The sequence below is a fragment of the Streptomyces sp. TAA040 genome, assembly GCF_000424845.1.
On the sequence record NZ_AUKR01000012.1, the window covers coordinates 1 to 195568 of the forward strand.

The 195568-nt window shown below is 71.1% G+C and carries 192 protein-coding genes, 4 tRNA genes, 1 rRNA gene and 4 pseudogenes; 135 read left to right on the forward strand and 66 right to left on the reverse strand.

The features are described 5' to 3' along the window. Positions 1–133 precede the first annotated feature (133 nt). The 8 genes from rrf to H300_RS0112055 all read left to right on the forward strand — a co-directional run bounded on the left by rrf (position 134) and on the right by H300_RS0112055 (position 6115). Positions 134–250, forward strand: a 5S ribosomal RNA gene (gene rrf, locus H300_RS0112025). A 158-nt stretch (positions 251–408) separates the two neighbouring features. Continuing rightward, positions 409–1053, forward strand: coding sequence for an HAD family hydrolase (locus H300_RS0112030; protein ID WP_028427617.1), 645 nt, complete (start codon positions 409–411; stop codon positions 1051–1053). Between the two features lie 34 nt (positions 1054–1087). Next, on the forward strand, positions 1088–2260 hold the full coding sequence (locus tag H300_RS0112035) for an acetoin utilization protein AcuC (protein WP_028427618.1): 1173 nt from the start codon (positions 1088–1090) through the stop codon (positions 2258–2260). Positions 2261–2390: 130 nt separating this feature from the next. Beyond that, positions 2391–3212 carry a phosphatase gene (locus tag H300_RS0112040; protein ID WP_037980138.1) on the forward strand — a complete coding sequence of 274 codons (822 nt, stop codon included), beginning with the start codon at positions 2391–2393 and terminating at the stop codon, positions 3210–3212. A gap of 127 nt (positions 3213–3339) precedes the next feature. Next, the gene (locus tag H300_RS0112045; RefSeq protein ID WP_028427620.1) at positions 3340–3549 is read left to right on the forward strand and encodes a helix-turn-helix domain-containing protein; all 210 of its coding nucleotides are present in this window, start codon (positions 3340–3342) and stop codon (positions 3547–3549) included. Positions 3550–3669: 120 nt separating this feature from the next. Beyond that, positions 3670–3768, forward strand: a complete 99-nt coding sequence (locus tag H300_RS30130) for a 30S ribosomal protein bS22 (RefSeq protein ID WP_003948845.1) — start codon at positions 3670–3672, stop codon at positions 3766–3768. 219 nt (positions 3769–3987) lie between these two features. After that, a complete protein-coding gene (locus tag H300_RS0112050; protein ID WP_028427621.1) occupies positions 3988–5022 on the forward strand; it encodes an NAD-dependent epimerase/dehydratase family protein in 1035 nt (344 codons plus the stop codon). Beyond that, positions 5015–6115 carry a lysophospholipid acyltransferase family protein gene (locus H300_RS0112055; RefSeq protein ID WP_028427622.1) on the forward strand — a complete coding sequence of 367 codons (1101 nt, stop codon included), beginning with the start codon at positions 5015–5017 and terminating at the stop codon, positions 6113–6115. Before H300_RS0112050 ends, H300_RS0112055 begins: the two co-directional genes overlap by 8 nt. A 147-nt stretch (positions 6116–6262) precedes the next feature. Here the strand turns inward: H300_RS0112055 and H300_RS0112060 are convergent, their stop codons facing one another. The 3 genes from H300_RS0112060 to H300_RS0112070 all read right to left on the reverse strand — a co-directional run bounded on the left by H300_RS0112060 (position 6263) and on the right by H300_RS0112070 (position 10168). Beyond that, positions 6263–7525: a DUF5667 domain-containing protein gene (locus tag H300_RS0112060; RefSeq protein ID WP_028427623.1), complete on the reverse strand. Its 1263-nt coding sequence runs from the start codon at positions 7523–7525 to the stop codon at positions 6263–6265. A gap of 465 nt (positions 7526–7990) precedes the next feature. Continuing rightward, positions 7991–8791 (reverse strand): ECF subfamily RNA polymerase sigma factor, BldN family, encoded by an 801-nt coding sequence (locus tag H300_RS0112065; RefSeq protein ID WP_028427624.1) that lies wholly within the window; start codon positions 8789–8791, stop codon positions 7991–7993. A gap of 459 nt (positions 8792–9250) precedes the next feature. After that, a complete protein-coding gene (locus H300_RS0112070) occupies positions 9251–10168 on the reverse strand; it encodes an HAD-IB family hydrolase (protein ID WP_028427625.1) in 918 nt (305 codons plus the stop codon). Between the two features lie 112 nt (positions 10169–10280). On the opposite strand from H300_RS0112070, the gene H300_RS0112075 reads away from it, so the two are divergent. The 6 genes from H300_RS0112075 to hemB all read left to right on the forward strand — a co-directional run bounded on the left by H300_RS0112075 (position 10281) and on the right by hemB (position 16659). Then, entirely contained in the window at positions 10281–10517 is a 237-nt protein-coding gene (locus tag H300_RS0112075) for a glutaredoxin family protein (RefSeq protein ID WP_028427626.1), read from the forward strand. Between the two features lie 228 nt (positions 10518–10745). Next, positions 10746–11597 (forward strand): redox-sensing transcriptional repressor Rex, encoded by an 852-nt coding sequence (locus H300_RS0112080; RefSeq protein ID WP_028427627.1) that lies wholly within the window; start codon positions 10746–10748, stop codon positions 11595–11597. After that, the gene (locus H300_RS0112085) at positions 11594–12934 is read left to right on the forward strand and encodes a glutamyl-tRNA reductase (RefSeq protein ID WP_028427628.1); all 1341 of its coding nucleotides are present in this window, start codon (positions 11594–11596) and stop codon (positions 12932–12934) included. The genes H300_RS0112080 and H300_RS0112085 overlap by 4 nt, the downstream gene beginning before the upstream one ends. Further along, a complete protein-coding gene (locus H300_RS0112090; RefSeq protein ID WP_028427629.1) occupies positions 12921–13985 on the forward strand; it encodes a hydroxymethylbilane synthase in 1065 nt (354 codons plus the stop codon). The genes H300_RS0112085 and H300_RS0112090 overlap by 14 nt, the downstream gene beginning before the upstream one ends. Positions 13986–14032: 47 nt before the next feature. Next, on the forward strand, positions 14033–15667 hold the full coding sequence (locus H300_RS0112095; protein ID WP_028427630.1) for a bifunctional uroporphyrinogen-III C-methyltransferase/uroporphyrinogen-III synthase: 1635 nt from the start codon (positions 14033–14035) through the stop codon (positions 15665–15667). Next, positions 15664–16659 carry a porphobilinogen synthase gene (gene hemB / locus H300_RS0112100; RefSeq protein ID WP_028427631.1) on the forward strand — a complete coding sequence of 332 codons (996 nt, stop codon included), beginning with the start codon at positions 15664–15666 and terminating at the stop codon, positions 16657–16659. Before H300_RS0112095 ends, hemB begins: the two co-directional genes overlap by 4 nt. A gap of 93 nt (positions 16660–16752) precedes the next feature. On the opposite strand, the gene H300_RS0112105 is transcribed toward hemB, so the two are convergent. Continuing rightward, a complete protein-coding gene (locus tag H300_RS0112105) occupies positions 16753–18225 on the reverse strand; it encodes an FAD-binding protein (RefSeq protein WP_028427632.1) in 1473 nt (490 codons plus the stop codon). A gap of 147 nt (positions 18226–18372) precedes the next feature. Continuing rightward, on the reverse strand, positions 18373–20157 hold the full coding sequence (argS, locus tag H300_RS0112110; RefSeq protein ID WP_028427633.1) for an arginine--tRNA ligase: 1785 nt from the start codon (positions 20155–20157) through the stop codon (positions 18373–18375). A gap of 166 nt (positions 20158–20323) precedes the next feature. Between argS and lysS the strand changes: the two genes are divergently transcribed. Continuing rightward, positions 20324–22078, forward strand: a complete 1755-nt coding sequence (gene lysS, locus H300_RS0112115) for a lysine--tRNA ligase (RefSeq protein WP_028427634.1) — start codon at positions 20324–20326, stop codon at positions 22076–22078. Positions 22079–22157: 79 nt separating this feature from the next. On the opposite strand, the gene H300_RS0112120 is transcribed toward lysS, so the two are convergent. From H300_RS0112120 to H300_RS0112150, 7 genes are all read right to left on the reverse strand, one after another. Next, the gene (locus tag H300_RS0112120) at positions 22158–23567 is read right to left on the reverse strand and encodes a DUF2637 domain-containing protein (protein WP_486583729.1); all 1410 of its coding nucleotides are present in this window, start codon (positions 23565–23567) and stop codon (positions 22158–22160) included. Positions 23568–23652: 85 nt separating this feature from the next. After that, positions 23653–24387, reverse strand: coding sequence for a hypothetical protein (locus H300_RS0112125; RefSeq protein WP_037980140.1), 735 nt, complete (start codon positions 24385–24387; stop codon positions 23653–23655). A gap of 26 nt (positions 24388–24413) precedes the next feature. Next, entirely contained in the window at positions 24414–25313 is a 900-nt protein-coding gene (locus H300_RS0112130; protein WP_028427637.1) for a hypothetical protein, read from the reverse strand. A 373-nt stretch (positions 25314–25686) separates the two neighbouring features. Beyond that, positions 25687–26442, reverse strand: a complete 756-nt coding sequence (locus H300_RS0112135; protein ID WP_028427638.1) for an SDR family NAD(P)-dependent oxidoreductase — start codon at positions 26440–26442, stop codon at positions 25687–25689. 86 nt (positions 26443–26528) lie between these two features. Continuing rightward, positions 26529–26864: a YnfA family protein gene (locus H300_RS0112140; RefSeq protein WP_028427639.1), complete on the reverse strand. Its 336-nt coding sequence runs from the start codon at positions 26862–26864 to the stop codon at positions 26529–26531. A gap of 199 nt (positions 26865–27063) precedes the next feature. Beyond that, complete coding sequence (locus H300_RS0112145) at positions 27064–28086, reverse strand: hemolysin family protein (protein ID WP_028427640.1); 1023 nt, start codon at positions 28084–28086, stop codon at positions 27064–27066. Next, positions 28083–29438 carry a hemolysin family protein gene (locus tag H300_RS0112150; RefSeq protein WP_028427641.1) on the reverse strand — a complete coding sequence of 452 codons (1356 nt, stop codon included), beginning with the start codon at positions 29436–29438 and terminating at the stop codon, positions 28083–28085. The genes H300_RS0112145 and H300_RS0112150 overlap by 4 nt, the downstream gene beginning before the upstream one ends. Positions 29439–29841: 403 nt before the next feature. Here H300_RS0112150 and H300_RS0112155 point away from each other — a divergent pair, with 403 nt between their 5' ends. Both H300_RS0112155 and H300_RS0112160 read left to right on the forward strand, forming a co-directional pair. Then, on the forward strand, positions 29842–30858 hold the full coding sequence (locus H300_RS0112155) for a sporulation protein (protein WP_028427642.1): 1017 nt from the start codon (positions 29842–29844) through the stop codon (positions 30856–30858). Between the two features lie 208 nt (positions 30859–31066). Beyond that, the gene (locus tag H300_RS0112160; protein WP_028427643.1) at positions 31067–31522 is read left to right on the forward strand and encodes a tellurite resistance TerB family protein; all 456 of its coding nucleotides are present in this window, start codon (positions 31067–31069) and stop codon (positions 31520–31522) included. A 38-nt stretch (positions 31523–31560) separates the two neighbouring features. Here the strand turns inward: H300_RS0112160 and H300_RS0112165 are convergent, their stop codons facing one another. Continuing rightward, on the reverse strand, positions 31561–32166 hold the full coding sequence (locus tag H300_RS0112165; protein ID WP_158678359.1) for a hypothetical protein: 606 nt from the start codon (positions 32164–32166) through the stop codon (positions 31561–31563). 361 nt (positions 32167–32527) lie between these two features. Between H300_RS0112165 and H300_RS0112170 the strand changes: the two genes are divergently transcribed. From H300_RS0112170 to H300_RS26530, 4 genes and pseudogenes are all read left to right on the forward strand, one after another. Next, positions 32528–33025 (forward strand): GNAT family N-acetyltransferase, encoded by a 498-nt coding sequence (locus H300_RS0112170; RefSeq protein WP_051270000.1) that lies wholly within the window; start codon positions 32528–32530, stop codon positions 33023–33025. A 94-nt stretch (positions 33026–33119) separates the two neighbouring features. After that, positions 33120–34622, forward strand: coding sequence for an ABC transporter substrate-binding protein (locus tag H300_RS0112175; RefSeq protein WP_028427646.1), 1503 nt, complete (start codon positions 33120–33122; stop codon positions 34620–34622). A 35-nt stretch (positions 34623–34657) separates the two neighbouring features. Continuing rightward, positions 34658–36159, forward strand: a pseudogene (locus tag H300_RS29285) (ABC transporter permease subunit); the annotation flags it as partial. A 214-nt stretch (positions 36160–36373) separates the two neighbouring features. Beyond that, positions 36374–37502 (forward strand): annotated as a pseudogene (locus tag H300_RS26530) (MFS transporter). A gap of 33 nt (positions 37503–37535) precedes the next feature. On the opposite strand, the gene H300_RS0112190 reads toward H300_RS26530, so the two are convergent. Next, positions 37536–38450 carry a LysR family transcriptional regulator gene (locus tag H300_RS0112190; RefSeq protein ID WP_028427647.1) on the reverse strand — a complete coding sequence of 305 codons (915 nt, stop codon included), beginning with the start codon at positions 38448–38450 and terminating at the stop codon, positions 37536–37538. Between the two features lie 70 nt (positions 38451–38520). Here H300_RS0112190 and H300_RS0112195 point away from each other — a divergent pair, with 70 nt between their 5' ends. Continuing rightward, positions 38521–39759: a TDT family transporter gene (locus tag H300_RS0112195; protein WP_028427648.1), complete on the forward strand. Its 1239-nt coding sequence runs from the start codon at positions 38521–38523 to the stop codon at positions 39757–39759. Between the two features lie 35 nt (positions 39760–39794). On the opposite strand, the gene H300_RS31485 is transcribed toward H300_RS0112195, so the two are convergent. Next, positions 39795–40046 (reverse strand): hypothetical protein, encoded by a 252-nt coding sequence (locus tag H300_RS31485; RefSeq protein ID WP_028427649.1) that lies wholly within the window; start codon positions 40044–40046, stop codon positions 39795–39797. 180 nt (positions 40047–40226) lie between these two features. Here H300_RS31485 and H300_RS0112205 point away from each other — a divergent pair, with 180 nt between their 5' ends. Together H300_RS0112205 and H300_RS0112210 are read left to right on the forward strand one after the other, a co-directional pair. Next, positions 40227–40904 (forward strand): HEAT repeat domain-containing protein, encoded by a 678-nt coding sequence (locus H300_RS0112205; RefSeq protein ID WP_028427650.1) that lies wholly within the window; start codon positions 40227–40229, stop codon positions 40902–40904. Next, on the forward strand, positions 40898–41902 hold the full coding sequence (locus H300_RS0112210) for a MerR family transcriptional regulator (protein WP_028427651.1): 1005 nt from the start codon (positions 40898–40900) through the stop codon (positions 41900–41902). The genes H300_RS0112205 and H300_RS0112210 overlap by 7 nt, the downstream gene beginning before the upstream one ends. Positions 41903–41942: 40 nt before the next feature. Here the strand turns inward: H300_RS0112210 and H300_RS0112215 are convergent, their stop codons facing one another. Beyond that, positions 41943–42503 (reverse strand): hypothetical protein, encoded by a 561-nt coding sequence (locus tag H300_RS0112215; RefSeq protein ID WP_078515936.1) that lies wholly within the window; start codon positions 42501–42503, stop codon positions 41943–41945. Positions 42504–42619: 116 nt separating this feature from the next. Between H300_RS0112215 and hemL the strand changes: the two genes are divergently transcribed. The 6 genes from hemL to ccsB all read left to right on the forward strand — a co-directional run bounded on the left by hemL (position 42620) and on the right by ccsB (position 49256). After that, a complete protein-coding gene (hemL, locus tag H300_RS0112220) occupies positions 42620–43939 on the forward strand; it encodes a glutamate-1-semialdehyde 2,1-aminomutase (RefSeq protein WP_078515937.1) in 1320 nt (439 codons plus the stop codon). A 230-nt stretch (positions 43940–44169) separates the two neighbouring features. Further along, positions 44170–44814: a histidine phosphatase family protein gene (locus tag H300_RS0112225; RefSeq protein ID WP_051270001.1), complete on the forward strand. Its 645-nt coding sequence runs from the start codon at positions 44170–44172 to the stop codon at positions 44812–44814. A gap of 115 nt (positions 44815–44929) precedes the next feature. Beyond that, positions 44930–45559, forward strand: a complete 630-nt coding sequence (locus tag H300_RS0112230) for a TlpA disulfide reductase family protein (RefSeq protein ID WP_028427655.1) — start codon at positions 44930–44932, stop codon at positions 45557–45559. Positions 45560–45566: 7 nt separating this feature from the next. Beyond that, entirely contained in the window at positions 45567–46328 is a 762-nt protein-coding gene (locus H300_RS0112235; protein WP_028427656.1) for a cytochrome c biogenesis protein CcdA, read from the forward strand. 4 nt (positions 46329–46332) lie between these two features. Beyond that, positions 46333–48174 (forward strand): cytochrome c biogenesis protein ResB, encoded by a 1842-nt coding sequence (gene resB, locus H300_RS0112240; protein WP_028427657.1) that lies wholly within the window; start codon positions 46333–46335, stop codon positions 48172–48174. After that, on the forward strand, positions 48171–49256 hold the full coding sequence (gene ccsB / locus H300_RS0112245; RefSeq protein ID WP_028427658.1) for a c-type cytochrome biogenesis protein CcsB: 1086 nt from the start codon (positions 48171–48173) through the stop codon (positions 49254–49256). Before resB ends, ccsB begins: the two co-directional genes overlap by 4 nt. A 67-nt stretch (positions 49257–49323) precedes the next feature. Here the strand turns inward: ccsB and H300_RS26535 are convergent, their stop codons facing one another. Further along, positions 49324–50652: a hypothetical protein gene (locus tag H300_RS26535; protein ID WP_051269986.1), complete on the reverse strand. Its 1329-nt coding sequence runs from the start codon at positions 50650–50652 to the stop codon at positions 49324–49326. Positions 50653–50996: 344 nt separating this feature from the next. Further along, a complete protein-coding gene (locus tag H300_RS0112255; RefSeq protein ID WP_028427659.1) occupies positions 50997–51485 on the reverse strand; it encodes a PLD nuclease N-terminal domain-containing protein in 489 nt (162 codons plus the stop codon). A gap of 230 nt (positions 51486–51715) precedes the next feature. Here H300_RS0112255 and H300_RS0112260 point away from each other — a divergent pair, with 230 nt between their 5' ends. Continuing rightward, entirely contained in the window at positions 51716–53167 is a 1452-nt protein-coding gene (locus H300_RS0112260) for a menaquinone biosynthesis decarboxylase (RefSeq protein ID WP_028427660.1), read from the forward strand. Further along, a complete protein-coding gene (mqnP, locus tag H300_RS26540; protein ID WP_078515938.1) occupies positions 53164–54159 on the forward strand; it encodes a menaquinone biosynthesis prenyltransferase MqnP in 996 nt (331 codons plus the stop codon). Before H300_RS0112260 ends, mqnP begins: the two co-directional genes overlap by 4 nt. A gap of 44 nt (positions 54160–54203) precedes the next feature. On the opposite strand, the gene H300_RS26545 is transcribed toward mqnP, so the two are convergent. Next, positions 54204–54845: a rhomboid family protein gene (locus H300_RS26545; protein ID WP_051269987.1), complete on the reverse strand. Its 642-nt coding sequence runs from the start codon at positions 54843–54845 to the stop codon at positions 54204–54206. A gap of 64 nt (positions 54846–54909) precedes the next feature. Continuing rightward, on the reverse strand, positions 54910–56229 hold the full coding sequence (locus tag H300_RS0112275; RefSeq protein WP_028427661.1) for a hypothetical protein: 1320 nt from the start codon (positions 56227–56229) through the stop codon (positions 54910–54912). A gap of 56 nt (positions 56230–56285) precedes the next feature. On the opposite strand from H300_RS0112275, the gene H300_RS0112280 reads away from it, so the two are divergent. The 6 genes from H300_RS0112280 (at position 56286) to H300_RS26555 (ending at position 61750) form a co-directional block, all read left to right on the forward strand. Next, positions 56286–56975: a UbiX family flavin prenyltransferase gene (locus tag H300_RS0112280; protein ID WP_106966828.1), complete on the forward strand. Its 690-nt coding sequence runs from the start codon at positions 56286–56288 to the stop codon at positions 56973–56975. A gap of 52 nt (positions 56976–57027) precedes the next feature. Beyond that, entirely contained in the window at positions 57028–57480 is a 453-nt protein-coding gene (locus H300_RS0112285; protein WP_028427663.1) for an Lrp/AsnC family transcriptional regulator, read from the forward strand. Positions 57481–57612: 132 nt separating this feature from the next. Further along, complete coding sequence (mqnE, locus tag H300_RS0112290) at positions 57613–58779, forward strand: aminofutalosine synthase MqnE (protein WP_028427664.1); 1167 nt, start codon at positions 57613–57615, stop codon at positions 58777–58779. A 75-nt stretch (positions 58780–58854) separates the two neighbouring features. Beyond that, on the forward strand, positions 58855–59379 hold the full coding sequence (locus H300_RS0112295) for a GNAT family N-acetyltransferase (RefSeq protein ID WP_028427665.1): 525 nt from the start codon (positions 58855–58857) through the stop codon (positions 59377–59379). 62 nt (positions 59380–59441) lie between these two features. Beyond that, positions 59442–59843 (forward strand): DUF4229 domain-containing protein, encoded by a 402-nt coding sequence (locus tag H300_RS26550; protein ID WP_486583733.1) that lies wholly within the window; start codon positions 59442–59444, stop codon positions 59841–59843. Positions 59844–60343: 500 nt separating this feature from the next. Then, positions 60344–61750, forward strand: a complete 1407-nt coding sequence (locus H300_RS26555; protein WP_037980142.1) for a dicarboxylate/amino acid:cation symporter — start codon at positions 60344–60346, stop codon at positions 61748–61750. An 85-nt stretch (positions 61751–61835) separates the two neighbouring features. On the opposite strand, the gene H300_RS0112315 is transcribed toward H300_RS26555, so the two are convergent. Together H300_RS0112315 and H300_RS31490 are read right to left on the reverse strand one after the other, a co-directional pair. Continuing rightward, the gene (locus tag H300_RS0112315; protein ID WP_158678360.1) at positions 61836–62015 is read right to left on the reverse strand and encodes a hypothetical protein; all 180 of its coding nucleotides are present in this window, start codon (positions 62013–62015) and stop codon (positions 61836–61838) included. Between the two features lie 51 nt (positions 62016–62066). After that, the gene (locus H300_RS31490) at positions 62067–62864 is read right to left on the reverse strand and encodes a hypothetical protein (RefSeq protein WP_158678361.1); all 798 of its coding nucleotides are present in this window, start codon (positions 62862–62864) and stop codon (positions 62067–62069) included. Positions 62865–63156: 292 nt separating this feature from the next. Between H300_RS31490 and H300_RS0112325 the strand changes: the two genes are divergently transcribed. Then, positions 63157–65055 carry an AMP-dependent synthetase/ligase gene (locus H300_RS0112325; RefSeq protein WP_028427668.1) on the forward strand — a complete coding sequence of 633 codons (1899 nt, stop codon included), beginning with the start codon at positions 63157–63159 and terminating at the stop codon, positions 65053–65055. Positions 65056–65107: 52 nt separating this feature from the next. On the opposite strand, the gene H300_RS26560 is transcribed toward H300_RS0112325, so the two are convergent. From H300_RS26560 to H300_RS0112350, 5 genes are all read right to left on the reverse strand, one after another. Then, complete coding sequence (locus H300_RS26560) at positions 65108–65347, reverse strand: transcription initiation factor IIB family protein (RefSeq protein ID WP_037980144.1); 240 nt, start codon at positions 65345–65347, stop codon at positions 65108–65110. Positions 65348–65537: 190 nt separating this feature from the next. Continuing rightward, positions 65538–66890, reverse strand: coding sequence for a lipase family protein (locus H300_RS0112335; protein WP_078515941.1), 1353 nt, complete (start codon positions 66888–66890; stop codon positions 65538–65540). A 234-nt stretch (positions 66891–67124) separates the two neighbouring features. Then, positions 67125–68090, reverse strand: a complete 966-nt coding sequence (locus H300_RS0112340) for a TauD/TfdA family dioxygenase (RefSeq protein WP_051270004.1) — start codon at positions 68088–68090, stop codon at positions 67125–67127. Positions 68091–68491: 401 nt separating this feature from the next. Then, positions 68492–68677, reverse strand: coding sequence for a DUF397 domain-containing protein (locus tag H300_RS0112345; protein ID WP_051269988.1), 186 nt, complete (start codon positions 68675–68677; stop codon positions 68492–68494). A gap of 8 nt (positions 68678–68685) precedes the next feature. After that, positions 68686–69537 (reverse strand): Scr1 family TA system antitoxin-like transcriptional regulator, encoded by an 852-nt coding sequence (locus H300_RS0112350; protein ID WP_028427672.1) that lies wholly within the window; start codon positions 69535–69537, stop codon positions 68686–68688. Positions 69538–69769: 232 nt separating this feature from the next. Between H300_RS0112350 and H300_RS0112355 the strand changes: the two genes are divergently transcribed. Next, on the forward strand, positions 69770–70267 hold the full coding sequence (locus H300_RS0112355) for an ATP-binding protein (protein ID WP_028427673.1): 498 nt from the start codon (positions 69770–69772) through the stop codon (positions 70265–70267). 184 nt (positions 70268–70451) lie between these two features. Here H300_RS0112355 and H300_RS0112360 read toward each other — a convergent pair whose 3' ends face one another. Further along, entirely contained in the window at positions 70452–70655 is a 204-nt protein-coding gene (locus tag H300_RS0112360; protein WP_028427674.1) for a cold-shock protein, read from the reverse strand. Positions 70656–70948: 293 nt separating this feature from the next. Between H300_RS0112360 and H300_RS0112365 the strand changes: the two genes are divergently transcribed. From H300_RS0112365 to H300_RS0112390, 6 genes are all read left to right on the forward strand, one after another. Further along, positions 70949–71818 (forward strand): menaquinone biosynthesis protein, encoded by an 870-nt coding sequence (locus tag H300_RS0112365; protein WP_028427675.1) that lies wholly within the window; start codon positions 70949–70951, stop codon positions 71816–71818. 102 nt (positions 71819–71920) lie between these two features. Further along, positions 71921–73126, forward strand: coding sequence for a cyclic dehypoxanthinyl futalosine synthase (gene mqnC, locus H300_RS0112370; RefSeq protein ID WP_028427676.1), 1206 nt, complete (start codon positions 71921–71923; stop codon positions 73124–73126). A gap of 10 nt (positions 73127–73136) precedes the next feature. Further along, entirely contained in the window at positions 73137–73670 is a 534-nt protein-coding gene (locus tag H300_RS0112375; protein WP_028427677.1) for an imidazolonepropionase-like domain-containing protein, read from the forward strand. Positions 73671–73760: 90 nt separating this feature from the next. Next, complete coding sequence (locus H300_RS0112380) at positions 73761–74453, forward strand: demethylmenaquinone methyltransferase (RefSeq protein ID WP_028427678.1); 693 nt, start codon at positions 73761–73763, stop codon at positions 74451–74453. Between the two features lie 106 nt (positions 74454–74559). Further along, positions 74560–75945 carry a hypothetical protein gene (locus H300_RS0112385; RefSeq protein WP_158678362.1) on the forward strand — a complete coding sequence of 462 codons (1386 nt, stop codon included), beginning with the start codon at positions 74560–74562 and terminating at the stop codon, positions 75943–75945. A 93-nt stretch (positions 75946–76038) separates the two neighbouring features. Continuing rightward, positions 76039–77364 carry a geranylgeranyl reductase family protein gene (locus H300_RS0112390; protein WP_051269989.1) on the forward strand — a complete coding sequence of 442 codons (1326 nt, stop codon included), beginning with the start codon at positions 76039–76041 and terminating at the stop codon, positions 77362–77364. A 391-nt stretch (positions 77365–77755) separates the two neighbouring features. Here H300_RS0112390 and H300_RS0112395 read toward each other — a convergent pair whose 3' ends face one another. The 6 genes and pseudogenes from H300_RS0112395 to H300_RS26565 form a co-directional block, all read right to left on the reverse strand. Continuing rightward, entirely contained in the window at positions 77756–78613 is an 858-nt protein-coding gene (locus H300_RS0112395) for a C40 family peptidase (RefSeq protein WP_028427681.1), read from the reverse strand. Between the two features lie 706 nt (positions 78614–79319). Then, entirely contained in the window at positions 79320–80006 is a 687-nt protein-coding gene (locus H300_RS31495; protein ID WP_158678363.1) for a hypothetical protein, read from the reverse strand. Beyond that, positions 80003–82327 (reverse strand): hypothetical protein, encoded by a 2325-nt coding sequence (locus H300_RS0112405; RefSeq protein WP_051269990.1) that lies wholly within the window; start codon positions 82325–82327, stop codon positions 80003–80005. Before H300_RS0112405 ends, H300_RS31495 begins: the two co-directional genes overlap by 4 nt. Before the next feature lie 10 nt (positions 82328–82337). Then, positions 82338–82760 (reverse strand): hypothetical protein, encoded by a 423-nt coding sequence (locus tag H300_RS0112410; protein ID WP_028427683.1) that lies wholly within the window; start codon positions 82758–82760, stop codon positions 82338–82340. A gap of 90 nt (positions 82761–82850) precedes the next feature. Then, on the reverse strand, positions 82851–83081 hold the full coding sequence (locus tag H300_RS30140) for a DUF397 domain-containing protein (protein WP_486583737.1): 231 nt from the start codon (positions 83079–83081) through the stop codon (positions 82851–82853). Next, a pseudogene (locus H300_RS26565) lies at positions 83078–83569 on the reverse strand (DUF5753 domain-containing protein); the annotation flags it as partial. The pseudogene H300_RS26565 and the gene H300_RS30140, both read right to left, overlap by 4 nt. A 1472-nt stretch (positions 83570–85041) precedes the next feature. On the opposite strand from H300_RS26565, the gene H300_RS0112420 reads away from it, so the two are divergent. From H300_RS0112420 to nuoN, 14 genes are all read left to right on the forward strand, one after another. Next, positions 85042–85401: an NADH-quinone oxidoreductase subunit A gene (locus tag H300_RS0112420; protein ID WP_028427684.1), complete on the forward strand. Its 360-nt coding sequence runs from the start codon at positions 85042–85044 to the stop codon at positions 85399–85401. A gap of 100 nt (positions 85402–85501) precedes the next feature. Then, on the forward strand, positions 85502–86056 hold the full coding sequence (locus H300_RS0112430) for a NuoB/complex I 20 kDa subunit family protein (protein WP_028427685.1): 555 nt from the start codon (positions 85502–85504) through the stop codon (positions 86054–86056). 33 nt (positions 86057–86089) lie between these two features. Then, complete coding sequence (locus H300_RS0112435) at positions 86090–86812, forward strand: NADH-quinone oxidoreductase subunit C (protein WP_028427686.1); 723 nt, start codon at positions 86090–86092, stop codon at positions 86810–86812. Continuing rightward, the gene (locus H300_RS0112440) at positions 86812–88155 is read left to right on the forward strand and encodes an NADH-quinone oxidoreductase subunit D (protein WP_028427687.1); all 1344 of its coding nucleotides are present in this window, start codon (positions 86812–86814) and stop codon (positions 88153–88155) included. The genes H300_RS0112435 and H300_RS0112440 overlap by 1 nt, the downstream gene beginning before the upstream one ends. 17 nt (positions 88156–88172) lie before the next feature. Continuing rightward, positions 88173–89009, forward strand: coding sequence for an NADH-quinone oxidoreductase subunit NuoE (gene nuoE, locus H300_RS0112445; protein WP_051270005.1), 837 nt, complete (start codon positions 88173–88175; stop codon positions 89007–89009). After that, a complete protein-coding gene (nuoF, locus tag H300_RS0112450; RefSeq protein WP_028427689.1) occupies positions 89006–90361 on the forward strand; it encodes an NADH-quinone oxidoreductase subunit NuoF in 1356 nt (451 codons plus the stop codon). Before nuoE ends, nuoF begins: the two co-directional genes overlap by 4 nt. Next, positions 90358–92988 (forward strand): NADH-quinone oxidoreductase subunit G, encoded by a 2631-nt coding sequence (locus H300_RS26570; protein WP_078515943.1) that lies wholly within the window; start codon positions 90358–90360, stop codon positions 92986–92988. The genes nuoF and H300_RS26570 overlap by 4 nt, the downstream gene beginning before the upstream one ends. Further along, positions 92985–94430 (forward strand): NADH-quinone oxidoreductase subunit NuoH, encoded by a 1446-nt coding sequence (gene nuoH / locus H300_RS0112460; RefSeq protein ID WP_028427690.1) that lies wholly within the window; start codon positions 92985–92987, stop codon positions 94428–94430. The genes H300_RS26570 and nuoH overlap by 4 nt, the downstream gene beginning before the upstream one ends. Next, positions 94423–95037, forward strand: coding sequence for an NADH-quinone oxidoreductase subunit NuoI (gene nuoI / locus H300_RS0112465; protein ID WP_028427691.1), 615 nt, complete (start codon positions 94423–94425; stop codon positions 95035–95037). Before nuoH ends, nuoI begins: the two co-directional genes overlap by 8 nt. Continuing rightward, entirely contained in the window at positions 95034–95855 is an 822-nt protein-coding gene (locus tag H300_RS26575) for an NADH-quinone oxidoreductase subunit J (protein WP_051269992.1), read from the forward strand. The genes nuoI and H300_RS26575 overlap by 4 nt, the downstream gene beginning before the upstream one ends. Further along, a complete protein-coding gene (nuoK, locus tag H300_RS0112475; protein ID WP_028427692.1) occupies positions 95852–96151 on the forward strand; it encodes an NADH-quinone oxidoreductase subunit NuoK in 300 nt (99 codons plus the stop codon). The genes H300_RS26575 and nuoK (H300_RS0112475) overlap by 4 nt, the downstream gene beginning before the upstream one ends. A gap of 13 nt (positions 96152–96164) precedes the next feature. Further along, positions 96165–98060, forward strand: coding sequence for an NADH-quinone oxidoreductase subunit L (gene nuoL, locus H300_RS0112480; RefSeq protein ID WP_028427693.1), 1896 nt, complete (start codon positions 96165–96167; stop codon positions 98058–98060). Between the two features lie 3 nt (positions 98061–98063). Then, positions 98064–99671 carry an NADH-quinone oxidoreductase subunit M gene (locus H300_RS0112485; RefSeq protein WP_028427694.1) on the forward strand — a complete coding sequence of 536 codons (1608 nt, stop codon included), beginning with the start codon at positions 98064–98066 and terminating at the stop codon, positions 99669–99671. Positions 99672–99679: 8 nt separating this feature from the next. Then, positions 99680–101341: an NADH-quinone oxidoreductase subunit NuoN gene (gene nuoN, locus H300_RS0112490; RefSeq protein ID WP_028427695.1), complete on the forward strand. Its 1662-nt coding sequence runs from the start codon at positions 99680–99682 to the stop codon at positions 101339–101341. Positions 101342–101474: 133 nt separating this feature from the next. On the opposite strand, the gene H300_RS0112495 is transcribed toward nuoN, so the two are convergent. Then, a complete protein-coding gene (locus H300_RS0112495; RefSeq protein ID WP_028427696.1) occupies positions 101475–101966 on the reverse strand; it encodes a hypothetical protein in 492 nt (163 codons plus the stop codon). 46 nt (positions 101967–102012) lie between these two features. Next, positions 102013–103371: a fumarylacetoacetate hydrolase family protein gene (locus H300_RS0112500; RefSeq protein WP_028427697.1), complete on the reverse strand. Its 1359-nt coding sequence runs from the start codon at positions 103369–103371 to the stop codon at positions 102013–102015. A 161-nt stretch (positions 103372–103532) separates the two neighbouring features. On the opposite strand from H300_RS0112500, the gene H300_RS0112505 reads away from it, so the two are divergent. Beyond that, on the forward strand, positions 103533–104543 hold the full coding sequence (locus tag H300_RS0112505) for a polyprenyl synthetase family protein (RefSeq protein WP_028427698.1): 1011 nt from the start codon (positions 103533–103535) through the stop codon (positions 104541–104543). Between the two features lie 270 nt (positions 104544–104813). Next, entirely contained in the window at positions 104814–106070 is a 1257-nt protein-coding gene (locus H300_RS0112510) for a hypothetical protein (RefSeq protein WP_028427699.1), read from the forward strand. Positions 106071–106211: 141 nt separating this feature from the next. Here the strand turns inward: H300_RS0112510 and H300_RS0112515 are convergent, their stop codons facing one another. Beyond that, entirely contained in the window at positions 106212–106661 is a 450-nt protein-coding gene (locus H300_RS0112515; RefSeq protein ID WP_028427700.1) for a VOC family protein, read from the reverse strand. Positions 106662–106768: 107 nt separating this feature from the next. Between H300_RS0112515 and H300_RS0112520 the strand changes: the two genes are divergently transcribed. Then, positions 106769–107404 (forward strand): ABATE domain-containing protein, encoded by a 636-nt coding sequence (locus H300_RS0112520; RefSeq protein WP_028427701.1) that lies wholly within the window; start codon positions 106769–106771, stop codon positions 107402–107404. A gap of 159 nt (positions 107405–107563) precedes the next feature. Here the strand turns inward: H300_RS0112520 and H300_RS0112525 are convergent, their stop codons facing one another. From H300_RS0112525 to H300_RS30150, 5 genes and pseudogenes are all read right to left on the reverse strand, one after another. Next, positions 107564–108928, reverse strand: coding sequence for a M28 family metallopeptidase (locus H300_RS0112525; protein WP_078515944.1), 1365 nt, complete (start codon positions 108926–108928; stop codon positions 107564–107566). Between the two features lie 114 nt (positions 108929–109042). After that, on the reverse strand, positions 109043–110083 hold the full coding sequence (gene rarD / locus H300_RS0112530) for an EamA family transporter RarD (RefSeq protein WP_028427703.1): 1041 nt from the start codon (positions 110081–110083) through the stop codon (positions 109043–109045). Between the two features lie 252 nt (positions 110084–110335). Further along, positions 110336–111451 carry a 2-oxoacid:ferredoxin oxidoreductase subunit beta gene (locus H300_RS0112535; RefSeq protein ID WP_028427704.1) on the reverse strand — a complete coding sequence of 372 codons (1116 nt, stop codon included), beginning with the start codon at positions 111449–111451 and terminating at the stop codon, positions 110336–110338. After that, the gene (locus H300_RS26580; RefSeq protein ID WP_051269993.1) at positions 111444–113369 is read right to left on the reverse strand and encodes a 2-oxoacid:acceptor oxidoreductase subunit alpha; all 1926 of its coding nucleotides are present in this window, start codon (positions 113367–113369) and stop codon (positions 111444–111446) included. The genes H300_RS0112535 and H300_RS26580 overlap by 8 nt, the downstream gene beginning before the upstream one ends. A 256-nt stretch (positions 113370–113625) precedes the next feature. Continuing rightward, positions 113626–114216 (reverse strand): annotated as a pseudogene (locus H300_RS30150) (sensor domain-containing protein); the annotation flags it as partial. On the opposite strand from H300_RS30150, the gene H300_RS31850 reads away from it, so the two are divergent. The 13 genes from H300_RS31850 to H300_RS0112610 all read left to right on the forward strand — a co-directional run bounded on the left by H300_RS31850 (position 114157) and on the right by H300_RS0112610 (position 126165). Next, positions 114157–114330: a hypothetical protein gene (locus H300_RS31850; protein WP_199779180.1), complete on the forward strand. Its 174-nt coding sequence runs from the start codon at positions 114157–114159 to the stop codon at positions 114328–114330. The pseudogene H300_RS30150 and the gene H300_RS31850 overlap by 60 nt on opposite strands. A gap of 345 nt (positions 114331–114675) precedes the next feature. Next, positions 114676–115053 (forward strand): NADH-quinone oxidoreductase subunit A, encoded by a 378-nt coding sequence (locus H300_RS0112555; RefSeq protein WP_028427706.1) that lies wholly within the window; start codon positions 114676–114678, stop codon positions 115051–115053. Further along, a complete protein-coding gene (locus H300_RS0112560) occupies positions 115044–115673 on the forward strand; it encodes a NuoB/complex I 20 kDa subunit family protein (protein ID WP_028427707.1) in 630 nt (209 codons plus the stop codon). The genes H300_RS0112555 and H300_RS0112560 overlap by 10 nt, the downstream gene beginning before the upstream one ends. Then, a complete protein-coding gene (locus H300_RS26590) occupies positions 115670–116662 on the forward strand; it encodes an NADH-quinone oxidoreductase subunit C (protein ID WP_078515945.1) in 993 nt (330 codons plus the stop codon). The genes H300_RS0112560 and H300_RS26590 overlap by 4 nt, the downstream gene beginning before the upstream one ends. 1 nt (position 116663) lies before the next feature. Continuing rightward, complete coding sequence (locus H300_RS0112570) at positions 116664–117620, forward strand: complex I subunit 1 family protein (protein ID WP_028427708.1); 957 nt, start codon at positions 116664–116666, stop codon at positions 117618–117620. A gap of 4 nt (positions 117621–117624) precedes the next feature. Beyond that, entirely contained in the window at positions 117625–118161 is a 537-nt protein-coding gene (locus tag H300_RS0112575) for a NuoI/complex I 23 kDa subunit family protein (RefSeq protein WP_028427709.1), read from the forward strand. Beyond that, on the forward strand, positions 118158–118841 hold the full coding sequence (locus H300_RS26595) for an NADH-quinone oxidoreductase subunit J (protein WP_037980149.1): 684 nt from the start codon (positions 118158–118160) through the stop codon (positions 118839–118841). Before H300_RS0112575 ends, H300_RS26595 begins: the two co-directional genes overlap by 4 nt. Further along, positions 118841–119263, forward strand: coding sequence for an NADH-quinone oxidoreductase subunit NuoK (nuoK, locus tag H300_RS0112585; RefSeq protein WP_028427710.1), 423 nt, complete (start codon positions 118841–118843; stop codon positions 119261–119263). The genes H300_RS26595 and nuoK (H300_RS0112585) overlap by 1 nt, the downstream gene beginning before the upstream one ends. Beyond that, a complete protein-coding gene (locus H300_RS0112590; protein WP_028427711.1) occupies positions 119260–121314 on the forward strand; it encodes an NADH-quinone oxidoreductase subunit L in 2055 nt (684 codons plus the stop codon). The genes nuoK (H300_RS0112585) and H300_RS0112590 overlap by 4 nt, the downstream gene beginning before the upstream one ends. 27 nt (positions 121315–121341) lie before the next feature. Continuing rightward, positions 121342–122904 (forward strand): NADH-quinone oxidoreductase subunit M, encoded by a 1563-nt coding sequence (locus tag H300_RS0112595; RefSeq protein WP_078515954.1) that lies wholly within the window; start codon positions 121342–121344, stop codon positions 122902–122904. Beyond that, entirely contained in the window at positions 122901–124571 is a 1671-nt protein-coding gene (locus H300_RS0112600) for an NADH-quinone oxidoreductase subunit N (RefSeq protein WP_028427713.1), read from the forward strand. The genes H300_RS0112595 and H300_RS0112600 overlap by 4 nt, the downstream gene beginning before the upstream one ends. Positions 124572–124903: 332 nt before the next feature. Beyond that, entirely contained in the window at positions 124904–125767 is an 864-nt protein-coding gene (gene htpX / locus H300_RS0112605) for a zinc metalloprotease HtpX (RefSeq protein WP_028427714.1), read from the forward strand. Beyond that, positions 125764–126165 carry a YccF domain-containing protein gene (locus H300_RS0112610; RefSeq protein WP_028427715.1) on the forward strand — a complete coding sequence of 134 codons (402 nt, stop codon included), beginning with the start codon at positions 125764–125766 and terminating at the stop codon, positions 126163–126165. Before htpX ends, H300_RS0112610 begins: the two co-directional genes overlap by 4 nt. 72 nt (positions 126166–126237) lie before the next feature. Here the strand turns inward: H300_RS0112610 and H300_RS0112615 are convergent, their stop codons facing one another. After that, positions 126238–126870, reverse strand: a complete 633-nt coding sequence (locus tag H300_RS0112615; protein WP_028427716.1) for a pentapeptide repeat-containing protein — start codon at positions 126868–126870, stop codon at positions 126238–126240. Positions 126871–126965: 95 nt separating this feature from the next. Next, positions 126966–127454, reverse strand: coding sequence for a YajQ family cyclic di-GMP-binding protein (locus H300_RS0112620; RefSeq protein WP_028427717.1), 489 nt, complete (start codon positions 127452–127454; stop codon positions 126966–126968). A gap of 223 nt (positions 127455–127677) precedes the next feature. Here H300_RS0112620 and H300_RS0112625 point away from each other — a divergent pair. Continuing rightward, positions 127678–127759: transfer RNA gene (locus tag H300_RS0112625), tRNA-Tyr, on the forward strand. A 101-nt stretch (positions 127760–127860) separates the two neighbouring features. Here the strand turns inward: H300_RS0112625 and H300_RS0112630 are convergent. Together H300_RS0112630 and H300_RS0112635 are read right to left on the reverse strand one after the other, a co-directional pair. Further along, a complete protein-coding gene (locus tag H300_RS0112630; RefSeq protein ID WP_028427718.1) occupies positions 127861–128520 on the reverse strand; it encodes an NAD(P)H-binding protein in 660 nt (219 codons plus the stop codon). A 187-nt stretch (positions 128521–128707) separates the two neighbouring features. Next, a complete protein-coding gene (locus H300_RS0112635) occupies positions 128708–129985 on the reverse strand; it encodes an amidohydrolase family protein (RefSeq protein WP_028427719.1) in 1278 nt (425 codons plus the stop codon). A 400-nt stretch (positions 129986–130385) separates the two neighbouring features. On the opposite strand from H300_RS0112635, the gene H300_RS0112640 reads away from it, so the two are divergent. The 6 genes from H300_RS0112640 (at position 130386) to H300_RS0112665 (ending at position 133147) form a co-directional block, all read left to right on the forward strand. Beyond that, positions 130386–130458 (forward strand) — tRNA-Thr (locus H300_RS0112640). A gap of 46 nt (positions 130459–130504) precedes the next feature. Next, positions 130505–130577 (forward strand) — tRNA-Met (locus H300_RS0112645). A gap of 93 nt (positions 130578–130670) precedes the next feature. Next, the gene (gene rpmG / locus H300_RS0112650) at positions 130671–130835 is read left to right on the forward strand and encodes a 50S ribosomal protein L33 (protein ID WP_028427720.1); all 165 of its coding nucleotides are present in this window, start codon (positions 130671–130673) and stop codon (positions 130833–130835) included. 273 nt (positions 130836–131108) lie between these two features. Continuing rightward, positions 131109–131561: a MaoC family dehydratase N-terminal domain-containing protein gene (locus H300_RS0112655; RefSeq protein WP_028427721.1), complete on the forward strand. Its 453-nt coding sequence runs from the start codon at positions 131109–131111 to the stop codon at positions 131559–131561. A 3-nt stretch (positions 131562–131564) separates the two neighbouring features. Further along, positions 131565–131999: a MaoC family dehydratase gene (locus H300_RS0112660; RefSeq protein WP_028427722.1), complete on the forward strand. Its 435-nt coding sequence runs from the start codon at positions 131565–131567 to the stop codon at positions 131997–131999. A 92-nt stretch (positions 132000–132091) separates the two neighbouring features. Then, on the forward strand, positions 132092–133147 hold the full coding sequence (locus tag H300_RS0112665; protein ID WP_028427723.1) for a UDP-N-acetylmuramate dehydrogenase: 1056 nt from the start codon (positions 132092–132094) through the stop codon (positions 133145–133147). A 118-nt stretch (positions 133148–133265) separates the two neighbouring features. On the opposite strand, the gene H300_RS26600 is transcribed toward H300_RS0112665, so the two are convergent. Both H300_RS26600 and H300_RS0112675 read right to left on the reverse strand, forming a co-directional pair. Then, positions 133266–134285: an adenosine deaminase gene (locus tag H300_RS26600; RefSeq protein WP_486583764.1), complete on the reverse strand. Its 1020-nt coding sequence runs from the start codon at positions 134283–134285 to the stop codon at positions 133266–133268. 395 nt (positions 134286–134680) lie between these two features. Next, positions 134681–135940 carry a pyridoxal phosphate-dependent aminotransferase gene (locus H300_RS0112675; RefSeq protein ID WP_028427724.1) on the reverse strand — a complete coding sequence of 420 codons (1260 nt, stop codon included), beginning with the start codon at positions 135938–135940 and terminating at the stop codon, positions 134681–134683. Between the two features lie 239 nt (positions 135941–136179). Between H300_RS0112675 and H300_RS0112680 the strand changes: the two genes are divergently transcribed. The 3 genes from H300_RS0112680 (at position 136180) to nusG (ending at position 137628) form a co-directional block, all read left to right on the forward strand. Continuing rightward, positions 136180–136252: transfer RNA gene (locus tag H300_RS0112680), tRNA-Trp, on the forward strand. Positions 136253–136370: 118 nt separating this feature from the next. Continuing rightward, on the forward strand, positions 136371–136652 hold the full coding sequence (secE, locus tag H300_RS0112685) for a preprotein translocase subunit SecE (protein ID WP_028427725.1): 282 nt from the start codon (positions 136371–136373) through the stop codon (positions 136650–136652). A gap of 79 nt (positions 136653–136731) precedes the next feature. Further along, positions 136732–137628 (forward strand): transcription termination/antitermination protein NusG, encoded by an 897-nt coding sequence (gene nusG / locus H300_RS0112690; RefSeq protein WP_028427726.1) that lies wholly within the window; start codon positions 136732–136734, stop codon positions 137626–137628. Between the two features lie 86 nt (positions 137629–137714). On the opposite strand, the gene H300_RS0112695 is transcribed toward nusG, so the two are convergent. The 15 genes from H300_RS0112695 to H300_RS0112765 form a co-directional block, all read right to left on the reverse strand. Then, the gene (locus H300_RS0112695; RefSeq protein WP_028427727.1) at positions 137715–138953 is read right to left on the reverse strand and encodes a site-specific integrase; all 1239 of its coding nucleotides are present in this window, start codon (positions 138951–138953) and stop codon (positions 137715–137717) included. A 90-nt stretch (positions 138954–139043) separates the two neighbouring features. Then, entirely contained in the window at positions 139044–139262 is a 219-nt protein-coding gene (locus tag H300_RS0112700; RefSeq protein WP_028427728.1) for a helix-turn-helix domain-containing protein, read from the reverse strand. A gap of 457 nt (positions 139263–139719) precedes the next feature. Beyond that, positions 139720–141195: a hypothetical protein gene (locus H300_RS0112705; protein WP_037980151.1), complete on the reverse strand. Its 1476-nt coding sequence runs from the start codon at positions 141193–141195 to the stop codon at positions 139720–139722. A 2-nt stretch (positions 141196–141197) separates the two neighbouring features. Further along, entirely contained in the window at positions 141198–142073 is an 876-nt protein-coding gene (locus H300_RS0112710; protein ID WP_028427730.1) for a bifunctional DNA primase/polymerase, read from the reverse strand. Between the two features lie 91 nt (positions 142074–142164). Then, positions 142165–142476 (reverse strand): hypothetical protein, encoded by a 312-nt coding sequence (locus H300_RS26605; RefSeq protein WP_051269994.1) that lies wholly within the window; start codon positions 142474–142476, stop codon positions 142165–142167. A gap of 3 nt (positions 142477–142479) precedes the next feature. Next, positions 142480–142671, reverse strand: coding sequence for a hypothetical protein (locus H300_RS0112720; protein ID WP_028427731.1), 192 nt, complete (start codon positions 142669–142671; stop codon positions 142480–142482). An 11-nt stretch (positions 142672–142682) separates the two neighbouring features. After that, a complete protein-coding gene (locus H300_RS0112725; RefSeq protein WP_028427732.1) occupies positions 142683–142871 on the reverse strand; it encodes a hypothetical protein in 189 nt (62 codons plus the stop codon). After that, the gene (locus tag H300_RS26610) at positions 142862–143155 is read right to left on the reverse strand and encodes a hypothetical protein (protein ID WP_051269995.1); all 294 of its coding nucleotides are present in this window, start codon (positions 143153–143155) and stop codon (positions 142862–142864) included. Before H300_RS26610 ends, H300_RS0112725 begins: the two co-directional genes overlap by 10 nt. 140 nt (positions 143156–143295) lie before the next feature. Further along, positions 143296–145518: a cell division protein FtsK gene (locus H300_RS0112735; protein ID WP_028427733.1), complete on the reverse strand. Its 2223-nt coding sequence runs from the start codon at positions 145516–145518 to the stop codon at positions 143296–143298. Positions 145519–145683: 165 nt separating this feature from the next. Further along, positions 145684–146034: an RRQRL motif-containing zinc-binding protein gene (locus H300_RS0112740; protein ID WP_028427734.1), complete on the reverse strand. Its 351-nt coding sequence runs from the start codon at positions 146032–146034 to the stop codon at positions 145684–145686. Beyond that, a complete protein-coding gene (locus H300_RS0112745) occupies positions 146031–147032 on the reverse strand; it encodes a DUF2637 domain-containing protein (RefSeq protein ID WP_028427735.1) in 1002 nt (333 codons plus the stop codon). The genes H300_RS0112740 and H300_RS0112745 overlap by 4 nt, the downstream gene beginning before the upstream one ends. Further along, positions 147032–147682, reverse strand: coding sequence for a GGDEF domain-containing protein (locus tag H300_RS0112750; RefSeq protein ID WP_028427736.1), 651 nt, complete (start codon positions 147680–147682; stop codon positions 147032–147034). Before H300_RS0112750 ends, H300_RS0112745 begins: the two co-directional genes overlap by 1 nt. Further along, entirely contained in the window at positions 147679–147936 is a 258-nt protein-coding gene (locus H300_RS0112755; protein ID WP_028427737.1) for a DUF6284 family protein, read from the reverse strand. Before H300_RS0112755 ends, H300_RS0112750 begins: the two co-directional genes overlap by 4 nt. A gap of 195 nt (positions 147937–148131) precedes the next feature. Further along, on the reverse strand, positions 148132–148341 hold the full coding sequence (locus H300_RS0112760) for a hypothetical protein (RefSeq protein ID WP_028427738.1): 210 nt from the start codon (positions 148339–148341) through the stop codon (positions 148132–148134). 122 nt (positions 148342–148463) lie between these two features. After that, positions 148464–148934, reverse strand: coding sequence for a hypothetical protein (locus tag H300_RS0112765; protein WP_028427739.1), 471 nt, complete (start codon positions 148932–148934; stop codon positions 148464–148466). Between the two features lie 437 nt (positions 148935–149371). On the opposite strand from H300_RS0112765, the gene H300_RS0112770 reads away from it, so the two are divergent. The 14 genes from H300_RS0112770 to tuf all read left to right on the forward strand — a co-directional run bounded on the left by H300_RS0112770 (position 149372) and on the right by tuf (position 168581). Next, positions 149372–149755, forward strand: coding sequence for a GntR family transcriptional regulator (locus tag H300_RS0112770; protein ID WP_028427740.1), 384 nt, complete (start codon positions 149372–149374; stop codon positions 149753–149755). A 153-nt stretch (positions 149756–149908) separates the two neighbouring features. After that, a complete protein-coding gene (locus H300_RS0112775; protein ID WP_028427741.1) occupies positions 149909–150694 on the forward strand; it encodes an aminotransferase class IV family protein in 786 nt (261 codons plus the stop codon). 50 nt (positions 150695–150744) lie between these two features. Continuing rightward, on the forward strand, positions 150745–151683 hold the full coding sequence (locus tag H300_RS0112780) for an SUMF1/EgtB/PvdO family nonheme iron enzyme (protein ID WP_028427742.1): 939 nt from the start codon (positions 150745–150747) through the stop codon (positions 151681–151683). Positions 151684–152038: 355 nt separating this feature from the next. Next, positions 152039–152476, forward strand: coding sequence for a 50S ribosomal protein L11 (gene rplK / locus H300_RS0112785; protein WP_028427743.1), 438 nt, complete (start codon positions 152039–152041; stop codon positions 152474–152476). Positions 152477–152552: 76 nt separating this feature from the next. Beyond that, positions 152553–153272 carry a 50S ribosomal protein L1 gene (gene rplA, locus H300_RS0112790; RefSeq protein WP_028427744.1) on the forward strand — a complete coding sequence of 240 codons (720 nt, stop codon included), beginning with the start codon at positions 152553–152555 and terminating at the stop codon, positions 153270–153272. A 603-nt stretch (positions 153273–153875) separates the two neighbouring features. Beyond that, positions 153876–154430: a 50S ribosomal protein L10 gene (gene rplJ, locus H300_RS0112795; protein ID WP_028427745.1), complete on the forward strand. Its 555-nt coding sequence runs from the start codon at positions 153876–153878 to the stop codon at positions 154428–154430. A gap of 129 nt (positions 154431–154559) precedes the next feature. Further along, on the forward strand, positions 154560–154946 hold the full coding sequence (gene rplL, locus H300_RS0112800) for a 50S ribosomal protein L7/L12 (RefSeq protein WP_028427746.1): 387 nt from the start codon (positions 154560–154562) through the stop codon (positions 154944–154946). Between the two features lie 619 nt (positions 154947–155565). Next, positions 155566–159048: a DNA-directed RNA polymerase subunit beta gene (gene rpoB, locus H300_RS0112805; RefSeq protein ID WP_028427747.1), complete on the forward strand. Its 3483-nt coding sequence runs from the start codon at positions 155566–155568 to the stop codon at positions 159046–159048. 111 nt (positions 159049–159159) lie between these two features. Next, positions 159160–163059 carry a DNA-directed RNA polymerase subunit beta' gene (locus tag H300_RS0112810; protein WP_028427748.1) on the forward strand — a complete coding sequence of 1300 codons (3900 nt, stop codon included), beginning with the start codon at positions 159160–159162 and terminating at the stop codon, positions 163057–163059. Positions 163060–163230: 171 nt separating this feature from the next. Beyond that, positions 163231–163863 (forward strand): DUF1707 and DUF4190 domain-containing protein, encoded by a 633-nt coding sequence (locus H300_RS0112815; protein ID WP_486583751.1) that lies wholly within the window; start codon positions 163231–163233, stop codon positions 163861–163863. Positions 163864–164151: 288 nt separating this feature from the next. Beyond that, positions 164152–164523, forward strand: coding sequence for a 30S ribosomal protein S12 (gene rpsL, locus H300_RS0112820; protein WP_003948652.1), 372 nt, complete (start codon positions 164152–164154; stop codon positions 164521–164523). A 2-nt stretch (positions 164524–164525) separates the two neighbouring features. Then, positions 164526–164996 carry a 30S ribosomal protein S7 gene (gene rpsG / locus H300_RS0112825; RefSeq protein ID WP_028427750.1) on the forward strand — a complete coding sequence of 157 codons (471 nt, stop codon included), beginning with the start codon at positions 164526–164528 and terminating at the stop codon, positions 164994–164996. Between the two features lie 38 nt (positions 164997–165034). Continuing rightward, positions 165035–167158, forward strand: coding sequence for an elongation factor G (fusA, locus tag H300_RS0112830; RefSeq protein ID WP_028427751.1), 2124 nt, complete (start codon positions 165035–165037; stop codon positions 167156–167158). 229 nt (positions 167159–167387) lie between these two features. After that, entirely contained in the window at positions 167388–168581 is a 1194-nt protein-coding gene (gene tuf, locus H300_RS0112835; RefSeq protein WP_028427752.1) for an elongation factor Tu, read from the forward strand. A gap of 136 nt (positions 168582–168717) precedes the next feature. Here the strand turns inward: tuf and H300_RS26615 are convergent, their stop codons facing one another. The 3 genes from H300_RS26615 to H300_RS0112850 all read right to left on the reverse strand — a co-directional run bounded on the left by H300_RS26615 (position 168718) and on the right by H300_RS0112850 (position 172987). Then, positions 168718–170184 carry a hypothetical protein gene (locus tag H300_RS26615; RefSeq protein WP_028427753.1) on the reverse strand — a complete coding sequence of 489 codons (1467 nt, stop codon included), beginning with the start codon at positions 170182–170184 and terminating at the stop codon, positions 168718–168720. A 298-nt stretch (positions 170185–170482) separates the two neighbouring features. Beyond that, positions 170483–171730 carry a hypothetical protein gene (locus H300_RS26620; protein WP_158678364.1) on the reverse strand — a complete coding sequence of 416 codons (1248 nt, stop codon included), beginning with the start codon at positions 171728–171730 and terminating at the stop codon, positions 170483–170485. A 243-nt stretch (positions 171731–171973) separates the two neighbouring features. Further along, positions 171974–172987: a hypothetical protein gene (locus H300_RS0112850; protein WP_028427754.1), complete on the reverse strand. Its 1014-nt coding sequence runs from the start codon at positions 172985–172987 to the stop codon at positions 171974–171976. A gap of 369 nt (positions 172988–173356) precedes the next feature. Between H300_RS0112850 and H300_RS0112855 the strand changes: the two genes are divergently transcribed. The 35 genes from H300_RS0112855 (at position 173357) to truA (ending at position 195436) form a co-directional block, all read left to right on the forward strand. Continuing rightward, positions 173357–173809, forward strand: coding sequence for a hypothetical protein (locus tag H300_RS0112855; RefSeq protein ID WP_028427755.1), 453 nt, complete (start codon positions 173357–173359; stop codon positions 173807–173809). Between the two features lie 16 nt (positions 173810–173825). Beyond that, positions 173826–176021: a hypothetical protein gene (locus H300_RS26625; RefSeq protein WP_051269998.1), complete on the forward strand. Its 2196-nt coding sequence runs from the start codon at positions 173826–173828 to the stop codon at positions 176019–176021. Further along, the gene (locus H300_RS29295) at positions 176018–176554 is read left to right on the forward strand and encodes a hypothetical protein (protein ID WP_158678365.1); all 537 of its coding nucleotides are present in this window, start codon (positions 176018–176020) and stop codon (positions 176552–176554) included. Before H300_RS26625 ends, H300_RS29295 begins: the two co-directional genes overlap by 4 nt. A gap of 44 nt (positions 176555–176598) precedes the next feature. After that, positions 176599–177159 (forward strand): hypothetical protein, encoded by a 561-nt coding sequence (locus tag H300_RS0112870; RefSeq protein ID WP_028427757.1) that lies wholly within the window; start codon positions 176599–176601, stop codon positions 177157–177159. A gap of 584 nt (positions 177160–177743) precedes the next feature. Beyond that, positions 177744–178052, forward strand: a complete 309-nt coding sequence (gene rpsJ / locus H300_RS0112875) for a 30S ribosomal protein S10 (RefSeq protein WP_016909683.1) — start codon at positions 177744–177746, stop codon at positions 178050–178052. A 16-nt stretch (positions 178053–178068) separates the two neighbouring features. Further along, on the forward strand, positions 178069–178713 hold the full coding sequence (rplC, locus tag H300_RS0112880; RefSeq protein ID WP_028427758.1) for a 50S ribosomal protein L3: 645 nt from the start codon (positions 178069–178071) through the stop codon (positions 178711–178713). A gap of 7 nt (positions 178714–178720) precedes the next feature. After that, positions 178721–179404 (forward strand): 50S ribosomal protein L4, encoded by a 684-nt coding sequence (gene rplD / locus H300_RS0112885; protein WP_028427759.1) that lies wholly within the window; start codon positions 178721–178723, stop codon positions 179402–179404. Continuing rightward, entirely contained in the window at positions 179404–179781 is a 378-nt protein-coding gene (rplW, locus tag H300_RS26635) for a 50S ribosomal protein L23 (RefSeq protein WP_078515948.1), read from the forward strand. The genes rplD and rplW overlap by 1 nt, the downstream gene beginning before the upstream one ends. Before the next feature lie 40 nt (positions 179782–179821). Then, complete coding sequence (gene rplB / locus H300_RS0112895) at positions 179822–180658, forward strand: 50S ribosomal protein L2 (RefSeq protein ID WP_028427760.1); 837 nt, start codon at positions 179822–179824, stop codon at positions 180656–180658. A gap of 13 nt (positions 180659–180671) precedes the next feature. Then, positions 180672–180953 (forward strand): 30S ribosomal protein S19, encoded by a 282-nt coding sequence (rpsS, locus tag H300_RS0112900; RefSeq protein ID WP_028427761.1) that lies wholly within the window; start codon positions 180672–180674, stop codon positions 180951–180953. Positions 180954–180996: 43 nt separating this feature from the next. Further along, positions 180997–181344: a 50S ribosomal protein L22 gene (rplV, locus tag H300_RS0112905; RefSeq protein ID WP_028427762.1), complete on the forward strand. Its 348-nt coding sequence runs from the start codon at positions 180997–180999 to the stop codon at positions 181342–181344. Beyond that, positions 181344–182204, forward strand: coding sequence for a 30S ribosomal protein S3 (gene rpsC / locus H300_RS0112910; protein WP_028427763.1), 861 nt, complete (start codon positions 181344–181346; stop codon positions 182202–182204). Before rplV ends, rpsC begins: the two co-directional genes overlap by 1 nt. A gap of 5 nt (positions 182205–182209) precedes the next feature. Next, positions 182210–182629, forward strand: coding sequence for a 50S ribosomal protein L16 (gene rplP / locus H300_RS0112915; RefSeq protein WP_028427764.1), 420 nt, complete (start codon positions 182210–182212; stop codon positions 182627–182629). Next, positions 182629–182853, forward strand: a complete 225-nt coding sequence (gene rpmC / locus H300_RS0112920; protein ID WP_028427765.1) for a 50S ribosomal protein L29 — start codon at positions 182629–182631, stop codon at positions 182851–182853. Before rplP ends, rpmC begins: the two co-directional genes overlap by 1 nt. Then, positions 182853–183134, forward strand: coding sequence for a 30S ribosomal protein S17 (rpsQ, locus tag H300_RS0112925; protein WP_028427766.1), 282 nt, complete (start codon positions 182853–182855; stop codon positions 183132–183134). Before rpmC ends, rpsQ begins: the two co-directional genes overlap by 1 nt. A gap of 103 nt (positions 183135–183237) precedes the next feature. Continuing rightward, positions 183238–183606, forward strand: coding sequence for a 50S ribosomal protein L14 (gene rplN, locus H300_RS0112930; RefSeq protein WP_028427767.1), 369 nt, complete (start codon positions 183238–183240; stop codon positions 183604–183606). Between the two features lie 2 nt (positions 183607–183608). After that, entirely contained in the window at positions 183609–183932 is a 324-nt protein-coding gene (gene rplX, locus H300_RS0112935) for a 50S ribosomal protein L24 (protein WP_028427768.1), read from the forward strand. After that, positions 183932–184495 carry a 50S ribosomal protein L5 gene (gene rplE, locus H300_RS0112940; protein WP_028427769.1) on the forward strand — a complete coding sequence of 188 codons (564 nt, stop codon included), beginning with the start codon at positions 183932–183934 and terminating at the stop codon, positions 184493–184495. Before rplX ends, rplE begins: the two co-directional genes overlap by 1 nt. A 2-nt stretch (positions 184496–184497) precedes the next feature. Then, a complete protein-coding gene (locus tag H300_RS0112945) occupies positions 184498–184683 on the forward strand; it encodes a type Z 30S ribosomal protein S14 (RefSeq protein ID WP_028427770.1) in 186 nt (61 codons plus the stop codon). A 237-nt stretch (positions 184684–184920) separates the two neighbouring features. Continuing rightward, on the forward strand, positions 184921–185319 hold the full coding sequence (gene rpsH / locus H300_RS0112950) for a 30S ribosomal protein S8 (RefSeq protein WP_028427771.1): 399 nt from the start codon (positions 184921–184923) through the stop codon (positions 185317–185319). Positions 185320–185342: 23 nt separating this feature from the next. Continuing rightward, entirely contained in the window at positions 185343–185882 is a 540-nt protein-coding gene (gene rplF, locus H300_RS0112955) for a 50S ribosomal protein L6 (protein WP_028427772.1), read from the forward strand. A 3-nt stretch (positions 185883–185885) separates the two neighbouring features. Further along, positions 185886–186266 carry a 50S ribosomal protein L18 gene (rplR, locus tag H300_RS0112960; protein ID WP_028427773.1) on the forward strand — a complete coding sequence of 127 codons (381 nt, stop codon included), beginning with the start codon at positions 185886–185888 and terminating at the stop codon, positions 186264–186266. 43 nt (positions 186267–186309) lie between these two features. Then, complete coding sequence (gene rpsE, locus H300_RS0112965) at positions 186310–186915, forward strand: 30S ribosomal protein S5 (RefSeq protein WP_028427774.1); 606 nt, start codon at positions 186310–186312, stop codon at positions 186913–186915. Next, entirely contained in the window at positions 186915–187097 is a 183-nt protein-coding gene (rpmD, locus tag H300_RS0112970) for a 50S ribosomal protein L30 (protein ID WP_028427775.1), read from the forward strand. Before rpsE ends, rpmD begins: the two co-directional genes overlap by 1 nt. A gap of 1 nt (position 187098) precedes the next feature. Then, positions 187099–187554 carry a 50S ribosomal protein L15 gene (gene rplO, locus H300_RS0112975; protein ID WP_028427776.1) on the forward strand — a complete coding sequence of 152 codons (456 nt, stop codon included), beginning with the start codon at positions 187099–187101 and terminating at the stop codon, positions 187552–187554. 204 nt (positions 187555–187758) lie between these two features. Then, on the forward strand, positions 187759–189075 hold the full coding sequence (secY, locus tag H300_RS0112980) for a preprotein translocase subunit SecY (RefSeq protein ID WP_028427777.1): 1317 nt from the start codon (positions 187759–187761) through the stop codon (positions 189073–189075). Beyond that, positions 189075–189728 (forward strand): adenylate kinase, encoded by a 654-nt coding sequence (locus tag H300_RS0112985; protein ID WP_028427778.1) that lies wholly within the window; start codon positions 189075–189077, stop codon positions 189726–189728. The genes secY and H300_RS0112985 overlap by 1 nt, the downstream gene beginning before the upstream one ends. Before the next feature lie 182 nt (positions 189729–189910). Continuing rightward, positions 189911–190747 (forward strand): type I methionyl aminopeptidase, encoded by an 837-nt coding sequence (gene map / locus H300_RS0112990; protein WP_028427779.1) that lies wholly within the window; start codon positions 189911–189913, stop codon positions 190745–190747. A gap of 317 nt (positions 190748–191064) precedes the next feature. After that, positions 191065–191286, forward strand: a complete 222-nt coding sequence (gene infA, locus H300_RS0112995) for a translation initiation factor IF-1 (RefSeq protein WP_003948620.1) — start codon at positions 191065–191067, stop codon at positions 191284–191286. A gap of 59 nt (positions 191287–191345) precedes the next feature. Further along, the gene (rpmJ, locus tag H300_RS0113000; RefSeq protein WP_003956441.1) at positions 191346–191459 is read left to right on the forward strand and encodes a 50S ribosomal protein L36; all 114 of its coding nucleotides are present in this window, start codon (positions 191346–191348) and stop codon (positions 191457–191459) included. Positions 191460–191650: 191 nt separating this feature from the next. Continuing rightward, positions 191651–192031, forward strand: a complete 381-nt coding sequence (rpsM, locus tag H300_RS0113005) for a 30S ribosomal protein S13 (protein WP_028427780.1) — start codon at positions 191651–191653, stop codon at positions 192029–192031. A gap of 121 nt (positions 192032–192152) precedes the next feature. Next, positions 192153–192557, forward strand: a complete 405-nt coding sequence (gene rpsK, locus H300_RS0113010; RefSeq protein WP_028427781.1) for a 30S ribosomal protein S11 — start codon at positions 192153–192155, stop codon at positions 192555–192557. Positions 192558–192729: 172 nt separating this feature from the next. Then, positions 192730–193752, forward strand: coding sequence for a DNA-directed RNA polymerase subunit alpha (locus tag H300_RS0113015; RefSeq protein ID WP_028427782.1), 1023 nt, complete (start codon positions 192730–192732; stop codon positions 193750–193752). 161 nt (positions 193753–193913) lie between these two features. After that, positions 193914–194507 carry a 50S ribosomal protein L17 gene (gene rplQ, locus H300_RS0113020; RefSeq protein ID WP_028427783.1) on the forward strand — a complete coding sequence of 198 codons (594 nt, stop codon included), beginning with the start codon at positions 193914–193916 and terminating at the stop codon, positions 194505–194507. Between the two features lie 83 nt (positions 194508–194590). Then, positions 194591–195436, forward strand: a complete 846-nt coding sequence (gene truA, locus H300_RS0113025) for a tRNA pseudouridine(38-40) synthase TruA (RefSeq protein ID WP_037980161.1) — start codon at positions 194591–194593, stop codon at positions 195434–195436. The last annotated feature ends 132 nt before the right edge of the window (positions 195437–195568 follow it).

Here is a 195568-nt window from a genome sequence, read left to right on the forward strand (position 1 = left end):
GGCCGAGGGCTTGTCCGTAGGTGCTCGCGTCCACTGTGTTGGTTCTGAGACAGCAACCAGACCCCATACACATGTCATTCCCCGTTTTCGGGTGGGTGGGGTGTGTGTGCGGGTGGTGTGTGTTTCATTGTGTTTCGGTGGTTATAGCGTGAGGGAAACGCCCGGTCACATTCCGAACCCGGAAGCTAAGCCTTTCAGCGCCGATGGTACTGCATGCGGGAGTGTGTGGGAGAGTAGGACGCCGCCGAACAATTCTTGAGTGAAGAGCCCTGCCGGGTCATCCGGCAGGGCTCTTTCTCGTTTCCCCGGCCCCCCTTTTTTCCACTACCTCCGCCCGCACCCCCGTTCTCCGCACCCGACCCGCCACAACCTCGGGGCCGCCCCGAGGGGCGGCCGTAAGCTGGACCGATGCGCTACGACCTGGTGATATTCGACAACGACGGTGTCCTGGTGGACAGTGAGCCGATAGCGAACCGCGTTCTCGCGGCCTACCTCACCGAGCTGGGGCACCCCACGAGTTACCAGGACTCGCTGGACGACTACAAGGGCTCGGCCGTGCACCGGGTGCACGACCTCGTCCGGGAGCGGACGGGGAAGCTGCTGCCGGACGACTTCGACAGCACCCTGCACGCCCGCACCTTCGAGGCGTTCCGCCGCGAGTTGGAACCCGTCCCGGGCGTCGCCGAGGTACTCACGGTCTGTGCCGACGCGGGCGTGCCGTATTGCCTCGCCTCCTCGGGCACCCACGCACGCATCAGGGTCGCGCTGCGGAAGACCGGGCTGTACGACTTCTTCGGCGAGGCGCGGATCTTCTCGGCGGAGGACGTGGGCCGTGGCAAGCCGGCTCCGGACCTGTTCCAGCACGCGGCCCGGAGCATGGGGGTTGTTCCGGAGCGTTGCGCCGTGGTCGAGGACAGCCCGCTGGGGGTGCGGGCCGGGGTGGCCGCGGGCATGGACGTCCACGCCTTCGCCGCGATGACTCCGGCGGAGCAACTCACCGGAGCGAAAAGCGTCTTCACGCGTATGAGCGAGCTCATTGCGCTGCTGGCCTGACCGGTCGCGGTGACCGGCGGATACGGTGGCCGGTATGAGCTGCAGTGCGCAACTGATGTGGGACGAGGCCGTCCTCGGGTACGACTTCGGCGCGGAGCATCCGATGGATCCGGTGAGGCTGGACCTCACCATGAGGCTCGTCGAGTCCTTCGGCCTCGACCGGAAGCTGACCGTCGCGGGCGCGCGCGCGGCGGGCGAGGCGACACTGGGGCTGGTGCACCGCGCGGACTACATCGACGCCGTCAAGCGGGTCTCGGCGGACCCCTCGCTGGCGAACGGCTCGTACGGTCTGGGCACCGATGACGACCCGGCCTTCGCGGGGATGCACGAGGTGTCGTCCCTCATCGCCGGCCAGTCCGTGGGCGGCGCGGAGGCGTTGTGGCGGGGAGAGGCCCGGCACGCGGTGAACTTCGCGGGCGGTCTGCATCACGCGATGCCGGGCGCCGCGGCCGGCTTCTGCGTCTACAACGACGCCGCGCTCGCGATCGCGCGACTCCTGGAACTGGGCGCCGAGCGGGTGGCCTACGTGGACGTGGACGTCCACCACGGCGACGGGGTGCAGGCCGCCTTCTGGGACGATCCCCGGGTGCTGACCGTCTCGCTCCACGAGCACCCGCGGGTGCTGTTCCCGGGCACCGGGTGGCCCGAGGAATGCGGCGCCCGGGGGGCCGAGGGGTCCGCGGTGAACGTCGCGCTGCCGCCCGGCACGGCGGACGGCGGCTGGCTGCGCGCGCTGCACGCCGTGGTGCCCGAACTGCTGGCGGACTTCCGGCCGACCGTCCTCGTCACCCAGCACGGCGCGGACACCCACATCGAGGATCCGCTCGCCCACCTCGCCGTCACGGTCGACGCCCAGCGGGCCGCGGCGTCGGCGCTGCACGACTGGGCCCACGACTACGCCGACGGCCGATGGCTGGCGTTGGGCGGCGGCGGATACGCGGTGGTGGACGTGGTGCCGCGGAGCTGGACGCATCTGGTGGCGATCGCGGCGGGTGTGCCGATGCCGCCTGCCGAGGACACCCCGGCCGAGTGGCGGCAGCAGGTGTATGCGCGCACCGGCATTCAGGGGCCCCGCCGGATGACCGACGGCAGGGAGCCGGAGTGGCGGGCATGGCAGGACTCCGGCTACGACCCGGCGGACGCCCTGGACCAGGCGGTGCTGGCAACCCGCCGGGCCGTCTTCCCCTTCCACGGCCTGCTGCCCTGAGAGCGGGTGCGTCGCCCGGCGGGGATCCGGGGCCGGTGCGGGCACCGGGACGGCGCGGAACTCTGTGCGAGGGGTGGCCTCCGGGCGTTCGCCGTGCCGTTTTCGGGTGCGGCGGCCATCATGGCGGAGGATGCCGAAACCGTTGACCGCGCCGGAACTCCGCGCGCACCTGCTCTCCACCGGAGTGGCCGGCCGGGTGTCCGGGGACCGGGAGAAGGTGCTCCGCAGGTGCCGCCAGTTCGCCGCGGGGGACCCACGGGCGTTGCTGGGCCTGGAGCCCGCTCGGGACTGGTCGCCGGCCGCGCTGCTGGCGCTGCTGGCGGAGGCCTGCGGAGAGCCGGCCGCGACCGCGGTCAACGGTCCCGTCACCATCGACCCGGACCGGACGATCCGGGCCCTGGACCGGTTCGCCGCCCGGCTCGGACGGGCGGCGGCCGCGCGCGGCCCTGTGCTGCTGGGTACCGGTCACCCCGGTGGACTCCTGGAGTTCTACGCCGGGTTGGCCGCCGGGCTGAGGTCGGCCGGGTGCCCCGTCCTGACCCCTGGGGACGGGGAACGTGTCGACATGACGACGCGATTCGGCGTACGTGCGTACGGGCTCTCCTACGTACGGGGCGTCGCATTGGTCCACGAAGCAGGCGCACGGGAAGGTGCCGGTGCGCCGGGCGCACACACTCATTCCCCGCTCCCGGTGCGGGTCGCGCTCGGTGCCGCGGCCGCGTGCGGCGGACCGCTCCCCGCACTGGTGATCGGTGATCACGGCTGGCTCTGCGGCGCAGGTCAGCTCGGTTTCGAGGCGATGGGGCCGGCGGATGCCGACGACCCGGCGGTCTTCGTGGGAGAGGCGGAGGGGCAGGTCGTGGTCGCTGTTCCGCTCGATGACGCTGTGCGGTCCGAGTGCTACCGACCGCTCACGCGCTATGTACTCAATCAGGCATGTCTGTCACAGTAGGAGACCGATCGCTACTCCTCTTCCCCACTTGCATCACCCGCCCCTAATCTGGGGAGGAGCGCGCATGCGAGCTGGAGTCACCGGAGGGGAAGCCGGTGCCCGACATGTGCGGAAGGTCAGGTGTGACATGGCTGTTGGTGAGAAGCCTCTCAGCGAGGTCAACTTCTTGACCGTGGCGGAAGTCGCCGCGGTGATGCGTGTATCCAAGATGACCGTGTACCGGTTGGTGCACAGCGGTCATCTGCCGGCGATCCGGGTGGGCAGGTCCTTCCGGGTCCCCGAGAACGCCGTGCACGAGTACCTCGAACAGTCCTACGTGGGGGTGGAGAGCGCCTGACGGCGGTCCGAACCCCACCTTCGTAACGAGCAGCACTCGGTGCCGGGTAGGCTTGGCCGACGTAGGTAGTGTGGGCTCGGACGCCCCGCACCGAGTGAATCGAAGTGAGCGAGGGTAGTCGTGGGCTCTGTTATCAAGAAGCGGCGCAAGCGGATGGCGAAGAAGAAGCACCGCAAGCTGCTGAAGCGGACACGTGTGCAGCGTCGCAACAAGAAGTGAGCGAACGCGTGGCGCACCGGTCCTAGGACCTTTCTTCCTCGGCCCTCCCCCGGTTCTCCGGGGGAGGGCCGAGGTGTTTCTCCCGCCGCGTCCGCGCACCCGGCGTGGTGCGGCGCGGGGACCGCAGGACACCGGGGGACGACGACATCGGCATGGGCAGCCGATACGGTGGCCGTGAAACCGGCCCGCGGTCGCGGACGCAACGGTGAGGGAGGGGCCTTGAGCAGAGTCGTACTCGTCACCGGAGCCGCCCGGCAGCTCGGCGGACGCCTGGCCCGCCGGCTCCAGCGCGAGCCGGACGTGGAACGCGTGATCGCGGTGGACGCGGTCGCGCCCCAGCACGACCTCGGTGGCGCCTCGTTCCTCCGCGCCGACATCCGGGACCCGGCCATCGGCAGGGTGATCGCCGAGAACGGGGTCGACACCGTGCTGCACATGGACGTGAACGGCGCTCCGCTGGCGCCGCGGAGCGGCCGCACGCCGGTGAAGGAGACCAACGTCATCGGCACCATGCAGGTGCTCGGGGCCTGCCAGAAGGCGCCCTCGGTCCAGCGGCTGGTGGTCAAGTCCAGCACCAACGTCTACGGTTCGGCGCCGCGCGATCCGGCGGTCTTCGTCGAGTCGACCGTGCCGAAGGCGCTGCCCAGCGGCGGGTTCGCCAAGGATGCGGTCGAGGTCGAGGGCTACGTCCGCGGCTTCGCCCGGCGGCGCCCCGATGTCGCCGTCACCGTGCTGCGGTTCGCGAACATCCTCGGACCAGGGGCGGACTCGCCGCTCGCCGAGTACTTCCGGCTGCCGGTGCTGCCGACCGTGTTCGGCTACGACCCCCGGCTCCAGTTCGTGCACGAGGACGACGTTGTGGACGTCCTGACGCTCGCTGCGGGCGCGCCGCGCCGCGGCAGCCTGACCGCCGGCACGTTCAACATCGCGGGCACGGGAGTGCTGCTGCTCTCCCAGTGCGCACGACGGCTGGGGCGCCCCACGGTGCCGATGCTGCTGCCGGCGATCCGCTGGGCCGGCACCGCCCTGCGTACGGTGGGGGTGACCGACTTCTCGCCGGAACAGATCCGGTTGCTCACCCACGGACGGGTGGTGGAGACGTCCCGGATGCGCGAGGTGCTGGGCTTCACCCCGAAGCACAGCACCGTCGGCGCGTTCAGTGGTTTCGCCCGCTGCCAGGGTCCGGGGCTGTTGCCGCCGGAGAGCCTGGCCCGCGCCGTCGACCGGATTCAGGAGGCTGTCCGCCATGGCTGACGCCAAGGTCATCCCCTTCGACGACGACCGGTCCCGCGGGGCCAGCGGGGCGGGGCGCGCCGCCCGCCCGGACGCGTCCCGGGCGCGTACCGGCCGCCGTCGTACGGGCGCCGCGCCGCTGGCTCCGGTGCCCGAGCATACCGACGGCGGGTCGCGGGAGCCCGGTGGCGATGCGCGGGATGACGGGCCGCGGCAGGGGGCGGTGCCGCCGGGCACGGAGCGATCCGCGGGACTCCTGGAGCGGGTGCTGGGGAGCAGCTGGGACCGCAAGGCGGCCGAGGGCCTCTCCTTCGTCCGCCGCAGGCTCACCGGCGACTACGCGGTCGACGACTTCGGCTACGACGCCGAGCTCACCGACCAGGTCCTGATGTCGATGATCCGGCCGATGTACGAGAGGTACTTCCGGGTCGAGGTGCGGGGGATCGAGAACCTCCCGGCCGACGGCGGCGCCCTGGTGGTGGCCAACCACTCCGGCACGGTGCCCTGGGACGGGCTGATGCTCCAGGTCGCCGTGCACGACCGGCATCCGGCGGAGCGGCGCCTTCGTCTGCTCGCGGCCGACCTGGTCTTCATGCTGCCGGTCGTGAACGAACTCGCGCGGAAGGCCGGCCACACGCTCGCCTGTGCGGACGACGCGCAGCGGCTGCTGGAGCGCGGCGAGATCGTCGGGGTGATGCCGGAGGGCTTCAAGGGCATCGGGAAGCCGTTCTCCGAGCGGTACAAGCTCCAGCGCTTCGGCCGGGGCGGTTTCGTCTCCACCGCGCTGCGCGCCCGGGTGCCGATCGTGCCGTGCTCCATCGTCGGGGCGGAGGAGATCTACCCGATGGTGGGGAACGCCCGTACGCTCGCCCGGCTGTTCGGCTTCCCGTACTTCCCGCTGACGCCGACCTTCCCCTGGCTCGGGCCGCTCGGCGCGGTGCCGCTGCCGACGAAGTGGACGATCCAGTTCGGAGAGCCGATCCCGACCGACGGCTACGAGCCGGAGGCGGCGGACGACCCGATGCTGATGTTCAACCTGACCGACCAGGTGCGCGAGACGATCCAGCACACCCTGTACAAGTTGCTGGTACAGCGCCGCTCGGTCTTCTTCTGACGCCTGCGCCCCGCGCGCTCCGGCAGCGCCTCGCGCCCGCCGCCGGGCGGATCGCGCCGGGCGGGGGCGGAGCGGGCTGAGGGCCGGCCGGCAGTGGTTTGACGACCACTGCCGGCCGGCCCTCAGCGCGGGGCGGGGGACGGGCCGTCAGCCCTTGTCCTCCGTCTCCAGGCCGAGGCCCGGCAGCCCGCCGGGGAGCAGCGGCGGGATGGTGATGTCCGGGGAGGGGAGCCGCGGCTCCTTCTCCTCGGTGTCCCTGCTGCCGGAGCCGGGGCTCTCCTCACCTCCTGGCGGGTCCAGCAGGCCCCCGCCGCCGAGCAGGCCCTCCTCCTCCTCCTCCTCTTGCGAGCGGTCGGGGCCGGGGGAGGTCCCCGTCTCCTCGCCGGAGCCGGTGGTGCCGGACTCCGAGGGGTCGGTGCCGGTGGAGGGAGCGGCCGGTTCGCCGCCCTGCTCCGGTGTGCCGGGCGCGTCCCCCGAGGGGCTCCCGCCCGGCTGCCCTGCGGGCCTGCGGTCGTCAGGGAGCAGTGCGTCGAGGGGGACGACGTCCTGCTCCATGGCCTCGAAGACCGAGTTGACCTGCTCGCCGAGGTCGGCCAACTGCACCGGCAGTTGCTCGCGGAGCTGCCCCCAGCCCGTGCGGTGCGACTCGGTGAAGGCGGCCAGGGACTGGAGGGGACCCATGCTGCCGTCGCGTTCGTGGGCCCTGCTGAGCAGCCTGCGGCCCTCGGCGGCGTTGCTCCACATGGAGTCGAGGGACTTGCGCACCTCGGTCAGCGACTCGTGGTCCAGGGGTCCCGAGCGGCCGCGTTCCATCAGCCGGCGGGCCTCGTTCATCCGGTTCGAGGCGTGGTCGAGATGGACCACCCCCCGGTCGGAGTCCGTTCCCGCCAGATCGAGCTTGAGGTCCTCCATGCCCCGCTTGAGGCCGTAGAGGGTGTCCCCCGGGAGGGCTTCGGTGCTGGCTGCAGCGACGCCGCCGAAGGCCCCGGCCGCCACCCCCACCGTGAGTCCGCCCGCGGCCAGGCCCTTGCTCAGTCTGGACCGCGGCCGGAGTCTGCCCAGCGGTCCGAGCGGGGTCGCGCGGTGGGCGCCCCTGCCGGTGGAGCGCTGCTCGGGCACCTGGGCGGCACCCGACGCGAACTGCGTCTCCATCGCGGCCACGAGCTGCGCCCGCTGGACGGCCTTCACCTCCTCGGCCAGCTCCGGCTTGGGCAGTCCGCCCAGGCCGTCGGCGAGCGCGAGCATCAGTGCCTGCCCGTTCTCGTCCGCCGGCTCGTCCGATCCGACCGAACCACCGGAACCGCCGATGGCGGTGTCCTCGGTCCGGACAGCAGGGCCCTCGGTGTCGCGCTCTTCCAGGGCCTGGGCGAAGGCATTGGCTCGCCGGTTCGTCGACACGGATCCGATCACGGGCGGCACCTCCTCTCGTCAGCACGGGTGACCCCCGGCCTTCTTGGCAAGGTTGCGCGGAGCCGATCCGCCCACCCGGTCGAATGATCCGGTGAGCGAGCCGGCAGAGTCCGCTGGGAGTCTGCAAAGACCTCAACGATCGGCAGCGCACTCGGGTTACGGACTGGCGATGATGTGACTGCCGAACGGGTGCGCGGCGTGACCCCGGGTCCGCACCCGGGCACCGGGGGTGTTTTTCGATGGTCGGCCGGTCCGCCCGGTCGAGGGGTCCGGTGGTGGTGTCCGGTGTGCCCGGTTCCCTCGGGCGGGGTGCCGCGGTGTGTGCGGTGGTGCGTCCTGCGGGTCTCGGTCGGGGGCGCGTGCGCCCGTCGGGCTGGCGGGTGACGCGGGCGGCCCGGTGCCGTCCGCGGGACGGCTGCCGCACGGCGCCCTGGTCGGGACCCGTGGCCACGAGGGCGGCGGTCCCTACCGGGCGTCATCCGGCAGCAGCCTCGCCAGCGTACGCACGGCCCGGTACTGGAGGGTCTTGATGGCGCCTTCGTTCTTGCCCATGATGCGGGCGGTCTCGGCCACCGAGAGGCCGTGCAGGAACCGGAGGGTCACGCACTCCTGCTGCTGCGGGTTGAGCTTGCGCACCGCCTCCAGCAGTGCGGCGTTGGAGAGGTGTTCGAGCACCGAGTCCTCCGGGCTGCGCGCGACCTCGTTGGCGTCGAGCATCTCCCCGGTGGTGACTTCCAGCCGGAACCGGCTTGACTTGAAGTGGTCGGCGACCAGGTTCCGGGCGATGGTGACCAGCCAGGCGCCGAAGTCGCGGCCCTGCCAGGTGAAGGTGCCGATTCTGCGCAGGGCGCGCAGAAAGGTCTCGCTGGTCAGGTCCTCGGCGGTGGCCCGGCCGCCGACCCGGTAGTAGATGTAGCGGTAGACGGTGTCGGAGTACTGGTCGTAGAGCCGTGCGAACGCTTCGCTCTCGCCGTTCTGCGCGCGTTCGACGAGGTCCATCATTCTGCGGCTGTCGCTGTCGGCGGCCGGCCGACGGGCGGTTGAGGTGCCGGCCGAGCCGGCACGGGTTCGCCTGCCGACGGCCGGGGTGGTCGCGGCGCTGGTGGCTCCGTCGGCCAGGGCGTAGGCAGGGCCTACGGGTGTGGGCGCGGCGAAAGCCGGGATGGCGTTCACGGTGGGGACGTGGACGAGCGCGCACAGGTGGTCGACGACCGTCGTGCGCAGCGTAGCCAGGCCCGAGGCGTCAACCCCGACGTGTGGGTACACGGGACTCCCAGAGGCAGAGCTTTCATCACGTGCAGTCCGGGACCGACCGTCCGACCGTCCGGTGGTGGGACGTATGCGTGCCCGAATGCGTCTGAGGAGAATAACGCTTCGTATAGGCCGCGCTACGCCCAGTTGTCGAAATCGCCGTTTCGGTTTGTTCTCTTGCGATTTGCTGGTCGAAAGCAACTCGAACGCATGCCGCGAATTGATCGTTTCGACACGTCTTCCGGTCGGTTCCGATGCGAGTTGTGGTTGATCTGCTATGCGGGGACTGGCCGCCGCTCGGCCGGGGTAGGGAACGCCGATGCCCCGCCGCGTGGCGCGCCGGGGCATCGGGTGGCCGCGGTGGGCGCCGGGGGCTCCGGCGACGCCCCCGGGCTCAGGCGCGGCGCCGGTCGCGGTGCGCGTACGGCGGGGCTGCGTTGCAGGTGGGACGCGTGCGGGGGGAGCCGCAAGGGCTCAGCGCCGGCGGCGCTGGAGTGCCACGGCGGCCGCGGCGCCGCCGACCACGGCGCCGACTCCCGCCGCGGCCGGGATGCCGACCTTGGCCGCCTTGCGCCCGGTGCGGTAGTCGCGCAGCCGCCAGCCGTTCCGGCGGGCATGCGCGTGCAGCCGGCTGTCAGGATTGATCGCATACGGATATCCGACGAGCGAGAGCATCGGGATGTCGTTGGCGGAGTCGCTGTACGCCGCGCAGCGCTCCAGGTCGAGCTCCTCCGCTACGGCCAGTGCCCGCACCGCCTCGGCCTTGGCCGGTCCGTGCAGCGGTTCACCGACGAGCCGCCCGGTGTAGACGCCGTCCACCGACTCGGCGACGGTGCCCAGCGCGCCGGTCAGCCCGAGCCGGCGCGCGATGATCGTCGCGGTCTCGACCGGCGCCGCCGTCACCAGCCAGACCTTCTGCCCGGCCTCCAGATGGGCCTCCGCGAGGGCCCGGGTGCCGGGCCAGATCCGGTCGGCGAGGTACTCGTCGTAGATCTCCTCGCCGATCGCGGTCAGTTCGCAGACCCGGTGCCCCTCGACGATGGAGAGTGCGCTGGTGCGGACGTCCGCCATGTGCTCGGGATTCTCCGATCCGGCGATCCGGAAGTACAGCTGCTGCCAGGCGAACCGGGCGAGTTCGCGCTTGTGGAAGAAGTTCCGCTTGTACAGGCCGCGGCCGAAGTGGAACAGGGCCGCCCCCTGCATCACGGTGTTGTCCAGGTCGAAGAAGGCTGCGGCCCTGAGGTCCCCGCTGACGGGGAACTCCGGTGCCGCGACGTCCGCATCCCGGTGCTGCTCGCCCTTCCGCGCCGCCTCCGCGGCGGCCTCGCCGGCCAGCACGCTGCGGGCGGTGGTGGCGCGTCTACGCGGGGTGAGCCAAGCCAGTGAGCCCATGGTGCGAGCATAGTCACCCCGGTCGGATGCGCCGTTACCGGAGGATGGCCGGGCCCCAAAGCGCGGGACAATGGCTGTCCGAGGACGCGAGGACTGCGAGGGCTGTGAGGTCATGAGAACGGTGACGCTGATCGGCAAACCCGGCTGCCACCTGTGCGACGACGCCCGCGAGGTGATCGTCCGGGTCTGCGCGGAGACGGGTGCGGCCTGGGAGGAGAAGGACATCGAGCAGGACGCGGAGCTCCACCGCGCCTACTGGGAGCAGATTCCGGTGGTGCTGGTCGACGGTGCCCAGCACGACTTCTGGCGGGTGGACCCGGAGCGGCTGCGCGCAGCGCTGGGAGGTTGACCGGTACTCGACTACCATCGAGGTCGTTTTGCCAGTCGGGGGCATATTCGTGAGGAGTGTGGCCGCGTGTCCGCATCGCCGCCTGTGGCGCCGGTCACTTCCCCCGGACAAATCGGGCACCGTCTTTGTGCACGCGTTCACAAAGGCATAGCCTGGGACCGCTGGGGCGTTTCCGGTGTGCGGGGCACGCGCGGTAGCCCATCTTCTCGCGTAAACGGCAGGAGCACCGTGGCAACTGGCCGAACTCATCGACCGGCGACCCGTAGTCGGGGGATCCCCGATGCCACCGTCGCCCGGCTTCCGCTGTATCTGCGGGCCCTCACGGCGCTCTCCGAGCGCTCGGTGCCCACGGTCTCCTCGGAGGAGCTGGCCGCTGCGGCCGGGGTCAACTCGGCCAAGCTGCGCAAGGACTTCTCCTACCTGGGCTCCTACGGCACCCGCGGGGTCGGCTACGACGTGGAGTACCTCGTCTACCAGATCTCCCGTGAACTGGGCCTCACCCAGGACTGGCCGGTCGTCATCGTCGGTATCGGCAACCTCGGCGCCGCCCTCGCCAACTACGGCGGATTCGCCTCCCGGGGGTTCCGGGTCGCGGCGCTGATCGACGCGGACCCCGCGATGGCCGGGAAGCCGGTGGCCGGGATCGACGTGCAGCACAGCGACGAACTGGAGCAGATCATCAGCACCCACGGGGTGTCCATCGGGGTCATCGCGACCCCGGCCGGCTCCGCGCAGCAGGTGTGTGACCGGCTGGTGACCGCCGGGGTGACCTCGATCCTGAACTTCGCGCCGACCGTGCTCGCCGTCCCTGACGGGGTGGACGTGCGCAAGGTCGACCTGTCCATAGAACTCCAGATCCTGGCCTTCCACGAGCAGCGCAAGGCCGGGGAGGACGCGCCGGAGGAGGACACCGCGCCTCCCGCCGCGCCGCCCGCCGCCACGGTGACCAAGCGCCGCGCCCCGGACGCGGAGCCCGGCCCCGGCTCCGCCCCGTACGCGGACTCCGCGTCGGCCACGGGCGCTGACTCGGGCCGGGACTCCGGCCCTGACGGCGACATCCCCGCGGTGATGCCGGCATGAGTCTCCTCGTCGTCGGACTGAGCCACCGCAGCGCACCGGTCAGCGTGCTGGAGCGGGCGGCACTCGCCCCCGCGCTGCGCGGCAAGCTGCTCCAGGACGTGCTCGGGGCCGAGCCCGCCACCGAGGCGGCGGTGCTGTCCACCTGCAACCGGATCGAGCTGTACGCCGACGTGGACAAGTTCCACGCCGGGGTCGCCGAACTCTCCACCCTGCTGTCGCACCACAGCGGCGTCGGGCTGGAGGAGCTGACCGCGCACCTCTACGTGCACTACGAGGACCGCGCCGTCCACCACCTGTTCTCGGTGGCCTGCGGGCTGGACTCGATGGTGGTCGGCGAGGGCCAGATCCTCGGCCAGATCAAGGACGCGCTCGCCGTCGCGCAGGAGCAGCACACCGCCGGGCGGCTGCTGAACGACCTGTTCCAGCAGGCGCTCCGGGTCGGTAAGCGAGCGCACAGCGAGACCGGGATCGACAAGGCCGGCCAGTCCCTGGTCACCTTCGGACTCGAACAACTCGCGGAGGGCGCCGAGGTCGCCGCCTGGGCCGAGGGCAAGCGGGCGCTGGTGATCGGCGCCGGCTCGATGTCCTCGCTGGCGGCGGCGACACTGGCCCGTGCCGGTGTCACCGAACTGGTGATCGCCAACAGGACGTCGGAACGTGCCCGCCGCCTGGCCGAGTCGCTCACCGAGCAGACGGGCCCCGGCCTGTGCGCCCGGGTGGCGGCGATCACCGGCGTCGACGCGGAGCTCGTCGACGCGGACATCGTGGTCTCGTGCACCGGAGCGACCGGTCTGGTGCTGTCCGCGGCGGCGCTGGAGGCGGCGACGGACGGCCGGGAGCGGCCGCTGGCGCTGCTGGATCTGGCCATGCCGCGGGACGTGGACGCCACCGCGCACCGACTCGACCGCGCCCGGCTGGTAGACATCGAGTCCCTCGCCGACGTCGCCGCGGACGCCCCGATGGCCGCGGACGTCGACGCGGTGCGGGGCATCGTCGGCGACGAGGTCGCCGCCTTCGGTGCCGCCCAGCGCGCCGCCCGGATCACCCCGACGGTGGTCGCCCTGCGCACCATGGCCGCCGACGTGGTCGCCGGTGAGATGGCCCGGCTGGACGGCCGGCTGCCGGATCTCGGCGAGCGGGAGCGCGCCGAGATCACCCAGACCGTGCGGCGTGTCGTGGACAAGCTGCTGCACGCCCCCACCGTGCGGGTGAAGCAGCTCGCCGGGGAACCCGGAGGCGCCGGCTACGCCGACGCGCTGCGGGAACTCTTCGACCTCGATCCGTCGACGGTCGCCGCTGTCAGCAAGCCGAACAGGAGCGGCAATGAGCGCGATTGAAGGCCCACTCAGGCTGGGCACCCGCCGCAGTAAGCTCGCCATGGCGCAGTCCGGGCAGGTGGCCGAGCAGGTACGGCAGACGACCGGGCGGCCCGTCGAGCTGGTGGAGATCACCACGTACGGGGACGTCTCCAAGGAGCAACTCGCCCAGATCGGCGGCACCGGGGTCTTCGTCTCCGCGCTGCGCGAGGCGCTCCTGAACGGGGAAATCGACTTCGCGGTGCACTCGCTGAAGGATCTGCCCACCGCGCAGCCCGCCGAACTCGCGCTGGCCGCCGTGCCGCGCCGCGAGGACCCCCGGGACGCTCTCGTCGCCCGGGACGGGCTCGGCTTCGAGCAGCTGGTCGCGCAGGCTCCGGCCCTGCCGGACCGGCCCGCACCAGGTAACGAGCCGTCGGCCGCCGCGCCGCGGTCCGGTTCCGGGGGCGAGGGGCGGCCGATCCGCATCGGCACCGGTTCGCCGCGCCGGATGGCGCAGCTCAACGCCTGGGCGCGGGCGCTGGGCCGGCAGGTGGAGACGGTGCCGATCCGGGGGAATGTCGGCACCCGAATCGGGTACGTGCGCTCGGGAGAGCTTGACGCCGTGGTGCTCGCCGCCGCCGGACTCACCCGCATCGGACGGATCGGCGAGGCCACCGAGCTCATCGCCCCGGACGCAGTCCTGCCCGCCCCCGGCCAGGGGGCACTGGCTGTGGAGTGTGTCGGCACCGACACGCTGCTCGCCGCCCGGCTCGCGCAGCTCGACGACCCGTTCACCCGGGCCGCCGTGCATGCCGAGCGAACCCTGCTCGCCGCCTTGGAGGCCGGTTGCAGCGCACCCGTGGGTGCGCTGGCCGACATGCTCGTCGACGGGCAGGTTGTCACCGAGATGCGCCTGCGCGGAGTCGTCGGTACCACCGACGGTTCCACGCTGGTGCAACTGTCCGCCACCGGTCCCACGCCGGCCTCCGTCGACGAGGTGATGACGTATTCCGAGAGAATGGGTCGTGAACTCGCCGATGCGATGCTCGCCAAGGGAGCAGCCGGTCTGATGGGGGAGCGAGCACTTTGAGCCCCACCACCGCCCACAGCACGAGCGCCGTCGAAGCTTCGGCCGGCGTGCCGGCCGCGAAGCTTCACCTGTACGGCGCGCACGGTCACGTCACCTTCCTCGGCGCCGGGCCCGGTGATCCGGGACTGCTGACACTTCGCGCCGTCGAGGCGCTGACGCAGGCCGATGTACTGGTCGCTGATCCCCAGGTCCACGCCGTTGTGCGGGCCCACGCACGGGCAGGCGTGGACACACCCCTGCAGGCTGTGGACGAGGAGACTTCGGCCACAGTCGCCGGTGCAGCAGATCTTGTCATGGCGGCCGCGCGCAGCGGCAAGCGGGTGGTCCGTGCGGTCACCGGCGACCCGGGGCTCGACGCTGACGCCGCGAACGAGATGCTCGACTGCGCTGCGGCCGGCATCACCTTCGAGGTGGTGCCGGGCGTCGCGACCGCCGTCGGGGTTCCGGCATACGCCGGAGTGCCGCTGCGCGACGCGCACGGCACGGACGTCCGGTTCGTGGACGCGGCCACCGCGGACGAGCGCTGCTGGACGGAGATCGGCGCCAGCGACGCCACCGTCGTCATCTCCACCACGCTGGAGACGGTGACCGCCACTGTCTCCGAGCTGGTGGCGGCCGGCCGGAAGCCGGACACCCCGCTGACGGTCACCGTCGCGGGCACCACGACGCGGCAGCGGTCCTGGACGGCCACGCTGGGTACGCTGGCCCAGACGCTCAGGCAGGCCAAGGTGCTGCCCTCGGCCGACGGCAGCCAGCCGGTGATAGCCGTGGTCGGCGAGCGCAGCGCGCCCGCCCATCGCGAGCGGCTCGCCTGGTTCGAGTCCAAGCCGCTGTTCGGCTGGAACGTGCTGGTGCCCCGCACCCGGGAGCAGGCGGCCTCCCTCTCCGACCAGTTGCGCTCCTACGGCGCAGTGCCGGCCGAGGTGCCGACCATCGCGGTGGAGCCGCCGCGCACCCCGCAGCAGATGGAGCGGGCGGTCAAGGGTCTGGTCACCGGCCGCTACGAGTGGATCGCCTTCACCTCGGTGAACGCGGTCAAGGCGGTCCGGGAGAAGTTCGAGGAGTACGGGCTGGACGCCCGCGCGTTCGCCGGGATCAAGGTCGCGGCGGTCGGCGAGCAGACCGCGGGCGCGCTGGTCGAGTTCGGCGTGAAGCCCGACCTGGTGCCCAGCGGCGAGCAGTCGGCGGCCGGGCTGCTGGAGGACTGGCCGCCGTACGACCCGGTCTTCGACCCGATCGACCGGGTGTTCCTGCCGCGGGCCGACATCGCCACCGAGACCCTGGTGGCCGGGCTGATCGAGCTGGGCTGGGAGGTGGACGACGTCACGGCGTACCGTACGGTGCGGGCCTCGCCGCCGCCGGCCGCCACCCGGGATATGATCAAGGGCGGCGGCTTCGACGCGGTCCTCTTCACCTCCTCCAGCACGGTCCGCAACCTGGTCGGCATCGCGGGCAAGCCGCACAATGTCACCGTCATCGCCTGCATCGGTCCGGCCACCGCGAAGACCGCGGAGGAGCACGGCCTGCGGGTGGACGTCATGTCGCCGGAGCCTTCGGTGCACAAGCTCGCCGCCGCGCTGGCCGACTTCGGCGCCGAGCGCCGGGCGGCGGCCGTCGAGGCGGGCGAGACCGTGAAGCGGCCGAGCGAGAAGCGGCCGACCCGCAGGAGGGCGCGCTCGTGAGCACCTACGGCGGCTTCCCGGCGGCCCGGCCCCGGCGCCTGCGCGGCACGGCGGCCATGCGGCGCATGGTGGCCGAGCACCGTACGCGTCCGGCCGACCTCATCCTGCCCGCGTTCGTCCGGGAGGGCATCGACGCTCCGGTGCCGATCTCCTCGATGCCGGGCGTCGTCCAGCACACCCGGGACACCCTGCGCCGGGCGGCGGTGGAGGCCGCGGAGGCGGGGGTCGGCGGTCTGATGCTGTTCGGGGTGCCCGTCGAGAAGGACGCCTTCGGAAGCGGCGGCACCGACCCGGACGGCATCCTCCAGGTCGCGCTGCGGGACGTGCGCGCGGAGGTCGGGGACGCACTCGTCCTCATGTCCGACCTGTGCCTGGACGAGTACACCGACCACGGCCACTGCGGGGTGCTGGACGCTCTCGGCCGGGTGGACAACGACGCGACGCTGGAACGTTACGCCGAGATGGCGCGGGTGCAGGCGGAGGCCGGTGCGCACGTGCTCGGCCCGAGCGGCATGATGGACGGCCAGGTCGGGCACGTCCGCGCGGCGCTCGACGCGGCCGGGCACGAGGACGTCGCGCTGTTCGCCTACACCGCGAAGTACGCCTCGGCCTTCTACGGGCCGTTCCGCGAGGCGGTCGGCTCCTCGCTCAAGGGCGACCGCACCACCTACCAGCAGGACCCCGCCAACGCACGGGAGGCGCTGCGCGAGCTCTCCCTCGACCTCGCCGAGGGCGCCGACATGGTGATGGTCAAGCCGGGGCTGCCGTACCTGGACATCCTGCGCGCCTTCACCGAGCGGGTGGACGTGCCCGTCGGCGTCTACCAGATCTCCGGTGAGTACGCGATGGTCGAGGCCGCCGCGGAGAAGGGGTGGATCGAGCGGGAGCGGGCGATTCTGGAGACGCTCACGAGCTTCAGCCGGGCCGGCGCGAGCATGATCCTCACCTACTGGGCCACCGAGGCGGCGACGCTGCTCCGCGAGCGCCGCTGACCCCGGCCCCCGGCCGGTCCCGCCGCGGCGGCTCCCGTGTCCCGGCTCCGGCGGGGTGCCTGGGCCCCGCCGGAGCCGGGGACGACGGGTGCGTCAGAAGACGCGCTGGCCCGGTGTCAGCAGTCCGTCGGGGTCGAAGCGGCGTCGGGCGGCGCGCAGCCGCGGCCAGAGCCGCCCGAAGTGGTCCCGCCAGTCGGACCGGTCGAACGGGATCGAGCCCACCGGGTACTGCGTCCCGCCCCGGGCCCGCACCGTCTCGTACGCCGCCCGGTTCGCGGCGACCATCCGGTCCACCGTCCCGGTGTCCTCGGGCGGGCAGGTGCGCAGCACCGCCAGCAGGTACGGCACCGGGTCGTCCGGCATCCGCAGCAGCGGGGTGCGCAGCCGGCCGCCGCTCAGCGGGTACAGCAGCACCACCCCGGCCGGACCGACGCCCTCCGGGGCCAGCCGGGCCAGCAGGTCAGCGGCCAGCGGCTCCACCTCGTCACCCGGCAGCAGCAGGTTGAGCCACGGGTGCGCCCAGTCCCACAGCCCGGTCTCCTTCTGCAGTGCCACGACCGGGGCCAGCCGGTCGATGAAGGCGTAGTAGCCGAGGTCCTCGACGGTCGGGCCGGACGGCTCGAAGCGCAGCCCGGCGAGCAGTTCGGCGTCCTCCGGCGCCGGCCCCGCGGGCGGTCCGTAGGCGACGGCCTCGATCAGGTACGTCCGGTAGGCGCCGGAGTCGTCGGCGGCGACCTGGCCCTCCAGGTAGTCGAACCGGCGCTCGGCCGCCAGCCGCCGCTGGTCCTCCAGGAAGGTGCCGAGGTCGGTGTAGGGCAGCAGGTAGTGCCGTACCGTCTCCGGTGCCCTGACCAGCCGCAGCGTCGCGCCGACCACGAGGGCGCACTGGCCGAGCCCGGCCCGTACGGCGTCGAACAGGTCGCGGCACCGGGTGGCCGAGCAGCGCACCAGTTCGCCGGCGCCGGTGACGACCCGCAGTTCGGTGACGGTGTCCACCTGGGCACCGTGGCGGTGGGTCTGTCCGCCGATCCCGCCGACGGACAGGGTCCCGCCCACCGACAGCTCCAGGTAGTCGGTGAAGACCGGCGGTGTCAGCCCCGCTGCGAGCGTGGCCCGGGTGACGTCGCTCCATCTCGCGCCCGCGCCGACCTCGACCGTGCGGCCGCGCACCGGGCCGATGCCGTCCAGCGGCCCGGTCTCGACGACGAGGCCGCCGGACACCTGCCCCTGCCCGTAGGTGGCGTGCCCCTCGCCGCGCGGGGCGACCTCGATCCCGTGACGGCGGCAGAAGCGCACCATGGCCACGATGTCGGCGACCGAGCCGGGACGCAGCACCGCGGCGGGCCGGCGGTGCACGATGTGGCCGTAGTCGTCGGCGGCCGCGGTGCGGGAGGCGTCGTCGGTCAGCAGCGTGCCGTCCAGCGGGGGCGTCGCGGCGAACCCGGAACCGGCGGGCCGGCCCTCAGCGGTGGCCCAGGCACGGGCCGTCGGATCGAAGCCGATCACCACCGCCGCGGCGGCCAGCCCGTGCAGGGCCGTGCGGCGGGTCGGTACCGGAAAGCGCATGCGGGGCATCCTCTCGGCGTTCCTGCGACGAACGCTGAGACGGTACCCCCGGGCGGTCCCGCCGGTGCAGGCATATGCGAACACCCCGTCGCCTGCGGCGTGTTGATGCCGGTGGCGACGGGGTGCAGCCAGGGTCGGCGCCCGCCGTCAGAGGCGGTCGGGAGTGCGGATGCCGAGCAGGGACATGCCCTGCCGCAGCGTGCGGGCCGTCAGCTCGCACAGGAAGAGGCGGTTCTCGACCGTGGCCGGGTCGCCCGCCTTCAGCACCGGGCAGTGCTCGTAGAAGGCGGTGGTGTGCGAGGCCAGGCTGTAGAGGTAGGCGGCGAGCTTGTGCGGCTCGCAGGAGTCGGCGGCCTGTTCCAGCACCTCGGCGAACTCGTCCAGGTGCAAGCCGAGCGCGCGCTCGGCCGGCTCCAGCGGCAGCTCGGGATGCGGCGTGGGGACGGCGTCACCGGCCAGCCGCAGGATCGACCGGAGGCGGGCGTGCGCGTACTGGAGGTAAACGCTGGTGTCGCCGGCAAGCGAGACCATGCGGTCCAGGTCGAAGACGTAGTCGCGGGACATCGAGGTGGACAGGTCCGCGTACTTGACCGCGCCGATGCCGACCTGGGCGGCGCGCTCGTCGATCTCCGCCTCGCTGAGGTCCCTGGCCTTCTCGCTCACCACCGCGTGCGCCCGCTGAACGGCCTCGTCGAGCAGGTCGACCAGGCGCACCGAGGTGCCCTCGCGGGTCTTGAACGGCTTGCCGTCCTTGCCGAGCACGGTGCCGAAGGCCAACTGCCGGGCGGTGCCCTCGGGAAGCCAGCCGGCCCGCCGGGCGGTCTCGAACACCATCCGGAAGTGCAGCGCCTGGCGGGCGTCCACCACGTACAGCAGGCTGTCCGCGTGGAGTCCGGAGACCCGGTCGCGGATCGCCGCCAGGTCGGTGGCCGCGTAGCCGAAACCGCCGTTGGACTTCTGCACGATCAGCGGGACGGGGTTGCCGTCCGGGCCCTTGACGTCGTCGAAGAACACGCAGAGCGCGCCCTCCGAGCGGACCGCCACCCCGGCGGACTCCAGGTCCTTGACCACCTGCTGGAGCTCGTTGTTGTAGGCGCTCTCGCCGACGACGTCGACGTCCCTGATCTCCACGTCCAGCTTGTCGTAGACGGCGTGGAAGTAGGTCTTCGACTCCCGGACGATCTGCTGCCAGAGCCCGTAGGTCTCCTCGTCGCCGGACTGGAGCTGCACCACCCGGTCGCGGGCGCGGGTCTTGAACTCCTCGTCGGAGTCGAAGAGCGTCCGCGAGGCCTTGTAGAGCCGGTTGAGGCGGGCCATCGCGGCCTCTCCGGCGTCCTCGGTGCCGTCGTCCCCGGCGGAGCCGGTGCGGTCGGAGGCGTCGTCCAGCTTGTGCGGGTGCTCGATCAGGTACTGGATGAGCATGCCGAACTGGGTGCCCCAGTCGCCGATGTGGTGCCGGCGGACCACGGTGTCGCCGCGGTGCTCCAGCAGGTGGACGACCGCGTCCCCGATGACCGTCGAGCGCAGGTGGCCGACGTGCATCTCCTTCGCGACGTTCGGCTGCGAGTAGTCGATGACCACCGTGCGGGGCTGCTCGGTGAGCGGGACGCCGAGGCGCTCGTCCCCGGCCCGCGCCGCGAGGGTGCGGATGAGGGCGCCGTCCGCGACGGTGACGTTCAGGAAGCCGGGGCCGGAGACCTGGACGTCGCCCAGGAGCTCGTCGGCCGGCAGTCGCTCCGCCACCCGGGCGGCCAGCTCGCGCGGGTTGCCCTTGAGCTTCTTGGCCAGCGCCAGCATCCCGTTGGCCTGGAAGTCGGCCCGGTCGCTTCGCCGCAGCAGCGGATCGGTGCCCGCGGCCTCCGGGGAGGTGGCCGAGAGGGCGTCCGAGAGGCGCTGGTGGACGGTGGCGGCGAGGGAGGGGACCGAGGCCATGGGTGCTGAGCCGTTCCGTAGCAGTGGCATGGGATCGGCTCAGTATCCCACGGGCCGCACCCCGTTTTCCGAATGGGACAATGGGCGCGGACAGAGGCCGCAGACCGTCCGGGGCGGCCCGGACCGACGGCGGCCCCCGGACACCGACGCGAAGGAAGTACCGGAAGTGGCGCAGACCACCGAGGAGACCGACTGGGTCTCCCGTTTCGCTGATGACGTCATCGCCGAAGCGGAGCGGCGCGCGCCCGGGAAACCGATCGTCTGTGCGTCCGGACTCAGCCCGTCGGGGCCGATCCATCTGGGCAACCTGCGTGAGGTGATGACCCCGCACCTGGTCGCGGACGAGATCCGGCGGCGCGGTCTGGAGTGCGAGCACCTCATCTCCTGGGACGACTACGACCGGTTCCGCAAGGTGCCGGCGGACGTCGACCCGTCCTGGTCGGAGCACATCGGGAAGCCGCTGACCTCGGTGCCGGCCCCGCCGGGCAGCCCGCACCCGAACTGGGCCGAGCACTTCAAGGCCGCGATGACGCGGTCCCTGGCCGAGCTGGGCGTGGAGTTCCGCGGCGTCAGCCAGACGGCGATGTACACCTCCGGCGCCTACCGCGAACAGATTTTGCTGGCGATGCGGGAGCGGGCGTCCATCGACGCGGTGCTCGACCGCTACCGCACGAAGGCCAAGGACGGCGCGCAGGGGCAGGGCCCTGCCAAGGGCGCGGGCAAGGGCGGCAAGCAGGGGCAGCGGCCGGTGGACGAGGCCGAACTTGCCGCGGCGGAGGGCTCCGGCGCGGCGGCCGAGGACGACGGCGGAGACGGCGGCGCGGGCTACTTCCCGTACAAGCCGTACTGCGGTGCCTGCGGCCGGGACCTCACCACGGTCACCGCCTATGACGAGGACACCACCGAGTTGACCTACGTCTGCGAGTGCGGGCACCGGGAGACGGTGCGGCTCGGCGAGTTCGACCGCGGCAAGCTGGTGTGGAAGGTCGACTGGCCGATGCGCTGGGCGTACGAGGGCGTGGACTTCGAGCCGTCCGGCGTGGACCACTCCTCGCCCGGTTCCTCCTTCGTCGTCGGCGGCCGGATCGTCCGGGAGGTGTTCGGCGGCACCCAGCCGATCGGCCCGATGTACGCCTTCGTCGGCATCAGCGGGATGGCGAAGATGTCCAGCTCCAAGGGCGGGGTGCCGACCCCTGCCGACGCGCTGGAGATCATGGAGGCGCCGCTGCTGCGCTGGCTGTACGCCCGCCGCCGCCCGAACCAGTCGTTCAAGATCGCCTTCGACCAGGAGATCCAGCGCACCTACGACGAGTGGGACGCGCTGGAGCGCCGGATCGGTGAGAGCGCCGCGCAGCCGGCCGACCTGGCCGCGCACGCCCGCTCGGTGCGCACCGCGACCGCCGAACTGCCGCGCACCCCCCGCCCGCTGCCCTACCGCACACTGGCCTCGGTGGCCGACGTCGCCCAGGGCGCGGAGGACCAGGTCCTGCGCATCCTGAGCGAACTCGACCCGCAGCAGCCGCTCGCCTCCCTGGACGAGACCCGGCCGCGGCTGGACCGGGCGGAGCGCTGGATCAGCACCCAGGTGCCGCCGGAGCAGCGTACCCGGGTCCGGGAGGAGCCGGACGCGGAGCTGCTCGGTGCGCTGGACGACGCCCAGCGTGAGGGACTGCGGCTGCTGCTGGACGGTCTGGACGAGCACTGGTCGCTGGACGGCCTGACGGCACTCGTCTACGGCGTGCCCAAGGTGCAGTCCGGTCTCGCCCCTGACGCCAGGCCGACTCCCGAGCTGAAGACGGCCCAGCGCACCTTCTTCGCGCTGCTGTACCGCCTGCTCGTCGGCCGGGACACCGGGCCGCGCCTGCCCACCCTACTGCTCGCGGTGGGTGCGGACCGGGTCCGCAAGCTGCTCGCAGCCTGAGCAGCGACACACGTCCGCACGCCCCGGCCGGATTCGGCCGGGGCGTGCGGACGTGTGCGGGCGGTGTGTTCCGGCGGGTTCAGCCGGCGACGCCCATCTCGGAGTTGTAGCGCTCGCGGAACTCGCGCAGGTAGGTGCCGAGATAGCCCTCGCTGAGCTGCGATCCGTCGCTGTTGGTCACGCCGAAACTGCTGTGGAGGAGACGGGAGAGCTGGGCCGGGGAGGGGAACGTCCCCTGTGCGGCGACGAAATGGCGGTAGGCGCCGAAGTAGTAGTCCTCGCGCGGGATGCCGTCCGGGATGCCGACCGGGTCCACGACGGGTTCCGGTTCGGGTTCCGGCTCGGGCGCCTGGCCCAGCGTACGGAACCGGTTCGGGCCGACGGGGACGGTCAGCTGCGGTTCCGGCACAGGCTCCGGGGCGGGTTCCGGCGAGGGCTGCGCGGCCTGCCGCGGGGCCTGGGCGGCGGGCCGCGCAGCGGCCTGCGGATCGGGTCCGCCGGCGGGCTGCGGCCGCTGCTGGGGCACTCCGGCGGTGGTGGCCCGGGGGTCGTGCGTGGTGTTCGGGGTGTGCGGGGTGTGCGGGGTGTCGAGGGTGTCCGGGGCGGGAGCGGCGCCGGTGGTGTCGGTGCGGTGGACGGGTCCGGCCTCCTGGGAGGCACGGGAGTGCGGGGTCTGCTCGGGGGTGCCCGGCGCCGGAACGGGCTCGGCGCCGGGCCCGGGTATCGGCTCCGCGGCGCGGTGGGAAGTCTGGAGCGCTCCGGCGGTGCCGCGGGCTGCGGGGGAGGCGAGCGGGTCCGGCACCGTGATGCCGGCCGCGGCGAGGCCGGCGTCACCGGTCTCGCTCAGCGGTATCCCGTAGCGGGCCAGCTTCAGCGGCATCAGGGACTCCACAGGGGCCCGGCGCCGCCACGCGCGGCCGTACCGGGCCTGCAACCGCGTCTGGTAGACGAGACGTTCCTGCTCCAGCCGGATGACCTGCTCGTAGGACCGCAGCTCCCACAACTTCATCCGGCGCCACAGCCGAAAGGTCGAGGGGAAGGCCAGCAGCCAGCGCGAGATGCGCACGCCCTCCATGTGCTTGTCGACCGTGATGTCGGCGATCCGGCCGATGGCGTGCCGGGCGGCTTCCACCGAGACCACGAACAGTACCGGGATCACCGCGTGCATCCCGACCCCGAGCGGGTCGGGCCAGGCCGCCGCGCCGTTGAAGGCGATGGTGGCGGCAGTCAGCAGCCAGGCCGTCTGCCGCAGCAGCGGGAACCCGATCCGCAGCCAGGTCAGCAGCAGGTCCAGGGACAGCAGCACCACGATGCCGGCGTCGATGCCGATCGGGAAGAACGGGGAGAACGCCCCGAAGCCCTTGCTCTCGGCGAGGTCGCGCACCGCGGAGTAGCTCCCGGCGAAACCGATCGCCGCGATCACCAGCGCGCCCACCACGACCACGCCCACCAGGATGCGGTGCGTGCGGTTCAGTCTCATCGCGGCCACCCGCGACCCCTCCCACCGTCGGACACTGAGCGGCGCCAGCCTGACACACCCGTCGAGATGATGTTCGACCGGTGGCCCCCGGGCGTCACTTGATCGCGGCGACGACTCCTCCGGCGACCTTCTCGGACTCCTCGGCCAGCGCCTCGGCGCTCGGGGTCTTGGCGTCCTCCAGACCGGCGCCCGAGTAGTCCACGGTGATCACGACGTTGGCCGTCCGGGCCACCGTGCGCTGCTCGCGGTACTCCTCCTTGTCGTCGCCGTCCTTCTTGGTGGTGGTGTAGGTCACCGTGCGCGCGGAGTCGCCGACCCCTTCCAGGGAGCCGTCCTCGGCGTCCTTGTGCTCCTTGTCCTCCGCCGCGGCCGCCAGTTGCTCCTCGGCGTGCTCGGTGGCGCGCTCGTCGCCGCTGCCGAGGCCGTTCTCGGAGTCGAAGCGGCGCAGCGTGACGGAGAGCGCCCGGTAGTCGAAGTCGTCGAGGCCGCTCCACAGGCAGACGGCGGAGGAGTCCGCGTCCTGCGTGCCGAGGTTCTTCCCGGACTTCGTCTCCGCGTTCGGGACAGCCGACTCGACGGTCTCCTCCTTCACCGTCTTGCACGGGTCGGGCAGCTCGGTGAACTTCACCGCTTCCGGGCTGGGCGCCGAGGAGGCACTGCTCTCGGGGGCGTCGGAGGAGTCGGCTCCGCCGTCGTCGGAGTCCGAGGAGCAGCCGGCGACCAGCAGCACCGGCACCGCCGCGAGGACGAGGGCGCGGCGGGCGGTGCCGAAGCGGAGGGAGCCGCGGCCCGGGCAGTGGACGGTGGCGTGCGGGGCGATACGGAACATGTCTTGTCGCTTCCAGGGTGCGTGGGTCAGCTTGTCAGCCGGTCGGCGAGTTGCTCGGCGACCGTGCGTGCTTTCTGCTGCAGCTCCTCGCTGTCCGGGAGCCGCCGCTTGTCGGTGGACCACTGCTCGTACTCGACGGTGACGAGGACGTTGCCCGCCCGGAAGACGAGTGTGACGTCCCGGTGGACGCCGGAGTCCTCGGTGAGGAGTTCGTCGTCGAGATAGGCGGAGTCGCCGATGCCGTCCAGCGGGCGGGGTGCCAGCACGGACTCGTCCGGGCCGGGGGCGCCGGAGTCGTCCCCGGCGGAGGGGTCCGCGCTTCCCGACTGCTCGTCGGCGCCGTCGGTACCCTCCGTGCCCTCACCGTCGTCCGGGGAGTCGCCGTCGGGCCCGGTTCCGTCCGGGGTCTCGGGACCCTCGGTACCGGTGGTGCCCGACCCGGCGTCGGAGGAGGGCTGCTCGGTGCCCTCCGGTGTCGCGTCCGGGACCTCGTCCTCGGCGGCCCGGAGGTCGTAGATCTCGGCGGCGCGGTCGTTGTCGCTGACGGCGGTGTCGTAGGAGACGACCCGTTCGAAGTCGACGTTCAGGTGCCGGCTGCCGAGGCTGGTGGCGTTGTGCCAACCGCAGCCCACCCGGCGGTCGGTGTCGTAGGTGACGGCCGGCTCGCCCTCGAAGTCGGGTCCGCCCTCGCTGTCCGCGCCGTCCGGGAGGAGCAGCTCGACCAGGGTCTCCGGTGGGACGGCACCGCAGGGCTCGGGCAGGGTCCGGTAGGTGCCCGGCTCGGCGACGTCGTCCGCCGAGGACGTTCCGCCCGGCTTGGCGTCCCCGCCGGCTCCGGTGGTCTCCGGGCCGGTCGTGCAGGCGACGAGGCCGGCGGTGAGCGCGACAGCCGTCGCGACACCCCTCAGATACGCCTTCCGCTGCACATGGCCTCCTCTTGGTCCGGGCCGACCGCCGTCGGCGTGCGGGCCCCGTCGGTTGTTCCTGGGCTTGCCCTCGGTCCAACGTCCGGGCCCGCTCACAGGTTCTCGCCCGCCGCCGGGCGGTGGGTGCACGGCGGGGTGGGGCAGCGGTCCGGCCGGGGCCGGACCGCGCACCTCCGGCCGGGCCCCGCGGGCCGGTCGGCCGAGAACGTGTCGCCGGCACCAGGGGCCGGCAGCACACAATGTCTACCGCACCGGCGGCGCGGGCGTCCGTTCCGGGGCGCCCTTCGCGGTGCGGCACCCGCATTCTCCGCGATGCCGCGGGGTGCGAGCGTCACGGCGCCGCCTGCCCGGCCCCGGCCCCGGCAGGTCGGGGTCAACCCTCCCGGTGCACCTTGTGGTTGGCCGCCTGGGCGCGGGGACGCACCACCAGCAGGTCGATGTTGACGTGCGGCGGCCGCGTGACGGCCCACGACACGGTGTCGGCCACGTCCTCCGCGGTGAGCGGCTCCCGCACCCCGCGGTAGACGGCGGCGGCCTTGTCGGCGTCACCGCGGAACCGTGTCAGGGCGAACTCCTCGGTCTGCACCATGCCCGGTGCGATCTCGACGACCCGCACCGGGTCGCCGCACAGCTCCAGGCGCAGAGTGGCCGCCAGCGCGTGGGCGCCGTGCTTGGACGCCACGTACCCGCCGCCGCCCTCGTAGGCGCCGTGGCCCGCGGTGGAGGACACGACCACCACGGTCCCGTCACCGGACGCGGTCAGCGCCGGGAGCAGCGCCTGGGTCATGTGGAGCACGCCGAGGACGTTCACCTCGTACATGGCCCGCCAGTCCGCCGGATCGCCGGTCGCGACCGGGTCGGCGCCCAGGGCGCCGCCCGCGTTGTTGACGAGGACGTCCACCCGGTCGAGCTCCGCGGCCAGCGCGTCGACAGCCTCCCGGTCGGTGACGTCCACGGTGCGTGCCGCGGCCCGGTGGCCGGCCCGGTTCAGCTCCTCGGCCAGCGCCTCGATCCGGTCCGAGCGACGGGCGGTGAGCACCACCCGGTAGCCGGCCGACGCGAGACTGCGGGCGGTGGCCGCCCCGATGCCGCTGCTGGCGCCGGTGATCACTGCGGTACGGAGGGTCATCGATACTCCCGGAGGTGTCGTGGTTCTGCCGGCCGGCCGGGCCGGGGGCGGGTGCTCCCGCGGATCGCGGGACGGCCTCAGCGCGCTCAGCGCGCGCGGGGTGCGTACATGATCACGGCCACCCCCAGCAGGCAGACGAGCGCCCCCAGCACGTCCCAGCGGTCCGGCCGGAAGCCGTCCACCACCATGCCCCAGGTAAGGGAACCGGCGACGAAGACGCCGCCGTAGGCGGCCAGGATGCGGCCGAAGTCGGCGTCGGGCTGGAGCGTGGCGACGAAACCGTACGCGCCGAGGGCGAGGACGCCGGCCCCGGCCCACAGCCAGCCGCGGTGCTCGCGGACGCCCTGCCAGACGAGCCAGGCGCCGCCGATCTCGAAGAGCGCGGCGATCAGGAAGAGCAGTACGGAGCGTCCGACGGTCATGGACGCACTCTACGAGGGGCGCCGCGCCGGCCCGCGTACCGCCCGGCGCCGCCCCGGTCCGGCCACCGGGCGGGAGGGGCCGTCGGGTGGGGAAGGCCGTCGGGTGGGAGGGGGCCGGGGACGGTGGCGGGCGCCGCGGCGGTGTGCCGCGGCGCCCGCTTCCTCGGGGCCCTGCCTGGTCAACCGGCCTCGGGGGTCGTCAGGAGACCTTCTGCGGCGGCCCCACCAGTTCCGTCAGGACGTCGCCCATGGTCACGAATCCGAGCAGGGCGTCCTGCTCGCCGGTGACCGCGGCCAGATGCGTGCCGGTGGCCCGCATCGCGGTGAGCGCGTCGTCCAGCGGGGTGTCGATCCGCACCTCCGTCACCGCGCGCAGCGCGGTGCGCGGGAAGGGCTCGTCCCGGGCGGCCATGCCCAGGGCGTCCTTGATGTGCAGATAGCCGAGCACCTCGCCGGTCTGTCCGATCACCGGCAGCCGGGACAGACCCGCGGTGCTCGCGGTGCGCTCCAGCTGCCGGGGCGTGACGTCCGGGACGACGGTGACCATCCGGGGCATCGGCACCAGCACGGTGCCGACCGGACGGCTGCCCAGCTCCAGCGCGTCCCGCAGCCGCCGGCTGTCGCCGGGCCCGAGAAGGCCGGCGGCGCTGGTCTCCTCGGCCATCCGGACCAGCTCGGCGTTGGTGAAGACCGACTCGACCTCGTCCCGCGTCTCGACCTTCAGCAGCTTCAGCAGCCGGTTGGCGAGGGCGTTGATGCTGAACACGGCCGGGCGCAGCACCCGGGTCAGCGCCACCAGCGGTGGGCCGAGCAGCAGCGCGGTCCGCGCGGGCTCGGCCAGCGCGATGTTCTTCGGCACCATCTCGCCGATCAGCATGTGCAGATAGGTGGCGAGGGTCAGTGCGACGGCGAAGGCGATCGGGTGCACCAGCGGACCGGGCATCTGCACGGCCGCGAACGCCGGCTCCAGCAGATGGGCGATGGCCGGCTCGGCGACGGCACCCAGCACGAGGGAGGAGGCCGTGATGCCCAACTGGGCGGTCGCCATCGAGGTCGAGAGGTGCTCAAGACCCCACAGGACGGTTTTGGCGCGCTTGCTGCCGTCCCGCGCCTCGGGCTCGATCTGGCTGCGCCGCACGGAGATCAGCGCGAACTCGGCTCCGACGAAGAAGGCGTTGACCAGGATCATCACCAGGCCGATGAAGAGTTGCAGGGCAGTCATCGGGCGTCCTCCAGCCGGTGCTCGGCGTGCTCGCCGGGCTCTTCGGACCCGCCGGGACCGGTGATCCGGATTCGGTCGGCCCGGTGGTGCTCGGTCTCCAGGACGGTGAACTCCCAGCCCTCGACCTCGACGGTGTCCTCGGGCGCGGGGATGCGCTCCAACTCGGCTGCCACCAGGCCGGCGACGGTCTCGAAGGGGCCGTCCGGCACCTGCAGGCCGATGTCCACGAGCTGGTCCATCCGCACGCTGCCGTCGGCGTTCCAGGTCGGACGGCCGTCGGCGGTGTCCCCGGACGGTTGCAGGTCCGGTGGTTCCTCCGGGTCGTGCTCGTCGCGGACCTCGCCGACGACCTCCTCGACGATGTCCTCCAGGGTGGCCACCCCGGCCGTGCCGCCGTACTCGTCGACCACGACGGCCATCGCGCGGCCGTCCCGCAGCTGCTCCAGCAGGCGGTCGACCGGGAGGCTGTCCGGGACGAGCAGCGGGTCGGTGCTCAGCGAGGTGATGGTGGTGTCCCTCCGCTCCGTCTCGTCCAGGGCGAGGACGTTCCGGATGTGGACGGTGCCGATCACGTCGTCCAGGGTGTCGCGGTACACCGGGAAGAGCGAGAGTCCGGTGGCCAGGGTGAGGTTGGCGGCGTCGGCGGCTGTCGCGTGCATCTCCAGCGCCTTGACGTCGACCCGGGGGGTCATGACGTTCTCCGCGCTCAGCTCGTTGAGGTGCAGGGTCCGGACGAACAGTTCCGCCGAGTCCGGCTCGATGGCTCCCTCGGCCGCCGAGTGCCGGGCCAGCGCGACCAGTTCGGCCGGCGTCCGGGTGGACGCCAGCTCCTCGGTCGGCTCCAGCCCGAAGCGGCGCACCACGCGGTTGGCGGTGTTGTTCAGGTGGCGGATCAGCGGGCCGAACGCGGCGGTGAAGCCGCGCTGCGGTCCGGCCACGACCTTGGCGACGCCCAGCGGGTTGGAGATGGCCCAGTTCTTCGGCACCAGCTCGCCGATGACCATCAGCAGCACGGTGGAGATCGCCACGCCGAGAGTGATGGCCACCGAGGAGGCGGCACCGCCCGGCAGGCCGGCGGCCTCCAGCGGTCCGCGGAGCAGGGCGGCGAGCGAGGGTTCGGCGAGCATGCCGATGACGAGCGAGGTGACCGTGATGCCCAGCTGCGCGCCGGAGAGCTGTACGGTCAGTCCGCGGACGGCCTTCAGGGCGCTTCCCGCGCCCCGCTCACCGGCCTCGGCGGCACGTTCGAGGCTGCCGCGCTCGATCGTCGTCAGGGAGAACTCGGCCGCGACGAAGATCGCGCAGGCGAGGATGAGGAGCAGGGCCACCAGCAGAAGCAGCACTTCGATCACCGTGCCACCTCCGTCCCCGTGAGGGCATCCCGGCCGGTGGGGCCGGGAGGAGTCGTGGCACGGCTGATACTGGGAGGTTCGCCCATGGCTGGACTGCTGCTCCTTTCGAAGGGGACAGGTCGGATTCGGCCTGTCTTACGAGTCTCTCTCAGTAGAGGGTAAAGCCAGGGCAAACACTTTCGCAGAAGCCGAAGTCCGGTGCCTGCGGGGGAGTAGAGCGCGCGCGACCTGTGGTGACCGTCCTTGGCCCGAGCGTCACCGGGTGGCCGGAATCATTCCCTCGTCCTCGGGGTGGGGAACCACGGCGGCGGGCCGGTCAGTTCTGCGGGCACGCCGCCGGTCCTCCGGCGGCCGCCCTGCCCTGGCGCGGGGCCGGAGACGACAGTGGGGAGACGGCGCCGCGATGGTGTTCAAGAAGTTGCTCGGGGCCCTCGGTGTGGGCGGTCCGTCCGTGGACACCGTGCTGCACGACGGTCCGGTGGTGCCGGGCGGACCCTTCGCCGGGGAGGTCCGGTTGCGCGGCGGCGGTGCGGACGTCGAGGTGGAGCACCTCGCGCTGGAGCTGGTGGCCCGGGTCGAGGCGGAGCACGAGGACGGCGAGGCGGAGGGCTTCGTGGCCTTCGAGGGTTTCGTCGTCGGCGGGGCGTTCCGGCTCGCCGAGGAGGAGGAGCGCACGGTCTCGTTCAGTTGCACGCTGCCCTGGGAGACCCCCGTCAACGAGCTGCACGGCCAACCACTCGGGGTGGTGCTCGGGGTGCGCACCGAGCTGGCGGTGGACGGCGCCCGGGACAAGAACGATCTCGACGAGCTGCGGGTCGGGCCGCTGCCGGTGCAGGAGGCGGTGCTGGAGTCGCTGGGGCGGCTCGGTTTCGCCTTCGTCTCGGCGGACCTCGAACTCGGCCGCATCCACGGCACCGGTCAGCAGCTCCCCTTCTACCAGGAGATCGAGCTCACGCCCCCGGAACGCTGGGCGCACGCCTTCGGCGAGATCGAGGTGTCCTTCCTGGCCGACCCGGCGGGCATGGAGGTCGTCCTGGAGGGAGACCGGCGCGGTGGTCTCGGTTTCGGCGGCGACACCGTGCGTCGGTACACCGTCAGCCATTCCGACGTCGCCTCGCTGGACTGGGACGCCGAGGTCGAGGGCTGGATCGCCGCCCTGGCCGAGGGCCACGCCGCGGCCGGGTACGGCGGGCACGGCTACGGGGGCCACGGGAAGCAGGAGGCCTTCGCCGGGGAGCGGGACTCGGGTCCGGGCATGGGGGCGGTGGTCGCCGGAGCCGCGGCCGGGGTCGCGGTCGGCGCGGTCGGCGCCTACGCGGTGTCCGAGATGCTGGACGACGACTCCGACGGGGAAGCGGACGAGGAGTCCGACGAGGAGTCCGACGAGGCCGCGGACGAGGACGGTGGCGACGAGGAGTGACAGCTCGGCCCGCGGGTGGGGACAGGCCCGCGGGTGGCGAGGCCGGGGCCTGCCGGGAAGGGTCCGCGCCGCCCGGCCGGTTTGGGCCGGTGGCGGCGGCGCGGCCCGGAGGGCCGAACCGGCCGAAGTGCTGTGCGGTGACACCGCGTTGCCCCGAACTCGAGACATACCGAACGACCAGGCGCCGACGTGCGAAGAAGGAGAGATCATGGCTCTGTGGGACCGGTTCAAGGACTCCGCGGCTCTGATGCAGAAGCAGCTCAACGAGCGCAAGAAGGACCTCAAGAGCGGGGGCTTCCGGGACGCGAGCATGTCGATGTGCGCCCTGGTGGCCGCGGCCGACGGCTCGATCGACCCGGCCGAGCGCCAGCGGGTCGCCTCGCTGATCGCCACCAACGAGGTGCTGCAGAACTTTGCCGCGGAGGACCTCCAGCAGCGGTTCAACGACTACTGCCAGAAGCTCACCGCGGACTACGAGTTCGGCAAGGTGAGTCTCATGCAGACCGTCGGCAAGCTCCAGAAGAACCCCTCCGAGGCCCGTGCCGTGGTGCAGATCGGCATCGTGATCGGCGGTGCGGACGGCCACTTCGACCACAGTGAGCGCGCCGTGGTCAGGGAGGCCTGCTTCGCCCTCGGTATCCCGCCGCAGGAGTTCGACCTCTGACGCAGCGGCACCGGGCCCGAAGGGGGCCCGGTGCCGCGTCAGACATCGCGCACGCGCGGGGAGGGCCGTTCGGAACGGGGTGAGGCGTCCGGCGACGGCGTCCCCTCCGGTACGGGCCGGGCCCCCAGTGCCCGCCGGTACTCCTCCGAGGCCTCGGGGCCGAGGTGGCGGCTCAGCCGCAGCAGCACCCGGCCCGCGAGGTAGTCCCGCTCGGTGCGCGGGGCGGTCCGGGCGACCCCTTCCCGGAGCGTCTCCGCCCGCTCCCGGGCGGCCGTCGGGTCGGTGTAGACCTCGACCACGCCGCCCGGCAGGACGCTGCCGCGCTCTTCCTCCGCGACCAGCCGGCTGTCGATCCGGCCGTCGCGGAAGGCCGCCTTGCTCAGGCAGCCACCCGCCCGGCCGAGCAGCCGGTCGGGGTCCGTGTCCGGGGTCATCGCCGAGGGGTGCGTGATCGGCAGCCCCGCCCGCTTCAGCCGCCGCAGCGTGGCACCGGCCTCGGCGGTGGCCGGGTGTCCGGACTCCGTCGCCGCGGGCGGCCGCCAGATGCGGTCCCCGGCAATCTGGGTGCCCAGGACTGCGGAGCCCGCGGTGACGGCCAGCGCCACCGTGCTGGCCACGACCGCGACCCTGCGCTGGGTCCGCATCGTCCGCACCACCTCCACCCGGCCGACCGCGACCGGCCCTCGCCGCCGGCAGCGTATCCGGGGGCGGGTGGACGGCGGCGGAGGTGTCCCGCCGGGGCACGCCGCCGCGGTTGTCCGCGGGCCCGGCGACCGCACGCGCCCTCCCCCGAGACCCGTTCCCTCCCCTCTGCTGCCGGGATCTCGCACACCCGCCCCCGGGGTCCCGCGCCCATGCCCCCGCGGCTCGGCGGCCCGCACACCCTGCGGCCCCGGGACGGAACGGCTTGATGCATGTGATGTGCAGGTGCGTGAAGACGGCATCCCAGTGGAACACCTCATCAGGACCGCCCGCCCCGAGGACCTCGACGGTGCGCGCAGCGTGATGCTGGACACCGTCTACCGCGACTTCGGCGCGGGCTATCTGCCGCAGTGGCACGCCGATGTCATCGACCCCGGCGTGGCGTACCTGGCCCCGGCCCGGCACACCCTGCTGGTCGCGCGGGAGGCACCGGACGGCGAGGTGGTCGCCACCGCCGCGCTGGACGCACGCGGTCCCGCCCATCCGCCCAACCCGCGCTGGCTCGCAGAGCGCTACCCCTCCGGCGAGACCGCGCAACTGCGGCGGGTGTACGTCCGGCCCGCGCACCGGCGGCGCGGGCTGGCCCGGCGGCTGGTGCACGAGCTGCTCGACTTCGCCGCCGCCGACGGGGGCTACCGCTCGGTCTACCTGCACACCGATCCCGCCGTGCCCGGCGCCGAGGACTTCTGGCGCTCGATGGGCAAGGCCGTGTGGGACGGGCGGGAGGGGGCCGGACGGGACGGCGTCGCGGGAATGGGTGGGCAGGGCATCGTCCATTTCGAGATCCCGTTCATCTCATGACATTCATGTTCAAGTAGGCTGCCGCCGCCTCGCCCGCGCGAGGCAGCGGCCCGCCCTGCGCACCTTTCGCAGACACCCGTAGGGAACGAGAACCATGGCACCTGCCCGTCGCCGGCCGCTGCTCGCCGTGCTGCCCACGGCCCCGCTGCTCGCAGGCTGCTTCGCCGAAGGCTCCGACGGCGGCGACGGCGACGGCGACGGCGGCGACGGCGGCCGACTGCGCGTCGCCATGGCCTTCCCGCCCACGGAGGACTTCTCCCCGTACGGCGCCGACGCCACGCTGCTCAGCCGCCTCGGCGTCACCGAGGGCCTTTCCCGGCTGGACGGCAACGGCAACGCGGCCCCCGCCCTCGCCGAGTCCTGGACCCGCGAGGACGACCGCACCTGGCTGTTCACCCTGCGGGACGCCCGCTTCCAGAACGACTCCCCGGTGACCCCGAACGCCGTCGCCGAGGCGCTGCGGCAGGCCGGCGGGGCGAAACCGGAACCGGCCGCGCTCACCGGGGCCGAGCTCGGCGCCGAACCCGCCGGGGAGCGGCAGCTCCGCGTCACCACCGCGGACCCGGATCCGGTGCTGCCGCTGCGGCTCTCCAGCCCCAGCCTGCCCGTGCTGGCTCCGGACGCCTACGGCGAGGCCGGGAAGGCCGACCCGCGCGGCACCGCCACCGGCCCGTTCACCCTCACCGAAACCACCGGTGTCGCCCGCGCCACCCTCTCCCGCTTCGACGACTACGGGGACGGCCGGGCGCAGGCCACCGGGATCGACGTGCGCTTCACCGCTGACGGGACCGCTCGCACCAACGCCCTCCGTCCCGGCGAGGTCGACATCGCCGAGGCACTGCCGGTCTCGCAGGCCGCCTCCCTGGACGGGGACGCCGTCCGCGAACTGGACACCACCCGCACCACGAGCCTGCTCCTCAACACCGGCTCCGGTCCCTTCGCCGACCCCGGGCTGCGGGCGGCGGCCCGCGAGGCCGTCGACACCGGCGTCCTCGCCGAGGACGTGTACGAGGGCCGGGCCGAACCGGGCCGCGGCATCTTCGGCTCCGCGCTCGTCCGGGCCGAGGCAGACCGGGTCGAACCGTCCGGCCGGGCCCGTCCGGCGTCCCCCGACGGCACCGCGCTCGCCCTCGCCACCGACGACAACCGGCCGGAACTGCCCGAGGTCGCCCAGGTGCTCCAGCAGCAGCTCCAGGAGGCCGGTTTCGCGGTCGAACTGGAGGTCCGCGAGTACTCCCGGCTGGAGAGCGACGTGCTCGCCGGCGAGTTCGACGCCTTCGTCTCCGCCCGCAACACCATGCTCGACACCGGGGACCCCGTCTCCGTACTGGCCAGCGACTACACCTGCGACGGCGGCTACAACCTGGCACTGCTCTGCGACCGCGCGGTGGACGAGGCCGTCGCCGCGGCGGACGCCGAGGACGACGTGGACAAGCGCCGCGCGGCCGTGGTGGAGGCGGAGGCCGCGGCGCTCGGCACCGACGCCACCGTCCCGCTGGTCCACCAGCGCATCCTGCACGGTCTGGGTCCCGATGTGCAGGGAGTGCTGAGCGACCCGTACGAGCGGCTGCTGGTCGGGACCGGAACCCGGCGCTGACCGTGCCGCACCCGCCGTCCGGACGTGCCGCCGCTGTGCTGCGGACGGCGTGGCGCACAGTGCTCGCCGCCGGGCTGCTGTCTGCGATCGGGCTGCTGCCCTGGCACTCCCGCACCGATCCGGTGCTGACGGTCCTCAAGGCGCGCTCGGCCGAACGCGACCCCGACCCCGAGGTCCTGGCCGTGATCCGGGGAGAGCTGGGCCTCGACGCCGGGCCCGTACGGCTGCTCGGCCGCTGGTTCGGCGGTCTGCTGCACGGTGGTGCCGGTCGGTCGTGGATCTCCCGCGGCGAGGTGGCGCCCGCCGTCGGCCAGGCGCTCGGCGCCTCGCTGCTGCTGATGGCCGTCGCCCTGGCCGTCGCGCTCCTCACCGCCGCCGTCGTCTGCGGGCGCACCCTGCGACTCGGCGCCGCCCGGCGCCTCGTCCGCCGCCGGTCCGGCAGCGGAGCCGCGATGCTGGCCGCGCTGCCGGAGTTCCTCACCGCCTCCCTCCTGGCCACCGTCGTCGGGGTCCAGCTCGGCTGGTTGCCCGCGCTGGGCTGGTACGGCTTGCCCGCGCTGGGCTGGTACGGCCCGCAGTGGCTCGTGCTGCCCGCCCTGGCGCTCGGACTGCCCGCCGGAGCGCTGCTCGGCCGGATGCTCGACGACGCGCTGGTCGGCGCGTTCGCCGAGCCCTGGGCCACGGCCTCCGCCGCACGCGGCATCCCGGCCCGCCGTATCGTCCGGCACGCCCTGCACCAGCCGCCCGCCCCGCGGGCCTCCTGCGCCCACTGCTGTTCGCTGCGGTGCTGCTCGGTGCCGTCGCGCTGGGCCTCCTGCGCGATCCGCTGACGCTGGACACCGGCGCCCGGCTCCGTCCGCCGTCCTGGCAGCACCCTTTCGGCACCGACGCGCTCGGCCGCGACCTGCTGGCCAGGGTGGCGCACGGCGCACTGGCCACTCTGGCCCTTGCCGTGGCGGTGGGCGTTGCGGCACTGCTGATCGGAGTGCTGCTCGGGCTGCTGCCCCGCCTCTCCGGACCGCTCGTCGACACCGTCAACGCGGTGCCCCCGGTGGTGGCGGGCCTGCTGGTCGCCGGTGCCGTGGGCAGCGGCGCCCACACCGCCGCGCTGGCCGTCACGGTCGTCGCCTGGTCGCCGCTGGCGGCGCACACCTCGTCGCTGCTCCGCCAGGAGCAGGCCACCGTCCACCTCGCCGCCACCCTCGGGCTGGGTGCGGGCCACCGCCACCTCCTGCGCCGCCGCCTGCTCCCGGCTGTCCTGCCGCCCGTCGCCCGGCACGCGCTGCTGCGGGTGCCCGGGGTGGCGCTCGCCCTGGCTGCGCTCGGCTTCCTCGGCCTCGGGGCGCAACCGCCCTCCCCGGAGTGGGGCGTCCTGCTCGCCGAGAACCTCCCCTATGCCGAACGCGCCCCCTGGTCGGTGTTCGCCCCCGCCGCGGCCCTCGCTGTGCTGGGCGCGCTCGCCGTCACCGCCGGAGCCGCCGGACGCCCCGGGGCACGTGGCGGCGTGCGTGCCCCGGCCGGGGCACGCACGGCCCGCATCCCGTGGCCCGTACGCCGCCGGACGGAAACCGGGCCGGAGAAGTCCGTACGGCCGCCTCCCGGCGCCCGCACCGCCGCAGCCCGGCGCACCGCCGTCGGGTCCGCTCCGGCCGGGACGGGGCCCGCGGCCGGGACGGGGCCCGCGACGGCGGTCGCGAAGCGGCCGGAGGACGCCGGATGAGCGGCGACCGACCCGGGGACGGGTACCCCGCATGGCCGTCCCCTCCGACCGGCGGCCCGCCCGTACCCGGAGCCCCTCCTCGTCCGGCGGACGCCCGCCCGTCGGGCCGGCCCCGGCCGGCATCCGCTGTCCCCCGCTGCTGCGCCTGCTGATCCTCGCCCAGTTCGCCTTCAACCTGGGATTCTTCGCCGTACTGCCGTTCCTCGCGACGCACCTCGGCCAGTCCATCGGGATGGCGGGCTGGCTGGTCGGTCTGGTGCTCGGCGCCGTCCTGCTCATGGGCTTCGCAGCGGCGCTGTTCTCCCCGGCCGTCGAGTCCGAGGTGGCCCGGCAGGCGGTGCTGCGCGAGCGGACCGGGCACGGCCCGTGCACCGAGGTGCTCGCCCGGATCAGCGTGGCCGGGCAGGCCGGTGCGTTCCTCGGGCCCCTGCTGGGCGCGCTGCGGCTGGCGACCGACTTCGCCCTGGTCTGCCTGGCCGGTGCCGCGATCTTCGTCCTGGTGCGCCCCGGGCACCTGTGGCTGCTGCCGCAGCACATACCCGGCCGCCCACCGGTCCGCCGCCGCGACGCCCTCCGCATCCTGCTGCGCAACCGCCGCTTCCTGGCCCTGAACACCGCTTACGGCACCTATCCGCTGGCGTACAGCCCGCTCTACCTCGCGCTGCCGCGGGAGGTGGAGCGGGCAGCGGGTTTCGCAGGCCCCGCTGGCCTGGCTGTTCGCGCTCTCCTCGCTGCTGGTGGTCACTTGCCAGCTCCCGCTCACCCGCCGGGTCGCCGGTCCGCACCTGCGCGGGGCGATGAGGGCGGGGCTGTTGCTGCTCACCGCCGCCTTCCTGGTGGTGGCCGCGGCCCTCCCCGCGGGTTGGACCGGGGCGGCCGGACTGCTGCCCGCGGCGGGCTTCGTCGTCCTGCTCACTGCCGGCCGGATGCTCGTCGTCCCGGCCGCCCGCGCCTGGGTGCCGGACCTGGCCGAGGAGGGACGGCTCGGCCCGATGTCCTCCGTCTCCGGACTGCTGGTCCTGGCCGGCAGCGCGGTCGCCGGCGCACTCCTCGACGCTCCGCTGCCGGGCGCGGCACCCTGGCTGCTGCTCGCCGCCCTCCCGCTCCTCGCGGTCTTCCTGCTGCCGTCCTCCGCACCACGCGCCCCCGCCGCCCGCTGAGGGGGCGGCCGGGATGCAGCGGCGCCGGTCCTCTCAGCGTCGCGGACGCCGGGCGAGCGAGGCCAGGCGGAGCGCGTCGCCGGTCAGCGGCCGGTTCACCGGCCGGACGGCGCGCAGCCGGCGCGTGAGGTCCAGCCCCTCGACCGGCACCTCGACGATGGTGCCCCCTGCCAGCTCGCCGGTGAGAGCGAGCGAGCTCAGCACGGCGGGCGCCACCCCGGCCGCGACGGCGGTCTTGATCGCCGTGGTGGAGGACAGTTCCACCAGCGGCCCCGCGAGACGCACGCCGCCGGCTCCGAGCAGGGCCTGCTCCAGCGCCTGCCGGGTGCCGGAGCCGCGCTCCCGGCTCACCAGCGCCGTCGCCGCCAGTTCGGCGGGACCGATGCCCTCCGGCCGGTGGGTCCAGGGGTGGTCCGGGGGCACCACGACCACCAGCCGGTCGTGCGCCACGACGGTGGCCACCAGTCCGTCCGGCACGTCGGGGCCCTCCACGAAACCGAGCGGCGCGGCCCCGTGCAGCACCGCTTGCGCCACCTCCTCGGAGTTCCCGGTGGTCAGCGCCACCGCGGGCCCTCCGGGGCCGGTGTGCAGGGCGACCAGCCAGTGCGGCAGCAGATACTCGGCGACGGTGAGGCTGGCGGCGACCGGCAGTCGTCGCTCGGCCGCCTGCTTGAGGGAGGTCAGCCCCGCGTCGAGGGCGGTCGCCGCGTCCACGGCCGTCCGTGCCCAGTCGGCGACCAGCGAGCCGTGCTCGGTCAGCCGCGAACCGCGCGGCGAACGGTCCAGCAGGCGCACCCCCAGGCGGCGCTCCAGGTGGCGCACCCGGGAGCTGGCGGCCGGCTGGGTGATGCGGTGCGCCCGGGCGGCGGCGCCCAGACTGCCCAGCTCCGCCACCGACAGCAGCAGATCGAAGGGCCCGAGGTCGCTCACCCTGCTCGGTATTGGCATAAGGGCAGCTTATGGGTCCATCCCGAAACGGTGTCTACCGCCGCCGCGGCGTTCCCGTGAGGGTGGAGCCATGCCCACCGCACTCCCCTCCCGGCCCGCAGCGGCAGCCCGCGTCCCCGCCCCCGCGCCGGAGTCCTCTGCGGCCGCGGCGGCGGGTCGCCCCCGGGGGCGCTTCCTGGCCGAACTGGATCACCCGGGGCAGGTCTTCGGCCACTTCGGCCCGAACTGGTTCGCGGTGGTGATGGGCACCGGAATCGTCGGCCAGTCCGCCGCGGTGCTGCCGCTGGCGCTGCCCGGCCTGCGCGTGCTCGCCGTGGTGTTCTGGGCGCTCGCCGCGCTGCTGCTGGTGGCGGTCACCACCGGGTGGGCCGCGCACCGGATTCGCCACCGGGAGCGGGCCAGAGCGCACGCGGACCACCCGGTCTCCGGGCAGTTCTGGGGCGCGCCGCCGATGGCGCTGCTCACCGTCGGGGCGGGCACCCTCTCGCTGGGCCGCGACTGGCTGGGCGAACCGCTCGCCGTCACGGTGGCCGCCGTCCTCTGGACGCTGGGAACGCTACTCGGAGTGGCCGTCGGCGTCCGCATCCCCGCCCGGATGATGGCGCGCGGGGACGCCGCCCCCGACGCGGCGTTCGGGGGCTGGCTGATGCCCGTGGTGCCGCCGATGGTCTCGGCCGCGACCGGTGCCGCGCTCGTCCCGCACCTGCCGCAGGGACAGCCGCGGCTGACCCTGCTGATCTGCTGTGGCGCCCTCTTCGGCGCCGCGCTTCTGCCCAGTCTCTTCCTCATCGCCCGCATCTGGGACCGGCTGCTCCACCACTCGGCCGGACCGGCCGCCCTGGCACCGACGTTCTGGATCGTGCTGGGGCCGCTGGGGCAGTCCGTGACGGCGGCGAACCTGCTGGCCTCGGCGGCTCCCGACGCCCTGGGGGAGCAGCGCGCCGCCGGGCTCGGCACGGCAGCGGTGCTCTACTCCCTGCCGGTCTGGGGGTTCGCGATGCTGTGGCTCGCGCTGAGCTGTGCCCTCACTCTCCGGGCGTCCCGGGGGAGGCTGCCGTCCGGGCGGCGGGGGCTGCCGTTCTCGCTGACCTGGTGGGGCTTCACCTTCCCGCTGGGCACCTGCGTGACCGGCACGGCGGCCCTCGCCGCCCGGCTCGGCTCCCCGGTGCTCGCCGCCCTCGCGGTCGTCCTGTTCACCGGTCTGCTGACCGCCTGGGGCGTGGTCGCCGTACGAACCGCACGGGCCGCCGCCCGCGGCGGCATCTTCCTCCCGCCCGCGCAGCCCGCCCCGGCGGCGGCGCGGCGGTGAGGGCCGGCTTCGGCCCGTGTGCGGGGGCGGATCCGCTACGGGGCGGAGCCCGTCCCGCCGTCCTCGCCGGGTGCCGTGTCCCCGTCCGTGCTCCCGCCGGTGGCGGGGTCCGTCGTACGGGCATCCGTCGACGCATCCGGGGACGGCGGCCAGTCGTCCACGTCGGAGGAGGTCTCGTCCGTCGGCGTGGAATCCGTCGAGGGGAGCGGTTCGTTCACGCGCCGGTACGACGACCCGAGCACGAGAATCGTGGCGACCAGGATGGCGAGGAGCAGTACGAACCCCACGGGGTGGCTCGGATTGATCTTGTACTGGTTCGTGTCCCACGTGCCTTCTTGAAGACCGGCTCGTCGTCGTCGCTCACCGGCGGGACTCTACGTCCCCCCCCCCGGGTGCCGGGGGCGGGGGAGGCGGCTTGACCCTGACACGGTGACAAGGTCTTCACTGTGCCGAGGAGGTGGTGCCCGGTGACTGCGCCGACACAGGGATCTGACGCCCCCGGAGTACTCCGGGGGCTGGAGGACGACCGCTCGTCGGTGCGTCTGCGGGTGGCGATGGCGGTCGGTTCGGACCCCGACCCGCGCTTCGTCGGCACGCTCGTCGAGCGGTGCGCGAGCGAACCCGACTTCTACGTCCGCGAGATGCTGACGTGGGCCCTCACCCGGCACCCGGTGGCGGCGACGGTTCCGGCACTCCTTGAGGAGGTCCGCTCGGAGCGCGCCCAGGCGCGCAGCCAGGCACTGCACACGCTCTCCAAGATCGGGGACCGGCAGGCGTGGCCTGCCGTCACGGGGGAGCTGCTGTCCGACGCCGACGACGAGGTGGCACGGAGCGCCTGGCGTGCCGCGGTCGTGCTCGTGCCCGAAGGCGAGGAGGCCGGGCTGGCCGCGGTGCTGGCGAGGCAGCTCGGCCGCGGAGGGCTGGAGACGCAGCGGAGCCTCAGCAGGGCGCTGCTCGCGCTGGGCGAGCCGGTGGTGCCGGTGCTGCGCGCGGCGACGTCCGACCCCGACCCCCGGGTTCGGGCGCACGCATTCGCCACGGAGCGGCTGCTGGACGATCCGGAGGCCGGCTTCGGATATCTGCTGGAGGAGGCGAAGCGGCTCGTGGTCCTCGGCGGTACCGGCCAGGAGGAGCAGCCGTGCTGATCGGTGAGGTGGCACGGCGGTCCGGGGTCAGCGCCCGCATGCTCCGGCACTACGACGCGCTCGGCCTGCTGCGGCCGACGGGACGCACCGGTGCCGGCTACCGCGAGTACTCGGGCGAGGACGTCCGGCGGATCTTCCACATCGAGAGCCTGCGCACCTTGGGGCTGTCGCTGGGCGAAGTGGGACGCGCACTCGACGACCCGGACTTCTCGCCCTCCCGTCTCGTCGCGGACCTCATCACCGAGACGCGTGAACGCCTGGCACGGGAGGAGGGGGTGCTCACCCGGCTCTGTCGTATCGGTGCCGCGGAGCCCGCCGACTGGCAGGAGGTGCTCTCGACCGTCGCGCTCCTCCAGGCGTTGCAGTCGAAGAACTCGGGGAGGCGCCAGCAGGCGGCCCTGTCCTCGGTGGCGGCCGAGCCCGTACCGGTCGAGGCACTGGTCGAGGCGGTGCTGACCGAGTCGGACCCGCACGTGGCCGGGGCCCTGCGATGGGCCCTGACGCAGGCGGGGGACGACGGACGCGCCCTGCTGGCCGCGGGTCTCGACGCGCCCTTCGCCGAGGTGCGCAAACGCGCCGTCCAGGCCCTCGCGGAGCTTCCGGGTGCCGAGGCGACGGCATCGCTGCGGTACGCCCTCGCGAGCACCGACCCCGTGGTCCGCCGGCACGCGGCGCCGGCGCTCGGCGTGCGCGACGTGGCCGAAGCGGTCCCGACCCTCCTCGACATGGTCGTCGGGGAGGTGAACGACGTTGAAGCCGCCGACGCACTGGGCGCGCTGGCGAGCCGTCCCGCGCTGGCGGACGAGATCGCCGCCGGGGTCGTCGCCCGCCTCACCCACGGAACGGTGGAGCCGGCCGCGCGTCGCCGGCTGGCGCAGGCGCTCGCGGACATCCCGGGAGCCACGGCGTCACGTGCCCTGGAAGTGCTGTCCCGGGACGAGGACCGCGCCGTGGCAGGCATCGCGGCGTACGTACGGGAGCTGCGCACCGCGCGGTGAGCTCACCGCCGCCGGCGCCCGCCACCCGCGAGCCCCCGGCTCAGGGCCAGACGAGGCAGTAGGCCTGGTGCCCCGCGTCGTGCAGCCGGTGGGAGAAGTCCTGCCACTCGTGCAGCAGCCGGTAGACGTCGAAGGCGTCGCGGGGGCCGCCACGGTCGGGGACGGTGGACCAGATGAACGCGGCCGCGCCGACCGACTCCTCGCCGACGCCGCGCAGCGGGTCGACGACCGTCATCGGCAGCTTCACCACCGCGTAGTCCGGGTGGAGCACGACGAGTTCGAGCGGCGGCACGCGGTAGAGGGGAACACCCTCGATACCGGTGAGCACCATCGCGGCCATCGTCTCGGGCTTGATCTTGGTGAACATGCCGCCCTGGCCGAGCTCGTCACCGCCGAGCTCCTCCGGGCGCATCGAGATGGGAACCCGAGCCGCCGTGGCTCCGTCCGGGGCCCCGAAGTACTTGTAGGTCACCCCCACGCGGCTGCCACCCTTGCTGTTCTCCGTCCCCGCTGCCTCCGCTGCGTCACGCCGGTGCCGGCCGCGCGGGACGCGCTCCGGCTCGAGGTTCCCGGCCCCCTCGCCCAATCCGCCTCCGCGCATGTCACCACCTGACTACTCGCGGCGCACGCCGCCCAACCCGATCATCGTGTCAGAGACCTCCCCCTTGTGCGGCCGGCGAAACGCCGGACCGTACAAGCGCGCGAAGCTCTGACACCATGGTGTGCGTGAGCTATCCGTACGAAGCACCAGTATCGCAGTCACTCTTCGACCGTGCCGCCGTCGTGACACCCGGAGGCGTGAACTCTCCTGTCCGGGCCTTCCGGGCCGTGGGCGGAACGCCCCGGTTCATGGTGTCCGGTGCCGGTCCGTACCTCACCGACGCCGACGGCCGCGAGTACGTGGACCTCGTCTGCTCCTGGGGACCGATGATCCTCGGCCACGCCCACCCGGCGGTCACCGAGGCCACCGCCGCGGCCGTCGCCCGGGGCACGTCCTTCGGCACGCCGAGCGAGGGCGAGGTCGCACTCGCCGAGGAGATCGTCGCCCGGGTCGCCCCGGTCGAGCAGGTGCGCCTGGTCTCCTCCGGCACCGAGGCCACCATGTCGGCGATCCGCCTCGCCCGCGGCTTCACCGGGCGGGCCAAGGTGATCAAGTTCGCGGGCTGCTACCACGGGCATGTGGACGCCCTGCTCGCGGCCGCCGGTTCCGGACTCGCCACCTTCGCCCTCCCCGACACCCCCGGGGTCACCGGGGCGCAGGCGGGGGAGACGCTGGTGCTGCCGTACAACGACCTCGAAGCGGTCAGCGCCGCGTTCGCCGCCCACCCCGGTGAGATCGCCTGCGTCATCACCGAGGCCTCCCCGGGCAATATGGGTGTGGTGCCGCCGTCCGCGGGGTTCAACGCCGGGCTCAAGGAGGTCTGCCGGGAGAACGGCGCCCTCTTCCTCTCCGACGAGGTGATGACCGGCTTCCGTGTCTCGGCGGCCGGCTGGTACGGCATCGACGGGGTGGTCCCCGACCTGATGACCTTCGGCAAGGTGATGGGCGGCGGGTTCCCTGCGGCTGCCTTCGGTGGCCGGGCCGACGTGATGGGCCGGCTCGCGCCGACCGGCCCGGTCTACCAGGCCGGCACCCTCTCCGGTAACCCGGTCGCCACCGCCGCCGGCGTCGCCCAGCTCCGGCAGTTGGACGCGGACGCGTACGCGCGGGTCGACGCCGCCTCCCTCGCGGTGCGCGGCGCGGTGGGCGAGGCGCTCACCAAGGAGGGCGTGGCGCACCGGGTGCAGTCCGCAGGCAGCATGTTCTCCGTCTTCTTCACCGACGCCCCGGTCACCGACTACGAGGGCGCCAGGGCGCAGGAGTCCTTCCGCTACACCGCGTTCTTCCACTCCATGCTCGCCGCCGGGGTGTACCTGCCGCCGTCCGCGTTCGAGTCCTGGTTCGTCTCCGCCGCGCACGACGAGGCGGCGGTCCAGCGGATCGTGGACGCGCTGCCGGCCGCGGCCCGTGCGGCGGCCGAGGCGGTGAGCGCGTGAGCCCCCTGGAGCCCGGCAGGTTCGAGGAACCGGCGGAACCGGAGGGTCCGGCCGCCCCCGATGGGCCCGCGAGATCCGGGGGTTCCGTCGATCCCCGGACGTTGGTGGGGCCGGGGGAGGCCGCGAGCCCCGTGAACCCCGGGGGGCCGGTGGACCCGGCGGGTCACGCCCGCCCCGCCGACACCGACCCGGGCGGGCTCGGCGACACCACGGTCACCGTGGTGCACGTGATGCGGCACGGCGAGGTGGAGAACCCCGAGGGGGTGCTGTACGGGCGGCTCTCCGGGTACCACCTCTCCGACCTGGGCCGCCGGATGGCCGACCGGGTCGCTGAGCGGCTGGCGTCCCGCGACGTCACGGCCGTCGTCGCCTCGCCGCTGGAGCGCGCACAGGAGACGGCGGAGCCGATCGCGAAGGCGCACGGTCTCGACGTGGGGACCGACGAGCGGCTGATCGAGGCCGCCAACGTGTTCCAGGGCAAGACCTTCGGCGTCGGAGACGGTGCCCTGCGCCGACCGGGCAACTGGCGGCACCTGCGCAACCCGTTCCGGCCCTCCTGGGGCGAGCCCTACGCGGCCCAGGTGCTCCGGATGCGCGAGGCGCTGGACGCCGCCCGGGACGCCGCCCGCGGGCACGAGGCGGTCTGTGTCAGCCACCAGCTGCCGATCTGGATACTGCGCAGCTTCGTCGAGCGCCGACGGCTGTGGCACGACCCGCGCAACCGGCAGTGCACCCTGGCCTCGCTGACCAGCTTCACCTATCTCGGCGACCGGATCGTCTCGGTCGGCTACACCGAGCCGGCCCGCGACCTGGTGCCCGCCCACCTGCTCGCCGGCGCCCGGCCGGTGAAGGGCGCCAAGGGCTTCGGCGCCTGAGCCCCGCCCGTCGCCGCTCCCGCCCGTGGGGGCCGGACTTGTCCGGATCGGGTCGGGAGTGGGCGACCAAGGGGGGCGCGGAAGATCCTTCCGGGGGGCATGCGAAACTTTTCACATGAGTCAGCCCCGCGCCCCCCGAACCGCTGCCGTGTGCCGTGCTGCCGGGGCCGCGGCCGTGACGACCGCGCTCGCACTCGCGCTGTCCGCCTGCGGAAGCGAGGACGACGCCTCGTCCTCCGGGGCGGAGACCCAGTTCGTCCCCGGCACGGGTGAGATCACGCAGGTCGACAAGGAGAAGCGGACGGCCGCCCCGGACATCGAGGGAGAGACGGTGGACGGTGGCAGGCTCGCGCTCTCGGACTACCGGGGCAAGATCGTGGTGCTCAACGTCTGGGGCTCCTGGTGCGCGCCCTGCCGCGCGGAGGCGCCCAACCTGGTGAAGGTCGCCGAGGACACCGAGGACGAGGGGGTCCGGTTCGTCGGCATCAACACCCGCGACCTGGACGTGGCCAACGCCAAGGCGTTCGACCGCACGTACGGGGTCGAGTACCCCAGCCTGTACGACCCCAGCGGCAAGCTGATCCTCAAGTTCCCGGAGGGCAGCCTGAACCCGAAGTCGATCCCCTCCACGCTGATCCTCGACACCGAGGGACGGATCGCCGCCCGCGCGCTGAAGCCGCTCGGCGAGCAGGAACTGCGTGACGCGCTCGACCCGGTGCTCGCGGAGCAGCGGGCGGAGAAGTGACCTGACGATGCACGTCCTCGCTGTCGCGGGCCCCGAGAGCACCGTCCTCGCCGGGGCGCTGCTCCTCGCGCTGCCGCTGGCCGCACTCGCCGGACTCGTGTCGTTCTTCTCCCCCTGCGTGCTGCCGCTGGTTCCCGGCTACCTCTCCTACGTGACCGGGATCGGTGGCACCGACCTGGCCGACGCCCGGCGCGGACGGATGCTCGCCGGGGCCTTCCTCTTCATCCTCGGCTTCAGCGCGGTCTTCGTCTCCACCGGCGCGCTCTTCGGCTACTTCGGCAACACCCTGGAGGAGCACAAGACCCTCATCTCGCGCGTGCTCGGCGGGCTGACGATCCTCCTCGGGCTGAGCTTCATGGGTGTGCTGCCCGGCTTCACCCAGCGTGAGTTCCGCTTCCATCGCAGGCCCGGCGTGGGGCTGGCAGGGGCGCCGATGCTCGGCGTGCTGTTCGGCGTCGGGTGGACACCCTGTGTCGGCCCGACGCTGGGCGCGGTGCAGTCCCTGGCGATCAACGAGGCGAGCGCCGGGCGCGGGGCGCTGCTGATGGTGGCGTACTGCCTGGGGCTCGGGGTGCCGTTCGTGGTGGCCGCGCTCGCCTTCCGGCGGGCGCTCGGCGCGTTCGGCTGGGTCAAGCAGCACTACGCCTGGGTGATGCGGATCGGTGGCGGCCTGCTGGTCGCGATCGGTGTGCTGCTGGTCACCGGGGTGTGGGACCGGATCGTGTACGACCTGACCGTCTGGTCCAGCCAGTACACCGTAGGGATCTGAGGCGATGAGCGAGACGGACACCGGCGCCGGAGCCGGTCGAGGGACCGGTGCCGAGTCGCCGCCGGAAGCGGACGGCGCCTGCCGGGGCACCGCGGACGCCGAGGCGAGCGCGGCACGGGCGCAGCTCTCCACGGCGCCCGAGCAGGAGGCGACGGACGGTGCGGCGCTGAACGTCCCCGCCCTGGGGGTGCTCGGCTGGACCCGGTGGTTCTGGCGCCAGCTCACCTCGATGCGGATCGCGCTGCTTCTGCTTCTGCTGCTGTCGCTGGGCACGGTCCCCGGCTCGCTGATCCCGCAGAACAGCGTGGACACCGCCAAAGTCGCCGATTTCCGGGCGAACAACCCGGGCCCGTCCGGCTTCTACGACAAGCTCCAGTTGTTCGACGTCTACAGCTCGGTGTGGTTCTCGGCGATCTACCTGCTGCTGTTCGTCTCGCTGATCGGCTGCATCATTCCGCGCAGCTGGCAGTTCGTCGGCCAGTTGCGCTCCCGCCCACCGCGGGCCCCGCGGCTGCTGAACCGGATGCCTGCGTACACCACCTGGCACACCGCGACCGGGGCCGAGGAGGTACTGGGCGCGGCGCGCACCGTGCTGGGCCGCCGCCGCTTCCGGGTCACGGTGACACCGGCGGGTGGCGGCTCGGCGGGGGGCGGCGCGCGGGCCGGCGGTTCGGTCGCCGCGGAGAAGGGCTACCTGCGGGAGACCGGGAACCTGATCTTCCACATCGCGCTGATCGTGATGCTGCTGGCCTTCGCCGCCGGCCAGCTGTGGAAGTCCGAGGGCGGCAAGCTGATCGTCCAGGGCGACGGGTTCTCCAACACCCTGACCCAGTACGACGACTTCCGTTCCGGCTCGCTGTACGACGCGGACTCGCTGGACTCCTTCGGCTTCACGCTGGACGACTTCCACTCGACCTTCGAACCCAGCGGACCGCAGAAGGGCACGCCGCGGGAGTTCCGGGCGGACGTCACCTACTGGGAGGGCGCGGACGGGGCCGAGAAGAAGGCGGCGATCGAGGTCAACAAGCCGCTGACGGTCGCCGACTCCAAAGTGCACCTGCTCGCGCACGGCTACGCCCCCGTGGTCAGCGTCACCGACGGCCAGGGGGACCTCGCGTACCGCGGGCCGGTGCCGTTCCTGCCGCTGGACGCCAACGTCACCTCGCAGGGGGTGGTCAAGGTCACCGACTACCGGGGCAAGGACGGCGAGAGCGACCAGTTGGGCTTCCAGGGCTTCTTCGTACCGACCTACGCCCCGGGCTCCGGTCAGATGACCTCGCAGTTCCCCGCGCTCACCAACCCGGCGCTGTTCCTCACCGCCTACCGGGGCGATCTCGGGGTGGACGGCGGCCAGCCGCGCAGCGTGTACCAACTGGACACCGAGCGGATGGAGCAGTTCAGCAAGGAGAACGGCGATCCGCTGGCCGAAGTGCTGGAGCCCGGTGACACGCTGGAGCTGCCGGACGGCGCCGGCGAGCTGACGTTCGAGCGCATCGACCGCTGGGCGAGCTTCCAGATCTCCCAGGAACCCGGCAAGGGCTGGGCGCTGGGCGGCGCGATCGCCGCCGTGCTGGGGCTGGCGGGGTCGCTGTTCATCTCCCGCCGCCGGGTCTGGGTGCGAGCCACCGAGGGTCCGGCCGGACGGACGGTGGTGGAGATGGCCGCGCTGGGCCGCAGCGAGTCGGCGCGGGTCCCCGAGGAACTCGGCGAGCTGGCGGACCGCCTGCTGGCCACCGCACCCCCTGCCGTCGCCCCGGACGCCGCGGCCCCGGACACCGACGGCCCGAACGCCGATCCCACGCGTTCCGCCGATCCCGAAGACCTCGCCGAAGGAGCTGACAGATGAATCTCGCCGCGGCGAACAACCAGTCGCTGGCCGACATCAGCAATGTGCTGGTGTACTCGGCCATGGCGATCTACGTCCTGGCCTTTGTCGCGCACATCGCAGAGTGGGTCTTCGGCAGTCGCAGCAGGGTCGCCCGCACCGCCTCCGCGCTGGGCGAGGGCAGGGCGGCCGGGTCCTCCGCGGTGGGCGCCGCGGTGACGTCCGCCCGTGGCACCGCAGTGGTGGACCGGCCGAAGGTGATCACCCGTTCCGCCGCCGGCGCGCGTGCCGAGGTGCCGGACGGGCCCGGCGCGGCGGGGGAGGACGTCCAGGGCGACACCTACGGACGGATCGCCGTCGCACTCACCGCGCTCGCCTTCGCGATCCACACGGGCGCGGTCGTCACCCGCGGTCTGTCGGTGCAGCGGGTGCCGTGGTCCAACATGTACGAGTTCTCCCTCACCTTCTCGATGGCGGTGGTCGGCGCGTACCTGGTGCTGCTGGCCACCGGCCGCAACGTCCGCTGGATCGGTCTGCCGCTGGTCACGACGGTGCTGCTCGACCTCGGTCTGGCCACCACGGTGCTCTACACCGAGAGCGACCAGTTGCCGCCGGCCCTGGACTCCTACTGGTTGTGGATCCACGTCTCGCTCGCGATCACCTGCGGCGCGCTGTTCTACCTCGGTGCGGTCGGTACCGTGCTCTACCTGTTCCGCGACCGCTACGAGGCCAAGCTCGACCGCGGCGCGGAGCCCGGTCGGTTCGCCACCTCGGTCCTGGAGCGGCTGCCGTCCTCGGCGTCGCTGGACCGGTTCGCCTACCGGATCAACGCGGCGGTCTTCCCGTTCTGGACCTTCACGATCATCGCCGGGGCGATCTGGGCGGAGAGCGCCTGGGGCCGCTACTGGGGCTGGGACCCCAAGGAGGTCTGGTCGTTCATCACCTGGGCCGCCTACGCCTGCTACCTGCACGCGCGCGCCACCGCGGGCTGGAAGGGACGCAGGGCCGCCTACCTGGCGCTGGTCGCCTTCGCGTGCTGGCTGTTCAACTACTACGGCGTCAACATGTTCGTCGACGGCCTGCACTCCTACTCGGGGCTCTGAGACCCGGCACTCTGACGACCCACCCGGTCGGGGCCCCGAGCACGTCGTCGTCCCGCGTGACTCCGGGTCAGACCGGCGGCGGCGTGCTCGGAGCCCCGCCGATCCCCGGGTCGGTGCTGCCGGTCTCACCGGTGCTGCCGTTGCCCGGGGGCGCGGCGGGTTCGCCCAGGTAGGCCTGCCAGCCACCGGTCGGCTGCTGCCCGACGCCCAGGGCGCGCAGCTTCTCCAGCACCTCGGGCTCCTGCACGTCCAGCCAGTCCACGAACTGGCGGAAGGAGACCATCCGGACGTCGTCGGCTCCGGTCCCGGCGATGTGCTCGACGGTCGCCTCCACGGCGTCCATGTAGATACCGCCGTTCCACGTCTCGAAGTGGTTGCCGATGAACAGCGGTGCCCGGTTGGAGTCGTAGGCCCGCTCGAAGGCCGACACGTACGCCTCGGTGGCCTGCTCGCGCCAGGCGGGGTGCTGGGCCGGGTCGGCGTCGGTGTCGGCGCCCTCGGACTGGTTGGCGAGGATGTTGTAGTCCATCGAGAGCACCTCGAAGGAGTGGCCGGGGAACGGGATGGACTGGAGCGGCAGGTCCCAGACCCCCTCCTTCTTGCTCGGCCACACCTGGAGTCCCCCGGAGGAGCTGGAGTCGTAGCGCCAGCCCAGCTCGGCCGCGGCGGGCAGCAGGTTCGCCTGCCCGAGCAGGCAGGGCGTACGGGCGCCGACCAGCTCCTTGCGGTAGTCGAAGGGCAGCGACTCCAGGTCGTCGAACCCGGTGTTCGTCCGCCACTTCATGACGAACTCCCTCGCCTGGTCGATCTCCGAGCGCCAGTCCTCCGGCGTCCACTTCCCGACCGATCCGCTGCCGCCGCAGAAGTGGCCGTTGAAATGGGTGCCGATCTCGTGCCCGTCCAGCCACGCCTGCCGCACGTGGGTGAGCGTGCGGCGGATGTTCTCGTCCTTGAGGTAGCCGATGGCGGAGGCGCCGACGGGGTTCTTCGGCGGCCGGTAGAGGTCCCTCCTGGACTCGGGGAGCAGGTAGAGCCCGGAGAGGAAGAAGGTCATGGCCGCGCCGTTGTCCTTGGCGACCTTGAGGAAGCGCGGGAAGAGGCCGTTGCCGACCTCGCCTGCGCCGTCCCAGGAGAAAATGACGAACTGCGGCGGTTTCTCACCCGGCTTCAGGGGGCGCGGCTTCTCCGGCTGGTTCGGCTGCGGGCCGGTGTCCGAGGTGGATCCGTCGCCGATCTTCTTCGGCTTCTGCTTCTCGTCACCCGACCCGCCCGGGGACTCGGTGCTCCCCGGCATCTTCTCCTCGTCGCCCCCGGAGCAGCCCGCCACTCCGATGGCCGCAACCCCGGCGCCCAGACCCAGTAGTCCGCGCCGGCTTATGCCGCCGTCCTCCGCCATTCTCGTGTGTCCCCTCAACATCCTCGTGCGTGAGCCCGTGCGGTCTGCGGCTCCCGGTGGCCGACCTGGGCGGGGCGGCCGCGGATCGGGGCCGCGCAGGCCGGAGGGGCACGTTAATCACAGGAAAAACGGACGTGTCCAGGCCTTGTGCCAGGGTTTTGTCCGATGGGAACTGTGCGTGTGCGGACGTGTCCGGAGTGTGACGGGGGGTGGGTGGAGCGCGTCACACACCTCACGCCCGGGGTCGTCACGCGTGCGTCGACTGCCGGGGCGTCAGTTCGAGGAGGCGGCCTCGCGCGGCGGGGCCGACACGGGATCAACCCGTGGGAGCGACCGACGCGGGGTCAGCTCTTGGGCGGGGCGTCGTCCGGGCCGTCCTTGCGGCGGAACTCCTCCTCCCACTCCTCCAGGGGGTCGCCCGGGGCATCCGAGGAGGCGGAGGAGGACGAGGGCTTCGCGGGAGGCTCCGACGGGGAGGCGGGCGTGCCGTCGGACGCGGGGCCCGCCGGGTCGTCCGACCCGTCCTTCGGAGTGTCGCGCTCCGAGCGGGCGGCGCTGTCGTCGCCGAGCGACTTCAGGAAGTCCGGGTTGTCGTCCGGGGCGACCCAGCGCCGTTCCTCGACGCGGGTGGCGCCGTACGGCGTGTTGCGCCGCGGGCGTCCGACCGCGAACCACGCGATCGGCCCCACGAGGACCTGGCCGAACAGCAGCACGATGAACACCCATGCGGTCTTCGGAAGCTTCCTGACCTCCTTCTCGGGAGTGTTCAGGCAGTCGACGAAGGCATAGATCCAGACCGCCAGAACCAGCAGGAACGGCAGAAGCTTGAGCATGGAACGCTCCCTGAGTACGTTCTGGCGCGGTGGGGCCCCGGGAAACGGCCCCGCTACAAGGCCAGCGTAATGGGACGATGACGCCATCGGGCGCGGTGGTGCCGAAAGGAACCGGCCCGTCGCCCCCCCCGTCACCCCCGTCGCCCCCGCCGCGGCCCGCCGGCCGGCTGCCGCCCCGGCGCGGGTGCCCGGGCGCGGGGCGCGGACGGCGATACCGGATACTGGCAGGCATGGCATACGACGATCTCCGTTCGCTGCTGCGGGCACTCGAACGCCAGGGCGAGCTGAAGCGGGTCAAGGCCGAGGTCGATCCCCACCTGGAAGTCGGCGAGATCGTGGACCGGGTCAACAAGGCGGGGGGCCCGGCGCTGCTGTTCGAGAACGTCAAGGGCTCGGACATGCCGCTGGCGATGAACGTCTTCGGTACCGACCACCGGCTGCTCACCTCCCTCGGGCTCGACTCCTACGCCGACATCAGCGACCGCATCGGCGGGTTGCTCAAACCGGAACTGCCTCAGGGCTTCGTCGGGATGCGGGAAGCCTTCGGCAAGCTCGCCGGGATGACGCACGTACCACCGAAGAAGATCAAGGACGCGCCCGTCCAGCAGGTGGTGCACACCGGCGACGAGGTGGACCTGGACCGGCTGCCGGCCCTCTTCACCTGGCCAAAGGACGGCGGCTCCTTCTTCAACCTCGGGCTGACCCACACGAAGCACCCGGAGAACGGTATCCGGAACCTGGGCCTCTACCGCCTCCAGCGCCACGACCGGCGCACCATCGGGATGCATTGGCAGATCCACAAGGACAGCGCGAACCACTACCAGGTGGCCGCCCGCCGCGGCGAGAAACTGCCGGTCGCCATCGCCTTCGGCTGCCCGCCCGCGGTCACCTACGCCTCCACCGCCCCGCTGCCGGGCGACATCGACGAGTACCTGTTCGCCGGCTTCGTGCAGGGCAAGCGGGTCGAGATGGTGGACTGCAGGACCGTCCCGCTCCAGGTGCCGGCGCACGCCGAAGTGGTGATCGAGGGCTGGCTGGAACCCGGCGAGATGCTCCCCGAGGGCCCGTTCGGCGACCACACCGGCTTCTACACGCCGCAGGAGGACTTCCCCGCCCTGCGGGTGGACTGCGTCACCACCCGCCGCCGCCCGCTCCTCCAGTCGATCGTGGTGGGTCGGCCGCCCACCGAGGACGGGCCGCTGGGCCGCGCCACCGAGCGGTTCTTCCTCCCGCTGCTGAAGATCATTGTGCCGGACATCGTGGACTACCACCTGCCGGAGGCCGGCGGCTTCCACAACTGCGCGATCATCTCCATCGACAAGAAGTACCCCAAGCACGCGCAGAAGGTGATGCATGCCATCTGGGGCGCGCACATGATGTCGCTGACCAAGCTGATCGTGGTGGTCGACAGCGACTGCGACGTCCACAACCTGCACGAGGTCGCCTGGCGTGCGCTGGGCAACACCGACTACTCCCGGGACCTGAGCATCGTCGAGGGCCCGGTCGACCACCTCGACCATGCCTCCTACCAGCAGTTCTGGGGCGGCAAGGCGGGCATCGACGCCACCGCCAAGCTGCCCGGCGAGGGCTACACCCGGGACGGCGGCTGGCCGCGGATGGTCGAGTCCGACCCGGAGACCGCGGACCGGGTGACCCGCCGCTGGAAGGAGTACGGGCTGTGAGCGGTTCCCCGCCCGGCACCGGTCCCGGCACCACCGGCCGCAGCCCGGACGAGGGCCGCGGGCCGGACGGGGGCGGCGGCTCGGACCTCCGGCCGGACGGGCCGCAGGCCGCACGCAGCCCGAACCGGGTGCGGGCGTTCCTCCGACTGGTGATGATCGAGCACTCGGTCTTCGCGCTGCCCTTCGCCTACATCGCCGCGCTCACGGCGATGTTCCAGGTCAGCGGCAGCGTGCACTGGTGGGAGCTGCTGCTCGTCACAGTGGCCATGGTGGGCCTGCGCACCTTCGCCATGGCGGCCAACCGCATCATCGACCGCGAGCTGGACGCCCGCAATCCGCGCACCGCAGGACGGGAGCTCGTCACCGGAGCGGTATCGGTCCGGACGGCCTGGACGGGCGCCCTGGTGGCGCTGACGGTCTTCCTGGGCGCCGCCGCCCTGCTCAACCCGCTCTGCCTGGTGCTGGCGCCGGTCGCGGTGGTGCCGATGGTGGTCTACCCCTACGGCAAGCGGTTCACCGACTTCCCGCACGCCATCCTGGGGCTCGCGCAGGCGATCGGGCCGGTCGGCGCCTGGATCGCCGTGACCGGCTCCTGGTCCTGGGACGCGGTACTGCTGGGGCTGGCCGTCGGTGTCTGGATCGGCGGCTTCGACCTGATATTCGGCTGCCAGGACGTCGCCGCGGACCGTGTCGAGGGCGTCCGCTCGGTGCCCGCCCGCTTCGGCGTCGCCGCCGCGCTGTACGGCTCGCGGGCCTGCCACGCCGTCACCGTCGGACTGCTGGTCTGGTACGCGCTGGCCACCGGGGGAGGGGCCTTCCTCTGGGCCGGCCTGCTGGTCGTCCTCGCGGCGTTCGGCTACGAGCACTCGCTCGTCCGGCCGGACGACCTCAGCCGGCTCGATAGGGCGTTCTTCACCGTGAACGGCTTCATCGGCATCGCGCTGTTCGTCCTCGCGCTGGCCGACCTCGTCGTCCGCGGCCTGACCGTCTGACCGGCCGGGAGGCGGCACGTCGCCGGACGGGCGCCGGGAGTCGGTCAGCTCCAGGGGCTGGGGCCTATGCCGCCCCTGGGCACCCTCGCCGGACGGGGCGACGGATTGCGGCGGAGCCAGAAGGCGGCCAGCACGCCGCCTATCAGGCCGAAGAGGTGGCCCTGCCAGGAGATGCCCGGGTTGATGGGCAGCACGCCCCACAGGATCGAGCCGTACACCAGCAGCAGGGTGATGCCGACCGTGATGTCCAGGGCGTCGCGTTCGACGAAGCCGCGCACCAGCAGGTATCCGAACAGCCCGAAGACCACCCCGGAGGCGCCGGCGGTGTTCGAGTCCGCGGGAGCGGTGAGCCAGACGCCGAGGCCGCTGACCACGATGATCAGCAGCACCACGCCGATGAAGCGGCCCAGTCCGCGTACCGCGGCCAGGAATCCGAAGATCAGCAGCGGCAGCGAGTTCGCCGCGACGTGGCCCCAGCCGAAGTGCAGGAAGGCGGCCGGGAAGATGTCCATGATCTCGTCGACGTCCCGCGGCTCTATGCCGTACTCGCGGACGAGTGGGCCGGCCGTGCCGTCGACCGCCTCCAGCAGCCAGAGCAGGGCGATCCAGGAGAGCATGAAGGTGCCCGCGGCGGTCGCCCTGGCACGTCGGGTCGGCTGGCCGGTGCCGCTTGTTCCGTATGCCATCGAGGACCCCCGGTTCCGTGTCCGCGCGCCGTGCAGGGACGTCCGCCTCCACAGTAGTCAACGTTCACAGGAGATCGGAGAGTTCCGGGTCCTTCGCCGCCGCGTAGGTGAGCGCGGCCAGCAGGTCCTGCGGTTCGAGCGTCTCCGCCTTGTTCGGCGCGGCCACCAGGACGGCCTCGCCGCCCGCGAAGGTGAGCTTCAGCGGCAGTCGGCCGGAACGGCCCTCGTCGAACTGGCCGATGTCGACGGTCAGCGTGGACAGGGTGTCGTGCCGGATGGCCAGGTCCATCGTGACCTCCTTGTCCGGAGCCCGCTCCAGCATGTCGAGATCCAACTCGCCCAGGTACTTCTGCACCGGGCGCAGCGCCTGTGCGAGCTGCTCGCCGGCGGTCCGCGCGGGCAGCGTCATGGTGACCTGCTCGGCGCCCTCCTTGTCCCCGGCGTCGGTGAACCGGGCGTGGTCGCCGAGAGTGCTCTCCACCGCGGAGACCAGCCGCTGCTGGACCCCCGCCCGGTTCAGCACCGCGCTGGCGTCGGTGACGCGGTCGGTCCGCTCGCCCGCCCGCCCGCCGAGCGCCTCGGTGAACTCGCCGAACTCCTTGGGCCGGATCCTGACCCACTTGCCGCGCAGCGCCGTCCTGGCCGCGTCGAGGGAGGAGGGCAGCCCCCTGGTCAGCGGCTCGACCTCGGAGAGCTTGTCCAGCAGCGGGCCGCGGCCGGTGCCGATCTCCGCGGCCAGGTCCTTGGCGTTGGTCCGGATGTAGAGCTTCCGGTCGACCGCCTTGAAGGCGGACACGTCCTTGCCGCCGAAGCTGACCGACGCGGCACTGTCCACCCGGTCCGAGGGGGCCAGCTCGCGCAGCGGCTTGGTCGCGGCGACCGACACCGCCAGTTGCAGGTCCGCGAGCAGCCGGGCGTTCTCTCGTGCGTTGCCGCCCTTGCCCTTGCCGCTGCCCTCCTGGAGGTAGGCGTGGATCTCTGCGGGCGTCGCGTCGAAGCCGGCGGTGACGGAGACGGACTCCCGGTTGCCGAGGTTCTCCACCGCCTGCTTGACCCGGAGGCCGGTGGTCAGGTGCTCGGCCGCGCTGCACGCGGCGCTGCCGCCGACCAGCAGGGCGGCGCAGGCGAGCACCGAGACGCCCCGGCGCACGGTGGTACGCGCCCGTGCCCGGGTGTGCGGGTGTGGGGCGCCGGGGACGCCCGGGGCGGTGGGGGCCTTCCCGGCGGCGGGCGGGCAGGCGGCGGTCGTGGCGGTGCGGTGCGAGGTGGTGCGATGCGGGGCGGCGATGGCGGGCTCCTGGCGTCCGGTGGTGCGGTGCGGCAGCGGGATCCATTGTGCGCCGTGCCGCGTCCGGGCCCGTCCGTGCCGCGTCCCCCGCGGCACCGCCCCGCCGACGGACCGGGCGGCCGCGGAAACGTAGTCTCGGTGAGGTGAACGACATCGCAGAGCGCCGTCCCTGGCTGGTCGGTGTCTCCGGGGCCTCCGGGACGCCGTACGCCGCCGCCCTGCTGCGGGGGCTGCTGGCCGCCGGGGAGCAGGTCGACCTCGTGGTGAGCCGTGCCTCCCGGCTCACCCTTCTGGACGAGACCGGTTCCCGCTTCCGCGACGGCCACTGGCAGGGGGACCTGCTGCGCTGGCTGCGCCGCGGGGCGGACGGCAACCCGGACGCCTTCGCCGGGGGGATCGACGCCGGACTGATCGAGGGCTCGGTGCGGCACTGGCCCGCCGGCGACCTGGCCGCCGGTCCGTCCTCCGGTTCGTACCCGTGCCGGGGGATGCTGATCGTGCCCGCCTCCACCGCCTGCGTGGCGGGGGTGGCCCTGGGCCTGTCCAAGGACCTGCTGCAACGGGCGGCGAGCGTCACGCTCAAGGAGCGCCGACCGCTGGTCGTGGCGGTGCGGGAGACCCCGCTGAGCGGTCAGACACTCAAGCAACTGGTCGCCCTGGACGAGGCCGGAGCCGTGGTGCTGCCCGCCTCGCCCGCCTTCTACGCCGGCGCCACCCAAATCCAGCACCTGGTGGACTTCGTCGCCGGCCGGGCCCTGGACGCGGTGGGAGTGCCGCACAAGCTCTACCACCGCTGGGAGGGCGAACTGGGTAGTGCAGGCAATCGGGACGCGATGCCTTAGATTCGTCCACGGAACTCGACGCACACGGGACAACCGGAAGGCAGCGGGACGCATGGACGTGGTGGACAGACAGTTGATCCAGGCGCTGCGGGAGAACGGCAGGGCCTCCTACGCGGAGCTCGGCCGCCTGGTGGGGCTCTCCGGGCCGAGCGTCACCGACCGGATCAACCGGCTGGAGTCGGCGGGCGTGATCACCGGCTACCGGGCCACCGTGGATGCCCCCTCGCTGGGTCTCGGTGTCACCGCGCTGATCGGCATCCAGCTCACCGACGCCACCGACCACGAGGACGTGGCCGGGCGGCTGCGCGATCTGGCGGAGATCGAGGACTGCTGGTTCATCGCGGGCGACGACTCGTACATGGTGAAGGTCCGCTCCGGCGACGTGGACGGGCTGGAGCGGACGATCCGCCGGCTCTCCCGCACCGAGGGCGTCTCCCGGACCCGTACCACCATCGTGCTGTCCACCAAGTGGGAGAACCGGGTCGGCGAACCCCCGGAGGAGTGACCCCGCCACCGGGCCCGCGGGGGCGGGCCCGCTGTCCGCCGTACGCGTTGGCGTACGCTCGACCGGGCGTGTGGAGCGGCGCCGCAGAAGGTGCGGAGCCGCAGCGCAAGAGGACTCAAGGAGGCGCGACGCATGGACGCTGGGCTCAAGCGTGAGCTGGAGGAGAAGGTCCGCTCCGGAGAACGGCTGACCCGCGAGGACGGCATCGCCCTCTACGAGTCCGACGACCTGGCCTGGCTGGGCGGACTCGCGCACGGGATGCGGACCCGGATGAACGGCGACGTGGTGCACTTCAACGTCAACCGGCATCTGAACATGACGAACGTGTGCACCGCCTCCTGCGCCTACTGCTCCTTCCAGCGCAAGCCGGGGGAGAAGGACGCGTACACGATGCGCATCGAGGAGGCCGTCCGGCTCGCCAAGGCGATGGAGGGCGACAACCTCACCGAGTTGCACATCGTCAACGGCCTGCACCCGACGCTGCCGTGGCGGTACTACCCGCGCTCGCTCAGCGCCCTCAAGGAGGCGCTGCCGGACACGGTGTCCCTGAAGGCCTTCACCGCCACCGAGATCCACCACTTCGAGACCATCTCCGGGCTCGACGCGAGCGAGATCCTCGACGAGCTGATCGAGGCCGGGCTGGAGTCGCTCACCGGCGGCGGTGCGGAGATCTTCGACTGGGAGGTCCGCCAGCACATCGTGGACCACCGGACGCACTGGGAGGACTGGTCCCGGATTCACCGCCTGGCGCACGAGAAGGGGCTCAGGACCCCGGCCACCATGCTCTACGGGCACATCGAGGAGCCCCGGCACCGTGTGGACCACGTGCTCCGGCTGCGCGAGCTCCAGGACGAGACCGGCGGCTTCCAGGTCTTCATCCCGCTGCGCTACCAGCACGACTTCGTGGACCTCAAGGACGGCAAGGTCCGCAACCGGCTCCAGGCCCGCACCACCATGGCGTCGGGTGCCGAGGCCCTCAAGACCTTCGCGGTCTCCCGGCTGCTGTTCGACAACGTCCCGCACGTCAAGGTCTTCTGGGTGATGCACGGCGTGCAGACCGCCCAGCTCGCGCTCCAGCACGGTGCCGACGACATGGACGGCTCGGTCGTCGAGTACAAGATCACCCACGACGCGGACGACTTCGGCACCCCGGACAAGCTCACCCGCGAGGACCTGCTGGAGCTCATCCGGGACGCCGGGTTCCGCCCGGTGGAGCGCAACACCCGCTACGAGATCCTCCGTGAGTACGACGGTCCGGACGCCGCCCGCCGCGAGGCGCCGCAGCCGATGCGGCTCTGACACCGTCCGGGGCGGCCGACCGCCCCGCGCGGCCCGGGTGCCGCGGCTCGCGGAGGACGTCGTAAAGTCGGACACATGGGGCTTCATCACGTGCTCGACCCGAAGCTGGACAGCCGGGTCACCGACAGCGTCTGCGCGCTCTGGGCGGACGTGGTCAACGCCGGCGGCGCGGTCGGCTTCGTGTCGCCGGTCGCCGCGGAGGACATCCGGCCCGAGCTGCTCAAGCACCTCGGTGCCATGGCGGACGGCCGCACCAGGCTGTTGCTCGCCCTGGACGAGGACGGCGAGGCCGCGGGCACCGCGTTCTTCACCTTCAACACTCACCGGCTGATGCGGCACTGGGTGTGGGTGTACACGGTGATGGTGCACCCCGCGCTCCAGGGTCGCGGCGCCGGCCGCGAGCTGATGGCGGCGGTCGAGCAGCACGCCAGGAAGATGGACGGCATCGACGGCATCCGGCTCACCTGCCGCAGCGGCCTCGGTCTGGAGCGCTTCTACGGCACCTGCGGCTACCGCGAGGTCGGACGGGTGCCGGAGGCGATCAAGGTCGCGGACGACGACCTCCGCGACGACGTCACCCTGTGGCTCCCGCTCACCTGACCCCGCGGGACGGCTCCGCCCGCCGCGGCCGTCCTCTCCGCCCCGCCGAAGGAAGTGCCCCCGTGACCAGCCCCTCGACCACCCGGCCCCCCTCGGGCAAGCCGCACGCCGCGCTGCGCTACACCCTGATGCGGCTGGGGCTTTTCCTCGCCTGCTTCGCCGTGCTCACCCTGCTCGCCCGGTACGGCCTCGTTCCGGCCGGTATCGGGAGGTCCAACCCGCTCTGGCTGTTCGTCCTGGCCATCGTCGTCTCCGCGCCGCTGAGCTACGTCCTGCTGCGTCGGCAGCGCGACGAGATGTCCGCGCAGCTCGCGCCGAAGGTGGAGAAGGTCTCGGGCAACGTCAAGGGCAAGCTCGCCGCCAGCCGCGGCCGGGAGGACGAGCCCGTGGGCGAGGAGGCAGCCGTGGGCGAGGGTGAGCCCGCGCGCCGGGACGAGCCCGTGCGCGAGGGCGGCGCAAAGTAACACACGTCACACCGTTCTCCTCGCCCCGCCGGGAATCGTCCTCCCCCGGCGGGGTGTTGTGCTGTGACGTGCCCGGTGCTCGGGCTCCGTTCCGAGCACACCGAATTCCCGCTGATTGCGTGAGGTCCATGGAAGCCGCAGCCCCCGTCGTCGCCCTCCGGAGCGTCCGGCTCGTCGCGCGGCTGCACATCGACCTCTGCCGCTGCCTCACCACGGCCTGTTCCTCCGCGCGCTGAGCCGCCCGTCTGCTCCGGCGTCTCCCGGCGGCGGCTGAGCGCCGCTCGCCCGCAGCGGAGCACCGCCCGGCAACGCGCTCTGGCGGGGCGCCGGAGGCCCGGCGGACAATGCCCGGCACGCCCCTCCCGCCTGTCTTCCCCGCTGTTCCGCTGCCGCGTCCGTGCTCGGTCCCGCGCGGCCCGCCGTCCCGGCTGCATCGCTTCCGCCGCTGTCCGTCCTCCTCGGGGGCGAGTCCCCCGCTGTTCTTGAACCGGAGTGTGCCCGTGTCCTCGTCCTCTCCCACTCCAGCGTCGCAGACCGGGCCGGAGCCGGCCGCGTCCGGTGACGCGCCGTCCGGCATCCGGTCCCGCATACGCCTGCCCAGGGTCCCCTTCTGGGCCCAGATACTCACCGGCCTGGTGCTCGGCGTGCTGCTCGGCTGGGCCGCCCGCAACGGCGACATCGCCTGGCTGGGCTCCGCGCTGGAGCGCATCGGCGACACCTTCGTCCAGCTGCTGAAGCTGGCGGTGGCGCCGCTGGTGTTCTTCGCCGTCGCGATCTCGATCACGAACCTGCGCAACGTCTCCAACGCGGCCCGGCTCGCGAGCCGCACCCTGCTGTGGTTCTTCGCCACCTCGCTGATCGCGGTGGGCATCGGCCTGACGATCGGGCTGCTCACCAACCCGGGCGCCGGCACCGGCCTCACCCCGGAAGACGGGGCGCGTCCGGAGAGCTCGGGCTCCTGGCTCGACTTCCTCACCGAGATCATCCCGACCGACGTGATCACCCCCTTCACCGAGCTCAAGGTGCTCCAGATCGTCTTCCTGGCCGCCGTGGCCGGTGTCGCCGCGCTGAAGCTCGGCGAGAAGGCGGCGCCGCTGCTGAGCGTGGCGGAATCGGTGCTCGCCCTGTTGCAGAAGGCCCTGTGGTGGGTCATCCGCCTCGCCCCGCTGGGCACCCTGGGCCTGATCGGCCGGGCCATCAACGAGTACGGCTGGGACCTCATCGGCCAGTACGCGACCTTCACCGTCGACGTGTACATCGGCTGCCTGCTGGTGATGTTCGGGGTCTACCCGCTGCTGCTGCGGCTGGTCGGCGGCGTCAGCCCCGTCCAGTTCTTCCGCGGTGCATGGCCCGCCATCCAGCTCGGCTTCGTCTCCCGCTCCTCGGTGGGCACCATGCCCGTCACCCAGAAGGTCACCGAGCGGCTCGGTGTGCCCAAGGAATACGCGTCCTTCGCCGTGCCGTTCGGCGCGACCACGAAGATGGACGGCTGCGCCGCGATCTACCCGGCGCTGGCCGCGATCTTCGTCGCGGAGATCTTCGGCATCAGTCTCGGCGTCCAGGACTACGTGCTGATCGCCTTCGTGTCGGTGATCGGCTCGGCCGCCACCGCCGGCCTCACCGGCGCGACCGTGATGACCACCCTGACCCTCTCGACGCTGGGCCTCCCGCTGGAGGGCGTCGGCCTGCTGCTGGCGATCGACCCGATCCTGGACATGATGCGGACCGCCACCAACGTCACCGGCCAGGCCGTGGTCCCGGTGCTCGTGTCGGCCCGGGAGAAGATCCTCGACACCGACGCCTACACGTCGGCACGGAGCTTCGACATCGACCGGATGGAGGACGAGGACATGAGCGAGGAGCCCGCCGGGGACCGCATCGGCTCCGCCTCGCCCGCCCTCGCCTGACCGCACCGCCTCCGGCGGCACGCATCGCCTGCCCGGTTCGCCCGACGGAACAATCGCCGGGCGAACCGGGCAGCGGTCGTTCCGGTCAGCTCCCCGAGCGCCTGGCCAGCACCCTGCTCAGCGCCCGGCTCAGGCTGCTCCCGGCGGGCCGGGGCCGGACGTCCGCCGCGCTGCGCACCTTCGCGAAGAAATCCTTGCTCGTCTCCGTTCCGGCCATCCATCGGCCGCCCAACTGTTCCACCAGTGTGATTTCCCGGCTGGACATCCCCGTCCTCATTTCCCGTACGTATCCGTGATGGAAGGATTCCATAAGGTACTACCCCTCGGTGGCGCTGTTCTCACCAGTCGGCGTATTCCGGTTCTGCTGGGGAGGAACCGGGCCATACGTCGAACCATTGCTCGGAATCCCCTTGATCACCTGGGAGACCCCGAGCAGATGTGCGACGTCGAGGAGCGCGAGCGCCTGCTCCTCCGGAAGATCTCCCGGCTCCGGGGCCTCGATGATCAGCAGCCCCTGGGGCGATTCGCCGGCCCGGACCCGGATGAGGCGCGCGGTCCGGTACTTCGCGCTGAGATTGATGCGCCACTCGTCGGGATCGTTGTCGGCGTCCTCCACCAAGCGGTCCCGCTGTCCGTCGGCGATGGAGAGAAGGAATCTCCCCGGCTCGTCCTCGGCGTCGAACCGCGGCGGCGCGAGGCTGCCGGTGTCGGAGGACGCCCTGCGCTCCAGCGCGCGCTCCTCGGGGTGGAACGCGTAGAAGGTGCTGCGTGCCTTCGGGTGCGCCAGTTCCGTGGCGGTCTCGACGAGACGGTCGTTGATGCTGCCCAGTAGTTCGTCCCGCCGCGCGGGGTCGGTGGCCAGCCTTCCCATGTACTCGGCGACCGGTCCGAGCGCCGCCTCCAGCACCGCTGCCCGTTTTTTCTCCTCCCTTCCTTTCTGAATACTTCCCTGCATTCGCTGCGTGATGAATGCGGCCGCCGCTGCGCACAGGGCGCCGAGCCCGAGCAGCAGGAAATCAGGTGGCCCGTCCGTCTCGGCAGAAATTCCGCCCAGTGCGAGTGCGGCACCCGACAACGACCCCACGCCCGCTGGGAACACCGTATTGCGGAACAATCCATACCTCCTGCTCGTCGGGGCGTCTCGATCTTCTCAGGCGGCAAGAACACCCCGGCGGACTGCGCAGTTCCGGATATCGGGCTCCCTCACCCGTAAGAGCGGTGGTACGGGGGCGCGCCCGTACCGGCGCGGACGATGCGCGTGCGCCCTCCCGGGCCCGGGTGAAGTGTCCGTTCGGTAAAGGTTCGTACCGGTGGCTGTCCTTCCTCTGGCCAACACCCTCCGCGCCCTGCACTCTACGTCTCGGTAACCAGCGTGTGGCTGGGTCGATCGTCGGTACGGGGGAGCCATGTCCGAACGTCCGGTGCCCGCCCCGCCGGAGCCCGTCGCTCCGCTCCTGCACTCCGTGGACGGCGTCGTACGCCAGGCCCGGACACCGCCGCTCGTGGCACCGGCCACCGAGGGTTCGCTCGCTGACCTGCCCTTCCGCAACGCCGCCGAGGCACCCGACGACGTGGTCTTCGGCCGCAGGCAGCCGGACGGCACGTGGCGGGACGTCACCAGCGCCCAGTTCGCCGCCGAGGTGCTCGCCACCGCCCGCGGCCTGCTGGCCGCCGGGCTGCGACCCGGGGACCGGCTCGCCCTGATGGCCGAGACCTGCTACGAGTGGACGCTGCTGGACTACGCGGGCTGGGCCGCCGGCCTGATCACCGTCCCGCTGTACCCGACGTCCTCGGCCGCGCAGGTCCGCTGGATCCTGCGCGACACCGCGGCCCGCGCCGCGGTGGTCGCGGACGTGGCCGGGGTGCGCACCCTCAGCGGAATTCGCGGCGACCTGCCGGACCTCGCCTGCCTGTGGCAGCTCGACAACGGCGCTGCCGGTCAGCTCCAGGCGCTGGGCCGTGACGTCCCGGACTCCCGGGTGGACGAGCGGCGTGCCCTGCTCGGCCCGCACACCGTCGCCACCTTCGTGTACACCTCCGGCACCACCGGACGCCCCAAGGGCTGCGCGCTCACCCACGACAACTTCACCACCGCGGCGGACAACGCCGTCGCCCTGCTGCATCCGGTGTTCCGGTCCGGCAGCGACGGACCGGCCTCCACTCTGCTCTTCCTCCCGCTGTCGCACATCTTCGGGCGGATGGTCGCGGTCGGCTGCCTGCGGGCCCGCGTCAGACTGGGCCACGCGAGCGGCGGAGGCACGGAGGGGCTGCTGGCGGACCTGGCCGGTTTCCGGCCGACCTTCCTCTACGCGATCCCCTCGGTGCTGGAGAAGCTCTACCACTCCGGCAGGGCCCGTGCGGAGGACGTCCGGCGCAGCAACTCCTTCGACCGCGCGGCCCGGGTCGCCGTCCGGTTCGGCGAGGCGTGGGCCGACGGGAAGGGAGCCGGCGGCAAGGGGCCCGGACCGGTGCTGCGGGCCGCCCGCGGGCTGTACGACCCGCTGGTGTACCGGCGGCTGCGGGCCGCCCTCGGCGGCCGGGTGCGGCACGTCATCTGCGGCGGCTCCCCGCTCGGCCGCCGGCTGACCGCCTTCTACGCCGGCGCCGGCATCGAGGTCTTCGAGGGGTACGGACTCACCGAGAGCACCGCCGCCGGCACTGTCACGCCGCCCCAGCGCCCCCGGCTCGGCACCGTCGGTTGGCCGCTCCCCGGCACCGCCGTCCGCATCGCGGAGGACGGCGAGGTGCTGCTCGCAGGACCGCACGTGTGCGGCGGCTACTGGGACGCCGAACGCGGCCAGGTGGTCCCCGAGGCTGATCCCGACGGCTGGCTCGCCACCGGCGACCTCGGCTCGCTGGACCACGAGGGCTACCTGACCCTCACCGGCCGCAAGAAGGACCTGATCATCACCTCCAGCGCCAAGAACATCGCCCCGGCGCCGCTGGAGGGCTGGCTGCGCGCCCATCCGCTGATCAGCCACTGCCTGGTGCTCGGCGACAACCGCCCCTACCTCGTCGCCCTGCTCACCCTGGAGCCGGACGGCCTGGCGCACTGGCGGCGGATGCACCGCAAGCAGGACGTCCCGATCGAGCAGCTCGTCCGGGACGGCGACCTGCTGCACCACCTCCAGCAGGCGGTGGACGGCGCCAACCGGCTGGTCTCCCGGGCCGAGTCGATCCGCCGTTTCGCGGTGCTGCCGGTCGACTTCTCCACGGCCGACGGCCACCTCACCCCCACTCTCAAGCTCCGGCGCGCGGCCGTGACGCGTGCCTTCGCCCGTGAGATCCAGGCCCTCTACGAGTGACCGGCCGCAGGCGCGGCAGCCGCCCCGCGCGCGAGGGCGGCCCGGCCGGGGTTCACGAGCGGTGCGAGCCCCGGCGCCGGTGGGCGTCCGGCCCCTGGTCCGGTGTGCCGGGCCGCGCGCGCGTCCGGCTCTCGCGGGCGTCGCGCCCTGCCGGGGCGGGCGGTAGCGGCTGCTCCTCGGGCACCACGGTGTAGTAGCACTGGCCGCAGACGTAGCCCCCACGGGGCCCCTCGATGACCACCGTGCCGCAGTGGCTGCAGTACAGCCCGCCTTCACCGCTTCCGCTCCTCATTCACCCACTCGCTCGCAGTGTGCGCACGCCCCCCGGTCGCGGGGGCGGCCCCCGCACCCACCGTAGCGGCGGCCGGGTCCGGGCGCGGGGCGTTGGCGGACCGAATCGAGCGGGTGTTCAGCGAGTTGTGTCACTCCGCCCCGCCGCCCGGGTAACCCGGCGGGGAACGGCGGATGCCCCGGGCGGCGGGTCAGTCCGCGAAGCGGTCGGCGAGCCAGGAGACCGCGAGCGGGGCGCCGGTCACCGCGCCCGAGGTGTGCTTCAGGGGCAGGGTGCGAAACGTCACGTCGGCTCCCCGGGCACGCCACGCGTCCCGCAGCCCGGTGCCGGAGCGGTAGGGGATCAGCGAGTCGAGGATGCCGTGGTAGAGGAACACCGGCGCCTGCGGGGCCGTGCGGCCGAGTCGGGACTCGTCCATCCGGCGCTGCCAGGCCGGTTGCTCCAGCGGGTTCCGGTCGGTGATCTGGTCGATCCGTCCGAACGGCCAGGTTCCCGACGCCAGTTCCACGCACTCGGACTCGGCGATCCGTCGCTGGAGCCTGCCCCGGGTGTTCAGGTAGCTGTCCAGGTCGAGTTCGGGGAAGGCGGCGTCCTGGCCGACGGCGGCCATCGCGACCAGCCCGGAGCCCGCCCGTCCCTGGTTGAACTCGGCGACGTCCAGCAGGTCTCGCGGCACACCACCGGTGGCGGTGCCGACGACGTCCAGCTCCGGTGCGTACGAGGAGTGCAGTTCGGCGGCCCAGGCGCTGGCCTGTCCGCCCTGCGAGTACCCCATGATCCCGACCGGGGACCCCTCGGCCAGACCTGCCTCGGGCAGCCGCATCGCCGCCCGGGCCGCGTCCAGCACCGCGTGCCCGGCCGAGCGGCCGACGGTGTAGGTGTGGACGCCGGGGGTGCCCAGCCCCTCGTAGTCGGTGACGGCGACGGCCCAGCCGCGTTGCAGCGCGAGCTGGATCAGCGAGCCCTCCTTCGTCCGCCCGGTGGGGAAGGTGCGGGAGGGCGCGCACTTGTCCGCGAGGCCGACGGTGCCGACCGCGTAGCCGAGGATCGGCCGGGCGCCGCTGCGGCCGTCCCTCGGGACGATCACCGTGCCGGAGACGGTGTTGGGACGGCCGGTGGCGCTGGTGGAGCGGTACGTCATGTGCCAGGAGCGGGCGTCCGAGGGGGTGAGCGGGTTCGGTTTGAACCCCTGGAGCCGGGCGCTGACCGGATCACCCGGCTGCGGATTCCGCGCGGCGTCCGCGGGGGAGCGGAGGGCGGTGCCGGCGGCATCGGTGCGGACGCTCGGCGGGACCGAGGTGGCGGTAATGCGGGTGGCCGCCTGGGCGGTCGTTCCGGTCGCGTTGGCGGCCTGGGCACCTGCCGCGGGGAGCGCGGTGGCCAGCGTCAGCAGGGCGAGGAGTGCGGGGGCCCCGCCCCTGCGGGCGGCGCGGCGGCCCGCTGACGGACGCCGTCCGTCCGCCGGCGGGCGGTGCCTGGCCGGGGACGGGACGGGCCCCGGCCAGGCGGCCGGCACGAAGCGGGCGGGTGGGGCTGGCTGCATACGGCTCTCCCGGCAGCGGAGGGGACACTGGTGGCTCGGGGGCCGTACCGGCCGTTCGACTCAGATCCGGACTGACCCGGTGGCACAGTGTCGTTGACGGGACGTCAGCGGATGAGCCGACGCGCCGCCCCGGCCGAGCCGTGACCCGCGCGGGGGACCTCTCGTGCTGCCGAACGACCACCGGGCTCCGCGTACGCACGCGGGGCCCGACGGGTGCTGCGGTGAACCGGGGGATCAGAACGGACGGTCGCCCGCGATGGCGACGCGTTCCGCGACCCGGCGGTGCGGCGCGTAGTCGTCGACCGCGTAGTGCTGGGTGGCGCGGTTGTCCCAGAACGCGATGTCGCCGGCCTGCCAGTGGAAGCGGACCTGGTACTCCGGCACGTGCGCCTGCTGCACGAGGTAGCGCAGCAGTTCGTCGCTCTCCGCCTTGCCCATGCCGGTGATCCGGGTGGTGAACGAGGTGTTGACGAACAGCAGCCTGCGTCCGGTCTCCGGGTGCGTCCGCACCACCGGGTGCTCGACCGGCGGGAACTGGTCCTGGAGCGGGATCAGTCGCTCCGGTCCGTAGAAGCGGACGAACCCGGGGATGAAGTCGTGCACGGCGGTCGCGCCGTCGATCCGCTCCCGGACGTCCGCGGGCAGGTTGTCGTACGCGGCGGCCATGTCGGCCCACATGGTGTCCCCGCCGACCGGCGGCACCTCGTGGAGCTGGAGCACGGCGCCCATCGCGGGCCGCTCCCGGAACGTGACGTCGGCGTGCCACACGTTCTCGAACGTCGGGGTGCCGCTGCCGCCCTTGGCGAACCGCACGACGTCGTCGGCCGATCCGCGGGCGAGCAACGGATTCGTCTCCAACTCGCCCCAGTTGAGGGCGAACTCACGCTGCGCGCTGGACTCCAGGTGCTGGCCGCGGAAGAACAGCACCTTCCACTCCAGCATCGCCCGGTTCAGGTCCTCGCGGACGGCCGGGGTCAGCGGCCGCGACAGGTCCAGCCCGCGTATCTCGGCTCCGATGATCCGCCCCTGCGGGACGACCTCGAAGTGCTCGTACGGCTTCTCCTGCCAGTCCCCGGGGACCCGTCGGAGGGTGCGGCGCCCCTCGAACATGCCGCCTGCGGGCACGCCGGCCTCCCGGAGCTCCGGGGCCGGCTCAACGATGCCCGGCACCTGGGCGGTGCCTGCGGTCGGGTCCGTCATGGTGGTCACGTGGTCCTCCTGATGATGCGAAACGGTTCGGCTCGGAAGCCCGCGCACCGCGCAGCCAGGCAGGAACGAATCGGCACTGAGCAGCGGTACACGGGGTCGCGCAGAGGCACCGACGCACCCGCTGAGGGGCCGTCGGTGCGGTCGCCGCCCACCGGAGGGGCGGCGTGCGTGCCGGAGCTATCGGCCGGACCGCTCGCACCCGTCCCGGTCCGGGACGCCCGTGGGTCCCGCCGCGACGAACGAGTGCTTGATCATGGGCGTCATTCTCCGGCCAGTGCCCACCACTGTCAAGCCGTCATGTCAAGCACCGTCCCGGCGTGGCGGGCGTGTCCTTCGGTGCCCACCGGCCGCCACCGCGCGTCAGACGCCCCTTTGCCCTGCCGCCGCACTCCTCACAGGTCCCGCCTCCGGACTGCGGCGAGGAGCGACCGCAGCCGGGCGGGGTCGGTGGTGAGGACGGTGGCCGGGTGCGCACTCTCGCGCAACTCCACCCCGCCCCCGGCCCGGCGCAGCTCCACGCAGTTGTTCCCCTCCGCGCAGTAGGTCGACTTCTGCCAGCGGGTGATCGGTATGGTCACGAGGTCCCCTAGAGGGTCTTGGCAATGCGATGGACGAGATCGCGGGACTGGGCCGGATCAAGGCTCAGCTCTCTCAGCCGATCGATCAGCATCCGGTACTTGTTCAGCTGCGCCTCGGCGTCGAGGAGCACGGGGCCGTGGGACTGGTCGAGTTGCACGGTGTCGAGCTGAGGAACGGGCCCATCGGCGTAGCAGATGGTCTGGCCCGCTCCGGGGAAGGCGCCAGCGGTGAAAGGCACCACAAGGAGGGACAGCCCGGGGCGTTCACTCATGGTCAGCAGGTGTCGGAGCTGACTCCTGGCCACGTCCCTGCCCCCGAACTGCATGCGCAGTGCGGCCTCGTGGACGATCGCCGCGTAGGGGAGAGGCTCCTCGCGGTAGAGCACCGCCTGCCGTTTGATGCGCCACGAGGTGCGGTGCTCGATCTCATGCGGCGGGAGCTGGGGCACGGCCTGCTGGAAGACGGAACGCGCGTGATCGACGGTTTGCAGCAAGCCGGGCAGCGAGGAGGTCTGGGCAGTCCGCATCCCGTCCGCGTGGTGCTCCAACTCTGCGAGGTCCAGTAGCGCGGCCGGAAGCACGCCCTTGTACTCCTCCCACCACTGTCGGCTCCGGTCGGCTGCAAGAGAGGCGAGCGCATCGACGAAATCGGTCTCGGCGCACGCGTAGTTGCAGGCCAGTGTGCGCACCCTCGCGGGACTGACGCCTACGCGACCAGCTTCGATGTTGCTCATTCGCGCCTGGTCGATCCCCATGAGCGTGCCGGCCTCTGATGCGGTCATCCCTGCGCGCTCGCGCAACTTCCGCAACTCGGCGCCCAGTCGTCGCTGTCGGGCTGTCGGAATGCTCCTCGGTGGCATCGGGCCTACTCCTCGCTGCGATGGTGACGCACCAATCTAGCCGGGAAATATATTCCCCCATCGGTGGTGACATGTATGACCCGCACCCTGCTACGCTGAGATTCGTTCCGATCACACCTCGTGTCCGTATCCGGAAGTGCACCGCTGCGTTCGCGCGACCTCGCGGCGGCAGGCCACCGGGCGGGCGACATCGATCGGACCGGACGACTGTCGGCGAACCGAAGGGACGGCCATGGATTCCTGGTCCTACTCACTCCATCTCCCGCACGACCCGCGAGCGCCCCGCGTGGCCAGGAGTACGACCCGTGCGGTGCTCGGCCTGTACGGGCCGGCGGATCTGATCGATTCCGCCGCTCTCCTCGTCTCCGAACTGGTGACGAACGCGGTGCAGCACACCGAGGGGCCCTCGCAGCTGCGCCTGCGCGGGGGAGTGCGGCGGTTGCGGGTCGCCGTGTGGGACACCGACCCGGTCGTCCCTCCCGTCTTCCGGGGGCCACCGAACCTGCCCCGGCCCGGGTGGACCCGTTGTCCGGGCGGCAGCGTCGGGAGTGCCGAGGCGGTGCTCCGCGGGGAGTCCGTGGCGGACCGCGGCAGGGGGCTGGAGATCGTGCGGTCGCTGGCGGCGAACTGGGGAGCGTACGTGCTGGGGGACGAGCTGTACGGCACCAGCGGGAAGCTGCTCTGGGTGGAGCTGCCGCGGGGCCGGGACGACTTCGCGATCGCCGCCTGACCGGGAGCGCCGCCCGGCCGGGGAGCGACCGCCCGGCCGGGAGGGGGCACGGGGCCGGTGGGGGCGCCTGCTGGACGCGGGTGCGTGCTGCCCGTCGCGGGGCTCGTGCGGGTGGCCAAAAGGCAGGAGCCCCCGCCGGGGCGGGGGCTCCTTGGGTACTGCTGTGAAGATCAGTACTCGACGATCAGGACGGAGTGACGTTCTCCGCCTGCGGGCCCTTCGGCCCCTGGGTCACGTCGAAGTTCACCTGCTGGTTCTCTTCGAGGCTGCGGAAGCCCGACGCGTTGATTGCCGAGTAGTGGACGAAGACGTCGGGGCCGCCGCCGTCCTGAGCGATGAAGCCAAAGCCCTTTTCGGCGTTGAACCACTTGACGGTTCCGGTAGCCATAAGCCCTCCCTGGGCCTATAAGGGTCGCCCTGCTCCAGAACCTGCAAGAAGTCTGAAAACGACGAAAGCCTGCGGTTACATGCTCCGCAGGCTCTGTACTGCAAGGGAAACCAAACTGCAACTTGCGGCGAGCCTAGCACGGTACGTGTGGAGGGGGGAAGGCCCAAATGATCTGTTGTTCGCGGGTCTCGGCGGAGCCCTCGCGCCCGCCGCGCCGCGCTGCTGTGGCGCCGGTCATGCCTGGTCGTCGGCCTGCCTGTCCGGGGGTGCGGAAGCGGGCGTACGCTCCCCGTGTGAGTGCATACGGCAGCTTTCCCAGGACCCGGCCCCGCGTCGGGCACATCCAGTTCCTCAACTGCCTGCCCCTCTACTGGGGGCTCGCGCGGACCGGGAGCCTGCTCGACCTCGAACTGACCAAGGACACCCCCGAAAAGCTCAGTGAACGGCTGGTGAAGGGCGATCTGGATATCGGACCGGTCACCCTGGTGGAATTCCTGCGGCACAGCGATCAGCTCGTGGCGCTGCCCGATATCGCGGTGGGCTGCGACGGCCCCGTGATGTCCTGCGTGATCGTTTCGAAGGTGCCGCTGGCGGACCTGGACCACGAGCGCGTCGCGCTGGGTTCCACCTCGCGCACCTCGGTCCGGCTGGCCGAGCTGCTGCTGGCCGAGCAGCACGGCATCACTCCCGACTACTACACGTGTCCGCCCGACCTCGGGCTGATGATGCAGGAGGCGCAGGCCGCCGTCCTGATCGGGGACGCGGCCCTGCGGGCGTCGCTGCACGACGCCCCCCGCCTCGGCCTCCAGGTCCACGACCTGGGCCGGATGTGGAAGGAGTGGACCGGACTGCCCTTCGTCTTCGCCGTGTGGGCCGTACGCAGGGACTACCTCGCCGAGCAGCCGCAGACCGTCCACGAGGCGCACCGGGCGTTCCTCACCTCGCGGGACGTCTCCCTGGAGGAGGTCGGCAAGGTGGCCGAGCAGGCCGCCCGGTGGGAGGCGTTCGACGCCGAACTGCTGGCCCGGTACTTCACCACCCTGGACTTCCGCCTCGGCCCGGAGCAGCTCGCGGGCATCGCCGAGTTCGCCCGGCTGACCGGCGCGGGCACCGGCTACCCGGCCGACGTCCGGGTGGACCTGCTGGAACCGCGGGACGGCTGACCCCGGGAGGAGGGCGGCCCCGGGACGAGGGCGGCCCCGGGCAGGTCACGCGCCTGGCGTACGCTGGATCGGTCTTGCCCCCTTTTGGAAGGGACCGCCCCGGTGCCGGAATCTTCGTCGCATGCCGACCTCCAGTCCGTGCTCGACCGGGCTGCCGAGGGCGGGCGCATCACCCCCGAGGAAGCGCTCGACCTGTACCGCTCGGCTCCGCTGCACGCGCTGGGACGGTCCGCCGACGCGGTCCGCCGTCGCCGCTACGCCGGCACCGAGCACCTCGCGACGTACATCATCGAGCGCAACATCAACTACACCAACTCCTGCGTCACCGCGTGCAAGTTCTGCGCGTTCTACGCCCCGCCGAAGAGCGACAAGGTGTGGACGCGGGACCTCGACGACATCCTCCGCCGCTGCGCGGAGACGGTGGAGCTGGGCGGCACCCAGATCATGTTCCAGGGCGGGCACCACCCGGACTACGGGGTGGAGTACTACGAGGAGCACTTCTCCGCCATCAAGAAGGCCTTCCCGCAGCTGGTGATCCACTCCCTCGGCGCCTCCGAGGTCGAGCACATGGCCCGGATCTCCAAGGTCACCCCCGAGGAGGCCGTCCGCCGCATCCACGCCGCCGGGCTGGACTCCTTCGCCGGGGCGGGCGCCGAGCTGCTGCCCGCCCGGCCGCGCACCGCCATCGCCCCGCTCAAGGAATCCGGCGAGCGCTGGCTGGAGATCATGGAGACGGCGCACGGCCTGGGCGTGGAGTCCACCTCCACGATGCTGATGGGCACCGGCGAGACCAACGCCGAGCGGATCGAGCACCTCCGGATGATCCGCGACGTGCAGGACCGCACCGGCGGCTTCCGGGCCTTCATCCCGTACACCTACCAGCCGGAGAACAACACCCTGAAGGGCCAGACCCAGGCCACTCTCTTCGAGTACCTGCGGCTCATCGCGGTGGCGCGGCTGTTCCTGGACAATGTCGCCCACATCCAGGGCTCCTGGCTGACGGTCGGCAAGGACGTCGGCCAGCTCACCCTGCACTACGGCGCCGACGACCTCGGCTCGGTGATGCTGGAGGAGAACGTGGTGTCCTCCGCCGGCGCCAGGCACCGGTCCAACCGGATGGAGCTGATCCACCTGATCCGTTCCGCCGGCCGCGTCCCCGCCCAGCGCTCCACGACGTACGAGCACCTGCTGGTCCACGACGACCCGGCGAACGACCCGGTCGGCGACAAGGTCGTCTCGCACCTCTCCTCCACCGCGATCGACGGCGGCACCGCCCACCCGGAGCTCAAGCTCGTCGAGACGAACTGACGGCCGTCCGTTGCCCACGCTCCATCTACCGGCCGCCGGTGTCGCCCTCGCCGTCACCGGCGACCGGATCACCGCCCGCGGCCCCGCCGCGGCGCTCACCGAGGACTACCCCGACGCCCGGCAGCGGCACTGGGACGGCACGCTCGGCCCGGGGCGCTGCGTGGTGGACGCCGTACGGCTCCTGGAGCACGCCTACCACCCCGACCCGCGCGAGGCGGACGCGCTGGGCACCGTCCCGCTGACCGGCCCGGCACTGGAGGGACTGGAGATGTCCGCCGTCCGCTGGGGCCACAGCGCACGCCGTGGCATCCAGCGGCTCCTGGGCGACGGCGCCACCTCGCTGGTGGGGCCGTTCACCCGGCCCGAGGTCCGCCTGGCGGTCCGCCGCTCCGGTCTGCTGGTTCGCGAGGACCCGCCGCCGGACGGCGCGGAGCGCCCGGGACGCCCCGCGCCGGGCGAACGCGCCGACTTCGCCGTGAGGGCCGCCGACGGCCGCTGCCTCGCCACCGTGATCGCCGGCCGGTTGGCCCACCGCCGCCGCTGAAATCCCGGTTCGTCCCCCGGGCGCCCCCGGAACCGCGCTTGCCGCGACCCGGTGCACCCGCGCACCCGGCGTCCGGTGAACAATGGGCGGGTGATCCGCGCATCCATGGACAAGCAGCCGCACGAAGTCGCCGCCATGTTCGACGACGTCGCCGCGAGGTACGACCTGACCAACGACGTGCTGTCCCTCGGCCTGGCCCGGTCGTGGCGCAAGGCCGTCGCCGGGGCGGTGGCCGCCCGCTCGGGGGAGCGGGTGCTCGACCTCGCCGCCGGCACCGGCACCTCCTCGCTCCCGTTCGCGATGGCGGGTGCGTTCACCGTGCCGTGCGACTTCAGCCTGGGCATGCTGCGGGAGGGCAAGCGTCGGCAGCCCTGGATGCCGTTCACCGCGGGGGACGGCACCCGGCTGCCGTTCCGCGACGACAGCTTCGACGCGGTCAGCATCTCCTTCGGGCTGCGCAACGTCCACGACACGGACGCCGCGCTGGCGGAGCTGCTGCGCGTCACCCGGCCCGGCGGACGACTGGTCATCTGCGAGTTCAGCCACCCGACCTGGGCGCCGATGCGCACCGTCTACACCGAGTACCTGATGCGCGCCCTGCCGCCGGTCGCCGAGGCGGTGTCGTCCAACCCGGACGCCTACGTCTACCTGGCCGAGTCGATCCGGGCGTGGCCCGACCAGCGGGCCCTCGCCACCCGGCTCCAGAAGGCCGGCTGGGGCAGGGTCGCCTGGCGCGACCTCACCGGCGGCATCGTCGCCCTGCACCGGGGCCACAAGGTCTGACCGGGTCAGGGGCCGGCCCTGTTCCCGGGGCCGGGGCCGGGGGCCGACCGGCCGGATACCGCCCCAACACGTCGCCGCATCCCGCGGGTTGTGCGACAGTGACGCCGTGCCGACGCTCTGCGCCGCCTGCGGCGCCCCGACACCGGCCGCGCCCACGGCCCACGCCGGCCCCGGGGCACCGGTTCGGAACCGCTGCCCGCGATGCCCCCGCAGCCGGACGACCGGACGCCCGTACGAGGGCTGGGGACGGGCGCTGGCGGCCGCCTGCCCGCCCACCGTCCTGCTCCCGCTGCTCGCCCTGCTCACCCTGCCCGTCGCCGGTACCGGCGACGGGCAGGCACCGGACCCCGTCACGCGGTTCCGGGTGGCCCTCGCCCTGCTGCTCCAGGGGCTCGGCGGCGGCTTCTCGGTCCGGGACGCCTCGGCCGGGACCGCCGGGTTCGGCAACTGGCCGCCGGTGCCCGGCGGCGGGGAGGTGACGCTCACGGCGGTGCCGCTGGGCGTCACCGTGGCGTGGGCCGCCGCCGTGGCCCTGGGAGCCCGCTGGGCGCACCGCGGGCACCCGTACGGGCCGGGCGCCGCCCTGCGCACCGCGACCGCCTCCGCGGCCGGTGTGTTGCTGCTGGGGCTGGCCGCCCGGCCGTCCCTCGGCGGGATGGAGATCGGTACGGACCCGGTGCGGGCCGGACTCTGGGCGCTGCTCCTCGGCACGGCGAGCGCCGCCGCGGCGCTCCTCGCCGGCCGGGCGCGGGCGTGGCTCGCCGCCCGCCCACCGCTCGGCGTGCTGTTCCGGGCGCTGGGCTCCGCCGTCCGGGGCTCCTCGGCGGTGCTGCTGTTCTCCGGGCTCCTCGGCGCCGCGCTGCTCGTCTCCGGGCACCGCACGCACACCGGGTGGTGGCTGCTGGTGGCGCTCCTGCTGCTGCCCAACCTCGCCGCCGCCGTCCTGGGGTTCGCCTGGGGCGCCACGCTGGAGACCCACCGCGCGGTGGCCGGGGGCGTCTGGGAGTACGAGACCTACGCGCTGTCCGACCTTGCCGCCTCCGGCGCGGGCTGGGCGCTCGCCGGCGCGCTGCTGCTCGCCGTCGCGGGGGCGCTGGCGCCCGGCCTGCACGCCGCACGCCGGGGCGCAGCCCGCGCCGAGCAACTGCTCACCTCCGCCTTCGCGCTGCTGTACTTCCTGCTGCTCGTCGGGATCGGCCCGGTCGGACTGACCGGTTCGTCCGCGCTGCTCCCCGGTGCCTCGGGCAGCGCGCAGGCGGGTGTGAACGGCGCGGAGGCGGTGCTGTTCGGGACGATGTGGACGTTCGGCGGCGGCCTGCTCCTCCTCGTCGTGGCGCCCCTGCCGGCGCTGCTGCGGCAGCGGTTCCGCTCCCGGGTACGGCGACCGCGGCGCGCACCGGGACGGCGGTTGCGCGCGCGGGGACAGCGGCCGCGGCGGCTCCTCGGGCGGCAGGCCCGGGCGGCCGCAGGACCGCCGGGGTGCCGCACATAGACTGCCGGAGGTCCGCGAACGCGGGGAACCGGCAGGCAGTGCGGGTCGTTCCGGTGACAGCGGGCCACGTGTCCAGTCCTCGTCCAGTGCCTGATGCACCAGCGCCTAGCCCTCCCGGGAGTCCTCGTGCCGGAGCCCCAACCGAAACCCGCCTCTGAGCAGCATGCCGATGTGATCGTGGTCGGTGCCGGTCCGGCCGGCGCGACCACCGCCTACCACCTGGCCCGCTCCGGGCTCGACGTCCTCCTGCTGGAGAAGACCGCCTTCCCGCGCGAGAAGGTGTGCGGAGACGGCCTCACCCCGCGCGCCACCAAGCAGCTGGTCGCGATGGGGATCGACATCTCCGAGGAGGCGGGCTGGCTGCGCAACAGGGGCCTGCGCATCATCGGCGGCGGCCAGCGGTTGCAGCTCGACTGGCCGGAGCTCGCCAGCTACCCGGACTACGGACTCGTCCGCAAGAGGGACGACTTCGACGAGCAGCTGGCCCGCCAGGCGCAGAAGGCCGGCGCCCGGTTGTACGAGCGGTGCAACGTGGGCGAGCCCGTCCTCGACCGCGCCGGCCGGATCACCGGCGTGCACGCCAAACTCGGCGAGGAGAAGACCCCGGCCACCTTCCACGCCCCCGTGGTGGTGGCGGCGGACGGCAACTCCACCCGGCTCTCGGTCAAGATGGGCCTCCACCGCCGTGAGGACCGCCCGATGGGCGTGGCGGTGCGCACCTACTTCACCTCCCCCCGGCACGACGACGACTACCTCGAGTCCTGGCTGGAGCTGTGGGACCGCCGGGGCCCGGAGGACCGCCTGCTGCCCGGCTACGGCTGGATCTTCGGCATGGGCGACGGCACCTCCAACGTCGGCCTCGGCATCCTCAACAGCTCCAGCGCCTTCAAGGAGCTGGACTGGCGCGAGGTGCTGATGGCCTGGTGCGCCTCGATGCCCGAGGAGTGGGGCTACACCCCCGAGAACATGCAGGGCACGATCCGCGGGGCCGCCCTCCCGATGGCGTTCAACCGCAAGCCGCACTACACCCGCGGCCTGCTCCTCGTCGGGGACGCGGGCGGGCTGGTCAACCCGTTCAACGGCGAGGGCATCGCCTACGCCATGGAGTCCGGGCAGATCGCCGCCGAGGTCATCGTCCAGGCACACGCCCGCCAGACGCCTTCGCAGCGCGAACTCGCCCTGCGCCGATACCCGAAGGTCCTCTCCGACACCTACGGCGGGTACTACAACCTGGGCCGGGCCTTCGTGAAGCTGATCGGCAACCCGAAGGTGATGAAGCTCGCCACCGAGCGCGGCCTCACCCACCCGCTGCTGATGCGGTTCACGCTCAAGATGCTGGCCAACCTGACGGACCCCACCGGCGGTGACGCCATGGACCGCGTCATCAACGGCCTCTCCAAGGTGGCCCCCCGGGCCTGAGGCGGCCCCGGGGCCTGACCCGGCCCCCCCTGGGGCCTGGCCCGATCCCCGAGCGGCCCGGGAGTCGGGCCTGCACCGACGTCCGGGACGGCACCCGGCGGCCCGGACGCCGGGTCCGGGACTCGTGGCTCAGGGAACGGCCGTCCACGCACGACGGGGCCGTGCACGATCCGATCGGATCGTGCACGGCCCCGTCGTGCGTCGGCCGTCGCTGCGGCGCTCGGCCGGTGGGCACGGGTGGTGGCTCCGTGCCCAGCGGGGTCTGTGCGGCCCGTCTCCGGTCGACTGCCGTGCTGCGCCCGCCGGTCCGGCGGGCTCGGCGTCAGCCCGGCGGGCCGGCAGGCGCGCCGGTCGGTTCAGCGCGTTCGGACGTTCAGAGCATCCGGACGGTTCAGAGCATCCGGACGGCGCCGGAGGGCGTGCCGCCCCAGCCCATGTCGTGCAGCGCGACTCCGTCGGAGGGGTTCTGGGCGCCGACGTACTGGCCGCCGCCGACGTACACCGCCACGTGGGTGGCGCTGCCCTTGCCGCCCCAGTACAGGATGTCTCCGGGCTGCAGGTTGCCGAGGCCGACCTCGGTGCCTGCGGTGGACTGGGCCTGCGAGGTGCGCGGCAAGCTGATGCCGGCCTGCTTGAACGCGGCGACGGTCAGCCCCGAACAGTCGTAGGCGCTGGGGCCCGTGGCCCCGGACACGTACGCCTTGCCGACCTGGGCGCGGACGAACTGCGCGATACCCGCGGCGTTGCCCGACGCCGGCGCGTTGGCGTCGGCGCTGGACGTGGACACCGAGTCGCTGCCGCTGTCGCCGCTGAGCGTGCTGCGCTCGCTGCTGCGTGCGGCGCGCTCAGCGGCGGCGCGCTCCTCGGCCGCGCGCTCCTCAGCGGCCTTGCGCTCGGCTTCGGCCTTCTCCTTGGCCTCTGCCTCTGCCTCGGCCTTCTGTTTCGCCTCGGCGGCGGACTTCGCGGCCGTCCTCTCGGCCTGGGTCTTCGCCGCGTCCAGTTCGTACGTGATCGCGATCGTCTGGGTCACGTGTGCGGCCCGCTTGGTGGAGTCGGCAGCCAGCAGGCCGTCCAGCGAGGGCAGCTCGGCGGTGTCGGCCGGGGACTCCTTGTCGGCCGAGGTCGGCGAGGCGGCGCCGGTCACCGCGAGGGTGGTGAGAACGCCACCGGCAACACCAGAGCGGATGAGCGTGTTCCGCGAGGAGCGCCGGGGTTTCCGGTGGCTGCGTATGTGTGCGTTCGGGGACATGGTTCACAGGGCTACCAGTAGGGGGCGTTCAGCTCAAGCAGGGTGTTGTGCGACACAGAAGCCCACCGGGTGCCCGTTTCGAGGCATTTGAGGCTCCGTTGGCTCCCCGTGAAGGTAAGATCAATGTCCAACTACGGGTCCACGACCACGCAGTTGTCCGGATTGTCCCCGGAGTCGACGCGCCTAGCATGTCTCGGACTGATAACGCCAACGTGTCGGGCTCCGGCGCGAGGTCGTTGTGATGCAGGTCACGCGACACCTCGCGCCTCACGCCGGTCACAGGGGTCACAAATGGGCAAGGCCGACGACACATAAAACCACCCCCATACACCCGCTTCATCGGATGCCCTGACAACCCGTCACCCGGGCAACTGGACGAAATCCGACCTCTCCGCCGAAACCCCGCACGCGTGCACCGGCCCGCGAGGCGACCCACTACGCCGGCGGGCGTGCGCGACGCCGGCACGGGCGAGCAGCCCACGCGGAACAGGTGCGCTGTCGGCAGTAGCTCAGGGGGAGTGGAGATCCGCTTGTGCTTGCCACTGGGGGATGCTCCTGGGGTCGTCGGTGCATGCACTCCCAGACAGTTGGCGATGACGGTCGGCGTCCCCACATGCGTCGTCAAGCCGGGCCCTTGACGCGAGCCCTCGCGCCTCGGCTCGTCCAGGAGCCCCGCGGCCGCTGCGGTTCCTGCGCACCGGAAAGCTCAGGGCTCCAGTGGTTCGAGGTCACCAGGGACAGGGATGTCGGCGTTGTTCTGGCACTCCATCTCCAGTGCGACCTTGCGCGCCGCGCCGGTGAGGACGTTCATGTAGGAGTCGGTTATATCGGATGAGGGTGGATAATCGCCATGAGAGGCGACTCTGAGTACTGCGCCCACAAGAAAGCTACTCTTCGGGAACCTGTCGTCCTCCGGGACCTTGCATGTGTAATAGAGATATGCACCCTCGCCGTCTGCTGCTGCTTGGGTTCCCGCGCGGTATTCTTTCTTCCCGGTCTCCACTGGTTCCAGCTCGCGGGGTTCTCCTTCAGGGTAAAAATTGACCTCTATTTCAGGTGCTAGCTTTTCTTCGTCCAGAAATATTCCACAGGCTTCACCTGAGTACTTAAGTTTTGCGGCGTCGGATTCCTTGCTGCGAGATTTAAGGGTGATCGAAGAGGCGATCTTCTCCACGTCGTGGAACCAGACTTTGGGATACTCTGTTCGACCGGTAATTCGTTCGAGGTCACTCGCCGTGCTTCCTAGTACTCCACTGCACATATTTTTTGCCGTGAGAGGGGTTGGAGTGGGGGAACTCTTGTCGTTCTGTTGAGAACAGCCAGTGATCGAAAGAAGCGAGGCCGAGCCAAGTATTATCAATGAATTGAAGTCCGATCGCTTCATCCCGATCACTCCGAATCTTGTGGCGTGCTGCCGAAGTAATTATCTTTCGAGCCCCCATCAATGTATCCTTGTGCTCCGCCTATTATGTCCATGCCCTCCCTGCTGCTATATTCCAATCCTTGTGACTTGACGAACCTCATGGCTATGCTTTTGATTCCTGTATAAGACTCTTCCCGTATGGAAGTTTCTGCATCCTGAGATTTTTTCGCCACGTCCAGTTCATCTTCCTCCATTTGGTTCGCCAATGCTTGGTTGAGTACTTCCTCCGTGACGCTTCCTCCTGTCTCCATGGCCCACGGGATGATCAGAGCTGCGGCCCCGGCGCCTGCGGCCCCGGCGGGTCCGAAAGCCAATCCGGCCGCGACAAGTGAGGAAGCTCCGAGCTGGCCCCAGGAGGTTCTCGACTCCACGGCCTTGTTGTAATCTTCTTCCATGTTCTTCAAGTCGTGCCTGACTTGGTCCACTCGTGACTGGTCGAGAACTCCCTGAACTGTCGCCCCGGTCTCCACGACGTGAGGCGCTGTGCTCAGATCGATTTCACCGTGCTCGTCCGTGGGTTTTTCCAGCATCATCGCCGTGTAGACGCGCTGCGCGGTCGATGTGTCGGCATAGGCGTCAGGATGCTGGCCCAGAGTACTCAGGAACTGGATGGTCGGTATCTCGCCGAAGCGAGCGTGCTCGTTCTCTTTTTGATCGGGAGCGAAGAGCGTGGAGTCGTCGTTCATGTCGAGGGCCCAGTAGATGTCGTCGATGTAGCCGGCGCCCATGCGGCCGAGGCTGTCGGAGAGCGACTCCTGCTTCCTGAGGAGTTCGGGGTCTCCGCCGTAGAGCTGCACGACTTCTTCCATGATTTCGGCGGACTTCTCGTCGCGGTGGAGTTCGGGCTGCTGAGCGTCCCAGGGGGAGCCGAGCGTGGCGGACTCCAGGGCGTGGCCCAGCGCGTCGTGGGTGTAGGCCCGCAGTTCGTCGCGGCCCGGGGACTGGACGCCCGCGTAGTCGTGCACGCCGGGCTCGTACTCGTCCCGGGCGAAGTAGTCCAGGTAGTCGCGGATACGGGCGCCGGACTTGTGGTCGCCCAACTCGGCGCGGCCGGCCTCGGTGTCGACGGTCCCGTCCTCGCGGTAGGTGACGGGGTCCTTGGAGAAGAACTCCTTCGACGCCTCCGGGCTGTGGCCCAGAGCCTCCAGCATGCTCACCACCGGGTCGTAGCCGGCGCCGTTCTTCCCGTTGGGGTTGAGCGGGGACTCCCGCTCGCCCATCCGGAAACCCATGGGCCGATCGAACAGGTCGGGGTCATTCTTCTTGAGCTGCACCGCGTGTTCGGCGATCGGGACGAGGAACCGGGGGTCGTAGTTGCCGTAGCGCATGATGCCGCCGAGGAGCTGGTAGCCGTACGGCGGGTGGGGATCGCCGGTACGCATCGGAATGCGCTCGGCCCCCAGTTTGCGCAGTTGGTCACCGTACTTTTCCGGCAGATGGGTGGTGTTGTCGGGATCGGTGGCGGTGGCGAGGGTGACCCCGAGGTGTCTCTGCATCTGCTTGAGGCGGTCGGCCTGCTCGTCGTCGACCATGTAGCCGTTGACGGGGTCCTCCTGGGCCAGGAGCCCGTAGAGCGTGAGCGCCTCCTTCGGCTCCGTCCGCTCGAAAAGGCCGGTGGCGAACTCGGGGGACCTCTTGTTGTCCTTGAGGAACTCGACGAACTGCTCCATCTCGGTCGGCGACATCTCCCGGCCCTTCTTGAACAGCCGGTACGCCTGCTGGGCCTCGGCCGAGTCGAGGCTGTCGTGTACGGGCGCGGTGAAGTCGTGCGTGTCCGGGAAGTTCGTCCGGAGTGCGTGGGCGAGTGCCGTATCCGCGTCGTCGCAGGCGTCGACCGCGCGGTCCACACGGCGCTGGAGCGAGGCGATCGCCTTCTGACGCGTCACGTTCGCGATCGGGTGTTCGGCGGGCTCGGACGCCGCGCCCTCCTGGGCTTTCACCCTCCCCTTGCCGTCGATCGTGAGAGACAGTCCGGGGGCCTCCTCGCCCTGGAGCCGTCGCACGGTGTCCCGCGAGCGGGTGAAGGTCGTGAGTGCGTCCTTGAGTACGGCGTGCATGCCCTCCGCGGCCTGTGCCGCGTCCTGGAACTCGTCGGCCGTGGTGCGTACGAAGGACTTCGTGACGGTGGCGTTCGCGCCCTGCCACTCGGCACGCTTGGACTTAGCCAGCATTCCGGTGCGGGCGTCCTCCGCCAGTTCCTTCAGCTTCTTCGCCACCGCCGACCAGTCGTCGACCGCGTCCTTCAGCTTCGCCACCGGTGCGTGGTAGACGTCCTGGTAAGTCAGTGCCACAACAAGCGCTTCACTTCAGGAAGTCGCTGATGCGGGACACGGACATCGACGTCGCGATGTCCACCTCGTCCTTGGCGTGCTGCGCCGCGGTGTAGTCGAGGTGGTTCGATATGTGCGCACACGCCTCGATGAGCGTCTTCACCTGGCTGTTCCATCGGCTGTGCGCGTGTTTCAGCGCCGAGCCGGAGCGGAAGCTCTCGGCGCTGAGCACCGTACTCGCGGCGGACGTGCTCACCCGCGCGTGCTTGGCGTCGCGGTCCAGCCGCTCACGCAACTCGTAGGCGTCGTTGCCGACCGCACCGAGATCGTTCTGCTCGACGCTCAGGTCCCGATTCGTCCCGCCGCCGTTGCCCCCGTCCAGGGTGTTGAGCCGCGTCCCCACCTGCTGAGCGGCTCGTTCCCTGGCCTGCTCCCACTCGTCGTCGAACGACACGTTCTGCCCCCACTGCCGCGCACCCCGGTCAAGAGTGCGAATGTCCGTCGTCGGGCAGCCTATGCCGGTACGTGACCCGAGTGCCAGGCGTCAGCGTTCGGAGACGGTGGGGGAGTCAGCTCTTTGTGGTGTCGCGCAGGAAGGCGGTCCAGGCCTCGGGGGTGAGCGCGAGGCGGGGCCCTCCGGGCGCGTGGAATCTCGGACGCGCACGCCCGGTGCCGTGACCGCCACTTCGACGCAGTCGTTGCTGTCACTCGGGCTGTAGCTGCTCTTGAACCAGATGTGCCTTGAGCCGTCGTTGCCAGAGGTTGCGTTGGTCATGTCTCTCCCCGCACCTTGCCGATGAAGTCCAGAGACTCTCCAGGGCGGAGAGCCTGGGCCCGGATGATCCCGTACCGCAGCTCCAGGGTGCGAAGCTCCGCCGGTTCACTGACGAAGCGACTCGTCAGCTGCGTCTCCGAATAACCTACAACCGAACCGTCGTTGAGCTTCAAGACCTGAATCGGGCCACCCATCCCCGAATGGTTCCCGCGGTCCGTCGGCATCACCTGGATCTCAACGTGCCGCAGTTGGCCGGCCTCGTGCAGGTGCTTGAGTTGCCGACGGAGCGTGTCCCTGCCCCCGAGTGGACGTCGAAGTGTCACCTCCTCCATCACGAAACCCAGGGACGGTGCCGGGGTGCGGTCGAAGATGACCTTGCGGGCCATGCGTGCGGCGATGTGCCGGGCCATCTCGTCCTCGCCGTAGACCGGGTGGCGCATGGCGAACAGGGCACGCGTGTACTCCTCCGTCTGGAGGAGCCCTTGGACCCCTGTCCGGTCGTTTCCCCGAGGGTGAGACCCGAGTGGTTTCGGCGCTGCGGGAGTGGGAGGCGCACGGATACCTGAGCCGTACCCGCGTCCGACTGCCGAGCGGCCGGGTGGTGGCGCGGACGGTCGCCCGTCAACGTCCGGCCGCCGACGCCGATCGACGTCCGGTGCAGCAGCCCGACCAGCGGCGGCCCGGTACCGGCGCGACACCGGTGCCGCTGCCTCGTCCGGCGCCCGCAGCTGTCCCGGTGCCGGCGCCACGGCTCGCACCGATGGCCCGCGCGCCGAAGGCCCCTGTTGCGGGGGACCGGTCGCTGCGAGGACGGCGGCGCCGGAGCCGCGTCGGGGGAGCCGTCGCCTCGGGCCGTGGCGGCGGGGGAACTGCTCGCCGAACTCCACCGATGGAATTCTCGGTTGCTGCTGACGGAGCCGGAGGTGCGTCGGCTCACGTCCGCCGTCGCGGCGTGGCTGGAACGGGGAGCGGAACCGGAGGGCGTCCGGCGGGCACTCACCGCCGGACTTCCCGACGTACTGCACCGACCCGCTGCTCTGCTGGCCCACCGGCTGGCCGCCCTCCCGCCGCATGCTCTGCCCCCGCATGCTCCGGGGCCGCACCTCCCCGCCGCCGGACGGACCTATCCGATCCACCCACCGCGTCGCCGCCCCGCCGCCGCTTCCGTTGCGGAACTGCGACGGCTGCGAGCGGGCCTTCCGGGGCCCGACCGTCCTGATCCGCTGCCGCGACTGCCGTTCCGCGCCCGAAGGCGTGCCCCGCTCCCGAAGGTGCACCCGAACTGCTACCCACCCCCGCACCCCGACTCGCCCCGCCGCCGCGGCGGCGCCGAGGCGGGCGGAGGTCACTTCGGGGCAACGATTCGCCACCCGCCAACCTCGGGCAGACGCTCGGCGGGAGTCGTACGGGCGGAGCCCAGTGGTCCGGCGCGGCTGTGCTGCGGGGCGACGGAGAGTAGCGGCAGCGACGTCGGCCCGGGGTCGGCGGAGGGGTGCCCGGGGACGTGGGCCGCAGCCGGTTATCCGGTTTGTGCGGGCGTGCACAAAGGAGCGGGGCCGTGACCCTGCGTACGGCGGTACGCCGGTGGCCGGTGCTGACGGGCTTCGCTCTTCTAGCACGATGATCGAGCAGTTGCGAATTTGCTTGGTAAGGCTTGCCTTTGCTAGCCGGACGGCCTCTCGCCTGCGTCGATGCCCCTGCTGATTACCAAAAGTAACTACCTGTGGGCTGCACGTGGATCGTCCGTGGGTGCGGGCAACGTGTAGTGGATCTTCGGGTGTTGAAGATCACAAAGTCGGTTCGGTACCCCGTGTCGCATGTCACAGAGGGGTGGGCATAGGATGCGGTCCGCGTGGGCTTGTGAACTGCCTCACAATGGCACGATCTCCGGAACCGTGAGGTCGAAGAGCCCCCGCGTGGACCCCAGCTAGTCATCGGCGACTGGAAGGAGCGAGGAGCGGTGAACGCGTACGTCCCCATTCTCGTACTCGGAGCCCTCGGCGCGGCCTTCGCGGTTTTCTCCGTGGTGATGGCCTCGATCATCGGTCCGAAGCGCTACAACCGCGCCAAGCTGGAGGCGTACGAGTGCGGCGTGGAGCCCACTCCGATGCCCGAGAGCGGCGGGCGCTTCCCGGTGAAGTACTACATCACGGCGATGCTCTTCATCGTTTTCGACGTCGAGATCGTCTTCCTCTACCCCTGGGCCGTCCATTTCGACTCCCTGGGGATGTTCGGCCTCGTCCAGATGCTGATCTTCGTCGGTCTGATCGGTGTGGCCTACGCCTACGACTGGCGCCGCGGCGGCCTGGAATGGGACTGAGCACGCACGGGCGGCCGCCGTCCGACGCACCGGTGCTCCGGGCGAAGGAAGCAGCGGCCGGCCGCCCGGAAACCCGGACCCGAGAGAGGGGCGAAACCTGATGGGAATCGAGGAGAAGCTGCCGAGCGGCTTCCTGCTCACGACGGTGGAGAGCGCCGCCGGCTGGGTGCGCAAGTCGTCGGTCTTCCCGGCCACGTTCGGACTCGCCTGCTGCGCCATCGAGATGATGACCACCGGCGCCGGACGTTACGACCTGGCGCGCTTCGGCATGGAGGTCTTCCGCGGATCACCGCGGCAGGCCGACCTCATGATCGTGGCCGGCCGGGTCAGCCAGAAGATGGCGCCGGTGCTGCGGCAGGTCTACGACCAGATGCCCAACCCCAAGTGGGTCATCTCGATGGGCGTGTGCGCCTCGTCGGGCGGGATGTTCAACAACTACGCCATCGTGCAGGGCGTCGACCACGTGGTGCCGGTCGACATCTACCTGCCCGGCTGCCCGCCGCGGCCCGAGATGCTCCTGGACGCGATTCTCAAGCTCCACGAGAAGATCCAGGAGGAGAAGCTCGGGGTCAACCGCGAGCAGGCGGCCCGTGAGGCGGAGGAAGCGGCACTGAAGGCCCTGCCGACCATCGAGATGAAGGGGCTGCTGCGGTGAGCGACGCATGCGCGGCCGCCGGGAGGAGGCGCGGTGAGTGACACGTCCAACGCACCCGAGCCGGAGGACGCAACCCCGTCCCCGCACGCGGAGAGCGGCGAGGCCATCGGCGTGCGCCGGGGCATGTTCGGGGCCGGCAACGGCGGGGACACCTCCGGTTACGGCGGTCTGGTGCGGACGGTCCGGCTCCCCGGGCCCGGCGGCCGCCCCTACGGCTCCTCCTTCGACGAGGTGGCCGACGAGCTCGAAGGAGCCCTGGACGAGCAGGGAGTTCCGCCGCAGGAGGCGATCGAGAAGACGATCGTGGACCGCGGCGAGCTGACCTTCCACATCGCCCGCGAGCACCTGCCCCGGGTCTGCCGCACGCTGCGCGACGACCCCGCCCTGCGGTTCGAGTACTGCTCGGGTGTGAGTGGGGTGCACTACCCCGGCGACACCGGGCGCGAGCTGCACGCCGTCTACCACCTGCGGTCCTACACCCACAACCGGATCATCCGGCTGGAGGTGTCGGTGGCCGACGCCGACCCGCACATCCCCTCGGTCGTCGACGTCTACCCGACCAACGACTGGCACGAGCGCGAGGCCTACGACTTCTTCGGCATCGTCTTCGACGGCCACCCCGCACTCACCCGGATCATGATGCCCGACGACTGGCAGGGCTTCCCGCAGCGCAAGGACTACCCGCTCGGCGGCATTCCCGTCGAGTACAAGGGCGCCCAGATCCCGGCTCCCGACCAGCGGAGGTCGTACAGCTAATGAGCAGCCACACCTCGCAGGCCGACACCTCGGCGGCCACCTCGCGCGAGACGACCGAAGGCACCGTCTACACCGTCAGCGGCGGCGACTGGGACGAGGTGGCGGCCGCCGCCGCCAGGACCGACGACGAGAAGATCATCGTCAACATGGGTCCCCAGCACCCCTCCACCCACGGGGTGCTCCGGCTCATCCTGGAGATCGACGGCGAGACGGTCACCGAGGCCCGCTGCGGCATCGGCTACCTGCACACGGGCATCGAGAAGAACCTGGAGTACCGCACCTGGACCCAGGGCACCACGTTCGTGACCCGGATGGACTACCTCACGCCGTTCTTCAACGAGACGGCGTACTGCCTGGCCGTGGAGAAACTGCTCGGCATCGAGGACGAGATCCCGGACCGGGCGACCGTGCTCCGCGTGCTGCTGATGGAACTCAACCGGCTCTCCTCGCACTTCGTCGCCATCGCCACCGGCGGCATGGAGCTGGGCGCGACCACCGTCATGATCTACGGCTTCCGGGACCGCGAACTCGTCCTGGACGTCTTCGAGCTGATCACGGGGCTCCGGATGAACCACGCGTTCGTCCGGCCCGGCGGCCTCGCGCAGGATCTTCCCCCCGGCGCCATCGACGCGCTGCGCGAGTTCCTCAAGACGATGAAGAAGAACCTGCCGGAGTACGACGCACTCTGCACCGGCAACCCCGTCTTCAAAGCCCGGCTCCAGGACATCGGGCACCTCGACCTGGCGGGCTGCATGGCGCTCGGCGCCACCGGCCCGGTCCTGCGCTCCGCGGGCCTGCCGCACGACCTGCGCAAGGCGCAGCCCTACTGCGGCTACGAGACCTACGACTTCGACGTCCCGACCGCCGAGACCTGCGACTCCTACGGCCGGTTCCTGATCCGGCTGGAGGAGATGCGGCAGTCGCTGCGGATCGTCGAGCAGTGCATCGAGCGGCTCGAACCGGGACCGGTGATGGTCGGCGACAAGAAGATCGCCTGGCCGGCACAGCTCGCGCTCGGCCCGGACGGGCTCGGCAACTCGCTCGACCACATCAGGAACATCATGGGCACCTCCATGGAAGCCCTGATCCACCACTTCAAGCTCGTCACCGAGGGCTTCCGGGTACCGCCCGGCCAGGCCTACACCGCGGTGGAGTCGCCCAAGGGCGAACTGGGCGTGCACGTCGTCAGCGACGGCGGCACCCGCCCGTACCGGGTGCACTTCCGCGACCCCTCCTTCACCAACCTCGAATCCATGGCGGCCATGTGCGAGGGCGGCCAGGTGGCCGACGTCATCGTGGCCGTCGCATCCATCGACCCCGTGATGGGAGGTGTCGACCGGTGACCGACGTGCAACTGGGCATGCCGCAGCTGCCCGCCCCCGACTTCCCGGCCGATGTCCGCGCCCGGCTCGAAGCCGACGCACAGGAGATCGTCGCCCGGTACCCCGACAGCCGCTCCGCGCTGCTGCCGCTGCTGCACCTGATGCAGGCGGAGGAGGGCCACGTGACCCGCACCGGCGTCCGGTTCTGCGCCGAGGTGCTCGGCCTGACCACCGCCGAGGTCACCGCGGTCTCGACCTTCTACTCGATGTACCGCCGCAAGGCGAGCGGCGACTACCAGGTCGGCGTGTGCACCAACACGCTCTGCGCGGTGCTCGGCGGCGACGCCATCTTCGACGCGCTCCAGGACCACCTCCAGGTCGGCAACAACGAGACCACCGAGGACGGAAAGGTCACCCTGGAGCACATCGAGTGCAACGCGGCCTGCGACTACGCGCCGGTGGTGATGGTCAACTGGGAGTTCTTCGACAACCAGGACGTGGCCTCCGCCAAGCAGCTCGTCGACGACCTGCGGGCCGGCCGCGAGGTCGTCCCCACCCGCGGCGCACCGCTGTGCACCTTCAAGGAGACCGCCCGCGTCCTGGCCGGCTTCCCCGACGAGCGCCCCGGCGCCGTCGAGGCCGGCGGCGCCGGGGGACCGGCCACGCTGGCCGGCCTGCGGCTCGCCCAGGGCAAGGGCAACGCCGCCGGACGCAGCGCCGTCCCGCACGACCGCCCCGCCCCCGTCGAGGACGTGGCCGCCACCGGGCAGGCCCCCGGCGGCCACCCCAGCTCGCACGAAGCCCCGCAGCGCACCGCGCAGTCCGACCCGGACAACCCGACCGCCCCGGTCGCCGACGAGGAGGGTGACCGATGACGGCCGCCGAATCCCCGGAGAAACTGCTCTCCCCGGTCCTCTCCGCGTTCTGGGACGAGGAGGCGCCCTGGACGCTGGAGACCTACCGCAGACACGAGGGTTACGAGGGCCTGCGCAAGGCGCTGGCGATGGACCCGGACGACCTGATCGCCTACGTCAAGGAGGCAGGACTCCGCGGCCGCGGCGGCGCGGGTTTCCCGACCGGCATGAAGTGGCAGTTCATCCCGCAGGGAGACGGAAAACCGCACTACCTCGTCGTCAACGCCGACGAGTCGGAGCCGGGCACCTGCAAGGACATCCCGCTGCTCTACGCCAACCCGCACTCGCTGATCGAGGGCATCGTGATCGCCTGCCACGCGATCCGCTCCGGCCACGCCTTCGTCTACCTCCGCGGCGAGGTGGTGCCCGTGCTGCGGCGGCTGCACGAGGCCGTACGCGAGGCCTACGCCGCCGGCTACCTCGGCAAGGACGCACTCGGCGCGGGCAAGGACCTCGAACTGATCGTGCACGCCGGCGCGGGCGCTTACATCTGCGGCGAGGAGACCGCGCTGCTCGACTCGCTGGAGGGACGCCGCGGCCAGCCCCGGCTGCGCCCCCCCTTCCCCGCGGTCGCCGGCCTGTACGCCTGCCCCACCGTCGTGAACAACGTCGAGTCCATCGCCTCCGTTCCCGCCCTGATCAACAAGGGCAAGGACTGGTTCCGCTCGATGGGCAGTGAGAAGTCGCCCGGCTTCACGCTCTACTCGCTCTCCGGCCACGTCGCCGGACCCGGCCAGTACGAGGCGCCGCTGGGCATCACCCTGCGCCAACTGCTCGACATGAGCGGCGGAATGCGTCCCGGCCACCGTCTGAAGTTCTGGACGCCCGGCGGCTCCTCCACCCCGATGTTCACCGACGAGCACCTCGACGTCCCGCTGGACTACGAGGGCGTCGGGGCTGCCGGTTCGATGCTCGGCACCAAGGCGCTCCAGTGCTTCGACGAAACCACCTGCGTGGTCCGCGCCGTCACCCGGTGGACCGAGTTCTACGCCCACGAGTCCTGCGGCAAGTGCACCCCCTGCCGGGAGGGCACCTACTGGCTGGTCCAGCTGCTGCGCGACATCGAGGCCGGCAAGGGAGCGATGTCCGACATCGACAAGATCGACGACATCGCCGACAACATCAACGGCAAGTCCTTCTGCGCCCTCGGCGACGGCGCCGCCAGCCCGATCTTCTCCTCGCTCAAGTACTTCCGAGAGGAGTACGAGCAGCACATCACCGGCGGCGGCTGCCCGTTCGACCCGTCCCGCTCCACCGTCTGGGCGGACGACGGCCCGGGCGCCCCCAACGCTCACCCGGAGGTGCACGCGTGACCGTGACCACAGACGCCAAGACCTCCGGAGGCGGGGACGCCGGGCCGCCGCCCGAGGACCTGGTCTCGCTGACCATCGACGGCGCGCAGATCAGCGTGCCCAAGGGCACCCTGGTGATCCGGGCCGCCGAGCTCCTCGGCATCGAGATCCCGCGCTTCTGCGACCACCCGCTGCTCGACCCGGCCGGCGCCTGCCGGCAGTGCATCGTCGAGGTGGAGGGCCAGCGCAAACCGATGGCCTCCTGCACCATCACCTGCACCGACGGCATGGTGGTCGCCACCCAGCTCACCTCGCCGGTCGCCGAGAAGGCGCAGCGCGGCGTGATGGAACTCCTGCTGATCAACCACCCGCTGGACTGCCCGGTCTGCGACAAGGGCGGGGAGTGCCCGCTCCAGAACCAGGCCATGTCCGTTGGTGCGCCGGAGACCCGCTTCGAGGGACGCAAGCGCACCTTCGAGAAGCCGGTGCCGATCTCCAAGCAGGTCCTGCTGGACCGCGAGCGCTGCGTGCTGTGCGCCCGCTGCACCCGCTTCTCCAACCAGATCGCCGGCGACCCGATGATCGAGCTGCTGGAACGCGGTGCGCTCCAGCAGGTCGGCACCGGGGAGGGCGACCCCTTCCAGTCGTACTTCTCCGGCAACACCATCCAGATCTGCCCGGTCGGGGCGCTCACCTCGGCCGCCTACCGCTTCCGGTCCCGCCCCTTCGACCTGGTCTCCTCGCCCTCGGTGTGCGAGCACTGCTCCAGCGGCTGCGCCACCCGCACCGACCACCGGCGCGGCAAGGTCATGCGGAGGCTCGCCGCCGACGACCCCGAGGTCAACGAGGAGTGGATCTGCGACAAGGGCCGCTTCGGCTTCCGCTACGCCCAGCGCCCCGACCGGCTGACCACCCCGCTGGTCCGGGACGTCGAGAGCGGTGAACTCCAGCCGGCGAGCTGGCCCGAGGCGCTCGCCGCCGCGGCCGCGGGGCTCACCGCCGCCCGGGGGCGCACCGGTGTCCTGGCCGGCGGCCGGCTCACCGTCGAGGACGCCTACGCCTACGGCAAGTTCGCCCGCGTCGCGCTCGACACCAACGACGTCGACTTCCGCGCCCGGGTGCACAGCGCCGAGGAGGCCGAGTTCCTCGCCGCCCGGGTCGCCGGCCGCGGCCGGGACCTCGACGGCAGCGGCATCGACCACGCGGCGCTGGAGAAGGCCCCGGCCGTCCTGCTGGCCGGGTTGGAAGCCGAGGAGGAAGCCCCCGGCGTCTTCCTGCGGCTCCGCAAGGCCCACCGCAAGCACGGCCAGCGCACCTTCGCGCTCGCCACCCACGCCACCCGCGGTCTGACGAAGGCGGGCGGCACACTGCTGCCGGCCGCCCCCGGTACCGAGACGGAGTGGCTGGACGCCCTGGCCGGTGGCGTCGGCCTGGACGAACTGGGCCGTGCCGCCGTCGAGGCGCTGCGCGCCGAGGGATCGGTGCTGCTGGTCGGCGAGCGGCTCGCCGCCGTCGCCGGCGCGCTCACCGCCGCCGTCCGCACCGCCGCCGCCACCGGCGCGACCCTGATCTGGATTCCGCGGCGGGCCGGCGAACGCGGCGCCGTCGAAGCGGGACTGCTGCCGGGGCTGCTGCCCGCCGGCCGCCCGGCAGACGACCCGCGGGCCAGGACGGAGACCGCCACCGCCTGGGGCGTCTCCGGCCTGCCGCACGCCGCCGGCCGGGACACCGGCCACATCGTCGAGGCCGCCGCCACCGGCGAACTCACCGCCCTGGTGGTGGGCGGCGTGGAGGTCGCCGACCTGCCGGACCCGGCCCGCGCCACCGAGGCGCTGGACGCGGTCGGGTTCCTGGTCAGCCTGGAGCAGCGGCCCAGCGCGGTCACCGAGCGCGCCGACGTCGTGCTGCCCGTCTCCGCCGTAGCGGAGAAGGCCGGAACGTTCCTCAACTGGGAAGGGCGCCACCGCCCGTTCGAGGCGTCCATCAAGCCCGACCAGATGACCCGCCGGTTCGTCTTCCCCGACCACCGCGCGCTGCACATGCTGGCCGACGCCATGGACGTGCACCTCGGGCTCCCCGACGTCCGCACCGTCCGGGCCGAGATCAACCGGCTCGGCCCCTGGCAGGGCGGCGCCGCGGCCGAGCCGGCGGGCATCGCCCGGTCGCTGTCCGCGCCCGGCAAGGGCGAGGCGGTCCTCGCCGGCCACCGACTGCTGCTGGACGAGGGCCGGATGCAGGACGGCGACGAGGCCCTCGCCGGCACCCGGCACCCCGCGCTCGCCCGCCTCTCCGCGAGCACCGCGGCGGAGATCGGCGCCGAGCACGGCGCTCCGCTGGCCGTGACCGGTCCGCTGGGCACCGTCGAGTTCCCGCTGTGCGTCACCGAGATGCCGGACCGGGTGGTCTGGCTGCCGATGAACTCGCTGCCCGGCGGTGTCCCCGCGAGCACCGGGGCGCAGGTGGGCCGGCTCGTTCGGATCGCCCCCGGGGCGACGGACGCCGCCGACCCCTCGCCGTCCGGGGACCCCGCCGCGTCCGGCGACCCGCTCAACGGCCTCGCGGGCGACCCCGGTGGGGGATCCCCGTCCGCGACCGGCGGCACCCCGGCGACCGGCGCCGGACCCGAAGCACCGGAGGTGCGCGCATGAGCACGTTTGCGAGGGTGGCCGGCCAGGAGCCGGCCCCGGGCGGCCCGATCACACTCGCCGCCGAGGACCTCTCGATGTTCGGCGGGGACCCGTTCTGGCTGATCGCGCTGAAGGCGGTCTTCGTCTTCGCCTTCATGATGCTGACGGTCCTCATCTCCATCGTGATGGAGCGCAAGGTCGTCGCCTGGATGCAGCTGCGCATCGGCCCCAACCGGCACGGCCCCTGGGGCATGCTCCAGTCCCTGGCCGACGGCATCAAGCTGATGCTGAAGGAAGACGTCATCGTCAAGGGCGCCGACAAGTTCGTCTACGTCCTGGCGCCGATCCTGGCCGCGATCCCCGCCTTCATGGCCTTCGCGGTCATCCCGTTCGGCCCGGCGGGCGACGAGGTCTCGATCTTCGGCACCCGTACCGCCATGCAGCTCACCGACCTGCCGGTGGCGATCCTCTACATCCTGGCCACCGCGTCCATCGCGGCGTACGGGACCGTGCTGGCCGGCTGGTCCTCCGGCTCCACCTACCCGCTGCTCGGCGGGGTGCGGGCCACCGCCCAGATCATCAGCTACGAGGTCGCCATGGGCCTCAGCTTCGCGGCGGTCTTCCTCTACTCCGGTTCGATGTCCACCTCGACGATCGTCGGCGCGCAGGGCGACACCTGGTTCGCGGTGCTGCTGCCGATCTCCTTCGTCATCTACATGGTGGCCATGGTCGGTGAGGCCCACCGGGCGCCGTTCGACATGCCGGAGTCCGAGGGCGACCTGGTCGCCGGCTTCCAGACCGAGTACTCGTCGATCAAGTTCGCGATGTTCATGCTCTCCGAGTACATCCACATGGTCACCGTCTCCGCGCTGGCGGTCACCCTCTTCCTGGGCGGCTGGCGGGCCCCGGCGCCGCTCTCCACCTGGTGGGAGGGCGCCAACCACGGCTGGTGGCCGCTGCTGTGGTTCGTCATCAAGCTCAACGTGATGCTGTTCCTCTTCGTCTGGCTCCGCGGCACCCTGCCCCGGGTGCGCTACGACCAGTTCATGAAGCTGGGCTGGAAGGTCCTCATCCCGGTCTCCCTGGTGTGGCTGATGATGGTCGCCACCATCCGGGCGATGCGCAACGAGGGCTACGAGTTCACCCAGATCATCCTGTGGGTGCTCGGCGGCCTGCTGGCCGTACTGGCGATCGTCTCGATCGCCGACATCATCCGCGACCGCGGTGAGAAACGCGCCGCCGGAGACGCGGACGGCGAGGGCAGCGGGGACGGCGCCGGCGGCGAACCGTCCGACCGGCCCGCCTTCGACCCGATGGCCGGCGGCTACCCCGTGCCGCCGCTCCCCGGTCAGAGCCTGCCGCCCGTGCCGCGACGGCCCTCCCGCCAGGACGAGCCGGTGACCGTGCCGGCCGGTCCCGCGGGCCCCGACGAGGCTGACAGCAAGGAGTCCGACGATGCCTGAATTCCTCAATCCGGTGGCCGGCTTCGGCGTGACCTTCAAGGCCATGTTCAAGAAGCGCCTCACCGAGCAGTACCCCGAGGTCAAGAAGGAGACCGCGCCCCGCTTCCACGGCCGCCACCAGCTCAACCGGCACCCGGACGGGCTGGAGAAGTGCATCGGCTGCGAACTGTGCGCCTGGGCCTGCCCGGCCGACGCCATCTACGTCGAGGGCGCCGACAACACCGAGGAGGAGCGCTACTCGCCCGGTGAGCGCTACGGCCGCGTCTACCAGATCAACTACCTGCGCTGCATCCTCTGCGGACTCTGCGTCGAGGCGTGCCCCACCCGGGCACTGACCATGACCAACGAGTACGAACTCGCCGACCGCACCCGCGCCTCCCTCATCTACACCAAGGAGGAGCTGCTCGTCGGGCTGGAGGAGGGCATGGTCGACTCCCCGCATGCGATCTTCCCCGGGATGACGGACAAGGACTACTACAGCGGGCTGGTCACCGAGGCCGCGCCCGGCACCGTCCAGCAGACCGCCACCGACGGCGGGTTCCCGCAGGACTCCGCCGACACCTTCGGTACCGAGGAGCCGGCCGCCGAGGAGGTGAGCGAGAAGTGAGCGACGTACTCGCCGCCTCCACCTCGGCGGGCGAAGCCGCCCAGTTCTGGCTCCTGGCACCGCTCGCCGTGGCTGGTGCGCTGGGCACCGTCCTGCTGCGCCGGGCCGTCCACTCCGCCCTCTGCCTGGCCGGGACGATGGTCCTGCTGGCTGTCTTCTACCTCGCCAACGGCGCCTACTTCCTGGGCATCGTGCAGATCGTCGTCTATACCGGCGCCGTCATGATGCTCTTCCTCTTCGTCCTGATGCTGGTCGGCGTCAGCTCGGCCGACTCGCTCGTCGAGACCCTCAAGGGCCAGCGCTGGATGGCCGCGCTCTGCGCCCTCGGACTCGGCATCCTGCTCGTCGCCGGCATCGGCCAGGCCTCCCTCGGCACCTTCACCGGACTCACCGAGGCCAACGCCGCGTTCGGCGGCAACGTCCCCGGCATCGCCGAGAAGCTGTTCACCGAGTACGTGGTGGCCTTCGAGGTGACGGGCGCGCTGCTGACCGTCGCCGCCGTCGGCGCGACCATGCTGACCCACCGCGAACGGGTCGAGGGCCCCGCCTCGCAGCGCGAGATGGCCGCCGCCCGGGTCCGCGGCGGCACCCAGCTGCCGCCGCTGCCGGCTCCCGGGGTCTACGCCCGGCACAACGCGGTCGACCGTCCCGGCCTCCTGCCGGACGGCACCCCCTCCGACCTCACGGTCAGCGCCACCCTTCGGGAGCGTGACCAGATCCGCGAGGTGAGTGCCGAACAGCTCGCCGCGGTCGCCGCGCTGGAGCGGCGGACCGCCGACTACCACGGGCAGTCGAGCACCGAGGAGGACGGCCGATGAACCCGGTCAACTATCTCTACCTGGCCGCCCTGCTGTTCACCATCGGCGCCTCCGGGGTGCTGATCAGGCGGAACGCCATCGTGGTCTTCATGTGCGTCGAGCTGATGCTGAACGCGGCGAACCTGACGCTGGTCGCCTTCTCCCGGATGCACGGCAACCTCGACGGGCAGGTGATGGCCTTCTTCGTCATGGTCGTCGCCGCCGCCGAGGTCGTCGTCGGTCTGGCGATCATCGTGATGCTCTACCGCTCCCGCCACTCGGCCTCGGTCGACGACGCCAGCCTGATGAAGCTGTAAGGGGTATGAACCAGTGGAGTCAATGATCGGACTGCTCGTCGCGGCGCCGCTGCTCGGCGCGGCCGTGCTGCTGTGCGGCGGGCGCAGGCTGGACCGGACGGGCCATCTGCTGGGCACCGCACTGGCCGGGGCCTCGTTCGTCCTGGCCGCGGTGCTCTTCGCGGACATGCTCGGGCGCTCCGGCGAGGACCGCACCCTGCACCAGCTCCTGTGGAGCTGGGTGCCGGTGAACGGATTCCAGGCGGACGTCGCCTTCCGGCTCGACCAGCTCTCGATGACCTTCGTCCTGCTGATCACCGGTGTGGGCACGCTGATCCACATCTACTCGATCGGCTACATGTCGCACGACGAGCGCCGCCGCCGGTTCTTCGGGTACCTGAACCTGTTCCTGGCCGCGATGCTGGTACTCGTCCTCGCCGACAACTACCTGCTGCTGTACGTCGGCTGGGAGGGCGTGGGCCTCGCCTCCTTCCTGCTCATCGGGTTCTGGCAGCACAAGCCGAGCGCGGCCGCCGCCGCGAAGAAGGCGTTCCTCGTCAACCGCGTCGGTGACGCGGGGCTCGCCATCGCCATCTTCCTGATGTTCACCACCTTCGGCACCTTCGCCTTCGGCCCGGTGCTGGACAGCGCGGAGCAGGCGGGGCAGGGCACCCTCACCGCGATCGGCCTGATGCTGCTGCTCGCCGCCTGTGGCAAGTCCGCGCAGGTGCCGCTCCAGTCCTGGCTCGGTGACGCGATGGAGGGCCCGACCCCGGTCTCCGCCCTGATCCACGCGGCCACCATGGTCACGGCAGGCGTCTACCTGATCACCCGCTCCGGGGCGATCTTCAACGCGGCCCCCGACGCGCAGACCGCGGTGGTCGTGGTCGGCGCCGTCACCCTGCTCTTCGGTGCGCTCGTCGGTTGCGCCAAGGACGACATCAAGAAGGCACTCGCCGGCTCGACCATGTCGCAGATCGGCTACATGATCCTGGCCGCCGGGCTCGGTCCGATCGGCTACGCCTTCGCGATCATGCACCTGGTCACGCACGGCTTCTTCAAGGCCGGCCTCTTCCTCGGCGCCGGCTCGGTCATGCACGGCATGAACGACGAGGTCGACATGCGGCGGTACGGCGGCCTGCGGAAGCACATGCCGGTCACCTTCGTCACCTTCGGCCTCGGTTACCTGGCGATCATCGGCTTCCCCGGCCTCTCCGGGTTCTTCTCCAAGGACGCCATCATCGAGGCGGCGTTCGCCAGGGGCGGCACCCAGGGCTGGGTTCTGGGCATCGTCACCCTGCTGGGAGCGGCCCTCACCGCGTACTACATGACGCGCGTGATGATCATGACGTTCTTCGGCGAGAAGCGCTGGCAGCCCGACGCCGAGGGCAAGGAGCCGCACCCGCACGAGTCGCCGCGGTCCATGACCCTCCCGATGGTGGTGCTGGCCTTCGGCTCCGTCTTCGCCGGCGGCCTGTTCAAGCTGAACGACGCCTTCGTCAACTGGCTGGAGCCGGTCACCGCGTACGAGCACGGGCATCCGCCGCTGAGCGTCCCGGTCATCACCGGCCTGACGGTCGTCATGCTGCTGATCGGCGTCGGCGCCGCGTGGGCCCAGTACGGACGGCGCCCGGTGCCGGCCGTCGCCCCGCGCGGCAACGTGCTGGTCCGGGCGGCCCGCCGTGACCTTCTCCAGGACGACTTCAACCACGTGGTCCTGGTCCGCGGCGGCGAGCACCTGACCCGGAGCCTGGTCTACGTCGACCACAAGCTCGTCGACGGCATGGTCAACGGCACCGCCGCCGGCTTCGGCGGCCTGTCCGGACGGATGCGCAAGGTCCAGAACGGCTTCGCCCGCAGCTACGCGGTCTCGATGTTCGGCGGTGCGGCGCTTCTGATCGCTGCCACCCTGCTGATGAGGGCGGTCTGAGTTATGTCTGCAAGTTCCTTCCCGCTGCTGACGGCCACGGCCGTCCTGCCCGCGCTGGGGGCGATCGCCACCGCGGCGGTCCCGGCCGTCCGGCGCGTCGCGGCCAAGTGGCTCGCGTTCGCCGTCTCACTGGCGACACTGCTGCTGGCCGGGGTCGTCATGATGCGCTTCGACCCCTCGGGCGACCGGTACCAGCTCACCGAGTCGCGCGCCTGGATCGCCGAGTTCGGGGTCCGCTACGAACTCGGTGTGGACGGCATCGGGGTGGCGATGATCGCGCTCACCGCCCTGCTCGTCCCGTTCGTCATCGCGGCCGGCTGGTACGACGCCGACCCGCTGGAGGACGAGCAGCCCAACCGGCGGTGGCGTCCCACCCAGGGCTTCTTCGCGCTGATCCTGATGGTCGAGGCGATGGTGATCATCTCCTTCGCCGCCACCGACGTGTTCCTCTTCTACATCTTCTTCGAAGCCATGCTCATCCCGATGTACTTCCTCATCGGCGGCTTCGGCGACCGGGCCCACTCCGGCGGCGAGGAGGAGGGCTCGCGGCAGCGCAGCTACGCCGCGGTGAAGTTCCTGCTCTACAACCTGGCCGGCGGCCTGATCATGCTGGCCGCGGTCATCGGCCTCTACGCCGTCACCGCCGACCAGCTCGGCGAGGGCACCTTCTCGCTCCAGCGGATCGCCGAGGCCCGGGCAGCCGGTGAGCTGACCATGGCCACCAACACCGAACGGCTGTTCTTCCTCGGCTTCTTCCTCGCCTTCGCGATCAAGGCGCCGCTGTGGCCGCTGCACACCTGGCTGCCCAACGCCATGGGGGAGTCCACCGCACCGGTCGCGGTCCTGATCACGGCGGTCGTCGACAAGGTCGGCACCTTCGCGATGCTGCGGTTCTGCCTCGGGCTCTTCCCGGAGGCCAGCGCCTGGGCCACCCCGGTGGTGATCGTGCTCGCCCTCGTGAGCATCGTCTACGGCGCGCTGCTGGCCGTCGGCCAGCGGGACATCAAACGACTGGTGGCCTACGCGTCGCTGTCGCACTTCGGCTTCATCATCCTGGGCATCTTCGCGATGACCAGCCAGGGCCAGAGCGGCGCGACCCTGTACATGGTCTTCCACGGCGTCTCCACCGCGGTGCTGATGCTGATCGCCGGCTTCCTGATCTCCCGGCGCGGCTCCCGGCTGATCGCCGACTACGGCGGTGTGCAGAAGGTAGCCCCGGTCCTGGCCGGCACCTTCCTCGTCGGCGGGCTGGCCACGCTCTCGCTTCCCGGGCTCGCGCCCTTCATCAGCGAGTTCCTGGTCCTGGTCGGCACGTTCAGTCGCTACCCGGCGGCCGGGATCGTCGCCACCGCAGGCATCGTCCTGGCGGCGCTCTACGTTCTGCTGCTGTACCAGCGGACCATGACCGGACCGGTGGAGAAGCCGGAGATCGAACGGATGCCGGACCTCGGGGTCCGGGAGATCGCCGTCGTGGCACCGCTGATCGCGCTGCTGATCCTCCTCGGCGTCTTCCCGAAGCCGCTGACCGAGATCGTCAATCCGGCGGTTGAGCACACCCTCTCGGATGTGCAGAAGACCGATCCCGTACCAGAGGTGGAGGCCGCGGAGTGAGTGCGCACATGAGCACAGGGCCGAGTGCGGGGCTGGAGGCCTCCGTGCACGGACTGTGGACAACGGGGGCGCCGGCCGCCGGCACCCCGTCGATCGAGTACCTCCAGCTCTCGCCCGCGCTGATCGTGCTGGGTGCGGCCGTACTGGGCATCGTGGTCGAGGCGTTCGCGCCGCGGAAGGCCCGCTACACCGCCCAGGTGGCGCTGGCCCTGGCCGGACTCGCCGGCGGTTTCGCCGCCGTGCTCGGCCTGTCCTTCAACGGGTACGCCACCACCAAGGCGGCGATCGTCGGCCTCGGGGCCATCGCCGTGGACGGACCGGCGCTCTTCCTCCAGGGCGTGATCCTGCTGGTCTCGCTGGTCGCCGTCTTCACGTTCGCCGAACGGCGGCTGGAACCGGCGGCCCACGGCTCCCGGGTGGACTCCTTCGCCGCCCAGCCGGCCTCGGTGCCCGGCGGCGAGGGGGAGAAGTCCGCGGTCAAGGCCGGCTGGACGACGACCGAGATCTTCCCGCTGCTGCTCTTCGCGGTCGGCGGCATGATGATCTTCCCGGCGGCCAACGACCTGCTGACGCTCTTCATCGCGCTGGAGGTCTTCTCGCTGCCGCTGTACCTGCTCTGCGCACTCGCCCGGCGCCGGCGCCTGCTCTCGCAGGAGGCCGCGGTGAAGTACTTCCTGCTCGGGGCCTTCTCCTCGGCATTCCTGATCTTCGGTATCGCGCTGCTCTACGGATACGCGGGAACCGTCGGCTACGAGGGCATCGCCCGGGTCGTCGAGGGCACCGTGGCCGAGCCCGACCCGGCGCTCGCCTCCGTCATGGGCAACGACGTGCTGCTGCTCATCGGCGGAGCCATGGTGCTGATGGGTCTGCTGTTCAAGGTCGGCGCCGTGCCCTTCCACATGTGGACCCCGGACGTCTACCAGGGTGCCCCGACACCGGTGACCGGCTTCATGGCGGCGGCGACCAAGGTGGCCGCCTTCGGCGCGCTGCTGCGGCTGCTGTACGTGGTCCTTCCCGGGCTGAGCTGGGACTGGCGCCCGGTGATGTGGGGCGTGGCCATCGTGTCGATGCTCGTCGGCGCGATCGTGGCCATCACCCAGACCGATGTGAAGCGGCTGCTCGCCTACTCCTCGATCGCGCACGCCGGCTTCATCCTGGCCGGCGTCATCGCCACCACACCGAGCGGCATCTCCTCGGTGCTGTTCTACCTGGCGGCCTACTCGTTCGTGACGCTCGGCGCCTTCGCGGTGGTGACACTGGTGCGCGACGCCGGCGGCGAGGCCACCCACCTGTCCAAGTGGGCGGGGCTGGGACGCAGGTCGCCGCTGGTGGCCGCGGTCTTCGCGGTCTTCCTGCTGGCCTTCGCGGGGATTCCGCTCACCTCCGGCTTCGCCGGCAAGTTCGCCGTCTTCAAGGCCGCCGCGGAGGGTGGCGCCGGAGCCCTCGTGGTGGTCGGCGTCCTCGCCTCGGCGATCGCGGCGTTCTTCTACATCCGCGTCATCGTGCTGATGTTCTTCAGCGAGCCGAAGGCGGACGGTCCGACCGTCGCGATTCCCAGCGCCTTCACCACGGCGGCGATCACCATCGGCGTGGTCGTGACGCTCGGACTCGGGGTGGCGCCGCAGTACTTCCTCGACCTCGCCTCCCAGGCGGGGGTCTTCGTCCGCTGAGCGGGCCGGCCCCGGGCCGGAGCGCGGGAGCCGGAGCGCGGTGGGGCCGGGACGGATGTCCCGGCCCCACCGGCCTCCCGCGGCCTGTGCCTCGGTGGTGCTCGGTGCCGCGGTGGTGGCTCCGCGGTGGTGCTCAGCTCTCCTGCGGGACCAGGTCCTCCAGATCGCCCAGGTCAGTGGGCACGTCCTTCGGGGCGTCGGCGACCTTGGTGAACGTGTCGGTGTCACCGCCGTTCCACGTCACTTCCATGGTGCCGTCGCCGATGCTCTCCACCGTGCCGTTGGTGCGCTCCCCGCCACCGCCGTCCGGGCACTTCAGGGCGAGCGAGGGCTTGCCGGTGTCGGTGACCCGACCGGTGCAGGCCTGGTCGGCGCGCATCAGGGTGGCCCCGTCGGCGAGCACGCTGAGGACGAAGTCCTCGCCGTCCACCGTGGTGTTCCAGATGCCCTGGACGCTGCCGGGCTTGGCCTCGGCGTCCGAGCCGCCGTTCCCGCTCTCCTCGTTCGCGGTCGCCGAGGAGGAGCCCGGCGCCGTTTCCTCGTCCCCGCCGCTTCCGCATCCGCTCACGAGCAGCACCGCCGCCATGACCGCGGCTGCCCCCGTGTATCGCGCTGACGTGCGCACCTGCTTCTCCTAGGTAGTCGATCGGGTCGTTCGGATGGCGGTCAAGCTAGCAGGCGATCCGGCCGCTGACCTCGCCCAGGCCCACCCGGCTCTCCCCCGGTCCCGGCGCCCATGCGGTCAGGGTGACCTCGTCGCCGTCCCGGAGGAAGGTCCGACTGCCCTCGGGGAGTTCCAGCGGCTCCTGACCGCCCCAGGTCAGCTCCAGCAGGCAGCCCCGCTGATGAGGTTCCGGGCCGCTGACCGTCCCCGAGGCGAACAGGTCGCCGGTGCGCAGCGAGGCTCCGCCCACGGTCAGGTGGGCCAACTGCTGGGCCGCTGTCCAGTACATGGCCGAAAACGGCGGTTCGGCGATCACGGTGCCGTTCAGCGACACGGTGATCCGCAGGTCCAGACCGGCCGGTTCGGTGCGGGAGTCGTCGAGGTATTCCAGGAGCGGGTGGCTGCGGGCGGACGGTGCGGTTCGGGCGGAGTCCAGCGCCTCCAGCGGGGTGATCCAGGCGGAGACCGAGGTGGCGAAGGACTTGCCGAGGAAGGGGCCGAGCGGTACGTACTCCCACGCCTGGATGTCCCGGGCCGACCAGTCGTTGAGCAGGCAGACGCCGAAGACGTGCTCGCGGAAGCCGGCTTGCGGCACCGGCTCGCCCATCCGGGAGGGCGTGCCGACCACGAAACCGACCTCGGCTTCGATGTCGAGCCGCTGCGAGGGGCCGAATTCGGGGCCCGCGGGCGCTGCTCCTCCGGCGCCCCCGGCCTGCTCCTTCGGCGCGGCCCGGCGCTGACCGTGCGGCCGCACGATCTCCGTGCCGGAGACCACGACCGTCCCGGCCCTGCCGTGGTAGCCGATGGGCAGATGCTTCCAGTTGGGGGTGAGCGGGGCGTCGTTCGGCCGGAAGATCCGGCCGACGTTCGTGGCGTGGTGCTCACTCGCGTAGAAGTCGACGTAGTCCGCGACCTCGAACGGCAGGTGCAGGGCGACCTCGTTGAGCGGCACCAGCAGCGAGGCGACGTCCGGTCGGTTGCTGCCGGAGCTACCGGAGTTGCCGGTGCCGCTGTGACCGGAGCTGCCGGCGGCGGCATCCGCAGCGGGAGCGTCCTCCGAGGGGGAAGCACCCTTCGGGGGGCCGCCCGCCGGGGAGGTGAGCCAGAGCCTGGCGTCGGTGCGGACCGCCGTCCACACCGTCCGGCCCGCGGCGAGCAGCGGATTGAGGGTGGGCGCTGCGAGGAGAGCGGCGTGGGGCGAGCCGAAGGCCTCCGCCGCAGCACCGAGGTCGAGTACATGGTCGCCGTACCGCACCCCGATGCGCCGTCGGCCAGGGGTGTCGGCCGTGCTGAAGACGCCGTACGGGAGATTGTTCCGACCGAAGAGGTGGTCCTCGGACAGATCGAGCGGGTTCTCTGCTGACATGGGGTGGAGCCCTCGCCTTCGAGGTCGTCGCCGGAATTCAGCCGCGAACAGGCTATCGAGGGACGTGGCTGCCGTGATCCCTATGTGACGGGATACGCTGCCCGGGGTGGTGGCAAACGACGCATTGACCAGAGCGATCGTCCGCAGACAGGAGACTCCTCGTGACCGTCGTCGGACCCTTTGGGCTGAGCGTGCGGGACCAGGCTCTTGAAGCCGATGTCCACGCCGGGCTCACGGCCGTCGAGGAGGGACTCTTCGAGGCGACCAAAAGCGGGGTCCCGTTCATCACAGAGGCCGCCCAGCACCTCGTGCGGGCCGGCGGGAAGCGGTTCCGGCCGCTGCTGGTGACGCTGTCGGCGCAGTTCGGCGACCCGTACGCCCCCGGAGTGGTGCCCTCCGCGGTGGTGGTCGAGCTCACCCACCTGGCCACGCTCTACCACGACGACGTCATGGACGAGGCCGACGTGCGGCGCGGGGTGCCCAGCGCGAACGTCAACTGGGGGAACTCGGTCGCGGTCCTCACCGGCGACTTCCTCTTCGCCCGCGCCTCGCACATCCTGGCCGACCTGGGCCCGGAGGCGGTACGCGTCCAGGCGGAGGCCTTCGAACGGCTCGTGACGGGTCAGATCCTGGAGACCGCGGGACCGCGGCCCGAGGACGACCCCATCGCCCACTACCTCGAAGTGATCGCCGGGAAGACCGGCTCGCTCATCGCCGTCTCCGGGCGCTTCGGCGCGCTGATGGCGGGGGCCGACGAGCAGGTCGTCAGTATCCTCACCCAGTACGGGGAGCGGATCGGCACGGCCTTCCAGCTCGCGGACGACGTGCTCGACATCGCCAGCGACACCCACGAGTCGGGCAAGACACCCGGCACCGATCTGCGCGAAGGGGTGCCGACCCTGCCCGTGCTCTACCTGCGGGCGATGGCGGCCGAGGGCGGCGCTCCGGCCGACCGGGACCTGTGCCGGCTGCTGGACGGCGATCTGACCGACGACGGCCGGCACGCCGAGGCGCTGGCCGGTCTGCGGGCGCACCCGGCACTGGAGCAGGCGCGGCGCGATACCGTCCGCTTCGCCGGGGAGGCACGGGACGCCCTGGCTCCGCTGGCCTCCTGCACGGCGAAGGACGCGCTGTCGGAGCTGTGCGACGCCGTGGTGCACCGCGCCGGCTGAACGAGCCCCGACCGGGCCCGCCGCCTCTGCCGGGTCCCGTCCGCGTGCCGCCGACCGCACTGCTGCGGCCGCGCCGCGGGCCTGCCGCCCCCTAAGGGGCGCTCCCGTACCGCCGTGTCGGAACTCATCCCGTGGACGGACACGGCTTGCCCCTGTCGGCTGACGTGGAAAGCCGGGGGATTTGTTGCGATGGTAGTACCACCCCGCATCGGTTCCGGCGACGGTGGCGGCCCGGGGTGGAAGCCGCCACGCACGGAGGATTGAGCAACCATGGCACGTACCCGAACCAGTGAGCCCGGCAAGAAGGCAATGCGTTACGCGGTACCGACGGCCGTGGTGGGAGTGGTCGCGGTCAGCGTGGGCCTGGTGCCGGCGCTCGCCGACAACGGTGACCCCGAGCTCCCCGGCATCAGCGCCGAGGAGCTGGTCGCCAAGGTCGCCGCCTCGGAGGTCGACCAGTTCTCGGGGACGGTCCGGGTCAGCACCGACCTGGGACTCCCCGGCCTGCAGAGCGGCGCGGCGGACCTGCTCGGCGATGCCGTGCCGAGCCCGTCCCAGGGGAGCGGCAGCGCCGACCCGAGCGAGAAGCTGACCGAGCTGGCGCTCGGCGAGCACGAGCTGGAGGTGGCGGCGGACGGTCCTGAGAAGCATCGGGTCTCCATGGGCAAGGGGGCGGACGAGTACGTACTGGTGCACAACGGGGACGAGGTCTGGGCGCACGACACCGCCGAGAACGCCGTCTTCCACGCCACCGCGCCGGAGGGCTCCGAGGACGGTGACGGCGGGAGCGAGAAGAACGCCCCGAAGGGCTTGGAGGGACTGACGCCGGGTGAGGCCGCCGAGCAGGCCCTGGACGCGGTGGGCGAGACCACCGCGGTGACGGTGGACGGCACGACACGGATCGCCGGCCGCGACGCCTACGAGCTCTCCCTCGCCCCGAAGAACGCGCCGGACTCGACGGTCGAGGCGATGCGGATCGCGGTGGACGCCGAGAACGGTGCCCCGCTGAGGTTCACGCTGGCGGCTGCCGAGGGCGGCAAGCCGGTGGTGGAGATCGGTTTCACGAAGATCGACTTCGGCAAGCCGACAGCCGGCACCTTCGACTTCACCCTGCCGAAGGACGCGAAGGTGACCGAGGCGGAGGAGTGGGACGGGGAGAAGAACAACGGAAAGGGCGCAGGGGAGGACTCGGGGAAGGACAGCCGGGGGCTGCCGGACCTCGGGGCGCTCCGCGGTCTGCCGGGCGTCGGCGCCCTGGGCTCCGGAGGGGAACCCGAGGTGCGCGGCAAGGGCTGGAACTCCGTCCTCACGGTCAAGGGCGAGGGCGCTTCGGACGCCGGGAGCGGCCCCGACGCCGACCGTGCGGGCGGACTGCTGGACGCCTACTCGGAGAAGGCCGAAGGAGACTTCGGTACCGGCCGGGTCTTCAGCACCCGCGTCGTCAACGTGCTGCTGACCGATGACGGTGAGGTCTACGCCGGAGCCCTCACCAAGGAGGGCCTGATCAAGGCCGCGGACGCCGGCTGATCACCCGCCCGGACGCCTGCGGACCGGTCGCTGCCGGTCGACCGGCAGCGACCGGTCCGTCCCGTTCTCCCCAGCACCGGCCCCGCGGTCCCGCCGCGGGGCCGGTGGCATGCTGCGCACGCTGCCTCCTCGGACCGCCGGTCAGCTGAGGCAGAACTCGTTGCCCTCGGGGTCGCTGAGCACGTCCCACTCCCCGGCGGGCTCCTGGACGTGGCGTATTCGGGTCGCTCCCAAGGCTTCGAGTCGCGTCAGCGTCTCCGCCCGCCGCCCGGGTTCCGGGTGGATGTCGATGTGCAGGCGGTTCTTGTCGGACTTCGGCTCGGGCACCCGAAGGAAGAGCAGCCTCCGGCCGAGGCCCGCTCCGGACTCCGGGTCGCAGGGGTCGTCCGGATGCCGCGCGCCCGCCGCGTCCGTCCAGGCGAGGCGCTCCCGATGCCGGGTCAGCACGGTGTCGTCCACCACGCCCGCGCCTCGGAGCCGCTCGATCAGGACGCTGTGGTCCTCCGCCAGGTAGCCGAGTGCGGCGGACCAGAAATCGGCCTGCGTGTGCGGATCGGCCGAGTCGATCACGAGTTTCCAGCCAAGTGCCATCGGATCTCTCCCTGCTCCCTGCTCTTCGGCCCGGTACCACCGCCGGCGACGACGGTGGCTGCGGCCCTCTTCCGTGCCGCCGCCTGGTAACCAGTTATAGTAGTTACATGACGGAAGCCGCAACGGGCCTGATCCTCCACTCACCCGAAGGAGTGGCGTTCCGCTTCGACCCCGGGGCGCTCTCGCTGGAGCTGCTCACCACCGGCGGGCCCGGCGCCTACGCCCGGTTCGAAGTGCTGCACCGCCCGGCGGACCTGGCCGTGTGGGCGGGGCGGTCCCGGCTCCGCCCCGCCCCGGACGTCCTGGTCACGGAGGAGGAGCTCGCCGCCGCCCGCCGACTGCGGGACGAGCTCTGGGTGCTCGCGGTCGACCGGGTGCGCGGGCTGCCGCCCCGGCGCGCGGCGCTGGAAGCGGTGAACGAGGCGGCCGCCCTTCCGTCACTGGTGCCCCGGCTCGGTCCGCCGGCCGGTGAGCACGGCGCGGTCGCCCGCGAAGAGGCCCTTCGAAGCCGCTGGGTGCAGCCGGCCACCGGTGCGCAGCTGCTCTCGACGGTCGCACGGGACGCGGTCGAGCTGCTGGGCGGCCGGTACGCCGACCGGATCAGGGAGTGCGCCGCCTCGGACTGCCCGCTGCTGTTCGTCGACACCTCCCGTCCCGGCAAGCGCCGTTGGTGCTCGATGGAGCGGTGCGGGAACCGGCACAAGGTGCGGGCCCTGCGCAGCCGCCGGGAGGAGGAGGCGTAGCCGGGGTCCGCGGTCCGGGGGCCCGAACCGAAGGCCGGGAACCCCGAGCAGGCGCCCCCGGGCCGGACCCTCGGGGCGCCGAGCCGAGGCCCCGGCCGTGGGACGACGGCCCGGCGGGGGCGACCGGGGCGCCGGACCGTCGCAGCGGACGTGCGGGGTTCAGAAGGTGAGCCTCCAGGCGTCGATGCGGCCGGTGTCGCGGGCGTGGGTGTCCTGGACCCGCAGTCGCCAGGTGCCGTTGGCGGGTTCGGCGGAGGCGTTCACGGTCCAGGTCTCGTGGACGTCGGGGGTGGAGTCGCCGCCGGCGCTCTTGAGCCGGTGGCTCGTGCCGCTGGGGCCGATCAGGTCGATGACGAGGTCGCCGCGGTAGGTGTGCACGATGTCCACGCCCACCCTCAGGTCCGAGGGCGCGTTGCCGGAGAGCCCGCCGACCGGGATGGCGGAGGTCACCGCGGGCCCGTTGTCCGGGACCGCCACATCACCGGTGTTCTCGAACACCTCGCCCGGCTCTCCCGGGTCGCCCGGACCCTCCTGCGCCAGGGTCCAGACGGCGTGGGCCAGCGCGTCGCTGTTGCGGTCCAGCGCGGTGTCGCTGATGTTCGCAGTGATGTCGCAGGAGCTGTGGTAGCAGCGGTCGAAGGCCTGGCCCGCGGTTCCGCCCCACTTCCGGGCCTGCGCGGCGGTCTTCGTCCGGCTCGCCCCGGTGAACAGGCCGCCCACCGGTATGCCGGCGTTCTTGAACGAGGCGTGGTCGGAGCGGCCGTCGCCCTCGGTCTCGATCTCGGTGGCGATGCCACGTTCCGCGTACCAGCCCTTGAGGACCTGCTCGATCCGCGGGTCGTCGTCGTACACGAAGTAGCCGGGGTTGGGCGAGGCGACCATGTCCAGGTTGAGGTAGCCGTCGATGGCGGCGCGGCGGCTGTTCGACAGGCTGTTCACGTAGTGGCGGGAGCCCAGCAGTCCCAGCTCCTCCGCGCCCCACCAGGCGAAGCGGAGCTGCTTCTCGGGTCGGAGGTCCGCGCGTGCGACGGCGAGCGCCGTCTCCAGTACGGCGGCGGAGCCGGAGCCGTTGTCGTTGACGCCCGCGCCGCTGGAGACGGAGTCCAGGTGCGCCCCGGCCATCAGCACCTGGTCCGGGTCGCCGCCCGGCCACTCGGCGATCAGGTTGTACCCGGTGCTCCCGGAGGCGGTGAACTGCTGGACGCTCGTGCGGTAGCCCGCCGCGTCCAGCTTGTCCTTCAGGTGGTTGACCGAGGCCAGGTAGCCGGGCCTGCCGTGGGCACGGTTGCCGCCGTTGGCCGCGGCGATCGACTGGAGGTCGTCGAGGTGCGCCTTGAGGTTGCCGAGCGGGATGTCGGGTGCCTCGGCGGCGGCGTGGACCTGGGCCGGGACGGCGGCGGGCTGGGCGGCCGCCGGGGCGCCGGCGAGCGCGCCGGCCGCAACGGCGGCGGCCAGTGCCGCGGGCAGCAGAGTACGGGGCAGGACCGGTCTGCGGTCACGGGGGCGCGGGGGGTGAGCAGGCATCGATGCCTCCACAGTCGTTTGACGTGGACATGATGCTCTGGTCCGGAGGGGGGCCTGTCAAGATGCTGTGCGCATAGCGGCGCCCGGTGTCAGCTGAGCGGACACGTGGGCTGGTCAGGCCCGCCGGCCGGAACGTCGGGTCGAGGGGTTCCCCGGAGCCTCGGTCGGCCCCGCGACCCCCGCCGTGCCCGCGGTGCCCGCGTCCCCGGACGCGAGCACCGCGGGGGAGTCCGGCACGGCGCGCGCCGCCGTGGCCCGCAACCGGCTCCGCCCCCGGTGGGCGTTGCGCAGTGCGTCGAAGGTCAGGATGCAGAGCGCCGTCCAGACCAGCAGGAAGCCGGCCCACCGCTCCGGCGGCATTTCCTCGTGGAACACCGCGAGGCCGAGCACGAACATCGTCGACGGTGCGACGTACTGGAGCAGTCCGACTGTGGAGAGCGGGACGCGGACGGTGGCCGCCCCGAAGAAGATCAGCGGCAGTGCAGTGGCCAGGCCCGCGCCGGCCAGCAGCAACGCGTGCAGCGGTCCCTCGGAGGTGAAGGTGGACTCGCCCCGGGTCCCGAGGAAGACCAGGAACCCGAGTGCGGGCAGGAACTGCAGCGCGGAGTCCGCGCTGAAGCCCTCCAGCCCGTCCAGGCCGGTCTGCTTCTTGATCAGTCCGTAGGCGGCGAAGCTCACGCTGAGGGCCAGGGAGACCCACGGGACCTCGCCGTAGGCGACGGTCATCACCAGCACGGCGAGGGTGCCGACGCCCACGGCCGCCCACTGGGCGGGGCGTAGTCGCTCGCGCAGCAGCATCACGCCGAGGGCGATGGTGATCAGTGGGTTGATGAAGTAGCCGAGCGAGGCCTCCAGGACCCGCCCGACGCTGACTGCCCAGATGAACAGGAACCAGTTCACCGAGATCAGCGCGGCCGACAGGACGACCAGGCCGAGCTTCCTCGGCTCCCGGAGCAGGGTGCGTATCCAGGCCCAGCGGCGGACGGCGGCCAGCATCAGGACGGCGGTCGGCAGCGACCACACCATCCGGTGCGAGAGCACCTCGCTCGCGGCGGTCTCCGCCAGCAGGTGCCAGTAGAGGGGGAGCAGGCCCCACATGCCGAAGGCGGTGAAACCGAAGATCAACCCGGTGCGGGTCTCACTCGTGGACGGCACGGGGACTCCCTTGGACGCCGGTGGCAGTCGAGAACGGAACTCCTCGACGGTAGCGCCGGGACGGCCCGCTTGTCATGTTCGTTTTGGTGTGACGGTCCTGTCATTCACGCTCCGGAGCCACCCCGGGGCCCCGGGCCGCGCCCCGGGCTCATCGGGCCGCGCCCGCCCGCTCCCTGGCCCGCGGGCGCGGAACGCCGAACGGCGGCCCGCGCCCCTCCGGGCCCGGACCGCCGTTCGCGGTGACCGTGCGGCTCAGCCGGCGACGGTCCAGGTGTCCTGGCCGTGCAGCAGGTTGGCGAGGTCGCCCTTGCCGTGCTGCTCGACGGCGCCCTCCAACTGGTCGGCCATCAGCGTGTCGTAGACCGGCCGCCGGACGCTGCGCAGCACGCCGATCGGCGTGTGGTGCAGGGTGTCCGCGTCGGCGAGCCGGGAGAGCGCGAAGGCCGTGGTGGGCGACTCGGCGTGGCTGTCGTGCACCAGGACGCCGTCGGTGCCGTGCTCGGCGATGTCGACGACCACCAGGTCGCCGGTGGTCCGGTCGCGGATGACGCCCTTGGAGCCCAGGCCGTCCCCGCCGTCCTCCTCGGCAAGCGGGACGCCGAAGCGGATCGGGTGGCCGTGCTCCAGCCGGATCACCGCCTCCTGCGCCTGCTGCTTGTCCTTGAGCACCTCGAAGGCGCCGTCGTTGAAGATGTTGCAGTTCTGGTAGATCTCCACCAGGGCGGTGCCGGGGTGTTGCGCGGCCTGCCGGAGCACCCCGGTCAGGTGCTTGCGGTCGCTGTCCACCGTCCGGGCCACGAAGGACGCCTCGGCGCCCAGGGCCAGCGACACCGGGTTGAACGGCGCGTCCAGTGAGCCCATCGGGGTGGACTTGGTGATCTTCCCGGCCTCCGAGGTCGGGCTGTACTGGCCCTTGGTGAGCCCGTAGATCCGGTTGTTGAACAACAGGATCTTGAGGTTCACGTTGCGGCGCAGCGCGTGGATGAGGTGGTTGCCGCCGATGGACAGCGCGTCGCCGTCGCCGGTCACCACCCAGACCGACAGGTCGCTCCGGGCGGTGGAGAGCCCGGTCGCGATGGCCGGGGCGCGGCCGTGGATGGAGTGCATCCCGTAGGTGTTCATGTAGTACGGGAAGCGGGACGAGCAGCCGATGCCGGAGACGAAGACCACGTTCTCCCGCGCCAGCCCGAGCTCGGGCATGAAGCCCTGCACGGCGGCCAGCACGGCGTAGTCGCCGCAGCCGGGGCACCAGCGCACCTCCTGGTCGGACTTGAAGTCCTTCGCGGACTGCTCGGCGTCGGCCTTGGGCACCAGCGACAGCGCTTCGGACGTGCGCGTCAGGTGTCCCTCGGCGAGAACGTCAGCCATGGTCGATGGCCTCCTTGAGGGCGGTGGCGAGCTGCTCGGCCTTGAACGGCAGGCCGCGGACCTGGGTGAGGGACTGCGCGTCGACGAGGTAGCGCGCACGCAGCAGGGTGGCGAGCTGTCCGAGGTTCATCTCGGGCACCAGCACCTTGCCGTAGGAGCGGAGCACCTCGCCGAGGTTGGCGGGGAAGGGGTTGAGGTGCCGCAGGTGGGCCTGGGCGACGGGCTGCCCGGACTTCCGCAGCCTGCGCACGCCGGCGGTGATCGGGCCGTAGGTGGAGCCCCAGCCGAGCACCAGCAGCGGCGCGTCGCCCTCGGGGTCGTCCACCTCGATGTCGGGCACCTCGATTCCGTCGACCTTGGCCTGCCGGGTGTGCACCATGAACTCGTGGTTCGCCGGGTCGTAGGAGATGTTCCCGGTGCCGTCCTGCTTCTCGATGCCGCCGATGCGGTGCTCGAGCCCGGGGGTGCCCGGTACGGCCCAGGGGCGGGCGAGGGTCTGCTCGTCCCGCTTGTACGGCCAGAACTCCTCGCCGCCGTCCTCCCGCACGTGGTTGGCCGCGGTGGCGAACTGCACACGCAGGTCGGGGAGGTCGTCGACGTCCGGGACCCGCCACGGCTCCGAGCCGTTGGCCAGGTAGCCGTCGGACAGCAGGAACACCGGGGTGCGGTAGGTCAGGGCGATCCGGGCCGCCTCCAGCGCCGCGTCGAAGCAGTCGCCCGGGGTGGCCGGCGCCACGATCGGGACGGGGGCCTCGCCGTTGCGCCCGTACATCGCCTGGAGCAGGTCGGCCTGCTCGGTCTTCGTCGGCAGCCCGGTGGACGGGCCGCCGCGTTGGATGTCCACGACCAGCAGCGGCAGTTCCAGTGAGACGGCGAGCCCGATGGTCTCGGACTTGAGCGCCACGCCGGGGCCCGAAGTGGTGGTGACGGCCAGCGAGCCGCCGAAGGCGGCACCGAGGGCGGCACCGATGCCGGCGATCTCGTCCTCCGCCTGGAAGGTGCGGACGCCGAAGTTCTTGTGCTTGGAGAGCTCGTGCAGGATGTCGGACGCCGGGGTGATGGGGTACGAGCCGAGGTACAGCGGCAGGTCCGCCTGCTGAGACGCGGCGACCAGTCCGTAAGACAGCGCGAGGTTGCCCGAGATGTTCCGGTATGTCCCGGTGGGGAACGTGTGGGAGGCCGAGGCGACCTCGTAGGAGACGGCGAAGTCCTCCGTGGTCTCGCCGAAGTTCCACCCCGCCCGGAAGGCGGTGACGTTCGCCTCGGCGATCTGCGGCTTCTTGGCGAACTTGGTCCGCAGGAAGTGCTCGGTGCTCTCCGTCGGCCGGTTGTACATCCAGGAGAGCAGGCCCAGCGCGAACATGTTCTTGGACCGGCCCGCCTCCTTGCGTCCGAGGTCGTAGCCCTTCAGCGCCTCCACCGTCAGCGTGGTCAGCGGCACCTTGTGCAGGGAGTACGCCTCCAGCGAGCCGTCCTCCAGCGGGCTGGTCGCGTAGCCGACCTTGGCCATCGCGCGCTTGGTGAACTCGTCCGTGTTGACGATGACCTCCGCGCCGCGCGGGAGGTCGGCGACGTTCGCCCGCAGGGCGGCCGGGTTCATCGCGACCAGCACGTTCGGTGCGTCGCCCGGCGTGAGGATGTCGTGGTCGGCGAAGTGCAGCTGGAACGAGGACACCCCCGGGAGGGTGCCTGCGGGGGCGCGGATCTCGGCCGGGAAGTTGGGCAGCGTGGAGAGGTCGTTGCCGAACGAGGCCGTCTCCGAGGTGAAGCGGTCCCCGGTGAGCTGCATGCCGTCACCGGAGTCGCCGGCGAACCGGATGACCACCCGGTCCAGGCGCCGGACATCTTTGGCGCGGTCGTGGCTGACCTGACTGGTCACGTGCAAGGACCTCCCTTGAGGCGGCGGCTCGCTGCCCATCGTACGTGGGTAAGGGTCGCCTTCCTGCGTCTGATCACATGATGGACGGTGAAGTGAGACACCTGGTGGACGCAGCGCGTTCCCCCCTGGGACAAGGACCTGCCACCCTGTCGGCATTCCCGAACCGCGTTGACCGGCACCGCGCTTGGGAACCACCACCTCGCGGGCCATTGTCACCGGGGTCGGCCCCGTTCGACCAGACCGCTACGGCTTGAGGAAGGTGAGCACCGCGAGCACCCGGCGGTGATCTCCGTCACTCTGTGAACTTCTCCTTGGCGCGGCCGAGGTCCATGGCGGGGGCGGCGAGTCGTGCCTGGGCGCCGCCGTGGAGGGCGCGTTCGATGCGGCGCAGGCCGGCGCTGGCGGTGTCGGTGACCCCCGACCGGTCCGACTCCGGTTCCGCCACCCGCCGCTCCAGCTCGTCGGACGGCGAGAGCAGCCCGCGCACCATCGCCCGATCGACCAGGGTCAGCCCCCGCGCCAGCCAGGGCAGTAGCGGCCAGGCCACGAAGAGGGCGGTCGGCGCGACGGTGAACGTCAGCACGCCCCACGGGAGTCGCACGAACGAGTAGAGCGCGTGTCGTCAGCCGACCGGGTCCCTCAGCGCGGTGCGCAGCCGGCAGAAGGACCCCTGCCGGAGCGGGCGCCGTGGTGAGGGCTCCTCGATCCGCATCCGCAGCAGCGCGCGGGCGCGGGTCCGCTCCCACCTGCCGAACAGGCGGCGGCCGAGCAGCCCCAGGGCCGGGAACGGCATCCCGATCACCGTGACCGACAGCAGCGCGCCCGTGTGGATTCACACGTAGACGTAGGCGAAGCCGACGAGGTCAGTCGGCAGGTTGGTGAGCAGATGGGCGACCTCCCGCTACGTCTGCGCGCCGAGGACCGGACGCGGGGTGGCAGCGCGGGTTCCGCGGCGGTCATGGCGGTCGTGGCGGTCATGGTGCCAAGACTGCCGCGCTGACCGCCATGGGGACCGTGAGTGGGCTGAGGTGGGGTCTCCCCACCCTGTGGTCTTCGGTGCCCCGGGCAGTGCCGGGCCCGGCCCGCGGGGGCGTGCCGGGCCCGGCCGTCGGAGCGGTGCGGACGGGACGCGCTGCCCGGGGCGCCCCGTCCGACCGGGCGGGGCGAAACGGGAGCAACCCGGCCGACCCGTTGACGGGGCGGGCCGGTCGCGAGGGCCAGGGCCTAGACTCCCGTGCGTACAGATCGCCGAAACACCAGCACGCAGCGGAACCCCCGGAACACCGCGACCCGCACAGCGGGCCCGGAACGGTTGACCCCAGCCCCAGCGACACCCCAGGGACGGATGGACGTGCCGGACTACTTCCACGGCTACTCGGTCGTCGGCCTGGTCGCCGTGGTCGGAGTGCTCTTCGTGGCCGTGGCCTTCGGCGCCGGCCGGCTGCTGCGGCCGGTCGTGCCGACGCGGGAGAAGATGCTCACGTACGAGTGCGGCGTCGATCCGGTGGGCGACGACTGGGCGCACACCCAGGTTCGCTACTACGTCTACGCGTTCCTCTACGTCATCTTCGCCATCGACTCGATCTTCCTGTTCCCCTGGGCGACAGTGTTCGCCGAGGCGGGATACGGCGGCACCACCCTGGTGGAGATGTTCGTCTTCCTCGGCTTCCTGACCGTGGGACTGCTGTACGCGTGGAAGAAGGGCGTCCTCACATGGACGTGACACCCGCCCCCGTCGACCTGCCCGACCCGTTGCCGCCCTCCGGGAAACCGTCAGCCCGGCTCGGTGCGCTGGCAGGGCTGGCACCGCAGCCGATGAAGGTGGTGCTCAACTGGGGCCGTCGCTACAGCCTGTGGGTCTTCAACTTCGGACTCGCCTGCTGCGCCATCGAGTTCATCGCCGCCTCGATGTCCCGCCACGACTTCATCCGGCTGGGGGTGATCCCGTTCGCCCCGGGCCCCCGGCAGGCCGACCTGATGGTCGTGTCCGGCACCGTCACCGACAAGATGGCCCCCGCCGTCAAGCGGCTGTACGAGCAGATGCCCGAACCCAAGTACGTGATCTCCTTCGGGGCCTGCTCCAACTGCGGTGGCCCGTACTGGGACTCGTACGCGGTGACCAAGGGCGTGGATCAGATCATCCCGGTCGATGTCTACGTGCCCGGCTGCCCGCCGCGCCCCGAGGCGCTGCTCCAGGGCATCCTCAAGCTCCAGGAGAAGATCGCCGGGGAGTCGCTGGCCGACCGCTACGGCCGCACCGCGGCGTCGGCCTCCACTGCCGCCTTGACCAGCCCCCCGGTCGGGCCCCCTGTCGGGGCCACCACGCCGGAGGGGGACCGGTGACCCCGGAACCCACCGGACCGGACCCGCTGCCGCGCCCCGCCGAGGAGCTGTTCGGCGAGGGGGCGGCAGCGGCCGCGGCCCACGGTCTGCTGACGGTCGACGTCCCCGCCGCTGCCTGGCTCCCGTCCCTGCTGACGGCCAGGGACGAGCTGGGCTGCACCTTCTTCGACTGGCTGAGCGCGGTCGACGAGGGCCCGGAAACCGGCTTCCGGGTCTGCGCCCACCTGGTCGCGCTGCCCACCGCCGGCGCCGGACTGCGACGGATGCTCGTCCGTACCGCCGTCCCGCACGAGGCGGCCGCATTGCCCAGCGCCACCGGGGTGTACGCGGGAGCGGCCTGGCACGAGCGGGAGACGCACGAGATGTTCGGTGTCGCCTTCCCCAACCACCCCGCACTGGAGCCGCTGCTGCTCCCGGACGGCTTCGAGGGCCACCCGCTCCGCAAGGACTTCGTGCTGGCCGCCCGGGTGGTGAAGGCATGGCCGGGCGCCAAGGAGCCGGGCGAGTCCGCCGCCGGGCACGGTGGACCGAAACGGCGGCAGATGCTGCCGCCGGGTGTGCCCGACCCCAACGAGTGGGGTCCGCTCAGGGGCCAGCTCCCGCCAGCCCCGTCCCGGCCCGCGCGCGGGCGGGCGGCGGCGGGCGAGGGGACGCCGCGCCGGAACCGCAGCGTGTCCGCCGGCTCGGCCGCCCAGCGCGTCGAGTCCGCGCCGCCCGCGCCCGAGGCGCCCGGCACGTCCGAGGCGCCCGGCGCCGCGGGGGCCGTCCGGCGCGGGCGCTCCGCCGACGCCCCCTGGCATCAGCCGGCACCCGACGCCGCCCCGGCACCCGAGCCGTCCACCGCACCGGAGCCCGGGCGCGGCCCCGGGGAGACCCCGGCCGCTTCCGACGAGGCCCCCTCCGGCGCGACCCCTTCCACCGCCGACGCCTCCGGCTGGGAGGACGGCCGTCCGCGCCGCAGCGGGCCCGAGAACGAGGGGGAGGACTGAGATGGACTTCCTCGACGTCGTCTGGCGCCTGCTGGCCGTACTCGCCGCCTTCCTCACTCTCCCGCTGATCGTGGGGCAGGCCGAGCACAAGGTGATGGCCCACATGCAGGGCCGGGTCGGTCCGATGGCGGCCGGCGGCTTCCACGGTTGGGCACAACTCGTCGCCGACGGTGTGAAGTTCGCGCAGAAGGAGGACGTGGTCCCGGACGCGGCCGACGGCCGCGTCTTCCGGCTGGCCCCCGCCGTGGCCCTGGTGCCGTACCTGCTGGTGCTGATCGCGATCCCGGTGGCCCCTGACGGGGTGGTCGGCCAGACGATCGACGCCGGCATCTTCTTCGTCCTCGCCGTGCTCGGCGTCGGGGTGATCGGCCAGGTGATGGGCGGTTGGGCCTCCGCCAACAAGTACTCGCTGCTGGGCGGCATCCGCACCGCCGCCCAGCTCATGGCCTACGAGCTGCCTCTGCTGCTCGGCGCCGCCTCGGTCGCGATGGCCGCGGGCACCCTCTCACTGCCGGGCATCCTGGACGCCTGGCAGTGGTGGTGGCTGCCCTGGCAACTCGTCGGTGCGTTCGTCTTCTTCACCGCGGGCGTCGCCGAGCTGCACCGGCCGCCGTTCGACGCGCCCCTCGCCCCCGAGGAGATCATCTTCGGTCCGCTGACCGAGTACGGCGGCCTCCGCTTCGCGCTGTTCATGCTCTCCGAGTACGCCGGGATCGTAGTGGTCTCCGCGCTGACCTCGGTCCTCTTCCTTGGCGGTTGGCACGGCCCCTTCGCCGACCGACTGGGCTGGCTGTGGATGCTGCTGAAGACCGGGGCGCTCAGCTTCCTGGTGATCTGGCTCCGGGTCGCCTGGCCGCGGCTGCGTGCCGACCAGATCCAGCGGTTCGCCTGGACGGTCCTCGTCCCCCTCGCACTCGCGCAGATCGCGCTCACCGGCGTCGTCAAGGTGGTGTTCTGAGAACATGGGTCTCCCCGGCTCCGGCCTGGCCAAGGGCCTGGCCGTCACGCTGCGCACGATGACCCGCCGTACGGTCACCGCGCACTACCCCGACGTGCAGCCCGAACTCCCCTCCCGCAGTCGCGGGGTGATCGGCCTGTTCGAGGAGAACTGCACCGTCTGCATGCTCTGCGCCCGGGAGTGCCCGGACTGGTGCATCTACATCGACTCGCACAAGGAGACGATCCCCGCGGCCGCCCCCGGCGGCCGGGAGCGCAGCCGCAACGTCCTCGACCGGTTCGCCATCGACTTCGCCCTGTGCATGTACTGCGGCATCTGCATCGAGGTGTGCCCGTTCGACGCGCTGTTCTGGTCACCCGAGTTCGAGTACGCGGAGACCGACATCCACGAACTCACCCACGAGCGGGACAAGCTGCGCGAGTGGATGTGGACGGTGCCCGAGCCGCCGCCGCTCGACGCGGCGGCCGAGGACCCCAAGGAGATCGCCGCCGCCCGCAAGACCGCCGACAAGCTCGCCGCCCGGCAGGAGGAGGACGCATGACGCCGCTCGCCGCGGCGGCGCCCGGCTTCCTGTCGCCCACCGGGGTGGAGATCGCCTTCCTGCTCGTCGGTGCGGTCACCCTCGGCGCGGCCCTGATCGCCGTGACCACCCCGCAGTTGGTGCACGCCGCGCTCTGGCTCGTGGTGGCCCTCGGCGGCATCGCCGTCGAGTACCTGCTGCTGACCGCGGAGTTCGTCGCCTGGGTGCAGGTGCTCATCTACGTGGGCTCGATCGTCGTGCTGCTGCTCTTCGGCCTGATGCTGACCAGAGCCCCCATCGGACGGTCGCCGGACGCCGACTCGGGCAACCGCCCGGTCGCGATCGGGGTCGCGCTCGCCGCCGCGGCCGCCCTGGTGACCGTCGTGGTGGACGCCTTCCGGACCGCCTGGATCGACCTGGACACCGTGCAGGGGGACTCCGCCACGATCGGGGCAGCCCTCTTCCGGCACTGGGTACTGCCCTTCGAGGCCCTCTCGGTCCTCCTGCTGGCCGCGCTGGTCGGCGCCATCGTCCTCTCCCGCAGCACCGGCGGTTCCGGCACCCGCAGTCCCGGCACCGGTAGCACCGGTAGCACCGGTAGCACCGGTAGCACCGGTAGCACCGGTAGCACCGGTAGCACCGGCAGTCCCGGCACCGGCGGTTCCGCGGACGCGCGGCGACCGGGGACGGGGGAGCGCTGATGCACCTCGTCTACCCCGCCGTCCTCGCCGCCCTGCTGTTCAGCGTCGGCCTCTACGGCGTACTCGCCCGCCGCAACGCGGTACTGGTGCTGATCTCCGTCGAGCTGATGCTCAACGCCGTCAACCTCAACCTCGTCGCCTTCGACGTCTGGCTGCGCGACGCGCTGCACGCCGGGCAGTCGCTGACCCTGTTCACCATCGCGGTGGCGGCGGCCGAGATCGGCATCGGCCTGGCGATCGTGCTCCAGGTGCACCGGAACTCCGGCACCTCCGACATCGACCGGCTGCGCGCCCTCGCCGAACCCGCCGGCGCCGTCCCGACCGACGGCACCACCGCGGCCCTCGACGGCGAACCCGGCACCCCGGGCCGCCGCGGCGGCCCGGACGGGAACGACCCCAGGAAGGCGGAGACCACCGCGTGAGCACCACCACTCTCGCCGTCCTTGTCCCGCTGCTGCCCTTCCTCGGCGCGCTCGCCGGGCTCGCTGCCGGGCGCCGCGCCCCCGGCTTCGTCCGGCCGCTGGCGGTGCTGCCGACGGCCGCCGCCGCCGTGCTGGCGGTGGTCGTCGCACTGCGGCAGGGCGGCGGCACCGGGGACCGGGCCCTCACCGCCGCCACCCGCCTCACCCCGACCGGGGACGCGTCGCTGCCGATCGAGCTGGCCCTCCACCTCGACGGGTTCGCCGTCCTGGTGGCGGTCCTGGTCGGCGCCGTCGCGACCTGCGTGCAGCTGTACTCCACCGGCTACCTGCACAACGACCCGCGCTACCCCTCGTACGCCGCGCTCGTCTCGCTGTTCACCGCCGCGATGCTGCTGGTCGTCTACAGCGACGACCTGATCGTGCTGCTGGTCGGCTGGGAGGTCATGGGCGTCTGCTCGTACTTCCTCGTCGGCCACTACTGGGAGACGGCCGCCGCCCGCTCCGCCTCGCTGAAGGCGTTCCTCGTCACCAAGCTCGGCGATGTGCCGTTCCTCATCGGTATCCTGGCGCTCGGTTCGCAGGCCGAGACCTTCCGGATCAGTACCCTCGTCACCCGGCTCACCTCCAGCCTCTCCGACTTCCAGCTCAGCCACCCCACGCTGATCGCCCTGCTGCTGCTCGCCGGCGTCGCCGGCAAGTCCGCGCAGTTCCCGCTGCACACCTGGCTGCCGGACGCGATGGCCGGACCCACCCCCGTCTCCGCCCTGATCCACGCCGCCACCATGGTCGCGGCCGGCGTCTACTTCGTCGCCCGGCTGCTGCCGGTCTTCACCGCCTCCGCCGTCGCCCTGGCGGTCCTGGCCGTCCTCGCCGCCGTCACCATGGTCGGATCGGCGCTCGCCGCCCTCGCCCAGGACGACGTCAAACGCGTCCTCGCGTACTCCACCGTCGGCCAACTCGGGTACATGACCGGCGCGCTCGCCGTCGGCGACCGCGGCGCGGCCGTCTTCCACCTCATCGCGCACGGAGCCTTCAAGGCGGTGCTCTTCCTCGGCGCCGGCGTACTCATCCACGCCGCCGGTACCAACTCCCTCGCCGCGATGTCCCGGATGGCCGGCCTGGCCAGGCGCGCCCCGGACGCGTACTGGACGATGACCGTCGCCCTGCTCGCCCTCGCCGCCGTCCCGCCGTTCGCCGGCTTCTTCTCCAAGGAAGCCGTCCTCTCCGCTGCCGAGCACGCCGCCCTCGACCCGTCGGGGCCGGTACCGGCCGCCGTCGGCTGGCTGGTCCTCGCCGCCGGCCTCCTCACCGCGCTGCTCACCGCCGCGTACGCCACCCGGCTGTGGCTCCGCGCCTTCCACGGCAGCGGCGAACCCGCCCCCGACCACGGTCGGCAGCCGCTCACCATGACCGCGGTGCTCTGGGTCCTCGCCGTGCCCGCCCTCGCCCTCGGCCTGCTGCACCCGGCGCTGAGCGACTGGTTCGACGCCGGCACCCTCGCCCCGACGCTCACCACCTCGGTCCTGGGCACCGGAGTCGCCCTCGTCGGCGGCATGGTCACCTTCGCCGCCTGGCGGCACAGCGTCGCCTTCGCCGCCGGCACCCCGATCGGTGCCGTCGCCGCCCACGGCCCCGCCACAGCCCACGGCCCCGCCGTCTCCCCGGCCGCCCCCGGTGACGGCCCCGCCGTCTCCGAGGCCGAGGCTGTCGCCACCCACCGCCCCGCCTACGGCAGCATCGCGGACGCCCCCGACCCCGCCGACCCCAGCCGGTTCCTGCTCGGCCCGCTGCACCGGCACGCCGCCGTCGGCTTCCACCTCGACGCGCTGTACGAGCGCGCCTTCGTCGCTCCCGTCCGCGGCGCCGCCCGACTCGTACGCTTCCTCGACCGCGAGGTCGTCGAGGCCTACGTCCGCGGCGCCGGGCGGCTCCCCGGCTGGCTGGGAGCCGCCGTCCGACGCGCCCAGACGGGCAACGTGCAGACCTACCTCAGTGCCCTGCTCGCCGGCTCCCTCGTGCTGGTCATCGCCGTCCTTGTCGCCGGAGCGTGAGCCGTGATCGACCTCAATGACACCCTGATGCGGCTGCTCCTCGCCGCCGTCGTCCTGCTGCCGTTGCTGGGCGCCGCCGCCGCCCTGCTCCCCGCCCCGCCGGGCCTGCGCGGCACCGGCCCCGACCAGGCCGTCCTGCGGCACGGGGTCACCGTCACCGGCGCGGTGCTCCTCGCCACCGTCCTCCTGGCCGCCGGATTCGATTACGGGGACGCCGGCCGGATGCAGGCCGAGAGCGACCTCCCCTGGATCCCCGCCCTCGGCATCCGTCTCCACCTGGGCGTCGACGGGATCTCGCTGCCCCTGCTGGTGCTCACCGCGCTGCTCACCTTCCTGTGCGCGCTGCACGCCCACGCCCGCCGCGACGACCCCGCGGGCGGCCCCCCGCCCAAGGCGTTCGTCGCCCTGCTGCTCCTGCTGGAGAGCGGCACCCTGGCGACCTTCGCCGTGCTCGACCTGGTCCTGTTCTTCCTGGCCTTCGAGATGGTCCTCATCCCGATGTACTTCTTCATCGCCCGCTGGGGCGGCGAAGGACGCGACCGCGCGGCCTGGCGGTTCATCCTCTACACCCTGCTCGGCTCCGTCGTGATGCTCCTGGGCCTGCTCCTGCTCGGCCTCCAGGGCGGCACCTTCGACATGGTGGCCCTCGCAGAGCAGCAGGGCGCCGGACTCGCCCGCGGCACCCAACTGCTCGCTGTCCTCGCCATCGGTATCGGCCTCGCCGTCAAGACGCCGATGTGGCCTCTGCACAGCTGGCTCCCCGACGCGCACACCGCCGCCCCGACCGTCGGCTCCGTCCTGCTGGCCGGTGTGCTGCTCAAGATGGGCACCTACGGACTGGTCCGCATCGTGCTGCCGATCGCCCCCGAGGGCGCCCGCCACTTCGCGCCCTACCTGGGCGCCTTCGCCGTGGCCGGGATCATCTACGGCTCGCTGGCCTGCCTGGCCCTCGTCCGGCAGGGCGCCGGCGGCGACCTCAAACGGCTCATCGCCTACTCCTCGGTCGGCCACATGGGCTTCGTCCTGCTGGGCATCGCCACCCTCACTCCGACCGGGGTCAACGGCGCGCTCTTCGCGAACGTCGCCCACGGCCTGATCACCGGTCTGCTGTTCTTCCTCGTCGGCGCCCTCAAGGAACGCACCGGAACCGCCGATCTCGACCGGCTCGGCGAGACCTGGCGAGGCGCGGCACTCTACGGACGCGCCCCACGCCTCGGCGGCCTGCTCGCCTTCGCCGCCGTCGCCTCCCTCGGCCTGCCGGGCCTCGCCGGATTCTGGGGTGAGATGCTCGCCCTGCTCGGTGCCCTCGACCCGGCCGAAGGCCTGAACCGGCCCGCCTACCTGGTCTTCATGGCCGTCGCCGCGTTCGGGACCCTGCTCACCGCCGGCTACCTGCTGCTGATGGTGCGCCGGGTCTGTACGGGAGACCGGCCCGGCCCCGAAGCGGCGCTCCCCGACGTCCGCGGTTACGAGTTCGCAGCCTGGGCCCCGCTCGTCGTCCTCACCGTGACCGCCGGACTCTGGCCCGCACTGCTGCTCCAGCTCACCGACCCGGCCGTCGCGAACCTGCTCCCAGGAGTCAGCCGATGACCACAACCGCCGCGGGCGTCGTCCAGTCCGTCGACTGGCTCGCCGTCGCCCCGCCCGTGCTCGCAGCCGTCACCGGGCTTCTCGTCCTGGTCACCGACCTCTTCCTGGACGAGCGGCGCAAACCGCTCCTCGGCGGGATCGCCGTCGGCGGGCTCGCGCTCGCCTTGGCCGCGCTGCTGCCCCTCACCGGCGGGGAGCGCGCCACCTTCTGCCTCACCACCGACCCCCAGGCGTGCAGCTACACCGCCGACCGGTTCACCCTGGCGATGCAGCTGCTCGTGCTCGGTGGCGCCCTGGTCGTCGCCCTGTTCTCCACGGCCACCCTCCGCGAGGACCCGCTGCCCGCCGGCGAGTACTGGTTCCTGCTGCTCTCCTCCGCTGCCGGCGCAGCCCTGCTGCCTGCCGCCCGCGACCTGGCCACTCTCGTCATCGCCCTGGAGGTGGCCTCCCTCCCGTCCTTCGCCCTCGTCGCGCTGCGCCGCGGGGACCGCAGGGGCTCCGAGGCCGCCCTGACCTTCTTCCTCTCCTCCGTGGCCGCCACCGCCGTCACTCTCCTCGGCGTCAGCTTCGTGTACGCGGCCACCGGCGGCCTGCATTTGAACACGGTCGCCGAGGGCCTGGCCGACCTCGACACCACCCGCCCGGAACTGGCCACGCTCGCCACCACGGGCGTGGTGCTCACCGTCGTCGGCTTCGCCTTCAAGGCGGCGGTGGCGCCCTTCCACTTCTGGGTGCCCGACACCTACGCCGGTGCCCCCGTCCCGGTCGCCGGGTACCTGTCCGTCATCGGCAAGGCCGTCGGCTTCGGCGGGCTCGCCCTGCTCACCGTCCAGGCCTTCCCCAGCAGAACCGACGTGCTCGGCCCCGCCCTCGCCGTCCTCGCCGCCCTCACCATGACGGTCGGCAACGTCGCGGCCCTGCGCCAGCGCCCGGAGGCCGACCGCGGCGCGGTCCGCCTGCTGGCCTGGTCCTCGGTCGGCCAGGCCGGATACCTGATCGTCCCGATCGCCGCCGCCGCCGGATCCGACGCGCCGGACCGCGCGATCGGCGCCACGCTGGCCTACGCCCTGATGTACGCGACGGTGAACCTCGGCGCCTTCGCTGTCGTCGTCCACGTCGGACGGAGCGCCACCGCCCACCGGATCACCGACCACCGCGGCCTGTACGCCCGACGGCCGCTGCTCGCCCTGGCCCTGGCCTTCTTCCTGCTCTGCCTGGCCGGACTGCCCCCGGGCGTCGTCGGACTCTTCGCCAAGGTCACCGTCTTCGCCGCGGCGGTCGACGCGGGGCTGGGCTGGCTGGCCGCCGTCATGGCGGTCAACGTGGTGATCGCCCTCGTCTACTACCTCCGCTGGACGGCGCTGCTCTTCCGCACCCCGGCGCCTGCCGCAGCGGCCGTCCCGGCGCCCGCGGCGGCGGGGGCCTCCGCCGCGGGCGAGCCGCAGGCCGGCTCCGATACCGGAAGTGGCCCCGATCGCGGTCCCTCTCCCGCTCCCGAGTCCTCTCCTGCGCCCGCCCTCGTCGGTGCCCGGGTGGGCGCCGAGGAGCCGCAGGTGCCGATGGACGTACCGCTCGCCGTCGCCGTCGCCCTCACCGCGACCCTCGCCGTGGCCCTCTCGGCAGCTCCGCAGCTCATTCTGCGCCTCACCGACCTCCCGCTGTTCTGACCCCGGCCGGAGCCCCGGAGTCCCGGAGCGAGGGCCGCCGGCCCTCCGGCTCCGCTCCACCCGCCGCCCGTCCGCCACCGTCCGCCGCGCCGGCCCCGCGTCCGTCCGTCTCCGGCCTCCCGCAGCCGTCCCCTCGCCGGCGCCCGGCCGCCCCTCGCCGGTGCCCCGCAGCCGTTCGACCAGCGGGTGCGTCGCCGCGATCCACGTCACCGTCGCGACGGCGGGGAACCTGCGTCCGGCGCATCGCGTTGTCCCACAGTGGAGAGTCCACCGCGCAGGTGGAGTCCCGCCCGAACACAGGGTTCCTCTGCTGCACCACTGGAGGGCGCACCGTGCACCGCCGACACAACGGATTGAGGACCGCCCTGCTGCTGGGGGCGATGTCCGCGCTCGTCGTATCCGTCGGCAGCCTCTTCGGGCGCTCCGGGCTGGTCCTCGCGGTGCTGCTGGCCGTCGGCGTCAACGCCTACGCCTACTGGCACAGCGACCAGCTGGCGCTGCGGGCCATGCGGGCCCGGCCGCTGAGCGAGTTCGAGGCGCCCCAGCTCTACCGCATCGTCCGCGAGCTCTCCACCGCCGCCCGCCAGCCGATGCCCCGGCTGTACATCTCCCCGACCCAGGCCCCCAACGCCTTCGCCACCGGACGCAACCCCCGCAACGCCGCCGTCTGCTGCACGGAGGGCATCCTGCGCCTGCTCGACGACCGCGAGCTGCGCGGGGTCCTCGGGCACGAGCTCAGCCACGTGCACAACCGGGACATCCTGATCGCCTCGGTCGCGGGGGCGATGGCCTCGGCGGTGCTGTTCCTGGTGAACTTCGCCTGGCTCATACCCTTCGGCCGCTCCGAGGACGACGACGGCCCCGGGCTCGTCGGACTGCTGCTGGTCATGGTCCTCGGCCCGCTCGCCGCGACGCTCATCCAGCTCGCGGTGAGCCGATCCCGCGAGTACCGGGCCGACGAGGCCGGGGCCAGGCTCACCGGGGACCCGCTGGCACTGGCCTCGGCGCTCCGGAAACTCGACGCCGGCACCGAGCGGCTGCCGCTGCCCCGCGAGCCCCGGCTGGAGACGGCGGGGCACATGATGATCGCCAACCCCTTCGGGCGCGGCGCGGGGGCGGCCCGGCTGTTCGCCACGCACCCACCGATGGGGGAACGTATCGCCCGACTGGAACGGATGGGAGGCTGGCGACCGTGAAGACACTCCTCAACATCCTCTGGCTGCTCCTGTCCGGCATCTGGATGGCGATGGCCTACGCCGTGGCCGGACTCGTCTGCTGCATCCTCATCGTCACCATCCCGTGGGGGATCGCCTGCTTCCGGATCGCCGTCTACTCGCTCTGGCCGTTCGGGTACCGGGTCACGCCGCGGGCGGACGCCGGTGTCGCTTCCGGCATCGGCAACGTCCTGTGGCTGATCTTCGCCGGTATCTGGATCACTCTCGGCCACATCGGTGCCGCTGTCGCCTTCTGTGTGACGATCATCGGCATCCCGTTCGGTATCGCGCACTTCAAGATGGTCCCGGTCTCCCTGATGCCGCTCGGCCGGGAGATCGTCTCCACCAGCGCCCCGCAGTACCCGACGTACCGCGGGTAGCGCCCGCCCGCCGGCCCCATCTGCCCCAGCCGGTGTCTCTCGGCTCGCATGTTCTCGCGGTGCGCGGACGCCTCAGAGGACCCTGAGCCCGAGAGCCCCGGCGATCACGGCGGCCTGTCCCGGCCCGATGAGCGCGTCACGCAGCTCCACCGTGAACGGGTCCAGCGCGGAGAGGTCGCTGCCGCGCAGGTCGGCGCCGGTGAGATTCGCTCCGCTCAGCATCGCCCCGGAGAGGTCCGACTCCGTCACGCTCGCCTTCTCCAGTCGAGCCGACGTCAGATCCACCTCCCGCATCCGCACCCCCTCGAACGCAGCCCGGCACAGATCGGAACCCCGCAGTCCGGCGAACGACCAGTCCCCTCCGAAGACCCGGAGGAGCGTGAACGAGGACTGCTGGAACACGCTGCCGACCAGCTTGCAGTCGGTGAAGACGGTGTCGAAGAACGTGCACCTGCGGAAGGTGCAGTTGGTGATGGCCGCACCCGTGTGCCGGGAAGCGTTGAACCGGACGCCGGAGAAGGTGCAGCCGTCGAACGCACTGCGCTCGTTGACGACCTCGGTCCAGTCGGAGTCGAAGAAGGTGCAGCGGGACCAGGCCTGCTCGACGAGCTCCTCGCCGTACCGGTCCTCGTCCCGGAACACCTGGTCCGCGTCCGGTGTCGCCCGCTCGGGCGGGACGGGGCTGGTGCTCGCGGGCTCGGGCATGCCTCCCATTGAACGCCCGACCACCGACACCCACCCGCTCCCAGCGCCCCTGCGGGTCCGCTCGGCTCCGGAGGCCGTCAAGCGTGGTCAGTCCGTCAGCGGTAGTTGACGAACTGGAGGGCGAAGTCGAAGTCCTTGCCCTTCAGCAGCGCCATGACCTCCTGGAGCGCATCCCGGCTCTTCGAGCTGACCCGTAGTTCGTCCCCTTGGACCTGTGCTTTGACGCCCTTCGGACCCTCGTCGCGAATGATCTTCGCGACCTTCTTGGCGTCGTCCTGCGCGATTCCCTCCTTCACCGAGGAGGAGAGCTTGTACTCCTTGCCGGAGGCCTGCGGCTCATCGGACTCCAGGGCCTTCAGCGAGATGCCGCGCTTGACCAGCTTGGTCTGCAAGATGTCGAGCACCGCCTTGGCGCGCTCCTCGGAGTTGGCCCGGATCTCGATCCGCTCACCCGACCAGGCGATGGAAGCTCCCACGCCCTTGAAGTCGTAGCGCTGCGAGATCTCCTTGCCGGCCTGGTTGAGGGCGTTGTCGACCTCCTGCCGCTCGACCTTCGAGACGATGTCGAAACTGGAGTCGGCCATCGTGAGTTGGCTCCTCGATCGTAGATTCGTCAGGGAAGCGCGAGCCGCCCGGAACGGCCTCCGCGCTGTCCGCCAGCTTAAGGGCTGTCCCACGCTCCCCGGCGGTCGCACGACGACAGCCGCGGCACTCGCCGCACCCCTGGAACCGAGTGGCGAGGCACCCCCTGCCATCAGGTATGGTTTGAACCGTTGCCACGGAGCGAGGCTCCTGACAGCGATCCCAGGCGGTGTGCCCGAGCGGCCAAAGGGAGCAGACTGTAAATCTGCCGGCTCAGCCTTCCCAGGTTCGAATCCTGGCGCCGCCACACGGATGGCGAAGGGGCCCTTCATCTGCACGCAGATGTAGGGCCCCTTCGCCATGTCCCGGGCCTCCCGCGCATGGCCCGTGAGTCCGTGGGTCTGCGGATCAGGTTGCGGCTGCGGACACGGCTTCGGCGACGGGGGTGCCGCCGTTCACGAGTTCCAGGGTGCGGCCTGCGGTGGCCGGCTCCGACAGCAGGGCGGCGATCACGGCGGCCACGTCGTCGCGGGTGATGTCGCCGCGGCCGGTGGACTCCGCGAGCCGGACGCGACCGGTGCCCTCGGCGTCGGTGAGGCGACCGGGCCGCAGGATCGTCCAGTCCAGGTCGGAGTGGGAGCGGACGGCGGCGTCCGCCGCGCCCTTGGCTCTCAGGTAGGCGGCGAAGACCGGGTCGGTGCCTGCCGGGGGATCGCTGTCGGCGCCCATCGAGGAGACCACCACGAAGCGCCGCACGCCTGCCCGGGTGGCGGCGTCGGCGAAGAGTTCCGCCGCGGCGCGGTCCACGCTCTCCTTGCGTTCGGTGCCGCTCCCCGGGCCCGCGCCGGCGGCGAAGACCGCCGCGTCGGCGGACCGCAGATGTCCGGCGACGGTCTGCACGTCCACCTTCTCCAGGTCGCAGACCGCCGGTTCGGCGCCGGTCGCCCGTACCAGTTCGGCCTTGTCGGGGTTGCGGATGAGCCCCGTGACGTCGTCCCCGCGCGAGGCGAGCAACCGCTCGAGCCGGAGTGCGATCTGTCCGTTTCCACCTGCGATAACTGTGCGCATGCCTCCGACCGTACGCCTGGCGGAGTCCTCAGGCGGGTGCGGCGCGGCGGGCGGGGGTTCCGGCGCCTGGCCGAACCGGTGAGCGGCGAACCGTTGGGCGGCCGGGGCCCGCAGCCGTCCCGCCGGCCGGGGTCTGCGTGGCGGATCCGCGTCCGACTGCCCCCGGGCTGACGGGGCCCGGGGCCGGTCAGCCCTGGGACTGGCGGGGGAGCCCGAGGCCTGCGCCGCTCGGTCGGCTGTCCGGAGCGCCGACGTCGCAGAACTCCCGGACGGCGCTGGTCCTGGTGACCACCCGCCCGCGGTGCAGCACGATGCGGCTGTACGCGAGGGAGAGCACTCCGGCCACCGACTGGCCACGCACGGCGAGCAGCTCCGCGGGGAATCCGGCCTCCACTCGGACCTCGGGCAGGCCGAGGGCGGTACGGGCGCCGGTGCTGATCATGGCGTACGCCTCCTCGGGAGTGGCTTCGCCGAGAGAGGCGAGCAGGTAGGCGGCCTCCAGGGGGTCGCCTCGGCCGACGGGGTTGACGGCGTCGCGCAGCGCGCCGCTGCCGGCGGTCACGTGGACTCCTGCGGCGCTCAGCAGCCGCACCGGGGCGGTGCGTTCGGGCGTCCGCCGTCCCATCAGCCTGCAGCCGCCCTGCGGGAGGGCGACGACGCCCACCCCCGCGGCGGCGAGTTGGTCCGCCGCACGGTGGGCGGCGTCCTGCGGCAGTCGGTTCAGGCCGCCGCAGGGGCCGAGGACGACGCCCTGGCGCAGTCCGCCGGCCATCGCGGCCAGTCGGGAGATCCGGCCGGCGTCGTCGGCCTCGGTGTGCAGGTCCACTGCGCAGCCGTGCTCGGCGGCGAGGTCGAGCACGGCCTCGGTGTAGCCGCACGGGTCCGGGTCGAGGTCGGGGCAGCCGCCGATCACGTCGGCCCCCATCTTGAGGGCGTCGCGCAGCATGGCGAGCTGACCGGTACCGGCGGTGCCGGTCAGCAGCCGGGGTACGGCCACGGTGCCGAGTTCGGCCAGTCCGTGCAGGGAGCGCCTGGCGGAGAGCACCGCTTCCAGCGGGGTGAGCCCGTTCACGTCGCCGATCCGGACGTGGCTGCGGGCGGCGGTGGCGCCGTGGCCCAGTTGGAGGAGTGCCGCTTCGGTTGCCCGCCGCTGGACCTCCGGTCCCTCGTCGCCGGGCGGCCCCTGGCGGTCCCCGGTGAAGGCGGTGACGAGGTGGGCGTGCGGCTCGGCGGGGGCGGGCAGCAGGAGGTAGCCGGTGAGGTCGATCCGGGCTCCGGCGGGACGAGTGCCCGTCGGGATCAGGCTGCCCGCGGTGCTGACGGCCTGGATCTGCCCTTCGGCCACCCGGACGTCGACTGTGCGTCCGTCGGCGAGGCGGGCGCCGCACAGGAGGAGCGCGCCGCCGTCGGCGGCCGCGGCGGAACGGTCCGGCCGGTTCGGCTCCTGCGGTTGGCTGTCGGCCATCGGGCTCCCGCTCTGTCAAGGGCACGGGGGACACGGTGTCCCAGGCTGGACCCGGCACGGTGGGACGTCCGGCGCCCGCGCTCCGGTGCCGTCCGCGCCTCCGGACGGCGTGCGCGCCTGCGGGAGGGCGCCTGCGCGCTCCGCCGCCCGGGACGTGGTCCCGGGCCGGTGGGCGGCCCGGGCCGGAGGGGTCGGCGGGGCCGTACCACCATGCAAGATCACAAAGCCTCCGGTCGAGCGTAGGACGCCGCCCCGGCAGGTTGCGGCAGGCGGGAAATAGTCGTACTGGCGTGGCTGACGGCGTGTCGGGTACGGGGGCGGGAACGTGTCACGGGGCCCGCCGCAGCCGTCGGTACGGATTTCACGTTCGGCGGCGGAGCGTGTAATGTCTTCATCGCTCGCCCCAATAGCTCAGTCGGCAGAGCGTCTCCATGGTAAGGAGAAGGTCAACGGTTCGATTCCGTTTTGGGGCTCTGGTGTGAGGTCTTCCGTCCGCCGGGCGGGGTCCGCTCACATCCTGGCGGCGTAGCTCAGTCGGTAGAGCAAACGGCTCATAATCGTTGTGTCACCGGTTCAAGTCCGGTCGCCGCTACTTCACTGTCAGTAGCCGGTTGTGGGGTCGATCCTTCGGTCGGCTACTCTTCCTGTGTTAGACCCTGTCCACCCGCCGTCAAGGAGCACTCACGTGGCTGCCACAGACGTCCGCCCGAAGATCACGCTGGCCTGCGTGGAGTGCAAGGAGCGGAACTACATCACCAAGAAGAACCGGCGCAACAACCCGGACCGTCTTGAGATGAAGAAGCACTGCCCGCGCTGCAACCAGCACACCGCGCACCGCGAGACGCGATAGCACCAGGCTCGTACGTGAGGCCGCCCCCGAATCGGGGGCGGCCTCACGTCGTTTGACCGGTGGGCACCGGTGTTCACGGTTCGCGCGTACGTACGGACCCGGGCGGATTCCGGTGCACTCGCTCTCCGGGGCCCGCTCGCCCGGCCCCGCGGCCGGCACCCCGCGGCCCGCTCCGGCGCCCGGGTGGTGGACGCCGCCGAACTCCTGGTCGGGCGGCGCATACCGGTTCCTGTCCGTGCAACACATGCCTGTTCCTGTAGGAGGTAGCGAGCCATGGCGCTCGACCAGTCCTTTGTGGGGCGGACCTACCCGCCCTCGGCCCCTTACGAGGTCGGCCGGGAGAAGATCCGCGAGTTCGCCGAGGCGATCGGCGACGCCAACCCGGCGTACACGGACCCGGAAGCCGCCCGGGAGTACGGCCACGCGGACGTGATCGCCCCGCCGACCTTCGTCTTCTCGATCAGCTTCCGCGCCGCCGGCGAGGTGATCCGCGACCCGCAGCTCGGCCTGGACTACGACCGGGTCGTCCACGGGGATCAGCGGTTCGTGCACACCCGCCCGGTGCGGGCCGGCGACCGGCTGACGGTCACTTCCACGATCGACGCCATCAAGTCCATGTCGGGCAACGACATCATCGACATCCGCGGCGAGGTGCGGGACCAGTCGGGCGAGCACGTCGTGACCGCGCACACCAAGCTGGTGGCCCGTGCGGCCGAGGAGGGCTGAGGGATGACCGCCAGGATCGACTACGCGGACGTCGAGGTCGGCACGGAGTTGCCGCCTGCCGCGTTCGCGGTGCACCGTGCCACGCTCGTGCAGTACGCGGGAGCCTCCGGCGACTTCAACCCGATTCACTGGAACGAGCGATTCGCCAAGGAAGTCGGGCTGCCGGACGTCATCGCCCACGGCATGTTCACGATGGCCGAGGCCATTCGCGTGGTCACCGACTGGACCGGCGACCCCGGAGCGGTGGTCGACTACGGCGTCCGGTTCACGAAACCCGTGGTGGTGCCGGACGACGGGATCGGCGCGGTCGTCGAGGTGACGGCCAGGGTCGCGGCGAAACTGGACGACGACGCCCGTACGGTGCGCGTGGACCTGGTCGCGACCAGCGGGGGCAGGAAGGTGCTGGGCATGTCCCGCGCGGTCGTCCGGCTGGCCTGACCGGCGCGGCGCCCGATCGGGCGGGGCCCCGGGGCCCCGCCCGATCGGGCGGCGGATACGGGGGCGCCCGGGGTCCCCGTACGCTTGCCTCCGTGCAGGTACTCCAGGACGCTCCACTCGCCCCGCTGACGACCCTCCGGCTCGGTGGCCCGGCCCGCCGGCTGTTCACCGCCACCAGCGACGACGAGGTCGTCGCGGTGGTACGGGAGGCGGACGCCGCGGGCACGCCGCTGCTCCTCGTCGGCGGCGGCAGCAACCTCGTGATCGGCGACGACGGCTTCGACGGCACCGTGCTGCGCATCGCCACCGAGGGTTTTGCCCTCGACGGCACCGCGCTGGAGCTGGCCGCGGGCGAGAACTGGTCCGTGGCGGTCGCCCGGACGGTGGCCGAGGGCCTTGCCGGGACGGAGTGCCTGGCCGGGATTCCCGGCTCCGCGGGCGCCACGCCGGTCCAGAACGTCGGTGCCTACGGCCAGGAGGTCGCCGACACCGTGACCGAGGTCGTCGCCTACGACCGCCGGGAGGGCCGGGTACGCGTGCTGTCCGCCGCCGAGTGCGGCTTCGCCTACCGGGACAGCCGTTTCAAGGCGGACCCCGAGGGCTTCGTCGTCCTGCGGGTCAGATTCGCGCTGGAGGACGCGGGCGGTCTCTCCGCACCGCTGCGCTACGCCGAGACCGCCCGGATGCTGGGTGTGGAGGCGGGGGAGCGGGTGCCGGTGGCCGAGGCGCGCAAGGCGGTCCTCAAGCTCAGGTCCGGCAAGGGCATGGTCCTCGATCCCGGGGACCACGACACCTGGTCGGCGGGCTCCTTCTTCACCAACCCGATCCTCAGCGAGGTCGAGCACACCGCCTTCCTGTCGGCGGCCGCCGAGCGGCTCGGCCCACAGACCGTGCCGCCCGGGTTCCCGGTCGGTGACGGCCGGGTCAAGACCTCCGCGGCCTGGCTGATCGACCGGGCGGGTTTCACGAAGGGGTACGGCAGCGGCCCGGCCCGGATCTCCGGCAAGCACACCCTGGCGCTGACGAACCGCGGCGCGGCCCGCACCGAGGATTTGCTGGCGCTGGCCCGCGAGGTCCGGGACGGGGTGCACACGGCCTTCGGGGTGACCCTGGTCAACGAGCCGGTCACGGTCGGCTGCGCGCTCTAGCCGCATCGTCCCCGGAGCCCCGGTGTCCGACCGGCGGCTGCGCCGCAGCGCCTGACCGCCCCCGACGGCGCACGGGCCCGCCGCGCCGGTGGGCCCCGGGGCGGGGCGGCGCGGCGCGTCAGCCGCGCCGGTGGGCCGTGTCCGCCGCCGCGATGCCGTCGAGGCGGTCGCCGGAGGACTGTGCGCCGTCGCCCAGCCAGGTGTCCACGTCGCCCAGCATCGGGGCGCGGAGTTCCTCCGGCGCCCGGGTGGCGCGGATCGACTGGCGGGCGAGCTCGGCCAGTTCCCGGTCGTCGAAACCGTGGTGTTCCCGGGCGATCCGGTACTGGTCCGCCAGCCGGGAGCCGAACAGCAGGGGGTCGTCGGCGCCGAGCGCCATCGGGACGCCCGCGTCCCACAGGGCCCGCAGCGGCACGTCCTCCTGCTTCTCGTAGACGCCGAGCGCGACGTTGGACGCGGGGCAGACCTCGCAGGTGACGCCGGACTCGGCGAGCCGGGTCAGCAGCCGCGGGTCCTCCGCGGCGCGCACGCCGTGCCCGACCCGGCCGGCGCGCAGGTCGTCCAGGCAGTCGCGGATGCTGGACGGGCCGGACAGCTCGCCGCCGTGCGGGGCGGCGAGCAGTCCGCCCTCCCGGGCGATGGCGAAGGCCCGGTCGAAGTCGCGTGCGAAGCCGCGCCGTTCGTCGTTGGACAGGCCGAAGCCGACGATTCCGCGGTCCCGGTAGCGGACGGCGAGCCGGGCCAGGGTGCGTGCCTCCAGCGGGTGCTTCATGCGGTTCGCGGCGACGAGGAGCCGGATCTCCAGTCCCGTGTCCTCCGACGCCTGGTCCACCGCGTCCAGGATGGTCTCCAGCGCCGGGATCAGACCGCCGAGCCGGGGTGCGTAGGAGGTCGGGTCGACCTGGATCTCCAGCCAGCGCGAACCGTCCCTGACGTCCTCCTCGGCCGTCTCCCGCACCAGCCGGTGGATGTCCTCCGGGGAGCGGAGGCAGGAGCGGGCGATGTCGTACAGTCGCTGGAAGCGGAACCAGCCGCGCTCGTCGGTGGCCCGCAGCTTCGGCGGCTCGCCGCTGCTCAGCGCCTCCGGCAGGTGGACGCCGTACTTGTCGGCGAGCTCCAGCAGCGTGCCGGAGCGCATCGAGCCGGTGAAGTGCAGGTGCAGGTGGGCCTTGGGCAGCAGCCGCACGTCCCGCCCGCCGTCGTCCGAGAAATCGAGCGGGCCGCCGTCCGGGGCCTCCTCCGCCTGACGGTCGCGGCGGTCGTGACGGACGGCCCCGTCCGCGGCGGACGGGGCGGGCGCGCGCTCGGTGGCGGTGCGGGGGACGGCGGCGGTGGGAACGGCGGTGCGGGCAGCGCGGGGGCCGGGGGGACGAACACTCTCCATCCCAAGATCTTGCCGCATGCCCGACGCAGCCGGAAGTCGCTTTCACCGAAAGAGGAGCAGCCCGAACAGGCGGATGGGCACCCGGGACGGTTCCCGGGTGCCCACGCCGTGCAGGTGGAACGGCCGGGAGGGCCGTCCCGAGGGTGTGCTCAGGCCCGCGCTTCGGCCAGCAGCTTCTGAATCCGGGACACGCCCTCCGCCAGGTCCTCGTCGCCCAGCGCGTACGACAGCCGCAGGTAGCCGGGGGTGCCGAAGGCCTCACCGGGCACGACGGCGACCTCGGCCTCCTCTAGGATGAGCTCGGCGAGCTCCACCGAGTCGGCCGGCCGCCGGCCGCGGATCTCCTTGCCGAGCACGCCCTTGACCGAGGGATAGGCGTAGAAGGCGCCCTCCGGCTCGGGGCACTCGACGCCGACGATCTCGTTGAGCATCCGGACGATGGTGCGGCGCCTGCGGTCGAAGGCCGTCCGCATCGCGGCGACCGCCTCCAGGTCGCCGGACACCGCAGCGAGCGCGGCGGCCTGGGCGACGTTGCTCACGTTCGAGGTGGCGTGCGACTGGAGGTTGGTCGCGGCCTTGACGACGTCCTTCGGGCCGATCACCCAGCCCACCCGCCAGCCGGTCATCGCGTAGGTCTTGGCCACGCCGTTGACCACGATGCACTTGTCGGCCAGCTCGGGGACGACCACCGGGAGGGAGTGGAACGCGGCGTCGCCGTAGACAAGGTGCTCGTAGATCTCGTCCGTCATCACCCACAGGCCGTGCTCGGCGGCCCAGCGGCCGATCGCCTCGACCTGCTCGCGGGTGTACACCGCGCCGGTCGGGTTGGACGGGGAGACGAACAGCACCATCTTGGTGCGCTCGGTACGGGCGGCCTCCAACTGCTCCACGTCGACCCGGTAGCCGGTGGTCTCGTCGGCGACCACGTCGACCGGCACGCCGCCGGCCAGCCGGATCGACTCGGGGTAGGTCGTCCAGTACGGGGCGGGGACGATGACCTCGTCGCCCGGGTCGAGCACCGCGGCGAAGCTCTCGTAGATCGCCTGCTTGCCGCCGTTGGTGATGAGCACGTTCCCCGGCTCGGCCCGGTATCCGGAGTCGCGCAGCGTCTTGGCGACGATGGCCTCCTTCAGCTCGGGGAGGCCGCCGGCCGGGGTGTAGCGGTGGAACCTGGGGTTGCGGCACGCCTCCACCGCGGCCTGGACGATGTAGTCGGGCGTCGGGAAGTCCGGTTCGCCCGCGCCGAAACCGATGACCGGGCGCCCGGCGGCCTTGAGGGCCTTGGCCTTGGCGTCGACGGCCAGCGTCGCGGACTCGGAGATCGCACCGACCCGGGCCGACACGCGGCGCTCGGTGGGAGTGGACGTCGCTTCTGGCGGGGTCTGGGCAGACGGAGTTGCAGCACTCATACCGGCATCGTCGCAGACGCGGGGCCGGTGGGGACCGGCCGGGACGGGCGCGGCGGGGGCCGGACACCCCCGGGGCGGGGCTCGCGCAAGCCGCCCCCGCAGACCCGACGGCGCCGTATGTGTTCGACGGCCGGGCGCCGAGCACGTACACTCAACCGTCGTTGGCCTCCAACGGTCGTGTTCACGGACGGGCACTCCATGCATCCGTCCGCGTGCGGTAGGTTTGGAGGGAACATCAAAGGGTCGTAGCTCAATTGGTAGAGCACTGGTCTCCAAAACCAGCGGTTGGGGGTTCAAGTCCCTCCGGCCCTGCTCACGCATCTTCACCAGACGGTGCGTGCAGGCGTACGTACTGAATGGCACCTCCGTGCGGCAGACACCGGACGCTGCACGGCGGTGCTTTTCACGACTCCGGATCAGGTGAGGACGAGTGGCGGAGATCACGGACACTCCCGAGGTCCCCGAGCCCGGACGGTCGTCGGACGACAACAAGCCGCGGCGCGGGGGCAAGCGTGGCAAGAAGGGCCCTTTGGCCCGTCTCGGCCTCTTCTACCGCCAGATCGTCGCGGAGCTGCGCAAGGTCGTCTGGCCCACACGCCACCAGCTCACGACGTACACCACCGTGGTGATCATTTTTGTGCTCATCATCATCGGCCTGGTGTTCGTGATTGACTATGGATTCGGGGAAGTCGTCAAGTTCGTCTTCGGCTGATCCCCGACCGCCCGGACCGACCGCCCCGGAGGCGTCCGCGCGTCTGTTCCACCCATAGAGCCAGGAAGAAGCAGCCACCGTGTCTGACCCGAACCTGAACGACGCCGTCGAGCCCGCCGAGGGCGACGACACTGCGCTCGACATCGTCGAGGCGGCAGACGGCGACGTCGACCAGGCCGAAGCTGCCGACGCCGCGGCGGGCGAGCCGGCCGAGGCCGCGGCTGTGCACGCCGAGGAGGCGTCCGGCGGCGAGCACGCCGCCGACACCGAGAGCACCGCCGACACCGAGGGCACCGAGACCGAGGGTGCCGGCGCCGCGTCGGACGAGGCCGTCGAGGAAGCCGCCGAGCCCGAGCCGGTCGACCCGGTCGCCGCGCTCCGCGAGGAGCTGCGCACCCTTCCCGGCGAGTGGTACGTCATCCACACCTACGCGGGCTACGAGAACCGCGTGAAGAACAACCTGGAGCAGCGCGCCGTCTCGCTCAACGTCGAGGACTACATCTTCCAGTCCGAGGTGCCGCAGGAGGAGGTCGTCCAGATCAAGAACGGCGACCGCCGCACCGTCCGCCAGAACAAGCTCCCCAGCTACGTCCTGGTGCGGATGGACCTCACGAACGAGTCCTGGGGCGTCGTGCGCAACACCCCCGGGGTCACCGGTTTCGTGGGCAACGCCTACGACCCGTATCCGCTCACCCTGGACGAGGTCGTGAAGATGCTCGCGCCGGAGGCCGAGGAGAAGGCGGCCCAGGCGGCGGCCGAGGCAGAGGGCAAGCCGGCGCCGAGCCGCAAGCTCGAAGTGCAGGTGCTGGACTTCGAGGTCGGCGACGCCGTGACCGTCACCGACGGCCCGTTCGCCACCCTGCAGGCCACGATCAACGAGATCAACGCCGACTCCAAGAAGGTCAAGGGTCTGGTGGAGATCTTCGGCCGGGAGACCCCGGTCGAGTTGAGCTTCGACCAGATTCAGAAGAACTAAGCGATCAAGGCTACGAGAGAGCCCCTGACCAGCGCTTTAGCGTCGGTCAGGGGCTCTCTCGTGCGCTGTGGGCCGCCTGTGGGCCGTCAGCGCTCTCCGGCAGGGCCCTGGTACACGGCGTCGACCGCCTTTCGGGCCCGCTCTCGACTGTTCGGCATCAGGTGCGCGTACACCCTGAGCGTCATTGCGGGATCAGCGTGGCCCAGGTACTCGCTGACCGCCCGGATGTTCTCTCCCGCCTCCAGCAGCACGGACGCGTAGAAGTGCCTGAGCGCGTGCATGCCGTGCTCCCGAGCTGCGGTGTGGCGTTCTCCTGCGCGCCGCTCCGGGATGACGCCGGCAGACACGAGCGCGGGTTTCCAGAGGTAGACATTGAAGTCGTTCCGCCGCATCGCACCTCCCTCCTTGCCGGTGAAGAAGAGCCGGGCCGTGACCGGCGGGCCATCCGGGGTCTTCCACGGGAGGGTGACGCTCGTAGGCGGATGCGCCTTCATGTGGGTTCGGAGGGCATCGGCGACGGACGCTGGCAGGGGCACGTCCCTGGTCTTGTCGCACTTGGGCGGTGCGAACACGGCCTTCCCTCGCACGAGCTTCACCTGGCGAAGTACGTACAGCGTCTCCGTGCCGAAGCTCACACCGTCTTCGCCGAAACCGAAGACCTCCCCTTGGCGCATGCCGCACCCGGCGGCGAGGTCCGTCATTGCTTGAAACCGGCCAGGGAGGGCGCCCTGCACGGCGAAGACCTGTTCGCGGGGCCAGGGCACGACGCGCTTGGCTTCGGCTGTCGGCGGCCGAACCGATCCCGCGTCGCAGGGGTTCCGGACAAGGTGCCCGTCATCGACCGCGGCGGACAGGACAGCCCGCACGTTCCCGTAGATGACGTGTCCGTAGGACCCGGCCACGCCTGCCTCTTCGAGCTGACGTACCCAGGCGCGCAGGTGTGCGGGTTGGAACGAGCCGAGCGGTCGTGAGCCGAGGTAGGGGAGCGCGTGCAATCGAAGTCGCCCTTCGACAGCATCGCGAGTCGACAGATCGGTCGTCTGAGCGGCAAGCCACTTCTCGGCGTACTGCTGAAAGGTGATTCGGGCGGCGCGGGGGTCGATGTACTGGCCGCTGGCCATGTCCGTCTCGGTCTTCGAGAGCCACTTGTCAGCTTGGCGCTTCTGGCCGTCGGGGAAGGACTGGGACTTCTCGGTACCGTCGGGGCCGACGTAGCGGGCGCGGTAGCGCTTGCCGGTGCCGTGCCGGTCGGTCTTGGTCCGCCGAATGGTGCCGTCCGGGTCGGTCGTCGTCTTGTACCAGCGGTCTTGGACGTGTCCAGCCATGGTGTTCGGTGGTCCTCTCGCAGAGCAGGTCAGGGGCCGCCCTTGATGGGCGGCCCCTGACCAGGTGAGGTTGTGCGGTTGTGGGGGTGTTCAGGCGGCGTCGGCGGTCATGCGTTCGGTGGCCCACTGCCGTACGGCGGCGGGGTCGTAGCGCAGGTGTTTGCCGACGCGGAAGCCGCGTGGCCCGGTGCGCTTCTTGCGCCACTGGTAGACGGTCTCCAGTGGCACGGAGAAGAGTGCGGCCACGTCTTCCGGGGTGAGGTAGCGGTCAGGAAGTCCGGCGCGGAGCGTGGCTGAGGCTGACTGCATGCGTGCTCGCTTTCGTGTGCAGGCGCGGTCTTCGAGCTGCGGGCCTTTCGGGGTGCCTGTGCCTGTCCGAGGTGCGGATTTCTGCGTCACAGCGTCATCAGCGTCATTCGGGCCTGTGACCTGCGGTTTTGTGTGACGCAGGGGTACGGGCGTGCGTCATCGGTTGCGTCACGGCGTGACGCAGGTGACGCAGGGGTGACGCAGAGCCTGCCGTCTGCGTCACGCCCTTAGCTGCAGCTCAGAGGCCGTTTTCCGTCCCGTGTGACGCAGGTGACGCAGAGCTTCCCTACTTAGGAAAAAAGCAGGGGGTGTCTGTAGTAGTGCGGTGCCCTCTTCGAGCGTGAAGAGGGAGCCGCTGCGCGGCGCGACCCTCGGGCGGCGTTCCGCCGAACAGCAAGAAGAGCACCCGGGCAGGCGTGCTCTTCTTGCTTGTCCGGGCCGCCCCGGGGTGGTGCGGTCAGAACGCTGCCTTCTGCTGGTGCGGGGGCGGGCTGGTCCGGCGGGTCATTTCGAGGTAACGACCCTCGCGGGTCCGGCCGCTGTCGATGAGCACGCCGCGGGCGGCCAGGGTGGGTTGGAGCCGCTTGAGGCGGTCGGAGAGCACCTTGCCCGTGGTCGGCCACCCTTTAGGCAGGGGCCGCAGTTCGTCGCCGCTGTAGAGGCGGCTCAGGTCGTGCAGCCACTCCGTCGATGTCATCCGCTGCTCAGCACCGGGGGTGAGGGTGTCGGCGTGCTGGAGGACGGTCTGTGCGAGCAAGTCGCCCTCGATGACGTCGTCGTTCAGGTCGTCCAGGACTGCCCGATACGCGGGCAACGCCCCCAGCCCCGTAGCCACGTCGAGCTGTGCACAGAGGTGGGCGAAGTCCGCCATCCGCAGATCGGTGGGCGTCTCGGCCTCCGCCGCCCGCACCTTGACCGTGAGGTCCAGGAGTGAGCCGAGGATGACGGGTAGCACTTCCGCGTACTCCGCCCACAGCTCCGCTTCGGTGCGCCGGACGGCCGGCCGTTCCAGGCGCAGGGGCAGGAGGCGTTCGGCGAAGTCGGGGCGGATGATTCCTACGTCGATGCCGGTGAGCAGGAGGGGGCGGCGGTAGCCGACGCGGAAGACGTCGCCGTCGGTGAACAGGGCCCGCTTGACGGATTCGGCGCCGGTGACGATGCAGCACATGGCGTCGGAGAGCTCCGGGGTCATGTGGGAGAGGTTGTCCAGGGCGGTGACCCATCCGGCGGCCACGGCCGCAATCAGGTTCTCTTCATCCTTCGGGGCCCGGCGCAGGTCTCCGCTCATGCCTTCCACGATCCGCACCAGCATCCGCCCACCGGTCGACTTGCCCGCGCCCTGGGGGCCGGTGAGGAAGGGGGCGGGGACGGGCACGGATGGGCCGAGGCAGCCGATGAGCCAGGCGAGGGCCAGGCACTCGGTTTCGGCATTGGCGAAGTTGCACAGCCGCATCAGCAGGTCGATGCCCTTGCCGTCGGTGTCCTTGACCGGGAGGGGAAGCTCCCCGGTGAGTTGGGTGCGGCGCCAGCACACCTCACGCGGGTCGGGAACTGCGATGTCCCACCCGGTGGGGTGGATGCGGACGGACTGCCCGTCCTCGCGGCCGAGGTCGAGCCAGGTGGCGCCGTCGAAGCCGGGGGCGACGCGGATGTTCACGGCTTGGGTGTCCTCGGTCAGCGCCAGCGCCTCAATCAGGTCCAGCGCTTCCTTCAGTGCGGTTCCGTTGAAGACGCCGGTGCCGTCGTTGAACATGCCGACCATGAGTTCCTGGCGGTGGCTGCCGGTGGTGCCTTGGGAGCGGATGGGGCGGGCGACGGGGTGGCCGTTCTTCTGCGCGTACACGGTCCCGTCCGCGGTGCGGAAGTAGCGGAAGTGGCTCTGTGCGTAGTCGGTGATGATTTCGCGGGCGGGGGTCTTGTCGTCGTCGGACATGGTCACAGCCCCAGTCGGGTGCGGGCGTTGGTCCAGGCGTCGGTGCAGTGTCGCGGGGTCTCGCCCTTGGCCTGCGCGGCGGTGAACAGCCGCGTGATGTGGGTGTCGGTGAGGCAGCCGCACCGGCCGTGCGTGGACAGCACGGCCAGGAAGGTGCGGTACACCGTGGTGTGGATCGCGGCGCGCGCTTCGGCGATGCGCTGCTCGGCCATCGCGATGCCACGGTCCAGGTAGGTGGGCGTGCGGTGCGGGCACGGGCCGCCCCCGGCCGCCCCGGGCACGGTGATGGCGCTTGGAGTGGGCCGGGCCGTGGCGGGTTCCCTCACGGTCAGGGCGCGGACGGCCGGCGGCAGGGGCGCGGTGTGGCCGGTGCCGGGGCCGACGTAGCGGGCGTAGGCCATGGCGGACTTGATGTCCACGCCCGGCCGCACCCCGTTGGACGACGGCATCGTGCCGCGGTAGAGCCAGTGCTCCCCGCGCGTGGTGGCCACGGTCCGGGTGGGCGGGAGGTGGTCGCGGGCCCAGTCGACGGCGGGCGGGTTGTCGAGGTCGACGACGGTCAGGCCGGCACCGGCCGGGTGGTAGGCCACGGTGGCGGCCTGCCGCCATGCCGGCGCCCATCCGGGCGAGCGCAGTATTTCCGGGTCGGTGGTGGCCGCGGCCCAGCCGTGGCAGGGCGCCGCACAGCGGCAGGGGCCCGCCCGGAGCATGTTCGGCCGGTCACCGCACCTGCTGTGCTTGCAGGTGGGGCAGTTGCCGAACGGCAGCTTCCCCGCCCGCAGGGGCAGTACCGGCACACCGGCGGCCGCGAGCCGCAGCGCGGTGTCCCGCAGGGTGCCGGTGCTGGTCGATCGCCGGATCAGGTCGGGTTGGGTCATGCTGGGAGACCTCCTCAGTCTCGTGTTCGGGCGTGAGGGGCCGGGGCGACCGCGTGTCTTTGGCGAGATCGGGCGGTCGCCCCGGGCAGAGCTACTCGGTGTCGGCCCACTCCGCGTACTGCTGGCGGAGGTAGGTGCGCGGGTGGTCGGTGTCGGTGCTGCCGTCGAGCGCCGCGAGGTGTCGCGCGGCGTTGTCGGCCAGCTCGTTGGCGTCGGCGGGGGCGTGGTTGGTCAGAGCGATCCGGTCGAGGAGAGCGGCTTTGCGGAGCCAGAATTCGCGTCCGCCGGTGGCGCCGAAGGGACGGTGGGCCGCGGCGTCGGCGGTCCAGGCGATCTCGCGGGTGATGCTGGGCGCGGTGGCGTAGGCGTCGGCGGGGTCGCAGACGACGTGCCTCTCGAACATGTGTCAGTCCTCCTTCGGGGTGGTGAGGGCGGTCAGGGTGCCGCCGAGCGTGGCGAGTCGCTGTTCGATGGCGGCCCAGGAGGCGGGGTCGATGGAGGCCAGCGCGCAGGCGGCCGCGGCCCGGTCGCCGCGCTGTGCGGCGTTGATGGCGTCGCGCAGATCTCCGGCGGCCATGAGGCTGATGTGGTCGGGCACGGGTGTGCTCCTCACAGGTCGGGGAGGGCGGCGATGACGGCGGTGGTGAAGTCGTTGATGGGTCCGGCCGCGCCGGTGGCAGCGAGGAAGTAGCCGAACCCGGCCGCGACGAACGCGGAACCGGCGCTGAGGGTGCGGGTCTTGAGCAGGAGCGCGAGCAGGGCGCCGAAGAGCAGCGCGAGGGAGATGGTCACGGCCACGGTGCGGCCTCCTTGGCGGTGTGGGTGGGTGCGGGTCGGTTGGCGTCGTGGTGGAGTGCGGCGGTGCGGTTGTAGAGGCGGCGGCCGATGCGGATGCGCCGGCCGGTGCCCTTGCAGCGGCGGCAGGTCTTGCCGCGCTTGGGCTTGCCGCGCCGGTCGGTCTCCAGGGCGAAGCCGAGTCCGTTGCAGCGGCGGCAGGGTCCGAACGGCGATCCGGCACACACCGCTGCATAACCGAACGTGACGAACAGGAGGATCGCTATAGCGGTCAGGGCAGGGGTCATGGAGGGCCCTCCCAGGGCGGTTCGGAGTGTGCGCAGATCAGCTCGCTAGGCACTGGTGGCCTGATCAGGCGCTATATGGGCCGCTAGCGGGGTCGCTAGACCTAGCGGGTGCGGGTGCTAGGTCTAGCGACCCCGTGCGGTCAGGCCGCGTCCGCGTTTCCGTCACGCTCCGCAATGGCCTTCGTGATGTCCGGGCGCTTGATGCCGCGCCGGTTGGCGCCCTTGCCGTCCTCGGTGGTGCCCCAGACCTGGCCGGTCTTGACCCCGTGGGGCTTGAGCGCGGCGGTCAACTGCTCACCGGTCCACTCGCGGTAGACCTCCGGCCGCAGTTCCGCCAGCCGGGAGACGACCGTCTCGGACCACACCTTGGGCTCATCCGCGCTGGTGACGGCAAGGATGTCGGCCAGCAGATCGAACGATGCCCCCTCACTGACCTGCGGCTCCTGCCCGAGCGCGTAGCCCGACAGGGTGCCGGCCCTCTCGCGCTGGGTGCGGGCGCGGGCAGCGATGGCATCGGCGGCCGGGCCATCGACGAACACGGACTGCACGATGCGGGCGTCCGCGCCCTCACCCACGAAGTAGTGGATGCCCTTGTCCGCCCAGGAGAACATCGTGGCCCGCACGCCCCGCTTGTAGGCGCTGGTGCCGAGCACCATGTCGTTCTCCAGCTGGCCCATCACCTTCAGGCAGAACCGCGCGGAGGCGTTCGCGGAGATCCCGGTCGGCAGCGCCTTGGCGTCGGGGCGCTGCGTCGCCAGCATCAGCACAATCCCCGTGGCGGGACCGCGCTTGACCAGGTCGGTGCAGATCTCCTCGAACTCCTTGCCGTGCTTGTCGTGCTCGAACCAGACCTGGCACTCATCCACACCCACCACGATCGGGTGCAGCCCCAACCCCTCCTTGCCGGCCAGAGTGCTGGTCACCTTCGACTCCGGGCAGATGTCGCGCGGCAGACCCCGGATCACCTTGGTGCGCCTGCGCAGCTCCTCGCGCAGCTCGCGCAGGTCGGCCAGCGCGTACTCGATGTCCTCGTCCTCGTCCCCTGCGCGGTGGCGGTAGCCGACCGCGTTGCCGACGGGGTCGAGGTCGCCGGTGCCTTTCAGGTCGTAGGTGTGCAGCTCAGCCCGGTGGTCGAGTGCCGCGATGAGCAGCAGCAGGCGCAGGAGGAAGGTCTTGCCCATGCGGGGGATCGCGCCGATGACGGCCGCGATGTACATGAGCGTGATCTCTACCCACCGGCCGCGCGGGTCGGTGCCGAACGCGACCGGCTTGAACAAGTCCACCGTCCCCGCCTTGGCCAGCGGCCAGGCGGGCTGTTTGGCCTTGGACATGTCCTCGTCCCCGACCCACATCACCAGGCGCCCGGTGTGCTCCTCGGCCACTGCTTCCGGCCACACGCAGCCCAGCGGGCGGCGCAGGCCGGAGGCGAGCTTCTCGCGGCGGTCGATCACATCGGTGACCGTGACGCCGTAGGGCAGGTCGCCCTCGGCGCGCCAGCCGCGGCCGTCGCGGGCGATCGGCGCGGTGAACTTGAACCCGTCACCGCCCTTGGACTGCGCCTGGTTGATCGCCGGAATCCCCAGCGCCCCCAGAGCCCGCAGCACGATGTCCGAAGTGAGCTTCGGGGCCTTGCCGGTCTCCACCGCCCGGTGGATCACGGGTGCGTCGGCCGGTGCACCCAGCCACCCCATCGCCAGCGTCACCGACGCACCCGACAGCGCCAGCAGCCACGTCGGGGCCAGGACGTACATCGCCAGCGCGGAGCTGAGCCCGACCACACTGGAGACGACGGCGACCAGGGTCCGCCACCTCACCCGACGGTCCCGCTGACGCGAGAGCGTCATGTACTCCGTTACGTTCTCCCGACGCGCCGCCGCAAGTCGCAGCGGGTCGCCTTCACGGTCGGCCACCCACCGCATCGCACCCCCGAGGAACTTCGCGCAGCCCCGCGGCGACTGCGCCGTCAGGCGCAGGCCGTACCAGGGCAGCCGCACGCCGTGGTAGGCGGTGACATGGCCGACGTGTTCGGCCAGCCACCGCGCCCCGGTGGCGAACTCCGGCTTGGAGCGGGCCCACGCCGGAAACACGTCCCGACGCTTGGCCCGCATCCGGTCGGCCAGCGAGTCACCCGACGGCTCTCCCGGCGCGTCGACCAACACCGCCGCCGACGGGTCACCCGACGCGGCGGATGCGGCGTCGCCCGACGGGTCGGGCAGGCTGCGAGCCGACCGGGCCTTGCCCAAGTCGACCACCTCACCGCCCGACTCGTCGGGCGTGCCGTCGGCCGCCGGGGCGGCGGCCATCTCGGCTTCGAGCCGGTGGAAGAGTTCCTTCTCGTTGTGCTCGTCATCTGAGTGGTTCACTGAACTTCCTTCCTTGATTGCGAGGGAGGGAACGGGGCCCGGCCGCTGTCTTGGCGGATCGTGGGCCGGGCCCCGGCTTGCTGCTGCGACATGAAGCTATGGCCGACGGGCCGTCAGGAGAGGTACAGAACGGACCCCCGTGGAGAGGGGCACAACCTGTACCTGTCAGGCAGCGACGGCCGTTGAGTCGATCGGGTAGGTGCAGTCGACGCACGCCCCGAGCGAAGTCGGGATGCAGTACGCCTTGACCCGACGGCAGTCGGGGCACGTGCGCCGCGCGCGCATCGCGGCGTCCAGCGCCCGACGCTTGGCGAGCGTCATCGGGCGGACGGGCTTGGCCCGGTCGATCCGGTAGAGGTAGGCCACCAGCGGCGGCCGTCCCCGACGGCGCGGCCGTTCGAGCTGGCCGACCACGTCCTGACCGCCCGGCCGCAGCCCCATCGCACGAAGCTGCCTCCGGGTAGCCAACCCGTCCGGCGCCAGGTGCCACCGGTAGACGGCAAGAGTCGCCGTCACGCGGCCACCGCCGTCAGCTCAGCGCCGTCCCTGCTGCGCTCGTCCTTCAGCGCGTCACGCAGCCGACGGGCATGCTCCTGCCCGCACCCCAGCGTCCTGCGGATCGGTTCTGCCTTCAGCTCCTCCGTGGCCCACCCGGCGGTCTTCTCCCGGGCCTGTCCCATCAGCTCCTCGAACGACCGTGCTGGCTTCCGGGCGCCCTTGGCGCGGGGCTTGGCCGGACGGCGTGCGGGGCGCGGCGCGGCCTCCTTCGGTACAGGCTTGGCCTCCTGCTCCGGTACCGGTTCGGGTGCCGGCAGGGGGGCGGTCCCGGTGGGCGCGGAGTCTCCGAGCTTGAGGAGGACCCGTTCGCGGCGCGGGGTTTTCGAGCGCCAGCGGCGGCCGTGCATCTCGCGCAGGTCGGCGCGGGCGAGCTGGCGTTCCTTCTCCCGCGCCAAGGCGTCGCGGTAGCTGGTGGTCTCCCATAGCACCATCCGGCGCCACAATGCGAACGTCGGCACGGGGGCGAGCAGCCACCGGGAGACGCGGATGCGCTCCATCCGCTGGCCGGTGGCCTTGCCGATGCGCACCGCGTACACGTGCGCAGCGATCTCGGAGAGCACCACCCACAGCAGCGGCATCGTGCCGTGCGCGATCTTCGCGGAGAGCCCGTGACCGGCGGCGACGTTGAGCCAGCAGGTGACCAGCGTCAGCACCCAGGGCACGAACCGCACCCACGCCAGCGGCATCCCCATCCGGATCAGCAGCAGGTTGGCCACCGTGAACACCGGGATCGCGATGTCGATACCGACCGGCAGCAGCTCCGGATGCCCAAAGCCCCACCGCTCCGCCGCTGCGGCCACCGTGTCGAAGGACGACACCAGCCCGATGCCCCCGACCGCGCCACCGAGGACGACAGTGCAACCGAGGAGGCGCCGCTCGCCCTTGGTCAACGGTGGGGCCTCGTTGGTGCCCGCAGCAACGGGCCCGGGGGTGTGCTTGCTCAGGTCGACGGCCATCAGGCGGCCCTCCCTTCGGGTTCGGCACCGGTTCCGGTGCGGCCGGCACGGCGGCCGTTGACGGTGTTGCGGGTCGGCGTGGGGCCGTCGGCCATCAGCCAGCCGCCCCCGCTGCGCTTGGCGGTGTACATGGCCTCATCCGCCCGGCGCAGTGCCAGCGGTAAGCTGGATGACGGCAGTTCGCCGGTCCAGCACGCCCCGACGGAGGCACCCAGCAGCAGTTCACGGCCCCGGAACAAGGTCGGGGAACACAGTTCGTCGTGGAGGCCGCGCAGTAGCCACGGCACCGCGACCGGGTCCGGCGTGGGGACCACGGCGGCGAACTCGTCCCCGCCCAGCCGCGCTACCGGGCCCCGCCCGTCAACGGCGTCGGTCAGGGAAGCGGCAGCGCTGCGGATCGCTTCGTCTCCGGCCGCGTGGCCGTGGGTGTCGTTGACGGCCTTGAACCCGTCCAAGTCGACCATCACGACCGCGCACGGGCCGCTGCGCAGCAGCTTCCCGGCGCACTTCTCGAACCCGGCCCGTGTCAGTAACCCGGTCAGCGGGTCCCGGCGGGCCCGGTCGAGCTGCCGCCGCAACCACACCGTGTGCAGCGACCACCCCGTCACCAACGGCACCGCCGCAGCGGTACCGGATACCAGCGCGCTCATGCCGCACCTCCGGACCGGTGGTCGTCGGTGCGGGCGGCCAGGTGCCGGTGGGCGGTCAGCACCCGGCGGCGGGCCCGACGCATCCGGCGGTCATCGACGTCGGTCGGGGCGCGGTCCAGCACCGTGATCTGCGCGTCCAGCAGGTCGACCTCGGCCGCGATGAGCGGCATCTCCCGTTCGATGGCGTCCAGTTCGGCGGCGGTCGGCTCCGCGTCCGGCGAAGGGACCGCCGCCAGTGCGACGATGTTCCTCATGGGTCGTGACTCCTTCCAGGTGGGGCGGCCCGAACAGCACCCCCGGAGTAGTGGCTCCGGGGGTGCACTTCGTTGTGGTGGCCGCGGGCAAAGGGGGTGCGGGGGTGTGGCGGGCCGCGTGAGGGGTGGCTGGTGCCCCGGGCCGGATTCGATCCGGCGCCCTTCACGGCGGGTTGCCGGGGCTGTGCGGGTGGGTCAGAAGCGGCGGGAGATGGTGCCGTGGTGGTCGCCCTCCACGACGGTCATGCCGGTGCCGGAGTACGTGCGCTCGCCGCTGTCGGTGGTGTCGGTGCCGATGTGGACGTTGCCGTTCGTCACGACCGTGCCGCTGTTGCCGGAGATGACCGTGCCGCCGACGTCGCCGTGGTGGTCGCCGGTGACGATGGTCGTGTTCTTGCGGGCCATGTCTGCTCCTTGGGTTGTGGACCGGCCGGGGGTGGCCGGAGTGCCCCGGGCCGGATGCGATCCGGCGCCATCGCGGCCCCGCCGCAGCGCGGCGGGTCCGGGGCGAAAGCAGGTGGTCAGCGCTACGTGGTCTGGGCGCGGGCGGGGCCGGTGCTTGCGGCGGCCCGGATGAGGTCGTCGGCTGCCTCGATCGCGTTGCGGCGGCGGGCATCGAGCAGGCTTTGGCCCTGTGCGCCGCGCAGGGCGTAGGTCGCCTCGGCTGCGTCCTGCGCGGCCCCGGCCAGGTCCGGGGCCAGGATCGCCAGGGTGGTGAGCGGCGCGGTCAGCGCGGACCGCGTGCTGTGGCTGGCCGTCCGGGCCGCTTCGTAGTCGTCGGCCGGGGCGCTGGACAGGCGCAGGTCCTCGCGGACCCACATCGCCCGGCGGTGGTCGGCCAGCGCGACCATGAGCGCGGTGACGGCCGCGATGCGCTCACGGCCCTGCTCGTGCCGGCGAACCTCGGCGCGGTCGGTGCGGGCCGCGCGCTGCTGGAGCAGGTAGGCGCTCCCCGACCCCAGCAGGGTCCCCAGTACTGCAATCACGCTTCCCCACATCGTGGGCTCCTCTCAGGTAGTGGTCCGGAACTCCGGCTCCCCTCCCCCGCCCGTACGGCCCGAAGGCCGGACGGGCGGGGGAGGCAACCGGCCGCAGCGTGAGCTGCGGTGTTGGGGTGGTGCGATGTCTCCTTCGCGAGTGCAGCGCCCGTATCAGGTAGCGCTGCATGACTCGCGTTGTAGGCGTATGGAGACGTGACCTTGCGGTCTAAGCCATCCGGTTAATGACAAGGCGCCGGTGCACCTCGGCCCGATCTGTCCCGGGCCCCTTGGCGTCTCGCCCGAAGACGTGACGCCCGGTCGTGCAGGTACTGCGGTTTCGAAGCAAGTGACCTAGGTCGCTTGCCGTTGACGAGTAAGCTACCTAGGTCACTTGAGGGTCGTCAAGTGGTCGCGCGCCCTGAGTTCGAGCGACCTAGGTCAAGTACGCTTTCGGTGTGGATTCACAGCCGAAGAGGAAGCCCAACGCCCGCGAAATCGCCGCCAGGGTCAGAGATGAGATCGCCGCAGGAACATTCGGCCCCGGGGGGCGTCTCCCCGGCGGTCGGGCATACGCCAAGAAGCTCGGCGTGTCCCTGATGACCGTGCAGAACGCATACACGCAGCTCCGGGAAGAGGGGCTGGTGGAAGGCGTCTCGGGGAGCGGTACGTATGTCCGCGACGCTGTCCCCGGCGAGCCAGGGCCCCGCGAGGCAGCCCAACGCCTGACCGACCTGCAAGCAGAGGTCGCGCGTGTCTCGACCGAGATGGCCGGTCTCGTCGAACGCGTCAAGCGGCTTGAGGGGGTCGTGGGCCCCGCTGAGGAGAAGCCCGGTGCCTAGCGTCTCTCGCGGTGTGTTCGTCGTCATGCCTTCAGCGTGGCCCGGCGAGCACGCCGTGAGTACGCACTCCTGCTGCCGCCGCACCGAACTAATCCGAACTTTCAGGTCCCGATGGGGTGTTGGTGCAGCCTGGCGGACTGCAAGACTGGCCCTATGGCCGAACTCAACGGGAATCCCGTAACCCTCGACGACCTCCAGAGCCTGGCCCTCACCAACTATGGGCACTTCACGTCAATGCGGATCGAAAACGGCACCGTCCGGGGCCTGTCGCTGCACCTGGACCGCTTGGCGCGCGACTGCCGCATTCTCTTCGGTGTCGAGCTGGACCGAGAGCGGACACTGAACTACATCCGGAAGGTTGCGGAGGGCGTGACCGGGGTTGCCGGCCTCCGAGTCACCGTCTTCGACCCTGCGATCGACATGGGGCGCCCTAGCGTCGCCAAGGACCCGCACATTCTGGTCAACCTACGGCCCGGGGGCGCCATGCCGCCGCCGCCCCTCACAGCCAAGACCTTTACCTTCACCCGCGACAACGCTCAGGTGAAGCACATCGGCCTCTACTCACAGCTCCGGATTCGCCGTGAGGCCCAGCTCGCTGGATTTGACGACGCCGTGTTCGTCGAGCCGGACGGTCGGATCTCCGAGGGGGGGACATGGAACCTCGGCTTTGTCGATCGGGACGGGACAGTCGTCTGGCCGGACGCTCCGGTCCTACCTGGCACGACGATGCTGCTGCTTCAAAGCCTCGATGCTCCGAAGCAGATCACTGCTCTGGTGCGGCTCACCGACGTTCCGAACATGGCGGCTGCTTTCGCGACGAACGTGACGATCGGCGTGCGCTCCGTCAGTGCACTCGATGATGTGCAGTTCCCGCAAGACCACCCCGTGCTCGCAGCGCTGCGGGACGCCTACGTCGGAATTCCCGGCGAGGCCCTGTAGACGCGTGCCGCCGCCCCCAATGAGACGGCGACTCTCGACAGAGGTAGCCCATGCCACTCGTTACGAAATGGACCGGACGCGAGGTCAAGGCCCTGCGCGAAGCCGTGCGCATGAGCCTTATGGAATTTGCAGAGAAGCTCGGGGTGTCCGATCGCATCGTCTCCCGGTGGGAGGCGGATGGCGAACAGGCATCCCTCCGCATGGTGAACCAAGCCGCTTTAGACACCCTGCTCGCCAAAGCCGACAAGGATGGCCAGGGCCGCTTCGTCGGCATCCTGGCGGTGGATGACGTCCCCGTCCACGCCATCATCGAGCCCGATGGCGGCCAGACGAGCAGTGGCGACTACGTGAAGCACCCCGGTGACGGGAAGCTCATGGCGCACGTTTCGGAGGGGATCTTCCTGTCAGGGGAGGGCGATGACCCCGTGTGGGTGGAGGAATTCCACATAGACACGTTTCCGACGACTAATGCCGACTACGCGCGGTTCTGTGCAGCTACTCGGCACGCCGTGCCTGAGCACTGGGAGAACGGCCGATGTCCCCGCGACCTGTACGACAACCCCGTTGTGCACGTGACTTGGCGAGACGCGCACGCTTACGCGATGTGGGCGGGGAAGTCGCTGCCGACAGCCGAACAATGGGAGAAAGCTGCGCGCGGCACATCCGGGCGCAGCTTCCCGTGGGGGGACCAGAAGACAGCCGCGAAGTGCAACGTCAGGGAGACCGGCGTGGAGCGTACGACGTCCGTCTCCCGGTATCACAGTGGCGTCTCGCCCTACGGGGTCTACGACATGGTGGGCAATGTATGGGAGTGGCTCGCTACAGCGACCACGCCCGGTCGCTACGAACTCCGTGGCAGCGCCTTTACAAGCCCTCTGTTCCGTGGAGTCCCAGCCATCCTCAATGATGCCAACGACATGATGCACGACGACGACACCGGGTTCCGCTGCGCGGCGACGCCGGAGCAGATGGAGCCCCGCAAGCGGTGACGAGTAGGGCCCCGGGCTGGGCCGTCCGTGGGCCGTGCGAGGATGGCTGGCGACGACCAACAACGACAGACAGCGACCGGCCGGACCCTGGTCACGGGGAGCATAAGCAGAGTCTTCCCAGGCGAGTGATGGCGCTCATCAGTCTCAGAAGAACTGACCGTGGTCGGTCCCGGTGTGAACCGGGGCCGACCACGCACCACTCCTCGCTTCCGCCCAGGTCGGATCGGCTCTCGCAGCCGGTCTGACCTGCTCGGTTTCGAGCCTCGCCACGTTACCGGCTATCGTGGTGCGGTATGCCTCCATCCGGATTGCGGATGGTCTGGCTGAATACTCTCGCTCAAGACCCGGAGAGAGCATGCCTCCCAAGAAGAAGAAGAAGGTCACGGGGCTCATCAAGCTCCAGATCCAGGCCGGTGCGGCCAACCCGGCACCGCCGGTCGGCCCGGCGCTGGGCCAGCACGGCGTCAACATCATGGAGTTCTGCAAGGCCTACAACGCCGCGACCGAGTCGCAGCGCGGCTGGGTCATCCCGGTGGAGATCACGGTCTACGAGGACCGCTCCTTCACCTTCATCACCAAGACCCCGCCGGCCGCGAAGATGATCCTCAAGGCCGCAGGTGTGGAGAAGGGCTCCGGCGAGCCGCACGTCAAGAAGGTCGCGAAGATCACGCGCGACCAGGTGCGGGAGATCGCCACCACCAAGATGCCCGACCTCAACGCCAACAACATGGACGCCGCCGAGAAGATCATCGCCGGCACCGCGCGTTCCATGGGCGTCACGGTCGAGGACTGAGTCCCTCTCCCCTCCCACGTGGAAGGGCCACGCGCCGGCCCGCACCACGACTCCACCTTTGAACCCAGGAGCAGCAGTGAAGCGCAGCAAGACACTCCGCACCGCGGATGCCAAGATCGACAAGGCGCGGCTCTACGCCCCGCTGGAGGCGATCCGGCTCGCGAAGGAGACCTCCTCGACCTCGTTCGACTCGACCGTCGAGGTCGCCATGCGTCTGGGCGTCGACCCCCGCAAGGCCGACCAGATGGTCCGCGGCACCGTGAACCTCCCGCACGGCACCGGTAAGACCGCCCGGGTCCTGGTCTTCGCGACCGGTGACCGTGCAGCGGCAGCAGAGGCCGCGGGCGCCGAGATCGTCGGCGCCGACGAGCTGATCGACGAGGTCTCCAAGGGACGGCTGGACTTCGACGCCGTCGTCGCCACCCCGGACATGATGGGCAAGGTCGGCCGTCTGGGCCGGGTGCTCGGTCCGCGTGGCCTGATGCCGAACCCGAAGACCGGCACCGTCACCCCCGACGTGGCCAAGGCCGTCACCGAGATCAAGGGCGGCAAGATCGAGTTCCGTGTGGACAAGCACGCGAACCTGCACTTCATCGTCGGCAAGGTCTCGTTCGACGAGACTCAGCTGGTGGAGAACTACGCGGCGGCGCTGGACGAGATCATGCGGCTGAAGCCCTCCGCCGCCAAGGGCCGCTACATCAAGCGGGCCACCGTCAGCACCACGATGGGCCCCGGCATCCCGCTGGACAGCAACCGCACCCGCAACCTGCTGGTCGCGGACGAGGCAGCCGTCTGACGCACGCCCGACCACATCGGGCCGCCTCCCCGGCGCCGGCGCCCGCACGGTGGTGCGCCGGGCACCGGCCGGGGGCGGCCCCGCCACGCGGGCCGGCGTCCGCTCCTTCGGGAGCGGACGCCGGCCCGCGTCGTGTGCTCCGGCGCCTCGTGCCCCCACCCATGGTCGGCCCGGTCGGCGGTCCGTCGGAGCGGGAGATCCCCTACGTGTGCGAGGCCGGAAGTCCGGGAGATACGGGCCGGGGGAGGGCGATTTGCCTGGGCGCGAGGCTTCCGCCTATGCTACCCGGGTAGCCAAAGACCGCTGGTCGTTGCTGTGCGCGGAGTCCGCGTGCGGCGGCCGAAGGAACCGCTTCTTGCGGACGGCCCGTGCAGGTACATGAGGTCCCACTCCCGTCGGGTTCGCGCCCTGCGGTCGAGCAACGCCCCGTGCATCTGCACCGGGGCGTTTCGTTTCGTTCAGCTCCTTTCCTTGGGTGCCCGATTCGGGCGGTCCGGCGCATGTCCCACCCCCGCGGCACTCTGCGGCGCAACGGGGAGCGGGACGAAGTGGCCGACCGGCAGGTCGGTCAGAGGACCATCACCCGGAAGGAGGCCGAGGCTCATGGCGACGCCCGACAAGGTCGCAGCCGTTGAGGAGATGACGGAGAAGTTCCGCAACTCCAACGCCGCTGTGGTCACCGCGTACACCGGTCTGTCGGTGGCCCAGCTCAAGGAGCTGCGCCGCTCGCTCGGTGAAGACGCTCAGTACCGTGTGGTGAAGAACACGCTGACCAAGATCGCGGCCAACGAGGCCGGGGTCGTCGAGCTGAACGACTTCCTCGTCGGCTCGACCGCAGTCGCCTTCGTGACCGGTGACCCGGTCACGGCGGCGAAGGGTCTGCGTGACTTCGCCAAGACCAACCCCGCCCTCGTGATCAAGGGCGGAATCCTCGACGGCCGGGCGATGTCCGCCGACGAGTTCAAGCAGCTTGCGGACCTGGAGTCCCGCGAGGTGCTGCTCGCCAAGCTGGCCGGTGGCATGAAGGCGTCCATGGCGAAGGCCGCGGCCACCTTCCAGGCTCCGCTCACGAAGTTCGTCCGCACGGCGGAGGCGCTTCGGGAGAAGAACGAGCAGGGCGGTGCCGGTACGCCGGCTCCCGCCGAGGCTGCCGAGTAACCAGCGCAGGCGTCACGTACGCAAGCGTCGCAAAGCAGTCGCAGCGGGTTTCGTCTACACGTTGCCGCGAGGCAGACACCCGCCGAAATGTACATCCGGCACCAGCCGAATAGTGGAAGGACCGCCACCATGGCGAAGCTCACCCAGGACGAGCTGCTCTCGCAGTTCGAGGACATGACCCTCATCGAGCTCTCCGAGTTCGTGAAGGCCTTCGAGGACAAGTTCGACGTCGAGGCCGCTGCCCCGGCCGCCGTCGTCGCGGGTCCGGCTCAGGGCGGCGGCGCTGCCGCCGAGGTCGAGGAGCAGGACGAGTTCGACGTCGTCCTCACCGGCGCCGGCGACAAGAAGATCCAGGTCATCAAGGTCGTGCGTGAGCTGACCTCGCTGGGCCTGAAGGAGGCCAAGGACCTCGTCGACGGCACCCCGAAGGCCGTTGTCGAGAAGGTCAGCAAGGAAGCCGCGGAGAAGGCCAAGGAGTCCCTCGAGGGCGCCGGCGCCTCCGTCGAGGTCAAGTGACCCCGCTGCTCCACCTTCGGGGAGGACGGCCGCCGCGGGCGGCCTGAGCCCCCGTCGCTGCTCCGGTGCGGAGCGGCACCACGTCAAGGGCGATCACCTGTTCGGGTGGTCGCCCTTCGGCGTTCCCCGCGCGCTCCCTTGCTGTGGCGAACAGGGAGGGTAAGGTGATCTTCGCTGTCCCCGCCAGACGCGGCGTCCGGCCGACACGCGGATCACCGTGAGCGGGGGCCTTGACGAACGGCAGCGGGCACGTAATTCTCGGAACGCCAGCCGTCACGACGTGACGTCGGTCCACGCACGGTCCGCAGCTTTCTCCGGGCTTCGAGGCATGGATCGACGGTGATGTGGGAAGTCTTGCGGCAGACGCCGAGGGCGCCTTCCGAGGGGCGTTTGAGGGGCCGGCCGGCATGACGGCTGGCAGGACAGCTCGAAAACAACGAGGGAGGACTCCTCCCGGAGGGAGAGAGAGGCCCTGCGCCGATCTCCGGAAGTCCGTTGTGGACATCAGTGTGGCTTGTGGCTACACTGACCCTTTGCGCTGCCTGTTAGCTGCTCCCTGCCCGTCACCAGGGGCACCGGTATGCGCGTAGTGAGTCCGAGCCCTCGGAAGGACCCCCTCTTGGCCGCCTCGCGCAACGCCTCGACCGTCAATTCGAACAACGGCGCCAGCACCGCCCCGCTGCGTATCTCCTTTGCGAAGATCAAGGAGCCCCTCGGGGTTCCGAACCTCCTCGCCCTCCAGACCGAGAGCTTCGACTGGCTCCTCGGGAACGAGGGTTGGAAGGGCCGCGTCGAGGCCGCGCTGGACAGTGGTCAGGACGTCCCCACCAAGTCAGGTCTGGAAGAGATCTTCGAGGAGATCTCCCCGATCGAGGACTTCTCCGGGTCGATGTCCCTGACCTTCCGTGATCACCGTTTCGAGCCGCCGAAGAACTCCATCGACGAGTGCAAGGACCGCGACTTCACGTACGCGGCCCCGCTCTTCGTCACCGCGGAGTTCACCAACAACGAGACAGGTGAGATCAAGTCCCAGACCGTCTTCATGGGCGACTTCCCGCTCATGACGAACAAGGGCACCTTCTGCATCAACGGCACTGAGCGTGTGGTCGTCTCGCAACTGGTCCGCTCACCCGGTGTTTACTTCGACAGCTCCATCGACAAGACCTCCGACAAGGACGTCTTCTCCGCCAAGATCATCCCGTCCCGGGGTGCCTGGCTGGAGATGGAGGTCGACAAGCGCGACATGGTCGGCGTCCGCGTCGACCGCAAGCGCAAGCAGTCGGTCACCGTGCTGCTGAAGGCCCTGGGCTGGACGACCGAGCAGATCCTCGAGGAGTTCGGCCAGTACGAGTCCATGCGCGCCACCTTGGAGAAGGACCACACCCAGGGTCAGGACGACGCGCTGCTCGACATCTACCGCAAGCTGCGCCCGGGCGAGCCGCCGACCAAGGAGGCCGCCCAGACCCTGCTGGAGAACCTCTACTTCAACCCCAAGCGCTACGACCTGGCCAAGGTCGGCCGCTACAAGATCAACAAGAAGCTCGGCGGCGAGGAGCCGCTGAACTCGGGCGTGCTCACCACCGCCGACATCGTCGCCACCATCAAGTACCTGGTGAAGCTGCACGCCGGCGAGACGGAGACGGTCAGCGCCGAGGGTGACGAGATCGTCGTCGAGACCGACGACATCGACCACTTCGGCAACCGCCGCCTGCGCAACGTCGGCGAGCTCATCCAGAACCAGGTGCGCACCGGCCTGGCGCGGATGGAGCGGGTCGTCCGGGAGCGGATGACCACCCAGGACGTCGAGGCGATCACGCCGCAGACCCTGATCAACATCCGGCCGGTCGTCGCCTCCATCAAGGAGTTCTTCGGCACCAGCCAGCTCTCCCAGTTCATGGACCAGACGAACCCGCTGTCGGGCCTGACCCACAAGCGCCGGCTGTCCGCGCTGGGCCCCGGTGGTCTGAGCCGTGAGCGGGCCGGCTTCGAGGTCCGCGACGTGCACCCGTCCCACTACGGTCGGATGTGCCCGATCGAGACCCCGGAAGGCCCGAACATCGGCCTGATCGGCTCGCTCGCCTCCTACGGACGCGTCAACGCGTTCGGCTTCGTCGAGACCCCGTACCGCAAGGTCGTCGAGGGCCGGGTCACCGACGACGTCGACTACCTGACGGCCGACGAGGAGGACCGCTTCGTCATCGCGCAGGCCAACGCCCCGCTCACCGACGACATGCTGTTCGCCGAGAACCGGGTACTGGTCCGCCGCCGCGGCGGCGAGGTCGACTACATCCCGGGCACCGAGGTCGACTACATGGATGTCTCGCCGCGCCAGATGGTGTCGGTGGCGACGGCCATGATCCCCTTCCTGGAGCACGACGACGCCAACCGGGCGCTGATGGGCTCCAACATGATGCGGCAGGCGGTGCCGCTGCTGAAGGCGGAGTCACCGCTGGTCGGCACCGGCATGGAGTACCGCTGCGCGGTGGACGCCGGCGACGTCATCAAGGCCGACAAGGACGGTGTGGTCCAGGAGGTCTCCGCGGACTACATCACGGTCGCGAACGACGACGGCACCTACACCACCTACCGGATCGCGAAGTTCTTCCGCTCGAACCAGGGCACCTCCTTCAACCAGAAGGTGCTCGTGGACGAGGGCGCGCGGGTCATCGAGGGCCAGGTGCTGGCCGACGGCCCGTCCACCGAGGACGGCGAGATGGCGCTCGGTAAGAACCTGCTGGTCGCCTTCATGCCGTGGGAGGGCTACAACTACGAGGACGCGATCATCCTGTCGCAGCGCCTCGTCCAGGACGACGTCCTCTCCTCGATCCACATCGAGGAGCACGAGGTCGACGCCCGTGACACCAAGCTCGGCCCCGAGGAGATCACCCGGGACATCCCGAACGTCTCCGAGGAGGTGCTGGCCGACCTCGACGAGCGCGGCATCATCCGGATCGGTGCCGAGGTCGAGGCCGGCGACATCCTGGTCGGCAAGGTCACGCCGAAGGGCGAGACCGAGCTGACCCCGGAGGAGCGCCTGCTGCGCGCCATCTTCGGAGAGAAGGCCCGCGAGGTCCGCGACACCTCGCTGAAGGTGCCGCACGGCGAGACCGGCAAGGTCATCGGCGTCCGGGTCTTCGACCGGGAGGAGGGCGACGAGCTGCCGCCGGGCGTGAACCAGCTGGTCCGCGTCTACGTCGCGCAGAAGCGCAAGATCACCGACGGTGACAAGCTCGCCGGCCGGCACGGCAACAAGGGCGTCATCTCGAAGATCCTGCCGGTCGAGGACATGCCGTTCATGGAGGACGGCACCCCGGTCGACATCATCCTCAACCCGCTCGGCGTCCCGTCCCGGATGAACCCGGGGCAGGTCCTGGAGATCCACCTCGGGTGGCTCGCCTCCCAGGGCTGGAAGGTCGAGGGCTCCGAGGAGTGGATGGACCGCCTCAAGGCCATCGGTGCCGACGAGGTCGCCCCCGGCACCAACGTCGCCACCCCGGTGTTCGACGGCGCCCGCGAGGACGAGCTGGCCGGTCTGTTCGACCACACGCTGCCCAACCGGGACGGCGACCGCATGGTGCTGCCCTCGGGCAAGGCGCGGATGTACGACGGTCGCTCCGGCGAGCCGTTCCCGGACCCGATCTCGGTCGGGTACATGTACATCCTCAAGCTGCACCACCTGGTCGACGACAAGCTGCACGCCCGGTCCACCGGTCCGTACAGCATGATCACCCAGCAGCCGCTGGGTGGTAAGGCCCAGTTCGGCGGTCAGCGCTTCGGCGAGATGGAGGTGTGGGCGCTGGAGGCATACGGCGCCGCCTACGCCCTCCAGGAGCTGCTGACCATCAAGTCCGACGACGTCACCGGCCGTGTGAAGGTCTACGAGGCCATCGTCAAGGGCGAGAACATCCCCGAGCCCGGCATCCCCGAGTCCTTCAAGGTGCTCATCAAGGAGATGCAGTCGCTCTGCCTCAACGTGGAGGTGCTGTCCTCCGACGGCATGTCCATCGAAATGCGTGACACCGATGAGGACGTCTTCCGCGCCGCGGAAGAGCTCGGTATCGACCTGTCCCGGCGCGAGCCGAGCAGCGTCGAAGAGGTCTGACGGGCTGGTCGGGAAGACGTCCGCCTCAGCCGAGGCTGACGTCCTTCCCGGCTCTCCCCGGACCCCCGTTCAGACCATTGATTGACACGACCCTGAGAGGGATTGACGAGAGTGCTCGACGTCAACTTCTTCGACGAGCTGCGGATCGGCCTGGCAACCGCTGACGACATTCGTCAGTGGTCCCACGGCGAGGTCAAAAAGCCGGAGACCATCAACTACCGCACCCTCAAGCCGGAAAAGGACGGGCTCTTCTGCGAGAAGATCTTCGGTCCGACCCGGGACTGGGAGTGCTACTGCGGGAAGTACAAGCGCGTCCGCTTCAAGGGCATCATCTGTGAGCGCTGCGGCGTCGAGGTGACCCGCGCCAAGGTGCGCCGTGAGCGGATGGGGCACATCGAACTTGCCGCCCCCGTCACCCACATCTGGTACTTCAAGGGCGTGCCCTCGCGCCTGGGGTACCTTCTCGACCTGGCGCCGAAGGACCTGGAGAAGGTCATCTACTTCGCCGCGTACATGATCACGTACGTGGACGAGGAGCGCCGCACGCGCGACCTGCCGTCGCTGGAGGCGCACGTCTCCGTCGAGCGTCAGCAGATCGAGCAGCGCCGGGACTCCGACCTGGAGAACCGCGCCAAGAAGCAGGAGTCGGACCTCGCCGAGCTGGAGGCGGAGGGCGCCAAGGCGGACGTCCGCCGGAAGGTGCGCGAGGGCGCCGAGCGGGAGATGAAGCAGCTGCGCGACCGCGCGCAGCGCGAGATCGACCGCCTCGACGAGGTGTGGAGCCGGTTCAAGAGCCTGAAGGTCCAGGACCTGGAGGGCGACGAGCTGCTCTACCGCGAGCTGCGCGACCGCTTCGGCACGTACTTCGACGGTTCGATGGGTGCCGCGGCGCTGCAGAAGCGTCTGGAGACCTTCGACCTGAACGAGGAGGCCGAGCGCCTCCGCGAGATCATCCGCACCGGCAAGGGGCAGAAGAAGACCCGGGCGCTCAAGCGCCTCAAGGTCGTCTCCGCGTTCCTGCAGACCAGCAACAGCCCCAAGGGCATGGTGCTGGACTGCGTGCCGGTCATCCCGCCGGACCTGCGTCCGATGGTGCAGCTCGACGGCGGCCGCTTCGCGACCTCCGACCTGAACGACCTGTACCGCCGGGTGATCAACCGGAACAACCGCCTGAAGCGCCTGCTGGACCTCGGCGCGCCCGAGATCATCGTGAACAACGAGAAGCGGATGCTCCAGGAGGCCGTCGACGCGCTGTTCGACAACGGCCGCCGCGGCCGGCCGGTCACCGGTCCGGGCAACCGTCCGCTGAAGTCCCTGAGTGACATGCTCAAGGGCAAGCAGGGCCGGTTCCGGCAGAACCTGCTGGGCAAGCGGGTCGACTACTCGGCCCGTTCGGTCATCGTCGTCGGCCCGCAGCTCAAGCTGCACCAGTGCGGTCTGCCGAAGGCGATGGCGCTGGAGCTGTTCAAGCCGTTCGTGATGAAACGCCTGGTCGACCTGAACCACGCGCAGAACATCAAGTCCGCAAAGCGCATGGTCGAGCGCCAGCGCACCGTGGTGTACGACGTCCTCGAAGAGGTCATCTCCGAGCACCCGGTGCTGCTGAACCGTGCACCGACCCTGCACCGCCTGGGTATCCAGGCCTTCGAGCCGCAGCTGGTCGAGGGCAAGGCCATTCAGATCCACCCGCTCGTCTGCACCGCGTTCAACGCGGACTTCGACGGTGACCAGATGGCCGTGCACCTGCCGCTCTCCGCGGAGGCGCAGGCCGAGGCCCGCATCCTGATGCTGTCCTCGAACAACATCCTGAAGCCGGCCGACGGCCGGCCGGTCACCATGCCGACCCAGGACATGGTGCTCGGGCTGTTCTTCCTCACCACCGACGAGGCGGAGCGGAAGACCTTCGGCGACGGACGGTCGTTCGCCTCCACCGCCGAGGCGACGATGGCCTTCGACGCGGGCGGGCTCTCGCTCCAGGCGAAGGTCGACATCCGGTTCCCGATCGGCTCGCAGCCGCCGCTGGGCTGGACGCCGCCGGCGCCCGAGGAGGGCGAGTCGGAGTGGCAGCCCGGTGACAGCTTCCGGTTGCGGACCACGCTGGGGCGTGCGCTCTTCAACGAGCTGCTGCCCGAGGAGTACCCCTTCGTCGACTACACCGTCGGCAAGAAGCAGCTCTCCCAGATCGTCAACGACCTGGCCGAGCGGTACCCCAAGGTCACCGTCGCCGCGACCCTGGACAACCTCAAGTCGGCGGGCTACTTCTGGGCCACCCGGTCCGGAGTGACCATCGCCATCTCCGACGTCGTCGTCCCCGAGGCCAAGAAGGCCATCATCGAGGGCTACGAGGCGCAGGACGAGAAGGTCCAGAAGCAGTACGAGCGCGGACTCATCACGAAGGACGAGCGTTCTCAGGAACTCATCGCGATCTGGACGAAGGCGACCAACGAGGTCTCCGAAGCCATGAACGTGAACTTCCCGAAGACGAACCCGATCTTCATGATGGTCGACTCGGGTGCGCGGGGAAACATGATGCAGATGCGTCAGATCGCGGGCATGCGCGGTCTGGTGTCGAACGCCAAGAACGAGACCATCCCGCGGCCGATCAAGGCGTCGTTCCGCGAGGGCCTGTCCGTGCTGGAGTACTTCATCTCCACGCACGGTGCCCGTAAGGGCCTGGCGGACACCGCACTGCGCACCGCCGACTCGGGCTACCTCACCCGTCGGCTGGTGGACGTCTCACAGGACGTGATCATCCGCGAGGAGGACTGCGGTACCGACCGCGGCCTCAAGCTGTCGATCGCGTCCAAGGGCGCGGACGGTGTGCTGCGCAAGGCCGAGGACGCCGAGACCAGCGTGTACGCGCGGGCCCTGGCGGAGGACGTCGTCGTGGACGGGAAGGTGCTGGCCCCGGCCAACACCGATCTGGGCGACGTGCTCATCGACGAGCTCGTGCGGCACGGGGTCGAGACGGTCAAGACCCGCTCGGTCCTCACCTGCGAGTCCGCGGTGGGTACCTGCGCGATGTGCTACGGTCGTTCGCTGGCCACCGGCAAGCTGGTCGACATCGGCGAGGCGGTTGGCATCATCGCCGCCCAGTCCATCGGTGAGCCCGGCACCCAGCTCACGATGCGCACCTTCCACACCGGTGGTGTGGCGGGCGACGACATCACCCAGGGTCTGCCCCGTGTGGTCGAGCTCTTCGAGGCCCGTACCCCGAAGGGTGTGGCTCCGATCTCGGAGGCTGCCGGCCGGGTGCGGATCGAGGAGACCGAGAAGACCAAGAAGCTCGTCGTCACCCCCGACGACGGCTCCGAGGAGACGGCTTACCCGGTCTCCAAGCGGTCCCGTCTGATGGTGGGCGAGGGTGACCACGTCGCCGTCGGCCAGCCGCTGACGGTCGGTGCGGTCAACCCGCACGACGTGCTGCGGATCCTCGGTCAGCGGGCCGTCCAGGTCCATCTGGTCGGTGAGGTCCAGAAGGTCTACAACTCGCAGGGCGTGTCGATCCACGACAAGCACATCGAGATCATCATCCGGCAGATGCTGCGCCGGGTGACGATCATCGAGTCCGGCGACGCGGAGCTGCTGCCGGGCGAGCTGGTGGAGCGGACGAAGTTCGAGGGCGAGAACCGGCGCGTGGTGACGGAAGGCGGCCACCCGGCCTCCGGCCGTCCCCAGCTCATGGGTATCACCAAGGCTTCGCTGGCCACCGAGTCGTGGCTGTCGGCGGCGTCCTTCCAGGAGACGACCAGGGTCCTCACCGACGCGGCGATCAACGCCAAGTCGGACTCCCTGATCGGCCTCAAGGAGAACGTCATCATCGGCAAGCTCATCCCGGCCGGTACGGGCCTGTCCCGCTACCGCAACATCCGGGTCGAGCCGACCGAGGAGGCCAAGGCGGCGATGTACTCGGCCGTCGGCTACGACGACATCGACTACTCGCCCTTCGGCACCGGCTCCGGTCAGGCGGTCCCGCTGGAGGACTACGACTACGGCCCCTACAACCAGTAGGACGGCCGGACCCGGTCCGCGACTCCATGTCCGCAGGGCGGCTCCCCTTCGCAGGGGAGCCGCCCTGCGGCGTTCCGGGGCCGATCCGGCCGCACCGGCGGGGAACTCGCGCGTCTCCCTGTGCGTCAAGGACAAGGGGGGACGCGACGCACTAGGCGGGAGGTGCTGGGGATGTCACACCACTGGCAGGGAGGTCAGCCCTGGCCACCCGGCACGTACGGGCCGCCGCAGCAGTATCCGGGGCCGCCCGGCCCCATGCAGCCCGGGCAGGGGCGGGCCCCGGTGCGGTACCCGGTCCAACAGGCCGCTCAGCAGCCGGGGCAGGGTTCGATGATGCGGGCCTCGGACACCGACCGGGAGCGCGCCGCCGACGTCCTCAAGGCGGGGTACGCGGAGGGTCGGCTCAGCAAGCAGGAGTACGACCAGCGCCTGCACCAGGTGCACACCTCGCCCACCTACGGCCAGTTGCACTCCCTGGTCGCCGACCTGCCGCAGGGGCCGGTGCCGATGTCCGGGCCGGCCTCGCAGCCGGTGCCGCAGGCGTTCTGGGCTCCACCGCCTGCGCTGCCGAGCACCAACGGCAGCGCGACGGGCGCCCTGGTGTGCGGCATCCTGACCCCGCTCACCTGGGGGCTGACGGCGGTCCCCGCGGTGGTGCTGGGCCACAAGGCGCGTGCCGAGATCCGCCGGACCGGCGAGGGTGGCGACGGCTTCGCCGTCTCGGGCCTGGTTCTCGGATACCTCGCGATCGGCTGCTGGGCGGTGTTCACCTTCTTCGCCGTCGTGTTCGCGGCGTCGCTCTGAGGGCGCCGGCGGTGTGCGCCGGTGGAGCGGGAGGCGTGGCGTACTGTCTGCGCGTCTATCCGTTTTGACCGCAGCGAATGCGGTAGGTACGCTCTGACCTTGTGCCTGGGGTATCCCCTGCGCTCCCGCACGCGCCGAACAGCGCGAGGAGCCGTGCAGGCGAGGCCGAAATCCGCGTGTTCCCCTCCTGAGCGGGACGCCGCAGATTTCGACACACCCGACCGCGTGGGTCGGACCATGTGGCCCAGGTTAGCTTCACCGAGACGGCACACAGAAACCGGAGAAACTGTGCCTACGATCCAGCAGTTGGTCCGCAAGGGCCGACAGGACAAGGTCGAGAAGAACAAGACGCCCGCGCTCGAGGGTTCGCCCCAGCGCCGCGGCGTCTGCACGCGTGTCTTCACCACCACCCCGAAGAAGCCGAACTCGGCCCTGCGTAAGGTCGCTCGTGTGCGACTGACCAGCGGGATCGAGGTCACGGCCTACATTCCGGGTGAGGGTCACAACCTGCAGGAGCACTCGATCGTGCTCGTGCGCGGTGGCCGTGTGAAGGACCTGCCGGGTGTTCGCTACAAGATCATCCGGGGCTCCCTCGACACGCAGGGCGTCAAGAACCGCAAGCAGGCTCGCAGCCGCTACGGCGCCAAGAAGGAGAAGTAAAGATGCCTCGTAAGGGCCCTGCCCCGAAGCGCCCGGTCCACATCGACCCGGTCTACGGCTCTCCTCTGGTGACCTCCCTCATCAACAAGGTGCTGCTGAACGGAAAGCGCTCCACTGCCGAGCGCATCGTCTACAGCGCCATGGAGGGACTGCGTGACAAGACCGGCAACGACCCGGTCATCACGCTGAAGCGTGCGCTGGAGAACGTGAAGCCGACCCTCGAGGTCCGCTCCCGTCGTGTCGGTGGCGCCACCTACCAGGTTCCGGTCGAGGTCCGCCCCGGTCGTTCCTCCACTCTCGCGCTGCGCTGGCTCGTGGGCTACTCGCGGGCACGTCGCGAGAAGACCATGACCGAGCGCCTGATGAACGAGTTGCTCGACGCCTCCAACGGCCTCGGCGCGGCGGTGAAGAAGCGCGAGGACACCCACAAGATGGCCGAGTCGAACAAGGCCTTCGCGCACTACCGCTGGTAGTCGCTACCCCATCGAGACCGAGAGAAGACCGAAGCCTTATGGCTACTACTTCACTTGACCTGGCCAAGGTCCGCAACATCGGGATCATGGCCCACATCGACGCGGGCAAGACGACCACCACCGAGCGGATCCTCTACTACACCGGCGTCAGCTACAAGATCGGTGAAGTCCACGATGGCGCTGCCACCATGGACTGGATGGCGCAGGAGCAGGAGCGCGGCATCACGATCACGTCGGCCGCGACGACCTGTCACTGGCCGCTGAACAACACCGACCACACGATCAACATCATCGACACCCCGGGCCACGTCGACTTCACCGTCGAGGTGGAGCGTTCGCTGCGGGTGCTCGACGGTGCGGTCACGGTGTTCGACGGTGTGGCCGGTGTGGAGCCGCAGTCCGAGACGGTGTGGCGTCAGGCGGACCGCTACGGCGTCCCGCGTATCTGCTTCGTCAACAAGCTGGACCGGACCGGTGCCGAGTTCCACCGCTGCGTCGACATGATCGTCGACCGGCTCGGAGCGAAGCCGCTGGTCATGCAGCTCCCGATCGGGGCCGAGTCGGACTTCAAGGGCGTCGTCGACCTCGTGTCGATGAAGGCGCTCGTCTGGTCCGCCGAGACCAAGCTCGGCGAGGCCTACGACACCGTCGACATCCCCGACACCCACCGCGAGGCGGCCGACGAGTGGCGCGGTCAGCTGCTCGAAGCCGTCGCGGAGAACGACGAGGAGATGATGGAGCTGTACCTGGAGGGCGAGGAGCCCTCCGAGGAGCAGCTCATGGCCGCGATCCGTCGCGTCACCCTGGCGTCCACGGGCGCCGAGGGCACCATCACCGTCACCCCGGTGTTCTGCGGCACGGCGTTCAAGAACAAGGGGGTGCAGCCGCTGCTCGACGCCGTCGTGCGCTACCTGCCCTCCCCGCTGGACGTCGAGGCCGTCGAGGGTCAGTCCGTCAAGGACCCCGAGGAGATCATCAAGCGTCGCCCCTCCGAGGAGGAGCCGATGTCGGCGCTGGCGTTCAAGATCGCCAGTGACCCGCACCTCGGCAAGCTGACCTTCATCCGGGTCTACTCGGGCCGCGTTCAGACCGGTACCCAGGTCATGAACTCGGTGAAGGGCAAGAAGGAGCGGATCGGCAAGATCTACCGGATGCACGCCAACAAGCGTGAGGAGATCGAGTCGGTGGGCGCCGGCGACATCGTCGCCGTCATGGGTCTCAAGCAGACCACCACCGGTGAGACCCTCTGCGACGCGTCCAGCCCGGTGATCCTCGAGTCCATGGAGTTCCCGGCCCCGGTGATCGAGGTCGCCATCGAGCCGAAGTCCAAGGGCGACCAGGAGAAGCTGGGCGTCGCGATTCAGCGCCTGGCCGAGGAGGACCCGTCCTTCCAGGTCAAGAGCGACGAGGAGACCGGTCAGACGATCATCTCCGGTATGGGCGAACTGCACCTCGACGTGCTGGTCGACCGTATGAAGCGCGAGTTCAAGGTCGAGGCGAACGTCGGCAAGCCACAGGTGGCCTACCGCGAGACGCTGCGCAAGCCCGTGGAGCGACTCGACTTCACGCACAAGAAGCAGACCGGCGGTTCCGGCCAGTTCGCCAAGGTGCAGATCGCGGTCGAGCCGCTTGAGGGCGACGGCTACGAGTTCGTCAACAAGGTCACCGGTGGCCGCATCCCGCGGGAGTACATCCCGTCGGTGGACGCCGGCTGCCAGGAGGCGATGGAGTTCGGCGTGCTGGCCGGCTACCCGCTCACCGGCGTCCGCGTGACGCTGATGGACGGTGCCTACCACGACGTCGACTCGTCCGAGATGGCCTTCAAGATCGCCGGTTCGATGGCCTTCAAGGAGGCCGCCCGCAAGGCCAGCCCGGCCCTGCTGGAGCCGATGATGAAGGTCGAGGTCACCACACCCGAGGACTACATGGGTGATGTGATCGGCGACATCAACTCGCGTCGCGGACAGGTCCAGGCCATGGAGGACCGCAGCGGAGCCAAGCTCGTCACGGGCCTGGTGCCGCTCTCCGAGATGTTCGGTTACGTCGGTGACCTGCGCAGCAAGACCTCCGGTCGCGCGAGCTACTCGATGCAGTTTGACTCCTATGCCGAGGTTCCCCGGAACGTCAGCGAGGAGATCATCGCGAAGGTCCGGGGCGAGTGACGACGGTTCGCCGCCGTAATCTCACCCCTTAGGCTGTAGCAAAGGCATACGGAGCACCGGCGGCAGAGCGCCCAGCGTTTCTGCCGCCGGCGGCCCCGGTCGCCAGCCCATAAGAACGAACAGGTCATGCGTGTCCCCCTCGGGGTCCTGACCGGTTCGGTTACGACCAAACTGAACCCCTTCGCAAAGAGCGGAGGGTGTACAGCACCAGTCCATCAGGAGGACCCCAGTGGCGAAGGCGAAGTTCGAGCGGACTAAGCCGCACGTCAACATCGGCACCATCGGTCACATCGACCACGGTAAGACCACTCTTACCGCGGCGATCACCAAGGTGCTGCACGACGCGTACCCGCAGCTCAACGAGGCTTCGGCCTTTGACCAGATCGACAAGGCGCCGGAAGAGCGCCAGCGCGGTATCACCATCTCCATCGCGCACGTCGAGTACCAGACGGAGAGCCGTCACTACGCCCACGTCGACTGCCCCGGTCACGCGGACTACATCAAGAACATGATCACCGGTGCTGCCCAGATGGACGGCGCCATCCTCGTGGTCGCCGCCACCGACGGCCCGATGCCGCAGACCAAGGAGCACGTGCTCCTGGCCCGTCAGGTCGGCGTCCCGTACATCGTCGTCGCGCTGAACAAGGCCGACATGGTGGACGACGAGGAGATCATGGAGCTCGTCGAGCTCGAGGTCCGTGAGCTTCTCTCGGAGTACGAGTTCCCGGGTGACGACCTGCCGGTCGTCAAGGTCTCCGCCCTGAAGGCCCTGGAGGGTGACAAGGAGTGGGGTGAGTCCGTCCTCAACCTGATGAAGGCTGTCGACGACGCCATCCCGGAGCCGGCCCGTGACACCGACAAGCCGTTCCTGATGCCGATCGAGGACGTCTTCACGATCACCGGTCGCGGCACCGTCGTCACCGGCCGCATCGAGCGCGGCATCCTCAAGGTCAACGAGACTGTCGACATCATCGGCATCAAGGAGACCAAGACCACCACCACGGTGACCGGCATCGAGATGTTCCGGAAGCTGCTGGACGAGGGTCAGGCCGGTGAGAACGTCGGCCTGCTGCTCCGCGGCATCAAGCGCGAGGACGTCGAGCGCGGCCAGGTCATCATCAAGCCCGGTTCGGTCACCCCGCACACCGAGTTCGAGGCCCAGGCCTACATCCTGTCGAAGGACGAGGGTGGCCGTCACACCCCCTTCTTCAACAACTACCGTCCGCAGTTCTACTTCCGCACCACGGACGTGACCGGCGTCGTGACCCTCCCCGAGGGCACCGAGATGGTCATGCCGGGCGACAACACCGGTATGTCGGTCCAGCTGATCCAGCCGGTCGCCATGGAAGAGGGTCTGAAGTTCGCCATCCGTGAGGGTGGACGGACCGTGGGCGCCGGCCAGGTCACCAAGATCAACAAGTGAGCTGCCGCTCCTAGCGAGCACCACCGGCCCAGGCCGGACGAAGGGCCCGTACGGCCACCGGAACCGGTGGCCGTACGGGCCCTTCCCACTGCCCGGGGCCAGGGGCATCGGAGGCGCGCGCTCAGCGGCGCGGGCCTCACGGCCGGACGAGGACCGTCCAGCCTGCCTCGTAGGTGCCCTCGACCGGATGCACCGGCCAGCCCCGCGCCCACCCCGGCGGTTCGGCACGCCGCAACACCAACCCGTTGGGGAGGCGTTCCGGCGCTTCCTTCGACGCGGACTCCGGAACGAGGCAGCCCGCGGTGTGCGCCAGCGGGATGGCGCCGGTGTTCGCGGTGATGACGCACGGCGGCCGCACGCCCTGCTCGTGCAGCACGGCCGCGATGCGCCGCCAGTCCTCGCGCGCCTGCACCTGGATCCGGCCGTGCCCGTGGACGAGGGTCAGCTGCACCGCCAGGTGCCCCAGCAGCGCCACGCCGAGGACGAGGGCGATGGGCCGGGATTTCCGGGCATGGTCTGCCGCGGCCAGCAGTCCGAGCGCGGCGGGCAGAGAGGCCAGCCCGTACGCGGGGAGCAGGAAGCGCGGCGCGGCGTACGGCACCAGGAAGAAGTACGGCAGCGCGCTCGCCACCGCCACGACCACCGCGAGCCACAGTGCCGCCGTTCCCCCGCCCGCTCCGGCAGTGGCCGCCGGCAGGCCGTCCGGCGCCGCCGCCCGTTCCGTCCTGCGCGTGGCGAGCAGTCCGAGGGCGACGAGTACCGGGAGCAGCACCCACCACTCCACCGCCGCCGCCCACACAGTGTCGCCGACACAGGGACGGCACAGCAACGGGCCGTCCAGCGAGGTCAGATGGGCGAAGACGGAGAACACGGGACGCATCCCGCCCTGCACCTCGTCGGCATCGGCCAGCCGCTCGCGTACACCGCCGAACCGCAGATAGGCCTCCACCACCCACGGCAGCGCCCCGATCGCCACACCGCCGGCGACCGCCGTCAGCCGTCCCAGGTCCCGCCAGGCGGGCACCGCCACCGCGGCGAGGAACAGCGGTAGCGCGACCACCGCCCCGTCGTTGGGTCGCATCAGCGTGACCAGAGCAAGACCCGCGACCACGCCCGCGTACCGGGGCCGGTCGCGCAGGAAGCAGCCGGTGGCCCCCACGGCGCCCATGGCGGTGTAGTGGTTGGGCATCGCGCTGTTCGCGTAGAACAGCGACAGCCACGGCGTCGCGTAGAGGGCTGCCGCCACCCAGGCGGCCGACGGCCGCTGCCGCACCACCCGCAACCACGGCCGGAAGCCGAGGTACAGCGCGAGGCTCGCCAGCAGCGTCATCCAGACCCGTAGCAGCAGCGTGGACCCGCTCCAGCCCGCCACCGGCACCAGCAGCAGCGGCACCCCGCGGGTGCGCGGCGAACTGAACGGAGTCTGCGGGCCGTGCGTGTCGAAGCGGCTGGCGTATACCAACTCGTCCCAGCCCAGCGGCAGCGTCAGCGGCACCAGCACCGCCGACAGCACGGCGAAGCCGGCACACACCACCAGCAGGCCGCGGTGGGCGCGTTGCCGTGCGCCGGCCGCTGCCCCCGCCTCCGGGAGCGCCGCGGGCACGGATCGCGCCCGCGCACCGCGGCGTGACGCGTCGGGCGGCCCGGACGCGGAGCTGCTCGGCCGGCGGGACAGGAGCGTGCGGAGCATGGGAGGTCACCCCGGGACCCGGTGCGGCGGCCCTTGCGGTGGCCACGCGGATCGCGGGGCAGAACACACCGAAAGGGGCTTTGGGTCGGTTCTCCGGACATTGTGTCAGTGGAGGGCGCCGGGCCACCTCTCCCGCGCCCGGCGCGGCTTCCGCCGTTCGTGCCCGGGCACCGTCCCCGGCACCGCTCGGCGTGCGGGGACCGGCATGTGCTCAGTCTCCTCGGAGGGTGGCCAGTTCCTGGCGGCGTTCCTCCACGCACCGCACCCAGCGGTCGCGCGTGGTCGGCTCGCCGTCGATCCACTGCGCTCGTGGCAAGGAGGCGGGAGCCGTTCCGCCGGTCATGAAGTGGGTGAGTTCCAGCAGGTAGGCGAACTCCGAACCTCGGACGTGTCGTCCGAGCGCCTCCCTCGCGTGGGCCAGCGGCGCGGGGTCCTCCCGCACGGCCGCGTGGAAGCACGCGGCGAGGCGGGCGTAGATGGCGGAGGAGGTCAGGCCCGCGGCCAGCGCTTCCTCCGCCAGCAGCCCTGCCCGTTCCGGCAGTTCCGGGTCGGCTCCCGCGTCGCAGAGCAACTCGGCGTTGCGCCGTTGGAAGTCCGCCCACCGTCCGGTGACCCCGCGCAGCATCTCCATGCTGCGGTCGATCTGCTCGCGTGCGCGGGAGCGGTCGCCGAAGGAGGCGGCGAAGGCGAGACAGGCCTGGGAGAGCGCGGCTTCTCCCGCTTCGGCGGCTGCGGTCGCCTCGTCGCGCCCTCGGGCGTAGGCCGCGCACGCCAGGGAGTGCCGGCCCTGGCTCCACCACAGGTCTCCGAGTGTTCGGTGGCGCCGTCCGCGGGGTCCCAGCCGGTCCACCGCCGCGAGGACGTCGGGGAAGCGACCGACGCGCCGGAACAGGTGGAGCAGGCCGCGGGCGGCGTCGGAGGCCATCCGACCGCCTCCGTCGACCACACGGCGCATCCCGCGCGTGGACTCCTCGATCCGGCCGAGGTCGCGTTCGCACTCGGCGCGGAAGTACTCCGCCAGTTCGCGCACGGCGGGTGTCGGGGAGCCGTGGTCGAGCACCCCGGTCAGTGCCTCGACCGTGAGGCCGCGATGCTGACGTTGCCGCCGGGCGACCGCGCTCAGCACGGTCGCCATCGACTCTGCGGGACTCCCCGTCACCGGGCCGCGGGAGGCCTCCGGGGTCTCCGGCGAGGCAGGCAGGTCCACGGGTTCCCAGACCATGGCGTGGACGTAGGCGTAGGCGGCCTCCTCCATCCAGCCGAGCGGCAGGGAGTGGTCCCGGGCAAGCCGCAGCCCCTGACGCAGGCAGCTGAGCAGCCTCGGGCGGTCCGCGTGCCGCTGCGCCGCGGCGACCTCGTCCCCCAGCGCGGCCAGGGCGCGCTCGGCGGCCCGTTGCCAGTCCGCGTCGCTCCAGCGGTCCTCGTCCGCGAGATCCGCCTCCTGCACGGCCGCGCGCACGAGGCCGTGCAACGAGTAGGGTCAGGGGGCGGCATCGTCCGCCTCGACGAACGGGCGCTGCACGAGGCGACGAGCCGGAGCCCCTGGTCGTTCGAACGGAACAGCGTGCGCAGGTCGGTGCGGGCCATCGAGTTCCCCCTCGGTGGTGGGTGCCTGCCCGGTCCATGGCAGTCACGCGGACACACACAGCGTGCACGAAGTGTAGTGGGGAGGGCAGGCCGGGCGGGAGATCGTGAGGTGCCGTCAGCCGCAGGGCATGTCCTCGGCGATACGGCTGAGGACGCGGCGCGTGATCGTTGCGTACTCCTCATCGGTACCGCTGCTGATCACGTGCACGTACCTGTTCTCCTCGCCATCCGAACAGGTGAGCCGGGTGACGACGGAGCGGTCGTATCGGGTCTCGTCGGTGCTCGGTCGGAGTGGTTCCCCCGGCTTCACCTGCACTGTCGACAGGACGTCCGCATACGTGAACGCCTTCAGCAGGGACGCCTCGTGCATGACGAGGGCGGAGAACTCACCGTGACGGCTGTCCTCGTCGTTCCGCAGGAGCGCGGTGCACCGTGCGAGGGGCGCACCCCGCAAGCCGCCCCGTTGCGAGAACCCGGGCCACTCACGGGCCCCAAAGCTCGGGGGGAGTTCGATGCCGCACGGGCGCCCCTTCTCGTCCGGGGCGACCGGGTGCGCGGCGGACCAGTCGAAGGAAGCGGGCACCGGGAAGGGCTCGCCGCCGCATGCGGCGGCCTTTCCGTTGCCCACGGTGAGCAGCATCTCGGCGGCCGTGTCCGCTGCGGCGTCCTCCGACTCCGGATCGGAGTCGACCGGCCCGGGCGTGGTCACACTGATCAGGGTGTTCTCACACTGCGGCAGGTGCAGCCACCCGTCGAAGTAGCGGCCCGCGGGCTTCACCATGCCGGGAAGACCCGGGCCGAGCGGGGTTCGTCCGAGGATCGACCAGTTCATGGTCTCCAGTGGCGTCTTCCTCACGGTGGCCGTCATTTCCCAGCCGTTGCCGGCCACCGTGCACATCGGGTCGCCGTGCTCGTCGGCCTGCTCCGTGACTTCCCATGGTCCGGCGTCCGCAGGCGCCGCCTCGGTGATCACCTCGCGGTCGATCGTTCCCCAACACGCCTGCTCCGGAAGACCGTCGTCCCAGGGCATTCGCACGTTTTCCAGAGTCGCGGCGATCAGGAGTACGCCCAGGACGGCGCCGGTGAAGAGCAGCCACGGGTATCCGACGTGCCGTCCGCCGATCTGCACGGGCCCTCCGAGTGACTGTTCGTACGCGCGCCGCCGAGGAGCCTAGCAAGGCAACCGACAGGTGGCCGGTCGGTGCCCGGTCGTGCGCCTGTGAAGTGATCGGCCGGTATTGATCAAGAAGTTATCGCGTCTGACCCGCGCTGCGGGCGGCGCGCAGCCGAGGGGCAGCGACGTGGTGCCCCTTCGCTGCCGCCGTCCGCCCCTGCGCCGAGGTCTGCGCTGTGGCCGTCGGCCGTCCGCACCCGCCGCCTCTGCCCGTGCTGCGGCTCCCCGGCGCCCCCGGCGGGCCACCGGGTAGGGTCGGGCCGGGACACGACAGGAGGCGGCAGCGTCCGGGGGAACCGCGCTGCCCGTCGCACGGGGGTATCCATGACGTGGCACGAGTGGGAACAGGCGAAGGCGGCCGCCGCCGAGCGGACCGCGGGCACCCGGTTGAACGCCGCGGCCGCCCAGGGCGGCGGAGGGGGCGGCGACGACGACGACCTGACCGTCCGCGACGACGAGTTGGGCGCGCTCGGCAACATGGCCTTCGACCTGCGCGGCCGCCTCGCCCGGGACGGGGCGCACGCCGAACGCGCGACGGCTGACGTCGCGGCCGAGCTGCGCTCGGACGGCCTGGAGACGGGGTCGGCACTCTCCGAACTGCACGACGCCTGGGACACCAAGCTCGGCACGCTCAAGGAGGCCTGCGCCCACATCTCGAACCACCTCGACTACAGCCGTGCCGAGCACGCCCGGGACGAGGAGGAGATCGAGACCAGGATGCGCAGTGCGGACGGGCAGCTCATGAGCGCCTCGCGCATCCACGACTTCATCAAGTGACGGGGGAGGACGTCTCGTGGTGACGTTCCAGGAACTCAGCGACCTGCGGTTGGGAAAGCTCAACACCGCGGTCACCGACTGGCAGCAGATGGTCGACAAGCTGGCACGCATCGCCGAGGGCGAGGACGGCGGCACCAGCGCGGCCGGTCTGGAGAAGAAGGCCGGGTCCGCCGACTGGAAGGGCCACAACGCAGCCGTCACCAAGCGGTTCGTGACCACGACGGCGGCCGAGTTCGACGACGTGGTCACCGCGGCGCGCAGTGTGCACACGGTCCTCAGCGGGGCGCACGCGAAGTTCACCCGACATCAGCAGGACCTCCGGGACGTGGTGGACCGGGCCGCGAAGAAGAACATCTACGTCAACGACAAGGGCGGCGCGCGGGCTTCGGTCCCTCCGCCGCACGTGGCCGGAGACGCGCAGATCGAGGTCCCCACCCAGGCCGAACTGGACGCGGTGGTCAAGGAGATCAGCGGCATTCTGACCGCCGCGACCGAGACCGACCGCACCACGGCGACGGCCCTGCGCTTCCACACCGAGGACCGCTACGACTTCCGCTCCGCCGGTTTCACCAGCTTCGACGGCGCGCAGCAGACGATCGAGGACTCCGACGAACTGGTCGCGCTCGGCGCGAAGGACCCGAGCGAGCTCAGCAACAAGGAACTCACCCGCTTCAACGACCTGCTGGCGAAGCACGACGGCGACCAAATCTTCGCCGAACGTGTCGCCACCGGTCTGGGCGCGGACCGGACGCTGGGGTTCTTCGCCAAGGCCGTGGACCTGGACACGTGGGAGTACCAGGGCGACGGCAACCCGCGCGAGGCGCGTGAGGCGCGCATGGAGCTGCTCGGCACCATGGAGACGCAGCTCGGCACGACTCTCGCGACCGCCAGCCACTCCGGCAGCGACGCGATGGACGCCTGGAAGGAACGCAGCATCGCGCTCGGCGGCCAGGAAGTGGCCGGCGACGGCAACAACACGCGGACCCGGGTGCACGGCTTCCAGGCCATGAGCAACCTGATGCGGCACGGCACCTACGGGGGCCGGTACCTCAACGACTACGGTGACGCGCTGGTCGCCTACGAGAAGGAGCACACCGGCGACGTGCGGGATCCGGGCCCCGGCGGACGCACTCGGGAGAACGTCCTGCCCTGGGACAGGATGCCGTCCTACGCCAGGATCGACGCCCTGCACCACGGCGACGGCAGGGACGCCGGCACCGATCCGATGACCGGTTTCATGCAGGCGCTGGCGCACAACCCGGACGCGTCGACGGACTTCTTCTCCTCGACCGACCCGCAGGACAACTCCGCCTGGGTGCTGGGCAACCGGCCCGAGTTCAACGACATCCCGCCGGACACGCTGGGTTACGGAAAGACCTCCGACGACTACACCGGCCCCAGCGCCGTGCACGAGGCCACCGGCTCCGCCCTCGTGTCCGCGGCCACGGGGAGGGAGCCCGGCGCGATGGAGCCGGCCGTCGAGCACACCGAGGCGCGCAAGCAGGTGCTCGACTTGGCGCTTGAGCACTTGGCCGACCGCGGCGAGGACGTTCCGCCGGAGCTCCGCATGCCCATGGCCACGGTCTTGATCAGCCATGGAGAAACGGTTCATGAAGCGATGAGTGACCTCAGCGGAGACCCTCCGCACGACAAGGACCATCTCATGGAGATCGCCAAACAGGTCTCCCGCGACCAGGACGCGAACGGCCACCTCGTGGCCGGACTGGACACGGCAATACGGCTGGAGTTCCGGGAGGACACGGACCACCCGGAGGACAGTCTGCATCGTGCCGGGCTAACGGTCGGCTTCCTGGAGGAAGTCCGGCACCAGGTCATCGGCGATCGGTTGGGGGATGAGCTGAGGGAAGTGGGTTGGGATGCGAGTTGGAAATACCATGGATTCGGCGGGTTGGTCGGTTTCATTCCTGGGGGCGGTGACCTGATTCAGCGCGGGGTGAATCTCGGCACTGATGCCCTCGCGGAGCAACAAGAGGATCGCCTTACGGAGTCGGCAGAAGAGGAAAGTGCCGGTGTCTACGGCCGACGGAACAAGCAGCTGGTTGCTCTGGCCGACGACTGGTACGAGGTGAACAGTGAGTGGGCGGAAGGGCGGGTCGACTACTCCGAGGAATCGGGCATCTATCGAAAGATCACGGCGATGGCGAATGACGGGAACCAAGATGTGGAGAATGCCGCAGGTGACCCGGGGTGAGAATTGTGAAAACTTATTCTCTGGCCGTTTTTGTGGCGGGAACAGCCGCTCTTCTTACTTCCTGCTCCGGTGGTGGCCGGGAGTACGCGGTGCCGGAGACGGTGTGCGGTGTCACGATGCGGGAGCAGACGGTGTCACCCTTCCTGCCCGACGGTGAGTCGGTGTCGGAGCGAGGTGAAGTGTTCTCCAGTAAATTCGCCCCTTGCTGGCTCTCGATCGACGGGGAAAGCGCAGTCAGTATCATTCATATCCCTCTGTCGAAGTTCGAGGACCCGAGGGTCGGGGCCGAGACCCTCCGTTTTCCGAACATCTCCGAAATGAATGACCTGCCCTTCGAGGGCGAGGGGGTCCTCGCTGACGACGCCAGTATCGCCACCGCTGAATGCGGTGGTTCCGGACCTCCTTACCTGAGCGTGCAGGTCGAGGTCGACAGCGGCATCCCGGAGGAGGTCGGGGCGCGCCGGAATTCGTTGCGTGCCTTCACCGTGCAGTACCTGGAAGGTGCAATGCGTGAGAACGGCTGCCAGTCGTAGTCGAACCGGGCGCGGAGGAGCAAGGAACCGTCGGAGGGAGGGACATGCTGCATGCCGGTAACCGAAGGACCGGGTGGTCGTTCGTCGCCTCGCAGCCGTCACTCACGGGCCTCGTCGTGGCCTTGGCTGTCGGCTGCGGAGGGGAGGGCCGGGAGTACGCGGTGCCGGAGACGGTGTGCGGCGTCTCGATGCGGGAGGACGTCGTCGCGCCGCTGCTGCCCGAGGGCGGCGAGCTGCGGGAGGGCGGCGCGTCGCTGCCCGAGACCCGTGACGACTGCTGGTTGGGGGTGGACGACGAGGACGTCCTCGTCCTGACCTTCAGTCCGGTCGAGGACGTCCACGATCCGATGGGCGACGAGGCCGAGTGGAAGCTGGCCGACCGCAGCGAGATCAAGGACCTGCCGTTCCGCGGGGCGGGGGCACTCGGGGACAGCAGCGCCATGATCACGGCCGAGTGCGGCGGCACGGGGCCGCCTCACCTGGTCGTCGACGTCGAGGTGCCCGAGGACGTGACCCCGGACGTCGCACAGCGGCGGGCCGACGTCCGCGACTTCTCAACCGACTACGTGGCCGGCGCACTGCGGGAACTCGGCTGCGACACGTAACCGGCAACGCGGCCCGAACCCGGACCCCGAACCCGAGGCTGAACCTCGAACCCGAGCCGGGACCCCGAGCCCCGGGCATGGCACCCGGCGCCACCCGTAGGAGTGAGGCGGGACACGTCCCGGGGCGGCGGCAACCTCCGCACCGTGCTCGGCCCTCACCCGTACGTGTGGTACGGGCTGCTGATGGGTACGCTGGCCAGTGCCGGCCCGCGCTCGGCCGTTCGGGGGCAGCCCTGCGGAGCGGGGGCCGATTGGCATGGGCTCTGCCCCATATGGCACACTGTCCAGGTTGCTCGGTTGAGTGCCGATGCTGTGCGCCTCCCGCCGGGAGGACCGGAAGCTAGTCCCTGTGTACTCGTCGCTCCTCATCAGGTGCGGAAGTACGGGAATCTTCCGGGAAGCGCAGGAGGGGCTTCCAGCCAGGCATCCGGTGGGTTTCTTCCCCCAAATCCTCTCCCGCAAGGGAAATGTGCCGGGAAAATCCGGACGGGGATGCGACACGCCCGACCGCGTGGGTCGGGGGTCACGCAGGCGGGAACCGCCGGGTTCCAGAGCGTTACGAGAGACAGGACTACGAAGCAGCCATGGCGGGACAGAAGATCCGCATCCGGCTCAAGGCCTACGACCACGAGGTCATCGACAACTCGGCGAAGAAGATCGTCGAGACGGTGACGCGCACTGGTGCGTCAGTCGCAGGCCCGGTGCCGCTGCCCACTGAGAAGAACGTGTACTGCGTCATCAAGTCGCCGCACAAGTACAAGGACGCGCGCGAGCACTTCGAGATGCGCACCCACAAGCGTCTGATCGACATTCTCGACCCGACGCCCAAGACCGTTGACTCGTTGATGCGCCTCGACCTTCCGGCCGGCGTCGACATCGAGATCAAGCTCTGAGGGGTGTCGGAAGAAAATGACTAAGCAGATGAAGGGCGTCCTGGGCGAGAAGCTCGGCATGACCCAGGTCTGGGACGAGAACAACCGTGTCGTCCCGGTCACCGTGGTCAAGGCCGGCCCCTGCGTCGTCACCCAGGTGCGCAGTGCAGACAGGGACGGCTACGAAGCCGTCCAGATCGCCTTCGGCGAGATCGACCCGCGCAAGGTGAACAAGCCCCTCAAGGGCCACTTCACCAAGGCCGACGTCACTCCCCGTCGCCACCTCGTGGAGCTCCGCACCGCGGACGCCACCGAGTACACGCTCGGCCAGGAGATCACCGCTGAGGTGTTCGACTCCGGCGTGAAGGTCGACGTGACCGGTAAGTCCAAGGGCAAGGGCACCGCCGGTGTCATGAAGCGTCACGGCTTCCACGGCGGCAAGGCCTCCCACGGCGCGCACCGCGTGCACCGCAAGCCGGGTTCCATCGGTGGCTGTGCCACCCCGGGCCGCGTGTTCAAGGGCATGCGGATGGCCGGCCGTATGGGCAACGAGCGGGTCACCACCCAGAACCTGACCGTCCATGCCGTTGACGCGGACAAGGGCCTGCTGCTCATCAAGGGCGCGGTTCCGGGTCCGAACGGCGGCCTCGTCCTGGTCCGTTCCGCGGCCAAGGGGGCCTGAGGTAACGATGAGCAGCATTGACATCCTTTCGCCGGCAGGCGACAAGGCCGGGACCGTCGAGCTCCCCGAGGAGATCTTCGACGTGCAGGTCAGCGTTCCGCTGATCCACCAGGTCGTCGTCGCACAGCTGGCTGCTGCCCGACAGGGCACGCACAAGACCAAGACCCGCGGTGAGGTCCGCGGCGGTGGGCGCAAGCCCTACCGCCAGAAGGGCACCGGCCGCGCCCGCCAGGGCTCGACCCGCGCGCCCCAGTTCGCCGGCGGTGGCGTCGTGCACGGTCCCGTGCCGCGCGACTACAGCCAGCGGACCCCGAAGAAGATGAAGGCCGCCGCCCTGCGCGGTGCCCTCTCGGACCGGGCCCGCCACAACCGCATCCACGTCGTCTCCGGCGTGGTCGAGGGTGACGCGTCCACGAAGGCCGCCCGGACCCTGTTCGGCAGGATCAGCGAGCGCAAGAACCTGCTCCTGGTCGTCGAGCGGGCCGACGAGGCCGCGTGGCTGTCCGCCCGCAACCTGCCCCAGGTGCACATCCTGGAGCCGGGGCAGCTCAACACGTACGACGTGCTCGTCTCCGACGACGTGGTCTTCACCCAGGCCGCCTACGAGGCCTTCCTGGCCGGACCGGCCAAGGCCGGCAAGGCCGTCGCCTCCGAGGCCGAGCTCGAGGGCTCTGAAGGGAGCGCCGCCTGATGAGTGAAACCGCCACCGAGAAGGCAGCCGGGACCGCCGTCAAGGCAGAGGTCGCGGCCGGCGTCGGTGTCACCAGCAAGACCTTCACGGACCCCCGTGACATCCTGGTCAAGCCGGTGGTCTCCGAGAAGAGCTACGCGCTGCTGGACGAGAACAAGTACACGTTCATCGTCGACCCGCGTGCGAACAAGACCCAGATCAAGCAGGCCGTCGAGACGGTCTTCTCGGTCAAGGTCACCGGGGTCAACACGATCAACCGGCAGGGCAAGCGCAAGCGCACCCGCACCGGTTTCGGCAAGCGCGCCGACACGAAGCGCGCCATCGTGACCCTCGCCGAGGGCGACCGTATCGACATCTTCGGCGGCCCGGTCTCCTAAACGGAGGTCGAGTCGTCCGATATCGGACGAGGACTGAGAAATGGGTATCCGCAAGTACAAGCCGACGACTCCGGGCCGTCGTGGCTCCAGCGTCGCCGACTTCGTCGAGGTCACGCGGTCCACGCCGGAGAAGTCGCTGGTCCGCCCCCTGCACAGCAAGGGCGGCCGTAACAACGCCGGTCGTGTGACCGTCCGCCACCAGGGCGGTGGCCACAAGCGCGCCTACCGCGTGATCGACTTCCGTCGTCACGACAAGGACGGCGTGCCGGCCAAGGTCGCGCACATCGAGTACGACCCCAACCGCACCGCGCGCATCGCGCTGCTGCACTACGCCGACGGCGAGAAGCGCTACATCCTCGCGCCGGCCGGCCTGAAGCAGGGCGACCGCATCGAGAACGGCCCGAGCGCCGACATCAAGCCGGGCAACAACCTTGCCCTGCGCAACATCCCCGTCGGTACCGTGCTGCACGCCATCGAGCTGCGGCCCGGTGGGGGCGCGAAGTTCGCCCGTTCCGCGGGTGCCGCCGTGCAGCTGCTCGCGCGGGAGGGCCGCATGGCCCACCTGCGCATGCCGTCCGGAGAGATCCGGCTGGTGGACGTGCGCTGTCGCGCCACTGTGGGCGAGGTCGGCAACGCCGAGCAGTCGAACATCAACTGGGGCAAGGCCGGCCGGATGCGCTGGAAGGGCGTTCGCCCGACCGTCCGCGGTGTGGTCATGAACCCGATCGACCACCCGCACGGTGGTGGTGAGGGTCGTACCTCCGGTGGTCGCCACCCGGTGTCGCCGTGGGGCCAGAAGGAAGGACGTACTCGCTCGCCGAAGAAGGCCAGCAACAAGTACATCGTCCGCCGCCGCAAGACGAACAAGAAGCGCTAGGAGCGGGTTAAAGATGCCGCGCAGTCTCAAGAAGGGGCCCTTCGTCGACGACCACCTGAGCAAGAAGGTGGACGTGCAGAACGAGGCCGGCTCCAAGAACGTCATCAAGACCTGGTCCCGCCGCTCCATGATCGTCCCGGCCATGCTCGGCCACACGATCGCGGTGCACGACGGCCGCAAGCACGTCCCGGTGTTCGTCACCGAGTCGATGGTCGGCCACAAGCTTGGCGAGTTCGCGCCGACCCGCACTTTCCGGGGCCACGTCAAGGACGACCGCAAGTCGCGTCGTCGCTGACCGGCGGAGTGCGAAGACTATGACTCACACCGAAGGGACAACCATGGAAGCCAGGGCCCAGGCGCGCTATGTGCGCGTCACGCCCATGAAGGCCCGCCGGGTGGTGGACCTCATCCGTGGCATGGATGCCACGGAGGCTCAGGCGGTCCTGCGTTTCGCTGCGCAGGCCGCGACCGTGCCGGTCGGCAAGGTGCTCGACAGCGCCATCGCCAACGCCGCGCACAACTACGAGCACACCGACGCCGGCAGCCTCGTCATCTCCGAGGCCTATGTCGACGAGGGCCCGACCCTGAAGCGGTTCCGTCCGCGCGCCCAGGGCCGTGCCTACCGGATCCGTAAGCGGACCAGCCACATCACGGTGGTCGTCAGCAGCAAGGAAGGAACCCGGTAATGGGCCAGAAGGTTAACCCGCACGGGTTCCGGCTCGGCATCACCACCGACTTCAAGTCCCGGTGGTACGCCGACAAGCTGTACAAGGACTACGTCAAGGAGGACGTCGAGATCCGCCGCCTGCTCACGCAGGGCATGGAGCGGGCCGGCATCTCCAAGGTCGAGATCGAGCGGACCCGTGACCGTGTCCGCGTCGACGTTCACACCGCCCGTCCGGGCATCGTGATCGGCCGTCGTGGTGCCGAGGCCGAGCGGATCCGCGGCAAGCTCGAGAAGCTGACCGGCAAGCAGATCCAGTTCAACATCCTTGAGGTGAAGAACCCCGAGACGGACGCTCAGCTGGTGGCCCAGGCCGTCGCCGAGCAGCTCTCCTCGCGGGTCTCCTTCCGTCGCGCCATGCGCAAGAGCATGCAGTCGACGCTGAAGGCCGGAGCCAAGGGCATCAAGATCCAGTGCGGTGGCCGTCTCGGCGGCGCCGAGATGTCCCGCTCGGAGTTCTACCGCGAGGGCCGTGTGCCCCTGCACACCCTCCGGGCGAACGTCGACTACGGCTTCTTCGAGGCCAAGACCACCTTCGGCCGGATCGGCGTGAAGGTGTGGATCTACAAGGGCGACGTCAAGAACATCGCCGAGGTCCGCGCCGAGAACGCGGCGGCCCGTGCCGGCAACCGTCCGTCGCGCGGCGGCGGCGGTGGCGGCAACGACCGTCCGCGTCGCGGTGGCGAGCGCGGCGGCCGCGGCCGCAAGCCGCAGCAGTCAGCGCAGTCCGAGTCGTCCGCAGCCCCCAAGGCTGAGGCGACCGCGGCTGCCGCTCCGGCTGCCGAGGCCGCGTCCACTTCTACCGGCGGAACGGAGGCCTGACCGTCATGCTGATCCCGCGCAGGGTCAAGCACCGCAAGCAGCACCACCCGAAGCGCAGCGGTATGGCCAAGGGCGGTACCGAGCTCGCCTTCGGTGAGTTCGGTATCCAGGCGGTCACCCCCGCTTACGTGACGAACCGGCAGATCGAGGCAGCTCGTATCTCCATGACCCGTCACATCAAGCGTGGCGGCAAGGTCTGGATCAACATCTACCCGGACCGTCCGCTCACGAAGAAGCCGGCCGAGACCCGCATGGGTTCCGGCAAGGGTTCGCCGGAGTGGTGGATCGCGAACGTCAAGCCCGGTCGGGTGATGTTCGAGCTGTCCTACCCGAACGAGAAGATTGCTCGTGAGGCGCTGATCCGCGCTGCTCACAAGCTTCCGATGAAGTGCCGGATCGTGCGGCGCGAGGCAGGTGAGTCGTGATGACGGCCGGTACCCAGGCCAGCGAGCTGCGCGAGCTGGGCAACGAGGAGCTCGTTGCGAAGCTGCGCGAGGCCAAGGAGGAGCTGTTCAAGCTCCGTTTCCAGGCGGCGACCGGACAGCTCGAGAACAACGGCCGGCTCAAGGCCGTCCGCAAGGACATCGCCCGGATCTACACCCTGATGCGTGAGCGCGAGCTCGGTATCGAGACGGTGGAGAGCGCCTGATGAGCGAGACGAATGTGACTGAGAACAAGCAGCGCGGCTTCCGCAAGACCCGTGAGGGCCTTGTCGTCAGCGACAAGATGGACAAGACCGTCGTCGTCGCTGTCGAGGACCGCGTCAAGCACGCCCTGTACGGCAAGGTCATCCGCCGTACCAACAAGCTCAAGGCGCACGACGAGCAGAACGCCGCGGGTATCGGTGACCGTGTCCTCCTGATGGAGACCCGGCCGCTGTCCGCGACCAAGCGCTGGCGCATCGTCGAGATCCTCGAGAAGGCGAAGTAACCCATCCCCCGAGTTCGCTCGGGACTAGTTCCGCCAGGCTCGGCAGGGGCCGCCCGTTCGCGGGAGCCCCTGCCGGGAACCGGCAGACGATCAGGAGATAGACGTGATCCAGCAGGAGTCGCGACTGCGTGTCGCCGACAACACTGGTGCGAAGGAGATCCTTTGCATCCGTGTTCTCGGCGGCTCGGGTCGCCGCTACGCGGGCATCGGTGACGTGATCGTCGCCACCGTGAAGGACGCGATCCCCGGTAGCAACGTGAAGAAGGGCGACATCGTCAAGGCGGTCATCGTGCGCACCGTGAAGGAGCGCCGCCGCCCGGACGGTTCGTACATCCGCTTCGACGAGAACGCCGCAGTCGTCCTCAAGAACGAAGGCGACCCCCGCGGCACCCGTATCTTCGGCCCGGTGGGCCGTGAGCTGCGCGAGAAGAAGTTCATGAAGATCATCTCGCTCGCGCCGGAGGTGCTGTGAGCATGAAGATCAAGAAGGGCGACCTGGTTCAGGTCATCACCGGTAAGGACAAGGGCAAGCAGGGCAAGGTCATCGTGGCCTACCCCCGCGAGGACCGGGTCCTGGTCGAGGGTGTCAACCGGGTCAAGAAGCACACCAAGGCCGGCCAGACCGCTCGTGGCTCCAAGACCGGTGGCATCGTGACGACCGAGGCCCCGATCCACGTGAGCAATGTGTCGCTCGTGGTGGAGAAGGACGGCAACAAGGTCGCCACGCGCGTCGGGTACCGCTTCGACGAGGACGGCAACAAGATCCGCGTTGCCAAGCGGACCGGTGAGGACATCTGATGAGCGCCACTACCGCGAACCTCCCGCGCCTCAAGCAGCGCTACCGTGAAGAGATTCAGGGCAAGCTGCGCGAAGAGTTCACGTACGAGAACGTCATGCAGACCCCGGGTCTGTCCAAGATCGTGGTCAACATGGGTGTGGGCGACGCCGCCCGCGACTCCAAGCTGATCGAGGGCGCGATCCGCGACCTCACCACGATCACCGGTCAGAAGCCGGCCGTGACGAAGGCCCGCAAGTCCATCGCCCAGTTCAAGCTGCGCGAGGGCCAGCCGATCGGCTGCCACGTCACCCTGCGGGGCGACCGGATGTGGGAGTTCCTGGACCGCACGCTGTCGCTCGCACTGCCGCGCATCCGCGACTTCCGCGGTCTGTCGCCGAAGCAGTTCGACGGCCGCGGGAACTACACCTTCGGTCTGACGGAGCAGGTCATGTTCCACGAGATCGATCAGGACAAGATCGACCGGGTCCGGGGCATGGACATCACCGTGGTCACCACGGCGACCAATGACGACGAGGGCCGCGCCCTGCTGCGTCACCTCGGCTTCCCGTTCAAGGAGAACTGAGCATGGCGAAGAAGGCTCTGATCGCAAAGGCCGCTCGCAAGCCGAAGTTCGCTGTGCGTGCGTACACCCGCTGCCAGCGTTGCGGCCGGCCGCACTCCGTCTACCGCAAGTTCGGCCTGTGCCGTGTGTGCCTTCGTCAGATGGCACACCGCGGCGAGCTGCCGGGCGTCACCAAGAGCTCCTGGTAACCCTTCCTCGGAAGGTTTTCCCGGAACTCTCGGTAAGCATCCTGGCCGGCGGGAGCCCGCCCCACATGCCGTAGGCTTGGGGGGTTGGGCGCCCGCCGCCCGTGACCCACGCGGGCACCGCCCGCCAAAAGTCGCTTACTACGCCGTAGGTCCCCGCGCCGCACCCGTCCCGCCACTGAGCGGGGAGAGGGATGGCGCAGACAGGAAACCCCGGCGAGAGAGGCCGAAGGCCATCACATGACCATGACCGATCCGATCGCAGACATGCTCACTCGTCTGCGGAACGCGAACTCGGCTTACCACGACGACGTCGTGATGCCGCACAGCAAGATCAAGTCGCACATCGCGGAGATCCTCCAGCAGGAGGGCTTCATCACCGGCTGGAAGGTCGAGGACGCCCCCGTGGGCCAGAGCCTCGTCCTGGAGCTGAAGTTCGGCCCGAACCGCGAGCGCTCGATCGCCGGCATCAAGCGTATTTCCAAGCCGGGCCTTCGGGTCTACGCAAAGTCCACCAGCATGCCCAAGGTGCTCGGCGGTCTCGGAGTGGCGATCATCTCGACGTCGCACGGACTCCTCACCGACAAGCAGGCGAGCAAGAAGGGCGTGGGTGGGGAAGTCCTCGCCTACGTCTGGTAGCGGAAGGGAACGGAGGAAAAGCCATGTCGCGAATCGGCAAGCTCCCCATCCAGGTTCCCGCCGGTGTGGACGTCACCATCGAGGGCCGGACGGTAGCGGTGAAGGGCCCCAAGGGCTCTCTCTCGCACACCGTCGCGGCGCCCATCGAGGTCGCCAAGGGTGAGGACGGCGCCGTTGTCGTCGCCCGCCCGAACGACGAGAGTCGGAACAGGGCCCTGCACGGCCTGTCCCGCACGCTGGTGGCGAACATGATCACTGGCGTGACCGAGGGATTCAGCAAGCGTCTCGAAATCAGCGGTGTCGGTTACCGCGTCCAGGCGAAGGGCTCCAACCTGGAGTTCGCGCTCGGATACAGCCACCCGATCGTGGTGGAGGCCCCCGAGGGCATCTCCTTCGCGGTCGAGTCGCCGACCAAGCTGAGCGTCGCAGGCATCGACAAGCAGAAGGTCGGTGAAGTCGCCGCCAACATCCGCAAGCTGCGGAAGCCCGACCCGTACAAGGCCAAGGGTGTCAAGTACGAGGGCGAAGTCATCCGCCGCAAGGTCGGAAAGGCTGGTAAGTAAGCCATGGCATTCGGCGTCAAGATCGCCAAGGGCGATGCCTACAAGCGGGCCGCCGCCAAGCGCCGTCACATCCGGATCCGGAAGAAGCTCTCGGGTTCCCCCGAGCGTCCGCGCCTGGTCGTGACCCGCTCCAACCGTCACATGGTCGCGCAGGTCGTCGACGACATCGCGGGCCACACGCTGGCCTCCGCTTCGTCGCTGGACGCTTCCGTCCGCGGCGAGGGGGACAAGAGCGCGCAGGCCAAGCAGGTCGGTGCGCTCCTCGCCGAGCGGGCCAAGGCCGCGGGTATCGAAGCGGTCGTGTTCGACCGCGGTGGCAACAAGTACGCCGGGCGCATCGCCGCTCTGGCGGATGCCGCCCGCGAGGCCGGGCTCAAGTTCTGAGCCGGTCCCTACGCACAGCGGACAAACGAGAGAGGTAATTCCAATGGCTGGACCCCAGCGTCGCGGTGGCGGCGCCGGTGGCGGCGAGCGGCGGGACCGTAAGGACCGGCGGGATGGCGGCCAAGCTGCCGACAAGACCGCGTACGTCGAGCGGGTCGTCGCGATCAACCGCGTCGCCAAGGTTGTGAAGGGTGGTCGTCGCTTCAGCTTCACCGCGCTGGTCGTGGTGGGCGACGGTGACGGCACCGTAGGTGTCGGATACGGCAAGGCGAAGGAGGTTCCGGCCGCCATCGCCAAGGGTGTCGAGGAGGCCAAGAAGAGCTTCTTCAAGGTCCCCCGGATCCAGGGCACCATTCCGCACCCCTTCCAGGGTGAGGAGGCAGCCGGAGTCGTGCTGCTCAAGCCGGCGTCCCCCGGTACCGGTGTGATCGCCGGTGGCCCGGTGCGTGCCGTGCTGGAGTGCGCGGGCATCCACGACGTGCTGAGCAAGTCGCTCGGTTCGTCCAACCCGATCAACATCGTGCACGCCACGGTGGCCGCTCTGAAGGGCCTGCAGCGCCCCGAGGAGATCGCCGCCCGTCGTGGACTGCCGCTGGAGGATGTCGCCCCCGCCGCATTGCTGCGGGCGCGGGCTGGGGTGAGTGCGTGATGGCTCAGCTCAAAATCACCCAGACGAAGTCTGTGATCGGTACGAAGCAGAACCACCGCGACACGCTGCGGACCCTGGGTCTGAAGCGCGTCCGCGATGTGGTCGTCAAGGATGACCGCCCCGAGTTCCGCGGCATGGTGCACACCGTGCGGCACCTCGTGACGGTCGAGGAGGTCGACTGAGATGGCGGATGACAAGCCGCTGAAGGTCCACAACCTCCGTCCGGCCCCGGGCGCCAAGACCGCCAAGACCCGTGTGGGTCGTGGTGAGGCGTCGAAGGGTAAGACGGCCGGTCGTGGCACCAAGGGCACGAAGGCCCGCTACCAGGTTCCCGAGCGCTTCGAGGGCGGGCAGATGCCGCTGCACATGCGGCTGCCCAAGCTCCGGGGCTTCAAGAACCCGTTCAAGACCGAGTACCAGGTCGTCAACCTGGACAAGCTCGCCGCCCTCTACCCCGAGGGGGGCGAGGTCACCGTGACCGGCCTGGTCGACAGGGGCGCGGTTCGCAAGAACCAGCCCGTCAAGGTGCTCGGCTCCGGTGACGTCTCCGTGGCGCTCCAGGTGACGGTCAACGCCGTCTCCGGTTCCGCCAAGGAGAAGATCACCGCCGCCGGCGGCACCGTCACCGAGCTCGCCTGAGCACGTTGATGTCACACCAACCGGGGATGCCCAGGAACGGGCATCCCCGGTTGGTCGTTCCACGGGGGGCCCTGTCGCCGGTAAGGTAACGGGCACTGCCCGCAATCGTGCTGCCCATCGGCGCGGGCGCGGGCGGCATTTCCCATCCGTCGTTACTCAAGACCGTCACCTCTCGCGTAGGACGCGGGGGCCGCAGGAGGTACCGTGCTCAGCGCGTTCACCCGGGCGTTCAAGACGCCGGACCTGCGCAAGAAGCTGTTGTTCACGCTGGGCATCATCGTGCTCTTCCGGCTGGGAGCGCATGTCCCGGTCCCTGGCGTCAGCTACGAGAATGTCCAGGTCTGCATGGACGAGGCCCAGAACGACAGCCAGGGCCTCTTCGACCTCGTCAACATGTTCAGCGGCGGCGCGTTGATGCAGATCACCATCTTCGCGCTCGGCATCATGCCGTACATCACCGCGAGCATCATCCTCCAGTTGCTGGTCGTGGTCATCCCGAGGTTGGAGGCCCTGAAGAAGGAGGGGCAGTCCGGCCAGGCGAAGATCACCCAGTACACCCGCTACCTCACCGTCGCGCTCGCGGTGCTCCAGGCCACCGGCCTGGTGGCGACCGCTCGCAGCGGCAGCCTGTTCCAGGGCTGCACGGTCGGCACCGAGATCGTGCCCAACGACTCCCTGTTCACCATCGTCTCGATGGTCATCACGATGACCGCCGGCTGCACCCTGATCATGTGGCTGGGCGAGCTGGTGACCGACCGCGGCATCGGCAACGGCATCTCGATCCTGATGTTCGTCTCGATCGCCGCCGGCTTCCCGTCCGCGCTGTGGGCCATCAAGAGCTCCGGTGAACTGGCCGGAGGATGGATCGAGTTCGGTGTGGTGATCGTCTGCGGTCTGGCCATGGTCGGCCTGGTCGTCTTCGTCGAGCAGGCCCAGCGCCGGATCCCGGTCCAGTACGCGAAGCGCATGATCGGCCGCCGGTCGTACGGCGGTACGTCCACGTACATCCCGCTCAAGGTGAACCAGGCCGGTGTGATCCCGGTCATCTTCGCGTCCTCGCTGCTCTACATCCCGGCGCTGATCGTCTCCTTCAGCGGGTCGACGGCCGGATGGGCGGACTGGATCCAGAACAACTTCCAGAGCCAGGACGCGCCGGTCTACGTCATCACGTACTTCGTACTGATCGTGTTCTTCGCCTTCTTCTACGTCTCCATCTCCTTCAACCCCGAAGAAGTTGCAGACAACATGAAGAAGTATGGTGGTTTCATCCCGGGTATCCGGGCCGGCCGTCCCACGGCTGAGTACCTGAGCTACGTGCTGAACCGCATCACGTGGCCCGGAGCCCTCTACCTGGGTCTGATCGCTCTGGTTCCGACCGTTGCGCTGATCGCGTTCAACGCCAACCAGAATTTCCCGTTCGGCGGGACGAGCATCCTGATCATCGTGGGCGTCGGTCTGGAGACCGTGAAGCAGATTGAGAGCCAACTCCAGCAGCGCAACTACGAAGGGTTCCTCCGCTGATGCGTATCCTCCTCGTTGGACCGCCTGGTGCAGGCAAGGGCACGCAGGCCGCGCTGCTCGCCCAGAACTTCGGAATCCCGCACATCTCGACCGGTGACCTCTTCCGCGCCAACATCAACCAGGGCACCCCGCTGGGGCAGCAGGCGAAGGCATTCATGGACGAGGGCCGGCTGGTGCCCGACGAGGTCACCATCGGGATGGCCAAGGACCGCATGGAGCAGGCGGACGCCGGGGAGGGCTTCCTGCTGGACGGCTTCCCGAGGAACGTCGCCCAGGCCGAGGCGCTGGACGGCATCCTCCGGGACGCCGGGTTGTCGCTGGACGCGGTGCTGGACCTGGAGGTCCCCGAGGACGAAGTGGTCAAGCGGATCGCCGGCCGCCGGATGTGCCGCAAGGACAGCAGCCACATCTTCCACGTGGACTACACGCCCTCCAGCGCCGACGGGCAGTGCGACGTCTGCGGCGGCGACCTCTACCAGCGGGAGGACGACCGGGAGGACACCGTCCGCAAGCGCCTGGAGGTCTACCACACCGAGACCGAGCCGATCATCGACTACTACAAGGCCCAGGGCCTGGTGACGACGATCTCCGCGCTCGCCGAGGTGCCCGAGGTGACCGACCGCGCGATGGCCGCACTCGACAGCGGCCGCTAGCGCCGCGGAGCGGGCGGGCCACCGAGGTCCGGCCCGCCCCGCCGGTCGCGACAGTACGTCCCGCTGCGGCGGTGGTGCCCCTCTCCGGGCGCCGCCGCCGTATCGTGTGGTGGGGGCCCGTTCGGGCCCCGCCGCAGCCCGGCGGTGATCCGCGGCACGTCATGTGAGGAGGCGTCAGTTCCATGGTGGAGATCAAGACCCCGGAGCAGATCGCGAAGATGCGTGAGGCGGGGCTGGTCGTCGCCGCGATGCACCGGGAGTGCAAGGCGGCCGCAGTGCCCGGGGCCACCACCAAGGACCTGGACGAGGTCGCGGCCAAGGTGCTGGCCGACCACGGTGCCAAGCCGAACTTCCTCGGCTACGGGGGCTTCCCCGGCAACATCTGCACCTCGGTGAACGAGGTCGTCGTGCACGGCATCCCCGACCGTGAGACCGTGCTGCGGGACGGCGACCTGCTGTCGATCGACGCCGGCGCGATCATCGACGGCTGGCACGGCGACGCCGCCCTCACGGTCTTCGTGGGGGAGGGCCACGCGCCGGAGCTGGTGGAGCTGAGCCGGGTGACGGAGGAGTCCCTGTGGGCAGGCATCGCCGCGATGCGCAAGGGCAACCGGCTGTCCGACATCTCCAAGGCCATCGAGGGGTACATCCGGCGGCAGCCCCGGCCGAGCTCGGGCAAGTACGGCATCGTGGAGGACTACGGCGGGCACGGCATCGGCACCGAGATGCACATGGACCCGCACCTGCTGAACTACGTCGACCGGCGTCGCGGCCGGGGGCCGAAGCTGGTGCCCGGGATGTGCCTCGCGATCGAGCCGATGGTCTCCCTCGGCACGGCCAGGACCCACGTCCTGGAGGACGACTGGACGGTCAAGACGGACGACGGGAGCTGGGCCAGCCACTGGGAGCACTCGGTGGCCCTGACCGAGGACGGCCCGCTGGTGCTCACCGCCGTGGACGGCGGCGCTGCGAAGCTGGCGGAGTACGGCGTCCGTACGGCACCGGACCCGCTGGGCTGACACGGTGGCGTGGTGCCCCGGTGGCGCGAAGCTGCACGGGGCTCGGAGGGGCTGGGCCCGAGGTCGGCGGAGTGGTTCCGCGCGTCCGGCGGGCGGGTCCGCGGAGCCGTCGGTCCGGTGATCCGGAGCGGGCGCCCGGGCGGAGCACCCATCTGCCCGATTCGGGCGGAAACGGCTTAACGATCATGGTTTCCGGGGACAATCCCAGGATTCGTTTTTCCCGGGGCGCTGACGTAGACTAGTGCGTCGGTCCTGGTGTATCGGTATGCCCGGGACCGAACACTGGTAGCCGATCCCGGAAGGTGAAGCGCTCAAGCATGGCCAAAAAACAAGGGGCCATCGAGATCGAGGGCACCGTCGTCGAGTCTCTCCCGAACGCGATGTTCAAGGTGGAGCTCCAGAACGGGCACCAGGTCCTCGCGCACATCAGCGGCAAGATGCGGATGCACTACATCCGTATCCTTCCCGACGACAGGGTCGTGGTGGAGCTGTCTCCCTACGACCTGACGCGTGGACGGATCGTCTACCGCTACAAGTAGCTCGAGCCGGCATCTCACATCCGTGGGGTGGTGGCCTGACCCGGAGAACCTCACATCCCATGAAGGTCAAGCCGAGCGTCAAGAAGATCTGCGACAAGTGCAAGGTGATCCGCCGTCACGGCCGGGTCATGGTCATCTGCGACAACCTGCGCCACAAGCAGCGCCAGGGCTGAAGCAGAACCACCGAGCACCCGCGGTACTTCGCGCGACGCAAGCGAACACGTAAAAACGCAGTCACCCGCTCCCACGCCTCGCGTGGGGACGACACCCCCGGTCGGAGGCCGGGGACCCGGCTCGTAACGCCACTGAGCATTGCGGGAACGGTGCTGCGTCAGACCTCCGCCACTCATCAGGAGCCACATCCATGGCACGCCTTTCCGGCGTTGACCTTCCGCGCGAGAAGCGCGTGGAGGTCGCCCTCACCTACGTCTTCGGCATCGGTCGCACCCGATCCCAGGAGGCGCTGAGCAACACCGGTGTGAACCCGGACACTCGTGTCCGCGACCTCGCCGAGGAAGACCTCATCAAGCTTCGCGAGTACGTGGACGCGAACTTCCAGACCGAGGGCGACCTCCGCCGCGAGATCCAGGCCGACATCCGCCGCAAGGTCGAGATCGGCAACTACGAGGGTCTGCGTCACCGCCGGGGTCTCCCCGTCCGCGGTCAGCGCACCAAGACCAACGCTCGTACCCGCAAGGGTCCGCGTCGCGCCATCGCCGGCAAGAAGAAGCCGGGCAAGAAGTAGTCCGCACCGGACGCAACTGCGGGTCGGCCAGAGCATCGGCCACGGCGCCACTTTTGGCGGAACTCGCACGTCACAGCGGTCCGAGATGCAGGACCGACCACCTCCACGGGAGTAAAACCATATGCCTCCGAAGGGCCGTACGGCGGGCGCCAAGAAGGTGCGCCGCAAAGAGAAGAAGAACGTTGCCCACGGGCACGCTCACATCAAGAGCACGTTCAACAACACCATCGTGTCCATCACGGACCCCACCGGGAACGTGATCTCCTGGGCATCGGCCGGGCACGTGGGCTTCAAGGGCTCGCGCAAGTCCACCCCGTACGCCGCGCAGATGGCCGCCGAGTCGGCCGCCCGGCGTGCGCAGGAGCACGGCATGCGCAAGGTCGACGTGTTCGTCAAGGGTCCCGGCTCCGGCCGTGAGACCGCGATCCGCTCGCTCCAGGCCACCGGCCTGGAGGTGGGTTCGATCCAGGACGTCACCCCGACCCCGCACAACGGCTGCCGCCCGCCCAAGCGCCGGCGCGTCTGAGCGGCTGCGAGCAGACGACATGAGGGGTCCCCGCCGGGAGGCGGGGACCCTCGGGCCGGGCGGCGGGGCGCATACGCGTCGCGCCGCCCGTATCCTTGTGGTAAAGGTCCCGGGCTGACGCCCGGGGGCTCGGCATCAAATAGCGGTTGCCGAAGACTGGAGGCACACACCCATGCTGATCGCTCAGCGCCCCTCACTGACCGAAGAGGTCGTCGACGAGTTCCGCTCCCGGTTCGTGATCGAACCGCTGGAGCCGGGCTTCGGCTACACCCTCGGAAACTCCCTGCGTCGCACCCTTCTCTCCTCGATCCCCGGGGCGGCTGTCACCAGCATCCGGATCGACGGCGTCCTGCACGAGTTCACCACCGTGCCGGGCGTGAAGGACGACGTCACCGACCTCATCCTGAACATCAAGCAGCTCGTCGTCTCCTCGGAGCACGACGAGCCGGTCGTGATGTACCTGCGCAAGCAGGGTCCCGGCACGGTCACCGCAGCGGACATCGCGCCGCCGGCCGGAGTCGAGGTGCACAACCCCGACCTCGTCCTGGCCACGCTGAACGGCAAGGGCAAGCTGGAGATGGAGCTGACCGTCGAGCGCGGTCGCGGCTACGTCTCTGCGGTGCAGAACAAGCAGGTCGGCCAGGAGATCGGCCGCATCCCGGTCGACTCCATCTACAGCCCGGTCCTCAAGGTCACCTACAAGGTCGAGGCGACCCGGGTCGAGCAGCGCACCGACTTCGACAAGCTCATCGTCGACGTCGAGACCAAGGAGTCGATGCGTCCCCGTGACGCCATGGCCTCCGCCGGCAAGACCCTGGTCGAGCTGTTCGGCCTGGCCCGTGAGCTCAACGTCGACGCCGAGGGCATCGACATGGGTCCGTCGCCGACCGACGCGGCGCTGGCCGCCGATCTGGCGCTGCCGATCGAGGAGCTGGAGCTCACCGTCCGCTCCTACAACTGCCTCAAGCGCGAGGGCATCCACTCGGTCGGCGAGCTGGTGGCCCGTTCCGAGGCGGACCTGCTCGACATCCGCAACTTCGGTGCGAAGTCGATCGACGAGGTCAAGGCGAAGCTGGCCGGCATGGGCCTGGCCCTGAAGGACAGCCCGCCCGGATTCGACCCGACCGCTGCGGCCGACGCCTTCGGCGCGGACGACGACGCCGACCAGGGCTTCGTCGAGACCGAGCAGTACTGACACCACTCCGGACGGGGCCCGGCCCCGTCCGGAACCCCCTCGCGGGCGCTCCCGGACACGGAAGCACCCGCGAGGGGCACACGCACTCCGTCCGGGCGTCCGCCCGGACGGCCTGACACCGGTACCTGATACGGCCGGTGCAGAGAAAGAGGAGAAGCAACATGCCGAAGCCCACCAAGGGCGCCCGTATGGGCGGCGGCGCCGCGCACCAGAAGGCGATGCTGGGCAACCTTGCCACCAGCCTTTTCGAGCACGGCCGCATCACCACCACCGAGGCGAAGGCACGCCGCCTGCGTCCGGTGGCGGAGCGTCTGATCACCAAGGCGAAGAAGGGCGACCTTCACAACCGCCGCCAGGTCATGCGCACGGTCCTGGACAAGGGCGTCGTCCACACGCTCTTCACCGAGATCGGCCCGCGGTACGAGAACCGTCCGGGCGGCTACACCCGCATCACCAAGATCGGCAACCGTCGCGGCGACAACGCGCCGATGGCGGTCATCGAGCTGGTCGAGGCGCTGACCGTGCAGCAGTCCGCTGTCGGTGAGGCCGAGGCCGCCACCAAGCGCTCCGCCAAGGACGCCGCCGGCGACCAGGCCGCCGCGGACCTCAAGAAGGACGCGGCGAAGGACGACGAGCCGAAGGACGACGAGCCGAAGGACGAGGCGCCGAAGGACGAGGCGCAGGCAGCGTCCGAGGCAGCGTCCGACGAGGCGCCGGCCGACGAGGCCGCCGCCGAGGAGAAGAAGGACGCCTGAGCGTCCCCTTCCCCCGCGTGAGCGGACGGGCCCGTCCCCTTCCCAGGGGGCGGGCCCGTCCGTCGTCCCGAGAGGATCCTGGTGTGAGTGACGCAGTGGAGCCCGGCTCCGTACGGGTGCGGCTGGACCTGTCCTACGACGGCCGCGAGTTCTCCGGCTGGGCGGTGCAGCGCGGCCGCCGCACCGTGCAGGGCGAACTGGCGGAGGCGCTGCGGGTGGTGCTGCGCCGCACGGAACCGGTGGAGCTGACCGTCGCCGGCCGCACCGACGCCGGAGTGCACGCCCGCGGGCAGGTCGCCCACGTCGACCTCCCCGGGGAGCTGTGGGCCGGGCACCGTGCGCAGCTGCTGCGCCGGCTGGCCGGGCGGCTGCCGTGGGACGTACGCGTGCACCGGGTGGCCGAGGCACCCGCCCACTTCAACGCCCGCTTCTCCGCGGTCTGGCGCCGCTACGCGTACCGGGTCGCCGATCACCCCGGTGGCGTCGATCCGCTGCAACGCGGACATGTGCTCTGGCACAACTGGCCGCTGGACGTCGACGCCATGAACGCCGCCGCCGAACGGCTGCTCGGTGAGCACGACTTCGCCGCCTACTGCAAGAAGCGCGAGGGCGCCACGACCATCCGTACGCTCCAGCAGCTCAGTTGGCTGCGCCGTCCGGACGGGGTGCTGGAGGCGACCGTCCGGGCGGACGCGTTCTGCCACAACATGGTGCGCGCCCTCGTCGGCGCGATGCTCTTCGTCGGCGACGGCCACCGTCCTCCGTCGTGGCCGTCCGAGGTCCTCGCGGCAGGTGTCCGCGACTCCGCGGTGCACGTGGTCCGCCCGCACGGGCTGACCCTGGAGGAGGTCGGCTACCCGGCGGACGAGCTGCTCGCCCTCCGCAACAGCGAAGCCCGCAACAAGCGCACCCTCCCCGGCTGCTGCTGACGCACTGCCGCCATTCGACTGCCCTCAGAGCTCAACGCCGTTGCGTTTGGCCCCTGAGCTGTACGTCAAGCCCTGCTGAACAGCGCAACGGGACCACCTGGTAGATCAACGATCGGCGAAGAAAGTCGATCA

What these genes read in the sequence shown, in the direction of transcription:
- H300_RS0112030 (WP_028427617.1), top strand. Translation starts at nt 409, where the DNA reads ATGCGCTACGACCTGGTGATATTCGACAACGACGGTGTCCTGGTGGAC.
- H300_RS0112035 (WP_028427618.1), top strand. Translation starts at nt 1,088, where the DNA reads ATGAGCTGCAGTGCGCAACTGATGTGGGACGAGGCCGTCCTCGGGTAC.
- H300_RS0112040 (WP_037980138.1), top strand. Translation starts at nt 2,391, where the DNA reads ATGCCGAAACCGTTGACCGCGCCGGAACTCCGCGCGCACCTGCTCTCC.
- H300_RS0112045 (WP_028427620.1), top strand. Translation starts at nt 3,340, where the DNA reads ATGGCTGTTGGTGAGAAGCCTCTCAGCGAGGTCAACTTCTTGACCGTG.
- H300_RS0112055 (WP_028427622.1), top strand. Translation starts at nt 5,015, where the DNA reads ATGGCTGACGCCAAGGTCATCCCCTTCGACGACGACCGGTCCCGCGGG.
- H300_RS0112070 (WP_028427625.1), bottom strand. Translation starts at nt 10,168, where the DNA reads ATGGGCTCACTGGCTTGGCTCACCCCGCGTAGACGCGCCACCACCGCC.
- H300_RS0112075 (WP_028427626.1), top strand. Translation starts at nt 10,281, where the DNA reads ATGAGAACGGTGACGCTGATCGGCAAACCCGGCTGCCACCTGTGCGAC.
- H300_RS0112085 (WP_028427628.1), top strand. Translation starts at nt 11,594, where the DNA reads ATGAGTCTCCTCGTCGTCGGACTGAGCCACCGCAGCGCACCGGTCAGC.
- H300_RS0112090 (WP_028427629.1), top strand. Translation starts at nt 12,921, where the DNA reads ATGAGCGCGATTGAAGGCCCACTCAGGCTGGGCACCCGCCGCAGTAAG.
- H300_RS0112105 (WP_028427632.1), bottom strand. Translation starts at nt 18,225, where the DNA reads ATGCGCTTTCCGGTACCGACCCGCCGCACGGCCCTGCACGGGCTGGCC.
- argS (WP_028427633.1), bottom strand. Translation starts at nt 20,157, where the DNA reads ATGGCCTCGGTCCCCTCCCTCGCCGCCACCGTCCACCAGCGCCTCTCG.
- H300_RS0112125 (WP_037980140.1), bottom strand. Translation starts at nt 24,387, where the DNA reads ATGTTCCGTATCGCCCCGCACGCCACCGTCCACTGCCCGGGCCGCGGC.
- H300_RS0112135 (WP_028427638.1), bottom strand. Translation starts at nt 26,442, where the DNA reads ATGACCCTCCGTACCGCAGTGATCACCGGCGCCAGCAGCGGCATCGGG.
- H300_RS0112140 (WP_028427639.1), bottom strand. Translation starts at nt 26,864, where the DNA reads ATGACCGTCGGACGCTCCGTACTGCTCTTCCTGATCGCCGCGCTCTTC.
- H300_RS0112145 (WP_028427640.1), bottom strand. Translation starts at nt 28,086, where the DNA reads ATGACTGCCCTGCAACTCTTCATCGGCCTGGTGATGATCCTGGTCAAC.
- H300_RS0112155 (WP_028427642.1), top strand. Translation starts at nt 29,842, where the DNA reads ATGGTGTTCAAGAAGTTGCTCGGGGCCCTCGGTGTGGGCGGTCCGTCC.
- H300_RS0112160 (WP_028427643.1), top strand. Translation starts at nt 31,067, where the DNA reads ATGGCTCTGTGGGACCGGTTCAAGGACTCCGCGGCTCTGATGCAGAAG.
- H300_RS0112165 (WP_158678359.1), bottom strand. Translation starts at nt 32,166, where the DNA reads ATGCGGACCCAGCGCAGGGTCGCGGTCGTGGCCAGCACGGTGGCGCTG.
- H300_RS0112170 (WP_051270000.1), top strand. Translation starts at nt 32,528, where the DNA reads ATGCTGGACACCGTCTACCGCGACTTCGGCGCGGGCTATCTGCCGCAG.
- H300_RS0112175 (WP_028427646.1), top strand. Translation starts at nt 33,120, where the DNA reads ATGGCACCTGCCCGTCGCCGGCCGCTGCTCGCCGTGCTGCCCACGGCC.
- H300_RS0112190 (WP_028427647.1), bottom strand. Translation starts at nt 38,450, where the DNA reads ATGCCAATACCGAGCAGGGTGAGCGACCTCGGGCCCTTCGATCTGCTG.
- H300_RS0112195 (WP_028427648.1), top strand. Translation starts at nt 38,521, where the DNA reads ATGCCCACCGCACTCCCCTCCCGGCCCGCAGCGGCAGCCCGCGTCCCC.
- H300_RS0112215 (WP_078515936.1), bottom strand. Translation starts at nt 42,503, where the DNA reads ATGCGCGGAGGCGGATTGGGCGAGGGGGCCGGGAACCTCGAGCCGGAG.
- hemL (WP_078515937.1), top strand. Translation starts at nt 42,620, where the DNA reads ATGGTGTGCGTGAGCTATCCGTACGAAGCACCAGTATCGCAGTCACTC.
- H300_RS0112225 (WP_051270001.1), top strand. Translation starts at nt 44,170, where the DNA reads ATGCGGCACGGCGAGGTGGAGAACCCCGAGGGGGTGCTGTACGGGCGG.
- H300_RS0112230 (WP_028427655.1), top strand. Translation starts at nt 44,930, where the DNA reads ATGAGTCAGCCCCGCGCCCCCCGAACCGCTGCCGTGTGCCGTGCTGCC.
- H300_RS0112235 (WP_028427656.1), top strand. Translation starts at nt 45,567, where the DNA reads ATGCACGTCCTCGCTGTCGCGGGCCCCGAGAGCACCGTCCTCGCCGGG.
- resB (WP_028427657.1), top strand. Translation starts at nt 46,333, where the DNA reads ATGAGCGAGACGGACACCGGCGCCGGAGCCGGTCGAGGGACCGGTGCC.
- ccsB (WP_028427658.1), top strand. Translation starts at nt 48,171, where the DNA reads ATGAATCTCGCCGCGGCGAACAACCAGTCGCTGGCCGACATCAGCAAT.
- H300_RS26535 (WP_051269986.1), bottom strand. Translation starts at nt 50,652, where the DNA reads ATGGCGGAGGACGGCGGCATAAGCCGGCGCGGACTACTGGGTCTGGGC.
- H300_RS0112255 (WP_028427659.1), bottom strand. Translation starts at nt 51,485, where the DNA reads ATGCTCAAGCTTCTGCCGTTCCTGCTGGTTCTGGCGGTCTGGATCTAT.
- H300_RS0112260 (WP_028427660.1), top strand. Translation starts at nt 51,716, where the DNA reads ATGGCATACGACGATCTCCGTTCGCTGCTGCGGGCACTCGAACGCCAG.
- H300_RS26545 (WP_051269987.1), bottom strand. Translation starts at nt 54,845, where the DNA reads ATGGCATACGGAACAAGCGGCACCGGCCAGCCGACCCGACGTGCCAGG.
- H300_RS0112285 (WP_028427663.1), top strand. Translation starts at nt 57,028, where the DNA reads ATGGACGTGGTGGACAGACAGTTGATCCAGGCGCTGCGGGAGAACGGC.
- mqnE (WP_028427664.1), top strand. Translation starts at nt 57,613, where the DNA reads ATGGACGCTGGGCTCAAGCGTGAGCTGGAGGAGAAGGTCCGCTCCGGA.
- H300_RS0112295 (WP_028427665.1), top strand. Translation starts at nt 58,855, where the DNA reads ATGGGGCTTCATCACGTGCTCGACCCGAAGCTGGACAGCCGGGTCACC.
- H300_RS0112315 (WP_158678360.1), bottom strand. Translation starts at nt 62,015, where the DNA reads ATGTCCAGCCGGGAAATCACACTGGTGGAACAGTTGGGCGGCCGATGG.
- H300_RS0112325 (WP_028427668.1), top strand. Translation starts at nt 63,157, where the DNA reads ATGTCCGAACGTCCGGTGCCCGCCCCGCCGGAGCCCGTCGCTCCGCTC.
- H300_RS26560 (WP_037980144.1), bottom strand. Translation starts at nt 65,347, where the DNA reads ATGAGGAGCGGAAGCGGTGAAGGCGGGCTGTACTGCAGCCACTGCGGC.
- H300_RS0112335 (WP_078515941.1), bottom strand. Translation starts at nt 66,890, where the DNA reads ATGCAGCCAGCCCCACCCGCCCGCTTCGTGCCGGCCGCCTGGCCGGGG.
- H300_RS0112340 (WP_051270004.1), bottom strand. Translation starts at nt 68,090, where the DNA reads ATGACGGACCCGACCGCAGGCACCGCCCAGGTGCCGGGCATCGTTGAG.
- H300_RS0112350 (WP_028427672.1), bottom strand. Translation starts at nt 69,537, where the DNA reads ATGCCACCGAGGAGCATTCCGACAGCCCGACAGCGACGACTGGGCGCC.
- H300_RS0112355 (WP_028427673.1), top strand. Translation starts at nt 69,770, where the DNA reads ATGGATTCCTGGTCCTACTCACTCCATCTCCCGCACGACCCGCGAGCG.
- H300_RS0112360 (WP_028427674.1), bottom strand. Translation starts at nt 70,655, where the DNA reads ATGGCTACCGGAACCGTCAAGTGGTTCAACGCCGAAAAGGGCTTTGGC.
- H300_RS0112390 (WP_051269989.1), top strand. Translation starts at nt 76,039, where the DNA reads ATGCACCAGCGCCTAGCCCTCCCGGGAGTCCTCGTGCCGGAGCCCCAA.
- H300_RS0112395 (WP_028427681.1), bottom strand. Translation starts at nt 78,613, where the DNA reads ATGTCCCCGAACGCACACATACGCAGCCACCGGAAACCCCGGCGCTCC.
- H300_RS30140 (WP_486583737.1), bottom strand. Translation starts at nt 83,081, where the DNA reads ATGACCAACGCAACCTCTGGCAACGACGGCTCAAGGCACATCTGGTTC.
- H300_RS0112430 (WP_028427685.1), top strand. Translation starts at nt 85,502, where the DNA reads ATGGGAATCGAGGAGAAGCTGCCGAGCGGCTTCCTGCTCACGACGGTG.
- H300_RS0112440 (WP_028427687.1), top strand. Translation starts at nt 86,812, where the DNA reads ATGAGCAGCCACACCTCGCAGGCCGACACCTCGGCGGCCACCTCGCGC.
- nuoE (WP_051270005.1), top strand. Translation starts at nt 88,173, where the DNA reads ATGCCGCAGCTGCCCGCCCCCGACTTCCCGGCCGATGTCCGCGCCCGG.
- nuoF (WP_028427689.1), top strand. Translation starts at nt 89,006, where the DNA reads ATGACGGCCGCCGAATCCCCGGAGAAACTGCTCTCCCCGGTCCTCTCC.
- nuoH (WP_028427690.1), top strand. Translation starts at nt 92,985, where the DNA reads ATGAGCACGTTTGCGAGGGTGGCCGGCCAGGAGCCGGCCCCGGGCGGC.
- nuoI (WP_028427691.1), top strand. Translation starts at nt 94,423, where the DNA reads ATGCCTGAATTCCTCAATCCGGTGGCCGGCTTCGGCGTGACCTTCAAG.
- nuoK (WP_028427692.1), top strand. Translation starts at nt 95,852, where the DNA reads ATGAACCCGGTCAACTATCTCTACCTGGCCGCCCTGCTGTTCACCATC.
- H300_RS0112485 (WP_028427694.1), top strand. Translation starts at nt 98,064, where the DNA reads ATGTCTGCAAGTTCCTTCCCGCTGCTGACGGCCACGGCCGTCCTGCCC.
- nuoN (WP_028427695.1), top strand. Translation starts at nt 99,680, where the DNA reads ATGAGCACAGGGCCGAGTGCGGGGCTGGAGGCCTCCGTGCACGGACTG.
- H300_RS0112500 (WP_028427697.1), bottom strand. Translation starts at nt 103,371, where the DNA reads ATGTCAGCAGAGAACCCGCTCGATCTGTCCGAGGACCACCTCTTCGGT.
- H300_RS0112510 (WP_028427699.1), top strand. Translation starts at nt 104,814, where the DNA reads ATGGCACGTACCCGAACCAGTGAGCCCGGCAAGAAGGCAATGCGTTAC.
- H300_RS0112515 (WP_028427700.1), bottom strand. Translation starts at nt 106,661, where the DNA reads ATGGCACTTGGCTGGAAACTCGTGATCGACTCGGCCGATCCGCACACG.
- H300_RS0112520 (WP_028427701.1), top strand. Translation starts at nt 106,769, where the DNA reads ATGACGGAAGCCGCAACGGGCCTGATCCTCCACTCACCCGAAGGAGTG.
- H300_RS0112525 (WP_078515944.1), bottom strand. Translation starts at nt 108,928, where the DNA reads ATGCCTGCTCACCCCCCGCGCCCCCGTGACCGCAGACCGGTCCTGCCC.
- H300_RS0112535 (WP_028427704.1), bottom strand. Translation starts at nt 111,451, where the DNA reads ATGGCTGACGTTCTCGCCGAGGGACACCTGACGCGCACGTCCGAAGCG.
- H300_RS26580 (WP_051269993.1), bottom strand. Translation starts at nt 113,369, where the DNA reads ATGGGCAGCGAGCCGCCGCCTCAAGGGAGGTCCTTGCACGTGACCAGT.
- H300_RS0112555 (WP_028427706.1), top strand. Translation starts at nt 114,676, where the DNA reads ATGGACGTGCCGGACTACTTCCACGGCTACTCGGTCGTCGGCCTGGTC.
- H300_RS0112560 (WP_028427707.1), top strand. Translation starts at nt 115,044, where the DNA reads ATGGACGTGACACCCGCCCCCGTCGACCTGCCCGACCCGTTGCCGCCC.
- H300_RS0112570 (WP_028427708.1), top strand. Translation starts at nt 116,664, where the DNA reads ATGGACTTCCTCGACGTCGTCTGGCGCCTGCTGGCCGTACTCGCCGCC.
- H300_RS0112575 (WP_028427709.1), top strand. Translation starts at nt 117,625, where the DNA reads ATGGGTCTCCCCGGCTCCGGCCTGGCCAAGGGCCTGGCCGTCACGCTG.
- H300_RS26595 (WP_037980149.1), top strand. Translation starts at nt 118,158, where the DNA reads ATGACGCCGCTCGCCGCGGCGGCGCCCGGCTTCCTGTCGCCCACCGGG.
- nuoK (WP_028427710.1), top strand. Translation starts at nt 118,841, where the DNA reads ATGCACCTCGTCTACCCCGCCGTCCTCGCCGCCCTGCTGTTCAGCGTC.
- H300_RS0112595 (WP_078515954.1), top strand. Translation starts at nt 121,342, where the DNA reads ATGCGGCTGCTCCTCGCCGCCGTCGTCCTGCTGCCGTTGCTGGGCGCC.
- H300_RS0112600 (WP_028427713.1), top strand. Translation starts at nt 122,901, where the DNA reads ATGACCACAACCGCCGCGGGCGTCGTCCAGTCCGTCGACTGGCTCGCC.
- H300_RS0112615 (WP_028427716.1), bottom strand. Translation starts at nt 126,870, where the DNA reads ATGCCCGAGCCCGCGAGCACCAGCCCCGTCCCGCCCGAGCGGGCGACA.
- H300_RS0112620 (WP_028427717.1), bottom strand. Translation starts at nt 127,454, where the DNA reads ATGGCCGACTCCAGTTTCGACATCGTCTCGAAGGTCGAGCGGCAGGAG.
- H300_RS0112630 (WP_028427718.1), bottom strand. Translation starts at nt 128,520, where the DNA reads ATGCGCACAGTTATCGCAGGTGGAAACGGACAGATCGCACTCCGGCTC.
- H300_RS0112635 (WP_028427719.1), bottom strand. Translation starts at nt 129,985, where the DNA reads ATGGCCGACAGCCAACCGCAGGAGCCGAACCGGCCGGACCGTTCCGCC.
- H300_RS0112655 (WP_028427721.1), top strand. Translation starts at nt 131,109, where the DNA reads ATGGCGCTCGACCAGTCCTTTGTGGGGCGGACCTACCCGCCCTCGGCC.
- H300_RS0112660 (WP_028427722.1), top strand. Translation starts at nt 131,565, where the DNA reads ATGACCGCCAGGATCGACTACGCGGACGTCGAGGTCGGCACGGAGTTG.
- H300_RS26600 (WP_486583764.1), bottom strand. Translation starts at nt 134,285, where the DNA reads ATGCGCTCCGGCACGCTGCTGGAGCTCGCCGACAAGTACGGCGTCCAC.
- H300_RS0112675 (WP_028427724.1), bottom strand. Translation starts at nt 135,940, where the DNA reads ATGAGTGCTGCAACTCCGTCTGCCCAGACCCCGCCAGAAGCGACGTCC.
- H300_RS0112695 (WP_028427727.1), bottom strand. Translation starts at nt 138,953, where the DNA reads ATGGCTGGACACGTCCAAGACCGCTGGTACAAGACGACGACCGACCCG.
- H300_RS0112700 (WP_028427728.1), bottom strand. Translation starts at nt 139,262, where the DNA reads ATGCAGTCAGCCTCAGCCACGCTCCGCGCCGGACTTCCTGACCGCTAC.
- H300_RS0112705 (WP_037980151.1), bottom strand. Translation starts at nt 141,195, where the DNA reads ATGTCCGACGACGACAAGACCCCCGCCCGCGAAATCATCACCGACTAC.
- H300_RS0112710 (WP_028427730.1), bottom strand. Translation starts at nt 142,073, where the DNA reads ATGACCCAACCCGACCTGATCCGGCGATCGACCAGCACCGGCACCCTG.
- H300_RS26605 (WP_051269994.1), bottom strand. Translation starts at nt 142,476, where the DNA reads ATGTTCGAGAGGCACGTCGTCTGCGACCCCGCCGACGCCTACGCCACC.
- H300_RS26610 (WP_051269995.1), bottom strand. Translation starts at nt 143,155, where the DNA reads ATGACCCCTGCCCTGACCGCTATAGCGATCCTCCTGTTCGTCACGTTC.
- H300_RS0112745 (WP_028427735.1), bottom strand. Translation starts at nt 147,032, where the DNA reads ATGGCCGTCGACCTGAGCAAGCACACCCCCGGGCCCGTTGCTGCGGGC.
- H300_RS0112750 (WP_028427736.1), bottom strand. Translation starts at nt 147,682, where the DNA reads ATGAGCGCGCTGGTATCCGGTACCGCTGCGGCGGTGCCGTTGGTGACG.
- H300_RS0112755 (WP_028427737.1), bottom strand. Translation starts at nt 147,936, where the DNA reads ATGAGGAACATCGTCGCACTGGCGGCGGTCCCTTCGCCGGACGCGGAG.
- H300_RS0112760 (WP_028427738.1), bottom strand. Translation starts at nt 148,341, where the DNA reads ATGGCCCGCAAGAACACGACCATCGTCACCGGCGACCACCACGGCGAC.
- H300_RS0112765 (WP_028427739.1), bottom strand. Translation starts at nt 148,934, where the DNA reads ATGTGGGGAAGCGTGATTGCAGTACTGGGGACCCTGCTGGGGTCGGGG.
- H300_RS0112775 (WP_028427741.1), top strand. Translation starts at nt 149,909, where the DNA reads ATGGCCGAACTCAACGGGAATCCCGTAACCCTCGACGACCTCCAGAGC.
- H300_RS0112780 (WP_028427742.1), top strand. Translation starts at nt 150,745, where the DNA reads ATGCCACTCGTTACGAAATGGACCGGACGCGAGGTCAAGGCCCTGCGC.
- rplK (WP_028427743.1), top strand. Translation starts at nt 152,039, where the DNA reads ATGCCTCCCAAGAAGAAGAAGAAGGTCACGGGGCTCATCAAGCTCCAG.
- rplJ (WP_028427745.1), top strand. Translation starts at nt 153,876, where the DNA reads ATGGCGACGCCCGACAAGGTCGCAGCCGTTGAGGAGATGACGGAGAAG.
- rplL (WP_028427746.1), top strand. Translation starts at nt 154,560, where the DNA reads ATGGCGAAGCTCACCCAGGACGAGCTGCTCTCGCAGTTCGAGGACATG.
- H300_RS0112815 (WP_486583751.1), top strand. Translation starts at nt 163,231, where the DNA reads ATGTCACACCACTGGCAGGGAGGTCAGCCCTGGCCACCCGGCACGTAC.
- rpsG (WP_028427750.1), top strand. Translation starts at nt 164,526, where the DNA reads ATGCCTCGTAAGGGCCCTGCCCCGAAGCGCCCGGTCCACATCGACCCG.
- fusA (WP_028427751.1), top strand. Translation starts at nt 165,035, where the DNA reads ATGGCTACTACTTCACTTGACCTGGCCAAGGTCCGCAACATCGGGATC.
- H300_RS0112855 (WP_028427755.1), top strand. Translation starts at nt 173,357, where the DNA reads ATGACGTGGCACGAGTGGGAACAGGCGAAGGCGGCCGCCGCCGAGCGG.
- H300_RS0112870 (WP_028427757.1), top strand. Translation starts at nt 176,599, where the DNA reads ATGCTGCATGCCGGTAACCGAAGGACCGGGTGGTCGTTCGTCGCCTCG.
- rpsJ (WP_016909683.1), top strand. Translation starts at nt 177,744, where the DNA reads ATGGCGGGACAGAAGATCCGCATCCGGCTCAAGGCCTACGACCACGAG.
- rplC (WP_028427758.1), top strand. Translation starts at nt 178,069, where the DNA reads ATGACTAAGCAGATGAAGGGCGTCCTGGGCGAGAAGCTCGGCATGACC.
- rplD (WP_028427759.1), top strand. Translation starts at nt 178,721, where the DNA reads ATGAGCAGCATTGACATCCTTTCGCCGGCAGGCGACAAGGCCGGGACC.
- rplW (WP_078515948.1), top strand. Translation starts at nt 179,404, where the DNA reads ATGAGTGAAACCGCCACCGAGAAGGCAGCCGGGACCGCCGTCAAGGCA.
- rplB (WP_028427760.1), top strand. Translation starts at nt 179,822, where the DNA reads ATGGGTATCCGCAAGTACAAGCCGACGACTCCGGGCCGTCGTGGCTCC.
- rpsS (WP_028427761.1), top strand. Translation starts at nt 180,672, where the DNA reads ATGCCGCGCAGTCTCAAGAAGGGGCCCTTCGTCGACGACCACCTGAGC.
- rplV (WP_028427762.1), top strand. Translation starts at nt 180,997, where the DNA reads ATGGAAGCCAGGGCCCAGGCGCGCTATGTGCGCGTCACGCCCATGAAG.
- rpsC (WP_028427763.1), top strand. Translation starts at nt 181,344, where the DNA reads ATGGGCCAGAAGGTTAACCCGCACGGGTTCCGGCTCGGCATCACCACC.
- rplP (WP_028427764.1), top strand. Translation starts at nt 182,210, where the DNA reads ATGCTGATCCCGCGCAGGGTCAAGCACCGCAAGCAGCACCACCCGAAG.
- rpmC (WP_028427765.1), top strand. Translation starts at nt 182,629, where the DNA reads ATGACGGCCGGTACCCAGGCCAGCGAGCTGCGCGAGCTGGGCAACGAG.
- rpsQ (WP_028427766.1), top strand. Translation starts at nt 182,853, where the DNA reads ATGAGCGAGACGAATGTGACTGAGAACAAGCAGCGCGGCTTCCGCAAG.
- rplX (WP_028427768.1), top strand. Translation starts at nt 183,609, where the DNA reads ATGAAGATCAAGAAGGGCGACCTGGTTCAGGTCATCACCGGTAAGGAC.
- rplE (WP_028427769.1), top strand. Translation starts at nt 183,932, where the DNA reads ATGAGCGCCACTACCGCGAACCTCCCGCGCCTCAAGCAGCGCTACCGT.
- H300_RS0112945 (WP_028427770.1), top strand. Translation starts at nt 184,498, where the DNA reads ATGGCGAAGAAGGCTCTGATCGCAAAGGCCGCTCGCAAGCCGAAGTTC.
- rpsH (WP_028427771.1), top strand. Translation starts at nt 184,921, where the DNA reads ATGACCATGACCGATCCGATCGCAGACATGCTCACTCGTCTGCGGAAC.
- rplF (WP_028427772.1), top strand. Translation starts at nt 185,343, where the DNA reads ATGTCGCGAATCGGCAAGCTCCCCATCCAGGTTCCCGCCGGTGTGGAC.
- rplR (WP_028427773.1), top strand. Translation starts at nt 185,886, where the DNA reads ATGGCATTCGGCGTCAAGATCGCCAAGGGCGATGCCTACAAGCGGGCC.
- rpsE (WP_028427774.1), top strand. Translation starts at nt 186,310, where the DNA reads ATGGCTGGACCCCAGCGTCGCGGTGGCGGCGCCGGTGGCGGCGAGCGG.
- rpmD (WP_028427775.1), top strand. Translation starts at nt 186,915, where the DNA reads ATGGCTCAGCTCAAAATCACCCAGACGAAGTCTGTGATCGGTACGAAG.
- rplO (WP_028427776.1), top strand. Translation starts at nt 187,099, where the DNA reads ATGGCGGATGACAAGCCGCTGAAGGTCCACAACCTCCGTCCGGCCCCG.
- H300_RS0112985 (WP_028427778.1), top strand. Translation starts at nt 189,075, where the DNA reads ATGCGTATCCTCCTCGTTGGACCGCCTGGTGCAGGCAAGGGCACGCAG.
- map (WP_028427779.1), top strand. Translation starts at nt 189,911, where the DNA reads ATGGTGGAGATCAAGACCCCGGAGCAGATCGCGAAGATGCGTGAGGCG.
- infA (WP_003948620.1), top strand. Translation starts at nt 191,065, where the DNA reads ATGGCCAAAAAACAAGGGGCCATCGAGATCGAGGGCACCGTCGTCGAG.
- rpmJ (WP_003956441.1), top strand. Translation starts at nt 191,346, where the DNA reads ATGAAGGTCAAGCCGAGCGTCAAGAAGATCTGCGACAAGTGCAAGGTG.
- rpsM (WP_028427780.1), top strand. Translation starts at nt 191,651, where the DNA reads ATGGCACGCCTTTCCGGCGTTGACCTTCCGCGCGAGAAGCGCGTGGAG.
- rpsK (WP_028427781.1), top strand. Translation starts at nt 192,153, where the DNA reads ATGCCTCCGAAGGGCCGTACGGCGGGCGCCAAGAAGGTGCGCCGCAAA.
- H300_RS0113015 (WP_028427782.1), top strand. Translation starts at nt 192,730, where the DNA reads ATGCTGATCGCTCAGCGCCCCTCACTGACCGAAGAGGTCGTCGACGAG.
- rplQ (WP_028427783.1), top strand. Translation starts at nt 193,914, where the DNA reads ATGCCGAAGCCCACCAAGGGCGCCCGTATGGGCGGCGGCGCCGCGCAC.